The 179,244-nt window shown below is 70.6% G+C and carries 156 protein-coding genes, 3 tRNA genes and 2 pseudogenes; 65 read left to right on the top strand and 96 right to left on the bottom strand.

Annotated elements, in window-relative coordinates:
• Positions 1–112: 112 nt before the first annotated feature.
• A complete protein-coding gene (locus tag AB0M82_RS18495) occupies positions 113–1,381 on the bottom strand; it encodes an MFS transporter (protein WP_364722967.1) in 1,269 nt (422 codons plus the stop codon).
• Positions 1,374–2,696 carry a GH1 family beta-glucosidase gene (locus AB0M82_RS18490; protein WP_364722979.1) on the bottom strand — a complete coding sequence of 441 codons (1,323 nt, stop codon included), beginning with the start codon at positions 2,694–2,696 and terminating at the stop codon, positions 1,374–1,376. The genes AB0M82_RS18495 and AB0M82_RS18490 overlap by 8 nt, the downstream gene beginning before the upstream one ends.
• A 129-nt stretch (positions 2,697–2,825) precedes the next feature.
• On the opposite strand from AB0M82_RS18490, the gene AB0M82_RS18485 reads away from it, so the two are divergent.
• Positions 2,826–3,470 (top strand): TetR family transcriptional regulator, encoded by a 645-nt coding sequence (locus AB0M82_RS18485; protein WP_364722965.1) that lies wholly within the window; start codon positions 2,826–2,828, stop codon positions 3,468–3,470.
• A 152-nt stretch (positions 3,471–3,622) separates the two neighbouring features.
• Here AB0M82_RS18485 and AB0M82_RS18480 read toward each other — a convergent pair whose 3' ends face one another.
• Complete coding sequence (locus tag AB0M82_RS18480) at positions 3,623–4,807, bottom strand: amino acid deaminase/aldolase (protein ID WP_364722963.1); 1,185 nt, start codon at positions 4,805–4,807, stop codon at positions 3,623–3,625.
• Positions 4,808–4,893: 86 nt separating this feature from the next.
• On the opposite strand from AB0M82_RS18480, the gene AB0M82_RS18475 reads away from it, so the two are divergent.
• On the top strand, positions 4,894–6,192 hold the full coding sequence (locus tag AB0M82_RS18475) for a D-arabinono-1,4-lactone oxidase (protein ID WP_364722961.1): 1,299 nt from the start codon (positions 4,894–4,896) through the stop codon (positions 6,190–6,192).
• Positions 6,193–6,200: 8 nt separating this feature from the next.
• Here AB0M82_RS18475 and AB0M82_RS18470 read toward each other — a convergent pair whose 3' ends face one another.
• From AB0M82_RS18470 to AB0M82_RS18460, 3 genes are read right to left on the bottom strand one after another with little or no spacing between them, the layout of a single operon-like run.
• On the bottom strand, positions 6,201–7,148 hold the full coding sequence (locus tag AB0M82_RS18470; protein WP_364722959.1) for a ribose-phosphate pyrophosphokinase: 948 nt from the start codon (positions 7,146–7,148) through the stop codon (positions 6,201–6,203).
• The gene (locus AB0M82_RS18465) at positions 7,145–7,795 is read right to left on the bottom strand and encodes an SDR family oxidoreductase (protein ID WP_364722957.1); all 651 of its coding nucleotides are present in this window, start codon (positions 7,793–7,795) and stop codon (positions 7,145–7,147) included. Before AB0M82_RS18465 ends, AB0M82_RS18470 begins: the two co-directional genes overlap by 4 nt.
• A gap of 33 nt (positions 7,796–7,828) precedes the next feature.
• The gene (locus AB0M82_RS18460; RefSeq protein ID WP_364722955.1) at positions 7,829–8,482 is read right to left on the bottom strand and encodes a hypothetical protein; all 654 of its coding nucleotides are present in this window, start codon (positions 8,480–8,482) and stop codon (positions 7,829–7,831) included.
• 421 nt (positions 8,483–8,903) lie between these two features.
• Here AB0M82_RS18460 and AB0M82_RS18455 point away from each other — a divergent pair, with 421 nt between their 5' ends.
• Together AB0M82_RS18455 and AB0M82_RS18450 are read left to right on the top strand one after the other, a co-directional pair.
• Positions 8,904–9,974 (top strand): CoA ester lyase, encoded by a 1,071-nt coding sequence (locus tag AB0M82_RS18455; RefSeq protein WP_364722953.1) that lies wholly within the window; start codon positions 8,904–8,906, stop codon positions 9,972–9,974.
• Positions 9,971–10,828: a CoA ester lyase gene (locus AB0M82_RS18450; RefSeq protein ID WP_364722951.1), complete on the top strand. Its 858-nt coding sequence runs from the start codon at positions 9,971–9,973 to the stop codon at positions 10,826–10,828. The genes AB0M82_RS18455 and AB0M82_RS18450 overlap by 4 nt, the downstream gene beginning before the upstream one ends.
• A 15-nt stretch (positions 10,829–10,843) precedes the next feature.
• On the opposite strand, the gene AB0M82_RS18445 is transcribed toward AB0M82_RS18450, so the two are convergent.
• The 10 genes from AB0M82_RS18445 to AB0M82_RS18400 all read right to left on the bottom strand — a co-directional run bounded on the left by AB0M82_RS18445 (position 10,844) and on the right by AB0M82_RS18400 (position 20,581).
• On the bottom strand, positions 10,844–11,689 hold the full coding sequence (locus AB0M82_RS18445) for a CU044_5270 family protein (protein ID WP_364722949.1): 846 nt from the start codon (positions 11,687–11,689) through the stop codon (positions 10,844–10,846).
• Positions 11,682–12,194, bottom strand: coding sequence for a sigma-70 family RNA polymerase sigma factor (locus tag AB0M82_RS18440; protein WP_364722947.1), 513 nt, complete (start codon positions 12,192–12,194; stop codon positions 11,682–11,684). The genes AB0M82_RS18445 and AB0M82_RS18440 overlap by 8 nt, the downstream gene beginning before the upstream one ends.
• An 87-nt stretch (positions 12,195–12,281) precedes the next feature.
• Positions 12,282–13,667: an amidase gene (locus AB0M82_RS18435; RefSeq protein WP_364722945.1), complete on the bottom strand. Its 1,386-nt coding sequence runs from the start codon at positions 13,665–13,667 to the stop codon at positions 12,282–12,284.
• 9 nt (positions 13,668–13,676) lie between these two features.
• Positions 13,677–14,432 (bottom strand): SDR family oxidoreductase, encoded by a 756-nt coding sequence (locus tag AB0M82_RS18430; protein ID WP_364722943.1) that lies wholly within the window; start codon positions 14,430–14,432, stop codon positions 13,677–13,679.
• The gene (locus AB0M82_RS18425; protein WP_364722941.1) at positions 14,429–15,850 is read right to left on the bottom strand and encodes an aldehyde dehydrogenase family protein; all 1,422 of its coding nucleotides are present in this window, start codon (positions 15,848–15,850) and stop codon (positions 14,429–14,431) included. Before AB0M82_RS18425 ends, AB0M82_RS18430 begins: the two co-directional genes overlap by 4 nt.
• Positions 15,843–16,619: an ATP-binding cassette domain-containing protein gene (locus AB0M82_RS18420; RefSeq protein WP_364722939.1), complete on the bottom strand. Its 777-nt coding sequence runs from the start codon at positions 16,617–16,619 to the stop codon at positions 15,843–15,845. Before AB0M82_RS18420 ends, AB0M82_RS18425 begins: the two co-directional genes overlap by 8 nt.
• A complete protein-coding gene (locus tag AB0M82_RS18415; RefSeq protein WP_364722937.1) occupies positions 16,616–17,347 on the bottom strand; it encodes an ABC transporter ATP-binding protein in 732 nt (243 codons plus the stop codon). Before AB0M82_RS18415 ends, AB0M82_RS18420 begins: the two co-directional genes overlap by 4 nt.
• Entirely contained in the window at positions 17,344–18,150 is an 807-nt protein-coding gene (locus AB0M82_RS18410; protein ID WP_364722935.1) for an ABC transporter permease, read from the bottom strand. Before AB0M82_RS18410 ends, AB0M82_RS18415 begins: the two co-directional genes overlap by 4 nt.
• A complete protein-coding gene (locus AB0M82_RS18405) occupies positions 18,150–19,094 on the bottom strand; it encodes an ABC transporter permease (protein ID WP_364722933.1) in 945 nt (314 codons plus the stop codon). The genes AB0M82_RS18410 and AB0M82_RS18405 overlap by 1 nt, the downstream gene beginning before the upstream one ends.
• A complete protein-coding gene (locus AB0M82_RS18400) occupies positions 19,091–20,581 on the bottom strand; it encodes an ABC transporter substrate-binding protein (RefSeq protein WP_364722931.1) in 1,491 nt (496 codons plus the stop codon). The genes AB0M82_RS18405 and AB0M82_RS18400 overlap by 4 nt, the downstream gene beginning before the upstream one ends.
• A gap of 66 nt (positions 20,582–20,647) precedes the next feature.
• Between AB0M82_RS18400 and AB0M82_RS18395 the strand changes: the two genes are divergently transcribed.
• Positions 20,648–21,394 (top strand): FadR/GntR family transcriptional regulator, encoded by a 747-nt coding sequence (locus AB0M82_RS18395; RefSeq protein WP_364722929.1) that lies wholly within the window; start codon positions 20,648–20,650, stop codon positions 21,392–21,394.
• Positions 21,395–21,404: 10 nt separating this feature from the next.
• Complete coding sequence (locus AB0M82_RS18390; protein ID WP_364722927.1) at positions 21,405–22,445, top strand: patatin-like phospholipase family protein; 1,041 nt, start codon at positions 21,405–21,407, stop codon at positions 22,443–22,445.
• Here AB0M82_RS18390 and AB0M82_RS18385 read toward each other — a convergent pair.
• The 4 genes from AB0M82_RS18385 to AB0M82_RS18370 form a co-directional block, all read right to left on the bottom strand.
• Entirely contained in the window at positions 22,431–23,012 is a 582-nt protein-coding gene (locus tag AB0M82_RS18385; protein ID WP_364722925.1) for a class F sortase, read from the bottom strand. The two genes, AB0M82_RS18390 and AB0M82_RS18385, sit on opposite strands and share 15 nt — an antisense overlap.
• Positions 23,009–23,755: a hypothetical protein gene (locus tag AB0M82_RS18380; RefSeq protein ID WP_364722923.1), complete on the bottom strand. Its 747-nt coding sequence runs from the start codon at positions 23,753–23,755 to the stop codon at positions 23,009–23,011. The genes AB0M82_RS18385 and AB0M82_RS18380 overlap by 4 nt, the downstream gene beginning before the upstream one ends.
• 60 nt (positions 23,756–23,815) lie before the next feature.
• A complete protein-coding gene (locus tag AB0M82_RS18375) occupies positions 23,816–24,856 on the bottom strand; it encodes a PLP-dependent transferase (RefSeq protein WP_364722921.1) in 1,041 nt (346 codons plus the stop codon).
• A gap of 90 nt (positions 24,857–24,946) precedes the next feature.
• The gene (locus AB0M82_RS18370) at positions 24,947–28,165 is read right to left on the bottom strand and encodes a penicillin acylase family protein (protein WP_364722919.1); all 3,219 of its coding nucleotides are present in this window, start codon (positions 28,163–28,165) and stop codon (positions 24,947–24,949) included.
• Between the two features lie 139 nt (positions 28,166–28,304).
• Here AB0M82_RS18370 and AB0M82_RS18365 point away from each other — a divergent pair, with 139 nt between their 5' ends.
• Positions 28,305–28,679, top strand: a complete 375-nt coding sequence (locus tag AB0M82_RS18365) for an FKBP-type peptidyl-prolyl cis-trans isomerase (RefSeq protein ID WP_013222011.1) — start codon at positions 28,305–28,307, stop codon at positions 28,677–28,679.
• 179 nt (positions 28,680–28,858) lie between these two features.
• Positions 28,859–29,611, top strand: a complete 753-nt coding sequence (locus AB0M82_RS18360; RefSeq protein ID WP_364722917.1) for a trypsin-like serine protease — start codon at positions 28,859–28,861, stop codon at positions 29,609–29,611.
• Positions 29,612–29,949: 338 nt separating this feature from the next.
• On the opposite strand, the gene AB0M82_RS18355 is transcribed toward AB0M82_RS18360, so the two are convergent.
• Positions 29,950–30,032, bottom strand: a tRNA-Leu gene (locus tag AB0M82_RS18355).
• Between the two features lie 130 nt (positions 30,033–30,162).
• Here AB0M82_RS18355 and AB0M82_RS18350 point away from each other — a divergent pair.
• The 7 genes from AB0M82_RS18350 to pknB all read left to right on the top strand — a co-directional run bounded on the left by AB0M82_RS18350 (position 30,163) and on the right by pknB (position 39,594).
• Positions 30,163–31,410 carry an FhaA domain-containing protein gene (locus tag AB0M82_RS18350; protein ID WP_364722915.1) on the top strand — a complete coding sequence of 416 codons (1,248 nt, stop codon included), beginning with the start codon at positions 30,163–30,165 and terminating at the stop codon, positions 31,408–31,410.
• Positions 31,411–31,510: 100 nt separating this feature from the next.
• Positions 31,511–31,972 carry an FHA domain-containing protein gene (locus AB0M82_RS18345; protein WP_003079002.1) on the top strand — a complete coding sequence of 154 codons (462 nt, stop codon included), beginning with the start codon at positions 31,511–31,513 and terminating at the stop codon, positions 31,970–31,972.
• On the top strand, positions 31,969–33,363 hold the full coding sequence (locus AB0M82_RS18340) for a PP2C family serine/threonine-protein phosphatase (protein WP_364722913.1): 1,395 nt from the start codon (positions 31,969–31,971) through the stop codon (positions 33,361–33,363). The genes AB0M82_RS18345 and AB0M82_RS18340 overlap by 4 nt, the downstream gene beginning before the upstream one ends.
• The gene (locus AB0M82_RS18335) at positions 33,363–34,844 is read left to right on the top strand and encodes an FtsW/RodA/SpoVE family cell cycle protein (RefSeq protein WP_364722911.1); all 1,482 of its coding nucleotides are present in this window, start codon (positions 33,363–33,365) and stop codon (positions 34,842–34,844) included. The genes AB0M82_RS18340 and AB0M82_RS18335 overlap by 1 nt, the downstream gene beginning before the upstream one ends.
• A complete protein-coding gene (locus AB0M82_RS18330) occupies positions 34,841–36,307 on the top strand; it encodes a penicillin-binding protein 2 (protein WP_364722909.1) in 1,467 nt (488 codons plus the stop codon). Before AB0M82_RS18335 ends, AB0M82_RS18330 begins: the two co-directional genes overlap by 4 nt.
• Positions 36,308–36,310: 3 nt before the next feature.
• Entirely contained in the window at positions 36,311–37,636 is a 1,326-nt protein-coding gene (locus AB0M82_RS18325; RefSeq protein ID WP_364722907.1) for a serine/threonine-protein kinase, read from the top strand.
• Complete coding sequence (pknB, locus tag AB0M82_RS18320) at positions 37,633–39,594, top strand: Stk1 family PASTA domain-containing Ser/Thr kinase (protein ID WP_364722905.1); 1,962 nt, start codon at positions 37,633–37,635, stop codon at positions 39,592–39,594. Before AB0M82_RS18325 ends, pknB begins: the two co-directional genes overlap by 4 nt.
• Positions 39,595–39,650: 56 nt before the next feature.
• Here the strand turns inward: pknB and AB0M82_RS18315 are convergent, their stop codons facing one another.
• The 4 genes from AB0M82_RS18315 to AB0M82_RS18300 form a co-directional block, all read right to left on the bottom strand.
• A complete protein-coding gene (locus AB0M82_RS18315; protein WP_364722903.1) occupies positions 39,651–39,968 on the bottom strand; it encodes a hypothetical protein in 318 nt (105 codons plus the stop codon).
• Between the two features lie 100 nt (positions 39,969–40,068).
• Complete coding sequence (locus tag AB0M82_RS18310) at positions 40,069–40,710, bottom strand: hypothetical protein (protein WP_364722901.1); 642 nt, start codon at positions 40,708–40,710, stop codon at positions 40,069–40,071.
• Positions 40,698–41,489 carry an ATP-binding cassette domain-containing protein gene (locus tag AB0M82_RS18305; protein WP_364722899.1) on the bottom strand — a complete coding sequence of 264 codons (792 nt, stop codon included), beginning with the start codon at positions 41,487–41,489 and terminating at the stop codon, positions 40,698–40,700. Before AB0M82_RS18305 ends, AB0M82_RS18310 begins: the two co-directional genes overlap by 13 nt.
• Positions 41,486–42,130, bottom strand: coding sequence for an aminodeoxychorismate/anthranilate synthase component II (locus tag AB0M82_RS18300; RefSeq protein ID WP_364722977.1), 645 nt, complete (start codon positions 42,128–42,130; stop codon positions 41,486–41,488). The genes AB0M82_RS18305 and AB0M82_RS18300 overlap by 4 nt, the downstream gene beginning before the upstream one ends.
• Before the next feature lie 112 nt (positions 42,131–42,242).
• Between AB0M82_RS18300 and AB0M82_RS18295 the strand changes: the two genes are divergently transcribed.
• The gene (locus AB0M82_RS18295) at positions 42,243–43,571 is read left to right on the top strand and encodes a pyridine nucleotide-disulfide oxidoreductase (protein ID WP_364722975.1); all 1,329 of its coding nucleotides are present in this window, start codon (positions 42,243–42,245) and stop codon (positions 43,569–43,571) included.
• Here AB0M82_RS18295 and AB0M82_RS18290 read toward each other — a convergent pair.
• Entirely contained in the window at positions 43,568–44,227 is a 660-nt protein-coding gene (locus tag AB0M82_RS18290; protein WP_364722897.1) for a response regulator transcription factor, read from the bottom strand. The two genes, AB0M82_RS18295 and AB0M82_RS18290, sit on opposite strands and share 4 nt — an antisense overlap.
• Positions 44,167–45,987 (bottom strand): histidine kinase, encoded by a 1,821-nt coding sequence (locus AB0M82_RS18285; protein ID WP_364722895.1) that lies wholly within the window; start codon positions 45,985–45,987, stop codon positions 44,167–44,169. The genes AB0M82_RS18290 and AB0M82_RS18285 overlap by 61 nt, the downstream gene beginning before the upstream one ends.
• Before the next feature lie 169 nt (positions 45,988–46,156).
• Between AB0M82_RS18285 and AB0M82_RS18280 the strand changes: the two genes are divergently transcribed.
• From AB0M82_RS18280 to AB0M82_RS18270, 3 genes are all read left to right on the top strand, one after another.
• Positions 46,157–46,864: an ABC transporter ATP-binding protein gene (locus AB0M82_RS18280; RefSeq protein ID WP_364722893.1), complete on the top strand. Its 708-nt coding sequence runs from the start codon at positions 46,157–46,159 to the stop codon at positions 46,862–46,864.
• Between the two features lie 10 nt (positions 46,865–46,874).
• Positions 46,875–47,609 (top strand): ABC transporter permease, encoded by a 735-nt coding sequence (locus AB0M82_RS18275; RefSeq protein ID WP_364722891.1) that lies wholly within the window; start codon positions 46,875–46,877, stop codon positions 47,607–47,609.
• A 100-nt stretch (positions 47,610–47,709) separates the two neighbouring features.
• Complete coding sequence (locus tag AB0M82_RS18270) at positions 47,710–48,102, top strand: SCO5389 family protein (protein WP_364722889.1); 393 nt, start codon at positions 47,710–47,712, stop codon at positions 48,100–48,102.
• Positions 48,103–48,161: 59 nt separating this feature from the next.
• Here the strand turns inward: AB0M82_RS18270 and AB0M82_RS18265 are convergent, their stop codons facing one another.
• A complete protein-coding gene (locus tag AB0M82_RS18265) occupies positions 48,162–48,317 on the bottom strand; it encodes a hypothetical protein (protein WP_364722887.1) in 156 nt (51 codons plus the stop codon).
• Positions 48,317–49,324 carry a class E sortase gene (locus tag AB0M82_RS18260; protein ID WP_364722885.1) on the bottom strand — a complete coding sequence of 336 codons (1,008 nt, stop codon included), beginning with the start codon at positions 49,322–49,324 and terminating at the stop codon, positions 48,317–48,319. Before AB0M82_RS18260 ends, AB0M82_RS18265 begins: the two co-directional genes overlap by 1 nt.
• Positions 49,325–49,567: 243 nt before the next feature.
• Here AB0M82_RS18260 and crgA point away from each other — a divergent pair, with 243 nt between their 5' ends.
• Both crgA and AB0M82_RS18250 read left to right on the top strand, forming a co-directional pair.
• Positions 49,568–49,834, top strand: a complete 267-nt coding sequence (gene crgA / locus AB0M82_RS18255) for a cell division protein CrgA (RefSeq protein ID WP_348952508.1) — start codon at positions 49,568–49,570, stop codon at positions 49,832–49,834.
• 112 nt (positions 49,835–49,946) lie between these two features.
• The gene (locus AB0M82_RS18250; RefSeq protein WP_364722883.1) at positions 49,947–50,324 is read left to right on the top strand and encodes a PH domain-containing protein; all 378 of its coding nucleotides are present in this window, start codon (positions 49,947–49,949) and stop codon (positions 50,322–50,324) included.
• Here the strand turns inward: AB0M82_RS18250 and AB0M82_RS18245 are convergent.
• Together AB0M82_RS18245 and AB0M82_RS18240 are read right to left on the bottom strand one after the other, a co-directional pair.
• On the bottom strand, positions 50,321–51,274 hold the full coding sequence (locus AB0M82_RS18245) for a rhomboid family intramembrane serine protease (RefSeq protein WP_364722881.1): 954 nt from the start codon (positions 51,272–51,274) through the stop codon (positions 50,321–50,323). The genes AB0M82_RS18250 and AB0M82_RS18245 overlap by 4 nt on opposite strands.
• Before the next feature lie 31 nt (positions 51,275–51,305).
• Entirely contained in the window at positions 51,306–51,830 is a 525-nt protein-coding gene (locus tag AB0M82_RS18240) for a peptidylprolyl isomerase (protein ID WP_364722879.1), read from the bottom strand.
• A gap of 153 nt (positions 51,831–51,983) precedes the next feature.
• On the opposite strand from AB0M82_RS18240, the gene AB0M82_RS18235 reads away from it, so the two are divergent.
• Entirely contained in the window at positions 51,984–52,526 is a 543-nt protein-coding gene (locus AB0M82_RS18235; protein ID WP_364722877.1) for a hypothetical protein, read from the top strand.
• A gap of 64 nt (positions 52,527–52,590) precedes the next feature.
• Here AB0M82_RS18235 and AB0M82_RS18230 read toward each other — a convergent pair whose 3' ends face one another.
• Together AB0M82_RS18230 and AB0M82_RS18225 are read right to left on the bottom strand one after the other, a co-directional pair.
• Positions 52,591–53,043 carry a hypothetical protein gene (locus AB0M82_RS18230; RefSeq protein ID WP_364722875.1) on the bottom strand — a complete coding sequence of 151 codons (453 nt, stop codon included), beginning with the start codon at positions 53,041–53,043 and terminating at the stop codon, positions 52,591–52,593.
• A 158-nt stretch (positions 53,044–53,201) separates the two neighbouring features.
• On the bottom strand, positions 53,202–53,729 hold the full coding sequence (locus tag AB0M82_RS18225) for a DUF2020 domain-containing protein (protein ID WP_364722873.1): 528 nt from the start codon (positions 53,727–53,729) through the stop codon (positions 53,202–53,204).
• A gap of 110 nt (positions 53,730–53,839) precedes the next feature.
• Here AB0M82_RS18225 and AB0M82_RS18220 point away from each other — a divergent pair, with 110 nt between their 5' ends.
• The 3 genes from AB0M82_RS18220 to AB0M82_RS18210 all read left to right on the top strand — a co-directional run bounded on the left by AB0M82_RS18220 (position 53,840) and on the right by AB0M82_RS18210 (position 56,635).
• Entirely contained in the window at positions 53,840–54,514 is a 675-nt protein-coding gene (locus AB0M82_RS18220; RefSeq protein ID WP_364722871.1) for a hypothetical protein, read from the top strand.
• 4 nt (positions 54,515–54,518) lie between these two features.
• Positions 54,519–55,157: a pyridoxal 5'-phosphate synthase gene (locus tag AB0M82_RS18215; RefSeq protein WP_364722869.1), complete on the top strand. Its 639-nt coding sequence runs from the start codon at positions 54,519–54,521 to the stop codon at positions 55,155–55,157.
• 89 nt (positions 55,158–55,246) lie between these two features.
• On the top strand, positions 55,247–56,635 hold the full coding sequence (locus AB0M82_RS18210; RefSeq protein WP_364722867.1) for an alpha/beta fold hydrolase: 1,389 nt from the start codon (positions 55,247–55,249) through the stop codon (positions 56,633–56,635).
• Positions 56,636–56,686: 51 nt separating this feature from the next.
• Here the strand turns inward: AB0M82_RS18210 and AB0M82_RS18205 are convergent.
• Together AB0M82_RS18205 and AB0M82_RS18200 are read right to left on the bottom strand one after the other, a co-directional pair.
• Positions 56,687–56,759, bottom strand: a tRNA-Ala gene (locus tag AB0M82_RS18205).
• Between the two features lie 31 nt (positions 56,760–56,790).
• The gene (locus tag AB0M82_RS18200; protein ID WP_086679331.1) at positions 56,791–56,958 is read right to left on the bottom strand and encodes a DLW-39 family protein; all 168 of its coding nucleotides are present in this window, start codon (positions 56,956–56,958) and stop codon (positions 56,791–56,793) included.
• An 869-nt stretch (positions 56,959–57,827) separates the two neighbouring features.
• On the opposite strand from AB0M82_RS18200, the gene AB0M82_RS18195 reads away from it, so the two are divergent.
• Positions 57,828–57,980: a hypothetical protein gene (locus AB0M82_RS18195; protein ID WP_364722865.1), complete on the top strand. Its 153-nt coding sequence runs from the start codon at positions 57,828–57,830 to the stop codon at positions 57,978–57,980.
• Between the two features lie 1,188 nt (positions 57,981–59,168).
• On the opposite strand, the gene AB0M82_RS18190 is transcribed toward AB0M82_RS18195, so the two are convergent.
• Positions 59,169–59,849 (bottom strand): hypothetical protein, encoded by a 681-nt coding sequence (locus AB0M82_RS18190; protein ID WP_364722863.1) that lies wholly within the window; start codon positions 59,847–59,849, stop codon positions 59,169–59,171.
• Positions 59,850–59,893: 44 nt separating this feature from the next.
• Between AB0M82_RS18190 and AB0M82_RS18185 the strand changes: the two genes are divergently transcribed.
• Positions 59,894–60,196 carry a tyrosine-type recombinase/integrase gene (locus tag AB0M82_RS18185; RefSeq protein ID WP_364722861.1) on the top strand — a complete coding sequence of 101 codons (303 nt, stop codon included), beginning with the start codon at positions 59,894–59,896 and terminating at the stop codon, positions 60,194–60,196.
• 69 nt (positions 60,197–60,265) lie between these two features.
• Here AB0M82_RS18185 and AB0M82_RS18180 read toward each other — a convergent pair.
• The 9 genes from AB0M82_RS18180 to dnaA form a co-directional block, all read right to left on the bottom strand.
• A tRNA-Ile gene (locus tag AB0M82_RS18180) sits at positions 60,266–60,339 on the bottom strand.
• Between the two features lie 49 nt (positions 60,340–60,388).
• Positions 60,389–61,075: a DUF3566 domain-containing protein gene (locus AB0M82_RS18175; protein WP_364722859.1), complete on the bottom strand. Its 687-nt coding sequence runs from the start codon at positions 61,073–61,075 to the stop codon at positions 60,389–60,391.
• Positions 61,076–61,123: 48 nt separating this feature from the next.
• Positions 61,124–63,661 carry a DNA gyrase subunit A gene (gene gyrA / locus AB0M82_RS18170; RefSeq protein WP_364722857.1) on the bottom strand — a complete coding sequence of 846 codons (2,538 nt, stop codon included), beginning with the start codon at positions 63,659–63,661 and terminating at the stop codon, positions 61,124–61,126.
• 49 nt (positions 63,662–63,710) lie between these two features.
• On the bottom strand, positions 63,711–65,678 hold the full coding sequence (gene gyrB / locus AB0M82_RS18165) for a DNA topoisomerase (ATP-hydrolyzing) subunit B (RefSeq protein WP_364722855.1): 1,968 nt from the start codon (positions 65,676–65,678) through the stop codon (positions 63,711–63,713).
• 197 nt (positions 65,679–65,875) lie between these two features.
• Positions 65,876–66,496, bottom strand: coding sequence for a DciA family protein (locus AB0M82_RS18160; RefSeq protein WP_364722853.1), 621 nt, complete (start codon positions 66,494–66,496; stop codon positions 65,876–65,878).
• Positions 66,497–66,626: 130 nt separating this feature from the next.
• Positions 66,627–67,781 (bottom strand): DNA replication/repair protein RecF, encoded by a 1,155-nt coding sequence (recF, locus tag AB0M82_RS18155; RefSeq protein ID WP_364722851.1) that lies wholly within the window; start codon positions 67,779–67,781, stop codon positions 66,627–66,629.
• Positions 67,782–67,791: 10 nt separating this feature from the next.
• On the bottom strand, positions 67,792–68,682 hold the full coding sequence (gene gnd, locus AB0M82_RS18150; protein WP_364722849.1) for a phosphogluconate dehydrogenase (NAD(+)-dependent, decarboxylating): 891 nt from the start codon (positions 68,680–68,682) through the stop codon (positions 67,792–67,794).
• Between the two features lie 32 nt (positions 68,683–68,714).
• A complete protein-coding gene (dnaN, locus tag AB0M82_RS18145; protein WP_364722847.1) occupies positions 68,715–69,848 on the bottom strand; it encodes a DNA polymerase III subunit beta in 1,134 nt (377 codons plus the stop codon).
• Positions 69,849–70,695: 847 nt separating this feature from the next.
• Entirely contained in the window at positions 70,696–72,312 is a 1,617-nt protein-coding gene (gene dnaA, locus AB0M82_RS18140) for a chromosomal replication initiator protein DnaA (RefSeq protein ID WP_364722845.1), read from the bottom strand.
• 589 nt (positions 72,313–72,901) lie between these two features.
• Here dnaA and rpmH point away from each other — a divergent pair.
• The 8 genes from rpmH to AB0M82_RS18100 all read left to right on the top strand — a co-directional run bounded on the left by rpmH (position 72,902) and on the right by AB0M82_RS18100 (position 78,574).
• Complete coding sequence (gene rpmH / locus AB0M82_RS18135; RefSeq protein WP_013231070.1) at positions 72,902–73,045, top strand: 50S ribosomal protein L34; 144 nt, start codon at positions 72,902–72,904, stop codon at positions 73,043–73,045.
• A 22-nt stretch (positions 73,046–73,067) separates the two neighbouring features.
• On the top strand, positions 73,068–73,502 hold the full coding sequence (gene rnpA, locus AB0M82_RS18130) for a ribonuclease P protein component (RefSeq protein ID WP_364722843.1): 435 nt from the start codon (positions 73,068–73,070) through the stop codon (positions 73,500–73,502).
• Positions 73,503–73,507: 5 nt separating this feature from the next.
• Positions 73,508–73,840: a membrane protein insertion efficiency factor YidD gene (gene yidD, locus AB0M82_RS18125; protein WP_364722973.1), complete on the top strand. Its 333-nt coding sequence runs from the start codon at positions 73,508–73,510 to the stop codon at positions 73,838–73,840.
• 5 nt (positions 73,841–73,845) lie between these two features.
• Positions 73,846–74,988, top strand: coding sequence for a membrane protein insertase YidC (gene yidC, locus AB0M82_RS18120; protein ID WP_364722841.1), 1,143 nt, complete (start codon positions 73,846–73,848; stop codon positions 74,986–74,988).
• 30 nt (positions 74,989–75,018) lie between these two features.
• Positions 75,019–75,582 carry a R3H domain-containing nucleic acid-binding protein gene (locus tag AB0M82_RS18115; RefSeq protein WP_364722839.1) on the top strand — a complete coding sequence of 188 codons (564 nt, stop codon included), beginning with the start codon at positions 75,019–75,021 and terminating at the stop codon, positions 75,580–75,582.
• 291 nt (positions 75,583–75,873) lie between these two features.
• On the top strand, positions 75,874–76,566 hold the full coding sequence (gene rsmG, locus AB0M82_RS18110) for a 16S rRNA (guanine(527)-N(7))-methyltransferase RsmG (RefSeq protein ID WP_364722837.1): 693 nt from the start codon (positions 75,874–75,876) through the stop codon (positions 76,564–76,566).
• Between the two features lie 65 nt (positions 76,567–76,631).
• Positions 76,632–77,576, top strand: a complete 945-nt coding sequence (locus AB0M82_RS18105) for a ParA family protein (protein ID WP_364722835.1) — start codon at positions 76,632–76,634, stop codon at positions 77,574–77,576.
• Positions 77,573–78,574, top strand: a complete 1,002-nt coding sequence (locus AB0M82_RS18100) for a ParB/RepB/Spo0J family partition protein (protein WP_364722833.1) — start codon at positions 77,573–77,575, stop codon at positions 78,572–78,574. The genes AB0M82_RS18105 and AB0M82_RS18100 overlap by 4 nt, the downstream gene beginning before the upstream one ends.
• 132 nt (positions 78,575–78,706) lie before the next feature.
• Here AB0M82_RS18100 and AB0M82_RS18095 read toward each other — a convergent pair whose 3' ends face one another.
• Positions 78,707–79,651 carry a D-alanine--D-alanine ligase gene (locus AB0M82_RS18095; protein WP_364722831.1) on the bottom strand — a complete coding sequence of 315 codons (945 nt, stop codon included), beginning with the start codon at positions 79,649–79,651 and terminating at the stop codon, positions 78,707–78,709.
• Positions 79,652–79,673: 22 nt separating this feature from the next.
• Positions 79,674–80,993, bottom strand: coding sequence for a PLP-dependent aminotransferase family protein (locus AB0M82_RS18090; protein WP_364722829.1), 1,320 nt, complete (start codon positions 80,991–80,993; stop codon positions 79,674–79,676).
• A gap of 212 nt (positions 80,994–81,205) precedes the next feature.
• Here AB0M82_RS18090 and AB0M82_RS18085 point away from each other — a divergent pair, with 212 nt between their 5' ends.
• A complete protein-coding gene (locus tag AB0M82_RS18085; RefSeq protein ID WP_364722827.1) occupies positions 81,206–81,850 on the top strand; it encodes a GNAT family N-acetyltransferase in 645 nt (214 codons plus the stop codon).
• 219 nt (positions 81,851–82,069) lie between these two features.
• Here the strand turns inward: AB0M82_RS18085 and AB0M82_RS18080 are convergent, their stop codons facing one another.
• From AB0M82_RS18080 to AB0M82_RS18040, 9 genes are all read right to left on the bottom strand, one after another.
• Positions 82,070–83,218 carry an N-acetylmuramoyl-L-alanine amidase gene (locus tag AB0M82_RS18080; protein ID WP_364722825.1) on the bottom strand — a complete coding sequence of 383 codons (1,149 nt, stop codon included), beginning with the start codon at positions 83,216–83,218 and terminating at the stop codon, positions 82,070–82,072.
• Positions 83,219–83,499: 281 nt separating this feature from the next.
• The gene (gene trxA, locus AB0M82_RS18075) at positions 83,500–83,823 is read right to left on the bottom strand and encodes a thioredoxin (RefSeq protein ID WP_364722823.1); all 324 of its coding nucleotides are present in this window, start codon (positions 83,821–83,823) and stop codon (positions 83,500–83,502) included.
• 66 nt (positions 83,824–83,889) lie between these two features.
• Positions 83,890–84,882: a thioredoxin-disulfide reductase gene (trxB, locus tag AB0M82_RS18070; RefSeq protein WP_364722821.1), complete on the bottom strand. Its 993-nt coding sequence runs from the start codon at positions 84,880–84,882 to the stop codon at positions 83,890–83,892.
• Between the two features lie 140 nt (positions 84,883–85,022).
• Positions 85,023–85,808: a hypothetical protein gene (locus tag AB0M82_RS18065; protein WP_364722819.1), complete on the bottom strand. Its 786-nt coding sequence runs from the start codon at positions 85,806–85,808 to the stop codon at positions 85,023–85,025.
• Entirely contained in the window at positions 85,805–86,428 is a 624-nt protein-coding gene (sigM, locus tag AB0M82_RS18060; RefSeq protein WP_364722817.1) for an RNA polymerase sigma factor SigM, read from the bottom strand. Before sigM ends, AB0M82_RS18065 begins: the two co-directional genes overlap by 4 nt.
• Positions 86,429–86,459: 31 nt before the next feature.
• Positions 86,460–88,007: a protein kinase family protein gene (locus tag AB0M82_RS18055; protein ID WP_364722815.1), complete on the bottom strand. Its 1,548-nt coding sequence runs from the start codon at positions 88,005–88,007 to the stop codon at positions 86,460–86,462.
• Positions 88,008–88,128: 121 nt separating this feature from the next.
• Positions 88,129–89,982, bottom strand: coding sequence for a murein biosynthesis integral membrane protein MurJ (murJ, locus tag AB0M82_RS18050; protein WP_364722813.1), 1,854 nt, complete (start codon positions 89,980–89,982; stop codon positions 88,129–88,131).
• Positions 89,983–90,670: 688 nt separating this feature from the next.
• Positions 90,671–92,833 (bottom strand): DUF6049 family protein, encoded by a 2,163-nt coding sequence (locus AB0M82_RS18045; RefSeq protein ID WP_364722811.1) that lies wholly within the window; start codon positions 92,831–92,833, stop codon positions 90,671–90,673.
• The gene (locus AB0M82_RS18040; RefSeq protein ID WP_364722809.1) at positions 92,830–93,372 is read right to left on the bottom strand and encodes an NUDIX hydrolase; all 543 of its coding nucleotides are present in this window, start codon (positions 93,370–93,372) and stop codon (positions 92,830–92,832) included. The genes AB0M82_RS18045 and AB0M82_RS18040 overlap by 4 nt, the downstream gene beginning before the upstream one ends.
• A 101-nt stretch (positions 93,373–93,473) precedes the next feature.
• Between AB0M82_RS18040 and AB0M82_RS18035 the strand changes: the two genes are divergently transcribed.
• Genes AB0M82_RS18035 through AB0M82_RS18025 form a run of 3 tightly spaced genes read left to right on the top strand, consistent with a single transcriptional unit; the run spans position 93,474 to position 97,082 of the window.
• Complete coding sequence (locus AB0M82_RS18035; RefSeq protein ID WP_364722807.1) at positions 93,474–94,916, top strand: CCA tRNA nucleotidyltransferase; 1,443 nt, start codon at positions 93,474–93,476, stop codon at positions 94,914–94,916.
• A 3-nt stretch (positions 94,917–94,919) separates the two neighbouring features.
• A complete protein-coding gene (locus tag AB0M82_RS18030; protein ID WP_364722805.1) occupies positions 94,920–96,227 on the top strand; it encodes an ATP-binding protein in 1,308 nt (435 codons plus the stop codon).
• 12 nt (positions 96,228–96,239) lie between these two features.
• The gene (locus tag AB0M82_RS18025; protein WP_364722803.1) at positions 96,240–97,082 is read left to right on the top strand and encodes a class I SAM-dependent methyltransferase; all 843 of its coding nucleotides are present in this window, start codon (positions 96,240–96,242) and stop codon (positions 97,080–97,082) included.
• Here AB0M82_RS18025 and AB0M82_RS18020 read toward each other — a convergent pair.
• From AB0M82_RS18020 to AB0M82_RS17980, 9 genes are all read right to left on the bottom strand, one after another.
• Positions 97,069–98,976, bottom strand: coding sequence for a TNT domain-containing protein (locus tag AB0M82_RS18020; protein WP_364722801.1), 1,908 nt, complete (start codon positions 98,974–98,976; stop codon positions 97,069–97,071). The two genes, AB0M82_RS18025 and AB0M82_RS18020, sit on opposite strands and share 14 nt — an antisense overlap.
• 34 nt (positions 98,977–99,010) lie before the next feature.
• Positions 99,011–101,869, bottom strand: a complete 2,859-nt coding sequence (locus AB0M82_RS18015; RefSeq protein WP_364722799.1) for an ADP-ribosylglycohydrolase family protein — start codon at positions 101,867–101,869, stop codon at positions 99,011–99,013.
• A 16-nt stretch (positions 101,870–101,885) separates the two neighbouring features.
• A complete protein-coding gene (locus AB0M82_RS18010) occupies positions 101,886–104,126 on the bottom strand; it encodes an ADP-ribosylglycohydrolase family protein (protein WP_364722797.1) in 2,241 nt (746 codons plus the stop codon).
• Positions 104,127–105,542, bottom strand: coding sequence for a TNT domain-containing protein (locus AB0M82_RS18005; RefSeq protein WP_364722795.1), 1,416 nt, complete (start codon positions 105,540–105,542; stop codon positions 104,127–104,129).
• Positions 105,539–105,988 (bottom strand): hypothetical protein, encoded by a 450-nt coding sequence (locus AB0M82_RS18000; RefSeq protein ID WP_364722793.1) that lies wholly within the window; start codon positions 105,986–105,988, stop codon positions 105,539–105,541. Before AB0M82_RS18000 ends, AB0M82_RS18005 begins: the two co-directional genes overlap by 4 nt.
• Positions 105,988–113,484: a toxin glutamine deamidase domain-containing protein gene (locus AB0M82_RS17995; protein WP_364722791.1), complete on the bottom strand. Its 7,497-nt coding sequence runs from the start codon at positions 113,482–113,484 to the stop codon at positions 105,988–105,990. Before AB0M82_RS17995 ends, AB0M82_RS18000 begins: the two co-directional genes overlap by 1 nt.
• 9 nt (positions 113,485–113,493) lie before the next feature.
• Positions 113,494–113,817 (bottom strand): WXG100 family type VII secretion target, encoded by a 324-nt coding sequence (locus AB0M82_RS17990; protein WP_364722789.1) that lies wholly within the window; start codon positions 113,815–113,817, stop codon positions 113,494–113,496.
• A complete protein-coding gene (locus tag AB0M82_RS17985) occupies positions 113,817–114,368 on the bottom strand; it encodes a YbaB/EbfC family nucleoid-associated protein (protein ID WP_364722788.1) in 552 nt (183 codons plus the stop codon). Before AB0M82_RS17985 ends, AB0M82_RS17990 begins: the two co-directional genes overlap by 1 nt.
• A gap of 142 nt (positions 114,369–114,510) precedes the next feature.
• A complete protein-coding gene (locus AB0M82_RS17980; RefSeq protein ID WP_364722786.1) occupies positions 114,511–115,803 on the bottom strand; it encodes an MFS transporter in 1,293 nt (430 codons plus the stop codon).
• 268 nt (positions 115,804–116,071) lie between these two features.
• Here AB0M82_RS17980 and AB0M82_RS17975 point away from each other — a divergent pair, with 268 nt between their 5' ends.
• Positions 116,072–116,653, top strand: coding sequence for a YqgE/AlgH family protein (locus AB0M82_RS17975; RefSeq protein WP_364722784.1), 582 nt, complete (start codon positions 116,072–116,074; stop codon positions 116,651–116,653).
• Here the strand turns inward: AB0M82_RS17975 and AB0M82_RS17970 are convergent.
• Positions 116,650–117,069 carry an SdpI family protein gene (locus tag AB0M82_RS17970; RefSeq protein WP_364722782.1) on the bottom strand — a complete coding sequence of 140 codons (420 nt, stop codon included), beginning with the start codon at positions 117,067–117,069 and terminating at the stop codon, positions 116,650–116,652. The genes AB0M82_RS17975 and AB0M82_RS17970 overlap by 4 nt on opposite strands.
• Before the next feature lie 66 nt (positions 117,070–117,135).
• Here AB0M82_RS17970 and AB0M82_RS17965 point away from each other — a divergent pair, with 66 nt between their 5' ends.
• The 3 genes from AB0M82_RS17965 (at position 117,136) to AB0M82_RS17955 (ending at position 122,128) form a co-directional block, all read left to right on the top strand.
• Positions 117,136–118,296, top strand: coding sequence for an esterase-like activity of phytase family protein (locus AB0M82_RS17965; RefSeq protein ID WP_364722780.1), 1,161 nt, complete (start codon positions 117,136–117,138; stop codon positions 118,294–118,296).
• A gap of 155 nt (positions 118,297–118,451) precedes the next feature.
• Positions 118,452–121,292, top strand: a complete 2,841-nt coding sequence (gene leuS / locus AB0M82_RS17960) for a leucine--tRNA ligase (RefSeq protein WP_364722778.1) — start codon at positions 118,452–118,454, stop codon at positions 121,290–121,292.
• A gap of 98 nt (positions 121,293–121,390) precedes the next feature.
• Positions 121,391–122,128, top strand: a complete 738-nt coding sequence (locus AB0M82_RS17955; RefSeq protein WP_364722776.1) for a 3-oxoacyl-ACP reductase family protein — start codon at positions 121,391–121,393, stop codon at positions 122,126–122,128.
• Here the strand turns inward: AB0M82_RS17955 and AB0M82_RS17950 are convergent.
• On the bottom strand, positions 122,125–122,862 hold the full coding sequence (locus AB0M82_RS17950) for a TetR/AcrR family transcriptional regulator (RefSeq protein ID WP_364722774.1): 738 nt from the start codon (positions 122,860–122,862) through the stop codon (positions 122,125–122,127). The two genes, AB0M82_RS17955 and AB0M82_RS17950, sit on opposite strands and share 4 nt — an antisense overlap.
• A 212-nt stretch (positions 122,863–123,074) precedes the next feature.
• Here AB0M82_RS17950 and AB0M82_RS17945 point away from each other — a divergent pair, with 212 nt between their 5' ends.
• The 8 genes from AB0M82_RS17945 to AB0M82_RS17910 all read left to right on the top strand — a co-directional run bounded on the left by AB0M82_RS17945 (position 123,075) and on the right by AB0M82_RS17910 (position 131,263).
• Positions 123,075–123,602: a YbaB/EbfC family nucleoid-associated protein gene (locus AB0M82_RS17945; protein WP_364722772.1), complete on the top strand. Its 528-nt coding sequence runs from the start codon at positions 123,075–123,077 to the stop codon at positions 123,600–123,602.
• Between the two features lie 24 nt (positions 123,603–123,626).
• A complete protein-coding gene (locus tag AB0M82_RS17940) occupies positions 123,627–123,950 on the top strand; it encodes a hypothetical protein (RefSeq protein WP_364722770.1) in 324 nt (107 codons plus the stop codon).
• Entirely contained in the window at positions 123,943–124,917 is a 975-nt protein-coding gene (locus AB0M82_RS17935) for a hypothetical protein (protein WP_364722768.1), read from the top strand. The genes AB0M82_RS17940 and AB0M82_RS17935 overlap by 8 nt, the downstream gene beginning before the upstream one ends.
• Positions 124,918–124,925: 8 nt before the next feature.
• Positions 124,926–125,990, top strand: a complete 1,065-nt coding sequence (locus AB0M82_RS17930) for a hypothetical protein (RefSeq protein ID WP_364722766.1) — start codon at positions 124,926–124,928, stop codon at positions 125,988–125,990.
• A gap of 307 nt (positions 125,991–126,297) precedes the next feature.
• Entirely contained in the window at positions 126,298–127,167 is an 870-nt protein-coding gene (locus AB0M82_RS17925) for a ribokinase (protein ID WP_364722764.1), read from the top strand.
• Between the two features lie 28 nt (positions 127,168–127,195).
• Positions 127,196–127,933: a hypothetical protein gene (locus AB0M82_RS17920; protein WP_364722762.1), complete on the top strand. Its 738-nt coding sequence runs from the start codon at positions 127,196–127,198 to the stop codon at positions 127,931–127,933.
• A complete protein-coding gene (gene ptsP, locus AB0M82_RS17915) occupies positions 127,926–129,554 on the top strand; it encodes a phosphoenolpyruvate--protein phosphotransferase (RefSeq protein WP_364722760.1) in 1,629 nt (542 codons plus the stop codon). Before AB0M82_RS17920 ends, ptsP begins: the two co-directional genes overlap by 8 nt.
• A gap of 293 nt (positions 129,555–129,847) precedes the next feature.
• Positions 129,848–131,263: an MFS transporter gene (locus tag AB0M82_RS17910; protein WP_364722758.1), complete on the top strand. Its 1,416-nt coding sequence runs from the start codon at positions 129,848–129,850 to the stop codon at positions 131,261–131,263.
• 70 nt (positions 131,264–131,333) lie between these two features.
• Here the strand turns inward: AB0M82_RS17910 and AB0M82_RS17905 are convergent, their stop codons facing one another.
• Complete coding sequence (locus tag AB0M82_RS17905; RefSeq protein WP_364722756.1) at positions 131,334–131,996, bottom strand: DUF1707 domain-containing protein; 663 nt, start codon at positions 131,994–131,996, stop codon at positions 131,334–131,336.
• A 92-nt stretch (positions 131,997–132,088) separates the two neighbouring features.
• Between AB0M82_RS17905 and AB0M82_RS17900 the strand changes: the two genes are divergently transcribed.
• A complete protein-coding gene (locus AB0M82_RS17900; protein WP_364722754.1) occupies positions 132,089–133,111 on the top strand; it encodes a hypothetical protein in 1,023 nt (340 codons plus the stop codon).
• Positions 133,112–133,114: 3 nt separating this feature from the next.
• Here the strand turns inward: AB0M82_RS17900 and AB0M82_RS17895 are convergent, their stop codons facing one another.
• From AB0M82_RS17895 to AB0M82_RS17885, 3 genes are read right to left on the bottom strand one after another with little or no spacing between them, the layout of a single operon-like run.
• Complete coding sequence (locus tag AB0M82_RS17895) at positions 133,115–133,774, bottom strand: response regulator transcription factor (protein ID WP_364722753.1); 660 nt, start codon at positions 133,772–133,774, stop codon at positions 133,115–133,117.
• A complete protein-coding gene (locus AB0M82_RS17890) occupies positions 133,771–134,907 on the bottom strand; it encodes a DUF5931 domain-containing protein (protein ID WP_364722751.1) in 1,137 nt (378 codons plus the stop codon). The genes AB0M82_RS17895 and AB0M82_RS17890 overlap by 4 nt, the downstream gene beginning before the upstream one ends.
• The gene (locus AB0M82_RS17885; RefSeq protein ID WP_364722749.1) at positions 134,904–136,100 is read right to left on the bottom strand and encodes an AI-2E family transporter; all 1,197 of its coding nucleotides are present in this window, start codon (positions 136,098–136,100) and stop codon (positions 134,904–134,906) included. Before AB0M82_RS17885 ends, AB0M82_RS17890 begins: the two co-directional genes overlap by 4 nt.
• Before the next feature lie 236 nt (positions 136,101–136,336).
• On the opposite strand from AB0M82_RS17885, the gene AB0M82_RS17880 reads away from it, so the two are divergent.
• Entirely contained in the window at positions 136,337–137,191 is an 855-nt protein-coding gene (locus AB0M82_RS17880; RefSeq protein WP_364722747.1) for a hypothetical protein, read from the top strand.
• A 206-nt stretch (positions 137,192–137,397) separates the two neighbouring features.
• A complete protein-coding gene (locus AB0M82_RS17875) occupies positions 137,398–140,517 on the top strand; it encodes a PE-PGRS family protein (RefSeq protein ID WP_364722745.1) in 3,120 nt (1,039 codons plus the stop codon).
• A 99-nt stretch (positions 140,518–140,616) separates the two neighbouring features.
• On the opposite strand, the gene AB0M82_RS17870 is transcribed toward AB0M82_RS17875, so the two are convergent.
• Both AB0M82_RS17870 and AB0M82_RS17865 read right to left on the bottom strand, forming a co-directional pair.
• Entirely contained in the window at positions 140,617–141,402 is a 786-nt protein-coding gene (locus tag AB0M82_RS17870) for a class III extradiol ring-cleavage dioxygenase (protein WP_364722743.1), read from the bottom strand.
• A gap of 65 nt (positions 141,403–141,467) precedes the next feature.
• Positions 141,468–141,863 carry a MarR family winged helix-turn-helix transcriptional regulator gene (locus AB0M82_RS17865; protein WP_364722742.1) on the bottom strand — a complete coding sequence of 132 codons (396 nt, stop codon included), beginning with the start codon at positions 141,861–141,863 and terminating at the stop codon, positions 141,468–141,470.
• Positions 141,864–141,927: 64 nt separating this feature from the next.
• Here AB0M82_RS17865 and AB0M82_RS17860 point away from each other — a divergent pair, with 64 nt between their 5' ends.
• Positions 141,928–142,380, top strand: a complete 453-nt coding sequence (locus AB0M82_RS17860) for a MarR family winged helix-turn-helix transcriptional regulator (protein ID WP_364722740.1) — start codon at positions 141,928–141,930, stop codon at positions 142,378–142,380.
• A gap of 10 nt (positions 142,381–142,390) precedes the next feature.
• On the opposite strand, the gene dnaB is transcribed toward AB0M82_RS17860, so the two are convergent.
• The 12 genes from dnaB to AB0M82_RS17800 form a co-directional block, all read right to left on the bottom strand.
• Positions 142,391–143,794 carry a replicative DNA helicase gene (gene dnaB, locus AB0M82_RS17855; protein WP_364722971.1) on the bottom strand — a complete coding sequence of 468 codons (1,404 nt, stop codon included), beginning with the start codon at positions 143,792–143,794 and terminating at the stop codon, positions 142,391–142,393.
• Between the two features lie 505 nt (positions 143,795–144,299).
• Positions 144,300–145,088 carry an ESX secretion-associated protein EspG gene (locus AB0M82_RS17850; RefSeq protein WP_364722738.1) on the bottom strand — a complete coding sequence of 263 codons (789 nt, stop codon included), beginning with the start codon at positions 145,086–145,088 and terminating at the stop codon, positions 144,300–144,302.
• A gap of 71 nt (positions 145,089–145,159) precedes the next feature.
• Positions 145,160–146,554: a hypothetical protein gene (locus AB0M82_RS17845; protein WP_364722736.1), complete on the bottom strand. Its 1,395-nt coding sequence runs from the start codon at positions 146,552–146,554 to the stop codon at positions 145,160–145,162.
• Between the two features lies 1 nt (position 146,555).
• A complete protein-coding gene (locus tag AB0M82_RS17840; protein ID WP_364722734.1) occupies positions 146,556–147,173 on the bottom strand; it encodes a DUF3558 domain-containing protein in 618 nt (205 codons plus the stop codon).
• Positions 147,170–147,520, bottom strand: coding sequence for a hypothetical protein (locus AB0M82_RS17835; RefSeq protein ID WP_364722732.1), 351 nt, complete (start codon positions 147,518–147,520; stop codon positions 147,170–147,172). Before AB0M82_RS17835 ends, AB0M82_RS17840 begins: the two co-directional genes overlap by 4 nt.
• 128 nt (positions 147,521–147,648) lie before the next feature.
• The gene (rplI, locus tag AB0M82_RS17830; protein ID WP_364722730.1) at positions 147,649–148,107 is read right to left on the bottom strand and encodes a 50S ribosomal protein L9; all 459 of its coding nucleotides are present in this window, start codon (positions 148,105–148,107) and stop codon (positions 147,649–147,651) included.
• Positions 148,108–148,120: 13 nt separating this feature from the next.
• A complete protein-coding gene (gene rpsR / locus AB0M82_RS17825; protein WP_003098744.1) occupies positions 148,121–148,369 on the bottom strand; it encodes a 30S ribosomal protein S18 in 249 nt (82 codons plus the stop codon).
• A 42-nt stretch (positions 148,370–148,411) separates the two neighbouring features.
• Entirely contained in the window at positions 148,412–148,924 is a 513-nt protein-coding gene (locus tag AB0M82_RS17820) for a single-stranded DNA-binding protein (protein WP_364722729.1), read from the bottom strand.
• Between the two features lie 16 nt (positions 148,925–148,940).
• A complete protein-coding gene (gene rpsF / locus AB0M82_RS17815) occupies positions 148,941–149,264 on the bottom strand; it encodes a 30S ribosomal protein S6 (protein ID WP_364722727.1) in 324 nt (107 codons plus the stop codon).
• A gap of 125 nt (positions 149,265–149,389) precedes the next feature.
• Positions 149,390–150,289: a hypothetical protein gene (locus tag AB0M82_RS17810; RefSeq protein WP_364722725.1), complete on the bottom strand. Its 900-nt coding sequence runs from the start codon at positions 150,287–150,289 to the stop codon at positions 149,390–149,392.
• Between the two features lie 105 nt (positions 150,290–150,394).
• Positions 150,395–151,297: a hypothetical protein gene (locus AB0M82_RS17805; protein ID WP_364722723.1), complete on the bottom strand. Its 903-nt coding sequence runs from the start codon at positions 151,295–151,297 to the stop codon at positions 150,395–150,397.
• 121 nt (positions 151,298–151,418) lie between these two features.
• The gene (locus AB0M82_RS17800) at positions 151,419–152,219 is read right to left on the bottom strand and encodes a hypothetical protein (protein ID WP_364722722.1); all 801 of its coding nucleotides are present in this window, start codon (positions 152,217–152,219) and stop codon (positions 151,419–151,421) included.
• 113 nt (positions 152,220–152,332) lie between these two features.
• Between AB0M82_RS17800 and AB0M82_RS17795 the strand changes: the two genes are divergently transcribed.
• Positions 152,333–153,106, top strand: coding sequence for a deoxyribonuclease IV (locus AB0M82_RS17795; protein ID WP_364722720.1), 774 nt, complete (start codon positions 152,333–152,335; stop codon positions 153,104–153,106).
• Here the strand turns inward: AB0M82_RS17795 and AB0M82_RS17790 are convergent.
• Both AB0M82_RS17790 and AB0M82_RS17785 read right to left on the bottom strand, forming a co-directional pair.
• Complete coding sequence (locus AB0M82_RS17790; protein WP_364722718.1) at positions 153,103–154,653, bottom strand: glycosyltransferase 87 family protein; 1,551 nt, start codon at positions 154,651–154,653, stop codon at positions 153,103–153,105. The two genes, AB0M82_RS17795 and AB0M82_RS17790, sit on opposite strands and share 4 nt — an antisense overlap.
• Positions 154,654–154,701: 48 nt before the next feature.
• Entirely contained in the window at positions 154,702–155,760 is a 1,059-nt protein-coding gene (locus tag AB0M82_RS17785) for an ROK family transcriptional regulator (RefSeq protein ID WP_364722716.1), read from the bottom strand.
• A 54-nt stretch (positions 155,761–155,814) separates the two neighbouring features.
• On the opposite strand from AB0M82_RS17785, the gene AB0M82_RS17780 reads away from it, so the two are divergent.
• Positions 155,815–156,858, top strand: a complete 1,044-nt coding sequence (locus AB0M82_RS17780) for a Gfo/Idh/MocA family oxidoreductase (protein WP_364722714.1) — start codon at positions 155,815–155,817, stop codon at positions 156,856–156,858.
• A gap of 45 nt (positions 156,859–156,903) precedes the next feature.
• Here AB0M82_RS17780 and AB0M82_RS17775 read toward each other — a convergent pair whose 3' ends face one another.
• The 4 genes from AB0M82_RS17775 to AB0M82_RS17760 form a co-directional block, all read right to left on the bottom strand.
• Complete coding sequence (locus tag AB0M82_RS17775) at positions 156,904–159,288, bottom strand: transglycosylase domain-containing protein (RefSeq protein ID WP_364722712.1); 2,385 nt, start codon at positions 159,286–159,288, stop codon at positions 156,904–156,906.
• Between the two features lie 86 nt (positions 159,289–159,374).
• Positions 159,375–161,636 (bottom strand): transglycosylase domain-containing protein, encoded by a 2,262-nt coding sequence (locus tag AB0M82_RS17770; protein WP_364722969.1) that lies wholly within the window; start codon positions 161,634–161,636, stop codon positions 159,375–159,377.
• A 322-nt stretch (positions 161,637–161,958) separates the two neighbouring features.
• A complete protein-coding gene (locus tag AB0M82_RS17765; protein ID WP_364722710.1) occupies positions 161,959–164,712 on the bottom strand; it encodes a transglycosylase domain-containing protein in 2,754 nt (917 codons plus the stop codon).
• 67 nt (positions 164,713–164,779) lie between these two features.
• Positions 164,780–165,175: a DUF5318 domain-containing protein gene (locus AB0M82_RS17760; protein ID WP_364722708.1), complete on the bottom strand. Its 396-nt coding sequence runs from the start codon at positions 165,173–165,175 to the stop codon at positions 164,780–164,782.
• 244 nt (positions 165,176–165,419) lie between these two features.
• On the opposite strand from AB0M82_RS17760, the gene AB0M82_RS17755 reads away from it, so the two are divergent.
• From AB0M82_RS17755 to AB0M82_RS17740, 4 genes are all read left to right on the top strand, one after another.
• The gene (locus AB0M82_RS17755) at positions 165,420–165,965 is read left to right on the top strand and encodes a PadR family transcriptional regulator (RefSeq protein ID WP_013230991.1); all 546 of its coding nucleotides are present in this window, start codon (positions 165,420–165,422) and stop codon (positions 165,963–165,965) included.
• A gap of 69 nt (positions 165,966–166,034) precedes the next feature.
• Positions 166,035–167,114, top strand: a complete 1,080-nt coding sequence (locus AB0M82_RS17750) for an inositol-3-phosphate synthase (protein ID WP_364722706.1) — start codon at positions 166,035–166,037, stop codon at positions 167,112–167,114.
• Between the two features lie 125 nt (positions 167,115–167,239).
• Positions 167,240–167,746, top strand: coding sequence for a SigE family RNA polymerase sigma factor (locus tag AB0M82_RS17745; RefSeq protein ID WP_364722704.1), 507 nt, complete (start codon positions 167,240–167,242; stop codon positions 167,744–167,746).
• The gene (locus AB0M82_RS17740; protein ID WP_364722702.1) at positions 167,743–168,450 is read left to right on the top strand and encodes a hypothetical protein; all 708 of its coding nucleotides are present in this window, start codon (positions 167,743–167,745) and stop codon (positions 168,448–168,450) included. The genes AB0M82_RS17745 and AB0M82_RS17740 overlap by 4 nt, the downstream gene beginning before the upstream one ends.
• Here the strand turns inward: AB0M82_RS17740 and AB0M82_RS17735 are convergent.
• The gene (locus AB0M82_RS17735; RefSeq protein WP_364722700.1) at positions 168,419–169,054 is read right to left on the bottom strand and encodes an HAD family phosphatase; all 636 of its coding nucleotides are present in this window, start codon (positions 169,052–169,054) and stop codon (positions 168,419–168,421) included. The genes AB0M82_RS17740 and AB0M82_RS17735 overlap by 32 nt on opposite strands.
• Positions 169,055–169,259: 205 nt before the next feature.
• Between AB0M82_RS17735 and AB0M82_RS17730 the strand changes: the two genes are divergently transcribed.
• The gene (locus AB0M82_RS17730) at positions 169,260–171,344 is read left to right on the top strand and encodes a PhoX family phosphatase (RefSeq protein ID WP_364722698.1); all 2,085 of its coding nucleotides are present in this window, start codon (positions 169,260–169,262) and stop codon (positions 171,342–171,344) included.
• Positions 171,345–171,480: 136 nt separating this feature from the next.
• Complete coding sequence (locus tag AB0M82_RS17725) at positions 171,481–172,158, top strand: SDR family oxidoreductase (protein WP_364722696.1); 678 nt, start codon at positions 171,481–171,483, stop codon at positions 172,156–172,158.
• Positions 172,159–172,203: 45 nt separating this feature from the next.
• On the opposite strand, the gene AB0M82_RS17720 is transcribed toward AB0M82_RS17725, so the two are convergent.
• The 3 genes and pseudogenes from AB0M82_RS17720 to AB0M82_RS17710 form a co-directional block, all read right to left on the bottom strand.
• Positions 172,204–173,511: an amidohydrolase gene (locus AB0M82_RS17720; RefSeq protein WP_364722694.1), complete on the bottom strand. Its 1,308-nt coding sequence runs from the start codon at positions 173,509–173,511 to the stop codon at positions 172,204–172,206.
• A gap of 23 nt (positions 173,512–173,534) precedes the next feature.
• Entirely contained in the window at positions 173,535–174,188 is a 654-nt protein-coding gene (locus tag AB0M82_RS17715; RefSeq protein ID WP_364722692.1) for a response regulator transcription factor, read from the bottom strand.
• Positions 174,185–175,974, bottom strand: a pseudogene (locus AB0M82_RS17710) (histidine kinase). The gene AB0M82_RS17715 and the pseudogene AB0M82_RS17710 overlap by 4 nt, the downstream one beginning before the upstream one ends.
• 173 nt (positions 175,975–176,147) lie before the next feature.
• On the opposite strand from AB0M82_RS17710, the gene AB0M82_RS17705 reads away from it, so the two are divergent.
• Together AB0M82_RS17705 and AB0M82_RS17700 are read left to right on the top strand one after the other, a co-directional pair.
• Positions 176,148–176,849 carry an ABC transporter ATP-binding protein gene (locus tag AB0M82_RS17705; RefSeq protein WP_364722690.1) on the top strand — a complete coding sequence of 234 codons (702 nt, stop codon included), beginning with the start codon at positions 176,148–176,150 and terminating at the stop codon, positions 176,847–176,849.
• Positions 176,846–179,095 (top strand): ABC transporter permease, encoded by a 2,250-nt coding sequence (locus tag AB0M82_RS17700; RefSeq protein WP_364722688.1) that lies wholly within the window; start codon positions 176,846–176,848, stop codon positions 179,093–179,095. The genes AB0M82_RS17705 and AB0M82_RS17700 overlap by 4 nt, the downstream gene beginning before the upstream one ends.
• 53 nt (positions 179,096–179,148) lie before the next feature.
• Here the strand turns inward: AB0M82_RS17700 and AB0M82_RS17695 are convergent.
• Positions 179,149–179,238, bottom strand: a pseudogene (locus tag AB0M82_RS17695) (transcriptional regulator); the annotation flags it as partial.
• Positions 179,239–179,244 lie beyond the last annotated feature (6 nt).

Below are 179,244 nucleotides of genomic sequence, written 5' to 3'. Positions count from 1 at the left end.
GGGCCCGCGGGCGGGTTGTCATTGCGGGCCACCCCCCACTTAGTTTGACCGGGTTTTTTTGGTGATGTGCGTCCAACATAAGTCCCTCAATGCGACATTCACGGCTTTTGGGTTAGCGGACGGCCTTCACCCGCAGCACCAGCACCGCGGCCAGCAGCGTCGCCACCGCCGAGGCGGCGAAGAGGCCCGAGTAGCCGCCGAGGTAAGCCAGCACCAGCGGTGTCACCAGCGGGGCCACCACCTGCGGCAGCGAGCTGGCGATGTTGATGACGCCGAGGTCCTTCGCGCGGTCCTGCGCCGTCGGGAGCACCTGCGTCAGCATCGCCAGCGCGACCGCCATGTACGCCCCGAAACCGACGCCGAGCAGCGGGGCCGCGGCGAGTGCCGCCGGCCAGCTCTGCCAGAGCACCAGCAGCAGCGCGGCCAGTGCCATCACGCCGGAAGCCGCGAGGACATAGGGCTTGCGGCGTCCGGACTTGTCCGAAAAGTGCCCGGCGAGCACCGCGCCGGCGACGAGCGCGACGCCGTACAGCCCCATCATGATGAGCAGCCCCGTGTCGGGGTCCGGGTAGTGCACCGCGTCCTTCAGGAAGAACAACAGGTAGAGCGTCCCGAACGCGTTGCCGAGGTTGATCATGAAGTGACACGACCACGCCCATGCGAAGTCCGGGTTGCGCCGCGGCGAGACCCAGAGGTTGCGGATGACCTCGCCGGCCGCCGACGAAGGTCGGAACTCCACCGGCAGACGCGCGTCCGGCGTCCGGAGCACGAAGAGCGCGGCTCCGACGACGACGATCACCGCGCAGGCCGCGTACGCCAGCGGCAACCCGGCGATACCGAGCATCACGACGACCACGACCGCGCCCAGCACCGTGCCGAGCATCTGCGCGATGCCGACGAGCCCGCCGACCTGCGCCCGCTGGCCGACCGGGACGCGGTCGGCGATCGCGGACATCAGCGTGGCGAGCATGCCGTTGAGCCCGGCCTGCACGAGACACCAGCCGACGATCATGAGCGCGACGTCCGGCGCGAACGCCAGCACCAGCAGCCCGACGGCGGCGACCACCGCGCCGATCACCGTCCACGGGTGGCGGCGGCCGAACCGCGAACACGTGCGGTCCGACAACAGCCCGACCGCCGGGTTGACGATCAACGCCACCACCGCGCCGACGCCCATCACCAGACCGAGCACGAACTCCTTGTTCACCTGGTCGAGGAGCTCCGCCTGCTGCGGCAGCAACACCTGGATCGGGGCGTAGACCCCCAGCCAGAGCGCGATGTTCGCGAAGAACAGCAGGCTCATCCAGCCGGGCCGCACCCGCACGACGGGCTCGGCGAGGGCTACCGGCAGGCCGGCGGCCTCGGTCGTCTCACTACTCATTCCGCACCAGCTTCCGGTACCAGTGGAACGAGTCCTTCGGCGTCCGCCGCAGGGTCTCGTAGTCGACGTGCACCAGGCCGAAGCGCGGCGCGTAACCCTTGGACCATTCGAAATTGTCCATCAGGGACCAGCAGAAGTAGCCCCGGACGTCGACGCCGGCGTCCATCGCTTCGCGCAGCGCGACGAGATGGCCGTGCAGGAAGTCGATGCGCTCGGGGTCGTGGACGTGGCCGTCTTCGGCGACCTCGTCGGCGAAGCTGCAGCCGTTCTCGGTGATCTGGATCGGCGGCAGCTTGTCGCGGTAGCGGCGGTGGAAGTCCAGCAGCAGCTCGCGCAGGGCGTGCGGGACGATCGGCGAGTCGTTCGTCGTCATGGGGTAGCCGTCGACGTCGCGGAGTTCGAAGGGCAGCGGGTTGCCCGGGCCGGGCGCGGCGACGCCCTGCGGTTCGTAGTAGTTGACGCCGTAAAAGTCGAGAGGCTGCGCGATGGTCGGCAGGTCGTCGGCGAAACCGGCCGGCAGGTGGTCGTGGAGCTGCTCCGGGTAGCTGCCGAGCAGCACGGGATCAGCGTAGAGCCGGTTGATGAGCGCGTCGAGCCACTCCGCGGCGGCCGCGTCCTCCGGGGTGTCGGTGGCGGGCCAGATCGGCGAGTGGTTGTTCGCCGTGCCGACGTTCGTCGCGCCCGCCGCGCGCAGGGCCTGGACGGCCAGACCGTGCGCGAGGTTCTGGTGGTGCGCGGTCGGGATCGCGTCGAGCAGGAGCGTCTTGCCGGGCGCGTACTCGCCGATCCCGTAGCCGAAGATCGACATCACCATCGGCTCGTTCAGCGGAATCCACAGCTTCACCCGATCGGCGAAGCGGTCACCCAAGATGCGGGCGTACTCGGCGAAACGCTCGGCGGTGTCGCGCGCGAGCCAGCCGCCGTCGTCCTCGATGGCCTGGGGGGTGTCCCAGTGGTAGAGCGTGACGGCGGGGGCGATGCCCGCCGCGCACACGGCGTCGATGAGCTTGTCGTAGAAGCCGAGGCCCTCGGGATTGGGCGCGCCCTTGCCGTCGGGCTGGATGCGCGGCCAGGCGATGGACATCCGGTAGGCGCCGACGCCGAGTTCCGCCATCAGCGCGATGTCTTCGGGGTAGCGGTGGTAGTGATCGGCGGCTACGTTTGCTTGTTCGCCGCGGGCGATCTTGCCCTCGGTCGCGGTGAACGTGTCCCAGATGGACGGTCCGCGCCCCCCTTCACTGGTGGCACCTTCGATCTGGAATGCCGAGGTCGAAACCCCCCAGAGGAAGTCGGGCGGGAAGATCGGGTTCTGCACCGGCGCTGACCCCTTCGTCAGGACACCCATACGGGTGAACATGAAAAGTTCTCATATACTAGGTCTTCACTCGTCCGTGGGGAAGCCCGTCGGCACGATAAAGTCCCAGATCAGACGAGGAGGAGCGCCGTGTCCGACATCCAGGCCGCGAAGGTGCCGGCTGAAGCCACCCCCTTGCGCCGGCAACCGGTCCAGCAACGCAGCGCGAAGCGGGTCGAGCAGATGCTCGACGCCAGCGCGGCGTTGATCGACGAGCTCGGTTACGACGCACTGACGACGACCTTGATCGCCAAACGAGCGGGGGTCGCCGTAGGTTCGCTGTACCAGTTCTTCCCGGACAAACGTGCCGTCGTGCAAGCGCTTACCGCGCGGAACCTCGAACGGTTCGTCGCGGCGGTGGACGAGCGCATCAAGCTGCTCGGCTCCGAGCACTGGTGGGACCTCGTCGACTCGATCCTCGACATCTACCTGGAGATGCACCGTTCGGTCCCCGGGTTCTCGAAGGTCCACTTCGGCGACATCATCGACCGCCAGCTGCTCGACGAGACCCGCGACAACAACGCGGTGATCGTCGACTCGCTGACCGAAATGCTGACCGCCCAGGTCGACCGCCCGGTGGAGGACCTGCGGTTCGCGCTCACGATCGCCAACGAGGTCGCGGACGCGCTGCTGAAGCTGGCCTTCCGACGGGAGCCGAGCGGGGACGAGAAGATCGTCGCCGAGGCCAAGTACGTGGTGAAGGGCTACCTGGCGGCCCGGTTCGGGGAGCAGTAGGCACGACTGTCCACAGAAGTTGTCCACAGGCATGCACAGCTGTGGACAACTCTGCGTTTTGGCGCGGGGCTGTCGGTGACCACCGATAGACTGGACGTGGGGACGCCCCCCAGGGAGGGTGGGGGAGTTTCCGGCGAAGTCGCTTTAGCTGGTCAGCCGAAGTTCTGGTGCTCGCCTCGGTAGGTCGGGACCGTGCGTTCCACGCGGTCGCCCATCACCAGGTGGTAGTGCGTGAAGCGCTCCGCCAGCTCGCCCGCCTTCGCGTGGCGCAGCCACACCCGGTCGCCCAGTTTGAGCGTTCGGGCCGCGCGGCCCGTCACCGGTGTCTGGACTTCGCCCGCTCCCTCGAAGCCCAGGAGTTTCAGGCCCGTCGGGAGGTACGGCTGGGGCGCTCGCGAAGGACCCGTCGGGCCCGAGGCGATGTAGCCGCCGGAGAACAGCGTGGCGATGGTGCGGGTCGGGCGGCGGACCACCGGCAGGGCGAACAGCGCCGCCGGGCGGGGCTTGAACCGGGTGTAGCCGTCGAACAGTGTCGGGCCGATCAGGCCTGAGCCGGCCGCTATTTCGGTGACCACCGCGTCCGCGCCCGTGGACTCGATGCTTCCGGTGCCGCCGCCGTTGACGAACTCCAGGTCCGTCACCTCGCTGATCGCGCGGATCACCGCGCCGCGGCGACGGGCCAGCTCGGCCGCCGAGCGGCGCTGCATCCAGCCGACCAGTGCCTGGTTGAAGCGGCGACCGACCGCGTCGCCGAGGCCCGCGATCTGGCCTTCGTACGCCATCACGCCGACCAGGCGGAAGCCCGGCCGGGCGACGATGGCCCCGGCGAAAGCCGAAGCCTGCTTCGGGGTGAACACCGGCGAGCGGCGCGTGCCGACGTGGATTCCCGGCAGCGGGCGCCACGACGCGTCGAGCTCCAGGCAGACGCGGATCTCCGGGTGGCCGTGGCCGAGGGCGGCGTCGACCAGGTCCAGGTGCTCGGACGAGTCGACCATGATCGAGATCGCGGCGCGCGCCCGGTCGTCCGCGGCCAGGCGGCGGAGCGCTTCGTGGTCGGCCGTCGGGTAGGCGACGACGATGTCCTCGGTCGTACCCTGCTCGACGTGCCAGATCGCCTCCGCGAGCGAGTAGCACATCAGGCCTTCGAAGCCCGGCATCGCGAGCACCCGCTCCAGCAGCGCGCGGCACCGCACGGACTTGCTGACGACGCGGATCGGCTTGCCCGACGCGCGGCGCCGGAGGTCGTCGGCGTTCGCGTCGAAGGCGGTCAAGTCGACGACGGCCAAGGGTGGATCGAGGTCCTTGGTCGCCAAGTCGTACACCGTCGCACTGGTCACGAGGTCTAAAGTACGACACGAAGGCTTGAAACGCGAATACTATTCACTTACTGTTTCGGGCACTCGACATGATGAAGGGTGCGCGCATGACCCGGTGGACCAACTGGGCGGGCACAGCGTCCGCCTCGCCGCAGCACGTTCACCAGCCCCGCAGCACGGCTGAGATCGCGGCGACCATCGAACGCATCGCCGCGGCCGGCCGCGCCGTGCGCCCGTGGGGCAGCGGACACTCCTTCACCGCGATCGCCGTCGCCGACTCGGACGCCATCGACCTGCGCGGCTGGACCGGCATCGAACGCGTGGACGTCGCCACCGGGCACGTCACCGTCCGCTCGGGCACCACGATCCGGCAGCTCAACGCCGAACTCGACGCGCTCGGGCTGGCCATGACCAACCTCGGTGACATCGACGCACAGACCATCGCCGGCGCGATTTCGACCGGCACCCACGGCACCGGCGCGCGGCTCGGCGGCATCGCGACCCAGATCGTCGCGCTCGAACTCGTCCTCGCGGACGGCTCCGTGGTCAGCTGCTCGGCCGACGAGCGGCCGGACCTCTTCGCCGCCGCCCGCGTCGGCCTCGGCGCGCTCGGCGTGATCACCACCGTGACCCTGCAGTGCGAACCGTCGTTCTTCCTGCGCGCGCAGGAACGGCCGGAACCGCTGGAACAGGTTCTCGAAGGGTTCCACGACTTCGCCGCGGACAACGACCACTTCGAGTTCTACTGGTTCCCCTACGGCAAGAACGCACTGGTCAAGCGCAACAACCGCTGCGAGACGGCGCGACCGCTGAGCAAGGTCCGCGAGTTCGTCGACTACCGGATCATGGAGAACGTCGCGTTCGGCGGACTCTGCCGGACGGGACGGCGGATGCCGCGGCTCGTGCCGTCACTCGGCAGCTTCGCGTCGAACGCGCTCTCCGCGCGCGAGTACAGCGACCTCTCGCACCGCGTCTTCGTCACCGCGCGGAACGTCCGCTTCACCGAGACCGAGTACGCGATTCCCCGTGAATCGGTCCTCGACGTACTCACCGAGCTGCGCGCGCTGGTGCCGCGGCTGAAGGACCCGGTGATGTTCCCGGTCGAGGTCCGCGTCGCCGCCGGCGACGACATCTGGCTGTCGACCGCGCAGGGCCGCGACTCCGCCTACATCGCCATCCACCAGTTCGTCGGCATGCCGTACCGCGAGTACTTCAGCGCGTTCGAGAAGATCGCCGGCGCCGTCGGCGGCCGCCCGCACTGGGGCAAGATGCACGACCTCGACGCCGGCGTCCTCCGCTCGCGCTACCCGCATTTCGACGACTTCCTGCGCGTGCGCAAGGAAACCGACCCGAGCGGCGTCTTCACGAACACCTACCTGGACCGGGTGCTCGGGCGGGCGGGCTAGCACCCGGCTCAGAACAGCGCGGACACCGATTCGCCGTTGTGGATCCGGCGGATCGCCTCGGCCATGGCCGGCGCGATCGACAGGATCTTCAGCTTTTCGGTGCGTTCCTCCTCGGGCACCGGGACCGTGTTGGTGCAGACGATCTCCAGCACCTCCGCCCGGCTGCCGATCCGCTCGATGGCCTTCGCCGCGAACAGCCCGTGCGTGCAGGCGACGCGGATCGACCGCGGTTCCAGCTCGGCGAGCTTGTCCAGCAGTTCGAGCACGGTGCTGCCCTTGGCGATCTCGTCGTCGAGCACGATCACGTCGCGGCCGGTGATCTCGCCGATCACCGAGCTGATCTGGACGCGGTCGTCGGGGAACCGCTCCTTCGCCCCGGCCGCGACCTGGACGCCGAGGAGCCGCGCGAAGTGCGACGCCTCCTTCGCGTTGCCGAGGTCGGGCGAGACGACGGTGGTGCGCGAGAGGTCGTACTGGCGGAAGTGCTTGGCCAGCTCCTTCAGCGCGTGCAGGTGGTCGACCGGGACGCTGAAGAAGCCGTGGACCTGCGGCGAGTGCAGGGTCATCGCGAGCACGCGGTTCGCGCCGGCCGTGGTCAGCAGGTCAGCGACCAGGCGGCCGCCGAGGGAGATGCGCGGTGCGTCCTTCTTGTCCGAGCGCGCGTACGAGTAGTGCGGCATGACGGCGGTGATCCGGGACGCCGAAGCGCCGCGAGCGGCGTCGAGCATCAGCAGCAGCTCGACGAGGTGCTCCTGCACCGGCTTGACCAGCGGCTGGATGATGAAGACGTCCCGCTCGCGGCAGTTCGCCTGCAGCTGCACTTCGAGGCAGTCGTTCGCGAAGCGCCGGATCTCGGCCGGTTGCAGCGGCACGCCCAGGTGCTCGCAGATCTCCGCGGCCAGTTCGGGGTGCGCGCTGCCGCTGAAGACGGCGATTTCTCTCGATGCTTCGTTCACAGTGCTGAAATCGCCTCGCCGATCGAGACCTCGCCAGAGATCAGTGTCAGGGTGCGGCCCACCGAAGCGGGCGCCTCGAGCAGGCCGGCGAGCACAGCGGCGACGTCGTCGCGCGGCACCGGGCCGCGGCCGGTCTTCTCGGCCAGCAGGACCAGGCCGGTGCCGGGGTCGTCGGTCAGCTGCCCCGGCCGGAGGATGGTCCAGTCGAGGTCGCGCGCCTTGAGGTCGTCCTCCGCCGCGCGCTTGGCGCGCAGGTAGTGGCGGAATTCCTCGGTGACGTCGGGATTCTCCGGGTTGTCGGCGCCGATGGACCCGACCTGGATGTGCCGCCGGACGCCGGCCCGCTCGGCGGCTTCGGCGAACAGGGCCGCGGCGCCACGGTCCACAGTGTCCTTGCGGGCGGTGCCGCTGCCCGGCCCCGCGCCGGCGGAGAACACCGCGACGTCGGCGCCCTTCAGCACTTCGGCGACGGCGTCCACATCGGAGTTCTCCAGGTCGAGCACGACCGCCTGGGCGCCGGCGGCTTCGAGGTCCGCCGTGTGGGCGGGATTCCGGATGATCCCGACCGCTTCGTCACCGCGCGCGACGAGCAACCGCTCGAGACGCAACGCGATCTGACCGTGTCCACCAGCAATGACGACTCGCATGCCCCGACCCTAGTGGGGATCGATCGGAACCCGTCAGTCGAGCGACGCGGGGGCCTCGGCGGTGCGGAGCAGGTGGTCGTAAACCACTTCGTTGACCAGGCGGGAGACCGGGTCCTCGGCCAGCACGACGCGCTCGGTGCGGCCCTCGAGGTCGAGGTCGACGACCACGTTCGGGTCGGCGGTCACGACGGCGAGGCCGTACGCGCGGGCGCGCGGCAGGCAGTTGCCGACGTAGTCCTCGGTCAGCACGACCGGCGACGGCAGCACCATCGCGGCCTCGCCGTAGCGGGCGAACGGAACCGCGGAGGCCATCGCGGTGCGCCAGTGGCGCGCGACGGCCAGGACGCCGACGATCTCGGCGGCCGGGGCGGGGGCGGTTCCGGCCAGCTCCGGCCAGGTCCAGGTGTCGACGGTGGCGCGGTCGGCCACCGGGCCGGCACCCATCGCGATGCGTTCGGCGTGCACGTCGGTGCGAAGCTTGGCGACCACGCAGACCTTGCGGCCGAGGATCGTGGTCTCGGGGAGGACGACGCCGTTCCAGCCCAGCTGGGCGGCGGCGGCGCGGGCGAGTTCGTCGACGCTCGCGGGCAGTTCGATCGGCGGCACCACGCGGCTCGGCATCGACCGGCTGCGCTTCGCGCCACCGGCGACCGTCGAGCGCTCGGTGTTCTGAGGTGTAGCCGCCACGAGTCCGCCTCCTTCTAACCTTCACCGCTTCGTGACCGGGGAAAACCGGCACCTCACTTGTCTAACAGCGCGGCGGCGCGGAGTCGCCGGGTAGTGCTGCCGGCTGCGATCGACGGCGCCCAGCGATCGATGACCGGTCGGTAGGCGGTCATCGGACTTCGGTCGAACGGTGCGGCCAACCGAGTGAGAGCGCTGGTGAGTGGCATTACCGTCCGCCCGCGGCCGGCTACCCAAGGCAGAATGCCAGACCGGGCCCGACTAGCCCATTTGGCGCAATCCAGGGAGAATCCACAATGGACTCGGCTCGCTGAGCTGCGGTTGCCCGCCGTCACCCACATGGCGGTGAGCTACGCCGCAGCGGGCACGCGCGCCCGGGACTAAAGTTACCGGCCAGTCACTTAGCCGCCGCAGTGGAGGACCGATGCGCTCCCCGAAGGACTTCTTCGCCCCGCTCGCCCTGGGCGCGCCCGCCCCCGTGCGGGAGATCCCGGTGACGCCGTCCCGGATGATCCACTTCTTCGACCCGGGCAACGAAAAGATGGCGGCGAAGGTGCCGGACATCGCGAAGAAGGTCGACGTCCTGCTCGGCAACCTCGAGGACGCCGTCCGCGCCGACCGCAAGGAGGCCGCGCGCGCCGGGCTCGTCGCGATCGCCAAGGCGAACGACTTCGGGAAGACGCAGCTGTGGACGCGCGTCAACAGCCTCGACTCGCCGTGGGTGCTCGACGACCTGGTCACGCTGGTCACGGAGATCGGCGACAAGCTCGACGTGATCATGGTGCCGAAGGTCGAGGGCGCGCAGGACATCCACTACGTCGACCGGCTGCTGGCCCAGCTCGAAGCGCGTGCCGGCCTGACGAAACCGTTGCTGGTGCACGCGATCCTCGAGACGGCGAGCGGTGTGGCCAACGTGGAGGAGATCGCCGGCGCGAGCCCGCGCATGCAGGGCATCTCGCTCGGCCCGGCCGACCTGGCCGCGAGCCGCCGGATGAAGACGACCCGCGTCGGCGGCGGGCACCCCGGCTATCTGGTGCGGACCGACCCGGTCGGCGACGACCTCACCGAGGGCCGGACGACCTACCAGCAGGACCTCTGGCACTACACGGTGGCGCGGATGGTCGACGCGTGCGCGATGCACGGGATCCTGCCGTACTACGGGCCGTTCGGGGACATCCGCGACGTCGTCGCCTGCGAGGACCAGTTCCGCAACGCGTTCCTGCTCGGCTGCGTCGGCGCGTGGAGCCTGCACCCGGTGCAGATCGACATCGCGAAGAAGGTGTTCTCGCCTTCACCGTCCGATGTGGCCTGGGCGCGCCGGGTGATCGCCGAGATGGGCGACGGCACCGGCGCGGTGATGATCGACGGGAAGATGCAGGACGACGCGTCGGTGAAGCAGTGCCGCGTGGTCGCCGAACTGGCCGACGCCCTCGCGGCGGACGACCCCGAACTCGCGGCCGCCTACGACGCGGCCACCAAGGAGACTCTCGGATGACCACGCCTCGACGTTCCGTCCTCTACATGCCGGGCGCCAACGAACGCGCACTGGAGAAGGCCAAGACGATCCCGGCGGACGCGCTGATCCTCGACCTCGAGGACGCCGTCGCGCCGGACGCGAAGGAAGCCGCGCGCGAACGGGTCTGCGCGGCCGCTGCTTCGAGCGACTACGGCTCGCGGGAAGTGACCATCCGGGTCAACGGCCTCGACACCGAATGGCACGACGCCGACCTGCGCGCGGCCGCTTCGGCCGGGCCGGCCGCGGTGGTCGTGCCGAAGGTGAACTCGGCGGCCGAGGTGCACAACATCGAGCGCGCGCTGGAGCTGGGCGGAGCGCCGGAGCACACGAAGATCTGGGCGATGGTCGAGACGCCGGTCGCGATGCTGCACGCCGAGGAGATCGCGGCGGCGTCGGAGCGGCTGACCGTGCTGGTGATGGGCACGAACGACCTGGCCAAGGAGCTGCACGCGGAGTTCGTGCCCGGCCGCGGCCCGCTGCTCGGCGGGCTTTCGCTGTGTCTGCTGGCCGCGCGCGCGACCGGCAAGGCGATCCTCGACGGCGTATACAACGACGTGAAGGACCTTGCCGGGTTCGAAGAAGAGTGCAAGCAGGGCCGCCAGTACGGCTTCGACGGCAAGACGCTCATCCACCCGGCGCAGGTGGAGCCGTGCAACCGGATCTTCGCGCCGTCCGAGGAGGAGATCGACCGGTCGCGCCGGATCATCGAGGCTTTCGAAGAGGCCACGGCAGCCGGCCGCGGAGTGGTCACTGTGGACGGCCGGATGATCGAGAACCTCCACGTCGACAACGCGCGGCGGGTGCTGGCGCTGGCCGAGGCCGTCAAGAGCTGACGACCTCGGCCACGCTCACTTCGGCAGGTCGTCCGTCCACTCGCCACTGACCGCGTACGTGTCACCGTTCGCGTCGTGGGCCGGCTTGCCGTCCGGGCCCAGGAACACCGACGACCCGTCCACCTGGCCGGTCGCCGGGTCGACGACGAGGCGGCCACCGCCTGGCAGGCGCACGCCCTTGCCGTCCGGCGACGCGCTCACGTCCGGGTACGCGGCGATCGCGCGGAACGCCGCCGCCCGGACCGCCGGGGGCGAAGGCACGGTGGAGACCAGGTCGATCAGCGACTGGAGCACCGCCGTGTCCAGCTGGTTCGCGACGGTCCCGTGCCGCGTCAGCCCCTCCGCGAGCCAATCGCGCAGGGCCGCCGGATCCGCGGGCAGCGTCAGGATCCGGCTGAGCGTGACGTCGTCGTCGCCGTTCAGCCGGATGGGCCTGGGCCGGCTCGCCAGGACGGCCTTGCCGTGGGTCCTCGAGGTGCGGTACCACTCCTGCCCGTCGGTGGTGGTCCAGTACTCCCAGGACTCCTTGCCCACCTTCGTCGTCGTGTGCCAGTACTTGCCGGTGCCGACCTGGGCGCGTTCGGCGACCGTGGCCGCCGCCAGCAAGATCTGCCGTCCGGGGTCGACGGGCACCACCGCTTGGGGAGGCGGCGCGGGGGCCGGGGTTTCCGGCAAGGTCGCCACCACGACGGCGGCCGCGGCCGCCGCGGCGACGAGGCCCGCACCGATCGCCAGTGGGCGCACCCGCCTCCGTCGCGCACCGAGCATGCGGTTCTGCAGCCGGTGCCGGCTGCGGTCGACGACGTCCTGGGCGGGCTCGTCCGGGAGCAGCGCCGCGCGCACCGTCTGCAGGTCATTCATCGGAGGCCTCCTGGGCGAGAACGGGGGCGAGCTTCTTGCGGGCGCGCGTGAGCCGGGAGCCCACCGTGCCCGGGGAGATGCCGAGTGCCTCGCCGACTTCCGAGTAACCGAGGTCGGCGAGGGCCACCAGCAGCAGGACGTCGCGTTCTCCGGCGGACAGCCGCGACAACGCTTTTCCCACGTGCCCGGCCATGACGACGCGGTTTTCGTGGCCTTCGGCGGGCCTGGGCGTTTCCAGCCGCGAGAGCGCGCGGTAGTGGCGGGCTTCCTTGCGGCGGTGCCGCGACACGAGGTTCGTCGCGATGCCGAACAACCAGGCCCGCGGGTCGCCGCGAGTGGCGTCGAACGTTTTCCGGCGGTCGAAGGCGACCAGGAACGTCTCGGCGGCGACGTCCTCCGCGGCCTGGGCGCCGAGCCGGCCGGCGACGTACCGGTAGATCGCCGCGAAGTGGCGGTCGTGCACCTCGGTGAACGACTCGGTGCCGAGCGCCGGGGCCGCCGTCATGGGGCTGCCTCTGTCATGGAGTTCCTTTCCCGTCGGCGACAGCTTCACCACCACTTCGCCGCGGGCCCGGAACTCCTTCCCGCTTTTTCAGCCCACCGGCCAGGGACGCTGTGGCGGGCGAAGGCGTTCGTACGCCGCGGCTGCCCGCAGGACGCCGACGTCGTCGAAGCGGCGGCCGGAGATCTGGAGGCCGATCGGACGGCCGTCGTCGGTGTAACCGCAGTTCAGCGACACCGCGGGCTGGCCGGACATGTTGTACGGCACCGTGAACGCGATGTGCTCGAACGGCCGGGCCGGGTCGTTCGTCGGGGACGCCCACTCCGCGGGCGGGGCGGAGACCGGGCACGTCGGCGACAGCACGACGTCGAATCCCGAAGTCGCGCGCAGGGCCGCGACGCTGATTTCGTCGATCCGGGCGAAGCCGCGGTAGACGTCCACACCGGACATGTCCGCGCCGCCCGCCGCCCAGTCCGCGATGTACGGCAGGACCTTCGCGCGCCGCTCCGCCGGCAGCGCCGCCAGGTCCGCCCAGGCCCGGGTGCGCCAGAAGGTGTCCAGGCCGTCGAGCATGCCGCGGGTGAGGAACGGCCCGACCGGCTCGACGACCGCGCCCGCGGCCTCGAAAACGCGGGCCGCCGCGGCGACGGCGTCGAGCGTCACCGGGTCCACCGGGAGGCCGGGACCGGAGTCGAGGTGCAGGCCGACGCGCAACCCCGTCAACGAAAGCTCGAGCGAAGACCACAGCAGGTCGGCCGGCGGCAGGCTCAGGTGGTCACGGGCGTCGGGTGCGGACAGCACGCTCATCAGCAACGCCGTGTCGGCGACGGTGCGGGTCATCGGGCCGGCGACGCGGCCGAGGAACGGCGGGTCGACCGGCACCCGGCCGAAGCTCGGCTTCAACCCGACCAGGCCGCACCAGCCCGCGGGCAGCCGGATCGAGCCGCCGATGTCGGTGCCGACGTGCAGCGGGCCGTAGCCCGCGGCGGCCGCGGCGCCGGCGCCCGCGCTCGACCCACCCGGTGTCGCCGACGGCTGCCAGGGGTTCCGCGCCGTGGCGTGGAAGCTGGACAGCCCGGACGTCAGCATCCCGTAGTCCGGCATGGTCGTCTTGGCCAGCAGGACGCCGCCGGACTCGCGGACCCGCGCGGCCGCCGGTGCGTCCTCGGCGGCCGGGACGAGCGCGGTCGCGGCCGTGCCCAGCGGCACCGGCGTGCCACGAGTGGCGATGTTCTCCTTGAGCGTCAGCGGGACGCCGTCGATCGGGCCGAGCGGCTCACCGGCATGCCAACGCGCTTCAGCCGCCTTCGCATCCTCTCGCGCACCTGAGGGGTCGTACGCGTACAACGCGTGCAACTCCGGCTCTCGCGCCTCGATGCGAGTGAGAACGGCTTCGGTGACCTCGACCGGCGAGAGCGTCTTCGCGCGGTACTGCGCGACGAGTTCGACGGCGGTCAGGTCAGGCAACTCGGTCATGAACCCTCCTTACGACGTCGGCGGCTCGAAGCGGCCGTCGACGGCGGTCCAGCCGCCATCGACCGCCAGCACTGAGCCGGTCACGAACGACGAAGCGTCCGAAGCGAGGTACACGACAGCGCCGGCCAGCTCGTCCGGACGCGCCCAGCGGCCCAACGCGCTCTTCGTCGCGTACGCGGCGTACCACTCCGGGTTCGCCTTGATCGGCGCGGTCAGCGGCGTCTCGACGACGCCGGGGGCGATCGCGTTGACCCGGACGCCGGACGGCCCGAACTCCGCCGCCGCCGTCCGGAACAGCTGGACCAGACCGGCTTTCGTCGCCGCGTACGGCCCCTGGCCGGGCTCGACGGTCGTGCCCCGGATCGACGAGAAGCCGATGATGCTGCCGCGGCCACGCGCGACCATGTCGGCGCCGAACACGCGGACGACCTCGAACGCCACGCCGAGGTTCAGGGCGATGACGCGGTCGAACTCCTCCCGCGTGTAGTCCAGCAACCGTTTGCGGACGTTGGTCGCGGCGGTCAGCACCACGATGTCGAGCGGGCCGAGGTCGCTCGCGGCGCGGTCGATCGCCCCGGGCTCGAGCAGGTCGATTTCGTACGCCTCGCCGACGCCGGCCTCGCGCGCCGCCTCGACGTCCCGGTCGGCGCAGACGACGGAAGCGCCGTGTGCGGCCAGTGCCCGGGCTGCTTCGCGGCCGATGCCGCCCGCGCCGAGCACGACCGCTCGCCGTCCGTCCAGCCGGAACAGGTTCTCGTAGTTCACGGACGCAGCACCGCCATCCTCGTCACGGTCAGCTCTTCGACGGCGAAGCGCGGTCCTTCGCGGCCGATGCCGGAGTCCTTCACGCCGCCGTAGGGCATGGTGTCCGAGCGGAAGCCGGGGACTTCGTTGACCACGACGCCACCGACGTCCAGTTCGTCGAGCGCGCGGAACGCCGTGTTGAGGGACCGGCTGTAGACGCTGGCGTGCAGGCCGTAGCGGGACGCGTTCACCGCGGCGAAGGCTTCGTCCACGTCGGACACGGTGCGCAGGCAGACGACCGGGCCGAACACCTCCTCGTCCCAGCATTCGACGCCGTCGGGGACGTCGAGCAGGACCGTCGGCCGCACCACCGTGCCGTCGACGCCGCCGCCGACCTGCCGGGCTCCCGCCGCGACCGCTTTTTCGACCCAGGCCGAGACACGCGCGGTGGAGCCCGGGTCGATCAGCGCCGACACCCGCGTCTTCTCATCGCGCGGATCGCCGGTGACGACCTCGTCGAGGCGGGCCAGCACGCGTTCGGTGAACTCCGCGGCCACCGACGAGACGACCAGGACGCGCTGCACCGAGATGCAGGCTTGGCCGGACGCGTAGAACCCGCCGCGCAGCACGGCGTCCGCCGCCGCGTCCAGATCGGCGTCGTCCGCGACGACGAGCGCCGCGTTCGAGCCCAGCTCCAGCAGGGTTTTCGTGGGGGCCGCGTCGCGGGCGATGCGGTGCCCGACCGCGGCCGAGCCGGTGAACGAGACCGCGCCGATCCGGCGGTCGGTCGTCAGCGCCGCACCCACGGCGGCGTCGCCGGTGACCAGCTGGACCATGGCGGTGAGAGGCGCGACCGACCGGACCAGGTGGACCAGCCACAGCGTGGCCAGCGGCGTCTGCGGCGCCGGCTTGACGATCACCGGGCAGCCCGCCGCGATCGCGGGCGCGATCTTGTGCGACGCGAGCAGCAGCGGGTAGTTGAAGCCCGCGATGCCGACGACGACGCCGATGGGCTTCCGCTTCCAGAACCCGACCAGGCCGTCACCCGAGGGCAGCAGGTCGAGCGGCACGGTCTCGCCGTGCAGCCGCGACACCTCTTCGGCGGCGGCTTCCCAGGTGACGATCGTGCGGGCGACCTCGACGCGGCAGTCGACCAGCGGCTTGCCCGTCTCCAGCACCAGGAGGTTCTCGAACTCCTCCCGCCGTTCTCGCAACGCCGAAGCAACGTCGTTGAGCAGCGCACGGCGAGTCCGCGAAGGCAGCGAAGCCGCTTCGCGCGCAACCGCGACAGCCTCGTCGACAGCGCGGGTAGCCAGCTCCGGCGTGCCGACCGGGGCGCGGCCGACCACGCTCCCGTCGTAGGGGAAAACGATTTCCGAGGTATCCACAGTGGACACCCAGCCCGCGCCGACCGGCAGGCCATCCGGATAGTCAGTCATCTCCGTCTCCACCTCCGCTCAACCGGGCCAGTTCCGCGCGCAGGTTCGGCGCGGCTTTGAGGAGTTCCCGCGTGTACTCGTGCCGCGGCGCGTCGTAGACCTGCCCGACGTCGCCGAGCTCGACGATCTCGCCGCGGCGCATCACCGCGACCCGGTCGCAGACGTGCCGGACCACGCCGAGGTCGTGTGACACGAAGATCAGCGTCAGCGCGAACTGTTCCACCAGCGAGGCGAGCAGGTCGAGGATCTGGCCGCGCACGGAGACGTCGAGCGCGCTGACCGGCTCGTCGGCGATCAGCACGCTCGGGTTCGGCGCGAGCGCGCGGGCGATCGAGATCCGCTGCCGCTGGCCGCCGGAGAACTGGTGCGGGTAGCGCCCCGCCGCGTCTTCGGGCAGGCCGACGGCGGCGAGCAGTTCGGCGACGCGGTCGGGCTCGCGGCGGCCCAGCGGCTCGGAAATGATGTCGAGCACGCGCATCCGGGGGTCGAGCGACCCCATCGGGTCCTGGAAGACGATCTGCAGCTCCGACCGCAGGAACCCGAGCTTGCGTTCCGGGAGGTCGTCGATCCGGCGGCCCTGGAACGAGACGGTGCCCGCGGTCGGCTTGTCGAGCGCGGCCAGCAGCCGGACCAGCGTCGACTTGCCGGAGCCGGACTCGCCGACGATGCCGAACCGCTGCCCCGCCTCGACGTCGAAGCTGACGCCACGTAGGGCGTGGACCTCCCGGCGGGCGTAGCGGCGTTCCAGGTCGCGGACTTCGATGATCATCGCCGGGCCTCCAGGTCCGAGGCGTCCAGCAGCTTCCGCGTGTACGCGTGCTTCGGCTGCGTAAGCACTTCGCGCGTCGAACCCGCTTCGACGATCTCGCCGTCGAGCATCACGAGCACGCGCTCGCACACCGAAGCGACGACGGCGAGGTCGTGGGTGATGAACAGCAACGCGCTCTCGGGGGGCAACGACGTCCTGATCAGCGAAAGGATCTGGGCCTGCACCGTGACGTCGAGGGCGGTCGTCGGCTCGTCGCAGATCAGCAGGGCCGGGTGGTTGGCCAGCGCCATCGCGAGGACGACCCGCTGCCGCTGCCCGCCGGACAGCTGGTGCGGGTACGCGCGGGCGGTGCCCGGCAGGCCCACCGCGTCGAGCAGTTCTTCGGCGGACCGGCGACGCCCGTGGATCCGTCCCGGCTCGGTGACCTGGCGACCCACCCGCATGGCCGGGTTCAGCGCCGTCATCGGCTCCTGGAACACCATCGCCAGCTCGTCGCCGCGCAGCCCGGACATGTCCTTTTCGGACATTCCCAGCAGCTCGCGGTCGTCGAGGCGGACCGAGCCGGCCGCGCGGAGTTCCTCCGGCAGCAGGCCCATGATCGCCAACGCCGTCAGCGACTTGCCGGAACCCGACTCGCCGATCAGCCCGACGCGTTCGCCGGCGCCGATCTCGAAGGACACGTCACGAACCAGTTCGTTCACACTGAGCCCGCGCACCGAGAGCGTCATACCTTCGCCGCCAATCGGGGGTCCAGGCGGTCGCGCAGGCCGTCGCCGAGGAGGTTGAACCCGAGCACGGCGACGGCGATCGCGATACCCGGGACGAGCGCCAGCCGCGGGTGCACGGTCAGGAGTTCCTGGGACTCCTGCAGCATCCGGCCCCACGACGGCGTCGGCGGCCGCGTGCCGAACCCGAGAAAGGACAGCGCCGCCTCGGCGAGCACGGCGATCGCGAACGACACCGACGCCTGCACGATCAGCAGGCCGGAGATGTTCGGCAGCACGTGCCGCACGGCGATGGTCAGCCGCGACCGGCCGCCCGCCCGGGCGGCGAGCACGAACTCGGTGCTCATCACCTGCAGCGTTCCGGACCGGGCGATCCGCGCGAACGACGGGATCGTCGCGATGCCGATCGCGACCATCGCGGTCAGCGTGTCCGCCCCGAACACCGCGCCGAACATGATCGCCAGCAGCAGCGCGGGGAACGCGAGCACGAGGTCGTTGACGCGCATGACGAACTCGCCGAGCCACCGCGGCGACATGCCGGCCAGGACGCCCAGCGGCGTGCCGATCACCGCGGCGATGCCGACCGCGACGACACCGACGTACAACGTGGTCCGCGCGCCGACCATGATCTGGCTGAGCACGTCCCGGCCGAACTTGTCCGTGCCGAAGAGGTTGGCGCCGCCGAAGCCGAGCAGCCGGTGCGCCGCGTCGACCTTCACCGGGTCGAACGGCGTCCACACGAACGACAGCAGCGCGGCCACCACGACCAGGCCGACGAGCGCCCCGCCGATGACGAGATTGCGCATCACGAACCTCGCAATCGCGGATCGAGCACGGTGTAGAGGACGTCGACGACGAAGTTGACCAGCAGCACGCCGACCACCAACACGAGCACGATGCCCTGCACGGTCAGCAGGTCGCGGGAGGCGACGGCGTCCAGCAGCATCGAGCCCAGGCCGGGCAGCACGAACACGCGCTCGACGACGACGGCGCCGATCAGCAGCGTCGCCAGCTGCAGCCCGAGCACGGTGACCACGGGCACGGACGCGTTGCGCAGGCCGTGCCGCACCAGAGCCTGCCCCGGCCGCAGCCCCTTCGACCGCGCGGTGCGCAGGTAGTCCTGGCCGAGCGTGTCGAGCACCGCCGACCGGACGTAGCGCGTGAGCACCGCGCCTTGCACCAGCCCGAGCGACAGCGCGGGCAGGACCAGGCCGCGGACGAACTCGCCGGCGTCCTGGTTCGGCGGCGTCCACCCGCCCGACGGCAGCCAGCGCAGCTGCACGGCGAAGATCTGCACCAGGATGATCCCGGCGAGGAACGCGGGAATCGCGACGCCGATCTGCGACAGCCCCGAAACGCCCGCGCCGGCCGCCTTCCGGTGCTTCACCGCGGCGAACGTCCCGGCCGGCACGGCGATCACGAGCGCCACGAGCATCCCGGCGCCGACCAGCCACAGCGTGACGCCGAGGCGGTCGAGCAGCTGCGGGCCGATCGCTTCCCGCGTCACGTACGAGCGGCCGAAGTCACCGCTCAGCACGTGGGAGATCCAGTCGAAGTACTGCGTGACCAGTGGCCGGTCGATGCCGAACTCCGCGCGGGTCTTGGCGAGCAGCTCTGGTGTCGCGTTGACGCCGAGCGCGACCTGCGCCGGATCGCCCGGCAGCACGGCCATGAACAGGAACACCACGATCGACGCGACCAGCACGCTGACCACGAAGATCGCCACCCGGCGCAGCACCCTGGCGGTCATCGCGGCGCCAGCCCGGTGAGGTCGAAGGACTCGCTGACCTGGTTCGTCGCGAACCCACCGACCTTGGCCTTCGCCACGATCACGTTGGGGAACAGGAAGAGCCAGTCCGCGGCGGCGGCGGTGTTGAGCTGCCGCGCCACCTGCTTCATCGCCGCGACCTGCTGCTCCGGCGTCCCGCTGTCGGCCTCGGCGAGCAGCTGCTGGACGCGCTTGTCGTCGTAGCCCCAGTAGTACTTCGGCTTGCCGAACGTCGTGATGTCGCGGGCTTCGACGTGCTGGATGATCGACAGGTCGTAGTCGTGGTCGGTGAACACCTGCTTGAGCCACACCGCCGGGAAGTCGAGGGGTTCGATCGTCGCCCGCACGCCGACGTCGGCGAGCTGCGACTGGACGACCTGCGCGGCCGACACCGCGTACGGCAGGTTCGGGATCCGCATCCGCAGGTTCAGGTTCGTCGCGCCGGCCTCGGTCAGCAGCGCCTTCGCCTTCGCGGGATCGAACGGATAGACCTTGGCCAGGTCCTCGTACCAGGGGTCGGTGGGCGGGACCATGCTGCCGATCAGCGTGCCGCGGCCGGCCCACGCCGTGTCGAGCAACGCCTGCCGGTCGATCGCGTAGGTCAGCGCCTGGCGCACGCGGACGTCGGTCAGCGGCGCGCGCCGGTTGTTGAACGCCAGCGTGACCTCGCTGTTCGAGGTGCCCTGGACGACCTGGAACCGGTCGTCGGCCTGGAACTGCGGGATCGAGTCGGGTGCGGTGATCGCCGAGATGACGTCGATGCCGTTGCTGTAGAGCGCGTTGTTCAACGCGGTCGGGTCCTTGATGTACTTGAGGACCACCGTGGTGTATGCCGGTTTCCGGCCCCAGTACGCGGGATTCGCCTTCAGCACGACGGAGTCGCCGCGCTTGCGCGCCGCCACGACGTATGGCCCGGTGCCGACCGGCTTGTTCGCCAGGTCGGCGACGCCGGTGGGGCTGAACATCGCGCCCAGGCGGCTGGTCAGACTGAACAGCCAGCCGTTGGACGGCTTCGCCAGCACGACCCGCGCGTGGTCCGGCGCCACGACGTCGACGTGGTCGACGACGTCCATTGTGGACTTGATCGAAATCGTCCAGTCGGTCTTGACGCGCAGCAGCGAGAACTTGACGTCCTCGGCGGTGAACGGCGCGCCGTTGCTGAACTTGACGCCCTGCCGCAGCTGGAAGTCGTAGGTGCGCCGGTCCGGGCTGATCGTCCACGACCGCGCGAGCAACGGCACGACCCGGCCCTGCGAGTCGAGCTTCACCAGACCTTCGTAGACGTTGTACAGCAAGGCCTGCGGGATCGCGGCCCCGTCGGTGCGGGTGAAGTCGAAGTTCGCCGGCTCGGCCGTGAAGCCGACGGAAAGGGTGTCCGGACCAGCGGAAACGCTCGCCGACGAGCCGGCCGAGCAGCCGGCTGCCACGAGCAGCAGCGCCGCCGCCACCACGTGAAGCCGGGCTTTCATTCGTCCTCCAGGTCGGTACACTGGTCTGACCAGTAGCCTGCACGCGACGGACGTCGAGGTCAAGGGATGCGGTTCGAACCGGTGGCTCCGGTCCGCGCGTACGAGCGGGTCGTCGAGCAGATCGAGCAGGCCGTGATCAGCGGCGAGCTCAAGCCCGGCGAGCGGCTGCCCAGTGAACGCGAACTGATGACGCAGTTCGGCGTCGGCCGCTCGACGATCCGGGAAGCCCTGCGCGTGCTGCAGGCGGCCGAGATGATCCGCTCGCGACCCGGCGACCCGCGCGGCCCCGAGGTGCTGGCCGCGTCGCCCGTCGCCCTGCACCGGTCCATGCACCGGCTCGCGCGGGCCGACCACGTCGGGCTCGCCGAACTGCTGCAGTTCCGGATGATCCTCGACGGCTCGGCGCACCTGCTCGCCGCCGACCTCCGCACCGACGACGACCTGACCGGCCTCGGCGAGGCGTGGGAGGCCATGCGCGAAGGCGTTTCGCACGGCTACGCCGAGTTCAGCCGCGCAGACGTCGCCTTCCACGAGGTGATCGCGCGCATCTCGCGCAATCCCCTGCTGGTGGTCAGCGAAGAAGTCGTGCGCGGGGTCGTGCTGGAACTGATCGAGGACAAGCTCGAGCACGCCAGCAACCGGACGTCGCTGATGCGCACCTGGCTCGCGCACCACGCCGAAGTGCTCGACGCGATCCGGTCGGCCGACGGTGCCGGCGCGGCCCACCTGGCCAAACAGGCGTTGTACGACAACTACGCCGAATACGTGCCCGCCGAGCAACGGCCACTGCTCACGCCGTTGCTGCGGCTCTAGACTCGGCCGGGTGGATGCGGCGAAACGAGACGGCGTCGGCCTCGCGCTCTCCGGCGGCGGCTACCGCGCGATGCTCTTCCACGCCGGTGCGCTCTGGCGGCTCAACGAACTCGGCTGGCTGCCGAAGCTGACCACCGTCTCCAGTGTCTCCGGCGGTTCGATCGCGGCGGGCGTGCTGGCGCACGCGTGGCACAAGCTGTGGTTCGGCGACGACGGCGTCGCGGAGAACTTCGGCAAGGAGGTCGTGCGGCCGCTGCGGAAACTGGCCCGCACGAACGTCGACGTCCCCGTGACGCTCAAGGCGATGTTCCTCCCCTGGCGCAGCGCGGGCGAGGAACTCGCGCGCGTCTACGCCAAGCGCCTCTTCGGCGACTGCTGCCTCGAAGACCTCGACCCGGCCGGGCCGCAGTTCGTGTTCACCGCCACCAACCTGCAGGACGGCTCGCTGTGGTGGTTCTTCCGCCAGCACGGCCCGCACGGCCGGATTCCGCTGGCCACGGCGGTGGCCGCGTCGTCGGCGTTCCCGCCGATGCTTTCGCCGGTCGTCATCCCGGACCCGCACCGGGCCAGCCGCAAGATCGTGCTCAGCGACGCCGGGGTGTACGACAACCTCGGCCTCGACCCGATCGAGAACCAGCGCGCGACCGTCCTGGTCAGCGACGCCGGCAAGAAGATGAGGCACGAGGAGCACCCGAAGCACAACTGGCCGATGCAGCTGCTGCGCGTGCTGACCGTGATGGACAACCAGGTCCGCGAACTGCGCACCGGTTCGCTGCTGAAGTGCTACGAGGACAAGACGTACGCGGGCACGTACTGGGCGACCTACAGCAACATCGAGAACTTCGAGCTGCCGGACGCCCTGCCCGCCCCCGTCGAGCAGACCAGGCGGCTCGCCGAGACGAAGACCCGGCTGACCAGGATGTCCGAGACGACGCAGGACCAGCTGATCAACTGGGGTTACGCGGTCTGCGACGCGGGCATGCGACGCTGGGTGTGCCCGGAAACCGTGGTGAAGCCGGAGTTCCCGTACCCCGGCTCAGGCGTCGGCTAGGTTCGCGTAGACGACGATGTTGTCCCGGTAGCTGTGCTCGGCGTGGTCGAACGCGCCGCCGCAGGTGATCAGCCGCAGCTCGGGCTTGTCGCTGTTGCCGTAGACGGCGTCGCGCGGGAACGTGTCCTTCGGAACCTGGGTGACGCGGTCGACGACGAACTTCAGGTGCTGCCCGTCGCTGCGGTCGATGTCCACCTCGTCGCCGGGCGCCAGGTCCTTGAGCTTGGAAAAGATGCCCGGCTTCTGGTCGCCGTCGACGTGGCCGAGCACGATCGCCGGGCCGACGTCGCCGGGCACCGGCGAGAGCTTGTACCAGGCCGCCTGCATCGGCGTGTGCACCGACGGGACGGAGATCGAGCCGTCGGTCTTGACCGCCACGGCCAGGAGGCTGGACTCCGCCCCGATCTTGGGGATCTTCACCGACGTCGGCCGGAGTCCCTTGAACGGCTTGGTGACCGGGACGGACGAAGGAACGGGTGCGGCGGCTTCGGGCGGCTTCGCGGTGGTGCAGCCGGCCAGTGCGAAGACGAGCGCGGCGACGGCCGCGCCCGCTCGGCGGGCCGTCACCAGGCCGTGCCGCCGAAGCCCGTCTCGACCCCGCCCTTGGGCGCGACCTTGACCTGGGCCTTCGGCGCGCTGTTCCCGGCCGCCGCCGGGGTCGCCGTGGTGATCGGCGCGGTGGTGATCGGCGCGGTGCTCGACGGCGCCGCACTGGACGTGGTGGTCGACGGCGGCTCCTCCTGCTCGAACTCGACGACGCCGTTGCCCTCCCGCTCGCCGCAGGTCCAGCTGAACTTCGCGGTGGTCGTGCCGGCCGGGGCGTCGACGACGCGCACCGAGTAGTTCCAGTAGCGGCCGTCGGCTTCGTCCTGGTCCGGGCCACCGGTGACGCTCAGGTACTGGGTTGCCACGTCGCCGGGCGCCCCGGACGCGCAGGCGATGACCAGCACACCTTCGCCGCCGAGGCCGATGAAGCCGGCGCCGGCGTTGTCTTGGTAGGCGTCCTTCAGCGGCTCGCTCGCGGCCGAGGTCGGCGTCGTGGTCGTGGTTTCCGGCGCCGCGGTCTTCAGGGCTTCGGTCGTCGACGCCGCCGTGGTTCCCGGGGTCGTGACCGGAGTGGACGGGGCCGTAGGCTCCGTTGTCGTCACTGTCGTCGGTGCTGTCGTGGTCGTCGGTTCCGACGTCGACGTGCTGGTTCCCGTGGGCGACGTGCTGGTTTCGTCCTGCGCCAGCGCGGCGGGCGCAGCGGCGAAGGTGGCCAAGGCCCCGGCGAAGACAACCCCGGCGACCCGGCTCAGCGTTCTGCCCACGGTGACTCCCTACGGCGTTGATCCACGACGTCGCGACTATCGGGGTTTCACCCGTTCGCGTTACCCCGAGAGGGCGAACGTCAGGTCGCGCCAGAGGTCGTCCGGGTCTTCGAGCCCGACGCTGAACCGGATCAGCCCGGGCGGGACCCGCTCCTCGCCCGCGAGCCACGCCCGCCGCTCGACCAGGCTTTCGACGCCGCCGAGGCTCGTCGCCGCCCGGATCAGCCGGACCGACGCGCAGAACCGGTCCGCCGTTTCGGCGTCGGCCAGTTCGAACGCGACCATCATCCCGAAGCCCGGGTAGCGCACCCGCCGCACCGCGGGGTGCCCGGCGAGCCGCTCGGCCAGCAGCGCGGCGGTGCGAGACTGCTCGGCGAGCCGGACCGGCATGGTCCGCAGCCCGCGCAGGGCGAGCCACGCCTCCAGCGCGCCCGGCGTCGACCCGATCCGCGTCCGCGCGCCGCGCAGCTCGGCCGCGACGGCCGGGTCCGCGGCGACGGTGACGCCCAGCAGCAGGTCGCTGTGGCCGCCGATCAGCTTGGTCGCGCTGTGCACGACGACGTCGGCGCCGAGCTCCAGCGGTCGCTGCCGCAACGGCGTCGCGAAGGTGTTGTCGACGACGACGCGGCCGCGCGCGGCGGCGGCGATGGTCTCGATGTCCATCAGGTCGAGGGTCGGGTTGGTCGGCGACTCCAGCCAGACCAGGTCGGACGTCGCGGCCTCGGCGACCCAGGCGGCGGTGTCGGCGGGTTCGAGCTCGGTGACGGCGAGCTTGCCGAGCTTCCGCGCGTGGGCGAGCACCCCGCGCGTCACGGCGTAGCTGAACGTCGGCACGGCGACCCGCGACCCGACCGGCAGCAGGTCCAGCACCGCGGACAACGTCGCGACGCCGGACGCGAACGCCGTCGCGTGGCCGCCTTCCAACGCGCCGACGGCTTCTTCGAGCGCGACCCACGTCGGGGTGCCCTCGCTGCGCGCGTACGTGAAATCGCCGCCGGCCTCGAAGGTGCTGGCGGCGACGAGCGGGGTGTTCAGCGGCTCGCCCGGACCGTGCGGCCGGCCGGCCACGATGGCCTTGGTGCGGGGCGTCCAGTCGTCCATCCGCCCACGGTAACCACAGGTCATGCCCCGGTCACTGTGACGAAGACGGCCGGCCCGCCCGCGCGTCCGCGGGCGGGGCCGGCCTGGTCTTCAGTGGGCGTAGACCTCGAACTCGTAGAGCGAATAGCCGTGCTTCGTGCCGCGCTGGACGCCCTGCAGCTTCACGAACCTGGCCGTCGTCGTGGCGAACGGGACGTTGTCCTGGCCGCCGTCGCCGTCGGTCACCACGGCCGCGTCCGTCCAGCGGACGCCGTCCGGCGAGGTCTGGATCTTGTAGCCCTTGCCGTACGCCGCCTCCCAGCTGAGCATCACCCGCGAGACCTGCTGGGCCGAGCCGAGGTCGACGGTGATCGCCTGGTCGTCGCTCCAGTCGCTGGCCCACCGGGTCGAGGGGTTCCCGTCGATCGCGTTCGACGCCGGCGAGTTGTAGAAGCCGGTCTCGGCGCTCGTGGCGCTGACCGTCTTCGCCGCCGACAGGTTCGCGATGTTGTCGCCGCGGTGCGCGGCGTACTCGACGACCTGCTGGAACGTCGGGCGGTTCTGCCAGCTGATCTTGTCCTGCGTGATGCCGCCGAGCGGGTTGTGGACGATCGTGTCGGCGCACCACTGGTCGCCCGCCGAGCAGCTCGTGTCACCGGGGTAGACGGTGCTCGCGGCCTGGCCGGCCGCGGTGGTCAGCGAGTCGACGAGCGCCTGGCGGCACGCGATGACGTCGCCGTTGCCGCAGAACGTCTGCCCGAGCGGGCCGGCCACCGGCTGGCCGAGCACCTGCCGGATGTCCTTGCTGACGTAGCCCCACCAGCCGTACTGGAACGACGAGCCCTTGTGCGGCTGGCCGGTGTGCTTGCCGTTGCCGTTCTGCCACCCGGACGGGCTTTCGTTGATGCCCAGCACGTCCGTCATCGCGGTGTAGGCGTTGTCGCCCATGCCCGGCTTGAACTCGGCCTGGACGAGCAGCGGCCACCAGGCGTCGAAGACCCGGATCGCGTCGGCGTCGGCGTAGGTCTTGCTGCCCGCCGAAGTCTCCGTGCGCAGCTGCCCGTGGGAGAGCCACGTCTTGAGCTTCGCCACGGCGTCCGCCGCCGCACCGGTGACCGGCGCCTTGTCGAGCACCTGCAGCAGCAGCGGCAGCACGCGCTCGGCACGCAGGTCGGCGAGGGCCGCCTCCGCCATCGCCTGGGTCAGGTTGACCCGGGTGACCTTGGTGCCGCTGGAGATCAGCTTCTTCACGCGCGAGTCGAGCAGGTCGACGCGGTGCACGGCGGACTTGTCCGGCCCGGCCGCGGCGTAGCCTGCTGCCTGCGCGTTGTTCCAGCTGACGTAGTAGTCCTGGTTGATCGACTGCGGGTGCTGCGACGGCGGCGTGTAGTTCGCCAGGTTGCCCGCCGGGTTCCAGCCGGCCCAGTCGTGGCCCTGGTCGCCCCACACCGGCATGTTCGGGTCCACATTGGACTGCCGGACCGGGTTGGCGCCCGAGTTGTAGTAGGCGATGTCCTTGGAATCGGCGTAGAACCAGTTGAACGTGTAGTTGATGTCCTGCGCGGCCTTCTGGAAGTCCTGCGCCGAGCGGACGAAGGTCGGGTCGTTCAGCTCCTGGAAACCGATCAGCGAGTCGACCTCGTGGAAGTAGGACGAGCGCAACGCCGTGTACGCCACCGGCTTGCCGCCGACGGTCGCCCTGCTGACCACCGGCCCGTACTTGGTCCGGTAACTCCGCAGTGTGTACGAACCCGCCGCGGTGCCGTCGGCCACGGTCGGCTTCCAGGCGTTCTTGACCTCGACGGTGTCCATCGGCAGGCACTGGCCCTGGTAGGTGTAGTAGTTCGAGTCCTTCGTCGGCGCCTTGCCGCTCGGGTCGCAGAGCTGCAGCGCGTAGGTGTCGATGATGTCCTGCGCGGACGTCGTCGCGCTCCACGAGTAGTCCTGGCCGCGGCCGAGGAGCACGTACAGGCTCAGGCCCGCGAACGCCGCACCACGGGCGCTGATGCCCGGACCCTGCAGCTCCTGCAACATCAGCAGCTGCGGGGCGAAGTAGCCGGTCTGCGGGCCGAACACCGCGACCGGGTGGCCGCTGGCGGTCTTGGCGCCGGAGACGAGCAGCGCGTTGGACATGCCGTGCTTCTCGCTCAGCATGTTCCCCGGCAGCACGCCGTTTTCGAACATCCCGCGGGCCGGCTCCTGCTCGGCGGGCGCGGCGACGTCCACGGTGGACGGCGTCGCGGTGGACGCCGAGCCGGTCTTGTCGAACACCACCGGCTGCGGGGCCACCGAGTTCTTGTCCGGCATGGCCTGCCCGACGGCGTTGGCCGGCGTCTTGCCGTACGGGAAGGTCTGGCCGTCGTGCAGCGTCTTGACGGCTTCGGGGTCGTCCTCCGCGCGCAGGCTCTGCCACACCTTCTCGCCCTGCACGACGCCGTACTTCTCCTGCATCGCGAGCTTCGCGATGGCGTTCTGCACCTCGCCGCCGCCGCCCGCGCCGAACTCGGCGCCGACCAGCGAAGCGAGCGCGACGAGGTCGGTCAGCTTGAACGGGGCGATCGAACCCGCGTTGGTGATCGAGTCGATGTGCCCGGTCAGGACGTACTCGCCGGGGAAGTACCGGCCGCTGTAGGACTCACTGATGTACTTGTTGATGCCCTCGACGTAGGCCTGCGCGTCGGCCAGCCCCTGCGCGCCGCGGGGACCACTGGCGGCGGCGCGGTCGATCTGCTGCTGCAGCTCGGCCTCGGTGTACGGCGCGTTCGAGAAGAACTGCTGCTCGAGTTCGCGGTTCGATTCGGCCCCACCGGCGAACGGCGTGAGCTGCCCGCGGGCGGCGTGCCGGAGGACGTCCATCAGCCACAGGCGGTCCTGCGCGGCGGCGTACCCGGCGCCGAACTCGGTGCCGGCGCGGGTGGTCCCGGTGATGTGCGGGACGCCGAGTGCCTTGTCCCGCACGATCGTCACGTCGGCCCGCGGCTTCGTCGTGCTCGCCACCTGGTCGGCGGGGACGCCGAACGAAGAGTCGTTGAAGTACTGGCTGATCGCGCCGGTGGTCAGCGTCTTGTAGCCGTTCGGCAGCGAGGCGTACTTCCCCAGCTGGTCCGCGGCGTGCGCGGGCCGGGTGCCGAGCAGCTTGTGCGCCAGGATCTCCGCGAGGGTGGCGCTGCCGTTCTCGCCGGGCGGGAGGATGTCGTTGCACTGCCCGCCGCAGTAGTCGTCGGGTGACACCGCCGCCTCGGCGGCCGGTGCGGTGACGGCGACCTGGGTGAGCCCGGCCACGAGGGCCGCCAGTGCCGTAAAGGTCAGGGTGCGGATGCCTCGTTGCATACCGGGCTCCCCTCCATCCATAGAGTGACGAAGCGCACGCTACCCACCAGTAGGCGAAGTGTGAAGACTTTTCGCGTTTTTCCATCCTTGGGCGTAGGCCGATCGGCGCAGCCCGTAACGCATCGGTACGGTGAGGCCCATGACCTTGGAAAAGCCCCTCATCGACCGCCCGGACGGACCCCCGCCGGCCGAACTCGAGATCACCGACATCACCGTCGGTGACGGCGCGGAGGCCACTGCCGGCAAGTCGGTCACCGTGCACTACGTCGGCGTCTCGCACTCGACCGGTGAAGAGTTCGACGCGTCCTGGAACCGCGGCGAGCCGCTGCGCTTCGGCCTCGGCGCCGGCCAGGTCATCTCCGGCTGGGACCAGGGCGTCGCGGGGATGAAGATCGGCGGCCGCCGCAAGCTCGTCATCCCGCCGCACCTCGCCTATGGCGACCGCGGCGCCGGCGGCGTCATCAAGCCCGGCGAAACCCTCGTCTTCGTCGTCGACCTGGTCGGCGTGAACTGACTTCCCCGACACTGGATCGCTTCGCATCTCGGCTGATTCCCGGCAAAACGGCCCCGGCGAGCTTCGCCGGGGCCGTTTTCTTACCCCGAGCAGAGCATTTCCGCCCCCGGCCGCCGTCGCTACGCTCGATGGCGATCACCGGCGCTGGATCGCCGGTGCGTGACAAGGGGGATCCACCGATGCGCGTTCGCGCTGTGCTTTCCGCTGCCCTTTTGACCCTGACCGCGGGGCTCGCCACCGCGGCGCCGGCCTCGGCCGTGGCCAACGGCTCCGATGTCCCGGCGGGCCAGTTCAAGTTCGCCGCGAAGCTCACCATGACCAACATCCCGAAGCCGGACGGCACGAAGTACAACAGCGCCTGCTCCGGCGCGTTGATCGCGGCGAAGTGGATCATCACCGCCGGCCACTGCTTCCACGACGCCAACCGCAACCGGGTCTCCGGGCCGGTCCCGTACCCGACCTCCGTGCTGCTCGGCACCGTCAACCAGAGCACGCTGGGCGTCACGCGCAACGTCGTCACCGTGTACCAGGCGAGCGCCAACGACATCGCGATCGCGACCCTCGACGCCGACGTCACCGGCATCACGCCGCTGACGATCAACCGGGTCACGCCGTCGGTGGGCCAGCTGCTGACCCTCGCCGGCTGGGGCAGCCTCACGGCGACGAACCCGACGCCGTCGAAGAAGCTGCAGCAGGGCACCGTGAAGGTCGGCCAGGTCGCCGCCTCGACGCTCGGCGTGCGGGGCGTCGCACCGACGTCGACGACCAGCGCCTGCACGTACGACTCGGGGGCGCCCTACTTCGTCGCGGGCGGCTCCGGCGGGCAGCTCGTCTCCGTCGAGTCGACCGGGCCGGACTGCCCGCACAACCAGCTCGAGACGACCTCCCGCGTGGACGTCATCGCGGACTGGATCGCTTCGCACCTCGCCTGACCACCATCCGGGCGTCACCCGCGCGCGCCGACGGGTGACGTCCGGTGGCGGAGTAGCTCAAGAACCCCCAACCCTGCCAGTGCTCGAACGCATCGCGACAGCACTGCAGATGCGCCTGTCGATCACCCTGAACCCAGCCTGATACACCCGAAAGTCCGCCATAAGCGAACACCACGCAGAGCCAAACGGGTGACATTCCCCACCACAGCCTCCCAAAAAAACCACGCTGGAAGGCGAGCGAAGGCACCGTGGGGGGTCCGGGGGGCTCGGCCCCCCGGGAGAGACAGGGCCAACGGGAAGGGCCCCGATCGCGCTAGCGATCGGGGCCCTGAACAGCGTGGGCGAGGAGGGAGTTGAACCCTCACGTCCTTTCGGACACACGGACCTGAACCGTGCGCGTCTGCCATTCCGCCACTCGCCCGAGTGCTTCTCACTGACAGCGATGAGAAGACTATCAGGTCGTTTGGGCCGGTTTCACCGGGGGCCGTGTCGAGGCTCGCTCACCCGGATAGGATCGATGCGCAAGCACGCGTGTGAGGAGGTTTTCCCCGGTGGGCCGCGCCGAACGTTTCGACAGGCGACTCGAGAAGCTGGTGGGGAATACTTTCGCGCGCATGTTCGGTGGCAACGTCGTCACGCAGGAAGTGGCGATCGCCCTTGAGCGGGAGAGTGAGGAGAACGTTCGTGAGCTGGCAGGCGGTCGACAGCTCGCCCCGAACCACTACATCGTGTCCTTGGGGGCGGCTGATCACGAGCGCATGGCCGGTGACGAGCAACGGGTCACTCAGGTGCTCGCCAAGGCGGTCGCGGAACACCTCGCCGCGGAAGGCCTGGACACCTATGGTGACGTCGTCGTATCACTCGAGCGCAACGAGGCGCTGCATACTGGACAGTTCAAGACCCGTTCGTCCGTCGATCCCGACGCCCGCCCCTCAGGCGCCGGTTCACCGCGGTCGGCACGACCCAGCAACGCAGGAGACCCAGCAATGAGCCAGCCCCCCGGCTACGGCCAATACGACCAGGGTGACCCGTACGGCCAGCAGGGCCAGTACGGCTACGGACAGCAGGGTGGCCAGCAGCCCGGGTACGACCAGGGTTATGGCCAGCAGCAGGGCGGATACGACCAGTACGGCGCCCAGCAGCCGGGTGGTGGTTACGACCAGTACGGCCAGCCCCAGGGCGGTGGCTACGAGCAGGGGGGTTACGCCCAGCCCCAGGCCGGTGGGTACGACCAGGGCGGCTACGCCCAGCCGCAGCAGCCCGGGTATGACCAGGGTGGCTACGCCCAGCCCCAGGCCGGTGGCTACGACCAGGGCGGCTACGCCCAGCCGCAGCAGCCCGGGTATGACCAGGGTGGCTACGCCCAGCCCCAGCAGGGCGGCTACGACCAGTACGGCGGCCAGCAGCAGGGCGGCTACGACCAGTACGGCCAGCAGCAGGCGTACGGCGCCCCGGCCGCGGACCCGTACGGCCAGCAGGGCGGCTACGCCCCGCCGGCGCCGGGCCGCCAGCTCGCGGCGAGCCTGCAGCTGGACGACGGCTCGAACCGGACGTACTCCCTGAAGCAGGGTGGCAACGTCGTGGGCCGCGGCCAGGACGCGGACTTCCGGCTGCCGGACACCGGGGTCTCCCGCCGGCACCTGGAGATCACCTGGGACGGCCAGAGCGCGACGCTCGCCGACATCGGTTCGACCAACGGCACGACCGTGAACGGCACTCCGGTCCAGACCTGGCAGCTCGCCGACGGCGACGTCATCCGGGTGGGTCATTCGTCCCTCGTGTTCCGTACACAGGGCTGACTCGGGACGCGAAATACTGTTCCCGCAGAATTGACGTGCGGGGGGACCGCGGCGTACCCGCGTCGCGGCTGCGCGGAAGAGTCGGGAGCGGACACACCAAGTGCCAGAGCTGGTCGTACAACTCACCAGGGTGGGCTTCCTCGTGCTGCTCTGGCTCTTCGTGTTCGCCGCGCTCAGAGTGGTCCGTTCGGACCTCTACGCGGCGTCGGGCATGCGAGTCCAGGTGCCGACCTTCGGTCGCAAGAAGGAAAAGAAGCCGCGCAACAGCAAGTCGCCGCAGCAGCTGCTGGTGACTCACGGCGCGCTCGCCGGGACCCGGATCGCACTGGACGGCAGGCCGATCCTGATCGGCCGCGCCGACGACTCGACACTGGTGCTCGACGACGACTACGCGTCGACCCGGCACGCCCGGATCGCGCAGCGCGGTGAGGACTGGTACGTGGAAGATCTGGGCTCGACGAACGGCACCTATCTGGACCGGGCTAAGGTCACTGCACCCCTCCGGGTCCCGCTCGGAGTCCCCATCCGGATCGGCAAGACGGTGATCGAGCTTCGCCCATGACTCTCGTCCTCCGCTACGCAGCCCGCAGCGACCGGGGCCTGGTGCGTTCGAGCAACCAGGACTCCGTGTACGCCGGCCCTCGCCTGCTCGCGCTCGCCGACGGCATGGGTGGGCACGCGGCGGGTGAAGTGGCGAGCAAGGTCGTCATCGCCTCGCTCGCCCCGCTCGACGACGACGAACCGCGCGACGACCTCCTCGCCCAGCTGCGCGAAGCGGTGGCGAACGGCAACGCCGCGATCGCCGAGCTGGTCTCGCAGGACCCTGACCTGGACGGCATGGGCACGACGCTCACGGCCGTCCTGTTCGCCGGCACCCGGCTGGGGCTGGTGCACGTCGGCGACTCACGCGCGTACCTGCTGCGGGGCGGCCAGTTCGCGCAGATCACGCGGGACGACAGCTTCGTCAACGAACTGCTGGAGCAGGGCCGGATCACGCCCGAAGAGGCGGCGGTGCACCCGCAGCGGTCGCTGCTGCTGAAGGCGCTCACCGGGCACGAGGTCGAGCCGAGCCTGACCGTGCGCGAGGCCCGCGCCGGCGACCGCTATCTGATCTGCTCGGACGGCCTGTCCGGCATGGTCAGCGACGAGACGCTGGCCGAGGCCGTGCAGATCCCGGACCCGCAGCAGTGCGCGGACCGGATGATCGAGCTGGCGCTCAAGGGCGGCGGCACCGACAACGTCACGGTGATCATCGCCGACGTGGTCGACGTCGACTTCGGCGAGGACGCGCCCATCGTGGGCGGCGCCGCCGGGGACGGCAGCGACGAACTGCACCAAGGCGACTCCCCCGCGGCGCGGGCCAGGGCGCTGACCCAGCCGCCGCCGCAGCCGCGCCAGGAACTGCCGCAACCGCAGGAAGATCCGAAGGCCCGGCGCCGGAAGCGGTTCCGCTGGCTGGCCGGCGCGCTCGTGGTGCTCGTGGTCCTCGCCGCGGCGGCCATCGCCACCCGCTACTTCGTGCTGAGTCAGTACTATGTCGGCGAGGGAGCGGACGAAGAGGTCGTGATCTACCGCGGCGTCCCCGGCAGCATTCTCGGCATCGACCTGCACACCTACGAGCAGGGCTCCTGCCCGCCCGACCAGGTGTGCACGGACAAGCTGCGCGTCAACCAGCTCCAGGAGGACGCGCGGCTGGCGGTGCAGAACGGCGTCAAGAAGGACAGCCTCGACGACGCCCGGCTGTACATCGACAACTTCCTGCAGCTGCACAAGCGCCTGAACAACTGCGCGCCGGCGGGGGGTCAGCCGTCCCCGACGCCGACCCCTCCGGTCACGCCGACGACCTCGTCGGCCCCGGCCGGCTCCACTGCTCCGTCGTCGGCGAACCAGCCAGCGGGGAGGGACTGCTCGACGCCGAGTTCGACGGCACCGACGACGGGAGGCGGTAACTGATGAGCCAGCCCGTAGCGCGCGCCGCCGAGCCGCTCGCAGCGCAGTTCCAGACGAACCCGCCGCGCGAGGTTCCGACCCGCCGCAACACCGAGCTGGTGCTGCTGGGGTTCGCGACGTTCATCGTCACCATCGCCCTGGTGCTGGTGGAGGCGAACCAGGAGCAGGAACTGACCTGGTCGATCATCTGGCTCGGCCTCGCCTACCTCGCGATCTTCGCCGCGGCGCACCTGGCGGTGCGCAAGTGGGCGCCATACGCGGACCCGGTGCTGCTGCCCTGCGTCGCGCTGCTGAACGGCATCGGCCTGGTGATGATCCACCGGATCGACCTGGCCCAGGCCGAAAAGGCGCTGCAGAACGGCCGGGACTACTCCCCCGCCGTCACCACGCAGGTGTTGTTCACCGTCGTTTCGCTGCTCTTCTTCGTCGTCGTGCTGATCGTGGTCAACGACCACCGCACGCTGACGCGCTACGGCTACACCGCGGGCCTGGTCGGGATCCTGGCGCTGGCGCTGCCCGCGCTGCTGCCGTCGAGCCTGTCCGAGGTCAACGGCGCCAAGGTGTGGCTGAAGCTGCCGTTCTTCTCGATCCAGCCGGGCGAGTTCGCGAAGATCCTGCTGATGACCTTCTTCGCGTCGTTCCTGGTGTCGAAGCGCGACCTGTTCATGGTCGCCGGCAAGAAGTTCATCGGCGTCGAGCTGCCGCGCGCCCGCGACCTCGGCCCGATCATCATCGCCGCCATCGCCTGCATCGGCATCCTGGTCTTCGAGAAGGACCTCGGGTCGTCGCTGCTGTTCTTCAGCGTCATCCTGATGATGTTGTACGTCGCGACCGAGCGGGTCATCTGGGTGGTACTCGGGCTCAGCTTCTTCGTCGGCGGCTGCGTGATCGCGTTCAACCTGTTCAAGCACGTCCAGCAGCGCGTCGCGAACTGGATCGACCCGTTCGCCGACGCCGACGGCACCGGCTACCAGATGGTGCAGAGCCTGTTCGGGCTCGGCACCGGCGGGGTCGGCGGCACCGGCCTCGGCGCCGGCCGGCCGGACATGGTGCCCGAAGCCAACACCGACTTCATCACCGCGGCGATCGGCGAAGAGCTCGGCTTCATCGGGCTGGCCGCGGTGCTGATGCTGTACCTGCTGGTCGCCATGCGCGGCATGCGCAGCGCGCTCGCCGTGCGCGACACGTTCGGCAAGCTGCTCGGCGGCGGACTGGCCTTCAGCCTCGTCATGCAGATCTTCGTCGTCGTCGGCGGGGTCACGAAACTCATCCCGGAGACCGGTATCACCGCCCCCTTCCTTTCCAAGGGTGGTTCGTCGCTGCTGGCGAACTACATCCTGGTCGCGATGCTGCTCCGGATCTCCGACGCGGCCCGGCGTCCCGCGGCCCGCCCGAAGCCGCAACCCCAGCAGCAGGCGCCGATCGCCGACGCGCACACCGTGCTCGTACAGCGCCCGCCGTCGGACGGAGGCGCCCAGGCATGAACACCCCGCTCCGCAAGGTCGGCATGACGATGCTCGTGATGATCGTCCTGCTGCTGGCGAACGCCACCTACATCCAGGTGGTGAAGGCCGACGACTACCGCAACGACACGCGCAACGCCCGCGTGCTCTACGACGAGTTCGCCCGCCAGCGCGGCAAGATCGTGTCGCCCAACGGCGAGGTGCTGGCCAACGTCAACCCGTCGAACGACAAGTACAAGTACATCCGGACCTACGCCGACGGCCCGATGTACGCGCCGGTCACCGGCTACTACTCGATCAACTACGGCGCCGGCGGCCTGGAGCGCGCCGAGGACGACGTCCTCAACGGCTCCGACCCGCGGCTGTTCGTGCGGCGGCTGTCGGACATGGTCACCGGCCGCGATCCGAGCGGCGGCAACGTCCGGCTCACCATCGACCCGGCCGTGCAGAAGGCCACGTACGACCTGATGACGCAGAAGGGCTACACCGGCGCCGTCGTCGCGATGGAGCCCAAGACCGGCCGGATCCTGGCGATGGTCTCGACGCCTTCGTACGATCCGAACAAGCTGGCTTCGCACACGTCGAAGGCGCAGGCCGACGCCTGGAACGCGAACAACAAGGACGCGAAGAAGCCCATGCTGAACCGGGCGATCTCCGAGACCTACCCGCCCGGTTCGACGATGAAGCTCGTCACCGCCGCTGCCGTGCTCGAGGACGGCAAGGGCCCGGACACCCCGATCGACCCGGCGCCGAACACGAAGCTCCCCGGCACCAGCGTCACGCTGGAGAACTACGCCGGCAGCCCCTGCCCCGGCACCACGTTCAAGGACGCGCTCGCGCACTCCTGCAACGTGCCGTTCGCCCAGTTCGCCGGCCAGCTCGGCGCGGACAAGATGAAGAAGACAGCGGCCAACTTCGGCATCGGGCAGACCGACCTGACCGTGCCGATGAAGGTCGCGGCGTCGACCGTCGGCCCGCTCGACTCGCAGGGCGCGCTCTACCAAAGCGGGATCGGCCAGCGCGACGTCCGGCTGACCCCGCTGCAGGACTGCTTGCTCTCGGCCACCGTGGCCAACGGCGGGATGGCGATGAAGCCGCAGCTGGTGCAGTCGGTGCTGGCACCGGACCTGTCGACCATCGAGGACTACAGCCCCACCGAACTCACCGGCACCGCGGCGCTGTCGTCGTCGAACGCCGCGATCCTCAAGGACATGATGATCGCTTCCGAGGGCTTCACCAAGGGCGGTGGCAAGCGCGCGGACATCCAGATCGCGTCGAAGACCGGCACCGCCGAGCACGGCACGGACTCCAAGAACACCGCACCGCACGCCTGGTACACCGCCTTCGCCCCGGCCAACGACCCGCAGATCGCGGTCGCCGTGATCGTCGAGGACGGCGGCAACCGCGGCCTCGCGGCCACCGGCGGCACGGTCGCCGCGGAGATCGGCCGCGCCGCGATCAACGCCAAGCTCGGGGGTGGATAGCGCATGCTGTCCTCGGGCCAGCTGCTGGCCGAGAGGTACAAGCTGACGAGCCGGATCGCCGTCGGCGGGATGGGCGAGGTCTGGCAGGCCAGCGACACCCGGCTGGACCGGACCGTGGCCGTCAAGATCCTCAAGGCCGAACTCTCCGGCGACGCCGAGTTCCTCCACCGTTTCCGCACCGAAGCGCGGATGACGGCGTCCCTGAACCACCCCGGCATCGCCGCGGTGCACGACTACGGCGAGACCCTCCTCGACGGTGACCTGCCGATCGCGTACCTGGTGATGGAGCTCGTCGACGGCGACCCGCTGGCCGGGTTGCTGGCCAAGCACGGGCGGCTGTCGGCGGAGTTCACGCTCGACATGCTCGAGCAGGCGGGCAACGCGCTGCAGGCCGCGCACGAGCAGGGGCTGGTCCACCGCGACGTCAAACCGGGCAACATCCTGGTGACGTCGGCGGGCCAGGTGAAGATCACCGACTTCGGGGTGGCGAAGGCGGCCGACGCGGCCCCGGTCACGCGGTCCGGCATGGTCATGGGCACGGCGCACTACATCGCGCCGGAGCAGGCCCTCGGGCACCCGGCGGAGCCGGCGTCCGACGTCTACTCGCTGGCGGTGTGCGGCTACGAGTGCCTGGCCGGGCACCGGCCGTTCCTGTCCGAGAACGCCGTGACGGTCGCGATGATGCACATCCGCGACATCGCCCCGCCGCTGCCGCCGGACGTGCCGCCCGCGGCGCGCGCGGTGATCGAGGCGACGCTGGTCAAGGATCCGCGGCAGCGCTACAACAACGGCGGCGAGTTCGCGGCCGCCGTCGCCGCGGTCCGCGCCGGGCTGCCGCTGCCGACGCCGTCCGGGCTGGTCAACGCCGCGTACTCGACCGGACAACAACCGCAGCAGCAGCAACCGGTGCCGCAGCAACCCATGCAGCAGCAGATGCCGCCGCAGCAGCAGCCGATGCCGGTGGGCCCGCCGTCCCCGGCGGTGAACCCGATGGTCGTCCTCGGCCCGCCGTCGCGGCCCGTGGCGCGCCCGGCCATGATGCCGGTCCCGAAGAAGAAGTCCCAGTGGGGCTGGTGGGCGCTTCTCGCGGCGATCCTGCTCGTTGTCCTGGTGGCGGGCATCGTGCTGGTGGCGAAGATGATCGCCAACTCCGGAGCGCCACCGCGCACCGGCCAGACGACGAGCCAGGTGATCCCGGGCAGACAGCCGCCCGCGGAAGAGCCGTCGGCTTTGGGCGCCTTCCCGGCGAACAGTCGCGGTACGACCGACGATGGCCAGCAAGGCATCTTGACCACACCTTGGACGGAATGGAACGGCATCCAGAGATGAGCACACCCAGACTGCTCTCCAACCGGTACGAGCTGGGCGAAACGCTCGGCTATGGAGGCATGTCCGAGGTCCATCACGGCCACGACGTGCGCCTCGGCCGGGAAGTCGCGATCAAGATCCTCCGTGCCGACCTCGCCAGGGACCCGCAGTTCCAGGAGCGCTTCCGCCGTGAGGCGCAGAACGCCGCCGCGCTGAACCACCCGGCGATCGTCGCGGTCTACGACACGGGTGAGGCGAACACCGAGTTCGGGCCGCTGCCGTACATCGTCATGGAGTACGTCGAAGGCCGGACGCTGCGCGACATCGTCAAGACCGAAGGCCCGATGTCGCAGAAGCGGGCGATGGAGGTCATGGCCGACGTCTGCGCGGCGCTGGACTTCTCGCACCGCCACGGCATCGTGCACCGCGACGTCAAGCCGGCCAACGTGATGATCACGAAGAACGGCGCGGTCAAGGTGATGGACTTCGGCATCGCGCGCGCGATGCACGACGGCCAGTCCGCGATGACCCAGACGGCCGCAGTGATCGGCACGGCGCAGTACCTGTCGCCGGAGCAGGCGCGCGGCGAGTCGGTCGACGCCCGTTCCGACGTCTACGCCGCCGGGTGCGTGCTGTACGAGCTGATCACCAGCGAGCCGCCGTTCACCGGGGACTCCCCGGTCGCGGTGGCCTACCAGCACGTCCGGGAGGACCCGAAGCCGCCGTCGTCGGTGAACCCGGCGGTGGCGCCCGAGCTCGACGCGGTCGTGCTGAAGGCACTGGCCAAGGGCCCGGCGAACCGCTACCAGTCGGCGGCGGAGATGCGCTCGGACCTGGTGCGCACGCTCTCGGGCCAGCGCCCGGTGGCGCCGATGGTGATGTCCGAGGACGAGCGCACGCAGGTGATGAACGCCGACCGGCGGCAGCCGCAGCGCTACGAGGAGTACGCCGAACCGGACGGGGAGGACCCGAAGGCCACCCGGCGTCGCCGCACGATCCTCGCCGCGCTGGCCGCGGTGTTCGTGCTGGGCGCGGTGCTGCTGATCATGTGGCTGTCGGGCTCGTTCAAGGGCAGCGGCGACGACCCGACCACCGTCGCGATCCCGGACGTCAAGGGGCAGTCCGAGCTGGCGGCCAAGAGCACCCTCCGTGAAAAGGGCTTCACCAATTTCGCGCCGAACAAGACCGTGATCTGCGGGATTGCGGATGCCGGCGGCAACACGCCGTGCACCAGCGACCAGGTCAACCAGGTCATCTCAGTGACGCCGGATGTGGGTACCCCCGTCGCGACCTCGGCTCAGATCACCCTCACGATCGGTCAGGCACCGGGCAAGGTGAAGGTGCCCGACCTGAAGGGGCTCAGCAGGGACGACGCCCAAGCGAAACTGAAAGAGGCCGGCCTCACCATGAGCCAGTCGGTGCAGGAAGTCGACACCGACGACCAGAACAAAGTGGGGAAGGTCGTCAACCAGACCCCACCGGCCGACAGCGAGGTCCAGCAGGGCGCGAGCGTGTCCATCTCCATCGGTAAGGGCAAGCAGCTGAAGCAGGTTCCGAACTACATCGGCAAGTCCTTCAGCGAGGCCAACTCCGCCCTCACCGGTCTGGGCTTCAGTGTGAAGCGGGTGGAGCAACAGTCCGACCAACCGAAGGACCAGGTCATCCAGCAGACGCCGAACGGCGGCTCGGTGGCGGCGGGCAGCACGATCACCCTGACCGTGTCCACGGGTCCGAGCGACAACAAGATCGACATGCCGAGCCTGGTCGGGATGACGGTCGACGAGGCGCGGGGCAAGCTGCAGAGCATGGGCTGGACCGGGCAGCTGAAGGAGCAGTCGGACAAGTTCAGCCGGGAGCCCGAGGGCACGATCACCAACCAGAACCCCAAGGGGGGTACGCAGATCAACAAGGACCAGAACGTGACGGTGTTGGTGTCGGACGGCTTGTTCACCTCGGGGACGCCGACCCCCACCACCTGATCCCGGTTCACACCAAGAAGGCCCGCCCGGCGAACCGTGCGGGCCTTCTTCGTTGTTCAGGCTTTGTCGAGGAATCCTTGGACGGCGCCGAGAACCTGCTCGGCGTCGCTCGCGGCGCCGAAGTCGAGCTCGAGCTCCTCGACGGCGCCGGAGCGTTTGACCTTGAGGGAGACGCGGGCTTCGCGGCAACGCCGCAGCCACGCGAAGAGCGAGTCGGTGAAGACGCCGGCGGAGTTGCTCGTCACGCCGACCACGACGGCGTCGAACAGCTGGACGCGGCCACGGAGTTCGTCTTCACCGCGCAGCCAGGCGGCGAGCTCCGGCAGTTCGCCGTCGGAGTCTGGCACGGTGATCGCGACGATCCCAGCCGTCACCCGGTCTCCTTTCACCCAGAATCGGAGAGGCCCCGAACCTTAGTCGGCCGCGTGGCCTCGCCGGAAGCCTGACGGGGATATTGAATTCTGCAATTTGCAGTCAGGAGCGCCGGTGCACGAGCACCGAGACGACGAGGTAGCTCGCGGCCAGCATCACCACCGACGTCACGAGCGCCAGCGCCAGCGGCCCGCCGACCGGTTCGCCGTCGGTCAGGGCGTGCAGCAGCGGGTGGACCAGCGGGATCTTCGCCAGCAGCACGACGATCAGCGTGATCACGGCGGCGAGCACCGTCCAGCCGACCCGGTGCACCAGCAGCCGTGAGCACGGGAGCGCGACCGCGATGCCGAGCAGCGCGCACGCGAGGTGGGCGAGCACTCCGATGCCCAGCGCCGAGGGCTGGAACTTGAACGACTTGAGCGCCGACCACGCCTCGGTGATCACGGTGAGGACCAGCGAACAGGCCAGCACGGTGAGGATCGCCCCGCTGATCATCCGCCGCCACTGCCGCGCGTGGCTGAGGGTGACCAGCCGCTGCACCGGGTCTTCGATGTCGAGCAGCGCGATCGTCAGCCAGCACGAAACGACCAGCAGCCCGCCGGCGCTCACGCCGAACAGCGGCAGCGGCGGTGAATTCGGGTCGGAGTAGAGGATCACGCACAGCGCGAGGTAGGCCAGCAACGCCGGCAGGTAGCGCTGCGAATGGCCGAGCAGGGTCAGGTAGTACCGCGTCACGGCGAGCATGGCGCCACCTCCCGAACCGACCAGCCGTCCTTGAGCGCCCGCAGCAACACGGCGTCGACGCAGCCGACTTCGACGGTGAGCACGACGTGGGATCCTTCGACGACCGCGTGCCGCACGCCGGGCTCGCCGGCCCAGCCGGTGTCGCGACCCCGCAACACGATTCGCGTGGTCGGCTCGGCGCTCTCCGCCGTGAGCCGGCCCTGGTCCATGAGGTGGACGACATCGGCGTGGTCGTGCACCACCTGCGGCCGGTGGTCGGTGAACACGACGCTCGCGCCGCGCGCCCGCGTCTCGGCGACGAGCTCACCGAGGATCGCGTGCGTCCCGACGTCGAGGCCGGACCACGGCTCGTCGAGGATCAGCAGGTCGGGCCGGACCATCACGGCCTGCGCGAGCCCCACCTTCTGCGCGTTGCCCTTGGACAGGGTGCGCAACGGCGCCGTCGGGCCGCCGACCAGCGCGAGCCGCTCCAGCAGCGGGTCGATCACCGAGAGGTCGGCGAGCCCGTGGATGCGCGCCATGTGCCTTAGGTAGGCCCGGGCGCCCATGCGCTGGCCGGCCGGGAAACGGTCCGGCAGGTAGCCGATCCGCGGGGTGCCGCTGATGGTGCCGGTGGTGGGGTGCGAGACGCCGGCCATGATCCGCAGCAAGGTGGACTTGCCGGAGCCGTTGCTGCCGAGAATGCCGACGACGTGTCCGGGCTCGACGCTCAGGTCGACGTCGCGCAGGACGAAGTCCCCGCGCCCGTACCGCTTACCGACCCCCAGCAGCCGGATCACGCAACAGCGGCCTTCTGCAGTGCCTTGGTCGCGCGCTCGAGCTCGTTCACCCTGGCCGGGTCGACCGGGTGGCCGGCCGCGGCCAGCCAGTTCGCGAGCATCCGGTGACCGCCCTCGGTGAGCACCGACTCCGGGTGGAACTGGACGCCTTCCAGGGGCAGCTCGCGGTGGCGCATGCCCATCACGATGCCGGACTCGGTGCGCCCGGTGATCTCGAAGACGTCGTCCGGAATGGTGTCGGGCATCACGGTCAAGGAGTGGTACCGCGTGGCCGTGAACTCGGACGGCAGGTCCTTGAGGACGCCGACGCCGGCGTGGCGCACCTGGCTCGTCTTGCCGTGCAGCAGCTCGGGGGCGCGGTCGACCGTCGCGCCGTAGACGACGCCGAGCGCCTGGTGGCCGAGGCAGACGCCGAGCATCGGGGTCGACGTCTCGGCGCACTTGCGGATCACGTCCATGCTCTGACCAGCGCGTTCGGGCGTTCCGGGCCCCGGCGAGACGAGCACGGCGTCGAACTCGGGCACGCGGTCGAGGTCCACGACGTCGTTGCGCCAGACCGTGCAGTCGGCGCCGAGCTGGGCCAGGTACTGGACCAGGTTGTAGACGAAACTGTCGTAGTTGTCGACGACGAGAACGCGCATGGCGACGAGCTTACCGGCTCCCACCTGGTGGACCGTACGCCAAATCACATTTTAGGTTAGGTGAACCTAACTTACCGTGGAGCAAGTGAGCCGATCTCTTCGCGTAGCCGTGGTGGGCGCCGGTCCCGCCGGGATCTACGCCGCCGACATCCTGGACAAGTCCTCCGACAGCGTTGGATCTGCAACGATCGACCTCTTCGAACGCATGCCCGCCCCGTTCGGGCTGATCCGGTACGGCGTCGCGCCCGACCACCCGCGCATCAAGGGCATCGTGACCGCGCTCCACAAGGTGCTGGACAAGCCGAACATCCGGCTGCTGGGCAACATCGACTACGGCACCGACATCAAGCTCGACGAGCTGCGCGAGTTCTACGACGCGGTGATCTTCTCGACCGGCGCGTCCGCCGACCGCGAGCTCGACATCCCGGGCATCGAGCTGGACGGCAGCCACGGCGCCGCGGACTTCGTGTCCTGGTACGACGGCCACCCGGACGTGCCGCGGGAGTGGCCGCTGACCGCGTCTTCGGTGGCGGTCCTCGGTGTGGGGAACGTGGCTTTGGACGTCGCACGGATCCTGGCGAAGACGGCGGACGAGCTGCTGACCACGGACATCCCCGACAACGTCTACCGCGGGTTGAAGGCCAGCCCGGTGACCGACGTGCACGTGTTCGGCCGCCGCGGCCCGGCGCAGGCGAAGTTCACGCCGCTGGAGCTGCGGGAGCTGGACCACTCGCCGAATGTCGAGGTCATCGTGCACCCGGAGGACATCGAGTTCGACGACGGCAGCATCGCGGCGCTGCGGGCGTCGAAGCAGATCGACATGGTCGTGAAGACGTTGCAGGAGTGGGCGATCCGCGAGCCGGGCTCGCGGCCGCGCCGGCTGCACCTGCACTTCTTCCACTCGCCTTCGGAAGTCCTCGGCACGGACGGCCGGGTGACCGGCCTGCGGACCGAGCGCACCGAGCTGACCGGTGACGGGACCGTACGCGGGACCGGCGAGTTCCACGACTGGGACGTCCAGGCGGTGTACCGCGCGGTCGGCTACCTGTCGTCGCACCTGCCGGAGCTGCCGTTCGACCACGGGGCGGGCGTGGTGCCGAACCAGGCGGGCCGGGTGCTGGACCTGGACGAGAACCCGCTGCCGGGCGTCTACGTCACGGGCTGGATCAAGCGCGGCCCGATCGGCCTGATCGGCCACACGAAGGGCGACGCGGCGGAGACGATCGCGAGCCTCCTGGCGGACGCCGAAACCCTGACGGCACCCAAGTATTCGTCGCCGGACGCGATCCTGGACTTCCTCACGGCACGCGGCATCCCGTTCACGACGTGGGAAGGCTGGGGCCGGTTGGACGCGCACGAGAAGGCTTTGGGGCTGGCCGCGGGCCGGGAGCGCGTCAAGGTGGTGGAGCGCGAGGAGATGACCCGGGTCTCGCGCGGCTAAGTCCCCGCACCGAGGTACGCGAGTACGGCGAGCACCCGGCGGTTGGTGTCGTCCGAGGCGGTGATGTCCAGCTTCGCGAAGATGTTCGCCGAGTGCTTGCCGACCGCGCCTTCGCTGAAGTGCAGGCGCGACGCGATCGCCGCGTTGGAACACCCTTCCGCCATCAGGCCCAGCACCTCGCGCTCGCGGGGCGTCAGTGCCGCGAGCGGGTCGGAGGCGTTGCCCGCGACCAGTTTCGCGATCACCTCGGGGTCCATCACCGTGCCGCCCGCCGCGACGCGGCGGACCGCGTCGACGAACTGGTCCGCGTTGAACACCCGGTCCTTCAAGAGGTAGCCGATCGCGCCGGTGCCGTCGGCGAGCAGTTCGCGCGCGTACAGCTGCTCGACGTGCTGGGACAGCACCAGGATCGGCAGCCCGGGAATCTCCCGGCGCGCCGCCAGCGCGACCTGCAGGCCTTCGTCGGTGTTCGTCGGCGGCATCCGGACGTCCACAATGGACACGTCCGGGCGGTGAGTGCGCAGCGCCGCCGCCAGCTCCGGGCCACTCCCGACCGCCGCGACGACGTCGAAGCCGTGGGCCGCCAGCAAGTGCGTCAGGCCGTCCCGGAGGAGGTATTGGTCTTCGGCGACGACGGTTCGGGGTCGAGCTGACACGGGATCTCCAGGGTCGCCTTCGTCGGGCCGCCGATCGGGCTGGTCAGCGTCAACCTACCGTCGAAGCCGCCCAGCCTGCGCTCGATTCCCCGGAGCCCGGAACCACGAGCCGGGTTCGCGCCGCCCGGGCCGTCGTCGGTCACCACCATCGTCAGTAGCTCGTCGGCGAACCCCACCTCGATCGACACCCGTTTCGCACCATGCTTCGCCGCGTTGCCGAGCAGTTCGGACACCGCGAAGTACGCGCACGCTTCCACCGGCTCCTCGACGCGTCCGGGCAGCGAGCCGGTGACCTCCGTCTTCAACGGGCTGTCCAGCGCCATCGCGCGCACGGCGTCCAGCAACCCGCGCTCGGACAGCACCGGCGGATGGATGCCGCGGATCAGCACCCGCAGCTCGGTGAGCGCTTCCGACGACGACGCGCGCAGCTCCGCCGCGAGCCGTTTCGCCGCCGCCGGGTCGGTGTCCACCAGCGCCTCGACCGCGCCGAGCTTCATCCCCATCGCGACCAGCCGCGACTGGATCCCGTCGTGCAGGTCGCGTTCGATCCGCCGCAGCTCCGCGGCCTGCGTGACCGTGACGTCGGAGCGAGTCTGCTTGAGCCGTTCGACGCGCTGGGCGAGCCGGGTCGACTCGGTCGGCCCGAACCACACGCGGGCGAAGCGGGCTTGCTGGCGGGCGAGCCACGGTGCCGCGGCCAAGCCGGCGACCACCATCGCCAGCATGACCGGGGTCTGCGCGAGCGCGCCCAGGTGCGTCGACACCTCGGGGAACGGGGGCCAGTCGATGCGCGGCGACACGAACGGCCGCCAGATCCAGAGCGCCGCGAGGCCGATCAGCCCCCGGCTGGCCAACGCCACCGTCGGCAGGATCAGGACGAACGAAACCAGCGGGACGAGCAGGCCGCCGGCGAGGTCGCGCCAGGTGGCGCGGTCCCGGTAGACCCACCGCGTGCGAGCGTGCTGGACCGGCCAGAACGGCTCCTCGTACAGCTGGTTGCCTGACTGGTAGAGCCCGTCGGCGCGCGGGACCGGCAACCTGGGCGGCGGCAGGTACGGCCGCGCGATCGTCACGCCCGTCCAGTTCCCGGCCTCGCGGCGCAGCGTGTCCGTGATCGTCCGGTTCGCCAGCACGACCGGGGTGGCCATCGGCCTGAAGAAAACCATGACGACCAGCTGGAAGATCGCGAAGACCAGCTGCACCACCGAAACCGCGAACAGCCCGGCCTGGTGCCCGATCGATTCGAGATGCCGGTGCAGCCAGTTCTTGCGTGGCTCGGCAGGTGGACGCGGCCCGAGCCACCAGCGCGTCCACCGGCCGTAGCCGCGCAGCACCAGGGGCCCGCCGAGCAGGACGGCCACCGGCAGCAGCACCGTGACGAGCGGGTTCACCAGCTGCCAGGTGAACTCGCGGCCCGTCGCCGGGTCCTCCATCGCCCAGGTGAGCCGGTGCTGCCAGCGGATCCAGAACGCCCGCTTGTAGAGCTGCTTGCCGTCGCGATACCAGCCGTCGCGCTCGCGCACCGGCTCCGGCGGCGCGGGCCGGTACGGCGCCGGGATCTCGATGCCGCACCACCGCGCGGCCAGCGCGCGCATGGTGGCCGATCGGCCACGGGCCCACAAGACCGCGGGGCCGAAGAAGAAGACCAGCCCGACGCAGAGCAGCGCGAACGTGGCCAGCTGGATCAGGACGTCGAACCAGCTGAGCAACGCGAACGCCGCCAGCGCCAACGCCCGGCCGATCGCACGCAGGTACGTCATCCGGCACCTCCTTCCCCCTGAGATCCTCGCCGACCGACGCCGGACCGCGCATTGCGCGAAGCCCCACAAACGGGGTGGGAAAACCCCACCCCCGCGTCAGCAAAACGCTACCTGAGCTGGGGTTTCAGCGTCATTCTCCGCCGCGCCGCCCGCTCGTAGCTTCGTAGCCATGCCCCTCATCGAAGTCACCGACCTCCGCAAGAACTACGGCACCCGGGTCGCGGTCGACGGCGTTTCGTTCACCGTCGAGCGCGGCGAAATCTTCGGCATCCTCGGCACGAACGGCGCCGGGAAGACCACCACCGTCGAATGCCTCCAAGGCCTCCGCCGGGCCGACGGCGGCACGATTTCCGTGCTCGGCCTCGACCCGGCGACCGACCGGGCGGCGCTGACCCGCCGCGTCGGCGTCCAGCTCCAGGAAAGCCAGCTGCCCGCGAAGCTGCGGGTGCGCGAGGCGCTGGAGCTGTTCGCCTCCTTCTATCCGGAGCCGGCCGACGTCGACATCCTGCTCGACCAGCTGGGCCTGCGAGACCACGCCCGCAGTTTCTTCGGGAAGCTCTCCGGCGGCCAGAAGCAGCGCGTGTCGATCGCACTCGCCCTGGTCGGGAACCCGGAGCTGACCATCCTCGACGAACTCACCACCGGGCTCGACCCGCACGCCCGCCGCGACACCTGGCAGCTCGTCGAGGCGGTTCGCGACACCGGCGTGACGGTCCTGCTCGTCACGCACTTCATGGACGAAGCCGAACGGCTCTGCGACCGCGTCGCGATCTTGGACGCCGGGCGCGTTGTCGCCACCGGCACCCCCGCCCAGCTGCGCCGATCCGTCGACGCAGCCACTTTGGACGACGCGTTCGTCACCCTGACCGGACGCTGAGGAGAACACCGTGCACACCTTCGCCAAGATCACCGCCACCGAAACGAAACTCTTCCTCCGCACGCCGTTCATGCCGCTCGCGGGCATCCTGTTCCCGGCCGTCCTGCTGCTCGCGATCGGCGCCATCCCGGGCATGACCGAGCCGAGCGCCAAAGCGGGCGGGTACCGGTTCATCGACGCGTGGGTGCCGTCGCTGATCGTCATCAGCCTCGCGATGCTCGCCCTGCAGTCGATCCCGGGCGCCGTCGCGGCCTACCGCGAGCAGGGTGTGCTGCGGCGGCTCGCGACGACGCCGGTACACCCGGCGAACCTGCTGGGCGCGCAGCTGCTGATCCACGTCGTCATCGCGCTGGCGGGCATCGGGCTCGTGCTGGGACTGGCCAACGTCGTCTACGACGTGCCGATGCCGAAGCACCCGGCCGCGTTCCTGCTCACCCTGCTGCTCGGGGTGGTCTCGATGTTCGCGCTGGGCCTGGTCGCGGCCGCGGTCGCCCCGACGTCGAAGGCCGCCAACGGGATCGCGATGATCGCGTTCCTGCCGACGATGTTCTTCGGCGGCGTGTACCTGCCGCGGCCGCTGCTGCCCGAGGTCCTCCGCCGGATCGGCGACTACGTGCCGCCGGGCTCCCAGCCGCTGCAGGACGCCTGGGTCGGCGACGGCGTGCAGCCGCTGCAGCTGGTCGTGCTCGCCGCCTTCGCGGTGGCCGGAACCGTGCTGGCGGCGCGGCTCTTCCGCTGGGAGTGACCGACCCTTCCGCCATACTGGTGATGATCATCGTTTTCTCTTGTGGCGGGGCCACCCGGCCGGTAGCCAGGGAGGTGGCCCCGCTCAAACTGGAGGTTCGATGTCCCTGGACGTGTCACCCGCGCTGCTGGAGAAGGCCGAGCGCGGGGAGGTCTCCGACGCCGAGTTCGTCACCTGCGTCAAGGAATCCCTGCCCTACGCCTGGGAGATCATCACCGGCGTGATCGCCGACGCCGAGGGCGCCGCGGACGGCTTCGCCGACAACGAGACGCCGCCGCCGAGCGAGGCCGCTCGCGGTCAGCTGCTGCGGGCGCTGGCGTCGGACGCGATCCGCGGCGGCCTCGAGCGGCACTTCGGCGTCAAGCTGGCCTTCCAGAACTGCCACCGGGTCGCTGTCTTCAAGAACTCCGAGCTGGCCGGTGACCGCTACCGCGCGTTCGTCTCGCCGCGCGGTCAGCTGCTCAACCAGAGCCCGGAACTGCGGGACTGCTAGCTCGCAGCGCGGGCAGCACCTCGGTGCCGATCCGCGCGATGAGCTCGGCCGCGCGAACCTCAGTTGACCGCGACTTCGTTGAACCACAGCCGCGGCTCCAGCCAGGGGAACACCACGAACATCAGCAGCGCGATCACGCCGAGTACGAGCACCACGGCCAGCGTCAGCTTCGCCGCGAACGGGCCCGGCAGGTGCTGCCAGATCCAGGCGTACATCAGGCCTCCCCGATCTTCGAAAGCAGGTCGCCGTAGTCCTTGACCTGGTTCTTCGGCACCTGCTGGGTCAGCACCGAGGTGATGATGAGCCGCTCGCGGGCGGAGAACTGCGGGTGACAGGTGGTGAGGGTGAGCAGCGCGGCCTGCTGGGCCTTCGGCAGGGCGTCGGCGCCCTTGTACGGGACCGGGTTCACCGCGGTGCCCTGGCTGGGCAGCACGACCTTGCGGCCGAACGTCTCGCTGTACGCGCCACCGTCTTCGGCGTTCGGCTCGCGGAGGGTCGAGACGCCCTTGCACGCCGGGGCGGCGCCCTTGCCGGCGGCCCAGTTGTCGACCTCGTCGTCGTACGGCAGCACCTTGTAGATGTAGAAGTCGGTGGAGGTTTCGATCACGATCTGGTCACAGGAGGCGAGGTTGTCCAGGTCGTTGAACGGGGCGCCCTTGCCGACGCGGTGGCCGGCCACGGCGAAGTTGCCGGGCTCGCCGGGCAGCGCCGTGCCCTTGTAGTGGCCGGGGCCGACCTCGAGGGCGGCATCGTCGGTGCCCTCCTGAATGGTGAAGTTGTAGTCGACGCCGAAGCCGGGGATGTGGATGCGGGCGAACGCCTTGCCGTCGATCAGCTCGGGGTGCAGCGTGCGGTCGTGTGCCCACTCGCCGTCGAGCTGGTCACTCGCCTCGGACTGCTTGCCCGCCGAGAACAGGTCGGTCACGTAGAGCTCGTAGACCATGAACAGCAGCACGACCAGGCCCAGCGTGATGAGGATTTCGCCGGCGGTCCGGATCGCGACGCTGCCCTTGTCCAGCGGCTTGACCTTGGTCGCGGCGCCGCCCTTCCCGACCGGGGCGAAGACGACGGTCTCCTCGTTGGCGTTGGGCGGCGGGGGCGCGACGTAGCGGCGGGGCGGGGGCCCCTGCGGACGGCGGGGCGGCCGCTGGGGGCCGCGCGGAGGCTGACTCGGCGGCACCTGACCGCGAGGGGGCGTTGGGGGCGTCCGGCGTGGGGGCATCGGCCGTTGTCCGGGGTGTCTGCGCCGGTCGTCATCCGGTCCTTCGCGCGTAGCCACGCAAGCTCCTCTCAAGCCGCGTCGAACCCTCGGTGACGCCAAAGTCACGGTGCGGGAAATCCGACCACGCCTGGCCGCTGCTTTCCTGCGGTCGTTTACGTTAACGTGTGCACGTGGCGCTGGTTGCGCACCCTCAGCGGGACATCGCCACCAGACGAGCCCGAAGAGCACCGCGAGGAACACACGATGCCCAAGTCCAAGGTCCGCAAGAAGACCGCTTACACCCCGCCTGCCGACCGGCGTACGCCGGTGAAGGTGCGGGCCGCAGGCCCCACCGGCCTCGCCTGGAAGATCCCGATGTTCGGGTTGATGCTCCTGGGCCTGATCTGGCTGCTGGTGAACTACATCGCCGGGGACAAGATCTCCTGGATGGCCGACCTGGGCAACTGGAACTTCGCCGGCGGGTTCGCGCTGATGATCGCCGGTCTGCTCATGACTATGCGTTGGCGCTGATTATTACTCCACCTGGCGGCTTGACGCCGAATTACAGCGGTGTGACTCATCCCCAGTGTGGATAACCCCTGTGGATAACTACCCCACCTCTTGGGCGCCGCGTCAGGCCGTTGTGGTATCGGCCTGGGCGGTCACCGCGTTGCTGCTGGTCGGCGTGGTGGCCGACGCGCTGACCGGCGACCGCGGCGGACTGGTGCTGTTCGCGTTGGCGGCGCTGGCCGCCGGAGCGTTCGCCGCCCACGCGACGCTCGTCCGGCCCCGGCTGGCCGCCGATGCCGAGGGCTTGCGGGCCCGGACGCTGAGCGGCACCCACCGGCTTCCGTGGGCACAGACCCGCACCCGGCTGCGCACGACCCGCCGGATGGGCCGCGACGGCGTCACCCTCGAAATCGAGCACGACGACCAGCTGTACGTCTTCGGGTGGCTGGACCTCGGCGAGGATCCCCGCGACGTCCTGGACGTGCTCAGCACGCTGCGCGCGCGGAGCTAGCCGCAGCTGTAGAGCTGCTGGCCGCGGTGCTGGACGAACTGGCACGTCTGCGCTGCGACCTGGGCATCCTTGTAGAGCAGCAGCCCGACCATCGCGACGACGAGGATCGCGACCCCGGCCGCCTGCCAGGTCGCCTGGCGCGCGCTCGGCGCGTACAACAGCGCGACGGTGACCAGCGCGCCCGTGACGAGACCGCCGACGTGGCCGAGGATCGAGATGTTCGCGACCCCGAAGGTGATGAACGCGTTCAGCGCGAGCGTGATGATCAGCCCGGTGGGGTTCAGGCGCAGCTTCAGCACGATGACCGCGTAGGCGCCCATCAGGCCGAACAGCGCACCGGACGCGCCCGCCGTGCCGCCGTCAAGGCTGTCGAAAAGCAGCACGGCCGTGGACGCGCCGAGCATCGAGACGAAGTAGAGCGCGAGGTAGCGGACCTTCCCGAAGACCGGCTCGAGCGCGCGGCCCATCATCCACAGCGAGAACATGTTGACTGCGATGTGGATCGGCCCGTAGTGCAGGAAGCCCGAGGTGAACAGGCGCCACCACTCGTCGGCACCGAACGTCGCCTGGCCCCACAACACGCCGAGCTGGAAGACGTCGGACACCTGATTGTCGCTGAGGCTCCTGGCCTGCATCGCCGTGACGAGGAAGATGACGACGTTGACCGCCAGGATGACCTGGGTGACCAGGACGGACGGCGACGGCCGGGCCCCGGCGATGGTGCGCACGCCGAAGCCGGCTTCCTGGTAGCCGCGGTGCTGCCGGTGCTGCTGCTGGCCACCGGCGTGCACGCAGTCGGTGCACTGGAAGCCGACCGGGGCCTCCCGGAGACAATCCGGGCACGCCGGACGCCCGCACCGGGAACAGCTCAGCCCGGTCGGGCGGTTCGGGTGCCACCAGCACCCGGGCAGCGCGGCTTGCTCGGCGGCGGGGTTCGGCGGTTGGTTCACGATGGAACCAACCTACCGAAATCCGTCCGAGTCAGCCCTCGTGGTCGACAGTGACCTTCTCGATCACGACGTCGGTCAGCGGACGGTCCGCCGGGCCGGTCGACGTGCGAGCGATCGCGTCGACGACGTTGCGCGACTCCTGGTCGGCCACCTCGCCGAAGATCGTGTGCCGGAAGTTCAGGTGGGTGGTCGGCGCGACGGTGATGAAGAACTGCGAGCCGTTCGTGCCGGGCCCGGCGTTGGCCATGGCCAGCAGGTACGGCTTGCTGAACTGCAGCTCCGGGTGGAACTCGTCGCCGAACTTGTAGCCGGGGCCGCCGCGGCCGGTGCCGGTCGGGTCGCCGCCCTGCAGCATGAAGCCGTCGATGACCCGGTGGAAGATCGAACCGTCGTAGAAGGGGCCGGAGTTCGTGCCCGCCGCGTTCGGCTGGGAGTACTCCTTGGTGCCTTCCGCGAGCCCCACGAAGTTCGCGACCGTCTTCGGCGCGTGGTCGGGGAACAGGTTCAGGTGGATGTCACCCTGGTTGGTGTGCAGCGTAGCTTTCACGAGCTTCATCGTGCCATCTGTTCAAGCTTTCGGGGGGTCCGGGGCTTTGCCGGGTGCGTAACCGGGTACTCACGCAGGAAGACGGAGCGAAGCAGCGCGAAAAAGGGCACGATAGGTTACGGGCAACAAAGCAGTGCCAAAACGATTGATGAGGTGAAGGCCATGTCCCGGGCGTCCGCCCAGGCCGTCGAAGCCGCCGACAAGCTGGTCTCCGAGGGGGCCAAGTCCGGCCGCCGCGTCCAGAAGCACCTGGCGAAGAAGACGGAACTGACCCGCAAGGAGCTCAAGAAGAGCTCGAAGGCCGCCCGCAAGGAGGCCCTCGCACGGCTCTCCGAGCTGCGCAAGCCGGGCCGCAAGGCGAAGAAGGCCGCCATCAAGGCCGCGAAGGCGGCCGGCGAGTCGAAGCGCCACGGCAAGAAGGACTTCAAGGCGGCGAAGAAGGACTTCTACGCCGCTGTCGTCGAGGCGAAGGCCGCGGCCAAGGGCACGCGCAGCCGTCGCCGCTGGCCGTGGCTGGCCGGTCTGCTCGTGGTCGGCGCCGGCGCCGCCTACGTGCTCCGCTCGAAGCAGGAGCCCCCGGTCGCCCCCGCGCCGCCGAAGGCCACGCCGCCCGCGCCGCCGAAGCCCGCCGAAGCGGCGAAGCCGAGCCCGGCGGGGAACGGCAGCAAGGCGCCGTCCTCGGCGCCGGCCGAGAAGAAGAACTGAGGCCGACACGAAGAGGCCCCCGGGGGGTGCACCCGGGGGCCTCTTCAGTCGTGCCTGGATCCGATCAGACCGTGGCGGCGTGCTTGTCGATCAGCGCGCCGAGCCGGGGCAGCGCCTCCTCGACGTTCTTCTTGCCGTTCGGGCGCAGCTTCGAGTAGACCTTCTTGATGCTGTCGCGGCTGCTCTTCTCCGCGCGGGAGTCGGTGACGGTGAGCAGCGCGTCGGAAGCCTCGTCCGAGCGGCTGGTCAGGTAGGCGCCGAAGTCGTTGCCGCCCTTGGCCCGGTAGTCGCCGTAGAACGGCTCGAGCGCGTTGGCGAAGTCGTCCAGCAGGGTGTCGACCGCCGAGGGGATGATGCCCGGCTTGATCTTCTTGACGGCCGCGAAGCCGGTCTTCACGACGGCACCGGAAACGCCGCCCTTGTCGGAGACCTCCGCGTCCACGAGGCCTTCCAGGTCGCTCACGACAGCCGGGCGCCGGCTGGAGTCGAGCAGGATTTCCTTGAGGGTGTCAGCCACGAATCTTGTCCTTTTGTCGTTGCAGTGAGTGCCCCGCCCCGGGACACCTGCGGCGGCTCCCGGTCTGCTGCGGTGCGCGAATCCCGAGGGGGTGGATTTGCGCGTGCCGCACAGGGTAATACAAGATCAAATTCACGCACCTGTGCGGAGGCCACTACCTAGAGTTTGAGCGCAGCGATAGCCTTCTTCACCACTGTGCGTGCCTTCACGCTCTGCTTCTGATTGGTCGTCGCGATGACCGCCGAAGCCCCCTTCGAGACCGCGTACACGGCGCCATTGTCGGTCGACAGGTAGCCGCCCTTCCAGCCCGCCGGGTCGCTCGCCGGGTTGGACGTCTCGACCGGCGCCGCCTTGTTGACCAGCGCCGTCGCGACGTCCGGCTGCCCGACGTACACCCGGATGGTGAGCTGGATCTTCCCGTCCGGGCGATAGAAGAAGCACGCCGGGTGCGGCTGGTCGGCGGAAACGCGCACCTTCGACACGTGCTGGCCGTTCGCCTCGGCCACGATTTCGCTGCCGAGGTACGGGCAGTCCTCGGTCGCCCCCGGCTGCGGATCCGGCGGCAGCCCGGTGCCCGCGGCAACGGCGGTGGACGGCCGGCTGGGGGACGCGGTGCCGGACACGATGGTGGGGCCACAGCCGGCCAGGAGGACCACGGCGGGCACGAGAAGTACGAGTCGTCGCATAGCGCGCACAGTCAACCATGAAGCATGTGTGAAACCCGCTGGCTGACGTCGCCGTGAGAGCATGGCGGTGTCCTTCATGGCTCCGGTTGTCTCAGTGAGGGAGGTCCGGCGTGCTCACCCCCGAGCAGTACCTCGGCGCGGTGGCCGAACGCGTCCAGCGTTCCGGTGGCCGGCTGAACTCCGTGCAGATCGGCCCCGCCACGGCCGTCGTCGGTCTGTTCACCGAGTCGGTGCTGCTGTCGACGATGAACTACTGCGTGGTCGCCGCCGCCGTCCCGGAGGTCAGCGCCGCGGCGTTGTACGACTTCACCGGCCGCGCCACCCAGTACGCCCGCGCGAACATGGTCGGCACGGCCGGCTGGACCGCGGCTTCGGTGGTGATCGCCGGGCTCGTCGGCCAGCGCGTGTACCCGGACGCGGCGCAGGCGGCGTCGGCGAAGTCGGGCAACCAGTTCGGCGGCGAGACCCGGATGGTCGCGGTGGACCTCTCGGCCGGGCAGATGTACGCGTTCGTCGGCGGGAAGTTCTGGGGCGCCGCGATGCAGGGCTCGGTCAACGCCAGGCTGACGTACTGCTTCCCGCAGCCCGCCGAGGTCTACCAGCAGGTGCAGTGGCAGCAGGCGCAGCAACCGCCGCCTCCTCCGGTCCAGCAGCCACCGCCTCCTCCGGGCTGGCAGCAGCAGCCACCGATGGCCGCGCCGCCCGTGCCGCCCCCGCCGTACGCCGGCCAGGCCGGTCCGCAGCCGCCGGTGTACCCACCGCCGGGACACCAGCCGTACGGTTAGTGACATGGTTTCGTTGCGCGGCTGGCCGTCGTTCCCCGAAGAACTTCCCGTGTTCGCACCGGAAACGGCGCCACCGGACCCGCAGTCGCTGTTCGTGGAGTGGCTGACCGAAGCCGGCGAGCACGTGCTGGCGCCGCACGCCGTCACACTGTCCACAGTGGACGCCGATGGCGCACCCGACGCGCGGGTGGTGATCCTCAAGGACGTCGGCCCCGCCGGCTGGGCGGTCGCCACCAGTGCGGAAAGCCCGAAAGGCCGCCAGCTGAGCAAGGACCCCCGGGCGGCGTTGACGTTCTTCTGGCCGGGCCGGGGCCGTCAGATCCGGCTGCGCGGCCCGGTCTCCACTGCCGCACCAGAGGTGTCCGCGGCGGACTTCCTGGCCCGGCCGCCGGCGTCCCGCGTCGAGGCGTTCATCGGGCGCCAGTCGCAGGTGCTGCACGACCCCGCGGACCTCGACGCGGCGGCCGCGGAGGCGGAACACTGGGTCGCGGACAACCCGGACGGGGCCCCGGAAACGTGGACGCGGTACCTCGTGGACCCGGACGAAGTCGAGTTCTGGCAGGCCAGTCACGACCGGCGGCACGTGCGGCTGCGGTACCGGAAGACCGACGGCGGGTGGGTCCGCGAGCGCCTCTGGCCCTGACGGGCCCCGGCGCGGCGGGCGAAGATCTCCTGCGTAAAGCCCTGATCGGGGGTATGCCGCGCACGGCCGGATGTGCGCATGATGCGTCCATGCGCTCGAAGATCCTGACCGCCGGGCTGGTCCTGGCGCTGACCGCCGCACTCGGGGGTGTGGCCGCGGCCGACGCGCGTCCTGGGGGACGACCGAAGCTGACGGACCCGCATCCGTGCCCGGGACAACCGGGCTTCACCTGCTCGACCCTGACCGTGCCGCTCGACCACACCGGCCGCGTGCCGGGCACGCTCGACCTGCCCGTCGCGACCGCGGACAACGTGACCGCACCGAAGGGCGTCCTGCTGCTCCTCGCCGGCGGGCCCGGCCAGGGCGGCGTCGGCATCATCTCGCGCATCGCCGGCCTGCGGCTGCCCGAGCTCGCCAAGGACTACCGGTTCGTCATGCTCGACCAGCGCGGCACCGGCGCGGGCGCGTTGCGGTGCCCGGGCCTGCAGGCGCAGGTGGGCAGTTCGGACATCGCGACGCCCTCGCGTGAAGCGGTGGCGGAATGCGCGCGCATCCTCGGGGACACGGCGCCGCTGTACTCGACCGACCAGAGCGTCGCGGACTTCGACCGGCTCCGTCAGGCGCTGGGCGTGTCGAAGATGGTGGTCGACGGCGTCTCGTACGGCGCGTTCACGGCGGCGCGGTACGCGATCGCGCACCCGGGCAACGTCAGCAAGGTCGTCCTCGATTCGGTGCTGCCCCACCACGCGACGGTGTCGAACTCCCTGTACCTGACGGGTTTGACGGCCGAAGCCCGCGTGCTGCGGGAGGCGTGTTCGGTAGCACCGGCGTGCGGCTTCGACCCCGCGGAGGACCTGGCGTGGGTGGTGCGCCACCGCAGCGCGGCCGACGGCGTGAAGATCTTCGACGCGATCGTCGAGTACGAGTTCAACGACCCGACCTACCGCAGTCAGGCGGCGGGCGACATCATCGGCGCCCTGCACGCCGCTCGCGGCGGCTCGCCGGACTGGCTCGACCAGGTCGTGACGTCCTACACCGAAGAAAACGTCGACCCTGCGGTCTACAGCACCGGCCTGCACGTGGCGACGCTGTGCGCGGACCAGCGCTTCCCGTGGGGTACGTCGGCCACGCCGGTCGCGCTCCGGCAGCCGGCCCTTTCCCTGGTGGAGCGGACTTTGCCCGCCCAGGCGACGTGGCCGTACACGACGGCGGTCGCGACGCACCAGGGCTTCATCCAGGGCTGCCTCCCATGGCCGGCGGAGCGCGTCGGCTCGAACCCGCCCACGCGGCTCCCGGACGTCCCGGTGCTGTTGCTCAACGGCGACCGTGACCTGTCGACGCCGTTGGAGTGGGCGCGGGAGGAAGCGGCTCAGGCACCGCAGGGCCGGCTGGTGATCGTGCCGGGCGAGTCGCACTCGATCCAGAACCGCGAGCGCGGCCACGCGGGCCGGGACGCGGTGATCAGCTTCCTCGAGTGAGTCCGGCGACGACGAAGGCCAGGTCGGCAGCGACCTGGCCTTCGTCACGTGTGGAGCTGAGGGGAATCGAACCCCTGACCCCCGCCTTGCAAAGGCGGTGCTCTACCAATTGAGCTACAGCCCCGGGCGCGGGCGGCGTACCGCCCGCGGAAGACTCAGTTGTGGGACGCGCCCGCCGGCTTGGCCGGGGTCGTGCCGTTGTTGGAGGGGACCGGCGCGGTCGCCTCGCGCCAGAGGTCGGCTTCGGCCTTGGCCGCCTTGTTGCGCTTCACGACGAACAGGACGCCGCCCGCGATGACCGCGAGTGCCAGCAGCTTCTTCACCGAAGCCCCCTTCTCAGCTTGCTTCTCTTACCCCGTGATGTTACTGCACCGGGTGCGGGGCGGGTGCCGGGCACCGTGGTTCCACGTGGAACCACGATCTTGCCGGTAACGCACGTCACACGCCCCGGGAAATACCGGACCAGGTCGCGCCGTTGTATCCACCGGTCGGTGTGCCCACCGTGTCCCCCGGGCCTCACCCATCGCCGTCGCGGAGTTCCGTCCGGCTGGAGCCGCGATGCGCCAAATCGCCGAGAGGCGACCGTGGTGCGCGCCGACTGTTACCGCTCAGCCCTGCCGGTCCTTCTCTTCCCGGCAGGGCTGACCCGTATCCAGGACATCTCAGGGTCGATCCCCGATGTCGTCACCTTCCGGCGAAGACAGCCTCGAAAGGGGTCAGACGTCAACGGAAGAGCCTGGTTGGCGCGCCCGCGTCTGGGACCAGGGCACCTTCGTCGCCAAGTCCGGTGACATCAAGGAAGACCCCAGGGAAAGGCTCACTTAGTCAGGCAGGCAGCAAAAAGCCCGGTTCACCAGAGAAAAGTGAACCGGGCTTGATCTGCGTGGGCCTACCAGGACTTGAACCTGGGACCTCTTCGTTATCAGGGCAAGATCACGACTTTCCGATCATGGCAGACGTCGCGTGACCTCGCGTTTTACTGTCCATGGACGTCCACCGATGACCGCCGACGACCTCCGCGATTGTCGCCCACTTTGTCGCCCGCCTTCAGCGATGTCGGTTGTATGCAGGCAGCGAAGTGTCTGCCCAGCTCCGGCACGGAAGAGCAAGTCATGGCCACGAAGGGCAAGCGCCAGCAATGAGCTGGGTCGTCAGATGTCACATTCCGTAGCGTGTCATCGACTATGGTGGTGTGGACGAGACGCAGCCCTCACTCATGCTGACCAACCTGACCGAGCTTGCGCAACAGGTGGTCAACACCGCCCGAAGTTTGTGGTCATTGCACCAGCTAGATCGTGTTTGGTTCATCGAACACATAGCCATGGGCTTGCGCGGACAGCAATAATCATCTGCCATGCAGCAGCGCGAGAAACCTGACTGGCAAGTGCGCCGGGGCACGAAGTCCAACACCCATCTACTCGGAGGATTGACGGACTATGCGCCCAAGGACGGCAGCGGAGTGGTCCACTTGTTGGACACGTGGGCGCGGCTTCTCAAACTCGCTCCGGACCCGAACCGCGCAGTTGCCCACATCGCTCGATACAATGGCCTTTCCTATAAACAAGTTGAGCATATGCGGCAAGCTCGGAATACCTGCGCTCATACGATCGACGGATGGCCTTCGTCTGATAATCTCACACAAGCGTTCATGACTGCGCACGCTCTGAGTGAGCTAACCCATAATATCCGTTTGACCCCTGTGTCGGCATCAGGGACAGGTCCGGCAAGGGAGAGCGGTCGTCCGAGTTCCAAGCTCCATCGCCTCCAAGGATTGACGGACTGTGCGCCCAAAGAACCCCAAAAAGGTATGGGAGTGGTGCGCGTGATGGATACATGGGCGCGGCTTCTCCAACTCGCTCCGGACCCGAAACTCGCAGTTGGCCACGTCGTTCAAATCAGTGGCTTACGCTTTGACGACGTCGATCATCTGCGACAGGTTCGACTTTGCTGCGCTCATCCAGACGACGGATGGCCTTCGTCTGACGACCTCATACGAGCGTTCAGAACTGCATACACCCTGGGCGAGGTAACCCTTGGTCGTCGTCTCCGTTTAACGTAGATCGGGCCGCGTGCCATATCCAGAGGCCACATCACCTATGTGGAGCGCGAGCTTGAATGCGTGGACGACCTCGTACGGCGTCCTCGTCGGCGGCCACTGGGCGGGCGATCGCGGGCACCATGGTCCCGGATGCCGAGGCAATGATGATCAGCGCGCGGCGAAGCCGGATCGACTCGCGGTAACCCCTGACGGACCAGGCGTAACGGTACTGGTCTGGACCCTGGAGTGAGGCGACAGGCCTGGACAGGTTGAGGCATGACGCACCTCAATCCGCCCTCTCCCGGCAAGATCGGAGAGTGCGCGGCAGAGCTGTTCGAGTCATACAGCCGACCCGGCGTGGCGCCAACCCGGTGATCGTTACTGGACGCCGCACTAGGTGGACCCATCCGTGCCGTTAGTCGCTCGCTCGTCCATCGGGGGCGGGACTGGCATCCTGCCGCCTGGCATTCCGCGAAGACTCGTCGTCGTGCGATCCTACTCAACGACGCCGTAGTGGGCTGCGAGCGCGGCAAAGTCTGGCCCGCGGCGCCGGGTCGCTCGATCGACAAGACGCCGCATCGTGGTCTTGCCGAGCGGCTGATATCGCACCCAGTCCGGCGCGAGGTCGCGGGCTTCGGCAAGCCATCCCAGGGCGTCTCGATCGTGGCGAAGGTCCGCGGCCGCCGCCGCGAGAAACAGCCGGTGGCCGGCTTCCCAGAAGGCCGGGACATCGCCGGTAGTGTCCGGCACGGCGGCCGCCAGGCGGAGCGCCTGTTCGGGGTCGCCAGCGCGCGCGGCAAGTTCGACGTTCTGAAGTGCGGCGACGCGTGGCCCGAAGATCGCCGCCTCCGTGGCCGTGTCGCCTCGTGACCGGATCGCAGCAGCGTGAGCGGCGGCAAGGAGATCCTCCGCGCGGCCAGTGCTCCCTGTTCGAAGCGCAGCGGTTGCCGCATTGAACAGCAGGTTGCCGAACACGCCAGCGCGCATGGGGTCCCGGTCGAGCATCCGCGGTTCGATCGCGGCGGCCGCCTGAGTAGCGACGCGCTCAGCATCTTCCGGCCGCCCCTGGCGGACCAGCGTCCACGCGAGGTAGCGCAGCGAAATCGCTGCCTCGACCTCGGGAGCATCCGACTCGGCTGCGGCCTTGATCGCCCTGGAGGCGGAGGTGTACGCCAAGTCGTCGAAGCCGAGCCGGCGACCGTTGGACGGAATGCGGGTTGGTGTTCGCTTCCGATGTCGGAACTGAGCTGGACGCGGCCAACGTCCGGCGGGCGTTCCGGAAGGTGGTAGCGAAGGCAGGGCTGAAGGCGGCCGACTGGACTCCTCGTGAGTTGCGGCACAGCTTCGCGTCGCTGCTCTCGGACAGCGGCGTCAGGATTGAGGACATCTCGCGCCTGATGGGCCACAACGGCACAGCCGTGACGGAGCTGGTCTACCGGCACCAGCTCCGGCCGGTCATCGAGGAGGGCACGACCGCGATGGACAAGCTGTTCGGCACGCCCGACGACGACCGAGCGGCATAGTCGCCCACTTAGTCGCCCAGGTAGCAAAAAGGCCGGTTTGCGGGACTCGCAAACCGGCCTTTTCCTGCGTGGGCCTACCAGGACTTGAACCTGGGACCTCTTCGTTATCAGCGAAGCGCTCTAACCGCCTGAGCTATAGGCCCTTGAACGAGGAGAACTGTACAGGACCCCCGGAGGGGCCCTGCAACCGGGTTACTCCCGTTCCGACAGGGTGACCTCGAGGCCGCCCGCGAGGTCGGCCGACACGTTGTAGATGAACGCGCTCACCGTGGCCAGTGCCGACACCAGGACGATGTTGATCGCTCCCAAGATCGCCGCGATGCCGAATACGCGGCCCGCGCTGATCAGTGGTTCCGATGATGCGTTGGCGCCTTCGCCGCCCACCAGGGACGAGTACGTTCCGTTCAGCTTGGCCCAGACGCCCATGCCGTCGAGGACCGTGTACAGCACGCCCACCGCGACGAGCCAGACGAAGAACATCGCGACGCCCAGTACGAGGGACAGCTTCAGCACCGACCACGGGTCGAAGCGCTTGACCTGAAGGCTCGCCCGGCGCGGGCCGCGGCCCGGGCGCCTCAACGCGCTCGGGCGGGCACGCTGGGACGACGCCGACGGGATGGCCGCCGCGGACGGCTCGCCTGACGGCGGGGTGTCGGCCCCGCCGCCGAACAGGCGGGGGGCCGCGCTGCCCGTCACCACGTCGCTCTCGGCGGCGGCGGGCTGTGGCTCCTCGGCCGCCGGCTCGGGTTTGTAGAGCGTCTCATCCGTGGCCAGCTTCACCGTTGCCTCGGAGTCGCCGTCCTTGTCTACCCGCTGCCAGGGCGGGCTCGCCGGAGTTCCGTTCGAACCCGCTGCCTCGGGTTTTTCGGATGGTGTCACGAAGAGTCAGTCCTTACCCGTGCCGTGGGGGCGCTGTCCGCAGTGAACTTACTGCTCTGACGGCGCCGTCGTTTCTTCACCCGCTTCAGGTGCTTCCGGGGCTTCACCATTGGCGACGTCCGAGGGCTCGTCCGCGTTGCGTGCGACCGCGAGAAGAGTCGTTCCTTCGCCGAGATTCATCAGCCGGACCCCCTTCGTCTGCCGTCCTGCCTTGCGCACGTCGCGCGCCGGCGTGCGGATGACGCCGCCGCTCGAGGTGATCGCGTAGAGCTCGTCCTCGGCGTCGACGATGAGCGCACCCACCAGCCTGCCACGTTTCCGGTCGTGCTGAATGGTGAGCACGCCCTTGCCGCCGCGGCCCTGGACCGGGTAGTCCTCGATCGGCGTGCGCTTCGAGTACCCGCCGTCGGTCGCGACCAGCAGGAACTTGTCCTCCTTGACGACGCTGATGCCGAGCAGCTCGTCACCGTCGTTGAACCGCATCCCGAGCACGCCGGAGGTGGGGCGGCCCATCGGCCGCAGCGCCTCGTCCGTCGCGTGGAAGCGGATCGACTGGCCTTCCGCGGACACCAGCAGCAGGTCGTCCTCGGCCGCCGCCAGCACCGCGCCGACCAGCTCGTCGCCTTCGCGCAGGTTGATGGCGATGAGGCCGCCGGAGCGGTTCGAGTCGAAGTCGGTGAGCTTGGTCTTCTTCACCAGGCCGCGCTTGGTCGCGAGCACCAGGTACGGCGCGACCTCGTAGTTGCGGATCTCGATGACCTGGGCGATCTGCTCGTCCGGCTGGAACGCCATGAGGTTCGCCACGTGCTGGCCGCGCGCGTTGCGGTTGGCCTCGGGCAGCTCGTACGCCTTGGTCCGGTAGACGCGGCCCTTGTTCGTGAAGAACAGGATCCAGTCGTGCGTCGAGCAGACGAAGAAGTGCTGGACGATGTCGTCCTGCTTCAGCGTCGCGCCCTGCACGCCCTTGCCGCCGCGCTTCTGCGAGCGGTACAGGTCGGTCTTCGTGCGCTTGGCGTACCCCGTGCGGGTGATGGTGACGACGACGTCCTCGACGGCGATGAGTTCCTCGTCGGTGACGTCGCCGCTGAAGCCGATGATCTTCGTGCGCCGGTCGTCGCCGTACTTCTCGACGATGGCCATCAGCTCGTCGCGGATGATCGCGCGCTGCCGCTCGGGCTTCTCGAGGATGTCCTTGAGGTCGGCGATCTCCAGCTCGATCTCGGCCAGCTGGTCGATGATCCGCTGGCGCTCCAGTGCGGCGAGGCGCCGCAGCTGCATGTCGAGGATCGCGGTGGCCTGGATCTCGTCGACGTCCAGCAGCTCCATCAGGGCCGGCCGGGCCTCGTCGGCGGACGGCGACCGCCGGATCAGCGCGATGACCTCGTCGAGCGCGTCGAGCGCCTTGACGTAACCACGCAGGATGTGGGCCCGTTCCTCGGCCTTCTTCAGCCGGAAGCGGGTCCGCCGGACGATGACCTCGACCTGGTGCTTCACGTAGTGCCGGATGATCTGGTCGAGCCGCAGCGTGCGCGGCACGCCGTCGACCAGCGCCAGCATGTTGACGCCGAAGTTCTGCTGCAGCTGGGTGTGCTTGAACAGGTTGTTCAGCACGACCTTCGCGACGGCGTCCCGCTTGACGGTGACGACGATCCGCATGCCGGAGCGGCTGTTGGACTCGTCGGCGATGTCGGAGATGCCGGTGAGCTTGCCGTCGCGGACCAGGTTCGCGATGTTCTCGACCAGGTTGTCCGGGTTGACCTGGTACGGCAGCTCGGACACGACCAGGATCGTGCGGCCCTTCGCGTCCTCCTCGACCTCGACGACCGCGCGCATGCGGACCGAGCCGCGGCCGGTGCGGTAGGCGTCCTCGATGCCGGACGTGCCGAGGATCATCGCCTTGGTCGGGAAGTCCGGGCCCTTGATCCGGACCAGCAGCGCGGCCAGCAGCTCGTCGTCGGTCGCCTCGGGGTTCTCCAGCGCCCAGACGACGCCGTCGGAGACCTCGCGCAGGTTGTGCGGCGGGATGTTCGTCGCCATCCCGACCGCGATCCCGGAACCGCCGTTGACCAGCAGGTTCGGGAACCGCGACGGCAGGACGTCGGGCTCCTGCGTGCGGCCGTCGTAGTTGTCGGAGAAGTCGACGGTGTCTTCTTCGATGTCGGCCAGCATCTGCATGGCCAGCGGCGCGAGCCGGGACTCGGTGTACCGCATGGCGGCCGCGGGATCGTTGCCAGGCGAGCCGAAGTTGCCCTGCCCGTCGATCAGCGGGTACCGCATCGACCACGGCTGGGCGAGCCGGACCAGCGCGTCGTAGATCGCCGAGTCGCCGTGCGGGTGGTAGTTGCCCATGACGTCGCCGACGACGCGAGAGCACTTGTTGTACCCGCGGTCCGGGCGGAAGCCGGAGTCGAACATCGAGTACAGCACCCGCCGGTGCACCGGCTTGAGCCCGTCCCGGACGTCCGGCAGCGCGCGCGACACGATGACGCTCATCGCGTAGTCGATGTAGGAGCGCTGCATCTCCTGCTGGATGTCGACCGGTTCGATCCGGTCGTGGTCCGGAGCCGGCGGCAAGGTTTCCGTCATGGGGTCCTTCTCGAGTGGAGAGTCCTAGCGGGACAACGAACGGGGACGCCTACACGTCCAGGAAACGCACGTCTTTCGCGTTGCGCGTGATGAACGAACGGCGAGCCTCGACGTCCTCGCCCATCAGGACCGAGAACAGGTCGTCGGCCTGGGCGGCGTCGTCGAGGGTGACCCGGCCCAGCAGCCGGTTGGCCGGGTCCATCGTGGTCTCCCACAGCTCTTCGGCGTTCATCTCGCCGAGACCCTTGTAGCGCTGGATCGCGTCGTCCTTCGGGAGCCTCTTGCCGGCCTCGACGCCCGCCCGGATGACGGCGTCGCGCTCGCGGTCGGAGTACGCGTACTCCGGTTCCGCCCGCGGCCACTTGATCTTGTACAGCGGCGGCCGCGACAGGAAGACGTGGCCGTGCTCGATCAGCGGCGTCATGAACCGGAACAGCAGGGTGAGCAGCAGCGTGGTGATGTGCTGGCCGTCGACGTCGGCGTCGGCCATCAGCACGATCTTGTGGTAGCGCAGCTTCTCGAGGTCGAACTCGTCGTGGATGCCGGTGCCGAGCGCGGTGATCAGCGACTGGACCTCGGTGTTCTTGAGGACGCGGTCGATCCGGGCCTTCTCGACGTTGATGATCTTGCCGCGGATCGGCAGGATCGCCTGGTACATCGAGTCCCGGCCCTCCTTGGCCGAGCCGCCGGCCGAGTCACCCTCGACGATGTAGAGCTCGCACTCCTCCGGCTTCGTGGAACGGCAGTCCTTGAGCTTGCCGGGCAGGCCGCCGATGTCGAGCGCGCCCTTGCGGCGCACCAGGTCACGCGCCTTGCGCGCGGCCATCCGGGCCTGTGCCGAGGAGATCGACTTGTTGATGATCGTCTTCGCCTCGGCGGGGTTGCGCTCGAACCAGTCCGCCAGCCACTCGTTCGACTGCTGCTGCACGAACGTCTTGGCCTCGCTGTTGCCCAGCTTGGTCTTGGTCTGGCCCTCGAACTGCGGCTCGGACAGCTTGATCGAGACGATCGCGGCGAGACCCTCGCGCACGTCGTCACCGGTCAGGTTGGTGTCCTTCTCCTTGAGCAGCTTCTTGTCGCGCGCGTACGTGTTGACGACGCGGGTCAGCGCGGCGCGGAAGCCCTCTTCGTGGGTGCCGCCCTCGTGGGTGTTGATCGTGTTGGCGAACGTGTAGACCGACGGCGTGAAGCCGTTGTTCCACTGCATGGCGACCTCGACCTCGAGGCCGGTGCCCTTGGCCTCGAAGGAGATCACACTGCTGTGGATCGGGTCCTTGCTGCCGTTGATGTGCTTGACGAAGTCTTCGAGCCCGCCCGGGTAGCAGTAGGTCTTCTCCTTGACCCGCGCGACCTTGCCCTCGGCGTCCGCCTCGGTCTCTTCGTCGGCGACGCGCTCGTCGCGCAGGGACAGCGTCAGTCCCTTGTTGAGGAACGCCATCTCCTGGAGGCGACGCGAGATCGTCTCGAAGTTGTAGGTCGTGGTCTCGAAGATGTCACCGTCGGCCCAGAACGTCATCGTCGTCCCGGTCTCGGTCGCCGGGCCGAGGTCCTCGAGCGGGCCCGGGATCTGGTCGGTGTACAGCTGGCGCCAGCTGCGGCCGCCGTACTTGACCTCGGCGAGCAGCCTCGTCGACAACGCGTTCACCACGGAGATGCCGACGCCGTGCAGGCCGCCGGACACCGCGTAGGAGTCGCTGTCGAACTTGCCACCGGCGTGCAGCTGGGTGAGCACGACCTCGATGGTCGGTTTGTTCTCCTTGGGGTGCATGTCGACCGGGATGCCGCGGCCGTCGTCGACGACGCGCACCCCACCGTCGGCGAGGAGGGTAACCTCGACCTTGGTGGCGTGCCCGGCCATCGCCTCGTCGACGGAGTTGTCGACGACCTCCTGGACGAGGTGGTGCAGCCCGCGTTCACCGGTGGAACCGATGTACATGCCGGGGCGCTTGCGGACCGCTTCAAGGCCTTCGAGCACCGTGATCGACGACGCGTTGTACTCGCTCTTGTTCTCGGTCACCGGCGTTGATTCTCCTCGTCTCGCCCGAGCGGACACTCGCTCCCTCCCAGTGTACTTGGCCGCGTCCGCTGGCATGCGGCAAGGACACCCCTGAGCGCGTCACAGACGGACGAAATCGGTCTGAGCCGAGTCTTGACGTATCTCGGGAGGTCTGGATGCGTTCTCGGGGCATTCAACCGAGCATCACGCAACCCGGGTCAGCCGTACGTGTCGCGAGGGCCGCGGCCGGACACGTGGCGGGGCCCTTTCCGCCAGCTCGGGGCGGTCGGACCCTGGATCCGCATCCGCTTGACGACGCCGTTGCCGACCCCCGCCGCGATCTTGGCCAGCAGTTTTCCCTGCAGCAGGCGGAGCTGGGTGGCCCAGGCCGTGGAGCTGGCGCGGACCGTGAGCTCGCCGTCCTTGAGCGCGACCGGCTGCGCGTGTTCGGCGACGTCTTCGCCGACGAGCCGCCCCCACTGCGCGAAGACGCGGGCGGTGGAGACGCTCTCGTTCCAGCCGCGGTCGCTGACCAGCCGGGAGACGAGCCGGCCGAGCGGCTGCGGGTCGCGCGCGTCCGCGCCCGGCCCCGACCAGCGGCGACGCCGGGGGTTCTGGCCACCGCCGCCCGCCGCGCGGCGCCGGTACCCCGGCGGCACGCCCCGCTCTTTCGCCTTGGCCTTCGCGGCCTCGAGCGCGGCGTGCGCGAGGTCCCGGCCCGTGGCCGGTGTCCCGTTCGGACCAGCGGCACCATCACGCTGCGTGTTCGACGAGGTTTGCCCGGGTGGGTTACTCCCCGTACGGGGGGTGTCAAGCGGCCGATTCGGGGTTTTTATCACGCCCGGCGATAACGCGGGCACGGGTTTATCCACACTGTCCACAGGTTTGTCCCCAGATCGGTGGGTAACTGCTGTGTCGGCGATCACACCGGGTGGCCGACTCGATCTTGCCGCCCCGCGTCCGCCCTGCTCAGCCACGCGTGATCTCACCATCCGCCACCACGAACCGGCGGCCGGCCAGTTCTTCGGGCACGTCTTCGTTCACCGCGGCGGTCACCAGCACCTGTTCGGCGCTCGCGGCCACCTCGGCCAGCCTGGCCCGGCGCTTGCGGTCCAGCTCGGCGAACACGTCGTCGAGCAGCAGCACCGGTTCGCCCGCCTCCCCGCGCAGCAGCTCGTAGCTGCCGAGCCGGAGGGCGAGCGCGAACGACCAGGACTCGCCGTGACTCGCGTAGCCCTTGGCCGGCGCCTCGCCCAGGATCAGCTCCAGCTCGTCCCGGTGCGGGCCGACCAGGCTGATCCCGCGCTCGAGCTCCGCCTTGCGAGCTTCCCCGAGCGCCTTGAGCAAGACGTCCTTGAGGACATCGGGTTGCGCCCGTTCCCCATCCGGTACGCCGTACGTCGCCGGAAGGTCCGCGCCGAGCGACGACCGGTAGGAGATCTTCGCCGGACGTGAGTCCGGCGCCACCCCCATGTACGCCGAAGCCGCGTGCGGCGCGAGGTCGGCGACGAGGTTCAGCCGCGCGGCCAGCAGCTCCGCGCCCGCCACCGCGAGGTGGTCGTCCCAGACTTCGAGCGTCGAAAGCGCGTACGGGTCTTCGCGACCGGTGCGTCGCTTCCCCGCCGTCTTCAGCAGGGCGTTGCGTTGCTTCAGCACCTTCTCGTAGTCCGCCCGCACCCCGGCGTACCGCGGCGCGCGCAGCACCAGCAGCTCGTCGAGGAACCGGCGTCGCTCGCCAGGGTCTCCCCGCACGAGCGCCAGGTCCTCCGGGGAGAACAGCACCGTGCGCAGGATCCCGAGCACGTCACGCGGCCTGCCGACCGCGCCACGGTTCACCCGGGCCCGGTTCGCCCGGCCGGCGGTGATCTCGAGCTCGACGGTCAGCTCGCGGTCGTCGTTGACCACCGCGACCCGCACCAGCGCGCGCTCGCAGCCGTGCCGGATCAGCGGCGCGTCCGTCGCGACGCGGTGCGAACCGAGCGTCGCGACGTAGCCGATCGCCTCCAGCAGGTTGGTCTTGCCGCGACCGTTCTGGCCGACCAGCACGGTCGGCCCCGGTTCCAGGGCGAGATCGGCCTGTGGCCAGGAGCGGAAGTCGGTGACCTGCAAGTGCCGCAGATACACCAGTGCTCCTTTACTCGCCGGCCTTCTTCACCGCGTGGCCACCGAACTGGTTGCGCAACGCGGCGACCGCGCGCATCGCGGCCGAGTGCTCCTGGCGCGAGGCGAACCGCGCGAACAGCGCGGCCGAGATGACCGGCGCCGGCACCGCGTTGTTGATCGCCTCTTCCAGCGTCCAGCGGCCTTCGCCGGAATCCTCGACGTAGCCTTCGAGGTCGTCCAGCTCCGGGTCCTCGTCGAGGGCGCGCACGAGCAGGTCGAGCAGCCAGGACCGGACGACGGTGCCGCGCTGCCAGCCCTTGATCACCGCGGGCACGTCCTTGACGACCTTGGCCGCCTCGAGCAGCTCGAAACCTTCGGCGAAGGCCTGCATCATGCCGTACTCGATGCCGTTGTGGATCATCTTCGCGTAGTGGCCCGCGCCGACGTCGCCAGCGTGCGAGAAGCCTTCTTCGCGCGGGCCTTCCGGACGCAGCGCGTCGAAGATCGGCATCGCCTTCTCGACGTCGGCGGCCGCGCCGCCGACCATCAGGCCATAGCCGTTCTCCTTGCCCCACACGCCACCGGACACACCGCAGTCGAGGTACCCGATGCTCTTCGCCGCCAGCAGGTCGGCGTTCAGCTTGTCGTCGGTGTACTTCGAGTTGCCGCCGTCGATCACCATGTCGCCCGCGGCGAGCAGGTTGCCCAGCTCGGTGATCGTCTGCCGGGTCGGCTCGCCGGCCGGGACCATGATCCACACGATCCGCGGGGCGTCCAGTTTGGACACCAGGTCTTCGAGCGAGGTCGTGTCGCTGACGTCCGGGTTGCGGTCGTAGCCGACCACCTCGTGACCGGCCGCGCGCAGCCGCTCACGCATGTTGAAGCCCATCTTGCCCAGGCCGATCAGACCGAGCTGAACCATGAGTTCCCCTTACGTGCTAACGAAAGTGTGGGTCAGCCCGGGAGGCGGACCGGCATCAGGAGGTAGAGGTAGCCGGGGACGACGTTGCCCTCGGCGTCGGCGGGCTTGATGAGCGCGGGCCGGTTCGGCGTGGTGAACGTCAGCTCCGCCCGGTCGCTGTGCAGCGCGCCGAGGCCGTCGACGAGGTAACCCGGGTTGAACGCGATGGTCACCGGCTCACCTTCGTACTCGACCTGCAGCTCTTCTTCGGCGCTGCCCTCGTCGTCACCGCCCGCGGACAACCGCAGCGTGTTGTCCCCGAACTCCAGTCGTACCTGAGTCCCCCGCTCCGCCACCAGTGAAACGCGCTTGATGGACTCGGTGAGCGCCGACACGTCGATGACGGCGCGTGAGGAGTGGGACGCGGGCAGCAGCTGGCGGTACGGCGGGAACTCCGCGTCGAGCAGCCGGGTCGTCGTGTAGCGCCCGGAGCCGGACAGGCCGAGCAGCCCTTCGCCACTGGCGAGGGCGAGCCGGATCGTGGCGCCGCTCGCGCCGAGCGTCTTGGCCGCCTCGGCGAGGGTGCGGGCCGGGACGAGCACCGCGGCGTCGGCGAGACCTTCGGCCGGCTGCCACGTGAACTCGCGCATGGCGAGCCGGAACCGGTCCGTCGCGACCAGGGTCAGCGAGCTGCCGGAGATCTCGAGCCGCATGCCGGTGAGCATCGGCAGCGTGTCGTCCTTGCCCGCGGCGACGACGACCTGGGTGACGGCCTGGCCGAACGCGTCGCCGGCGAGCTCGCCCGCGAAGGCGGGCTGGGACGGCAGCTGCGGGTAGTCCTCGACCGGCATCGTCGGCAGGGAGAACCGCGCGCTGCCGCAGGTGATGGTGGCGCGCGCACCGTCGACGGAGATCTCGACCGGCTGCGCGGGCAGCGCCTTGGTGATGTCGGCGAGGAGCCTGCCGGAGACCAGCAGGCGGCCGCCGTCGGCGATCGTCGCGGGGACCCCGACCGTGGCCGAGACCTCGTAGTCGAAACCCGAGACCGTCAACGCGTCGGTCTCGCCGTCCGAACCGGCGTCGAGGAGCACGCCGCCCAGTACCGGCACCGGAGGCCGGGAGGGGAGGCTTCTGGCCACCCACGCGACGGCGTCGGCGAGCCCGTCACGCTCGACGCGGATCTTCATGCGCGCATCCTTTCGACGACCGAGCCGCGGTTGGCTCGGGCCCGACCTCGTTCTGGCGGGGCAGTGACCGGCTGCCTCCTCCGGCCGGTCCGCCCTCCGCGTTGAGCGGCCGGAGCACGAACCAGGTGCAGACGTCCACGGTAGGCCGTCGCGGGTGCCGACGTCATCTCGGCCTCCCCTTCGATTTGTCGACTTGACGACACGATCTTGCGGCTGTCCCCAACTTCGTCCTTCGCCTGTTTTTGTTTTGTTCTCTCTTAGAAGAGATCTAAAGGCAGTAGTGATAGTAAGCGGTGTGGATTGTGTGGATTGAGCTCGTTCGCGCAGGTCGGAGTACTCGCGGGCATGTGGAGAACCGGTGGGGTCGATCTGTGGGCAACTCGGGGCGTCCGTGGATGGTTTCGGCCGACCCCCGATTCATCCACAGTCGGGCCGAGTTGTCCCCACGGTTGTCCCCAGGTGTGGGGCGAGCTGTACCCAGGGTCTGGGGGTGCCCGGAGTGGTCCGAACCGCTCTTCCGAGTGACTGGCCCGTCCTGTGCACACAATGTGGGCAACCTGTGGAATCAGCGTGGACAAGGGTGTGGATTCCCTGTGGATCACCTGTGGGCGGGGTGTGGAGGGATTCCGTGTCTTCGCTGATGGGAGACCCGTTGGCACTGTGGGCAAACTGCCCACACCATGGGGAAACTTCCTTGTGTACAAACAATTTTCGCGACTTTCCGAAGCGCACGTACGCGGCTTCGCTGCTTCGCCGCCCTACGCGTGCTTCGGACACTCCAAAGACGACTTCGGGGCGTCCACTTTGCGCGGACGCCCCGAAGTCGTTGAGAGGTAAGGAAGAATTGCTACTGGCGGGCGCGCTGCTTGATGCGCGACGTCAGCTCCTGCACCTGGTCGTAGATCCGCCGGCGCTCGGCCATCTCCTTGCGGATCTTCTTGTCCGCGTGCATGACCGTCGTGTGGTCGCGGCCGCCGAACGTCTGCCCGATCTTCGGCAGCGACATGTCGGTCAGCTCGCGGCAGAGGTACATCGCGATCTGGCGGGCCGTGGCGAGCGCCTTCGTCTTGCCGGGGCCGCACAGGTCGTCCAGCGTCACGTCGAAGAACTCGGAGATGACGCCCATGATGGTGGGAGCGGTGATCTCCGGCGCGTGCGAGTCGGGGATCAGGTCGCGCAGCACGATCTCGGCGAGCGCGCTGTCGACCGGCTGCTGGTTCAGCGACGCGAAGGCCGTGACCCGGATCAGCGCGCCTTCGAGCTCCCGGATGTTCGCCTCGACGCGCGAGGCGATGAACTCCAGGACGTCGCCCGGCACCGCCAGCCTGTCCTGCGCCGCCTTCTTCCGGAGGATCGCGATGCGCGTCTCGAGCTCGGGCGGCTGGATGTCGGTGATCAGGCCCCACTCGAAGCGGGTCCGCAGCCGGTCCTCCAGCGTCTCGAGGCGCTTCGGCGGGCGGTCGGAGCTGACGACGATCTGCTTGTTCGCGTTGTGGAGGGTGTTGAAGGTGTGGAAGAACTCTTCCTGCGTGCCTTCTTTCCCCTCCAGGAACTGGATGTCGTCGACGAGCAGGATGTCTATGTCGCGGTAGCGCCGCTGGAAGGCGACCTTGCGGTCGTCTCGCAGCGAGTTGATGAAGTCGTTCGTGAACTCTTCGGTCGAGACGTACCGGACGCGCATGCCCGGGAAGAGCCGTTGCGCGTAGTGCCCGACCGCGTGCAGCAGGTGCGTCTTGCCGAGCCCGGACTCGCCCCAGATGAAGAGGGGGTTGTACGCGCGGGCCGGCGCTTCGGCCACGGCGACCGCGGCCGCGTGCGCGAAGCGGTTGGACGCGCCGATGACGAACGTGTCGAAGGTGTACTTCTCGTTCAGCTTCGTCTTCGACGTCTGCGGCTGCGCCGGCGCGGTGTACGGCTGGCCGGCGATCGGCTGGCCGGAGAACGTCGGCCAGATCTCGTGGACCGCGGCGAGCGCCTCGCCCTCTTCGTCGACTTCTTCGTCGGTGTCGTCGCCGTCGTCCGGCTTCGACGCGAGGGACTGGTGCGGCGGCCGGGGCGCCAGCGACGGCGCGGGTTCGGGGCGCGGCGGCATCATCGGCGCGCCGTTGCCCGGCAACGGCGGCGCGGGTTGGGGGCTCGCGCCGTTTTCCGCCCGGCCGGGGGACGGTGCGTAGTGAGGCGCGGCGGCCGGGGCGACCGCTTCGGCGCTGTCGACCTTCACGGCGAGGGAGATGGCGCGGCCGAGCCGCCGGGAGAGCGCGTCGGTGATCGCGCCGCGCAGGCCGCGTTCGATCGCTTCCTTCGCGAAGTCACTGGGAGCCGCGAGCAGCGCGGTGCCGTCGAGCAGGCCGATCGGGCGGGTCACCCGCATCCAGGCGCGCTGCTGGGGGGACAGGGTCCCGTCGGACAGTTCGCGCACTACCTGTTCCCAGATGACGCCCAGATTATGCTGGTGTTCCGACACCTGTCTGGCTCCCCTCCCCTCGTCGGCGTGGACGGCCGAACGGCCCGGGAACGCCCCGGTCACTCCACCCGGCGATCACAGGAGGACCTGCCCGCGCGCTGGCACAGCGAATATCCACATAGTTGTCCACAGCTGTGCACTAATGTACGGCGACCCGCGGCGACCCCACCTGCGGGCTCGTCGTACGCCGGTGGGCACTCCACCACCCGGATACTCGTGCACCTCGACCGGTGACCCGGGAGAGGCACGCTAACAAGCCCCGCCCGCGGCCACAAGGCATCCTGGTGCGTCAGCATTTCACGGTGCACCGCGGGTGGCCATTCGGTGCCGCGGTGTCGCCGGTCCGGCTCGCACCCGCCGGTCGCGGACGGTGGCCGAGGGGGCGCTTACCGGCCGTCGGACGGGGGTGCGTACCCTCGTAAGGTCTCCCGCATGCGACGGGCGTGTTTCGCGCGCCCACGTTGTCGTCGCTCGTCGTGACGAGGCCACACGTTGGTAGGAGACACCAGAGACTGCCGTGCGCCCGCACGACACGCCAGACGGAGGGGGCCCCAATCCTCCCCGTCCGACGCGACACACAGGAGAAGCAGTGAGCAAGGGTAAGCGCACCTTCCAGCCGAACAACCGCCGCCGCGCGAAGACCCACGGGTTCCGGCTGCGCATGCGGACCCGGGCCGGCCGGGCCATCCTGGCGGCCCGCCGTCGCAAGGGCCGCGGCGCGCTGTCCGCCTGATCGCACCCGGTCGAGGCGCGCCGTGCTGCCGGCTGCCGCACGTCTGCGGCGGAGCGAGGAATTCCGCGTGGTTCTCCGTCGCGGGTCCAAGGCAGGCAGGCGTCGCCTCGTCGTCCACGCGCTGACCACGGACCCGCCCGGGGCCGCCGGCACTTCGCCGGCGGCCAGGGCGGGTTTTGTGGTGAGCAAGGCCGTCGGCAACTCGGTGGTCCGCCACCGCGTCACCCGGCGGTTGCGTCATCTCGTTTCGGCCAGGCTCGGAACCCTGCCCGCCGGCAGTGCGTTGGTCGTACGGGCATTACCGCCGTCCGCGACCGCGTCCAGCGCGGAGCTCGGGGCCGATCTCGACGCCGCGCTACGTCGGCTGGGACTTCTGTCGTCGCGCCGTCCGGCCGGGGATGTCCCCCGCCCGACGCGTCCCGCGGACGCGGCCCCCGACCACGGATCAGCGGTGTGACCGGCATGCGAGCCACCCCCGAGCACCACTCGGCGCACGAAGAGCACGACCACGACGACGTCGAGCCGCGACCAGGCCCCGTCGCCTGGGTCCTGCTGCTCCCCATCAAGCTCTATCGCAAGGCGATTTCGCCCTTCCTCCCGCCGGCTTGCCGGTTCTACCCGAGCTGCAGCGCGTACGCAGTCGAAGCCCTCACCCGGCACGGCGCCGGCCGTGGCTCCTACCTCGCGCTGCGCCGACTGCTCCGCTGCGGCCCCTGGACGCCACCCGGCCGCGACCCGGTACCCGAGACGTTCTCGTGGCGACACCGCAGACCTGAAACACCGATCGAGGAGTAGCAGCAGTGCTCGATTTCATCTACTACCCCGTGTCCTTCATCCTCTGGTGTTGGCACAAGGTCTTCGGGCTGGTCTTCGGGGAAGCCTCGGCCATCTCCTGGATCCTCGGCATCATCTTCCTGACGTTCACGGTGCGCGGCATCATGTTCAAGCCGTTCGTGAACCAGGTCCGGTCGATGAAGAAGATGCAGGACTTCGCGCCGGAGATGAAGAAGATCCAGAAGAAGTTCGCGAACGACCGGCAGCGCCAGGCCGCGGAGATGCAGAAGCTCCAGAAGGAGCACGGCGTCAACCCGCTGGGCAGCTGCCTGCCGATGCTGCTCCAGATTCCGGTGTTCATCGGCCTGAACTGGGTCCTCCGCGCATTCACCATCCAGCCGACGGGTGGCGGCCCCAAGACCGAGAACTACTTCTTCAACCAGCACGACGTCGAGTCGTACGTCAACGCGAAGCTGTTCGGCGTCAACATCGGCGAAGCGGTCCACAACGGTGTCACGGCGATCGGTGGCTCGGGCGCTTCCGGCTGGCACTGGAACGTCCTCCCGGTCGCGCTGCCGCTGATGATCGTCGCTTCGATCGCCACGCACCTCACCGCGCGGCACTCGGTGGCCCGGCAGAACGCCGCGTCGGCCACCCCGCAGACCGCCATCATGAACAAGCTGACGATGTACATCTTCCCGCTCGGTGTGCTCGTCTTCGGTGCGCTGTTCCCGCTCGGCCTCCTCTTCTACTGGCTGGCGAACAACGGCTGGACCCTGATGCAGCAGCGCCTCGTCTACACGAAGATCGACAAGGAAGAGGCCGCCCGCAAGGCCGAAGCCGTGGAGAAGCGCGCGTCGCTCGGCCCGAAGCCGGGCCAGAAGCCGACCGCGCCGAAGGTCGGCCAGAAGCCGGTCCAGCAGAAGAAGAACCAGCCCGCGCAGAGTGGCTCGCAGAAGAAGGTCGCCAAGGCGGGCTCGGCCCACGGCTTCGCTCAGCTCACGCCGGCGGAGGCCGCCGCCAAGGCCGCCGAGTCCGCCAAGGCGGACGGCGCCGCGGACCAGGTCCCGGCCGAAGCGAACAGCCAGAACGGCTCGAAGGAGAACGGCACGGACGTGCCCGGGCTCCTCAAAGACTCGACCAGGAAGTCGGGCCGGAAGCGCCGCTGAGGCGCGACCGGTCCGGAGAGGAGACGAATGATGTCGGAGACGATCGACACGATCGACGCCGATCAGGATGACGTGACCCCGGGCGCGACCGCGACCGCGGACGCGGGGGGCGAGGAGAAGGCGGGTGGTGACGACATCCTCGTGCAGGAGGGTGACATCGCCGGCGACTACCTCGAGCGCCTGCTGGACCTGCTCGACTACGACGGTGACATCGACCTGGACGTGGAAGCCGGCCGCGCGATCGTGAGCATCGACGGCGGCGAAGACCTCGAGAAGCTCGTCGGCCCGCGCGGCACGGTGCTCGAGGCGCTGCAGGAGCTGACCCGTCTGGCGGTCCAGCAGGAGACCGGCTCCCGCAGCCGGCTGATGCTGGACATCGCGGGCTGGCGAGCGGACCGTCGCGAGGAGCTGCGCGAGCTCGGCCGCTCGACGGCGGAGTCGGTCCTCTCGAGCGGCGAGCGGGTGCGGCTGCAGCCGATGAGCCCGTTCGAACGCAAGGTGGTGCACGACGCGGTGGCGACGGTCGCCGGCGTCACCAGCGAGAGCGAGGGCGAAGACCCGAAGCGCCGAGTGGTGATCTTCCCGGAGGCCTGAGCCTCGATTGACGAGAGCGGCCCCATCCGACTGGTTCGGGTGGGGCCGCTTCTTTGTGTGCTAGGTGTGGCTCATGCGTCCCCCGCCCGGTGAGGTCCTCACCCCCGGAGGACCCAACGAGCACGTCCGAGCGAATTACATCGGTGATGTTTCACGTGGAACGTCCATCGCGGCCATCGGCTGAGTGGAGTTGTCCACATCTACGGTCTGTCGGCTCGTTTTCGCCTCGGCATCGGGGACAATCGAGCGAGCGCGGTTTCACGTGAAACCGGCGGACGAGGAGTAGACCGAGTGAGCTTGGAGCAGGCCGCGGTGGCGGTGCGGGCCGCGGCGGAGCGTGTGTTCGGTGAGCACGTCGACCAGGCGGCCGGGTACGTCGAACTCCTGGAGCTCCACGGCGTCGAGCGTGGGCTGATCGGACCGCGGGAAGTCGAGCGGCTGTGGGAACGGCATGTGCTCAACTCGGCCGTCATCGGCGAGCAGCTGCCCCAGGGGGCTCGGGTCATCGACGTCGGGTCGGGCGCTGGGCTTCCGGGAGTGCCGCTCGCGATCGCGCGACCGGACCTCGATATCGTCTTGCTCGAACCGATGGCCCGCCGGGTGGACTGGCTGGCCGAGGTAGCCGAGAAGCTGGAACTCCCGATCACCATCGTCCGTGGACGCGCGGAGGAGCGGCCTGTGCGTGAGCAGCTCGGTGGCGCGGACATCGTCACCGCTCGCGCGGTCGCCCCGCTCGCCCGGCTCGCGGACTGGTGTCTGCCACTGGTCCGACCCGATGGTTTTCTGGTCGCCCTCAAAGGCGCCAGCGCGGCGGAGGAGATCGACCGGGACGGTGCCGCCATCCGCAGGGCGGGTGGCGCCGATCCGCTGATCGTCGAGTGTGGGGCGGACGTGCTGGAGGTCCCCAGCACGGTCGTGAAGATCCGTCGCCTGCCGTCGAAGACGGCGTCGGCCAAGCCGAAGGCACGGAGCAAGAAGCGCTAGCGCAGAGAACGAGCCGCGGTGTTCCACGTGAAACGACGCGGCTCGACCATCGACCAGACGTCTACATGGAGGAGGTGTCGAGACCGGTGAATCCCCCGCCGTCCGACTCCACGCAGACCAGCCACGACGTGGGCTGGACGCCGATCGCCGAAGAAGCCACCCGCGCCGCGCGGCTGCTGCACCCGGAGCGGACACTCCCCCGCCCCGGTCGCCGTCGCGTGCTGACCGTCGCCAACCAGAAGGGCGGCGTCGGCAAGACCACCAGCACGGTCAACCTAGCCGCCGCCCTTGCCGTCCACGGCCTCAAGACGCTCGTGGTCGACCTCGACCCGCAGGGCAACGCGAGCACCGCGCTCGACGTCGACCACCGGTCCGGGACGCCGTCCATCTACGAGGTGCTGATCGGGGAGGTGACGCTCGCGGAGGCGGCCCAGCCGACCGATCAGTCCCCGAACCTCTTCTGCGTCCCCGCGACGATTGACCTCGCCGGCGCCGAGATCGAGCTCGTCTCGATGGCTTCCCGCGAGTCCCGGCTCAAGGAGGCCATCTCCTCGGAGATCCTCGACCAGATCGGCGTCGATTACGTCCTCATCGACTGCCCGCCTTCGCTCGGCCTTCTGACGGTCAACGCGATGGTCGCCGCGCAGGAGGTGCTCATCCCGATCCAGTGCGAGTACTACGCGCTGGAAGGTCTCGGGCAGCTGCTGAGCAACATCGAACTCGTCCAGCAGCACCTCAACCGCGAGCTCCGCGTCTCGACGATCCTCCTCACCATGTACGACGGCCGGACCAAGCTGGCCGACCAGGTGACGAACGAGGTGCGGAACCACTTCGGCGACACCGTGCTGAAGACCGTCATCCCCCGCAGCGTGAAGGTCTCCGAGGCGCCCGGCTACGGCCAGACCGTCCTCGCCTACGATCCCGGTTCGCGCGGGGCGATGAGCTACGTCGACGCGGCCAAGGAGATCGCCGAGCGCGGCGCACTGATGGAGAGGGGTAGTTCGACATGACCGAGCGCAGAGGAGGACTGGGGCGCGGCCTCGCCGCCCTGATCCCGACCGGCCCGCCCGGCGGCGGCTCCCTGCCCGCGCCCGGTGACACCTCGGCGGCCGACAAGAAGGCGGCCGAGGAAAAGGGCTGGTTCGCCGCGAACGGTCAGGCGAAGCAGCACAGCGGCGAGGTCGCCGGGGCCGTCTACCGCGAGATCCCCGTCGGCTCGATCAAGCCGAACCCGAAGCAGCCGCGTCAGGTCTTCGACGAAGACGCGCTCGCCGAACTTGAGCACTCGATCCGCGAGTTCGGGCTCATGCAGCCCATCGTGGTCCGCGAACTCGGGAACGACGAGTACGAGCTCGTCATGGGCGAGCGGCGGCTGCGCGCGTCGCAGCAGGCGGAGCTCGAAGCGATCCCGGCGATCGTCCGGCAGACCGCCGACGAGTCGATGCTGCGCGACGCGCTCCTGGAGAACATCCACCGCGTCCAGCTGAACCCCCTCGAAGAGGCGGCAGCGTACCAGCAGCTGCTCGACGAGTTCGCCGTCACGCACGAAGAGCTGGCGAGCCGCATCGGCCGCAGCCGGCCGGTCATCACCAACACGATCCGGCTCCTCAAGCTGCCCCTGCCGGTGCAGCGCCGGGTCGCCGCGGGCGTCCTGTCCGCCGGGCACGCGCGGGCGCTGCTGTCGCTTGAGGACGCCGAGAGCCAGGAAGAGCTCGCCACCCGCATCGTCGCGGAAGGCATGTCGGTCCGGGCGACCGAGGAAGCCGTCACGCTCAAGAAGAGCGAGAAGCCGGCCAAGCCGAAGCCGGCAGCGCGCAAGCCGATCCAGGCACCCGGGTTGCAGGAACTCGCGAACCGCCTTTCGGACCGGTTCGACACCCGCGTGAAGGTCGACCTCGGCCGGCGCAAGGGGCGGATCGTGCTCGAGTTCGGCTCGGTCGACGACCTCGAGCGAATCGTCTCGATCATCGACGCGAACACGGCAAATCGGACACCGGATTCCGATTAGGGATCACCCCGGGGTGTTTCGTCACGGTGATGATTGCGGTTCGCAGCCGCCGCAAGCACAGCCAGTGATGATCGTTCGCGACACGAAAAAGGCCACCACGGAGATCCGTAGTGGCCTTTCGTGCGAACTTGGTCAGCGAGAGATCGCGCGCCCGATCAGTTCGGCGAACACGGTGCCGAGCGACTTGCCCGCCGCTTCGATCGCCATCGGCACCGTCGACGTTTCGGTGAGGCCGGGCGACGGGTTCACTTCGAGGAAGTACACCGTGCCGTCCGCGGCGACGATCGCGTCGGTGCGCGAGATGTCCCGCAACCCGAGCACGCGGTGCACGGCGACCGCGAGCTCGGCCACCGCCTTGGCCGCGGTGTCGTCGAGCCGGGCCGGGGTGAAGAAGTCGGTGAGGCCGGCGGTGTAGCGGGCCGTGTAGTCGTACACGCCGCTCTCCGGGACGATCTCGACCGCCGGCAGGGCCTCGGGCCCGTCCGCGCCCTCGATGACCGTCACGGCCACCTCGACGCCGTCCACGAACCGTTCCGCGAGGACCGTGTCGCCGTAAGCGAAGCAGCCCACCATCGCCGCCGGCAGTTCCGTCGCTTCGCGCACCACCTGGGTGCCGAGCGCCGAGCCGCCCTGGTCCGGCTTGAGGATCAGCGGCAGGCCGAGGCGCTCCACCATCGCGTCCAGCACCGCCTGAGCGCCCAGCTCGCGGAACGTGCTGTGCGGCAGCACCACCCAGCCCGGCGTCACGAACCCGGCGTTCTCCAGCAACGCCTTCGCGGTCGGCTTGTCCCACGCGCGGCGGCAGCCCTGGGAACCGGTGCCGACGAACGGCACGTCCAGCATCTCCAGCACCGTCTGCACCGAGCCGTTCTCGCCCTCACCGCCGTGCAGGGCGACGACCACCGCGTCCGGCCGCTGCGTGCGCAGGCGCTCCAGCAGCCCCGCGTCGGTGTCCCACTCCTCGATGCCGAGGCCTTCGGACTTGAGTGCCGCGGAGAGCCGTCGCCCGGACCTCAGCGAGACGTCGCGTTCGTGCGAGAGCCCGCCGGCGAGCACGGCAACGGTACGGTCGACCACCGTGGAACTCCTTAAGTAGGAACTAGACCGTGTCCGGAGACGGGTTCTGCGGTCCCTGGATCTGGCGCGCGCTCACGTTACCGAAGGTACGCGCGAGGTCCATTTCGGACTCCAGCACGGCGGCCAGCCGCCGCACGCCTTCACGGATCCGCTCCGGCGTCGGGTAGCAGTAGGACAGCCGCATCTGGCGGCTGCCGAAGCCGTCGGCGTAGAAGCCGGTTCCGGACGCGTACGCCACCCGCGCGGTCACCGCGCGCGGCAGCATCGCCTTGGTGTCGACGCCTTCCGGCACCGTCACCCAGACGTAGAAGCCGCCGTCCGGCTTGGTCCACGAGCAGCCGGGGGGCAGGTACTGGTCGAGCGCCGACAGGATCGCGTCGCGCCGGTCGCGGTAGTTCTCGCGGAACTTCTTGATCTGGCCCTTCCAGTCGTGCGTGGCCAGGTAGCGCGACACGATCATCTGGTTGAACGTCGGCGGGCACAGCGTCGCCGACTCCGCGGCCAGCACCAGCTTTTCGCGCACCGCGTGCGGCGCGAGCACCCAGCCGACACGCAGGCCGGAGGCGAACGTCTTGGAGAACGAGCCGAGGTACACGACGTTGTCGGGGTCGGTCGAGCGCAGCGCCGGGTAGATCTGACCGTCGAAGCCGAGCAGGCCGTACGGGTTGTCCTCGACGACCAGGACGTCGTGGGCGCGGCAGATCTCCAGGATCTCCGCGCGGCGCTCCACGGCCAGCGTGACGCCGGCGGGGTTGTGGAAGTTCGGGATCGTGTACAGGAACTTGACCCGGCGGCCGGCCTTCTCCGTCTCGGCGAGCGCCTGCCGCAGGCCCTCGGGCACCAGGCCGTTGTCGTCCATCGCCACGTGCACGACCTGCGCCTGGTACGCGGCGAACGAGCCCAGCGCGCCGACGTACGACGGCCCTTCGGCGATCACGACGTCACCGGGGTCGCAGAACAGCCGCGTGACCATGTCCAGGCCCATCTGCGAGCCGACGGTCACGACGACGTCGTCCGGGTGCGCCTTGATGCCTTCGAGCGCCATGATTTCGCAGATCTGCTCGCGCAGCGCCGGGACGCCGTGCGCCGAGCCGTACTGCAGCGCCACCATGCCGTCTTCCGCGATGATCTCCGCCACCTGCGCCGAGAGCGTGTCGAGCGGGAGCGCCGCCAGGTTCGGCATGCCGCCGGCCAGGGAGACCACCTCGGGCCGGCTGGCCACCGCGAACAGCGCCCGGATCTCGGAGGCGGTCATCCCGGCGGTGCGCGCGGCATACCGCTCGAGGTGCGGGTCGAGGTTCTGGCGGCCGCGTGGGCGATTGCTGGGGCGGTTCTCGGTCATCGACGATTCACCCGGGGCTCGGTGGACACGGTCACTCCCGCGGGAGCTGGTAGATCCCATCGAGTGTAACCGGGCACCCATCCGGGACCCCTGACCTTTCGGTGCTCGTCACATCGGCCTATCCTCGACTATGGCTCCCGTGCTCGTGCCGTGGTTTCGTGCGGCTTGACGACCGGGCAGCCCGTCGGGAGCGCAGGTCAGGGAGGTCGCGGGTGTCGCGTCGCGTCGTGGGCGTCACACTGGACAACCTCGAGCATCTGCCGAAGAGCTGTCGCAGGTGCGTGTACTGGGAGCTCGCTCCGCACCTGAAGAACCAGGCCGAGGAGTTCGGCGCCACCGAGGTCGAAAAGGAAGCCTGGGTCTCGAGCGTGTTGCTCGAGTGGGGTTCCTGCGGCCGCATCGTCTACAGCGACACGCTGCCGGTCGGGTTCGTGCTGTACGCCCCGCCGAACGCCGTCCCGCGCGCGCTGGCCTTCCCGACGTCCCCGCCGAGCGCCGACGCCGTCCTGCTGACGGCGTTCCAGGTGCTTCCGGAGTTCCGCGGTGGCGGCCTCGGCCGGATGCTGGTGCAGGCCGTTGCCAAGGACCTGACCAAGCGCGGCGTGCGCGCGATCGAGGCGTTCGGCGACGCGAAGCCCGAAGAGTCCGACCCCGACGGCGGGCACAGCTGCGTGTTGCCGGCGGCGTTCCTGCAGAGCGTGGGCTTCAAGACGGTCCGCCCGCACCAGAAGTGGCCGCGGCTGCGGCTGGAGCTGCGCTCGGCGATCACCTGGAAGGAAGACGTCGAAGCGGCGCTGGAGCGGCTGCTCGGCCAGGTGACGATCACGACGGCCGAGCCGAGCCTCGGCCGCGCCTGACCTTCCCCGCAAACGTTTGCGCCGGTGTTTCGGCACGTCCGAAGCACCGGCTTCGACGCGTGTGCACAACTGTGGAAGAAGTGCCGAGTTATCCACAGAGCCCTGATAGGAGCGGTGGACAAGCTGTGGAGAACTGCCCCAAAACCTGGGGACGCGCCGAGGGCGTCCCCAGGGATGGTGGGGCAGGTGAAGGTGAGCCGCTAGGGGTTGTGGTCGGCCCTATTCGGCCTTCGCGAGCTCGTGCGCCAGGACGTCGGCGAACGTGAACGTCCCCGTCGGCTGGTCGCCTTCGCCGAGCAGATACAGCCGCTTGACGGCGATCAGGATGCCCTCCGCGACGATGTCGCGGAACGCCGGGTCGCCGAGCTTGCGGGCGTCGTCCGGGTTCGTCAGGTAGCCGATCTCGACCCGGACCGCCGGGCAGCGGGTGCGGGTGAAGATCTCCCACGTCTTGTAGTGCGTGCGGCAGTCCAGCATGCCCGTGCGGGCCGCGACCTCGCGCTGGATGAACCCGGCCAGCAGCTCACCGACGGTGGACGTGGTGCCGTTGCCGGTGCCGAAGTGGAAGCTCGCGATGCCCTGGGCCCGCGGCGAGTGGTTGCCGTCGCTGTGCAGGGACAGGAACAGGTCGGCGCCGGCGTCGTTCGCGAAGCGGGCGCGCTCCAGCTCGGTCGGGCTGTGGTTGGGGCCGCGGGAGATCAGCGCCTCCATGCCGGTGGCCTTCATCCGGCCTTCCAGCCGCCGGGCCAGGTCCCACGCGATGTCGGCCTCACGCAGCGAGCCGGCGACCACGCCGAGGTCGTCGCCGCCATGGCCGGGGTCGATCACGATGCGCTTGCCGCGCAGCCGCGGCCCGGCCTGGCGCACCTGCTCCTGCTCGCGCAGGAACACCGGGCGGCCGCCCCGTGCTCGCGGCGAAGACAGGCGGTGCAGCTCACGGATGGTCGCGGGACCGCACATGCCGTCCGGCGTCAGGCGCATGTCGCGCTGGAACGTCTTCAGCGCGCGCTCGGTCTGCGGGCCGAAGTAGCCGTCGGGACGGCCGGCGTCGAAGCCCAGCTCGGTCAGCCGCTCCTGCAGCGTGAAGACGTCGTCGCCGTGGACGGGGGAGGCGATCATGTACGACAGCGGGCGGCTGCCCAGGTGGTAGCTGGCGCCCTTGAGCGCCTGGAACGTCGCCGGACCCACGACACCGTCGGTCATCAGCCCACGGCGCTGCTGGAAGGCACGGACGGCGCTCTCGACGGCGACGTCGAACGTGTCGTAGTCGTCGGTACCGGTGACCGGCGGGAGCAGGTCCATCCCGGCCAGGATGGATCTGATCTCGGCGACGTCCGGGCCGGCGTCACCGCGGCGGAGTACCCGCATGCACTCCTCGCTCTTCCTAAGGCACCGACTCGGGGGTTCGGTGCGCGTGGTGAAACTTCGGGAAACCTTCGCTGGGCGAACCCAGGTCCTCTATTGTGCCTTGCCAACTCTGGGTGACAGCGCAGGCCCGGTAGGTGGGTCAAGGCCCCGATCGTGGAGTACCCATCGCGGCTGTCGTCACGCTCGATTCACCCACACCGGACAGATTCCCCCGAACGACGACGAACCCGGGGTCCGCGAGAGGGTTCCCGCAGGCCCCGGGTTCGCCGGGCTCGTTCGGTTCAGAGGACGTCGGCGAGGTCCGACAGCAGCGCGGCCTTCGGCTTCGCGCCCACGATCTGCTTCACCGGCTTGCCGCCCTGGAACAGGATCAGCGTCGGGATCGACATCACCTGGTAGTCACGCGGCGTGTTCGGGTTCTCGTCGATGTCGATCTTGGCGACGGTCAGCTTCTCGCCGTTCTCGGCCGCGATCTCCTCGAGCACCGGGGCGACCATCTTGCACGGACCGCACCAGGTGGCCCAGAAGTCGACGAGAACCGGCTTCTCGCTGGTCAGGACCTCGTCGACGAACGTCGCGTCGGTCACCTTCACGGTCTTTGTCATCAGTTCTCCTCCAGCTTGTCGAGCAGAGTCATGGTTTCTCCTTCAGGTTGGTCGAACGCCGGAAAGTCAGTTGATGCCCGCGCCGTAGCCGCCGCCGACCAGCTCGGCCGCTTCGTGCGCGTCCGAGTCGCCGTGCTCCGCGAGCCATCGTTCCGCGTCGATCGCCGCGCTGCACCCGGAGCCGGCGGCGGTGATCGCCTGCCGGTAGGTGCGGTCCACCAGGTCGCCCGCCGCGAAGACGCCGTCGAGGTTCGTGAAGGACGTCCGGCCCTGGGTGAGCACGTAGCCGTCCTCGTCCAGCTCGACCTGGCCGCGCACGAGCTGGCTGCGCGGGTCGTGGCCGATGGCGACGAAGAAACCGGACACGTCCAGCGTCGACTCGGAGCCGTCCTTGGTGTCCTTCAGCCGCAGGCCCTCGACCTTGCCGTCGCCGAGCACCCCGGTGATCTGCGCGTTCAGCTGCCACTTGATCTTCTCGTTCGCGCGGGCGCGCTCGAGCATGATCTTGGACGCGCGGAACTCCTCGCGCCGGTGGACGATCGTGACGGACTTGGCGAACTTCGTCAGGAAGGTCGCCTCCTCCATCGCCGAGTCGCCGCCGCCGGCGACCACGATGTCGTGGTCGCGGAAGAAGAAGCCGTCACAGGTCGCACAGGCCGAGACACCGCGGCCGAGCAGCTCCTGCTCGCCCGGCACGTTGAGGTACCGCGCCGCCGCGCCCATGGCGAGGATCACCGCGCGGGCGGCGTAGCGCTTGCCGTTCGCGTGGACGTACTTGACGTCCCCGGTCAGCTCCAGCGACTCGACGTCCTCCGCGCGCAGCTCGGCGCCGAAGCGCTCCGCCTGCTTGCGCATCTCCTCCATCAGGTCCGGACCCATGATGCCGTCGCGGAACCCGGGGAAGTTCTCGACCTCGGTCGTCGTCATCAGCGCGCCGCCGAACTGCGTGCCCTCGAACACCAGCGGTTCCAGCTGGGCCCGTGCCGCGTAAACGGCAGCGGTATATCCGGCAGGACCCGACCCGACGATGATCAGGTTCCTGATTTCTTCGGCAGCCACCCGTGACCTCCGCTCGTAGTGACCCGTGTACCAGGCTCAACACGATGGTAGGTGGCCATGTTCCCAGCCGTGACACCGCTCATGGGGGCTCCGGGTGGCGGAGCCCCCGGCCCGGGGCGAAGCCCCGGATGTCACAGCCGCTACTTCTCCCCGACGACCTTGTCGAACAGCACAGCCGGATTACCGGGCCCGCAGTCCGCGCCGAAGGCGACCAGGCGGAACTGGGCCAGCTTCCCGGTGGTCAGGATGATCATCACGCCGGCCTTGCCGCCGACGTTCACCGGGCGGACGCCTTCCGGCCGCACCTTCGGGTCGAGCCCCGCGGCCGCGATGCACGCGTCGAGCCGGTCCTCGTTCCCCAGCGGGCCGAAGTCGCGGACGCCGACCGCCTTGCCGACCAGTGCCTGGGCGCCGCTGCCGTCACTGCCCACCGACGGGCCCGCCGGGGCGGGTGCGGCCACGTTCGGCGTGCCGTCCTTCGGTGACGTCGAGGGCAGCGCGACCGTCACCGCGACGACGGCCGCCGCGGCCGCGGTCAGGATGCCGGCGGCCCAGCCGAGCCGCGTGTTCCGGCGTCTCCGAGCCGCCGCGAGGTCCACCACCTGGGCGTCCCCGGGCCCGGCCGGCCGCGGTGCCTGCGTCGCTCTCGGAAAGGCGGCCGCTGCTTCGGCGGCCAGCGCCGCGTCGAGCCGGGCCGCGAACTCGGCGGGCATCGGCGGGGCGGGTGCGGCGGCGAGCGAAGCCAGGTCTGTCCGCGTCGCGTCGAGCGCGTCCAAGATCGCGCGGGCCTCCGGGTCGGCGTCGACCAGCGGCCACAGTTCGGCCGCCTGAGCGTCGTCCAGGACGCCGGCGTGGAGGTCGGCGAGCACGTCGACAGACCAGGGCGGACCGATGGTCCCCCCGATCCCCCGGCTTTCGTCCGTCATCGTCCCTCCCCGCTACCCGGCTGGCGCCCGGCCCGTTTGCTTTCGTGAGTTGGGACGTTCGCAATCGCATCGGGGTTCCGCAGGTGTCCGAGAACCTTCGCGAGTTTTCCGCGGCCCCGCGCACATCGGCTCTTCACGGTGCCTTCGGCGATGCCGAGCATCTTCGCCGTCTCGGCGACCGAGTACCCCTCGACGTCGACGAGCACGATCGGGGCGCGCTGGTCCTCGGGCAGCTGGTCCAGCGCCGCGCGCACCAGCAGGCTGGTCTCGCGCTCGGCCATCGAGTCGCGCGGGACGGCCGGCTCGTTGAAGCCGGTCTCCGGCAGCGGGACGGTCGGGCGCGCTTGGCGGCGGCGGATCCGGTCGAGGCAGGCGTTCACCACGATCCGGTGCAGCCACGTCGTGACCTGCGATTCCGCCCGGAAGTTCCCGGCCGCGCGGAACGCCGAGATGAACGCGTCCTGCAACGCGTCGGCGGCCTCTTCCGGGTCACGGACCGTGCGCAACGCGACCGCCCACATGCGGTCGCGGTGTCGCTGGACGAGTTCGCTGAACGCATGAGGATCTCCCGCGGCGTGAGCCGCTATCAGATCCGCATCCGTGGAAGCTGCAGCTGTCACTCGCCAGAGCCTACTGACCCGGCCAGGTGCGTCACCCCGCAGGCAGGAAGGACACGTCGCCGATTTCGGTCATGTACTGCCCGTCGGCGTCGCCCAGCTGGGTGATCCAGACGATGAAGTACTCGCCCTGCGCCGGTTGAGCCAGCGCGATCGTCGTGTCCGCCCCGGTCACGTCGCCGTTGCCGACCACCTTCGTGTCGGCCAGGTTCGGGTTCTTCTCCGTCGCCGAGCGGATTTCGACCTTCGTGCCCGGCGTGCCACCGGCGATCTTCACCTGGCTGAGGTTGATCGGGTCCTTGAAGACGACGATCAGCCCGACGCCCGGCTTCACGGCGGGCAGCTGCTGCTTGTACTTCTCGGTCCGCCAGACCGTTTCGGCCTTGCCGTCGATCGCGTACTTCGCCCGCGTGGTGTTGTCGCCCTTGCCCGAGGGGTTGTAGACGGCCACCGACTGCGGTTTCACCCCGGCGCCCACGGACGGCGGCGGCTGCTGCGCCGGCGACGACGGCGCGGGCGGCTGCCCGGCCGGCTGGCTCGACGCCGGCGGCGCGGCGACGTTGATCGTCGGTCCGGTCGCCTTCGAATCGCCCTGGAAGACGTTGATCAGCATCAGCCCGCCCCAGGCGAGGATGACGACGGTCGCGACCACCAGCACGGTGACGCCGAGCGCCAGCTTGCGCCGCCGGGCGACGTCCTTGACCGGCTTCTTCGTCGTCCAGACCGTGCCTTCGGCCTCGGCGGGGTCGCCGCCGACGGCCTTGATCAGCTGGGTGCGTTCCTCCTCCTCGGCCACCTGGCCGAGCACGCGGAGGATGGCCGCGCTGGTGCGGATGCCGCCGTTGCCGCCGTCCTCGATCGTGCGCACGGCCAGCGACGACAGGTCGGCCGGCACCGTCGGCACCAGCTGGCGGGGCGGGACGATCCGGCCCTGGGGCGTCATCGGCGCCGCCGGGATCGCGGGCGGCCCGCCTGGCAGCGCCCACCGCCCGGTGAGCAGCAGGTAGAGGACCGCGCCGAGCGCCTTGACGTCGTCGCGCAGGGTCGCTTCCGGCAGCGGGCCGGGGAACGCGAGCTTGAGCGCGCCGCTCGGCGTCAGCCGCAGGCGCTGGGGGTGGTCGAGCCCGAGGACGAGCCCGTTCTGGTGGGCCTGTTCGACGGCTTCGGCCAGCGCCTGCACCATCCGCGCGGCCGCGGCGGGCGCCACCGGCCGCTGCGCGACGAGGTCGACCAGGTCGCTGCCCTTCGTCCACTCCGCGACGACGACGCCGAGCAGGCCTTCGCCGGAGGTGACGCCGCTGCCGAGGGCGAGCACGTCGAGCACGCGGGCGACGCCGCCGTGGCCGAACTTGGACGCGTGGGTGGCGCGTTCGAGCGTGCGCCGGGCCAGCCGGGCCGCTTCCGGGTCGGCTGGGTCGCCGACCAGCAGGGTCAGCGCGACATCCCGCTTCAGCTGCCCGTCGCGTGCGCGCCAAAGATGCGCGTCGCCCCGCTCGTCCACGCCGAACTGCGCGAGGAGGCGGTAGCGGCCGTCGCCGACCACACGCCCGGGGGCCAGCGATCCGACCTGGGCCTTGCCCACGTGGTTCGCACCCCCCGCCTGTTCGCTCCGCCTCGTGTCCACCCGCACTCTCCCGCTAGCTCCCCGCACCAAGGTTACCCAGAATACGACGCGGGAGTCGTCGCCTTCCGTACCGCAATCGTTACCCGCGCTTGATCAACCGGGTGAACCTCGAAGTGGCCGGCTTCAGCTCTTCGACCTTCAGCGCCATCAGCACGCCGAACGAGACGACGATGCCGACGATGCTCTGCAGCAACAGCTTCACCCAGGCACCGAAAGTGGGCCCGAACGAGTCCGGCACGAGCTTGCCCGCGACCCATGCGGCGGCGACACCCAGGACACTCGCGACGACCGTGAAGAGAATCACGCCGATCACCCGCTTGCTGCGCAAGTTGCCCAGCGTCACCCAGAGCCAAACCTGGCCGAGGATGGCGCCGACCACGAACGTCAGCGCGTTGACCATCATCACGCCGAGCACGACGTTGTCCGGCGACAGCAGCACCGGGCACAGGTACAGCAGCGGCACCTTGACCAGCGTCATCACGATCATGATCAGCGTCGGCGTGCGGGCGTCCTTCATCGCGTAGAACACGCGCATCTGGAGCATGACCAGCGCGTACGGCAGCAGCGCGAACGCCGAGATGGCCAGCGCGTCGCCGAGCCGCTCGGCGGTCTCGACGGTGCCCTTGCCGAAGGTGAACAGCGCGATCCCGATCGAGCCGCCGACCACGGTCATCACCGCGGAGATCGGCACGAGCATCACCGTCGACATCCGGGACGCGTACGACAGGTCGCCGATCAGCTTCTTGTGGTCGCCGTCGGCGGCCGCGCGGCTCATCCGCGGCATGATCGCCGTCAGCAGCGAGACGCCGATGACGCCGTACGGCAGCTGGAAGAGCAGCCAGGCGTTGCTGTAGGCCGTCACACCGCCGGGCGAGCCGCTGGTCAGCACGCGCGTGTTGATCGTGTAGCCGACCTGGCTCACCGCGACGTAGCCGAGGATCCACAGCGCGAGGCCGCCGAACTCCTTCATCTGCTTGTCGATGCCCCAGCGCCACTTGAACCGGAAGCCGGACCGCAGCAGCGGGGGGATCAGCAGCAGGGCCTGGGCGACGATGCCGCCGGTGACGCCGATGCCCAGCGTCAGCACCTTCGGGTCGGTGATCGAGACCTGCTGGGTGTTGATGTCGCCGGGCATGATCCAGACGACCAGGATCGTGAAGATGACCACCAGGTTGTTGATCACCGGCGCCCACGCGGTCGGGCCGAAGATCTGCTTGGCGTTCAGCACCGCCGAGAGCAGCGCGAACATGCCGTAGAAGAAGATCTCCGGCAGCAGCAGGTAGGCGAACGCCGTGGTCAGCCCCGGGCTGGCCTGGCCGGACGAGTCGACATAGAGACTCGTGAACGCCGGTGCGGCCATCACCGCCACGACGGTGCCGACCAGGAGCAGCGAAAACGCGACCGTGATCAGTCTCTGGGTGTAGGCCGTCCCGCCGTCGGCCTCGTCCTGCGAGCGCACCAGCAGCGGCACCACCACGCTGGCGAGCACGCCACCCATCAGCAGCTCGAAGATGATGTTCGGCATCGTGTTGGCGACGTTGAACGAGTCGTTCGCGATGCCCTGGCCGATGGCGCCGACCAGCAGCAGCTTCCACAGGAAGCCGGTGATCCGGCTGATCAGCGACGCGATCGCCATCCGGCCGGACGCCTTCGCCAGCGACGGCGCCTTGGCCGGGGCCTCCTGAACTTCGCCGTCCGGCCGGGGCTTGACCAGCGGCCCCTTGAACGCCGGCATGACCTGGGTGGCCAGCGCGTCGTACGGCCGCATGACGTCGGGGTCGGCGACCGGCCAGCGCGAGTTCATCGGGACGCCGGCGGCGCGCGGGATGTACCGCGTGGCCTCCGGGTCGCGGGCCGGCTGCTGGGCCTCCTCCTGCCACGGGCGGACCGGCGCCGGACGCCGGGGCGCGCGGCCGCGGGACGGCACCGGCATCCCGGGAGCTGGAGTGCCCGGCGGCGGAGTCGCGGGCGGCGGAGCGGGCTGCGGAAGCCGGCCCTGCTGCGAAGGCGGGCCCTTCTGCGGTGGCGGGCCCGGCGGGATCGGCGGCGGCACGGGCTGGACGCGCGTGGGCGCCGGACCCCCGGCGGGCCGTGGCGGCTGCCCACCGCGCGGGGGCTGCGGTGGCGGCCCTTGCGGCGGTGGCCCCTGGGGCGGCGGGACGCGCCGGGCCGGGCGATTGCCGCGGGCCGGGACGTCGTCGCGCGCCGGTCGTCCGTCGGGAGCTGGGCGCCGGTCGCGGGGCGGAGCGTCGTCGCGCGGCGGGCGCGGTACGTCCTCGGGGGCCGGCAGATGGCGCGTTTGCCCGTTGCGGGGCGGCTGGCGGCGGCCGCGCTCCGGGGGTGGCGGAGGCGGCTGCTGCGGCGGTGGCTGGCGGCGGACCGGTTGCGACGTTCGCGGAGGCCCGTCAGTCCTTGGCGGCGGCTGTGGTGTCTGTGGCGTTTGCGGGGGCGGCGGTACGCCTTCGCGCCGAGGACGACTCGCACGCTCGGGTGGTAAGCCCGGCTCTCTCTCCAACGCGTGCCCAATCCTCGGTGCTCGGTTCCGGTGCCGCGGCCCGGTGCCGCGCACGTGCGGACCAAGGGTAATCGGGAACGGCGCGGAAGACTCGAAGGGCGAGAGATCAATCCACGACGGCGCGGCCGGCGCGGGCGTCCTTCAGTCGTCGGTAGATGCGCCGGGAGGCGAGGAGCAGCAGCGCCACACCTGCGGCGACGGTCGCGATGATGGTGATCGCGCCGTACTCCGTCGACGTCAGTTCGAACCGCGCGGATGACCCGAGCGGGGTACCGGTGGGGGTGCGCAACGACACATCGACGCTGAACCGGCCGGCCCGCAGGGCCTCCACCGGGAGGAAGTAGTTCTTGCCGCCGCTGGCCGGGAAGAACCTTTCCTGCCCGTCCGTCGGGCGGAGGCCGGTGTTGTTGTTGAGCGTGAACCGGGCGCTGATCCCGACCGGCAGGTCGTTGCTGACGTACACCGGCAGCGGCGAGTTGCCGGACGCCAGCGCGATGGTCTGCTTCGGCTGCGAGACGGTCACCCGCCCGCTGATCGAGGCCAGCTCGGCCCGCGCGTTCGTCGTCGCCGCGTCGGCGGGCAGTCCCCGCCACGCCGTGGACGCGCCACGCAGCTCCGCCAGCCGGACCGGCGCGACGACGTCGTCCGGCTTCACCCGTTTGGTGGGGTCGAGCTGCATCGCGGACGCCAGCCCGGTGGCCTGGTCGTCGAGGGCCGACAGCGTCGAGACGACGCCGGCGTCGATACCGGCGGCCGGGTTCCGCGCGTCGGCAGCGACACCGCCGGCCGCGGAGACCGCCGGGTCGGCGGCCAGCAGCGTCGAGAGCCCGGTCGCGGTGACCAGGCCCGCGTCGAGGAAGTCGCCGACCTGCCGCAGGTACGCGGTGAGCTCGGCGGGCGGCGCGTCCCAGCGGCGCGGCGGCGCGACCAGCAGGTGGTCCGGCCGCTGCTGTCCGGCGGGCTGGCCGAGCCCGGCGCGGAAGGCCAGCGCGCCGAGGCCGTTCTGGCTCGCGACCGCCCGCTCGGTCGTGGCGGGCATCGTGACCGAGTCCGGCACGGTCGGGACGCCCGTCATCGCGGCGGAGATCAGCGAGTCGGTCGGCTGCACGCGGACGGTGCTGCCCTGCACGGTGACGCCGCCGCCGGTCGCCGCGGGGGCGAGCTTGCCCGCGTCGGCGAGCACGGTGCGCACACCGGCCTCGGTGAGCGCGGCGAGCACCGACGCGCTCGGCGTGCCGTCCGGCCAGAGCGCGCCGGTCTGCGGGGTGACGCCGGCCACCTGCTGGATGGTCGCCGAGCCGGTGACGGCCCGGGTGAGCAGGGTGGGGTCGCCGGGCCGGATCCGGGTGAGGGCGTCGAGGTCGGCGTCGGCGAACGGCAGCGCGACGACGCACCGGCCGCCGACCAGCGAGCGGAGCGCGGACAGCCACGTCTTCGCGGTCTCGACGCCCTTGCCGTCGACGTTGCCCGCGTCCGTGTGGACGAGGTAGCCGCGGCTCATCGCGTCGACCGTGGCGAGCAGGTCCGGGTCGAGGGCGAAGCACATCGACTTGGCGAGGCTCGAGTCGTCGCGCACGGCCGTGGCGGCCGCGGTGACCAGCCCGTTGAGCCTGCCGTCGGCGCCGATCTCGGCGGCCAGCCGGTCGTCGGCCAGCACCAGCGGGCTCCCGTACGGGGCCGCGTAGACGTGGGGGACGTTGCCGGTCAGCGGCCACAGCAGGGTCATGCTCGGCGCGCCGGACGAGTGGCCGTTCGACTGCCTGCCGGGCGCGGACAGCACCGGCATCAGCATGCTGACGGCGCCGAGCCGGGCGGGCCCGCCGAACTCCGGCGTGCCGTTGACGTTCACCAGCAGCGGGTAGACGCCGGGCTTGCCGAATTGCGCCGCCTTCGCGCCGGTCAGGTTCACGGTGATGTTCAGCGGCGCGCTCTGCCCGGGTTCCAGCACGTCCGCGACCGGGGTGAACTCGGTCAGCAAGTTGTCCTTGATGACCGCGCCGGACAGCACGTCGCCGATCCCGCGCTCGTTCGTCTGCCGCTCGCCGACCTGCAGCCGCACCTGCGGCCGGGTGATCTTCCGGTCGCCGGTGTTGGTCACCGTGCCGGCGACGGTCAACGTCGTCGTCGACGTGGTGATCACCCGCGGGGCCAGCTCGGCCAGGTCGACACGCAGGCGGGCGCCCTCGGCCGCCTGCGCCACCGTGGCTCCGGAGAGGGCCGGGACGGCCAGGAAGAGGACGGAAAGGAAGGCTGCGGCGAACCGCTTCACTCGGGGGCTCCCTCAGGTGCGCGCTCGTCTCGTCCGTGGACGTCCGGGCGCGCGAAAAGTTCCTTGGCCTTCCGGACGAGCTTGCGCTCGTCGGAGTAGGCGAGTTTGGTCTCCAGCTCGGCCAGCGGCACCCAGGCCACCTCGGTGACCTCGACGTCTTCGTCGGAAAGCTCACCGCCGAGCGCTTCGAGCAGGAAGTGGTGCACGGTCTTGTGGATGCGCCGCTTCTCGGCCACGAACCAGTAGTCGATGGTGCCCAGTGGCCGCAGCACGCGCGCGGAGATGCCGGTTTCCTCCTCGACCTCGCGCACGGCCGTCTGTTCCACCGTTTCACCGTCCTCGATGTGGCCCTTGGGCAGCGACCACAGCAGTCTGCCGTGCCGGTCGAGCCGGCCGATCAGCACCGCCTGTTCCCGCTCGGGATCCACCACGAGCCCGCCGGCCGACGTCTCGTCGACCGTGGTCAGGCGCCTGCCGCGGTGCCGCCTGCGCCGCCTGCGCGGCTTCGGGGCGCCGGGACGGCCGGCTGATCCAGACATGCTGCGATGCTAGAGCAAACGGTTGCCCCGGTAGGCTGGCTCTCCGTGTCCGTGTCCGGCGGTGTTGTAGTAGATCGCACCCGAAACGTAGTGGGATTTTCGTGAACGACGTGGTCGCCAAGCAGAACGCGGTGGTGGAGCTGATGCGGGTCTCCCCCCTGGCGGAGGAGCTGGCGGAAAGGTTCGCCGGCGCGGGGCACCGCCTGTACCTCGTGGGCGGCAGCGTGCGCGACGCGCTGCTCGGCCGCCGGTCGGGTGATCTCGACTTCACCACGGACGCGCGGCCGGACCGGGTGCTCAAGATCGTCAGCGAGTGGGGCGACGCGGTCTGGGACGTCGGGATCGCGTTCGGCACGGTCGGCGTGACGAAGAAGGGCATGCAGCTCGAGATCACGACGTTCCGCGCGGACAGCTACGACCGGGTCGGCCGCAACCCCGAGGTCACGTTCGGCGACAGCATCGAGGGTGACCTCCTGCGCCGCGACTTCACGGTGAACGCGATGGCCGTCGAGCTGACGTCCAAGACGTTCATCGACCCGCACGACGGGCTGGGCGCGTTGCGCCAAAAGGTGCTGGACACGCCGGCGACGCCGCAGGAGTCGTTCGCCGACGACCCGCTGCGGATGCTGCGCGCCGCCCGCTTCGCCGCGCAGCTGGGCTTCACCGCGGCGCCGCGGGTCATCGACGCGATGACGTCGATGGCCGGGGAGATCGACCGGATCACCGCCGAGCGGGTGCAGGCCGAGCTGTCGAAGCTGCTGGTGGCGGGCGACCCGCGGCCGGGGCTGGAGCTGCTGGTCGACACCGGGCTCGCCGACCGGGTGCTGCCCGAGGTGCCCGGGATGCGGCTGGCGATCGACGAGCACCACCAGCACAAGGACGTCTACGAGCACTCGCTGACCGTGCTGGCCCAGGCGATCGAGCTGGAGACCTCGCACGAGCCGACGTCGGAGCCCGATCTGATCCTGCGGCTGGCGGCGTTGCTGCACGACGTCGGCAAGCCGGCGACGCGGGAGTTCCAGCCGGGCGGCGGGGTGAGCTTCCACCACCACGAGGTGGTCGGCGCGCGGATGGCCCGCAAACGTTTGCGGGCGTTGAAGTTCTCGAAGGAGATCATCGACGACGTCTCCCAGCTCGTGTTCCTCCACCTGCGGTTCCACGGCTACGGCAAGGGCGAGTGGACGGATTCGGCGGTCCGCCGGTACGTGACCGACGCCGGTCCCCTGCTGACCCGGCTGCACAAGCTGGTCCGCGCCGACTGCACCACGCGCAACCGGCGGAAGGCGGCGGCGCTGCAGGCGACGTACGACGACCTCGAGGCCCGCATCGCCGCGCTCAAGGCCAAGGAGGACCTCGACCGCGTGCGGCCGGACCTCAACGGCGAGCAGATCATGGAACTGCTCGGCCTCGCCCCGGGGCCGGACGTCGGGAAGGCGTGGAAGTTCCTCAAGGAGCTGCGGCTGGACCGAGGTCCGCTGGAGCACGACGAGGCCGTCGCCGAGCTGAAGAAGTGGGCCGCGGACAACGGCGTCGGGAACGGGTGACCCGTGGCCGGCGGGGGCAGCTTCCTGGTCGCGCTGCTGCGGCGCGGCGCCCCCGCGATCGCCACCGCCACGAGTGAGCTGCCCGACGAGATCGCCGACCCCGCCCCGATGCACGCGCTCCGGCGGATCTCCCGGATGTCCGGCCCGATCGACCCGGCCGAGCGCGACGGCCTGCTGCTGCGCGCGACCCGGTACGTCGTGCTCATCCCGCTGGCCTACCGGCTGCTCGCCGTGCCCGGCCAGTTCGGCGTCTACGTCTTCCAGCACGGCACGGCGGGACTGCTCCCGGTCGGGGCGTTCACCCTGCTCTCGATCGCGCTGAACGTGATCGGCTTCCGCTGGATGTTCCGCTCGGCGCCGTTCCGCGGCCGGAACGCCCGGAAGCTCCTCGCCGTCGACCTGGTCTTCACGGTGCTCTCGCCGCCGGTCCTCGCGCTGACCGTGCCGACGGAGGTGTACTTCGACGCGCTCGCGGTCAGCAGCGTCCACCTGTTCGGCGAGGCCGGGCTGCTGACGCTCGCGCTGGGCGTCCCGACCGGGCTGGTGTTCGGGCTGGCGAGCTTCCCGCTGCGGATGCTGGCGAACTGGCTGAACACCGGCCGGTTCCACGTCGGCGAGGCGTTCTCGACGTACTCCGCGCTGCTCGCGGAGACGTTCCTGGCCGCCGCCGCGCTGGTGCTGACCGGGCTCGGCACGCGGCTCGCCCTGGCCTACGGCACCCGCAACGGCCGGCTCGCCGAGCGCGCCCAGCAGCACCGGATGCTGCACGACACCGTGCTGCAGACCCTCGAGGCGATGGCGCTGTCCGGCACCTCGAACCCCGAAGAGCGGCTGGTCGAAATCCAACGGCTCGCGCGGGCGCAGGCGATGGAGATCCGGCATCTGATCGAGTCCGCGAAGTCCGAGCGGGCCGAGGCCGGCGCCCGGCCGCTGGGCGAGAAGCTCGCCGCGCTCGCCGCCGAGATGGCGCGCGACGGGCTGCGGGCCCAGCTCGTGGTGGCGGAACTGGACGACGACACGCTGTCGGAGGTCCGGCAGATCGCGATCCGCGACGCCGTCCGCGAGGCGCTGCGGAACACGATGAAGCACTCGGGCACCGACCGGGTCGTGGTGCGGGTCGAGGAACGCGACGGCGGCATCGCCGTGATCACCCGCGACCACGGCGCCGGGTTCGACAAGGCCACCTGCCCGGCCGGGTTCGGCATCAGCGAGTCGATCACCGCGCGGCTGGCGGAGGTCGGCGGGACGTCGCTGGTCGAGTCGGGCCTGCCCGGCGGCGGCACGCGGGTGACGTTGTGGGTGCCCTTCTGATATCCCCGGACCATGACCTCGATCGAACTGCTCGCCGACGCCCTCGCCGCCTACCGGTCCGGTGACCGCGACCAGGCCGCCGAACTCGCCCGCCGCGCCGGGTCCCCGCTGGCCGCCGAACTGCGGATCTTCCTGGCCGGCGACACCGCGGAACCGGTGTACGACCAGCCGAGCGCGTTCACGGCGTTCATCCGCGGCGGGGGCAACGTCGAGCTCTACCGTCGGCTGAGTGACGAGCTGGCCACCCGCTACGACGCGCTGAAGCCGGATTCGCTGCTCGACCTGGGCTGCGGTGACGGCCTGGCGGTGGTGCCCGCCCTGGGCCGGGCCACGCACGTGCCGAGCCGGATCGACCTGGTCGAGCCGTCGGCCGCGCTGCTCGACGACGTCCGCGAGCGCGTGCCCGCGGCGCAGTGCTGGCAGGCGACCGCGCAGGAGTTCCTGGCCCGCGACGACCTCGGCTGGGACCTGACGCAGTCGACGTTCGCCCTGCAGTCCATCGAACCGGAGCAGCGCGTCGAGGTGCTGCGCACGCTTCAGCCGCGCACCGGGACGCTGGTGCTCGCCGAGTTCGACGTCCCCGAATTCACCGAAGGCTCACCGGAGCACCTGCGGTCACTCGTGGCTCGTTACGAGCGTGGCGTCGCCGAGTACGGCGCCGACGTCTCGCTGGTCGCGCAGGGTTTCCTGCTGCCCGTCCTGCTCGGCATCGTCTCCGGGCAGGAGCGGACGAACTGGGAGCACCCGGCCGCGACCTGGGCCGAGCAGCTGAGGACGGCGGGCTTCACCGAGGTCGGCGTCGAACCGCTCGCCGACTACTGGTGGTCGCCCGCCGTCCTGATCACAGCCTCGTGAGCGCGCCCGTCTCGAGGTGCTGGGCGACCGGCCGCGGGAGCAGATAAGCGACCCCGCCGCCCGGCATCGTGGTCCACGGCGCCATCACGCCGGTCAGCACCCGCAGCGCGCGCTGCACCCGGTAGACCCGCTTGTCGCGCTCGCGGTCGAACGCCAGCGACGTCTCGACGAACCGCGTCCCGTCGGCGTGCACCAGGTTGCCGGTCTCGTTGCCGAACCGGACGACGGTCGCGCCCGGCGCGAGCACGATCAGGCGCTTGCCGCGGTAGAAGTTCAACGGCGGTTCGCCGCGCAGCGGCAGGATCGGCCAGTCGGCCGGCTGGTCGGACTCTTCGGACGGTCGCGGCGGCAGCATCAGCAGCACGCCGAGGAGGAACCGGGCCGCGTCGCCGAGCGAGCCGAACGCCACCGGCTCGTCGGACGGCGGCCGCGACACCTCCCAGCCGTTCTCGGCGCGGCGCAGCGTCCAGACGCCCTCGGCCGGTATTTCCTTGGCGCCGATCCGGTAGGCCGCGGGCGGCACGCCGTGTTCGGCGAGCCGCTGCTGGAGCAGGTCGAGCGTCTCCGCGCCCCGCAGGTTCCGCACCGGTTCGCCGCGCGCGACCCGGGCCAGTGCGCGCTCGTCCGGCAGTTCGGCGGACGTCTGCGGCGGCCGCGGCCGGCCGAGGATCTCCGCCTCCGCCGTCGTGCGGACCAGCTCCGGGACGAACGGCGGGCGGAAGCCCATCGCGCGCGCGTGCTCCACCAGCTCCGGCTCCGGTGGCACCCCGTACTTGCGCAGGTAGTGCGGCACGGCGGCCGGCCAGATCCAGGTGCCGTCGGTGTGGAACGCGTTCGGCACGTCCGGCGGCGCGCCCGGCGGCCCGAAGAGGTCCGGCAGCGGCACCGGCCGGTGCAGCGCGACCGGCGCCCGGAACAGGTAGTCGAGCACCCCGCGGACCTGATCCGGCGGCACCGGCGGCCGGGTGACGACCGGGCGTTCGCCCTCCACGTGCGAGTCGACGGGCCGCGCCTGCCGGAACGCGACGTCCAGCGGAAGCCCGGCCTTCGCGGTGAGCCAGGCCGGCAGGTGCTTCGGCGTCCGCGGGAAGGTCGCCAGCTCCAGCTCGTAGGCGGCGGTCGACGGACGGCCGCCGTCGTTGGGCGGCACCCGCCAGTCCGGCTCGCGGTCGGCGTCGAAGTCGAAGTCGAACTGCGACGCCGAGTCGAGCGTGAACGTGCCCTGGAACCAGGTGCCGGCCTCGGCCTGGTACATCGCCGCCCGGAGCCGCGCGAAGAGCCCGCCGAGCCGTGGCACGGCGGGCAGCGACACCGACACCGGGCCGTCCTCGTCGCCGACCGCGCGGACCTCGATCTCGGAGTAGTCGCCGACCTGCCGGAACTGCGCGCCAACCCGCGACCAGCCACCGGGCACCGTGTGCAGCAGCGTCCGGCCGATGGCGCGCAGCAGCGCGTTCTGGTCACCGGTGCCCGGCCGCGGCCGCGCCTCCGGAGACTCGGTGAAGTCCAGCCGCGTCTGCCACAGCGCCGTGACCTCCTTCGCCGGCACCGTGACCGAGAAGTCGGTCAGGCCCAGCTGCGCCGCGCGGGCGGCGTCGTCGCGGACCCACCGCAGCGTCAGCTCGGGCCGCGAACCCGGCGCGACCTCGAAGAACTCGTCGTCGTATTCGCAGAAGGTGCGCAGCGTGAACGTCGACGGCACTTCGCTCGCCGGCACCACCCGCGCGGGACGCCCGTCGTGCTCCTTGTCGAAGCCTTCGGGCGCCTCTTCCTCCGGCAGCACGGACAGCAGCACGGTGCCGTCCGTGGTCGAACGCTGCGCGCGGAAGGTCCCCTCACCCCACGTCGCGTACAGACCGTCCGGGCGTTCGGCCACTTCAACCCGGTAACGCACGTTTGTCCTCCCCGTCCCCAGTGACACCGGAAACCTAGTCGACCGGGTACCGAGCGAACCACCGGTCGTCCCCGGGCGCGTCCGGGCCGAACTCGGTGAGCGCGTCGTCCGCCAGGCCGACGATGACATCGCGGAGTTCCAGCTGGTCGAGCCAGCTCCGGCGCAGGGCTTCCTCGCCGTACATCGCGCCGACGAGGTTGCCGCAGACCGAGCCGGTCGAGTCGCTGTCCCCGCTGTGGTTGACCGCCGCGAGCAACGCCGTGTCGACGTCCGTGGTGGTCAGCGCGACGTACACGGACATCGACAACGCCGTCTCGCCGACGTTCCCCTGTCCCAGCGATTCGAGCTTCTCCGGCGTCGGCGGTCCCTGCTCCGCCAGCGCCAGTGCGGCGTCGAGCGCCGTGCTCTGCTCTTCGTGACCCGCGTGCTTCACGAGCTCGGCGCGTGCGGTCGCGACCGCGTCGAACAGCGGCTTTCCGTGCAGCAGTTCGTGCACGACCACCGCGAAGCACCCCGAGGACAAGTACCCGCTCGGGTGGCCGTGGGTCAGCGCCGCGCTCTCGGCGCCGAGCCGGAAGACCTCGGCGAGGTCGTCCGACCACAGCGCGACCGGCGCCGCGCGCATCACGCCACCGCAGCCCTTCGAGTTGTTGACCGGCCGTTCGATGGTGCCCCGGACACCCGAGCGGCCGTACGCCTCCAGCTCGCCGAAGCAGGTCAGCCCCGGTGCGCGGCGGCTGAACAGCTCCTGGTGGGTGACCAGCTCGCCGTCCGGCGCCTCGACGCTCGACTGTGGTCCCCGGGCGCGGTCCCACGTGACGCCCTGGGTGTGCAGCCACCGCTGGTAGGCCATCTGCAGCGAGTGCACGACGTCGGCGGACCCCGTCCGGCGACGCTGGGCGTGCGCCCGGATCAGGGCTTCGAGTGTGAAGAGCGTCATCTGCGTGTCGTCGGTGATCCGGCCGACGCCGCCGTACGCGGGGATGAAGTCCGTGATGCCGTCCGGGCCGGCGATCTCGCGGATCCGGTCGATCGAGTCGAACTCCGTCTTCGCGCCCAGCGCGTCGCCGATCGCCCCGGCCAGCAGGCTGCCCCGCAGTCGCGATCGCAAGTGGAGTCCCTTCGGTTTCGGGGTGAACCGGCCACTCGGGTACCGGCGCTCCCAACGTGGGTGTTCCGCGGTCTCCGTCTGGAGACCGTTGCGGTTGAAATACCAGAAGACGTCGCTCGCGACGTCGTCGAGCAGGCCGAGATCGGTCAGCGAAGCCACCGACGGCAGCCCGGGGACGCCGACCCGGGCGCCGACCAGCGCCCCGGCGAGCGCGCCGGCCACCGGGCCGGACCGCGCGGCGAGCGTCATCGCCGCCGCCGGGTCGTGGCCGCGCTTGGCCGCGGCGAACAGCGCCCGGCCGAGCACCGACCGCACGCCGCGGCCGTCGCCGATGCTTTCGAGCTGCGTGACGTCGTCGGCGTCGCGGTCCTCGCGCAGCGCCAGCGTCGACGTCGCGAGCTCGCCGCCCACTTCCCGCAGGCGGACGTGCACCGGCAGCGCGAACGTCTCGCGGGTGAGCAGGGCCTGGAACAACGCCACCAGCAGGTCGACGCCCTCGGTGACCTCCGCGCCGGCGGCGCTGCCGGTCAGTTCGCGGGCGACGTCTTTCGCGTACCGCTCGCCGTCGACGTCCGCGAGGGCCACCGCGCCGGCCGGTGCCGCCGCCAACGCCGTGGCCAGCAGCGCGGAGAACTCGGCGGGCGCGGGACCCGCGTGCCGGGTCGCGACGGCGAGCCAGCCCGCCGGGTCCGGCTCGGGCAGCGTCGCCGGCACCTCGCCGGTCGGCACCGGCGGCAGGCCGCGCAGCACCGAGCTGGTGTGGAACAGCAGGTGCCGGGTCAGCCCGCCCATCGGCAGCGGACCCGCCGGGTCGGCGCCGCCGCCCAGCGCGTCACCGATCGCGAAGCCGACGTACGCGCCGACGATCCGGTGCCACGCGAACCGCCCGGCCAGCGTGCCGGAGGCGGAGAACTTCCCGAACGTCCACGGCACCGGCCGCGGGCGGGCGTCCTCGTCCACGTGCGCGATGAGGCCGTTCGCGCCCAGGTCGGCGGGCCACACCGGCTCCTGGCCAGCCCGGCGCCGGACGCCGTTGCGGTACTGCCAGGCGAACCCGCGCAGGTACCGGACGCACTCTTCGGGCGTCAGTTCGAAATGGTGGTCGCGGGCGTGGTCGACCGCGTACCGCAGGTGCCGTTCCAGCAGGTCAGGAGGCTCGACGCCGAACTCCGCGACCAACCCGGGCAGCGCCTCGGCGACCTCCGGCCCGGCTTCCGGCGCGGGTTCCCCGATCAGGGGCCGGGGCTCGGTGCCGTCGCGGAACTCGGCCAGCTCGGTCGCCGTGAGACTCCGGACCAGGCCGGTGCCGGGGTCGAGCGTCAGCCCGGACGACGGGTGGTGGGCCAGCAGCTCGCGGACCGGCACGCGCCAGCGGTGCGGGTACCGCCCGGGCACCTTCGCCGACGAGCTGTACGCGATGACCTCGCGCCCGCCCGTGCCGGGAACCGGCCGCACCAGCGGTTCGCCCTCCGGCAAGGGCACCAGGACCTCGCAGTCCAGCAGGGCGCGGACGAACTCGGCGCGGCTGATCCAGTTCGCGCCGAGGTAGTTCAGCAGCTTTTCGGCGTCGGTCGCCGGCACCGGAAACCCGTGCCAGACCGGGCCGGGCCGGTACTGGTCGTTGACCCGGCGGGGGCCCGTCGGCTCCCCGAACAGCGTGTACTGCGCCCAGCCGCGGATGGCGCGCACCGGGATGCCGAGGCCGGGAAACGCCTTTTCGTCGAACTCCGGGTCGACGTCGGGGCGCCACTCGACGAAGCCGTCGGCTTCCGCTTCTTCCATTCTCCCCATCCTCGCGCTAATGCCGCGGGTATCGCTCGATCCACGCCTCACCCAGCGCGCTCAGCGCCGAGTGCCGGTCGAAGTGCCAGTAGGCGTCCGAAGCGACGTTCTCGACCAGGTACCGCAGCTCCAGCTGGTCGACCCACTTCTGCGGCAGCCCGGGAATCCCGGTGCGCGCGCCGAGCAGGGCCCCGGTGATCGCCCCGGTCAGCGCGCTGCGCCCGGAGTGGTTCACCGCGCGAAGCAGGGCCTGCTCCGGGTAGTTCTCGAAGCCGGACAGCGCGGCGAAAGCGCGTCCGAGCACCGAGAGCGTGGTCTTGCCGTCGCCGATCAGCTCGGGCATCCGCAGGTCGGGCAGCCCGTGCTCGCCGAAGAACGGCACCGACTCCGCGACCATCTCCGCGATCGCCGTCCACTCCGGACCCTGCTGGAACTGGTTGTCCGGGTTGAGCACCTCACGGCTGGTGTTCCAGATCGGGAAGCTGAACGCCTCCTTGGTCAGCGCGTGCTCGAACAGCCAGGTCAGATAGGTCGCGGCGGCCAGGTCGGGCTCACTGGGGTGCGTGACGCCGGCGAGGTCGCGCACCGCCTGGCGCGCGCCACCGCTGAGCCCGCTGCCGGGCCCGGCCATGGTCAGCGCGGCCGGCAAGGCGGGGATCAGCGCGGCCGGGCCGGTCAACGGCGCGCCCGCCGCACCGGTCGCGAGCTGGTGGTAGGCGTTGAGCTCGGCGTCGTCGGCGTCGCGCCGGGCGTGCAGGTCCGGGACCTGCACGAGCCAGCCGTCCGGATTGTCCATCGGCGCGCCTTGGGTGCGCAGCCAGCGCTGCAGCGCCCCGCGGACGACGCCGGGGAAGAGCTGCTCGGCTTCCCGGGATTCCGGCTGCTCGCGGTGCGGGCTGCGGATCGCGGCTTCGGTGTAGAACAGCAGCCGCTGCGTCAGCGAGCCGATCCGGCCCGGCTGGTCGAACGCCTGGACCAGGTCGGTGACGCCCTCGATGCCGAACTTCGTGTGGATGTCGTGCAACGGCATCCGGTCGACGGCCGCGCCGAGGGCCTCCCCGAGCGCGAAGCCGACGTACGCGCCGGTGACGCGTTGCCAGCCGTAGCGGAAGCCCTCGACCTCACGCTCGAAGTACTTGCCGAACGTGTCCAGCCGCGGCACCGTGCGTCCGGTGTTGTCGTAGGCCGGGGACAGGCCGTTCGCGCGCAGGTCGTTGGGCTTGCTGCGCGGCGGCTCCGGCATGTCCATCCGCTTCAGCCACGACGCGCCGAGCACGGTCTTCGCGCACTCCTCGGCGGTCAGCTCGAAGCCCCGCCTGCGGGCCTTCTCGGCCGCCAGGAGCGGCGGCTTCACCGGGTCCGGCAACCCCATCCGGGCCGCGGTCTCGGTGGCGACGCGGATCAGATCCTCCTCGGCCTCCGGGCAGCGGCCGTGCACGTCGACGCGCGGCTCGTGCCGCGGGAACCGCTGGACGATCTCCGCGAGCTCGCCGCTGGCGACGTCCTCGATGGTCGTCGGGCCGCCGTTGATCACCAGGTTCGGCGGGTGCTCGAACTCGGCCAGCGTCGCGACGTCGACCTTCCACCAGCCGTGCTCGCGCGAGGGCAGGTGCCGGGTGGAGCTGAACACCTTGAGCTCGTTGCGTTCCTCGGCGAAGTAGAACCGGTCGGTCTTGCCCGTCTCCAGGTCGAGCGGGACGAACACCTCACAGCGGATCAGCCCGATGAGCAGCAGCTCGCGCGTCAGCCAGCCGACGCTGGCGAACGACAGCAGCGTCTCGAGCGTGTTGTCCGGCTTCGGGTAGCCGCGGCGGATCGGGCCCGCCTTGTACTCGGGGTTCTCGCGCTCCTCGCCGGTCTGGTTGCCGTCGGCGTCGACCTTCACCCAGCCCGCGACGGCCTGCAGCGGCACGCCCAGCTCACCGAGGCCGGCCTTCACGTACTCGGGGTCGACGACCTCGCGCCAGTTCTCCTGGCCGGGGAACGCCACCGGCACCGACAGCCCGCCGGGGTGTGGGTGCGCCTGGCGCAGCTCGCCGTCCGGCTCGCGGACGACGACCGACGGCGGCGGGAAGATCTCCTTCTCCGGCCGGCCCTCGTCGAGGAACGCGATGGTGTTGTAGGGCACCGACCAGCCCTCGGGGATGCGCAGCACCTTTTCGGTGTCCACCCGGAGCCCGGCGGGACCGGAGACGTCCGGGCCGTGCACCGCGCGCAGCCACTGGCCGACCTTGGCAATCGCTTCCGCCGCTTCCACCTACTCGATCCTCTCCAGGCTTCCGTCGGACTCGTGCTCGGCGATCGTCTTCGGCAACACGAAGGCCACCGCGCCACCCGGCAGGTTCGCCCACGGAACCGTGATGCCGGTGATCACGTGCAGGGGGCGTCTCAGCCGGTAGCTCCGCCGCACCCGCTCCCGTTCGAGCGGCAGCGACGTCGTGGCGAACCGTACCTCCCCGTGGTGGACGAGGTTGCCGGGTTCCTCGCCGAAGCGCAGGACGACCGTACCCGCCACCAACCGCGTGATGCGCTTGTTGCGGAGCAGGGTGAGGGGAGGCTCACCCGGAGCCGGGTGGACCGGCCAGTCGTCGAGCTCCTTCGCCGTCTCCAGCGGGGTTTCGTGGCCGGCGGTCATCCGGGCGGGGTGCAGCAGCAGCGCCCCGAGCAACTGCTGGGCGGCGTCTTCGAGCCGCTCGAAGTACTTCGGCTCGCGGGGTCGTCCGCCGGCGTAGGCCGCCACCTCCCAGCCGTCGGAGGTGTAGTTGAGGCACCACGTGCCGTCCGCTCGCGCCCCGACGCGGTAGGCCTCCGGCCACACCCCGTGTTCGCCCAGCCGCTGCACCAGCACGATCAGCAGCTCGTCGTCGGCGAGTTTCGGATCCGGCGTGGTCTCCAGCTCGGCGACGACGTCACCGACGGTCTTCTTCACGTCGGCGCGGCTCGGCTTCGGCCGCGGCTTGCCCAGCAGGTCCGCTTCGGCGGTCCGCCGGACCAGCGGCTCGACGTACGGCGGCTGGAAGCGGTGGCGGCGGATGTGCGCGACCAGGTCCGGCTCGGGCGGCACACCGTGGTCCGCGAGGAGGTCCGGCACCGCCGCGGACCAGATCCAGGTGCCGTCGGTGTGGAACCGCTCGTCGTCTTCTTCGTGGACGACGGCTTCGCGCTCGAGGTACTGCAGCACGAGCGGCACCTCGGTGTCGGTCAGCGGCGGCCGCTCGACGTCCGGTCCGCCCGGGTCCGCGTGCCGGAACACCACGCCCAGGGGTAGCTGCGCGCGGAGCCGCCACCAGTCGGGGATGTGCTCGTCGGTCCGCGGGAACTCGGCGAGCTCCTCCGGGTAGGCCGCCGATGCCGGTGGTTCCGTCCACAGCGGATCGTCGTCGAGCGCGAAGTCGAAGTCGAAGGTGCCGTCCGGGTCGAGCGTGAACCGCGCCTGCAGCCAGGTGCCGCGGCCCTCGGCGTACATCCCGGCACGCAGTTCGGTGAAGAGGTCGGCCAGTTCGTCCGGTGTGGCCGTGTTGTGTCCCTCGATCTCGCTGTATTTCCCGACCTGCCGGAAGTCGACGGCGGCGGGCCCGGCGGCGTCGGCCCGGTGTTCGCGGACGAGCTTTCCCAGCCGCACCAGGACGGCGCGCTGCTCTTCGGGCGAAAGTCGATGTTCCACGTGAATCATTGCCCCGCGTTGAACCGGCTGGTCACCGTGAACGACGGCGGCTCACCGGCGGCGATCCGAGCGGCCTCGTCTTCCCACATCTTGAAGGTGCGCTTCTGGAGCGCGTGGACCAGCGCGGTCTCCTGCTTGGTCCGGCTGCGCCCCTCCCGGAAAGCGACGGCGTCGATGCCTTTGATGGTGTCGTAGAGCGCGAAGATCGGGCCGTCGCCGGAGAGGTAGTGGCTCCGCTCGATCTCCGTCTCGTGGATGAACTTCTCTTCGCTGAGGGGACCGTCGATGTGCGACTCGGTCATGGCGCGCATGACCTCGCGAATGTGGCTGCTGTCCTGAACGAAGAAGCCGGTTGTCAAGTCGAGGAGTGTGCCCACCAAGCCACCGTTCGGTGCCGAGTCGATCCGGTAGGTCTGGGCGTAGTACTTGTAGAACCTGGGGGTCCGAACGGCCATCAGGTGCTCTCCTCGGATGTCAGTCCCCGCCGGAACGCTTCCTCGAAACGGCCTCGGACCTGGTCGGTCAACGCCGCGTCGAGGGCTGCCTCTTCCGGCGAGAGGAAGCCCTCGCGGCCTTCCTTCTTGCTGAAGGTCTCGAAGTCCCGCCGCACCTCGTAGAGCGCGTGCTCGTACGACGCGACGTCGTCGATGTGCGTCAGGTGCAGCCGCAGCTCGGCCACGTGACCGTTCGGCAGCCGGACGTTCAGCTGCAGATCCCGGTACCCGCTGTCCTGGGGGTCGGCGAGCCGATCCGAGAACTTGACGATCGTGAGCTCGGGATCGCCGCGCACGGCGTCGAGTGCCCGGTACATGTCCGCCACCCGCTCGAACTGGATCTTGGCGCCGACCAGGTCGGTCAGTCGCGAGCCATCCCAGCCGTACTTCGCGATCTTCGCCAGCGCTCGTACGTCGTCCTTCGGCTCCGGTCGGAACCCCGGGTGGCCGTCGGTCTCACCGGCGATCCGCTCGGTGATGCGGTTCAGCGTGCCCTGGGTCTCGGGCCAGCGCTCGCGTTCCTCGGCGACCCATTGCTTGCAGTACTCCGGATCGCCGGCCCGGCTCAGGTCGAAACTCGCGTGCCGCCGCAGCTCGTCTTCGGCCTCTCCGGCGATCTCCGCTACCCCGTCGGAGATCTCCGCCTGCTCCGGGGTTGGGTCGAACGGCTCGACCCCCTGGTGTTCGACGTCGTCGATGACGCTGTAGCCCCGCTCGTTCACCTCGTGGACAGCGTCCTCGAGGATCGGGATCGCCTCGGGGTGTTTGAGCAGGCTGGCCAGTGTCTTCGGGTTGTCCAGCAGCGAGCGCGTCAAGTAGTCGTTGCCCGGGTCCGACAGCAGCCGCACCAAGCCGGGGTGTTCGCCCAGGTGCGCGCGGATGTAGTCGGCGTCCGCGTGCCCGTCGAGTGCCGCGGCGACGTCGTCCCTGGCCAGGAAGGCGTCGTGTGGTGCTGCCGAGCCGTAGCCGCCGTGGCTCTCGCCGGCGCCGTGCTCGGGCTGGACGTGCACCTCGTCCGGCGTGCCGACGTGCATCAGCTTGATGCTCTTCGGCGGCTGCGGCAGGTGCATGAGGTCGCCGGACTGCGGGTCGATGAACGCGACGCCGTCGCGGGTGTGCACGACCATCGCCACGTGCCCGTACTCGACCCCGTTCGGGCCTTCGTACTTCACCGCGACCACGGCGTGGTGGTCGAGCGGCCTGTCCCGCATCTCGCGGATGACGTCGTCGTAGCTGCCGCGCGCGGAGAACGTCTCGCCGAACCGGCCCTCGAGGTGTTCGAGCGTGCCGCGGCTGCCCATCTCGTGCGGGAGAAGCGGTTCGGCCGTCATGTCACCGCCGCGCTGCCGGTCCAGATAGGCCTCGGGTCCGCGCGTGCAGTTCGTCATGTACCCGTTTTCGAAGGCGCCGGGCTGGTGGAAGCCCGGGTTGACGTCGCGCAGGTGCGGGTGCCGGTCCTGGACGTAGGCCGCGCGCTCGGACGGCGTCGTCCCGCCGGCGTGGATGGCCGGTTCGGCGGGCGGGTTCGTCGCCCGCGCCAGGCGCGAGTAGTCGTGCGTCGGCTCGGGGATCGGCGGTGCTTCGGCGGGGCTCTCGTCGATGGTGTCGTGGACCGACGGTTGCTCCGCCGACGGGGCGACGTGCTCCGGATCGCCGAAGCCGCCGAGGCGTTCCATCAGCGCGGCCTGCCTGCGCCGTTCGAACTCGGCCGCGTTGTGGTCGTTCTCGGCGCGCCGCTCGGCCATCTTCTGCTGCGCGGCTTCGGGGTCGAGGTAGCGCGGGTGGCCGGGCCCGATCTCCTCGGCCTCGATCACCCACTTGCGACGGCCCTCGGGCGTGATCTCGAGCCGCTTGTCGTGCACCAGCAGCTGCGTGCCGGGCGGCGACAGCGACTCGCGCTCGCCCGGGTTCTCGGCGAGCTTCGAGATGTCGCGGACGTTGTCCGACCGGACGTGCAGCTCGACGTCATCGCCGAACTTCGTGGTGGCGAACTCGCTGGTCTTGATCGAAGCGCTGGAGAACGCGGGCTCGACGACGACCGCGCCCGGCTCGTACGGCCCGGCGACGAGCTCGGCCAGCCGCGGGTCACCGCCGACGTCGATGCCGCGGATGGTCTCGCCGGACTCGCGCGGGACCTGGTTGAGGCCGTCGGTGATCGCGCGGGTGTTCTCCTGCGCGAGGTCGAACCCGGGGTGGCCAGGGCCGCGGCGCAGGGCTTCGTTGACGTCGTAGGCGTACTCGCCGCGGGTGTAGCCGTGGACCGCGACGGCGCCTTCGTCGGTGAGGGGCATGCCGGCGGCGTCCCGGCGGGCCAGTGCGCGGTCGTGGATGTCCTGGTAGATGTGCTCGTCGCCGACCGCGCGGCGGATGCTCTCGTGGTCGGCCGGGGTGCCGCGGTGTTCGCCGTCGAAGAGGTAGCCCTCGTCGTGCGCCACGCGTTCGGGCGTCGGGTTGAGCCGGTCGGCGATGCCCTGGTGAGGTGTTTCCCCGGGCGTTTCCCCGCCACCGAGGGGCAGTTCGCGGATCCCGGTGGCATCGGGCGGCAGCTCGGCGAGCCGACCGGTCATGGGGTCGGCGAACACGACGCCGTGCTCGGTGTGGACGGCGGCGACCAGCCGCGACTCGCCGTTGACGTGCTCGAACGCGACGGCCGTCCGCGCGCCGACGGGCCGTTCGCCGAGTTCGCGGGCGACGTCGTCGAAGCTGCCCCGGCCGCTCCACTGCCCGCCGAGCTGCTCGCTGACGTGCGCGGGGCTCTGACCGCGTGACGGCGCCGAGGTGACGTCTTCGCCGTTCATCCGCCGCTCGAAGGCGACCATCGACTCGGCGGCGTTGGTCCGGAAACCGTTTTCGAGGGCGTCCGGGCCGTAGTGGTTGCGGGTGTTGACCGAGCCCAGCTCGGGGACGGCGTCGCGGACGAGGCGGGCGTGCTGCTGCGGCGTCTCGACGGACCCGGCGTGCAGCACGGGTGGACCGCCGGGCGTGAGCGGCTCGGCGAGCCGGGACCAGCCGCCCTCGGGCTCGCCGGTGGCCGGCACGCGCCGCACGGGCGGCGGCGGCGCGTCCTCGGGGTCGAAGCCGAGCAGCTTGGACATGTCGCCGGTCGGCTTGAGGTGGGGATGCTCGGCGTAGAACTGCTCGAGCTCTTCGTCCGCTTCGCGCTGGAAGCGTTCCTCGTCGGCGCGCTCCTGGGCCCGGCGTTCTTCGATCGCGCGCCGGGCATCGGCTTCGCCGAGGTGCCGCGGATCGCCCGCGGTGACCTCCTCGGCGTGCACGATCCACTGCGGCTCGCCACGCCGGTGGTTCGGGTGCTCGGGGTGCCCGGGGCCCATTTCGACGCCGGTGATCGCGAACTGCGACCCGGCCTTGAAGAGGACTTCGCGTTCGCGCCCGATGCTGGCCATCGACTCGACGTCCCGGCCGGACCTGGAGTCGATCCGCATCTCGACCTCGCCGGGGAAGGTGCTGCGCGGGTGCTCCGCGTCGACCTTCGACGAGCTGAGGAACGACGGTTCGGTGATGTGCGCGCCCTCGTGGAACCGCCCGAGGAAGGCCTGCAACCGCGCGGGATCCCCGGCGAAGTCGATCCGCCGCGACACGGTCCCGACGTGCGGCGGCATCTCGTTCAGCCCGGAGACGAGCGCCCCGGCCTGCGGCGCGAGGTCGACGAGTTCGGGGCCGCCCATCCGCAGCGCCCGGTTGAGCGGGCCGACCATTTCGTAACGCGTGTAGGCGTGCACGGCGAACGCCCCGGCGTCGGACATGCCGGGGTGGAACTCGTCGCGCCGGGCGAGCGCCTCCCGCCGGACCTGCTCGTGGCGCCACTCGCCGGTCTCCAGGCTCTGCCGCCCGGAGTCCATGAAGGTGTCTTCGATCCGCCGAACTCCACCGGGATCATCGGTGTGGAAGTGCTCGTCGGCGAGGTAGGGCTCGTGCGGCGCGTCGTGCTGTCCGTGCTCACCGGATGGTTCATCGGCGTGCTCGGCTTGGTGTTCTTGGTCAGGGGTTTGCTCGGCAGGTCGCTCCGGCGTGGGGGCGTGTTCGGCCGTGGGTGTGTTCGGCTCCGCCGGGCGTTCCTGCGTCGGCGTGTGTTCGGTGGCGGGTGTCTGGTCGGCGGGCCGTTCCTGCGCTGGTGTGTGCTCGGTGGCGGCCGTGCTCGGGTGCGCCTGTGCGGGTGCTTGTTCGACGGGTCGTTCGGTGGCGGGCGTCTGGTCGGCAGGCCGCTCCTGCCTAGGAGCGTGTTCGGCCGTGGGCGCGTTCAGCTCCGCCGGGTGCTCTCCCGTTGGGCGTTCCTGCGTCGGTGTGTGTTCGGTGGCGGGTGCCTGCGCCGCAGGTCGCTCCTGCGCGGGCGTGTGCTCGGTGGCGGGCGTCTGGTCGGCAGGCCGTTCCTGCGCGGGGGTGTGTTCGGCCGTGGGCGGGTTGTCGAGCGGTCGCTCGGGCGGCGGCCCGACCGGACGTTCCGGTGCCGGGGCCTGCTGGGCCATCGGCCGTTGTGCCGGCGGCTGCTCGGGCGCACGATCCATCGGCCGCGGCTGGTCGAACGGCGTCGGGGGCAGGTGCTCCCGAGGCGGACCGAACCGTGGCGGCGGGACCTGCGGCGGCCCGGCCGGGCGGGGCGGACCCAGGCGCGGGTCGTGTGGTGGCATCGGCGGGCGACCGCCCGGCGGGGGCGGCATCGGTGGCCGTCCGCCCGGGCCCTGCGGGCCGTGCGGCTGGTTCGGATATCCCGCCGGGCGCTGCCCACCGGGCATCGGCGGACGCTGCCCACCCGGAGGCGCCATCGGCGGCGGCATCCGGCGCGGATCGTTCGGGTGCAGCCCACCTTGCGGCGGCTGGCCACCGTGTGGCGGTTGCGCACCGTGGGGTGGCTGGGCACCGTGCGGCGGGTGCCCACCGTGCGGCGGTTGGCCACCGTTCGGGTGCAGCCCACCCTGTGGCGGTTGCCCACCTTGGGGTGGTTGGCCACCTTGAGGTGGCTGGGCACCGTGGGGTGGCTGGCCACCGTGTGGCGGCTGCGCACCCGGCGGTGTCTGGCCACCCTGCAGCGGCTGGCCACCCTGTGGCGGTTGCCCACCTAGCGGTGGTTGGCTCCCCTGCGGCGGTTGCCCACCGTGCGGCGGCTGGCCACCGTTCGGGTGCAGCCCACCCTGTGGCGGCTGGCCACCGTGGGGCGGCTGGCCGCCCAGCGGCGGCTGCCCAGCCCTTGGGGCCAGCCCACCAGGCGGTTGCTGCCCCGGGGTGGGTGGTTGCCCACCAGGCGGTTGCTGGCCACCTCTCGGGGGCAGACCACCAGGAGTTTGCTGCCCACCCTGCGGCACCGGTCCGCCCGGCCGGACCGGCGGCTGCCCGCCGGGCCGGACCGGCGGTTGTCCACCCGATGAGGTCGGCGACGGCCCACCCGGCCATTGACCACCCTGAAGCATCCGGCGCGGGTCCTGCGGCGGGACCTGTCGCGGCTGCTCGTGCGGTGGCTGCCCACCCCGCGGCGGCATCGGCGCCGGCCCGCCCGGGCGCGGACCCGGGCCACCGCCGTTCGGCATTCCCCCGGGCGGCGGTGGCGTGAACCCGCCCGCCGGCGGCGTCTGCTGCGGCGACGGACCGCCGTTCTGGAACGGCGCCGGCCCCGCGTCCGCGGCGAACGGCTGGCTCGGGCCGCCGCTGAACCCGGCCGCCCCGACGTTGTCCTGCGGACGTCCGCCGCTCTGCCGGCCCGCCTCCGGGCCGAACCCCGGCTGGGCCATGCCGTAGCCGCCCTGTGAAGAGCTGTGCGGCGCGCCACCGGACGACCCCGCTCCCATCGGCGGCGGCGCGGATCCGCCGGCGGTCTGGCCCGGCGCCGAAGCCGCCGGGGCCTGGTGGCCCTCGGGCTGCTGCGCGACTGGACGTTCCGCCTGCTGAACGGGGTCGGAACTCCCCCGCGGCGCCTCGGGCGCGCGGTGCTCGGAGGCCTGCTGAGGTTCGGCCGCGGAGTGTCGTGGCTCGGCGGTCTGGCGTTCCTGGTCCGGGCGGTGCTCGGAAGTGGGCGGTGGCTCGTCCGCGGTGGGCCGCGAGCCGACGGTCTGCCGCTCCGGCTCCTGGCTCGGCGCGCTCTCCGCGCGGTGCTCGGAGGTCGCCCGCGGTTCGTCCGCGGTGTGCCGTGGCTCGGCGGACTGGCGTTCCTGGCTCGGCGCGTCGTCCGCGCGGTGCTGCGGTTCGGGTTCCCGCCGGACCTCCGGCTCGGAGTCCGTCCGCGCTTCCGGCCGGGACGACGCCTCGGGTTCCGACGCCGCGCCCCGTGGTTCCTCACCCCGCGACTCGGGTTCCGAGGACGGTTCCCGCCGCGACTGAGGCTCTTCCCCTCGCGACTCGGGTTCCGAAGTCGGCTCCCCTCGCGACTCGGGTTCCGAAGCCGGCTCCCCGCGCGACTCAGGCTCACTCCGCGACTCGGGTTCCGACGAAGAATCCGGCTCCGACCCGCCGGGCTCCCCGCCCCCGTCCGGCTCCGTCCGCGGGATGTTCGCCTCGTGAACCGAGTTCAGCTGCTCCTTGGCGCCCCCGACGGCACCCCCGACCGCCCCACTGGACGCTCCGGTCAGCAGCTGCTCCGGCGTCAGCGACCCGAGGTCACCTGTGACGGCGGCCTGCCCGACCGTCTGCGCCACGCCCTCGACCGCTCCCCGCGCCCCCGCGCGCATGGCCGCGTCCGCGATCTGGCCGCCGGCGCTGTGTGACAGCCCTTCGGTCGCGCCACGTCCGATGGCTCCGCTCCCCGCGCCGACCACTCCGCCGACCGCGCCCGAAATCGCCGCGTCCGTCGTCTTGGCGAAGTCCCAGCTCTGGCGATCGCCCTTGGCGATCTGCAGGCCCTGGATGCCCGCGTCCATCCCGAGGTTGATGGCCTCGTTCTTGAGGATCTCCATGCCGATCTTCTTGAGACCCTGCTTGAGCAGCTTCTCCAGCAGCTCCTTGGCGACCTGCTTGAACCCCTGCTGGGCGAGCTTCTCGAGCAGCTGCCGGAACAGCATCTGCACGGTCATCCGGGTGGCGATCTGCGCAGGCGCGATGCCCGCCGTCGAGCCGCCGAACGTCACCGCGGCCGCCGCGATCATCGCCGCGATCTGGGCGGCCAGCACGATCAGCGAGATGATGATCATGTACTTCGTGTACTCGACGTCCAGCGCGGTCTGGTCGCACGAGTCGCCCAGTGCTTTCGTCGCGTCGGCCAGCTGCTTGAAGTAGGCCTCGTCGCCCTCGACGAACTTCTTCCACTGCTCCGCGAACGCGTCGGCGCCGTCGCCGGTCCAGTTGTCGCGGATCCCGCCGGCCGCCTGGTTACCCGCTTCCGAAGCCGGCGCGATCGCCGAGGACGCCGTGTGCCACGCGTCGCGCAGCGCGCGCAGCTTGGTCTCGTCGCCCTCGGGCCAGCTCTCTCCGACGACGATCGGCAGCAGCCACTTGACCGCGTCGGGCATCTCCATACCCACGGGTCATTGCCCCTTGCTCAGCTGGGACGTCACGTCTTCGTCGGCACCGGAAAGCGCCTTCATCGACTTGGCGACGTTCTGCTGCATGCCCCGCAACCCCTGCACGAGGTTGGTGAAACCCTCGACGGCGCCCTGCGCGCCAGGCACGTAGTCCTTGGCGAACTCCTTGCCGGATTCGTCGTTCCCCCAGCACTCGCCCTGCGCGGCCAGGGCGCTCTGCAACGTCTTCAGCGCGCTGTCGAGCCCGTCCGAGGCCGTGACCAGGCCGTTCGAGGCGCGCAGCACCGCGTCCGGTTCCGCGGTGAACCCGGAACCCCCGTCCGGCATCAGTCGCCCCTCGTCAGCCAGGACGACGGCGGCTCCTCGTCCAAGTCGTCACGCTGGGGGCGGACGCGCTTGGGGGTGGGCTTGGGGGCGGGCACCGGCGGCGGCACCTGGTCGTTGCGCATGATCGATCCGGCGGCCGGGTCCTCGAGGGACTCGGGGCGGGGCGCCTCGGCCGGCTCCTCCTCGCGGAAGTCCGGGATCGGCGGCACCAGCCCGGCCAGCGACGGCGCGCCGTCGACCAGGTCGGCGAGGTCGGGCAGGCCCTCGGTGATCGGCGCCATCAGGTCCGCGATCTTCCGCTTGACCTGCGACGATCCTTGCCGCACCAACGTTTCGACGGTGTTCGCGAGCCGCGCGGGCGTCGTGCGCTCGAACGTGTTCGGCGCGAACTCGAGCTTCGCGAGGCTGCCGCCGGCGTCGATCGTGGCGCGGACCAGCCCGTCGGGGGAACTCACCTGGGCGGTGGTTTCGGCGGCCGCGGCCTGGGCGTCACGTAGCTGCGCGGTCTGCCGCTCGAAGTTCTCCAGGAGGGTGTCCATCTGGTCCTTCATCGCGGCATTGCGTGCTTCGAGCCGTGCACGGTCGTCGCCCGCGGTGGTCACAGGTGCCCCCGGTGTCCCTCGAACCTACTGATGACTGCCCGTCACCCTAATGCCAATGGAGCAGTGGCCGTGACCGGTTCGGCGGTTTGCCTCAGCGAATCGTGCGCCGCCGGGCCACCAGGTACCCGGCTCCGCCGACCAGGTAGCAGACGGTCGCGGCGATGAGCACGCCCGGCGCGTGGCCGTTGTCCGGCACCACCAGCGCGGCCAGCGAAACCGCTGCCACCTGCGTGATGTTGAAGAGCGTGTCGTACAGCGCGAACACCCGGCCGCGGGCTTCGTCGGCGACGTCGAGCTGGATCGACGAATCGACGCAGAGCTTCAGCACCTGCCCGGACCCGGTGATGACGAACGACGCGAGCAGCGCCAGCGGCAGCACCATCGGCAGCCCCAGCGCGGACTGGGCGATCGCGGCGAGCACCAGCGCGCCGAGCACCGCGCGCAGCCGGCCGAAGACGCGGATCAGCCGGGCCGTCAGCAGCCCGGCCAGCAGCAGGCCGGCCCCGCCGAGCGCGGCCATCTGCCCGAGCCCGGGGAGCCCGGCGCGGAAGACGCCGTGGTCGGTGAAGTAGTTCCGCATCAGCAGCACGGTGACCAGCAGCGAAGCCCCGAACGACGCCCGGTGCGCGAACAGCGCGACGAACCCGGCCGTGACGCTCGGCGCGCGCCAGGCGTGCTTCGCGCCGTCAGCGAGCCCGCGCGCGACGGCCAGCAGTGGGTTCGGTGGCTCGTCGACCACCGACGGCCCGAGCAGCCCCCGTGCGAAGCCGCGCGCGAGGAACGCCGAGACGAGGGTGCCGAGGACGGCGAACACCGTGGTGTACGCCGATCCGACGTTGTCGCTGCCGAAGAGCGCCCGCAAGCCGATCGCGCAGCCACCGCCGATGACCGCCACGACCGAGCCGAGGGTCGTGGCGAAGCCGTTCGCCGTCACGACGCTCTCTTCGGGCACGACGTGCGGCAGCGACGCCGAAAGCCCGGAGCCGATGAAGCGCGTGATCCCTTCCGCGGCCAGTGCCAGCGAAAACAGGCCGATCCCGCCGAACCCGAAGCCGACGGCGGCGGCCGCCGCGATGATCGCCAGCCCGCGCAGGAGGTTCGCGAAGATGAGGACCTTGCGGCGGTCCCAGCGGTCGAGCAGGGCACCGGCGAAGGGGCCGACGACCGAATAAGGCAGCAGCAGCACGGCGAACCCGCCGGCGATGGCGAGCGGATCGGCGCCTCGCTCGGGGTTGAACAGCACGGCTCCGGCGAGCCCGGCGCGGAAGACGCCGTCACCCCAGCTGGCGGCGAAGCGCGTGAAGAGCAGGCGCCGGAAGTCCCGGTCCTGCAGCAGTGCCCGCGGTCCTCGTGGTGCTGTCGCCGTCTGGGCGCTGATTGTCACGAAACCCAGCGTAGAGCCCCGGAGTGGGACGTGGGTCAAAGGATTGCGCCTCCGCGAAGATGGCGAAGCCATCGAGCATGGAGGGTCGGCGCACTCAGTCTCGCCTCTCGGCGGCTATGCGCAGTGTGGCTCCAGCCGAGCGGTATTCCACAAAGGCGGTTCTTCAGTGAGCCCGGGGGACACGGAGTGCGCCGACCACTGATCCAAACGAGGCTGCTGGGGCGATTGTTCCCGAGCCGAAGTAATTCCCCGGGCCAGGGGTGGGATCATGGATCGCGTGCCAGCGGACGCCGAGGTTGAACCGGGAACGCTCCTGGTCGCCGCCCCCACGATGGTCGACCCCAACTTCCGCCGGACCGTGGTGTTCGTCATCGATCACCGCGAGGAGGGCACGCTCGGCGTCGTCCTGAACCGGCCGAGCGACGTCGCCGTGCACGACGTGCTGCCGAACTGGGGCGGGCACGTCGCCGAGCCGCAGGCGGTGTTCGTCGGGGGGCCGGTCGAGAAGAAGACGGCGTTGTGCCTGGCCGCGCTGCGCACCGGTGAGACGGCGGCGAGCGTGCCGGGCGTGATCGCGGTCCGCGGGCCGGTCGCGCTGGTCGACCTGGACACCGATCCCGAGGCGCTGGTGCCGAAGGTCCGCGGCGTGCGCGTGTTCGCCGGGTACGCGGGCTGGAACTCGGGGCAGCTGGCCGGCGAGATCGAGCGCGACGACTGGGTCATCGTGCCCGCGCTGCCGAGCGACATCCTGGCCTCGCCGAACCGTGATCTGTGGAGTCAGGTGCTGCGCCGGCAGGGGATTCCGCTGGCGCTGCTGGCCACTCACCCGGGCGACCTGCAGCGAAATTAGGCCTCTTCCTTCTTGAAGACGCCGCAGCCGCCGGCGCCGCACGCGCAGCCGCTGCAACCGGCGGGCGCCGCCGGAGCCGGAGCCGGGACGGTCAGCGCGGCCCGGTTGCCGAGCACGCCGCCGCCCATGACCAGCAGGAACATCGCCAGGATGCCGGCGAGGGCGGCGGAGATCAGCCCACCGGTCGTCGGCATCGCGAGCCCGGCCAGCCCGGAGAGGACCGAGATCGCCCCGCCGGCCGCCGTGGGCAGCCCGGCGACGCGGTTCGCGAGCTTGAACGCCTCTTCGCTGCGCAACGACGCTTGCGTGCGCACTCCGGTGCCGCCTTCGCGCGTCAGCTTTTCGCGGACGCCGAGGACACCACCCCAGCCGACGACGACACCGAGCAGGATCGGGACCAGCGCGATAGCGAACACGAGGTCAAGGATAAGCGTGACGTTCCGGCAACCTGCCGGATACCCTGATCGACTGTGCTACGGGCCATGTCACCGCGTGTACTACCCACTGTCCTCGCCGCCGCTCTGATCGGGGGGATCCTCGCCGCGACACCGGCGAGCGCCACCGAGAGTCACCAGCGGCCGATCCGGCTGCTCGGCGAGCAGCTCGTCCCGAACGCCCTCTCGTTCCAGGGCACGACGGTCGGCGGCCTCTCCAGCATCGACTACGACCCCAGGACCGGCGGTTACGCGCTGATCTGCGACGACCGGTCGGCGATCAACCCCGCCCGGTTCTACACCGCGACCTTCCCGGTGTCCGCGGACGGCGTCGGCCCGGTCACCTTGACCGGCACGAAGCCGCTGCTGCGCCCGGACGGCACGCCGTATCCGCCGCTCGCGCAGAACGACCCCACCCGGCCGCAGAACGAGCAGACGATCGACCCCGAAGAGCTGCGCGTCGACCCGTGGAGCGGCGGCTACTACTGGTCGCAGGAGGGCGAGCGGACGGCGACGACGTTGATCGACCCGTCGATCCGCGAGGCGCGCCGCGACGGCCGGTACGTCCGTGACCTGCCGATTCCCGCGAACGAGAGGATGACGCCGACGGCGGGCCCGCGGCAGAACCTGGTGCTCGAGGGCCTCACGTTCGCCGGCTTCGGGTCGCTGGTCGCCAGCGAGGTCGAGGGTCCGCTGCTGCAGGACGGCCCGGAGGCGACGACGACCGCCGGCACGCTGTCGCGGATCACCCTGCAGTCGCGGTTCGGCCCGGTACTGGCGCAGTTCGCCTACCCGCAGGAGCCGCTGTTCGCCGCGCCGGTGCCGCCGACGGCGTTCGCCACCACGGGCGTGTCCTCGATGCTGGCCGTCGACCAGGCCGACCCGACGAAGTTCCTGATGATGGAGCGCTCGTTCAGCACCGGCGTCGGCAACAAGGTCCGCGTCTACGAGATCGACACGAAGGGCGCGACGAACGTCCTGAACGTCAAGTCCCTCGGCGACGCGCAGCACGTCAAACCCGTTAAGAAGCGGCTGCTCTTCGACGCGGCCGACCTCGGCCTCTCCACTGTGGACAACATCGAGGGCATGACGTGGGGCCCGGCGCTGCCGAACGGCGAGCGCAGCCTGGTGCTCGTCAGCGACAACAACTTCTCGGCGACCCAGGTCACCCAGTTCGTCGCACTGGCGGTCCCCTCCGAACGGCTTTGACCAGCAAGTTACGATGACAGTATGAACACGGCTCGGCTGCTCCTTAGCGTGCCGCGCTGACCGGGCCCGGCCCGGCCGGCGCGGCGACCCCTCATGCCCTCGTGGGCTGAGGGGTCGAGTTGTTTCTGGAGTAGCTCCGACGGAGGTAGACGGCGATGACCGAGACAACAGGGACCGACGTCCCGGCGCACCGGTATACGGCCGCGCTGGCCGGGCAGATCGAGCAGCGGTGGCAGGACCACTGGGCCGACCAGGGCACCTTCCACGCGCCCAACCCGGTCGGGCCGCTGGCCGTCGAGGGGCAGCCGGTCCCCAGTGACAAGCTGTTCGTCCAGGACATGTTCCCGTACCCGTCGGGCTCCGGCCTGCACGTCGGGCACCCGCTGGGCTTCATCAGCACCGACGTCTTCGCCCGGTACCACCGGATGATCGGGCGCAACGTGCTGCACACGATGGGCTTCGACGCGTTCGGCCTGCCGGCCGAGCAGTACGCGGTCCAGACCGGGCAGCACCCGCGCAAGACCACCGAGGAGAACATCCGGACCTACCTGCGCCAGATCCGGCGCCTGGGCCTGGGCCACGACGAACGCCGTCGCATCTCCACGATCGACCCCGAGTACTACCGCTGGACCCAGTGGATCTTCCTGCGGATCTTCAACTCCTGGTACGACACCGAGGCGGGCAAGGCGCGCCCGATCGCCGAGCTGGAGGCCGCGTTCGCCGACGGCTCGCGCCCGGTGCCCGGTGACAAGGACTGGGCGTCGCTGAGCGCCGCCGAGCGGAAGACGGTCATCGACGACCACCGGCTGGTCTACATCTCCGAGGCGCCGGTCAACTGGTGCCCCGGCCTGGGCACGGTGCTGTCGAACGAGGAGGTCACCTCCGAGGGCCGCAGCGAGCGGGGCAACTTCCCGGTGTTCCGCCGCAACCTGCGCCAGTGGATGATGCGGATCACCGCCTACGCCGACCGCCTGGTCGACGACCTGGACCTGCTGGACTGGCCGGAGAAGGTCAAGGCCATGCAGCGGAACTGGATCGGCCGCTCGCACGGCGCCCGCGTCACGTTCCAGGCCGGCGACGCCGCGATCGAGGTCTTCACGACCCGGCCGGACACCCTGTTCGGCGCCACCTACATGGTGCTGGCGCCGGAACACCCGCTGGTCGACCAGCTGACGGCGGCGGCGTGGCCCGAAGGCGCCGACCAGCGCTGGACCGGTGGCGCGGCGACGCCCGCCGAGGCGATCAAGGAATACCGCGTCGCGGCCTCCCGCAAGTCCGAGCTGGACCGGCAGGAGAACAAGGAGAAGACCGGCGTCTTCACCGGCGCGTACGCGACGAACCCGGTCAACGACAAGCAGATCCCGATCTTCGTCGCCGACTACGTGCTGATGGGCTACGGCACCGGCGCGATCATGGCCGTGCCCGGCCAGGACGTCCGCGACTGGGAGTTCGCCGAGAAGTTCGGCCTGGAGATCATCCGGACCGTGCAGCCGTCGGAAGGCTTCGACGGCAAGGCGTACACCGGTGACGGCCCCGCGATCAACTCGAGCTTCCTGGACGGCATGGGCGTCGCCGAGGCGAAGAAGACGATCATCGACTGGCTGTCGGAGAAGGGCGCCGGCACCGGGACCGTCCAGTACAAGCTGCGCGACTGGCTGTTCTCGCGCCAGCGCTACTGGGGCGAGCCGTTCCCGGTGGTCTACGACGAAGACGGCGAGGTCCACGCCGTCCCCGAGTCGATGCTGCCGATCGAGCTGCCCGAGGTCGCCGACTACTCGCCGGTGACGTTCGACCCCGAGGACCGCGACTCGATGCCGTCGTCGCCGCTGGCCCGCGCGACCGACTGGGTCGAGGTCGAGCTGGACCTGGGCGACGGCCCCAAGACCTACCGCCGCGACATCAACACGATGCCGAACTGGGCGGGTTCGTGCTGGTACCAGCTGCGCTACCTGGACCCGACGAACTCGGAGACGTTCTGCGCGCCGGAAAACGAGCAGTACTGGATGGGTCCGCGCCCGGGCGAGTACGGCGCGGACGACACCGGCGGCCTGGACCTGTACGTCGGCGGCGTCGAGCACGCGGTGCTGCACCTGCTGTACTCGCGGTTCTGGCACAAGGTGCTGTTCGACCTGGGCCACGTGACGTCCAAGGAGCCGTACCGGAAGCTGTTCAACCAGGGCTACATCGAGGCGTACGCGTACACGGACGCGCGCGGCGTCTACGTCCCGGCCGAGCAGGTCGAGGAGCGCGACGGCAAGTACTTCTACGACGGTGAGGAAGTGGCCCAGGAGTACGGCAAGATGGGCAAGAGCCTGAAGAACGTCGTCACGCCGGACGAGATGGCCGAGAACTACGGCGCCGACACGTTCCGGTTCTACGAGATGGCGATGGGCCCGCTGGCCATGTCGCGCCCGTGGGCGACGAAGGACGTCGTGGGCGCGCACCGGTTCCTGCAGCGGCTGTGGCGCCTGGTCGTCGACGAGACGACCGGCGAGCTGCGAGTGTCCACTGAGGACGCCACGGAGGCCGACCGGAAGGTGCTGCACCGGACCATCGCCGGTGTCCGCGAGGACTACGCGGAGATGCGGTTCAACACGGCCGGCGCGAAGCTGATCGAGCTGAACAACCACGTCACCAAGGTGTACGGCGCGGCCGCGTCGACGCCGCGTGAGCTGGCCGAGCCGCTGGTGCTGATGCTGGCGCCGCTGGCGCCGCACCTGGCGGAGGAGCTGTGGCACCGGCTGGGTCACGCGGACTCGCTGGTGCAGGGCCCGTTCCCGGTGGTGGACGAGAAGTACCTGGTGGAGGACTCGGTCGAGTACCCGATCCAGGTCAACGGCAAGGTCCGCTCCCGCGTCACGGTGCCGGCCGACGCGACGTCGGAAGCGGTCCAGGCGGCCGCGCTGGCGGACGAGAAGGTGGCGGCGATGATCGGCGACGGCTCGCCGCGCAAGGTGATCGTGGTGCCGGGGCGGCTGATCAACATCGTGCTGTGACGCGGTAGCGCCACGGCGGAAAGACGCCAGTGCTTCGACGGCGTTCCCGATTTCATTGAGCGGTCAAGGAAATCCGTTCGATCGAAGGAGAACCGGGGATGACCCTCGACGGCAAGGTGGCACTGGTGACGGGCGGCAGCCGCGGCATCGGCGCGGCCACGGCACTGCGGCTCGCCGAGGACGGCGCGGACGTCGCGCTGACGTACCAGCACAACGCCGCGCGGGCGGCCGAGGTGGTCGACAAGATCAAGAACCTCGGCCGCCGCGCGCTGGCGATCCAGGCGGATTCGGCGGACGCGGCCGCGGTGTCGGCGGCCGTGGAAGCGACGGTCGCCGAGTTCGGCGGACTGGACGTCCTGGTGAACAACGCGGGCGTCGGCTTCGTCGGCCCGCTGGAGAACACGGCCATCGAGGACGTCGACCGCGTGCTCGGCGTCAACGTCCGCGGCGTGTTCGCGGTGACGCAGGCGGCGGCCGCGCACCTGGGCGAAGGCGGCCGCGTGATCACGATCGGCAGCTGCGTGACGGACCGCGTGCCGGGGCCCGGCATGGCGCTGTACGCGACCAGCAAGGCGGCGATGGTGGGCCTGACCAAGGCGCTGGCGCGTGAGCTGGGGCCGCGCGGCATCACGGTCAACCTGGTCCACCCGGGTCCGACGGACACGGAGATGAACCCGGCCGACGGCCCGTACGCGGCGGACCAGCGCGCGCTGACGGCGTTCGACCGCTACGGGTCGCCGTCCGAGGTGGCTTCGGCGGTGTCCTACCTGGCCGCGCCGGCCAGCGCGTACGTGACGGCCGCTGTCCTCTCGGTGGACGGCGGCCACGCGGCCTAGCCGCGGTCGAGCCCGATCTCGCGCGCCAGGTCGATGAGCATCGCCTCGAAGAGGACGTCCGGCTTGGACATCGGGATCGGGTAGTTGCCGAAGACCTCGAGCGTGACGTGCCCGTAGAGCCGGGCCCAGAACTGGATCATCAGGTACGTCACGCCGAGGTCGATCTTCTCGACCGGCACGTCCTGGTCGGACTCGGCGAGCACGGTGATGAGCGATTCCTGGAACGTCTGGAGGTCGTCTCGCAGCTCGTCGGGGACGCCGCTGGCGGACGGGAGCACGATGTCGGTCCGCGCGAGCACCCGCCCGGCAGCGGCCAGGAAGATGCGTCCGAAGGGCTCGTCGACCCGGCTCAGCGCGGAGCCGGCGGCGGACCCGACCCCGCCGGTCGGCGACGCGAAGACCAGCGTGAATTCTTTCGTGTGGGTGAGCGCCCACCGCCGGAAGCCCTTGCAGATGGCGAACAGCCGCAGCATCCCGTCGTCCGGCAGCTCGGCGATCTCCTCGGTGAGCTCGTCGGCCAGGTCGGCGCAGACGTCCAGCCGCAGGTTCTCGACCAGGTCGTCCCGCGATTCGTAGTACCGGTAGAGCGCGGGCGCGGTGATCCCCAGTTCCCGCGCGATGGCACGCAGGGTGACCGCCTCGGGCCCCTGCTCGACGAGCAGTTTCCGGGCGGTCCGCCGGATGTCCTGTTCGGTAGCCGCACGCGCGCGACCCCTCCGCGTGGGGTGGCTCATCCGAACAGTCTAGGTGGTCACTACGACAAGTTTTGCATTTACGCGATCTCCGCCGTAACGAAAGGCGCAGCTCAGGCCCTTGCCTTGAGGTTTGGTCACGCCGCTTCGACCGCAGGGTCTTCGTCACACCGAGCGGAACCAGCCGCGACTGTCGGTGCCGTGTGCCACACTCGGTCGCCGTACGGCTACTGACGTGAACGGGGGAGGTTCGCGTGACGAACCCTGAGCAGCTGCTCGCCGGCTTCGAGGCCAAGATTGCCGAGGCCAGGCAGAAGGCCGACCGCATGCAGGCGGAGATGGCGGCGGTCTCCGTGTCCGAACGCAGCCAGGACGGTCAGATCGCGGTCAAGGTCAACCACCTCGGCAACCTCGTCGACCTGGAGATCGGGCACTCGGTCCGGGAGAAGCCGAACCTCGCCGACGAGATCCTGCGGACCGTCCGGCGCGCGCAGAGCAAGCTGGCCGGCGCGGTGCAGACCGGGATGCCGTCGATCGTCGGCACCGAGACCATGACCGAGCTGGTCGGTCAGCTGCAACGGGAGTACCCGGAGCCCGAGCCGCAGGGCTTCGTCGAAGGCGGGCCCGCGGCACCCACCGACGGGTCCCGCTTCCTCACGGAGGAGGAACCCCCGCCTCCGCCGAAACCGGCGGCGCCCAAGCCGCCCGCCGCGCCGCCGCGCCGCCCGCCGGAAGCCGGCGCCGACGACGACTACTTCAGCGACGGCGACTACCTGCGCTGACCAGGCGAACGAGGAGGGAATGCCGTGAACAACCCGCAGCCGGACATCCGGATCGAACCGGCGCAGTTGCTGTCCCACGCGAAGACGCTGGAGCCGCTCGTCGAGCGGTTCGCGAAGGCGCTGGACGCGGCGGGCCAGGTCGTCGACCCGATGGCTTTCGGTCTCATCGGCCAGGCCGGTGGTCTCGGCGCGCTGTGCGGTGTCGCGCAGACGTTGGGCAGCGACTCCATCGGCCACGCGAAGAACGTGGCCCAGGAGCAGATCGACCGCGTCCGCGCCTGGTCGCAGCACGTCGACTGGCGCGAGCAGGACGTCAAGGCGAGCCTGGACGGGCTCCACGTTGACTGAGAACGCTCTGGTGACGGCGGCCAAGAAGAAGGTCGACGAAGGATCTTCGGCGCTCGAAGGCGCCGGCATGGCGCAGGACTTCTGGGACGCGGCGACCAAGGCGGCCGACGGCGACTGGACCGAGGGCCTGCTCAACCTCGGCTTCGGCGTCGCCGGGGTGGCGGAGTTCCTCCAGGACCCCATCGCGGGCCTGGCCAGCATGGGCCTCGGCTGGCTGATCGAGCACGTCGAGTTCCTGCGCGCACCCCTCGACTGGGTGACCGGCAACCAGGAACAGCTCGAAGTCATGCAGGAGACCTGGGCCAACATCAGCGACGAAATCGACGGTGTGGCCAAGGACCTCACCGAGGCGGTCAAGGCGGACAGCGCCGAATGGAAGGGCGAAGGCGCGGACGCCTACCGCGCGTTCGCCGCCGAGCTCGGCGACATGTACTCCGGCGTCGCCGGTGGCGCGAAAGCCATTTCCGTCCTCATCGAGGTCTGCAAGAGCATCCTGAACGTCGTGCGCAGCGTGCTCCGGGATCTGCTCACCGAGTGCATCGGCAAGCTGATCAGCATCCTCGCGCGCTACCCGGGCCCGGCGGCGCCCGCCGGCTTTGCCGGTGAAGGCACGGTCGAGATCGTCTCGACCGGCGAGCGCATGCTGGAGTGGCTGCGGAAACTCATGCGCGCCTTCGCGAAGGGCGTCAAGAAGTTCGACGACCTGAGCGGGCTGTTCCGGATCGTCGGACAGAAACTGCTCGCAGCGTTGAAGGACGCCGCCCACGCGGCCCCGGGCATCTTCAAGGACGGGCTCAAGGACCTGCCCAAGGCGCTCGGCGAAGAAGCGGGCAAAGAAGCCGGGAAGAAGACCGCGGGCGCCTACGACGAGGTCGACAAGGAGTACCGCAAGAACCACTACAACGAGAAACAGCCCGAACCGGTCTTCCGGCATCAGGGCGCCCAGCGCATTTCCGGGTCGATCTAGCCGCTGTGGTGTCGACGACTCCGAACGGGCGGGAGCAGGCCGCGGTCCAGGTCCGGCTGCCGATCCACAATCCGCCGGGTGACCTGAAGCTGGCGACCGGGTGCGTGATCTTCATCGGGATCGTGCTCACGGTTTCGGCCGGTCTCCTGCTGTGGTTGCGCCGCGACGATCCGGTGGCCCACGTGGTGACGCCCGGGCTCGCCTTGCTGGCGGTGGGGTGCTTCTGCGTAAGGCCGATCCTCGGGCGTTACCTCCGTCGCCACGGCGCGCTGGTGCGGGTCCGGGTCGAGTTCGGCCCCGACGGGTTCGGCCAGCCGCTCGAAGACGAGACCACCCTGGTCCTGCCGTGGGCCGAGGTGCGTGGCTTCGTCTTCCGCGAGGGCCAACCCGCTGACCGGGTCGCCCTCGCCGTTTCCCTGGTGGACGAGGCGGCTGTCCGATACCTGGCGCCGGGTCTCCGGCACGAATCCGAGGACGGCTACATCCTGTCGTCGGCCATGGCTCGGGAGGAGGCCGAGAAGGCCGCGGCGGCGATCGAGCGGTACCGGCCGGGGCTCAGGCGCTGGACCTCGAAGAACGTCCGGCGCGGCGGCTTCGGCTTGCCGCATCCGGTGAAGCCGCTGATCCGGCGTTGGCGCGCCACCGAGCCCCGATCGGTCGTCGGCGCCGATCAGGCGTCCGCCGGCCGCAAGTTCTTCCTGTGGGCGGGCTGGCTGGCCGTCGTCGCCGACTTCACCGCGCCGGCCTTCTACGACATCCCGCCGGGGATTCCGCTGCCGGTCGCCGTGGTCATCTGGGTGCTGCTCTACCGGACGCGTTATCGGGGTGACCTCGGAGAATTCGTCCTGACGGCCGCCGTGATCACCTGGCGACCACGGGAGGGCGCGCCGGTCGTGGTGCGGCGAGCCGACCTCGCGCGGCTGACGACCGAGCCACCGACGAAGAGCGCCACCCGGCACTACGTCACCCTTCGCGCGATTTCCCGCGACGGTGACGAGCTCTTGGTCAAGAAGATCTCCCGGCCCGCGGCCGAACGCGTGACACAGGCGGCCGCGGTGGAGACGGTTGGCTGACCCTCGGGCGGGGCGCCGCCGACGCCGATCACTCGGGGGGCTACGTGATCGGCGCCGACGACATGATGCCCTGCCCGGCTTTCGCCGGTGGGGGCACCGTCACCGCGTTGCCGCGACGACGCACCTGGAGAGCGGGACCGGTCCGCGAAGTGACGGCCGAGGGACAAACATCCCCCGATCGAGTGGCGGGGTTCCGCTGCACGCCTGATTGTCGCACTCCGCCCCGGATAAGTTACAAAAACCTTCACTTTCCTCTTCCGCGCCGGTGCTGACCTGGTCCGAACGGGTTTCGTGGCACAGTGCGGGGATGAACTCTGACGTGCTCGTTGTGGGATCCGCCAATGCCGACCTCGTGGTCGCGGTGGATCGGCGGCCGGCGGGTGGGGAGACGGTGCTGGGCGGCGACACCGTGCTTTCGCCGGGTGGCAAGGGAGCCAACACGGCGGTCGCGGCGGGCCGGCTCGGGGCGGACGTCGCGCTGCTCGGCGCCGTCGGCGACGATCCCTACGGCAGGCTGCTGCTCGATTCGCTCCGCGCCGCGGGCGTCGACACCGGACTCGTGCGGACCAGCGACCGGCCGACCGGCATTGCCTACATCACCGTCACCCCGGACGGCGAGAACTCGATCCTGGTCTCCCCCGGCGCCAATTCGAGTCTGGAGCCCGCCGACGTCGACGCCGTCTTCGACGGGGTGGAGGTCATGGTCGTCTCGCTCGAGGTGCCGCTGCCGACCGTCGAGCACGCCGTGGCGCGGGCCGCCGAAAAGAGCGTCAAGGTGCTGCTGAACCTGTCCCCGGCGGCGAAGCTTTCGCCGGAGACGCTGGCCAAGCTCGACGTCCTGCTGGTCAACGAGCACGAGGCCGCCTGGCTGACCGGGCCCGGCGCGGACTTCCGGAACCTGCTCGACCTCGGGCCGCGCGCCGCCGTCGTCACGCTCGGCGCGGCCGGTGCCGTCGTCGTGGAGGCCGGCGAGGTCACCGAGGTCGCGTCGCCGAAGGTCGAGGCCGTGGACACCACCGGGGCCGGTGACGCCTTCGCGGGCGCGCTCGCGGCGTCGCTCGCCGACGGCGCCGACCTGGTCTCCGCGGCGAAGCGCGCGGTGCGCGTCGCGGCCTTCAGCGTGACGCGGCACGGAGCTCAGCCGTCCTACCCGACCGCCGCCGAGCTGGGGGAATGATCATCCCGAAGCCCGTGTTGCCCCTCACATGGGCGATTCGTTCGGTTCGGCCTGGTGGCGCGGCTACGCCGCTCAGCTGAGGGCGCTCGCGGAGGCGCGCCGGCCCGACCACCTCGCGATCATGCCGCTCGGCGAAACCCTGCAGGCGCTCGGCAAGCAGACCGAGGTCGACGAGGGTGTGCACGACGTGCCGCTGGAGGGCGTCGTCGGCACGGTCGCCCGCGCCGGGGACTTCGACCGCGAGTTCCGGCCACGCAACCGCGCGCTGCGCGACCGCTGGGAGCACCTCACGCGGACGTCGGCGGACCTCCCGCCGGTGCGGCTCGTGCGGCTCTCGGAAATGTTCTTCGTCGAGGACGGTCACCACCGCGTCGCCATCGCACGCGCCCGGGGTGCCCGGACCGTCCGCGCGCGGGTCCGGTGGATCAGCACGGTGGCCTGCGCGCTGCGCTGCCTGACCCTCGCCGACCTGCCGTCGAAGACCGCCGAGCGGATGTTCCTCGAGCGCGTCCCGCTGCCGGACGACGTCCGCCTCGGTCTGTGGCTCGACGATCCGGCCGACTGGTTCCGGCTCGCCGACTCCGCCGAGGCCTGGGGATTCCGCCGTATGCTGGCCGGACGGCCGGTGCGCAGCCGGGACGAACTGGCCGAAGCCTGGTGGCGCGAGGAGGTCCGGCCGGTGCTCGAGCAGGTACGTCGACGTGGTTTGTGCCCGCCACCACGAGATATCCAGGCCTATCTGAGCTATGGTCTAGACCATGCCTGAGTCATTGTCCGGGGTCGCCGTCAGCCCCGGCCGCGCGAGTGGTCCTGTCGTCCGCGTCGCGGAGCCGCTTGGCGAGCCCGCCGCCACCCCGGCTCCCGCCGATCCCGCCGCCGAAGCCGCCCGGATCGCGCCCGCGGCCGCGATCGTCGCCGGACGCCTGGAGAAACAGGCCGAGACCGCCGCGGGAGAGGCGGCGACGATCCTCATCACCACCGCGGCGATGGCGGCCGACCCGGCCCTCGCGGCGCAGGCGGAACAGCTGGTGAAGACGCAGAACCTGCCCGCCGCGCGAGCCGTCTACCAGGCCGCCGAAGGCTTCGCCGAAGCGCTGGCCGCCGCGGGCGGGTACATGGCGGAGCGCGTCCGCGACGTGCGCGACGTCCGCGACCGGCTGATCGCCGAACTGCTCGGCATCGCGCCGCCGGGGGTGCCCGAGCTGACGTCGCCGAGCGTGCTGGTCGCCCGCGACCTCGCGCCGGCCGACACCGCGGGGCTCGACCCGGCCAAGGTGCTCGCCCTGGTCACCGAAGAAGGCGGTCCGACCAGCCACACCGCGATCCTGGCCCGCGCGCTCGGCATCCCGGCCGTCGTCGCGGTCCGCGGCCTGCTGGCGCTGGACGCGCAAGCGCTTGCGGTCGACGGCGACACCGGTCTCGTCGAGATCGCCGACCCGGCCGCTCCGGTCGTCACGGCGACGATCGCGCGGCGGGCCGAGTGGAACGGCACCGGCGCGACGTCGGACGGCCACCGCGTGAAGGTCTACGGCAACGTCGGCTCCCCGGCCGACGCGCAGGCCGCGGCCGACGCGGGCGCTGAGGGCGTCGGTCTCTTCCGCACCGAGTTCTGCTACCTGGACGCTCCGGCCGAACCGTCGGTGGCCGACCAGCGCGCGGCGTACACCGCGGTGCTTTCGCCGTTCCGCGGCAAGCCGGTGATCGTGCGGACCCTGGACGCGGGCGCCGACAAGCCGCTGGCCTTCCTTTCGCCGGAGACGGAGCCGAACCCGGCACTCGGCGTCCGCGGGCTGCGGGTGGCGTTCGACCGCCCGGAGGTGCTGGACCGCCAGCTCGAGGCCATCGCCGGCGCGGCGGCGGATTCGGGCGCCGAGGTTTCGGTGATGGCCCCGATGGTCGCGACGGCCGACGAGGCCGCCTGGTTCGCCGACCGCGTCCGCGCGGCGGGCATCGCCAGGGCCGGCGTGATGATCGAGATCCCGGCGGCGGCGCTGAGCGCCCGCGAGATCCTCGGCGTCGTCGACTTCGTCTCGGTGGGCACGAACGACCTGGCCCAGTACACGTTCGCGGCGGACCGCCAGCTGGGCGCGGTCGCGAAGCTCAACGACCCGTGGCAGCCGGCGCTGCTGCGCCTGCTCAAGCTGATCGGCGACGCGGCGAAGGCCACCGGCAAGCCGGCCGGCGTCTGCGGCGAGGCGGCCGCGGACCCCCGGCTGGCCCTGGTCCTCGCCGGTTTGGGACTGACGAGCCTGTCGATGAACGCCCCGGCGGTCCGCACGGTGGGCGCGAGCCTGGCCACCGCCACCCTCGCCGAGTGCGAAGCACTGGCGGAAGCGGCCTTGGCGACGTCGGACCCGGTGGCCGCCCGCGCGGCGGCCCGCCCCTGACCCGGCTGGCCTCGGCCTGACAGATTCCTGGGGGCGCCCCCCCACTTTCAGTCTATCGGTGATCACCGGCGGTGCTGACTTGTGCGAGCCTGGAGGGGCGCAGTTGTCCACATTGAACGAGGGGTGTGGACAACCTGTCGTTGGTCCGTGAAGGCCGCCTTGAGGAGCTCAGATTCCCTCAGGGCGGCCTTCCCGGCTTTCCGCCCGAAATTTCCGGCACCGGCTGTCGATCCTGACGGTGGCCGCTCGACGAAGAGGTGAGGAGCACCGAACCCCGTCGAGAGGACGCCGTCATGACCGCCACCATCACCGCCGAGACGCCGACGCAGGCGCCGACATCGGCGTCGGCTCCGGTCGAAGCGCCGAGGGCCGGGCGTCGGGAGTGGATCGGCCTGGCCGTGCTGGCCCTGCCGACCCTGCTCGTCTCGCTGGACGTCTTCGTCCTCGTTCTCGCCCTCCCGAAGCTCGCCGTCAGCCTGCACGCCGACGGCACCCAGCAGCTGTGGATCATGGACACCTACGGCTTCATGGTCGCCGGGTTCATGGTCACCATGGGGACCCTCGGCGACCGGATCGGGCGGCGGAAGCTGCTGCTCGCCGGGGCCGCCGCCTTCGGGGTCGCCTCCGTCGTCGCCGCCTTCTCCGCCAGCGCCGTCATGCTGATCGCCGCGCGGGCCGCGCTCGGGATCGCCGGGGCGACGCTGGCGCCGTCCACCCTCGCCCTGATCGGCACCATGTTCGAGAACCCGCGGCAGCGCGCCGAAGCGATCGGGATCTGGGCCGGCTGCTTCACCGTCGGCGCGATCGTCGGCCCGATGGTGGGCGGCTTCATGCTCGAACACTTCTGGTGGGGTTCGGTCTTCCTCCTCGGCGTCCCGGCCATGGTCCTGCTGCTGGTCATCGGCCCGAAGCTGCTGCCCGAGCACCGCGACGAAACCGCCGGCCGCCTCGACCTGCCGAGCGTCGCCCTCTCCCTCGCCGCGATCCTGCCCGCCGTCTACGGCGTCAAGGAACTCGCTCGTGACGGCGTCCACTTCGTGCCGGTCGCCGCGCTCGTCACCGGCCTTGCCGTCGGGTACGTCTTCGTGAAGCGGCAGCGCGCCCTCGCCGACCCGCTGGTCGACCTGAGCCTGTTCGCCGCGAAGGCGTTCCGCACCACGCTCGGCGGGATGCTCCTGTTCAGCATGCTCGGCGGCACGACGATGCTGTTCGTCGCCCAGTTCTTCCAGGTCGCGCAGCAGCTCTCGCCGGTCGGCGCCGCGCTCGGCCTGCTGCCGGGGATGGCCGCCTCGACCGTCAGCTTCCTCGCCGCGCCGGTCCTCGCCCGCCACTGCCGGCCGGGTGCGCTGATCGCGGGCGGTGTCGTCCTCGCCGCGGCCGGCATGGTCGTCCTCACCTTCGTCGAACCCTCGGCCGGGCCGGTGTGGCCGGCGCTCGGGTTCGCTGTGACGGCGCTGGGCGTCGGCCCGATGGTCGCGCTGGGCACCGACCTCGTCATCGGTTCGGTCCCGCCGCGCAAGGCGGGCGCCGCCGCGTCGCTGGCCCAGACCGTCAACGAGTTCGGCTACGCGCTCGGCCTCGCGACTGTCGGCACGCTGGGCAACGCCGTCGTCCGCGCCCACGGCTTCGCCGCCGGCCTGCACGTCGTCGCCGGACTCGCCGCCGTCGCGTTCGCCGTGCTCGTCTGGTCGGTCCGGCGGAACCTCTGACGGCGAAGGCCTCCCCACCCGATGCCTGGGTGGGGAGGCCTTCTTGACGCCGGGGGCAGAGGGGCCCCGGCTAGCCGAACAACCCCCGTCGGGGATGCCGGATGACCAGCGAACCGCCGTGCACCCGGCCGCTCAGCACGTACCGCGGGTTCCCCATCCGCCCGTTGCTGTGCGTCTTGTCCTCCATCGCGCCGAACTTGACGTCGGTGATCGCGTTGACGTCGATCGCGGCGTGCTCCGGGATGATGATCTCGACCGAGCCCCACTTGGCGTCCAGCTCGATGTGCACCACCGGCGACTGCACCTGGGCCTCGGTGAAGTCCAGCTTGGTCGAGCCGTACTTGTTGCGCACGACCATCTCCGGCGGCACCACCCACGGCCCGCCGCGGTGCAGCGACGAGTACTTCGCGTTGAGCTCGACACGCCGTCCGGGCGCGAAGCCGTCGTAGCCCGCCGGAGGCGCGTATGCCGGGGCAGCGGCGAGGGCCGCGGCCGGGTGGTAGAGACCGGCGAGGTCGGCCAGCACGGCGTTCAGCTCGCCTCGGGTCTTCGACGCGAGCGCGCGGTCGGTGCGCTCGGTGAACTCGTCGAGGTCGATCATGCCGCGACCGATAGCCTTCTGGAGCACGCCGACGACGTGCTCGCGCTCGTCGTCGGAGACGCGAAGATCGCGCTCGCTCAACGGCTTGGTTTCGGTCACCGGTTCCGCCGTCGTGGTCTCTTCCTCGCCCATGACATGATGGTAGAACCGTATTTCGCCAGGGAGATCGGGGGAAAACCCTGAACGGACCCGTAATCCGCGGCGCCGTTCTCGGCGCGGCGCTCGTGCTGCTGTCCGGGTGCACCGGCGGAGATCCCGGCCCGCCGCCGCCGTCGGCCACCACGACGCCGTCCACCGCGCCGACCCCGCTGGAAGGTCTGACGGGTGTCCAGACGACCGGTGGCATCGGCGTGACGGCGCTGCTCCCCACCACCGGCCCCACGCTCTTCGACGCCGACCGAGGACCGGCGGCCACGCCGCCCGGGTACCCCGGCCTGGGGCTGGCCGTCCTGCGCGTCGGCACGCACGCGGTCTTCACCGCCTACTCCCGCGACCCCGAAAACGAGGAACCGGCCGAAATCCTCGCGTACACCGGCCCGTCGAGTCCGCCGCGTTCCCTCGGTCGCGGCTGGTCGGTGGCGCCCGCCGCCGACGGCGAGAGCGTGTGGCTGATCCGGCAGGACGCGCCGGACAGCTGCCGCCTCCAGCACGTCTCGCTCGCCGGTGCCGAGCTGGGCCGTGGCCAGTCCGCCAGCTGCCACACCAGCGTCCGTGCCGAAATCCGGCAGGGCCTGCTGATCACCATCAACGCCGGCGCCGCCGAGTCGACGGACGCGCTGATCGACCCGGAGACCGGTCGCACCGTCCGCCAGCACCCGCGGATCCTCGGCGCCACCGACGACTGGCTGCTGCTCGACGGCTTCACCGATCTCAGCCTGCTCGACCTGCGCGACGGCAGCCGCAAGCCACTCACCCGGCCGGTGACCGGCGGCCCACCGGCCGTCGTTCCGTCGCGCGACGGCGGCATCTTCGCCGTCGACTTCTTCAACCCGTCCTACCGCGGCCCGCAGCAGACCCGGGACATCTGGTTGCTCCGTCCGGACACGCAGACCTGGGAACACGCGCCGGGGATGCCGTTCATCACCGAGCACCTGAAGTCCGCGGGGGGTTTCGACTGGTCCGACGTCGGAGACCTGGTGCTCGCCGACGGCGTCCTCGCGGGCTGGCACCCGGGCGAACCGGCTTGGCGGCTGGGCAAGGCCGCGGTGCCGACCGGTCAGTGGAACGGCATCGCGGTCCTCCCCTGAGGGTCACTCCTCGTCGAGGCCGTGTTCGATCGCGTACCTGGCCAGCTCGACGCGGTTGTGCAGCTGCAGTTTCCGCAGCGTCGACTGCACGTGGTTCTCGACCGTGCGGTGCGACAGCACGAGCCGCTCGGCGATCTGCCGCGCGGTCAGCCCCTTCGCGACCAGCCGCAGGACGTCGGTTTCGCGCTCGGTCAGCCGGGGCGGCTCGGCACCTCCCGCGGGGGCGTCGGCCATCCGCCGGTACTCGCCGAGCACCAGCCCGGCCAGTCCCGCGGTGAACACCGGGTCGCCGGCGGCGGTCCGGTGCACGGCGTCCACGAGTTCCGCCGCGGACGCCGACTTGACGAGGTAGCCGGACGCGCCGGCCTTCACGGCCTCCAGGACGTCCTTGTGCTCGCCGCTCGCGGACAGCACCAGCACCTTCGTCGACGGCAGCGCCGCGGTGATCTCGCGGGTGGCGTCCACGCCCGAGGTGCTGCCGAGGTTGAGGTCCATCAGCACGACGTCCGGCCGCACGGTGCGCGCGATCCGCAGCGCCGCGTCGGCGTCGGGCGCGGTGGCCCGCACGTCGAAGCCGTGCTCGGTCAGGTCACGGGCCACCCCGTCGCGCCAGATCGGGTGGTCGTCGACCACCATCACGGAAATCAGCGGTTCGTCGCTCATCTCGCCCCCCTCGTGCTCGGCACCCTGACCTCCCACTCCGTGCCCCGCCCGGGCCCGGTGTCGAGGGTCGCGCTCCCGCCGAGGTCGCGGACCCTCCCCCGGATGGATTCCACCACGCCGAGGTGTCCTTCCGCGGCCGCTCGCTCGAGGACGCCGTCAGGGATGCCGGGGCCGTCGTCGCGGACGCTGACCACGACCTCGTTGCCGAGGTCCTCCAGGAGCACCCACGCGTGCGCTTCGGGGCCTGCGTGCTTTTCGACGTTCGCCAGCGCTTCGCGGGTCACGGCGACCAGTTCGTCGGTGACGTGCGCCGGCAGCCCGACGTCGTCCGCCGGGGTCGAGACCTGCACCGACGTCGTCGCGAGCAGCTGCAACGCGGCGCGCAGGCTCGTCGTGCCGCTGTCGTCCGGCTTCGGCGGCTCGGTCGTCACCAGCGACCGCAGCGCGATCTCCTGCTCGCCGGCCAGCCGGGCCAGCTCGGCCGCTTCGCCGCCGACCTCGTTGCCGCGCTTGCGGACCCGCGCCAGCACCTGCAGCACGCTGTCGTGGATCGACCGGGCCAGCCGCTCCCGCTCGGCCGTCGCCGCTTCCTTCCGCAACGCCTGCTCCAGCCGCGCCGCGGACCGCCGTCCCATGGTCGCGGCCATGCCGACCAGCAGCCCGGCGGCGGCGAGCAGGACGCCGTCGCGGGCGACGTCGAGGTCGAACTTCTCCCGCGCCAGCCCGGTCGCCACGCCGACCACCAGCCCGGCGAGCACTCCGCCGGCCGCGCCGAACCGCGCGCCGGCGGCGACCGGCGGCACGGCCGCCCAGACCGTGGTGATGAGCGGGACGTTCAGCGCGAACTGCGCGTCGCTGAGCACCCACGGCGAAGTCAGCAGCAACGCCGTCGTCAGCACCAGGTCGAAGACGACCAGCGCCGGCGGCCGCGTCCGCTCGCGGAGGTAGAGGAAACTGCTCACGACCGACCACGCGGCCATCACGCCGAGGACCGTCCACGCCAGCCATTCCCGCTGGTAGTGACCGTTCTGGACGATCACGGTGGCGCAGGCGAACAGCCAGGTGAGCACGCGGAACGCGAGCACGCCACGCCACATCGGCGTGATCGGGTCGGGCGTCCGCGCGGTGGTCATTCGTCTTCGCCGCGCGTGGCGATCTCCGCCTGGCCGGTGCCCGGCTCGGCGTCGTTCGGCTGCGCGGCCTGGTCCTTGAGGACGTCCACCTCGGCCGGGTCCGGGTCGGTCTCGTGCAGCAGCGACCGGACGCCGGCGTTCAGCACCGCCAGCAGCGGCACGGCCAGCAGGGCGCCGGCGATCCCGGCGCCGACCAGGCCGGCGGTGATGGCGAGCACCACCGCGAGCGGGTGCAGCTTCACCGCGCGGCCCAGCAGCAGCGGCTGCAGGACGTGGCTCTCCAGCTGCATCACGCCGATCACGATGGCCAGCACGATCACCGCGCCGATGAAGCCGTTCGTCACCAGGGCGATCAGCACGGCGACGCCGCCGGTGAGGACGGCGCCGATGATCGGGATGAACGCGCCGATGAACACCAGCGTCGCCAGGGGGATCACCAGCGGCACGCCCATGATCCACAGCCCGACGCCGATGCCGACGGCGTCGACCACGGCGACCGCTGCCGTCGCCCGCACGTAGCTGACCAGCGACGCGAACCCGCGGCGCCCGGCGACGTCGACCCGGTTGCGGACCCGCCCCGGCACGCCGCGGACCAGGAACGTCCAGATGCCCTCGCCGCCGCTGAGGAAGAAGATCGTGATGAACAGGGTCAGCAGGAACCCGGTGAGGATCTCGCCGACGGTGCTCGCCGTGGTCAGCGCGGTCGTGGTGATCGACGCCTGGTTGTTCTGGATGAACCCGATCGCCTGGTTGATGAAGTCCTGGATCTGCTCCTGGCGCAGGTGCGGCGGCCCGTTGAGCAGCCAGTCCTTGATCTGGTCGAGGCTGTCGTTCAGCTGTTTCTGCAGCTGGGGCAACCCGCTGGAGAACTGCGTGACGACGAAGGTGAGCAGCCCGCCCAGCACCGCGAGCCCGGCGATGAGCACGAGCGCGGTCGCCAGCCCGCGCGGGAACCGCAGCGCCACCAGCTTCTGCACCGCGGGCGCGAGCAACGCGGACAGCAGCAGCGCGATCCCGAGCGGGATCACGACGACGGACAGGTAGCCGAGCACGTGGCCCAGCCCGTACAGCACGGCGGCCACCACGATCACCCGCCACGCGAGCGCCGCGCTGATGCGCAGGCCCCGGGGGATCAGTCCGGTGATGTCCTCGTGCTCCGGCAGGAACGGGTCTTCGCGTCGCGCGTGGCTCACCGGATCACCGTAGCGGCTGGGCCGCCCGATTCGGCCGCTTTCCCGCAGCCGCGTCCGACACACGTGGCTGCCAGGAATGATCACTCATCGTCAGGCTGGACTACACGGTGTGTTCGCCACACGATGGGGGCATCAAGTCGTGTCAGGGATGCGCCGGGCGCCGCGGGTTTGGTTAGGTCGCTTCCGCACCGGCAAGTGGCCGGATCGATCACGGAACAAGCACGAGGAGACAACGAGTGGCGAACACCGCGGCGAACGAGGGGCAGGGCGCGACGCGCTCCCGCCGTCTCGTGACGCGTGCGCTGCTCGTCCTCGGTGGCGCGCTGGCCGGCACCGCCGCCGCGTGGCTCGTCTCCTCCGCCACCGCGTCCGCCGACACCGTCGAGGTGGGTACCTCTTCCCTCCTGCCGGTGAGCGAGGCGCCCGCCGGTGGCCTCGGCGACGTGCACCACGGTGTGGCCGGCTTGTCGGGTGCCGCCACGACGTGGAGCGGCCTGACCGCCGCCGTCGTCAGCCCGGCGGAGCGCACCCTCGGCGCGTTCGAGCACATCGCGCGCAAGTCGGAAGACACCCGCCAGATCATCGCGAAGACCATCGCCCCCGAGCCGGCCAAGGACTTCGGCCACCAGGTGTGGCAGCTGCTCGACCCGATCCAGCACGGCGACCTGGTTCCGCTCCCCGACCTTCCGGGGCTCGCCCCGGTCCGGCAGGAGCCGGTGACCGCGGGCGCCGGCCAGACCACGGACACGGTCGCCGTCTCGACCGTCCAGCTCCCCGCCGCGTCGCGAGCAGCGCTCGCGATGCCGACGGGTGTCCAGCACGACGACGGCACCGGTGCCGCGGGCCAGCCCCGCGACGGGCACCGTGACCTGCCGTCGCCGCTGGTTCCGGCGCAGCTTCCGGTCGCGCCGGCTGTTCCCACGGCCCCGGGTGGCTCCTCCGCCCCCGGTGGTCACCTTGACGGCCTGAACTTCGGCGTCCCCTCGTGGGTCTCCGCTGCCGTCAGCGACGCCGCCGCCGGCGCTTACCGCGGCGGCCTGCGGCACACGCCGCGCACCCCGGGCACGCAGCCCGGCGTCACTCCTGACTGAACACCTCCCACCGCGGGTCGCTGACGCACCCAAGTCCGTCTTCATTTGACGGCTCCGCGTCCGCGTATCCCGTGAGACGGCGGTGCGCTCTCTTGCGCCCGCATGAAGTTCCTTCCCCCTCGGTGCGTCTCGGACCCTGTTTCGAATTCGACGAGCGCACCCCCCCATAAGCCCGTAAGGGACCCGAAATGAAGGAGAAAAACCCCATGCAGACGTGGGCAAAGCGCGGCCTCCAGACCGCGCTGGTCACGGGTGGGTTGCTGATGCTGGGCACCGGCATCGCCTCGGCTGACGAGAACGTCAACCCCGACGCCCCGGCGTCCCCGCTCGACCTCAACGTGACGGCTCCCATCCAGGAAGCCAACAACGCGGTCGGCACCCCGTTCGGCCAGCTGGACCTGCCCGCCGGGCAGACGGAGCTGAGCACCAAGCCGGTCACCAAGGCCGCGAACGAGGCTGTCAAGCAGCTCGACGAAGGCAGCCCGATCGGCCAGAGCACCCTCGGCGGTGCCACCCAGGTCGACGGCGCTGGCGGCTTCTCCCCGAGCGGCAACCTGCTCAAGGGCAACAAGGTCGCCGGCGACGTCGTCGTCCCGATCCAGATCGTGGACAACGCGATCGGCGTGATCGGTGACGCGAACGTCGAGGGTGGGGACCACACGCAGACCTGGGAGCACAACCAGGACGTCGCGACGACGGGCGAAGGCTCCAGCCTCGCGGGCAACGCTGTCGTCCTCGACTGGGCGCTTCCCGTCCAGATCGCCGGGAACGGCGGCGGGCTCGCCGGCGGCACCGGCCGCGTGACCGGTGGGTCGGCCAGCCAGAGCACCACCGAGACCGGGAACGTCGACACCAACGGCGACGGATCGGCCCTCTCCGGCAACGTGGTGGCGGGCCAGTTCGCCACCCCGGTGCAGGTGACCGGCAACGCCGCGTCGTGGATCCTCGGCAACGGGCAGAGCCACGGCTACTCGGCCGACACGGTCGCGACCTCCGGCGGCTCGCTGTTCAGCTCCGGTGACAACAGCGCCGGATCGGGCAACGTGGTCGGCGCGCCGATCGCCCTGCCGGTCAAGTTCAACTGCAACTCCGGTGCGGTGTGGGGCTCGCTGTCGAACTCCGACGGCTGCGCCACCTCCGCCGACGCCACGGCCGGGGGCACGCGCGAGGGCAGCCTCCGCATCCCGACCTACCTCGAGACCAGCGGCAACGACTCGTTCCTGTCCGGCAACGGCGGGGCGGTCTCGCTGTCCCCGATCGCGAACGTCGCGGGTGTCGCGGGCTCGTGGATCGGCAACGCCTCGGCGGGCCTCCCCGAATCCGGCAGCTCCGCCAGCGCTGTCGACTCGGGCGGCTTCGTCAAGACCGCCGGCGACAACTCGAGCGGGTCGGGCAACGTCCTGAACCCGTCGATCGCGCTGCCGGTCGAGGTGTTCGGTGTCGGTGCCACCTACATCGGCCAGGCGAACGCGGTACACGACAACACGACCGACGCCAACGCGGGCAACGGCAGCTACACCAAGGGCAACGGGTCCGTCCTCGGTGGCAACATCGTCAACTCACAGGCCGCGGGCGCGCCCGAGGTCTTCGGCATCGGCGGCAGCCACATCGGCAACGCCTCCGGCACGGCGACCGAGTACAAGACGGTCACCGCCGGGGCGTACGACGGCACGCAGGGCAACGACTCGGCCGGCTCGGGCAACATCGTCCAGGTGCCGCTCGACGTCCCCGCCGAGGTCTTCGGCATCGGCGGCTCGGTCATCGGCCAGGGCTCCGGCTCGGCCGACGAGGTCAAGGGCGTCTCCGGTGGTGGCGGTGGCAGCACCGAGGACGACTACGGTTTCCTGAGCTCCAACCTGGGCACCGTGCCGGCGGCGGTGCCGGTGCAGGTCGCCAACATCGGTGGCGCGGTCATCGGCCAGGGCCACGGCAAGGGCTCGACCGACACGACGTCCAACGCGGGCGGCGACGTCGCGGCGCACGGCCCGGCCGGCTTCGGCGCGGGCAACATCATCGCGGCCCCGGTCGCGCTGCCCGTGCAGGCGATGGGCGTCGGTGGCGCGCTCGGCGGCATCGGCACCGGTGAGAACGACAACGTCACCGACGCCACGGCGGGCGGCAACGCCGTCACCGACGGCCACGACGGTGCGCTCACCGGCAACATCGTGAAGGCCCCGATCGCGGGCGCCGGCTCGATCTTCGGCGACGGGATCGCCGGCGCGGCGCTGGGCACCGGCCAGGGCACCAACGACGTCACGTCGGCGGCCGGCGGCGACGCCACCACCAACGGTGACGGCGGCAGCGTGGCCGGCAACATCGTCGGCGTGGACGCGCTGCCGGTGGTGCAGGTCTTCGGCGACGCCGTCAGCGCGCTGGGTGTCGCCAAGGGCACCGGGATCAACACGACGTCCGTGGAGAACGCGGGCGACGACAGCACCTCGGGTGTCGAGGGTGCCATCTCCGGCAACATCCTCGACCTGCCGGTGACCGCGATCCCGCAGCTGTTCGGCGACGCGGTGACCGTGGGCGGCGTCGCGCACGGCGCCGGCGACAACACGCTGACCACGCAGAACGGTGGCGAGTCCGTCACCGAGGGGGACGGCTCCGGGCTGTCGGGCCACAACTTCTACCACGCGCTCGCGCTGCCGGTGCAGATCTACGGGGTGCCCCTCGAGCTGCTCGGGGTCGCCATCGCGGACGCGACCGACGTGACGAGCATCGACGAGGCCGAGGACGCCATCGCGTTCCCGGTCGGCGGTTCGGAGCTGGCGGCCGACGAGCTGCCCTCGCTGACCGGTCTCGCCGGCGGCCTGCCGACGGCGGGGCTGCCCATCCAGGGCCTGCCCGCGCTGCCGACCGCCCTGCCCACCACGGCTCCGATCGATGCCGAGCGTGCCGACGTGCCGCCGGTGACCAGCCCGCTGTCCGGGCTGTCCGGGCTGTCGCAGCTGGCGCACCTGCCGGCCCTGGGCGGCCTGCCCAGCGCCTCGGCGCTGCCGAAGCCGACCCTGCCCTCCGCGCCGGCGCTGCCCGCGGTGACCGGGCTGTCGGCGCTGGGTGCCCTGCCGGGGCACCGCACCGAGCGTGCGGACCTGCCGACCGGTGGCCTGCCCGTCGCGCTGCCCGCGCTGCCGGCCGCCCCGGCTCTGCTGGCGGCCCCGGCTCTGCCGGCCGCCCCGGCCCTGCCGGCCGCCCCGGCCCTGCCGGTGAACGCCAAGCTGCCGGTGCTGAACGGCGCGGCCCCGGCCACGCAGGTTCCGGCGATGTCGGCCCTCGACTCGACCGGCTTCCTCGCGAAGCTGCTGGGTCTGGTCAAGCGCAAGTAGTACTGCCTGATTGACTCTCTCCCTCCCCGGAGACGACGAGCCCCAGGAGCCGGCACCGGCTCCTGGGGCTCGTTCGCGTCCGGAGAGTTCTCGGGAAGATCAGGAGAACTGGAGGGACCGCTTCGCCAGCCCGTGCCAGAAGCCGTCGATCACGGTGCGGCCGGATCCTTCGTCCGAGCCGGCGCCGAGGGAGACGAACAGCGGTGCGAAGTGCTCGATCCGCGGGTGTGCGAGCGTCGCCGCCGGGGCCTTGTGCCGGAAGTCGAGCAGCGTGTCGACGTCGCCGCCGCGCAGGGCCTCGTCGCCCCAGTGGTCGAACTCGGCCGACCACGCGGGCGGCGTCCCGTCGGCGGCGCGGGCCATGCCGCTCAGGTTGTGCGTGAAGAAGCCGCTGCCGATGATCAGCACGCCTTCGTCGCGCAACGGCGCGAGCTTGCGGCCCAAGTCGAACAGCTCCCGCGGGTCGAGCGACGGCATCGAGACCTGCAGCACCGGGATGTCGGCGTCCGGGTACATCTCGACCAGCGGCACGTAGGCGCCGTGGTCGAGGCCGCGCTCCGGCGCGTCGTGCACCGGGGTGCTTTGGATCGGCGCAGTCGTCGAGCGGAGCAGCTTCCGCACCTTCGCCGCCAGTTCCGGCGCCCCTGGCGACGCGTATTTCACCTGGTAGTAGCGGTCGGGGAAGCCCCAGAAGTCGTACACGAGCGGCACGGTCGTCGTCGCCCCGATGGTCAGCGGCGCCTCCTCCCAGTGCGCCGACACGACCAGGATCGCGCTCGGCTTCGGCAGGTCCGCGGACCACTCGGCGAGCTGACGGGTCCACGTGGCGTCGTCGGCGAGCGGCGGGGCGCCGTGGCTGAGGTAGAGGACCGGGGTGCGCGGCATCGTGGCTCCAGCTGTTGAAAGTTCAACTACTAGAGTAGTGACGCCGGTGTGCTCCGGGATATTCCTCAGCCGGCTTCGAGGTTCGCGGCGCACCGCTCCAGCGTCCGCAGCGTGGTGCGGTAGTCGTCGTCGCTGATGCCGTCCGTCGCCGACGCGCGGAAAGCCTTGACGCGCTCCTCGACGCGCGCGTGGGCTTCGCGGCCCGCCTCGGTCAGGGCGAGTTCGTCGTCGGCGACCCAGCCGCGGGCGCGCAGGTCGGCCACCTTGGCCGCCATCGAACCCTCGGTGGCGACGAACGGTGCCAGTTGCGCGTCGATCTCCTCCGGCGTGCGGACGCCGAGGGTGATCGTGTTGAGTACCTGCCAGTGCCGGCGGGTCAGCGACTCTGCCTCGAGGGCCTGGGCCATGGAGGATTCGAGAAGCTCGTGGACGTGGCGAAGCCACCAGCCGAGGGGTTTCATGAGGACTCCGAATGTCGACGACAACTACATGTAAAAGTACATGTAGTTTGGAGGTGGGGCAACCATGACGGACGCGGTGGCCGACGTCGAGCGCGCGATGATCGCGATCCGCCGCAGCCAGCAGCGGCGGGCGCTGAGCCGGATCGGCAAGGCACGCGGCCGCGGCGCCCACGACCCGGTGCACGAGCTGCTCGACGTCGTCGAAGAGCTCGCCGACCGCGGCGAGCCCAGCACGGTGACGGCCTTGAGCGCGGCGATGGGCGTCGACCAGCCGCGCGCCAGCCGGCTCGTGGCGCGCGCGGTCGAGCAGGGCCTGCTCCGCCGCGAGGCCGATCAGCGCGACGGACGGCGTGCGGTGCTCGTGCCGACTCAAGCCGGCCAGGCGCACCTCGACGAAATGCACGCCTTCCGGCGCGCGGTGTTCGCCGAGGTCATGGCGGACTGGCCGGACGAGGACCGCGCCACCTTCGGCAGGCTCCTCACGGCGTTCGTCCGCGGGTACGGTGCTCTCGGCTGACCGCCCTCGGTCAGTCGTGGGACAGGTCGACGAAGCGGCTGTAGTGCAGCTGATGCGCGACGGTGATCGTCGCCGTCGGCCCAGCGCGGTGCTTCGCGATGATCAGGTCCGCTTCGCCCGCGCGCGGGTCGTCCCGCTCCCAGGCGTCCGGGCGGTTGACCAGGATGACGAGGTCGGCGTCCTGCTCCAGCGAGCCGGACTCACGCAGGTCGGACAGCATCGGGCGCTTGTCGGTGCGCTGTTCCGGACCACGGTTCAGCTGGCTGATCGCGATCACCGGGACCTCGATCTCCTTCGCCAGCAGCTTCATCTGCCGCGAGAACTCCGAGACTTCCTGCTGCCGCGACTCGACGCGCTTGCCGGACGTCATCAGCTGGAGGTAGTCGAGGACGACGAGCTTCAGGTCGTGCCGCTGCTTCAACCGCCGTGCCTTCGCGCGGATCTCCATCATCGTCATGTTCGGCGAGTCGTCGACGAACAGCGGCGCCTCGGACACCTCGCTCATCCGCCGGGCCAGCCGTGTCCAGTCGTCGTCGGACATCTTGCCGCCGCGCATGTCGGCGAGGCGGATCTTCGCCTCGGCCGACAGCATGCGCATGACGATCTCGGTGCGGCTCATTTCCAGGGAGAAGATGACGCTGGTCAGGCCGTGCCGGATCGACGCCGAGCGCGCGAAGTCCAGCCCCAGCGTCGACTTGCCGACACCGGGACGGGCCGCGACGATGATCATCTGCCCCGGATGCAGGCCGTTGGTCAGCTCGTCGAAGTCGGTGAACCCGGTCGGGATGCCCTGGGACTGGCCGCCGCGCGAGGCGATCGCGTCGATCTCGTCCATCGTCGGCTGCAGCAGCTCTTCCAGCGCGACGTAGTCCTCGCTGGTCCGCCGCTCGGTGACGTCGTAGATCGCGGCCTGCGCGCGGTCGACGACCTCGTCGATGTTCGCGCCGTCGGCCGCGGCCGCGCCGTAGCCGTACTGCACGATCCGGGTGCCCGCCTCGACGAGCCGGCGCAGCACCGCCTTCTCCGCGACGATTTCCGCGTAGTAGCCCGCGTTCGCCGCGGTCGGCACCGTCGCGATCAGCGTGTGCAGGTAGGGCGCGCCGCCGACGCGGCCCAGCTCCCCGCGCCGCTCCAGCTCCGCGGACACCGTGATCGGGTCGGCGGGCTCGCCGCGGCCGTAGAGGTCGAGGACACAGTCGTAGATCGCCTGGTGGGCCGGCTTGTAGAAGTCGTCGGGGCCGAGCGCTTCGATGACGTCGGCGACCGCGTCCTTGGACAGCAGCATCCCGCCGAGCACGGACTGCTCGGCCGCGATGTCCTGAGGTGGCTGGCGGTCGAACCCGCCGGAGCCGGGGTCGCTCGGACCCGGGTCGGACTCCGCGTACATCGGACTGCGGTCGTCGGTCAGCGCCACCGCCCCGGACACCTCCTCATCGTGTCGAACACTCGTTCGATTATGCCGGATCTTCGCTCTCGAAGCACGCGGCCCGGCTCGCGCTCATCTCGGTGGACCTCGTCCTCCCGATGATCGGCGCGAACGCCGTTCGGCTCCGGGAGGCACGCCGAGGCGCCACCGTGAGTACAGGCCCGAGCGCGCACGCTAGATCCCCCGGACGGCGGATGGCAATTCAGGATGGGGACCCTTCTGTGGACAACCTGTGGATGAATGGGGGCAACCAGTCACAGGTGCCGTGTGAGCTGTGGACAAGTTGGGGACAAGCGTGATCGGCTTTGACGAAACCGCAGGTCAAGCCCTGTGAACAAGGTGTGGAGAACTTGCGGAAAACTCGTCCGGCGTGTCGCGTGAAGTCCGTTGTTCGGCGTGTCGTGGACCAGCTCAGGCCCATTGGATCACGCGGCCTGTGGATGAATATCACGCAGTGTAGAGCCGCTACCCGGAGGGCTGAACGCCCGCCGGGTCAGGCCGCGGTGAGCCGGCCGTGTGCGCTGCGTAACCGGTCAGCGAGAACGCGCTGGTCGGCCGGGGTGAAGGCGATCCGGTTCTCGCCACGCCCCGGAATCTCCTCGGTCAGCCAGCGGCCTTCCGAGGTATCGATGTAGTTCACCGGGCGTTCGATCCGGCGCCGCCCGCCGGTGCGGCCGCGGGTCGCGACGTAGAGGCTGCCGCTCCCCATTCGGCGCAGCGCCAGGATCCGCCGGAGCTCTTCGACCTCCTGCGAACCCTCGGCCGGCCGGTCGTTGCGGAGGACGGCGAACCCGCCTTCGTCGCCGCGGGCGGTTCCTTCCAACTGGCTCTTCGGCACCGCGAGCGGGGTTCCGCGCCCCGGCGCCAGCTTCGGGATCTGGCCGAGGAAGTCGTCGAGCAGCTCGCGCGGCTGGGTGGATTCCAGCACGACGACGTCCAGCTCCTCGTGCTTGGCCAGCACGAACGCCTCACCGCCGGTGCTGCCGGCCAGCAACCGGTAGCTGACCGGCCTGCCCTGGAAGCCGCCGTCGATCCAGCCGTAGTACTCCAGCTGTGGCCGGGCGACGGCTTCGATCGTCGCGACGAACCCGGGGTGCATGCCGCGCGGGCCGAACAGCCCGGCCTTGGCGAGCTCGGCGTTGACCCGCTCGTCCTCGCCGCGCTGGGCCTCGTCGCTGTACCAGGTCGGCTTTTCCGCCAGCACCGTGTGCGGCTCGCCGCCCCGGCGCCGGATCAGGTTGATCAGGGTGCCGGTCGTGATGGTGACCTGCCTGTCCAGCACCGCACTTCCCCCTAGTCAAGCTCAGTTTCGGGCGCGGCCATCTTGGCACGCGCCCGGTCGTCCCGCGTGCGCTACTCGCCGATGACCGGCGGCGCGGTCAGCTCGTCGGACCCGAAGATCTCGTTCGGGTCCTCGCCGAGCAGGTACTTCGAGGTGCGTTCCTCGTCACCGCCGCCCTGGCCCTTGGCGCCGTGGCCCATGCCGCCCATGCCGCCCATTCCGGTGGCGCCGCCGCGGCCCGCCGCCGCGCCGCCCGCACCCATCGCCCCGCCGGCGCCCATGCCGCCGCGGCCCGCACCCGACGCGCCCGCGTCACCCGGCAGGGCCGCCCCGGTCGAGCCGCCGGGCCCGAAGCCCGAGCCGCCCGGGCCGAAGCCCGCGCCGCCGGGCCCGAAGCCCGCCGTCGGGTCGCCGATCCCGCCCGACCCGCCAGGCCCGAAGCCGCCTCCGCCGCCGGGGATCGAGAAGTCGCCCGCGCCGCCCGAGCCACCGGGGCCGAAGCCGCCCGCGCCGGGGATCTTCGGGGGCGTGTAGCCCGACGAGTGGGTGCCGTCGTTGAAGTTCGGCGGCGGGTAGCTGCCACCCGGGATCTGGGACGGGTCCAGGTTCCCGCCGGGGACCTTGGACGGGTCGATGCCCGGCACCTTGGAGCGGTCGTCGAAGCCCGGCACCTTCGACGGGTCGAAGCTGCCGCCGGGAGTGTTGGGCTGGCCGGGGAAGGACGGGACGCCACCCGGACCCGGCATGTTCGAGCCGCCGGGACCTGTGCCGCCGGGACCTGTGCCGCCGGGGCCCGTGCCGCCGGGGCCCGTGCCGTCTCCGTTGCCGTTGCCGTTCTTGTCGTCCGGCTTCTTCTTGCCGTCGTCGATGCCGATGTTCTCCTGCTGGCCCTTGAGCGCGGAGTACGTCGGCATCTTCTGGCCGTTGTCGTTGCTCGCCTTGTAGTAGGCGTTGAAGGCGTCGACGTTGGCCTGGCCCTTGGCGTTGTAGTCGCGGATCGCCCGGTCGGTGTCGGTCGTCCACGGCGTGACCGCGTTGAGCAGGTTGTTCTTCGGCGGGTCCTTCGGCACTTCCTGCACCTGCGCGTGCACCGTGGTGAACGCGGTGTTCTGCTCGCCGAGGTACTTGTCGGAGTCGGTGAGCTTGGTGCCCGAGTCCTCCATCCACACCCGCAGCGGGTGCGCGCCCGCGTTCTGCGCCGCTTCGGAGCCGCCGCCGGTCCAGGCCGCGTCCATCTCCTTGGCCAGGCCGTCGATGGTGCTCAGCCGCTCGGAGTAGGCGCCCTTGAGCCGCGAGGCCGCCGCCTGCCCGTTCTGGATCGAACCCGTGCCGGGACCGGTGGTGATCTTCTCCCAGATGTCGTAGCAGTCGATCTTCCGATCGCCCTGCTCCGACGTGTGGTCGTCCGAATGCGTGGTCGCCATGTTGTACGCGGCGAAGCCACCGAGCAGGACCAGTTCCAGCATCTCAGCCCTCCTTCAAGGTCTGGACCATCGCCTCGGCCACCTTCAGCGTCTGCGGGCAGGGGTCGGTCGCGCCGGGACCGTTGCCGATCTGCGCGAAGACCTGGACGGCCTGGGTGTCCGTCACGCCCACCAGCAGCTTGCACTGGCCCTGGGCGCGGAAGTCCTTCGTCGCGGCGTAGACGGCGGGGTAGCCCGAGACCTCGGTCGGCTCCCAGTACTCGTACTGGTCCTTGCCGCCCTTGGCGTAGAGGTCGTAGATGCCCGCGAGCCCGTCGGTGTTCGGGTCGGCCGCGATGTCGACGCGGCTGCTGCGGGTTTCGTCGTCGCGGTACACCCAGGCGCAGGTCGTGCCGGCGGACGTCGTCCGCGGCGTGCCGTCCTCGACGCCGAGCGACGAACGCTGCAAGGACGTGAGGACGGAACAGGCGTCGGCCTTCAGCTTCGCCGGGTTGAGCGGGTTGGACACCTTCGGCGCGCCGTTGCCGCTGCCACTGCCCTGCGTGGCCGTGTCGGGCGCGTTCGACGCGACCGGGTTGGCCGTGCCGGTGGTGGTGCTGTCGCAGCCGGCGAGGGCGAGCGCCGCGAGGACAAGTCCGGGCAGAACGAGCCGACGGTTCACGCCTGCGTACCCGCCTTCGAGATGTCGCCGGTGTGGTCGGCGTCGGCGGCGGTGATCTTCTTCTTCGCGTCGAGCAGGGCCTGGATGTAGTTCTTCACGTATTCCTGCATCTTCTGGTTCTGCTCGAGGAACGCCTTGCCGGACGGGTTGGCGAGCTTCTCCCAGTCGCTGCTCGCGAACTCCTTGCCGGGCGCCTTCACGTCGGCCATCAGGTTGGCGTCGGCCGCGTCGTTCTGCAGGTCGGTCTGCAGGTCCTGCCACTTCTTGATCACGCCGTCGATCTTGTCGGCGTCGAAGGTGAAGCCCCCGCCGCCGGACGGCGCGGACATGTTGACCTCGTTACCCATCCCGCTTGCGCTCCCTTCGCGTCCCGCTCCATTGTCCTACGACGACGGTGGCGTGTCCGAGGTTCCCCGAAACGTATGAAGGCGGGTCGCCCACCAGGGAGCGACCCGCCTTCACAAGACGTACTGCCTTACTGCGCGGCCTTGACCTCGAGCCGCACCTCGACCTTGACGTCCGGGTGCAGCCGGGCGCCGACCGAGTGCTTGCCGACGGTCTTGATGTGGTCGCGAAGCTCGATGACGCGCTTGTCGAGCAGCGGGCCACCGGCCGCCTTGATCGCGTCCACGATCTCGTTGGCCGTGATCGAACCGAAGAGCTTCTTCGAGCCACCGGCCGCCTTGCCGGTCAGCTGGATGGCGCCGAGGCCCTCCAGCGTCGCCTTGATCTCCTTGGCGTGGTCGAGGTCGCGGATGCGACGGCTCTCCTGCGCGCGCTGGATGGTGCGCACGTTCTTCTCCGCGCCCTTGGAGGCGACGATCGCGTAGCCCCGCGGGAGCAGGTAGTTGCGCGCGTAGCCGTCCTTGACCTCGACGATGTCGCCGGGGCCGCCGAGGTTGGCCACGTCGGTGGTGAGAATGATCTTCGCCATCTCCGTGCCCTCCTTAGCGTGCGGTCGAGGTGTAGGGGAGCAGCGCCATCTCACGCGAGTTCTTGACCGCGATGGCGATGTCCCGCTGGTGCTGGCTGCAGTTGCCGGTGACGCGACGGGCACGGATCTTGCCGCGGTCGGAGATGTACTTCCGCAGCAGGTTGGTGTCCTTGTAGTCGATCAGTTCCGGACGGCCCTTTTTCTCGGCCTTGCAGAACACGCAGACCTTCTTCTTGGGCTTGCGAATGGGTGGCTTGGCCACTGGTTACTCCTGGAATTTCAAATCTTGTGGATGTGTACGAGATCAGAAGGGAGGCTCGTCGGAGAAGCCGCCGCCGCCACCGCTGCTGCTGGCGGCCGGGGCGGAACCCCACGGGTCGTCGGCCGGCATTCCGCCGCCACCGCGGTTTCCGCCGCCACCGCCGCCGAAGTCACCACCGCCGCCGCCACCGCGGCTGACCTTGTTGACCTTGGCCGTGGCGTAGCGCAGCGAGGGACCGATCTCGTCGACCTCGAGCTCGACGACGGTCCGCTTCTCGCCTTCCTTCGTCTCGAACGACCGCTGCTTCAGGCGGCCCTGCACCACGACGCGGGCGCCGCGGGTCAGGGACTCGGCGACGTTCTCCGCCGCCTGGCGCCAGATGTTGCAGCGCAGGAACAGCGCCTCGCCGTCCTTCCACTCGCCCGACTGCTTGTCGAGCGTGCGCGGCGTGGACGCGACGGTGAAGTTCGCGACCGCCGCACCGGACGGAGTGAAGCGCAGCTCCGGGTCGGACGTCAGGTTGCCGATCACCGTGATGACGGTGTCTCCAGCCATCGGGATTCCCTCGGGCTCAGGCCTTGGCGGCGGGCTTGGCCGCGACGCGCTTGACCTCGCGACGCATGACCTTGGTGCGGAGCACGGTCTCCTGCAGCGACAGCTGCCGGTCCAGCTCCTTGACCGCGTCCGAAGACGAGTTCAGGTCCAGCAGGGCGTAGATGCCCTCGGCGTGCTTCTTGATCTCGTACGAGAGGCGACGACGGCCCCAGACGTCGACCTTCTCGACGCTTCCGCCCGTGGTGCGGATGACGTTGAGGAAGGTGTCCAGCGTCGGAGCGACCGTGCGCTCGTCGAGCGTGGGGTCCAGGATGACCATTACCTCGTAATGGCGTGACACAACCACTCACCTCCTATGGGCTCGCGGCCACGGACTGTCCGTGACAGGAGGGTTTGTCCAGGTAAGGCTACCTGGGGGCATCGAGGAGACCGGACAGCGGGGTCTCCTCGGGGGTCGGCGCGGGGTCAGCTCGCTCGACGCAGGACCCAGGTGCGGACCAGGCCGGCGGTGACGCCGGCGAGCACGATCACCGCGAGCAGCATCGGCAGCTGCACGTCGTTCGACGAGCCGGGAGCCGACAGCGACTGCGCGTTGCCCGCGTCGCGGATGTCCGCGCCCTGGCCGCTCTGGTCACCCTGGCCGGCCTGCGGCGCCGACACGTCGCCGGGGAGGGCGCCGTCCGCCGGGTAGCGCACGCCAGGGGCGACGGCCGTGCCGGCGGTCGCCGTGGGAATGCCGCTGTAGTCGCGCATCGGCGCGGTGCCGCCCCTGCCGCCCGCGGTGCCGGGGATCAGGCCGGAGAGGTTGCCCGACGCGCCGCCGGACGTGGTCCCGGTGCCGCCCTGCTGGGCGCCGGTGCCGCCCGCGCCCGGCTGGTTCGGGGTGTTCGGAGCCACGTAGTTGCCGGCGAGCAGCGTGAGCCCGCAGCTCTTGGCGACAGTGCTCTCGACACTGTCCAGGGTCTTCTTCCAGTCGAAACCGAGGCCCCAGGTGCCGGAATTCGCGAGTGCGGTGCGCACTGCCTTGCCGATCGCGGCGCCGCTCGCTTCACCGGCGGCCGAATTCGGCACCTGGCCGACCGGGATGGCGTGGTTCTTGGCGATGGAGTCGCCGGCCCAGCTGCCGACGGCGAGGGTCCCGGCGTTGTTCGCGCCGTTCGTGACCAGGGTCTTCACCGAAGCGCCGTCGATCGCGACCTGGTCGCCCATCTGGCCGGAGACCGTGCCCGTGCAGCTGTTGCTGACGATCTGCTGGCTCGCGGAAGCGGTGCCCGCGGAAAGGAACGCGCCACCGGTCACGAAGGCGGCGACGGCGGTGATGGTCAGTGCGCGGCGGGTCGTCTGCCAGGTGGGGATCTTCCGCACGAGCGCTGTCCTCCGTGGGTTATCGAAACGTCGTCCTGGACACGAGCATGTTCCTGGATACCAGGATGAACGACGGAGATATGTGAAAGATACTCGGCAGTCAGCTCAATTTGCCGCGGCCATTCGGCGGAGCACCCAGGTGCGGACGAGGCCCGCGCTGACACCGGAGAGTGCCAGAACCGCGATCAACAGCGGCAGATTCGACCCGTTCGTGAATCCGTCCGACGCGGAGGGTAGCGCTTCCGCCTGGCCCGCCGTCTGCACACTCGAACTGCCGGCCTCAGTGCCCGCCGGACCGGTGAGGCCGTACTGCGGTGCGTAACCCGGGATCTGGCTGCCGTACCGGAGCGCCGGCGACGGCGTGAACAGCCCGGCCGTCGCGAACGGGATGCCGCTGTAGTCGCGCATCGGCGCGTAGCCCATGCCGAGGGTGAACGGGAAACCGCCGAACACCGGGCTGCTCGCGAAGCCGGGCAGGAGCGGGCTGTTGGCTTCCGGGATCGGCGTGGTGCCCGCCGGGGTGCCGCCCTGCGGTGCGCCACCGGTTCCGCCCTGGGCCGGTGGCTGCTGCGGGTTACCGCCCGTGCCGGGCTGCGGCGACTGCTGCCGGCCGCCACCGCTCAGCGCGCTCAGACCCTGCTGCGCGCCGCTGGTCACGCCCTGGACGCCCTGGTTGATCGCGCCCGCCGCCGGCGCGCCGACCACCGGGACCGGCGAGACGACGGTGTTCACCACGTTCACGGTGACCTTGCAGAGCGTGCCGAGAAGCGCGTTGATCGTCCCGGTGAGCACCGTGGTGCCTTCGGTGACGACACCGAGGGTGATCGGGAGTCCCAGCAGCGGCGTCGTGGCCTTGATCGTGTCGCCCGGTTTGGCGTCCACGGTGCTGCCGCAGGGGACGGTCTTCGTCTCGGCCGAGGCGGTGCCGGGCATGCCGAGCACGGCCGAACCAGCGAGAACGAACGCGGCGGCGCCGGCCGCCGTGGCCCTCCGTGTCCGATCCCGCATGCTCCCCGCCCCTTGTCTCGTCGCCTCTGCCCAGGACAACGACGGTAAGGCACGCGAGTAACGCCCGCTCACTCGAGAATCTCCGGCATTCGAGTGGAAGCGGGCGTCACCGCGGGTGAGATCAGGCGGGCCGGCGGCGGATCCAGGCGCGGACGAGGGCCGCCGCGACGATCGCCAGCGCCAGCACCGCGAGCAGCATCGGCAGCTTCGCCGGCGGCGTGATGGCGGGGAGCGCCTCCGCGGTGCCGGACTTCTCGGCGTCCACCGTCGGGACCTGCTGACCGGGGATGATCTGGGCGATCACCGGCACCTGCACCAGGTTGCCCGGCAGCAGCGCGGCGTTGGTGAAGATGCCCGAAATCGCGTCGCCCGGCAGGCCGGCGCTCCCGGGCCCGCTGGTCACCGGACCGCTGCTGTTCCCCGGCGGGTTCGGCGCCGGCGGGTTCGGGCCGGGGCCCGGCGCGGGCGGGTTCGGGTTCGGGCCCGGCGGGAGCGGCGGGAGCGGCAGTTGCGGGGCACCGACGTCTCCGAGGATGCCCTGTGTCGTGTTTCCGACAGCGTTGACAGTGCCCTGGGCGGCCGGGCAGACGACCTTCGCCGTCGCGTCGCCGACCACCGGCAGTGCGCCGACGCCGAGCGCGCGCACGGTGTCGCCGAGCGGGAGCGTGAGCAGTGGTGCCGAGCCGTCGGTGTTCCTCGCGCTCGAGTCGAGGCCGACCGTCAGCCGGTCCGGCGAGTTCAGCGGAGCGCCCGCGTCCAGGAGGAGGCCGGTCGATCCGTCAGCGCTGTTCCGCAGCGTGGCCGCGCAGTCCCCGCCGAGCGTCGGGCTCGGATGGGCGCTCGCCACGCCCGGCGCCGCGAGCGCGGCGACAGCGGCGAGGGTGAATCCCAGCGCGGTGATCCGGGCGACGTGCTTCCCCATCGGTGCCCTCCGGCAGTCGGCCAATTTTGATCACGGAACGCGCTCACGGTACTCCACGAGCGTCACCAACCGGTCCCACAGGGCGAGGTTCCACCCGGAGTAGCGTGCTCGGCATGCTGATTGGCGCCCATGTCCGTGACGACGACCCGTTGACCGCGGTCGCCGAACGCAAAGCCGACGTCGTCCAGTTCTTCCTCTCCGACCCGCAGGGCTGGAAGGCCCCGAAGCCGCATCCCCAGGGCGAGGCCATCCAGGCCGACCCGGTCGAGGTGTTCATCCACTCGCCTTACCTCATCAACGTGGCTTCGCTGAACAACCGGATCCGGATCCCGTCCCGCAAGAACGTCACGCAGCACGCCGACGGCGCCGCCGCGATCGGGGCGAAGGGCCTGATCGTGCACGGCGGGCACGTCGGCGCGACCGACGACGTCGAGGCCGGCCTCGACAACTGGCGCAAGCTGTTCGAGCGGGAGCAGGAGAAGGGCGGCTTCAAGGTCCCGATCCTCATCGAGAACACCGCCGGCGGCGAGAACGCGATCACGCGCGACCTCGAGGTGATCGCCCGGCTGTGGGACAAGGTCGGCGAGTTCGGTGCCGGGTTCTGCCTGGACACCTGCCACGCCTTCGCCGCGGGCTGGGACCTCTCGACCGCCGTCGAGAAGGTCATGGCCATCACCGGCCGGATCGACCTGGTGCACCTCAACAACTCCCGCGACGAGTTCGGCTCGACCCGCGACCGCCACGCGAACGTCGTGCGGGGCGACGGGACGATCGACCCCGAGGTGCTGGTCGCCGTCGCCCGCGAGGCGGGCGCCCCGGTCGTCGTCGAGACCCCGGCGGACGGCCAGGCCGCCGACATCGCCTACCTGCGCGAACAGCTCGGCTAGACGGCCACGGCCTTCCGGCGGCGCCGGGTGGCGTTCGGGACGATCACGTCACGGGCGCCGTCGAGGAAGCCGCCGGCCGGGTCGTCGTCGCCGGCGGCCCGGACCAGGTCGGTGGCCGGGCGGTAGATCTCCCGGACCACCAGCACGCACAGCGCCACGACGGCGAGGTCGCGGACCACGACGGTGCCGAGGAACCAGCCTTCGGGCAGCCCGCGGTGATCGACGCCGAGGTAGTAGAACATCCGCGGCGCCCAGACCAGCGCGTCGACCAGCATCCAGGCGAGCAGCGGCCGCCACCGCGGAATCGCCAGCACGGCCAGCGGCACGAGCCACAGCGAGTACTGCGGGCTCCACACCTTGTTGGTCAGCAGGAACGCGGCCACGACGAGGAACGCGAGCTGGCCGACGCGCGGGCGGCGCGGCGCGGCGAGCGCGACGTAGGCGATTCCCGCGCAGCAGCCGAGGAACAGCGCCGCCACCACGATGTTCAGGTACGCCGGAGTCTGGTTCTTCTGCAGCACGCCGTCGAACCCGGTCCAGCCCGTGGCGTACGAGATGACGTTGTACAGCGAGTCCGGGTCCATCGGCCGCAGGGTGCTCATCCGGAAGAACTCCCACCAGCCGCGGGTCGCGGTGAGGATGAACGGCGCGTTCACCGCCAGCCACGTCACGACGGTGGCGGCCGCGGTCTTCCAGAACGGCGTCAGCTTCCCCGCGCGCAGGCACAGCACGAACAGCACGCCGACCAGGAACAGCGGGTAGAGCTTCGCCGTCGCGCCGAGGCCGAGCAGGAGCCCGGCGAGCACGGGACGCCGTCGTGCCCACGCGAGCAGGCCGGTCGCGGTGAACGCGGTCGCGATCGCGTCGAAGTTGGTGAACGCGTGCACCAGCACCAGCGGGGAAACCGCCACCAGCACCATGTCCCACGGCCGGCGTTTCATCGTCCGGCCCGTCGCCCACACGGTGACCAGCCACGCCATCGACAGGAAGAGCGCGGTGATGTCGAAGTAGATCGCCACCGGCAGCGCCCCGGGGAGCCAGCCGGTCGCGGCGACCTTCAGCCAGCCCGCCGCGAGCTTCGCGTTCACCCACTGGAAAAGGCCGGTGAACACCGGGTACTCCATGTACCGGGTGTTGTTCTCCGCCGTCTGCGAGTTTTCCTTCCACGACGTGAAGTAGGGGAAGGTGCCCGGCCGGTCGAGCCGCTCGGAGGAGTAGAGCGGCACGATGTCGGAGTAGCACATCGCGACGAACGGGCGGCCCGCGCGCCAGTCGAGCTGGTTGGCGCCGCTCGAATCCTGGTACTGCTGGATGCAGGAGCCCTTGCCGAGCCAGCAGAGCATCAACGCCAGCGTGGCCAGCAGCAGCCCGACGCGCTGGGGTGACCAGAACCAGTGCCTGCCGACCGCCGCGTGCTCACCGAGCGGCCCGCCGAGAGGTCTGGTGACCGCCGCCGCGAGGGGGTCGTTCCAGCTCGGGACGACCCGTTCCGCCTGGGTCAGCGTCACCGGGCCGGGGTCCGGCTCCCGCGTGTTCTCCTCTGGCACGAGGCGGATCGTATCGGTGATCGGCGCGCGCGTCGGTGAAGCCGACGATCATGCCGGATTCGCGTAGTAGGAGGCCAGGACCTCGGCGGCGGCGCCGCGCGTGACGATCTCCTCGCCGAAGGAATCCTCGACGACCTCGATGCGCTGCCAGTGCGGCAGCGGCAGCAGCTCTTCGAGCCGGGCCGAAACGGCCTCGCGGTGGACGCCCGGTTCGTCCCGCACGGCTCGCCCGGCCAGCACGATCCGTTCCAGGTCGAGCACCTGCACGAGATCGGCGAGGCCGATGCCGAGGAAGCCGGCGGCGGCGCGGGTGTCGGGCGCCCGCTTGGCCATGATCTCGACGCAGCCGCGTCGCCCGCAGGCGCAGCGTGGGCCGTCGAAGGCGATCGTGGTGTGCCCGAACTCACCCGCGTTGGTCCGCGGGCCGCGGTAGAGCCGCCCGTCGATCAGCAGGCCGACGCCGATTCCGGTGCCGACCAGGACCACCGCGGTCGCCGTCGGCTCGCCGTGCGGCCAGAGCTGGGCGAACGCCGCGGCGTTGGTGTTCTTGTCGAGCGTCACGGGCAGCCCGGTGCGCTTCTCGAGCAGATCGCGCAGGGGGACGTCGTGCCAGCCGGGCATGTTCGTCGCGTCGCGGACCAGGCCGCCGAGGTGGTCCAGCGGGCCGACCGCGCCCAGGCCGAGGCCGAGTACGCCGAACCCGTCCGCGAGCTCGAGCGCGGTGGCGCCGATGGCTTCGACGGCCTGCTCGGGGGTGAAGCCGGCCGGGAGCGGGCCGCCCGCCGTCTCCTCGACCTCGCCGACGAAGTTGGTGCGCACCACGCGGTACTCGTCGCGGTCCAGGCGCGCGCCGAGCGCGTGGTGGGCGTCCGGCCGGATGCGCAGCCGTGTGCGGGGCTTGCCGACGCCTGTGGACGGCTGGCGTTCTTCGTCCAGCAGCCCAGCGTCGAGGAGTTCGGGGACGATCTTGGAGACGGCCTGCTGGGTGAGCCCGGTGCGGTCGGCGAGCTCCACCCGGCTGAGGCCGCGGGCGCGCAGGATGTGCGTGAGCAGCAGGGCGCGGTTGTGCTCGCGCACGTCGCGCAGGTTCACGCCGGTGTCCGCCATGGACAGGATCTTCCCACGCTGGTCAGTTACGCAACAGTGTTGTTTAATGAGGCCATGGCTGACTTGCGCGTGGGCATCCTCGGGTACGGCATCGGCGGTCGCGTCTTCCACGCGCCGCTGGTGGCGGCGACGCCCGGGCTGACCCCGGCGGTGATCACGACGTCGAGCAGCGCCGCCCAAGCACGCATCGACCACCCCGGCGCGGAGATCGTGCCCGACGCCGACGCGCTGTTCGAGCGGGCGGGCGATCTCGACCTCGTCGTGGTCAGCACGCCGAACCGCACGCACCTGCCGCTCGCGCTGCGGGCGATCGAGGCCGGCCTGCCGGTGGTCGTCGACAAGCCGTTCGCGCCGTCCGCGGCCGAAGCCGAGCAGGTCGTCTCCGCGGCGAAGGCGGCGGGCGTCGGTCTCACGGTCTTCCAGAACCGGCGGCTCGACTCGGACTTCCTCACCGTGCGGAAGGTCCTGGAGTCGGGGCGGCTCGGCGAGGTGTTCCGCTTCGAGTCCCGCTACGACCGCTGGGTGCCGAAGCCCAAGGACAACTGGCGCGAGTTCGGCGACCCGGCCGAGGCCGGCGGCCTGCTGTACGACCTCGGCGCGCACATCGTCGACCAGGCGCTGCAGCTGTTCGGCCCGGTCACGCGGGTCTACGCGGAGGTCGACCGGCGCCGGGCGGGCGTCCAGGTCGACGACGACGTGTTCGTCGCGCTGCACCACGCCAACGGCGTCCGGTCGCACCTGTGGGCGTCCGCGCTCGCCGGCATCCAGAACCCGCGGTTCCGCGTGCTCGGCGACCAGGCGACGTTCACCAAGTACGGCCTCGACGTGCAGGAACCGCAGATCAAGACGGGCCTGCGCCCCGGCGACGACGGCTGGGGCGTGGAGCCGGCGGCGGACGCCGGGAAGATCGGCGTCGGCCACGACGTCAAGACCGTGCCCACCGAAACCGGTCGCTACGAGCAGTTCTACGCCCAGGTGCGTGACGCGCTGCGCGGCGAAGGCGACTTCCCGGTCGACCCCGCGTCCTCGGTCGAGGCCCTGCGGGTGATCGAGGCCGCGCACCGCTCCGGCGTCGAAGGCACCGTGATCAGGCTCTGATCACCCCTTGACCGGCCGTGACCTCGGTGACCCCCAGCTCCGAGGTCACGGCCTCCTTCGGCCGCGTTGCTGGTCCTGCAGCTCCTGGAGCCGTTGCTGGAACTGGCGCAGCTGCTCGAGCTGATCGTTCTGCTGCCGGTTGCCGCCGTCGCCGAACTGGACCGAATTGCGCTGCTGCTGCTGCTGCTGTTGTTGCTGCTGTTGCTGCTGCGGCTGCTGGTTGTTGTCGTCCGGCTGCTGGCGAACCTGCTGCCGGTCCTCCGGCGCGCTGATCGCCGCCACGCGGTCGAAGCGTTCCGCCGGTTTGCCCGTCAGGTAGAGCTGCATGAAGCGGTCCCAGATCGGGCCGGCGAGCGTCGAGCCGAACAGCGGGGCGCCGTTCGCGCCGCGGAGGGCCTTGTCGCCGTCGCTGCCCACCCAGACCGCGGCCGACACCGACGGCGTGTAGCCCACCATCCAGGTCTGCGAGTTGGCGTTCGCCGCCGACGCGGGTTCGTCGTTCTGCGGGGTGTGCTGCTGGGTGCCCGTCTTGCCCGCGCACTCGTGCCCGGCCGGGCAGGTCAGCCGGGAGAACTGGATCACCGGCGCCAAGGCCGCCGTCACGTTCCCGGCGATCTGGGCGCTCTTCTGCGGGTCGTTGTCCGCGAACGCGTCGGTCGAGCGGACCTTCGCGTCGTAGGCGGTTTCGCCGTTCGCGTTGGTCACCTTCTGCACGAAGTGCCGGTCGCGCTGGACGCCGCCCGCCGCGAACGTCGCGTACCCCGACGCCATGTCGGCCGCGGTGACCTGGGTGTCGCCGCCACCGATCGAGATGTTGTTGTCGCCGGTGAACAGCTTGCTCCGGCCGCCGTTTTCGGCCGTCCGGATCCCCGCCTCCTGGGCGGCTTCCGCCACGCCGGACGGCTTCGTCACGTTGAGCACCATGTCGTAGAACACCGTGTTCGTGGACCGCTGCATCGCCTCCGCGACGGTGCACTGCTGCGAGCAGCTGCTGCTGTCGCCGGCGTTGCGGATCGGCAGGTCGACGCCGGGGAACGTCCGCGGTGAGGTGCCGTCGAACCGCGCGTCGAGGCCGCGGCCGAGCTTGAGGAACGCCGCCAGGTCGAACGGCTTCATCGACGACCCGGGGTTGTGCGGTTCGTCGGCCCAGTCGCGGCCGGCCTGGTCCTCGCCGTTCGGGCCCTTCACGATCGGTTCGCCGCCGTGGTAGGCGAGCACCCCACCGGTCTTCGGGTCGACGGCCACCAGCGCGTTGAGGATCCGGTCGTCGGTCTGGTCGGCCATCCCCTCGGCCACCGCCTTCTCGGCCGCCTGCTGCGCCTGCGGGTCGATGGTGGTGAACACCTGGAACCCGCCGGAGTAGTACTGCTTCTCGTCGATCCCCTGCGCGGCCAGCTCGGCCTTGACCTGCTTCTTGAGGAACGGGTTCAGCGCACCGGCCTGCCTGCTCTCCCGCAGCGGGATCGGCGTCGGGAACTTCGCCCCGGCGCGCTGGGCCGGCGTCAGGTAGCCGTTCTTCAGCATCCGGTCCAGCGCCGTCGTCCACCGGCTCGTCGCGACGGCGGTGTTCTCCGAACGGCCGGGCTGCTGGATCAGCCCGGCCAGCAGCGCGGCCTGGGAGAAGTCGAGCTGCCCGACGTCCTTGCCGAAGTAGGCCTGCGCGGCGGCCTGGATCCCGTAGGCGCCGCGGCCGAAGTAGATGATGTTGAGGTAGGCGGTGATGATGTCCGCCTTCTCGTAGGTCTGGTTCATCTTGAACGACTTCGCGAGCTCGACCCACTTGCGGGTCAGCGTCGGGTCGTCGTCGCCGGAGGCGACCTTGATGTACTGCTGCGAGATCGTCGACCCGCCGCCGGAACCGCCGGTGACCTGGTTGTACGCCGCGCGGAGGATGCCGGTGACGTCGAAGCCGGAGTTGGTCTGGAACGACGCGTCCTCGGTGGCGATCACGGCGCTCTTGACCACGTCCGGGATCTGGTTCGGCGCGAGGATCTGCCGGTTGCCGCCGGTGGGCACGTCCTTGCCCATCTCGGTGCCGTCGCTGAACAGGTAGGTCACGGCCTGGCCCTGCGTCTGCGCGACCGTCTCCGGCGAGGGGACGTCGACGAAGAAGTAGGTGATCGCGAACGCGATCGCGGGGACGACGAAGAACAGCCCGGCGGCAACGTAGCCGATCCGCCGGATCCGCCGCCAACGACGTTTCCGCAGGTCCTGGCCGGTGAGTGGCCGTGGCCGGCGCGGTGGCTGCCCCGCGCGCTGCCGCAGGATCGGCACGGTCGGCGGCTCGTCCGCCTCGGTGCCGTTGTGCGCGTGATGGGTGATCAGCTCCGGCTCGTCGCCCAGCAACCCGGCGCGTGGCGCCGGTCGCCGGGCACGGCGGCGCGGATCGGGAGCTCGACCGTGCGACGTGCGGATGCGGTCGTTGGTCACGGGCCGTCCTCCGGTACCACGGTGGGCTGCGGGCGCAGTCCCCTCTGGGACGGAACACGTACCGCCGCCCGCCGTGGTTCACCCGGCTAGTTCCCCGGGTCGTCGCCCGAGGGTGGCGTCTCCTTCGAAGTCGGCGTCTTCGTGTGCTTCGACGTGCTCGGCTGCGACGACTCGTTCTCGTGGCTGTTGTTGCCGTTGCCGTTCTGGTCGCCGTTGCCGTTGCCGTTGTTTTCGCCGGTGTTCTCGCCCGTCGGGGTCTGCTCCGAGGTCGTCGCGACTTCCTTCGACGGCGGGGGCGCCACCTCACCGCCGATGCGGTCCACCTTCCCGAACCGCTCGCCCGGCTTGCCCGCCAGGTAGAGCGACAGGAACTTCTGCCACATCGGGCCGGCGATGGTCGAGCCGTAGATCGGCGAGTTGTTCTTGCCGTGCAGCGGCTTGTTGCCGTCGCCACCGACCCAGGCCGCCACCGAGACCGACGGCGTGTACCCGACCATCCACGTCTGCGAGTTCGCGTTCGCCGCCCACGCCGGCTCGCCCGCGACCTTCGTGTGCTGCTGCGTCCCGGTCTTGCCGGCGCACTCGTGGCCGTTCGGGCACCTCAGCTTCGAGAAGTCGATCACCGGCTTCAGCGCCTCGGTGACGTTCCCGGCGATCTGGCGGCTCTTGTCGGAGTCGCTGTCGAAGGCCGGCTTGGCGTTGGTCGGAGCTTCGTACGCGACCTCGTTCTGCGCGTTGGTCACCTTCTCCACGAAGTGCCGGGCACGCTGCTGGCCGTTGGCCGCGAAGGTCGCGTACGCCGCGGCCATGTCCAACGGCGTGATCTGGGTCTCGCCGCCGCCGAGGGAGATGTTGTTGTCCTTCGTGGAGATGATCGACTGGCCGCCGTCCTCCTTGACCTCGACGCCGGCCTCCTTCGCGGCTTCCTTGACCGGGCCCTGCTTGGTGTCGTGGAGGACCATGTCGTAGAACACGGTGTTCGCCGACCGCATCATCGCTTCCGAGACCGTGCACTGCTGCGAGCAGGTGCTGCCCGGGCCGGCGTTGCGGACGACGCGGCCGTCGAAGACGCGGTTGTTGGAGCCGTCGTACGTGGTGTCGAGCCCCTTGCCCATCTTGAGCAGCGCCGTGAGGTCGAACGGCTTCATCGACGAGCCCGGGTTCTGCGGGGTGTTCGCCCAGTCGCGTCCGGCCTGGTCCTGCCCGTTGACCTGCACGATCGGCTTGCCGCCGTAGTAGGCGAGCACGCCACCGGTCTTCGGGTCGACGGCGACGAGCGCGTTGAGCAGGTTGTCGTCGACCTGGCCCTTCATCGCGTCGGTGGCGGCCTGTTCCGCGGCCTGCTGCGCCTTGGGGTCGATCGTGGTCTTGACCTGGAAGCCGCCGGAGTAGTAGCGGTCCTCCGGGATGTCGTGCTCGGCCAGCTCGTCCTTCACCTGCTGGACGACGAACGCGGGCGGCGCGCCGGCCTGCTGCTTGCTGTCCGCCAGGGGGATCGGCGTGGGGAACTGCGCCGCCGCGCGGTCGGCCGCGCTGATGTAGTTGTTCTTCACCATCCGGTCGAGCGCGACGTTCCAGCGGTCGTGCGCGACCTTGTCGTTCTCCGAACGGCCCGGCTTCTGGATCAGCCCGGCCAGCAGCGCGGCCTCCGAGAAGCTCAGGTCCTTCGCGTCCTTGTGGAAGAAGGCCTGCGAAGCGGCGCCGACCCCGTACGCCCCGCGCCCGAAGTAGATGATGTTCAGGTACGCGGTGATGATGTCCTTCTTCTCGTACGTCTGGTTCATCTTGAAGGACTTGGCCAGCTCGGTCCACTTGCGCGTCAGCGTGGGCGCGTCGTTGTCGGTGGCCTTCTTGATGTACTGCTGCGAGATCGTCGAACCACCGCCGACCCCGCTGGTGACCTGGTTGTACACCGCGCGCAGCAGGCCGCCGATGTCGAAGCCGGAGTTGGTCTCGAAGGAGTCGTCCTCGGTCGCGATCGCCGCGTGCTTCATGATCTCGGGGATCTGCTCCGGGCTCAGCAGCACCCGGTTGCCGCCGCTCGGCACGTCCTTGCCCATCGGCGAACCGTCGGCGTAGAGGTAGGCGACCGCCTGGCTCTGGTTCTGCGCGACCTCGGTCGGCGAGGGCACGTCCACCAGGAAGTACGTGATGACGAAGGCGATCGCGGGCAGGACGAAGAACAGCCCGACGAACCCGTAGGCGACCCGCCGGATGATCTTCCAGCGTCTCTTCTTGCGCTGCTCCGGCGTGAGGGACGGCTTGCCGTCGTCGTCGGGTTCGACGTCGGTGTGGCCGGTCGGCTCTTCGTACGCGTGGTGCGTCATCAGCTCGGGACCGCCGCTCATCGGCGGCGGCTCGGGCCGGTAGGCGCGCGGCGGCGGCTGCTGCTGCGGACGGCCGGGCGGCGGGGGAACCGGACGGCGTGGGCCCTGGTCCTGGCCGTACGGGCCCTGTGGTGCGGACGGCCCACGACGGCGCGGATCGGGACCCTGGCCGGGCCAGGAGCGGGATCGATCGTCGGGCACGGGCGGTCCTCCAGGGTGAGCGCGGGCGGCGACGTCTGCCACCCCTCTAGGAAGGGACGCGCGTGACCCCGGCGGGTTGCCGGAACGATCACCCCCGAAACGGTTCAGGGCCCTCCGCGTGGTCGCGGAGGGCCCTGAACGGTCAGCCGGGTCCTGAACCCGGTGGCGCGAGGAGCCCGCCACCACCACCGGAGGTGTCGCCCTCACCGGGATTGACGGACGTCCCCGGCAACCCGGGCCGGGTCGGCCGGGTCGGCTTCGTCGGCGTCTCGGACGAGCTCTCCGACGGCGGCGGGGTCTCGGTCGGCGACGAGGGGGGCGTCGGCGTCGTCGTCGTGCTCGCCGTTTCCGAGGGCTTCGTCGGCGTCTGGGTCACGTCGTTGACGTCCTTGCCGATCGGCGCGACCTTGTCGAACTTCTCCGCGGGCTTGCCCTTGAGGTAGAGGTTCATGAAGTTCTGCCACGTCGGACCGGCGATCGTGGCACCGAAGATCGGCTTGTTCTTCGAGTCGTGCAGCGGCTTGTTGCCGTCGCCGCCGACCCAGACCGCGGCCGACACGGACGGGGTGTAGCCCACCATCCAGGTCTGCGCGTTGCGGTCCTTGTACGCCGCCGGATCGCTGTCCTTCGGCGTGTACTGCTGCGTACCGGTCTTGCCGGCGCACTCGTGGCCGGACGGGCACTTCAGGTTCGAGTGGCTGATGACCGGCTTCAGCGCCTCGGTGACGTTGCCCGCGATCTGCTGGCTCTTGGCCGCGTCGTCGTCGAACGCCGGGTTGGTCTTGACGTTGTTCTCGTCGAACTCCACCTCGTCCTGGCCGTTCGTCAGCTTCGCCACGAAGTGCTGCTCGTGGTAAGTGCCGCCGCTGGCGAACGACGCGTACGCGGCCGCCATGTCCTCCGGCGTGACGGCCGTGCCACCACCGCCGAGCGAGATGTTGTTGTCGTCGGTGTAAAGGATGCTCTTGCCGTTCGGCGCGACCTTGACCCCGGCTTCCTTGGCCGCTTCCGCGACCCGTGACGGCTTCGTCACGTTCAGGACCATGTCGTAGAACACGGTGTTCGCCGAGATCTCCATCGCCTTGGCGACGGTGCAGTCCTTGCCGCAACTGGAGCTGTCACCCGCGTTCCGGACCGTGCGCCCGCCGAGCACCCGTTTGTCCGAGCCGTCGAACGTCTCGCCGAGGCCCTTGCCCATCTTGAGGAACGCCGTGAGGTCGAACGCCTTCACCGACGACCCGGGGTTCCGTGCCTGGTTGGCCCGGTCCTGGCCGATCGCGTCCTTGCCCTCGGGGTCCTTCACGAGTTCCGGCCCGCCGTAGTAGGCGATCACGCCGCCCGTCTTCGGGTTGACCGCGACCAGCGCGCTGAGCAGGTTCTCGTCCGTCTGGCCCTTCATGCCTTCCTGGACGGCCTGCTCCGCGGCCGCCTGCGCAGCCGGGTCGAGCGTCGTGTAGATCTTGGCGCCGGAGGAGAACAGCTTGTTCTCGTCGTAGCCCCTCGCCGCCAGCTCGTCCTTGATCCGCTGCTGGAGCTGGTAGGTCATCTTGCCCGAGTTCTGCTCCTTGTTGGCGTTCTTCGGGATCGGCGTCGGGAACTGGAAGGCGGCCCGCTCGTCCTGGCGCAGCCACTTGTTGGCCACCATCTGGTCGAGCACGTAGGTCCAGCGCCGATGGGCGTAGTCCTGGTTCTCCGATTTGCCGGGGCCCTGGATCAGGCCCGCGAGCAGCGACGCCTCGGAAGCGTTGAGGTCCTTGGCGTCCTTGTTGAAGTAGGCCTTCGCGGCCGCCTGGATGCCGTTCGCCCCGCGTCCGAAGTAGACGATGTTCAGGTAGGAAGTGATGATCTCTTCCTTGGACTCCTGGTTGTTCATCTTGAACGACTTGGCCAGCTCGGTCCACTTGCGGGTCAGCGTCTGGGCGTCGTTCTGCGTCGCCTGCTTGATGTACTGCTGGGAGATGGTCGAACCACCGCCCTTGCCGCCGCTGACCTGGTTCCTGACCGACCGCAGGATGGCGCTGACGTCGAAGCCCGAGTTGGTCTCGAACGTCGCGTCCTCCGCCGCGTACACCGCGTGCTTGACGACGTCGGGGATCTCGCCCGGCTTGAGCAGCTGGCGGTCACCACCCGGCGGCAGTTCCCGGCCCAGCACCTGGCCGTTGGCGTCGAAGTAGGTGATCGGCTGGTTCTGCAGCGACTTGATGCTCTCCGGCGTCGGCACGTCCACCATGAAATAGGTGATGACGAACGCGATCGCGGGCACGACGAAGAACAGCCCCACGAACCCGTAGCCGACGCGCCGGATGATCTTCCACCGGCGCTTCTTGCGCTGCGCCGGCGTGAGGACCTTCTTGCCCTTTTCGTCGAGCTCGTCCTGGGGCTCGACGTCGTCGGCGAACTCGTTGAAGGCGGCGTCGTCGTAGCTGTCGTAGCCGTCGTCGTACGGGTCGCGGCCGATGTCGTCGGTGCCGTTGTGCGCGTGGTGGGTGATCAGGTCCGGTTCGTGCTGCGGTGGCGGGATCGGCCGGCCGGACGGCTGGCGGAAGCCCTGCGGCGGGGACCCTGGCGGGCTCTGCGCCGGGCGCTGGCCCGGCGGCGGGATCGGCCGCCGTGGCGGCATGCCCTGCTGGCGCGGTCGCTGCGGCCGCCGGGGCGGCTCGTCTCCGGCGGGCCACTGGGGCCCGCCTTCGTCGCCGGACGGCCACTCCGGGCCGCTGCCGGAGGGGACGCCTCGCGGCGGCGTGCCGCGCTGCGCCGAGCCCCCTCGGGGTCGGCGGGGGGCTTCTTCGCCGGGCCACGCCGGTCCGGGGTCTTCCCCCGGCCACGGGCCTGACTGGGCACGGCGAGGTGCATCTGGCTCCTGGCCGGGCCAGGAGCGATTGCGGTCGTCGTTCACGAATGGGCCTCCCAGACCGGCGCCCGGCGCTGCGCCGTTCTGCGCTCTGCAGCGGTTGTGTTACAGCTCACCGGCCCGCGGTCCTTCGTGGACCGGCCGGTTCCCCCGTGCCGAGGACGTATGAGCGGACCAGATGGTTCCAGTGGCACGCCCGGCACACTTCGACGTCGTACACGGTGAACTCGGCGAACGAGCCGGCCATCCTGGCCAGCTCATCGGGGGTCCTCGCCGAGCCCGCGACGTGCTTGAGTTCTTCACCGTAGACCCAGGACACCAGGGTCAGCGGCTCCTGGCGGCAGATCGGGCAGGGCAGGTCGCCGGCCCGGCCGTGGAACTTCGCCGCCCGCAGCAGGTACGGGCTCGCGTCACAGGCTTCGTAGCTGCCGACGCGCCCGGAGCGGACTTCGGCGAGCAGCGCACGGCGCTGCAACGCGTAGTCCACGACCTGCCGCTGGTTAATCACCAGGACAGAGTACGGGCTCTTCCTGTGTCGTCCACGCCCCCTAGCGCGACCAGGCGACGGACCGGCGCGGACACGCCGGACGATCGATAACTCTCCGGTGAATTTCGCCCGCATTGGGTATTCGGGCGGGTTAGCTTCGCCACTCCGATGTATCGGCGCGATATAGTGGCTGAGTAGGTTGGATCGAGGCGATCGTTCGGAGCAACGCCCGTCGTCTCGGTTTGTTCCCGGAAGGGGGTGCGGTGTGCTGGAGTTCGCGATCCTCGGTCTTCTGCACGAAGCGCCCATGCATGGGTATGTGCTGCGCAAGCGGCTGCACGAGACGCTCGGCACGTTCCGGACGTTCTCGTACGGCTCGCTGTACCCGACCCTGCGGAAGCTGCTGCGGGCCGGGTACCTGGTCGAGGAGCTGGACGAAGCCGACGACCGGGCCTGGTCGCGGCGGGGACGGCGGGTCTACAAGCTCACCGCGGAGGGCAAGGAGCGCTTCGGCGAGCTGCTCGGCGACGCCGGGCCGCAGACCTGGGACGACGAGGGCTTCGGCGTCCACCTGGCCTTCTTCTCGAGGACCCCGGCCGACGTGCGGCTGCGGATCCTCGAGGGCCGGCGGCGCCGGGTGGAGGAACGCCGTGAGGGTATGCGGGCGGCGCTGGCCAGGGCCGAGGAGAAGATCGATCGCTACACCCGCGAGCTGCACCGGCTGGGGCTGGAGACCAGCGAGCGGGAGGTGCGCTGGCTCAACGAGCTGATCGCGCACGAACAAGCCGAACGGCAGGGTCCGGAGACCTGAGCCGCGGCCGGGCCGCAGCGTCGCGGCACCAGACCTACTGAACAGACACGGATTGAAGGAGAAACCCCCATGGGCGAGAACCGCCGCGTTCGGGTGGCCATCGTGGGCGTCGGCAACTGCGCGGCGTCGCTGGTCCAGGGTGTCCAGTACTACCGCGACGCGGACCCGGCCACCCGCGTCCCCGGCCTGATGCACGTCGACTTCGGCGGGTACCACGTCCGTGACATCGAGTTCGTCGCCGCGTTCGACGTGGACGCCAAGAAGGTCAGCCGCGACCTGTCGGAGGCGATCTTCGCCTCCGAGAACAACACCATCAAGATCGCCGACGTGCCGCCGCTCGGCGTCACCGTCCAGCGTGGCCACACCCACGACGGGCTCGGCCGGTTCTACCGCGAGACGATCGAGGAGTCCGACGAGACCCCGGTCGACATCGTCGCCGCGCTGCGCGAGGCCGAAGCCGACGTGCTGGTCTCCTACCTGCCGGTGGGCTCCGAGGTGGCCGACAAGTTCTACGCCCAGGCCGCGATCGACGCCGGTGTGGCGTTCGTCAACGCGCTGCCGGTGTTCATCGCCTCCGACCCGGAGTGGGCGAAGAAGTTCGAAGACGCCGGCGTCCCGATCGTGGGTGACGACATCAAGTCCCAGGTCGGCGCCACCATCACGCACCGCGTGCTGGCGAAGCTGTTCGAGGACCGCGGCGTCCAGCTCGACCGGACGATGCAGCTCAACGTGGGCGGGAACATGGACTTCCTGAACATGAAGGAGCTGGAGCGGCTCGAGTCGAAGAAGATCTCGAAGACTCAGTCCGTCACCTCGCAGGTCGACCGCGACCTCGGCAAGGGCAACGTCCACATCGGACCGTCGGACTACGTGCAGTGGCTCGACGACCGCAAGTGGGCGTACGTCCGGCTCGAGGGCCGCGCCTTCGGCGACGTGCCGCTGAACCTGGAGTACAAGCTCGAGGTGTGGGACTCGCCGAACTCGGCGGGCATCATCATCGACGCCGTGCGTGCGGCGAAGATCGCGCTGGACCGCGGCATCGGCGGCCCGATCCTGTCGGCGTCGTCCTACTTCATGAAGTCGCCGCCGGAGCAGTACGACGACTCGACCGCCCGCGACGCCGTCGAGAAGTTCATCCACGGCGAGTAGCAAGGCTGCCGGCGAAGCAGGCCACCACCGGGGGACGCCCTGGTGGTGGCCTTTTCGGCCGGATGGGTAAACCGGTGGGGCGGGGTGGGCGTTGGCGGGGTGTGAGAGCGAGCGTTGGCGAGAGCGTGCCGGGGGACCTGGGCGCGCCGACCTTCCACGACCTCTTCCGTGAGTACTTCGGCCAGATGACGCGGCTGGCCCACCTGCTCGGCGCGGACGACGCGGAGAACGTCGCGCAGGAGGCGTTCGTCAAGCTCCACCAGCGCTGGGACACCTTGACCGACCACACCCGGGTGGCCGGCTACCTCCGCACGACCGTGGTGAACATGTCCCGGTCGCGGACGCGCCACCTGCGCGTGGTCCGGCGGACCCCGCAGGACCGGCCGCCGGACGAGCTGTCGGCCGAGGTCAGGGCGGTGGCCAACTGGGAGCACCAGCAGCTCCGCGCGGTGCTCGAACGGCTGTCCAGGCGCCAGCGCGAGGTGCTCGTGCTGAGGTACTGGCTTGATCTGAGCACGGCGGGCATCGCGGAGACGCTCGGCATCTCGCCGGGCACGGTCAAGGCGACGACCCACCACGCGATGGAGAACCTGCGCAAGCACTTGGGGGACGACCGGGGCGGTGAGCGATGACCGACCTCGAACGCGAACTGGCCGAGACACTGCGGGAGCAGGCCGGGAAGGTCACGCCGAACCTCGACGCTGCCTGGGCGGAGCAGCAGCGCCGGCAGCGACGGCCACAGCGCCGGCGCCGGGCCTCGGTGTGGATCGCGCCACTGGCCGCGGTGCTGGTGGTGCTGACCAGTGTGCTGGTGGTGACCAGGGTGGCCACGTCACCGACGCCGGTGACGCCCGCGACCCCGGGGCAGGAGCTGAGGCTGGCCAAGCCGGAGTACATCTCGCCAATGATCTTGGGTGGCATGGGCGAGCCGGTGGCCCTCACCGACTTCGTGGGGCAGACGGATACCTGGGCCTCCTACGCGGTCTCCGCCAAGATGCCCGGGAACTTGTTCTGCGTCGAAGCGTTGCCCAAAAAACCGACTCCGGCCGGATCGCAGTACGGCATCGAGTCGCCGTCGTGCGTCCGGCTGTCGACCGGCACCGTGCGCGCCGGGTACGTCGGCAAGACCGGGGGGCCGCTGCCAGCAGGCAAGGCGGTCTACCTCGTCGACCCGGCGGTGCGGCAACTGCGCCTCTACGACGCGGCGGGCGACCTGAGCCAGGCGAAGGTGGTCGGCACACTGGGGCGCGACCGAGTGTTCCTCGCCGACGTCAAGCCCGGTTCGCCGCCGGTGCGCTTCGAAGTCAACCCAACCCCAGCGCCCCCAGGTCGGTGATCTTCTCCACCACCGCCGTGGCCTGCTTGAGCACCTCAGGGTCCGGCGGGAAGTGCGGGTTCGGCACCGCGTACACCGTCATCTTCGCCGCCAGGGCGGACCGCAGCCCGTTCGTCGTGTCCTCCACCGCCGCGCAATCCTCCGGTGCGACGCCCAGCAACTCGGCCGCCCGCAGGTAGACGTCCGGTGCGGGTTTGCCCGCGCCGACCTGCTCGGAAGAGACCGCCGCGCCGACCGGCAGGCCCGTGACGTCCAGGAAGCCCTTGATCAGGATCACCGGCGACGAGCTGGCGATCGCCACCGGCCACCGCTTCGAGACCTGGCGGACGACGTCCACCGCGCCCTCGATCAGCGGCGGTTCCGCGGCGTACCGGGCGGCCATGCGCTTGACGACGAGCGTCGCGATCTCGGCCGGGGTGGTCCGCGCGCCGAGCTCCTCCACCAGGTAGCGGGCCCATTCCGGGGTGCTCATCCCCTGCTGGGCCCGCGTGGCTTCCTCGCGCCAGGTGCCGCCGTGCTCGGCGACGACCGCGCGCCGCACCTCGTCCCAGATCCGCTCGGAGTCCACCAGCACGCCGTCGAGGTCGAAGATCACCGCGTCCATGCCCCGAGCCTAGTCCGTGAACCGACTTGGCCAGCCCACGCAGAGCGACGGCCACTGGACCATGCGTCCGGGTGCCATCGCCCGTTCGGGGTGGCCGCGCGAGGGCATTGCGAGTAGTACATCCGCTGTTCATCCGGATGTCTGGATCGGCTGGTTTTGGGCACATACGGTCACTCCGATCCCGAACTTCCACCATGGAGGCGCTGTGCCCGACCGCCTGCTCCCGCTGTTCCCCGCTCACCCGGGTGGCCGCTCCCCGATCACCTGCGAATACCGCTGCGGCAACGCCTGCGCCCACCCCGAGGCGAACGAGTCCGGGAACGAGTACTTCGGCGACGTCGTCAAGGACATCTCCCGCCGCCGGATGTTCAAGGCAGGCGTCGTGATGGCCGCCGCCGCGGGCGGGTTCGCCGCGCTCTCCTCGGGCACCGCGGCCGCCGCGCCGTCCGGGACCGCCTCGGCGACCGGGCACGGCCCGACGCCGCGGCCCGTGCCGGGCACCGACTTCGACCCGGTCCCGCCGAACAAGCTCGACCAGGTCAGCGTGCCGGACGCCTACGCGCAGCGCGTCGTCGTCCGCTGGGGCGACCCGGTCGTCGCGGGCGCGCCGAAGTTCGACTTCACCAAGCAGACCGCGGCGGCGCAGGCGAAGCAGTTCGGCTACAACAACGACTTCGTCGGCCTGATCCCGCAGGACCCGCTGGGACTGACGAACCTGCTCGTGGTCAACCACGAGTACACCACCGAGGTTCACATGTTCCCGGCCGACCAGTACGACCCGGCCAACCCGACCGAGGAGCAGGTGAAGATCGCCTGGGCGGCGCACGGCCTGTCGGTGCTGCTGACCCGCCGCGACCCGATCCGCGGTGGCCTGGAGGTCGTGCCCAGCAAGTACGGTCGCCGGATCACGCTCGACACGATCTTCGAGGTCCGCGGGCCGGCCGCCGGCTCGAAGTACCTCAAGACGTCGGCCGACCCGACCGGGCGGAAGGTCCGCGGCACGCAGAACAACTGCTCCGGCGGCGTGACGCCGTGGGGCACGGTGCTCTCCGGCGAGGAGAACTTCGACCAGTACTTCGCGAACGCCGGCACGGTCACCGAGCCGGTCGAGGCGGCGCGGCTCAAGCGCTACACCATCGGTGCCGGTGCGAGCACCCGCAAGTGGGAGCGGTTCGACAAGCGGTGGGACGTCTCGCAGGAGCCCAACGAGCCGAACCGGTTCGGCTGGGTCGTCGAGATCGACCCCAACGACCCGAACTCGACGCCCATCAAGCACACCGCGCTCGGCCGGTTCAAGCACGAGGCCGCGAACATCAAGATCACCGCCGACGGCCGGGTCGCCGTCTACTCCGGTGACGACAGCCGGTTCGAGTACATCTACAAGTTCGTCTCGAAGGGCAAGTACAAGCCCGGCACCAGCGCGCACGCGCGGCGGCACAACTCGGCGCTGCTCGACGAGGGCACGCTGTACGTCGCCCGCTTCACCGGCGACAGCCCGGCGTCGGAGATCGACGGCACCGGCAAGCTGCCGTCCGACGCCGAGTTCGACGGCACCGGCGAGTGGATCCCGCTGGCGAGCGGCGACAAGTCCTTTGTGGACGGATTCACCGCCGAAGAGGTCTACGTCTTCACCCGCCAGGCCGCGGACAAGGTGGCGGCCACGAAGATGGACCGCCCGGAGGACATCGAGCCGAACCCGGTCAACGGCCGGATCTACGCGGCGCTGACCAACAACACCGACCGCGGCGCGGCCGGCAAGGCGGGCGTCGACGAGGTCAACCCGCGGGTGGGCAACAAGAACGGCCACATCCTGGAGTGGGAGGAGAACTGCGGCGACGCGGCGTCGACCCGGTTCTCCTGGCGGCTGCTGCTGGTCTGTGGCGACCCGGCCGCGGCGGACACCTATTTCGGCGGCTTCGACAAGAGCAAGGTCAGCCCGATCTCCTGCCCGGACAACGTGACCTTCGACCGCCACGGGAACCTGTGGATCGCCACCGACGGCAACGCGCTCGGCGCGAACGACGGCCTGTTCTCGGTGCCGGTGACCGGGCCGGAACGCGGGCACGTCAAGCAGTTCCTCTCGGTTCCGGTCGGCGCCGAGACGTGCGGCCCGGTCGTGACCGACAACCTGGTGCTCGTCGCGGTCCAGCACCCGGGCGAGAACGCGACGAGCTCGGCGAACCCGACGTCGCACTGGCCCGACGGCGGCACCGCGCAGCCGCGGCCGTCGATCGTCTCGGTGTGGAAGAAGGGCCGCTTCGGACTGCCCGGCCGTATCGGCGAACGCTGACGCACGCGGGCTCGCCCCGGCCGAGATTCAGTCTGAAGTGGACGGTTCTCGGCCGGTGCGGGCCCTTCTCGGTGGATCTCGGGTCGACCCCGCCGCCCCCTTCGCCGTCACCCGACCCGAGCCCTACGGTGGGGGCATGACGGATCTTCCCCTCGCCCTCGTCACCGGTGCCTCGCGCGGGATCGGTGCGGCGATCGCCCACCAGCTGGCCCCGACGCACCGCCTTCTGCTGGGCGGCCGGGACGCGGACGCGCTGGACTCCTTGGCGAAGGAGCTCCCGGGCGCGACCCCCTGGCCGGTCGACCTGACCGACCCGGGATCCCTCGAGCGAGCGGCCGCGGACATCGGCTCGCTCGACGTCCTGGTCCACTCGGCGGGCGTCGCGCGGGTGGGCCGCATCGAGGACGCGACCGCGTCGGCGTGGCGGGACAACTTCGAGGTCAACGTCCTGGCGGTGGCCGAACTGACCCGGCTCCTGCTCCCCGCGCTGCGCGCGGCCCGCGGCCACGTCGTGGTGATCAACTCGGGAGCCGGGCTGAACGCCCGCCCGGGCTGGTCCCCGTACGCGGCGAGCAAGTTCGCGGTCCGCGCCTTCGCCGACGCCCTGCGCGAGGAGGAGCCGGACCTCCGCGTGACGTCGGTCTACCCCGGCCGCACGGACACGGAGATGCAGCAGGCGATCTTCGCGGGCGAGGGCCGCGAGTACGACACGTCGCACCTGCTGAAGCCGGACTCGGTGGCGACGGCGGTGGTGACGGCGCTGTCCGCCACCCCGGACGCCCACCTCACGGAGATCATCGTCCGCCCGCGCTGACCAAAGCGGCACTTTCACGGGAAAGTGCCGCTTCGGAGCCGCGGCTCAGGCCCGCAGCCGGGCCGCCGTCTCCGCCACCCCGGCCTGCACCTTCGCCCGGTCCACCCGCAGCGACTCGCCGTCGGCGACGACCTGCTCGCCCGCGACCCACACGTCCCGGACCCGCCGCGAACCGGCCGCCCAGACGAGGTTCGACAGCAGCTGGACGTCCGGGACGTCCAGGCCGCAGGCGAACGCCGGGTCGTCCAGGTCGACGTGGACCAGGTCGGCCCAGCGGCCCGGCTCCAGCGCGCCGATGTCGTCGCGGCCCAGTGCCGCCGCCCCGCCGCGGGTGGCCAGCAGAAACACGTCCGCCGCCGTCAGCACCGTCGAGTCGCCCGTGGCCAGCCGGGCGAACATCGCCGCGAGCTGCAGTTCCTCCCACAGGTCGAGGTCGTCGTTGGACGCCGGGCCGTCGGTGCCGAGGCCGACGTCGACGCCCGCCATGCGCAGGTCCGCGATGCGCGCGATGCCCGAAGCCAGCTTCGCGTTCGAGCCCGGGCAGTGGGCCATTCCGACGCCGTGCGAAGCGAACAAGGCGATGTCGGAATCCGACAGGTGGATCGCGTGCGCCGCCAGCACCCGGCCGTCCAGCACGCCGAGCTTCTCGAGCAGCGCCGGCACCGAGCCGTGCACCTCACGGACAGCGGCGTCTTCGAGAGCCGCTTCCGCGATGTGGATCTGCACCAACGCGCCCCGCGAACGAGCCGATTCCGCCGTCGCGCGCAGGCCCTCCTCGGAGAGCATGTACGCCGAGTGCGGGCCGTAGCCGAGCTCGATCCGGTCGCCGGGGCCGAAGCGCAGGCCGTCGGCGTCGATCCAGCGTTCGATCGCGGCCAGCTGGGCGCGCCAGTCCAGGCCGGGCAGCTCCATCACCGGCGGCGCGACCAGCACGCGCCCGCCGGTCGTCAGCACGGCGTCGACCAGCTGCTCGCCTTCGAAGTACATCTCGGCGCTGGTCGTGACGCCGTGCCGCAGCATCTCGGCCGAGCCCAGCAGCATGCCGGTGCGGACGTCCTCCGGCCGCAGCTTCGCCTCGGCCGGCCAGATGATCTCGTTGAGCCACGGCAGCAGCGGCAGCTCGCCGCCCATGCCGCGCAGCAGCGTCATCGGGCTGTGCGCGTGCGTGTTGACCAGGCCGGGCAGCAGCATGCCGGTCAGGGTGGTGACCGGTGCGGCGGACTCGGGGGCGGTGGCCGCCGGTCCGCAGTGGGAAATGCGCCCATCGGCGTCGACATCGACGACCGCGTCACGGAGAAGCGAACAGGACGGGTCGGCGGGGAGAACGACAGGGGCGTGGAAACGGCGTGGCATCTCTGGATACTACGCAGCCGCAATTACGAAACGACTCCGCTCCGCCACGCCCACGCCGCCGTCTCGACGCGGTTGCGCGCGCCGATCTTGCTCTGCACCGACGCCAGGTGGGTCTTCACCGTGGACAGCGACATGTACAGCTCGGCGCCGATCTCGCTGTTCGTCAGCCCGCGCGCCGCCGCCTTCACGACGTCCAGCTCCCGCGCGGTCAGCGGCTCGGACGGCGGCGCGACCTGTGCCTTCGCCGGGCTCCCGCCGTCGAAGTGCTTGAGCAGCCGGACGGTGATCTGCGGCGACACCAGGGCGTCGCCGCGGTCGGCCGCGCGCACCGCCTCGATGAGCAGCGCCGGACCGGCGTCCTTCAGCAGGAAGCCGGAGGCGCCGTTGCGCAGGGCCGTGTACACGTACTCGTCGAGGTCGAACGTCGTGACGACGACCACTTTCAGCGGGTCGGGCACGTCCGGCCCGGCCAGCTGCCGGGTCACCTCGAGCCCGTCGAGGCCGGGCATGCGGATGTCGAGCAGGCAGACGTCGGGGCGCAGTTCGCGGGCCTTCGAGACCGCCGAGACGCCGTCCGGGACGTCGGCGACGACCTCGATGTCGTCGTGCGACTCCAGGATCATGCGGAAGCCCATCCGCACCATCTCCTGGTCGTCGGCGATCAGTACCCGGATCACTCGTCCCCTTCCCCGGCGGCCAGCGGCAGCCACGCTTCGACCCGCCAGCCGCCGTCCGGGCCTCGCCCGGCCGACAGCCGTCCCTTCAGCAGCGCGACGCGTTCGCGCATCCCGACCAGACCGTAGCCGCCGGACCCGCCGGCCGGGCGGCGCGTCGTCTCGCGTCCGTTGTCCGTCACCCGGAGGTGCAGCTCGTCGCCGCTCACCTCGGCCAGGACGAACGCGTCGGTCGCGTCGGCGGCGTGCTTCCCGACGTTCGTCAGCGACTCCTGCACCAGCCGCAGCGCCGAGCGGCCGACTTCGTGCGGCAGGTCCGGCGGCAGCTCGAGGTGCATCGACGTCGGCACGCCGTGGTTGGCGCTCTCGACCAGCTTCCGCAGGTCGCGCCGAGATCGGTGGTGGCCTGCTCGCTGAACTCGCTCGACCCGGCCGGCGCGTCGCCGCGCATCGAACGGACCAGCCGCCGCATCGCCGCGAGCGCCTCGACCCCGGCGTTTTCGATCCGGCCCATCGCCTCGACCGCGATCTGCGGGTTCTTCTCGGCCATCAGCCGCGCGGCCTGCGCCTGCACCACGATGCCGGTGACGTGGTGGGCGACGATGTCGTGGAGCTCGCGGGCCAGCGCCATCCGTTCGGCGGTCTGCGCGTCGCTCACCGCCGACCGCACGGCCTGCGTGCGCTGGGCGTCCCGCGAGCGCAGCAGCAGGCCGACGGCGATCGAGATGCCCAGCATCATCGCCGCGGCGAACGCCAGGACCGACAGGACCTGGGGGTCGGTCTGCAGGCGGCCGCGCGCGTCCGAGTTGAGGATCGCCGCGAGCGCGACGACGCTCGACAGCACGGCGACCCGAGGCCAGGACTGGCTCAGCCCGCGGGCGCGGGTCAGGGTCACCACCACGCCCAGGCCGGCGATGATCTGCGTGGCCGGCACGCCGCCCAGCACCGGGTAGTCGAAGGAACGCAGGCGCAGGAACGGCGTGACGACCGCGGACAGCAGCATGATCCCGGCGAGGCCGAGGAGCGCGTCCGCGGGCCGCCGGGGCGACAGCACCGCGATCACGGCCGCGACGATCGAGCAGAACAGGATCGGGAACCCGCGGGTGGTGTTCGAATACGTGTAGCCGAACTCGAACAGCAAGGCGAACGCGAGCAGGCCCATCAGCGGCCACTGCCCCATCGCCAGCTCGTTGACCCGGCGCAGCCGCCGGGTCCGCGGATCGGCTCGCGGGCTGCGGTCCCGGGCCGCGATGGCCGGCACCAGCGCCCCGACGAGCAGCAGCAGGCCGAACAGCAGCGCCTGGGTGCCCGTACCGCCGTCGATGTCGCCGACGCCCCGGTACCGGCCGAAGACCGCGACGAGGCCGCCGACGACGAGCACGCTGATCACGCAGAACGCCACGCCCGCCCGCGCCCGGCGAGCCACGTAGTAGACCATCAGCACCCCGGCCACGACTTCGGTGATGGTCACCTTCGGCAGCACGCTCGAGTACGCGGGGATGCCCAGCGTGTGGATGAAGAGGGTGGAGAAGATCAGCACGGCGGCCCCGGTCGCGCCGGCGACGGCGGCGCGTTTCTGAGCCCACAGCGCGCAGCCCACCATCGCGACGATGCCGGGGAACAGCCCGAAGTCGACGGCGCGGGGGCCGGCGTCGTCCAGCGCGGCCTGCGTCGTGTAGACGACGTCGAACAGCAGCGCGGCGAACAGGACGGCCGACGGCACGCCGATGCGCCGCACGAGGGCGGCGGTCCGTGCGTAGAGCGTGTTCGAGGAGGGCGCGGCGGGCACAACGTGACGTTAGAGGATTCCCCGCCGTCCGCACCTTGGCCGAGTGGCTCGCGGTCCCTCGGCCGATCGGCCGATGCGGCACCGGGCGTGACTGGCCGTCTGCCCGAAGTGGACATCCCCTGATCTCGGCGAAGCTCATCGGCGTCAAGACCCGAACCGACAGGGAGAACGTGGTGGACCCGAACACTCCACAGTGGACGAATGGGCCGGTGCTGTCCGGCCGCGGGCTGGTGAAGCGTTACGGCGCGCAGTACGCCCTGGCCGGCATCGACATCGACATCCAGCCCGGGGACGCGGTCGCCATCGTCGGGCCGTCCGGCTCGGGCAAGACGTCGCTGCTGCACGTCCTGGCCGGCATCCTCCGTGCCGACGACGGGCAGATCTTCCTGGCCGGGCAGCGGGTCGACCACCTCGGCGAGAAGAAGCGCAGCGAGCTGCGCCGCACCGAGTTCGGCTTCGTCTTCCAGTCGGGGATGCTGGTCGCGGAGCTGTCGGCGGAAGAGAACGTCGCGCTGCCGTCGCTGCTGGCCGGCCTCGGCCGCAAGGAGGCCATCGACGCCGGCCGCGTCTGGCTGTCGCGCCTGGGCCTGGCCGGCAAGGAACGCCGCCGTCTCGGGGAGCTGTCCGGCGGCGAGGCCCAGCGCGTCGCGATCGCGCGGGCGCTGACCCACCGGCCGAAGGTGATCTTCGCCGACGAGCCGACCGGCGCACTCGACACGCGCACCGGCCGCGACACGATGGACGCCCTGCTCGGCGCCGCGAACGAAACGGGCGCCGCGGTGATCGTGGTGACCCACGACCGCGAGCTGGCCGAGTCCATGCCGAAGACCGTCTCCATCCGTGACGGCCTGATCGCGACGAGGTTGGCGGCGTGAACTCGCTCCAGATCGCCCTGCGGGTGCTGAGGGTGGACCGGCGGACCCGGACGTCGGCGATCCTCACCGCGATCGGGGTGGCCGTCGCGACCGGGCTGGTGCTGCTGCTGGCGACGCTGCCGTTCGCCACGCAGAACCGCGAACAACGTGCCCTCTGGCAGGGCGACGACTTCTACAGCCGCGGCTCCGACGGCCCGGTCAACATGCTCTTCAACGCGTCGAGGGACTACTTCGACGGCAAGCAGATCGTCCGCGTCGACGTCGCGCTGGCTCCCGGCGCCACGCCCGGGTCGATCCAGCTGCCGCCGGGCGTGCCGCAGCTGCCCGGGCCGGGCGAGACCGTCGTGTCGTCCGCGCTCGGCCGGCTCCTGCAGGCCAATCCGGCCGCGCAGCTCGGCGACCGGTTCGGCAAGCCCGTCGGCGCGCTCGGCGAAACCGGCCTCCGGTTCCCGGAGCAGCTCGTCGCGCTGACCGGGCACACGCCGGACGCGATGCCGCAGAACGCCGACAAGGTGGCGGGCTTCCCGAGCGGGAAGGCGAGCCCGGACGCCCTGCTCATGCTGCTGTCCTGGGTCGGGATCATCGTGCTGCTGGTGCCGAGCCTGGTGCTGGTCGCGTCGTCGGCGCGGCTGACCGCGGCCCGGCGGGAGCGGCGGCTCGCCGCGATCCGGCTGGCCGGGGCGACGCCCGGGCAGGTCACGAACATGGTGGCCGCCGAAACGACGTTGTCGGCGGGCATCGGAGCGCTGCTCGGGCTGCTGATCAGCCCGGCGCTGCACGGCCTCGCGTCGTTCGTCCCGTGGGCCGGGGGCACCTGGCTGGCGTCCGACTTCGCGCTGCCGATCGGCCTGACGGTGTTCATCGTCGTGGCCATCCCGGTGCTCGTGGTCCTGGCCGGCGTGCTCGGCTTGCGCCGCGTGCTCAAGAACCCGCTGTTCGCGACCGGCGGCCACACGAAGAAGCCGCTGCGCTGGTGGCGTCTGCTCGCGCTGCCCGCGGCCGGGCTGTTCTTCCTCGTCGCGGTGACGACGGTGAAGGAGACCGGCGGCATCGGGCTGGTCATGGTGGGGCTGTTCCTGCTGGTCGCCTCGGCCGCGATCGTGGGGCCGTGGGTGACATCGGCGGTCGGCGGCACGTTCGTCCGGATCTGGCGGCGCCCGTCCGCGCTGCTCGCCGGCCGCCGTCTGCGTGACGACCCGAAGGGCGCCTACCGCGCGTCCGCCGGGATCGTGCTGGCGGTGTTCGCCGGGTCGATGGCGCTGACGCTGCTGCCGACGTTCGAATCGATGGTGGGCGGTGGCCGGTCGTTCGCCGACTCCGTGCTCTACGTCGACACCGATGCCCCGCACTCGGGCCAGATCGTCGACCAGGCCAACGCCTCTCTCCAGAAGTACGGCCAGAACGAGAAGGCGGTCGCGGTCGGCGAGGTCTACCTCGTCAAGGGCCAGGAGCCCAACCGGTACGGCCACCGGGCACTGGTGATGAACTGCGCCGACGCGGTCAAGCTGACCCGCTACGGGCTCACGCCGGAGAACTGCACGGGCGGCCCGGCCGTCTTCGGCGACACGGCGCTCGACCTGGCGGAGTACAAGTTCGCCACCGCGTGGGACGGGCCGGCGGTGGCCGCGAAGTCCGGGACGCGGGTGGAAGCCGTGCACCCCCGTGATTCGGACCTGTCGGGCACGCTGATCATCGATCCGGCCGCGCTGCCGGCCGGGCTCGTGCCGACGGACTACACCGTGGTCGCGCCGACCACCGACGCGAACCGCGAGATCGTCCGGACGGCGCTGGCCGGGCCGGCGGCGGGCGCGGAGATCGGCAGCCGCGACCAGTACCTGTACAACCAGCAGACCGAGCTCGGCGACCTGCGCCGGGTCACGGTGATCGGGCTGCTCGCCGCGGGGATCCTGGCCGGCTGCAGCGCCGCGGTGGCGACCGCCGGCTCGGTGATGGACCGCCGCCGCACCTTCGGGGCGCTGATGGCCGCGGGCACGCCGGTGCGGGTGCTGGCGAGGGCGTTGCGGATGGAAGCCGCGCTGCCGGCACTGGTCGCCACCATCGGCGCGGGAATCGTCGGGGTCCTCGTCGGTGTTGGGCTGTACAGCATGGTCGACGCGCGGGGCATCGTGCTCAGCCCGTGGCTGCTGGCGCCGGTCGTGCTCGGGGTCGGGGTGGCCCTGCTCGGCGCGTCGGTCTGCACACCCGCGCTGAAGCGGGTCCAGGCGGAGCCGCTGGCCGAGGAATAGGACGTTCGCCTCTCCATCGGGGGAGGGGCGAACACCGGGGGTACAGAGGGAGGAGACAGCTGGCGCAACGAGATCTTCGCGGTGTTGCGCTGCTGGCGGATGTACTCGCCGATGTCGGAAGCGATGTCCGCGACCTTCTCCATCGGACC

The organism is Amycolatopsis sp. NPDC051128, assembly GCF_040682715.1.
Taxonomy (GTDB): domain Bacteria; phylum Actinomycetota; class Actinomycetes; order Mycobacteriales; family Pseudonocardiaceae; genus Amycolatopsis.
The sequence above is the reverse complement of the archived record's forward strand: the minus strand, read 5'-3'. Positions and strand labels throughout refer to the sequence as shown.

Coding starts and splice junctions, on each gene's coding strand:
- AB0M82_RS18495 (WP_364722967.1), bottom strand. CDS start 1,381: ATGAGTAGTGAGACGACCGAGGCCGCCGGCCTGCCGGTAGCCCTCGCC.
- AB0M82_RS18475 (WP_364722961.1), top strand. CDS start 4,894: ATGACCCGGTGGACCAACTGGGCGGGCACAGCGTCCGCCTCGCCGCAG.
- AB0M82_RS18465 (WP_364722957.1), bottom strand. CDS start 7,795: ATGCGAGTCGTCATTGCTGGTGGACACGGTCAGATCGCGTTGCGTCTC.
- AB0M82_RS18455 (WP_364722953.1), top strand. CDS start 8,904: ATGCGCTCCCCGAAGGACTTCTTCGCCCCGCTCGCCCTGGGCGCGCCC.
- AB0M82_RS18450 (WP_364722951.1), top strand. CDS start 9,971: ATGACCACGCCTCGACGTTCCGTCCTCTACATGCCGGGCGCCAACGAA.
- AB0M82_RS18445 (WP_364722949.1), bottom strand. CDS start 11,689: ATGAATGACCTGCAGACGGTGCGCGCGGCGCTGCTCCCGGACGAGCCC.
- AB0M82_RS18440 (WP_364722947.1), bottom strand. CDS start 12,194: ATGACGGCGGCCCCGGCGCTCGGCACCGAGTCGTTCACCGAGGTGCAC.
- AB0M82_RS18435 (WP_364722945.1), bottom strand. CDS start 13,667: ATGACCGAGTTGCCTGACCTGACCGCCGTCGAACTCGTCGCGCAGTAC.
- AB0M82_RS18425 (WP_364722941.1), bottom strand. CDS start 15,850: ATGACTGACTATCCGGATGGCCTGCCGGTCGGCGCGGGCTGGGTGTCC.
- AB0M82_RS18420 (WP_364722939.1), bottom strand. CDS start 16,619: ATGATCATCGAAGTCCGCGACCTGGAACGCCGCTACGCCCGCCGGGAG.
- AB0M82_RS18415 (WP_364722937.1), bottom strand. CDS start 17,347: ATGACGCTCTCGGTGCGCGGGCTCAGTGTGAACGAACTGGTTCGTGAC.
- AB0M82_RS18410 (WP_364722935.1), bottom strand. CDS start 18,150: ATGCGCAATCTCGTCATCGGCGGGGCGCTCGTCGGCCTGGTCGTGGTG.
- AB0M82_RS18405 (WP_364722933.1), bottom strand. CDS start 19,094: ATGACCGCCAGGGTGCTGCGCCGGGTGGCGATCTTCGTGGTCAGCGTG.
- AB0M82_RS18400 (WP_364722931.1), bottom strand. CDS start 20,581: ATGAAAGCCCGGCTTCACGTGGTGGCGGCGGCGCTGCTGCTCGTGGCA.
- AB0M82_RS18395 (WP_364722929.1), top strand. CDS start 20,648: ATGCGGTTCGAACCGGTGGCTCCGGTCCGCGCGTACGAGCGGGTCGTC.
- AB0M82_RS18375 (WP_364722921.1), bottom strand. CDS start 24,856: ATGGACGACTGGACGCCCCGCACCAAGGCCATCGTGGCCGGCCGGCCG.
- AB0M82_RS18370 (WP_364722919.1), bottom strand. CDS start 28,165: ATGCAACGAGGCATCCGCACCCTGACCTTTACGGCACTGGCGGCCCTC.
- AB0M82_RS18365 (WP_013222011.1), top strand. CDS start 28,305: ATGACCTTGGAAAAGCCCCTCATCGACCGCCCGGACGGACCCCCGCCG.
- AB0M82_RS18360 (WP_364722917.1), top strand. CDS start 28,859: ATGCGCGTTCGCGCTGTGCTTTCCGCTGCCCTTTTGACCCTGACCGCG.
- AB0M82_RS18340 (WP_364722913.1), top strand. CDS start 31,969: ATGACTCTCGTCCTCCGCTACGCAGCCCGCAGCGACCGGGGCCTGGTG.
- AB0M82_RS18335 (WP_364722911.1), top strand. CDS start 33,363: ATGAGCCAGCCCGTAGCGCGCGCCGCCGAGCCGCTCGCAGCGCAGTTC.
- AB0M82_RS18330 (WP_364722909.1), top strand. CDS start 34,841: ATGAACACCCCGCTCCGCAAGGTCGGCATGACGATGCTCGTGATGATC.
- AB0M82_RS18325 (WP_364722907.1), top strand. CDS start 36,311: ATGCTGTCCTCGGGCCAGCTGCTGGCCGAGAGGTACAAGCTGACGAGC.
- pknB (WP_364722905.1), top strand. CDS start 37,633: ATGAGCACACCCAGACTGCTCTCCAACCGGTACGAGCTGGGCGAAACG.
- AB0M82_RS18310 (WP_364722901.1), bottom strand. CDS start 40,710: ATGCTCGCCGTGACGCGGTACTACCTGACCCTGCTCGGCCATTCGCAG.
- AB0M82_RS18300 (WP_364722977.1), bottom strand. CDS start 42,130: ATGCGCGTTCTCGTCGTCGACAACTACGACAGTTTCGTCTACAACCTG.
- AB0M82_RS18285 (WP_364722895.1), bottom strand. CDS start 45,987: ATGACGTACCTGCGTGCGATCGGCCGGGCGTTGGCGCTGGCGGCGTTC.
- AB0M82_RS18280 (WP_364722893.1), top strand. CDS start 46,157: ATGCCCCTCATCGAAGTCACCGACCTCCGCAAGAACTACGGCACCCGG.
- AB0M82_RS18270 (WP_364722889.1), top strand. CDS start 47,710: ATGTCCCTGGACGTGTCACCCGCGCTGCTGGAGAAGGCCGAGCGCGGG.
- AB0M82_RS18265 (WP_364722887.1), bottom strand. CDS start 48,317: ATGTACGCCTGGATCTGGCAGCACCTGCCGGGCCCGTTCGCGGCGAAG.
- AB0M82_RS18260 (WP_364722885.1), bottom strand. CDS start 49,324: ATGCCCCCACGCCGGACGCCCCCAACGCCCCCTCGCGGTCAGGTGCCG.
- crgA (WP_348952508.1), top strand. CDS start 49,568: ATGCCCAAGTCCAAGGTCCGCAAGAAGACCGCTTACACCCCGCCTGCC.
- AB0M82_RS18240 (WP_364722879.1), bottom strand. CDS start 51,830: ATGAAGCTCGTGAAAGCTACGCTGCACACCAACCAGGGTGACATCCAC.
- AB0M82_RS18235 (WP_364722877.1), top strand. CDS start 51,984: ATGTCCCGGGCGTCCGCCCAGGCCGTCGAAGCCGCCGACAAGCTGGTC.
- AB0M82_RS18225 (WP_364722873.1), bottom strand. CDS start 53,729: ATGCGACGACTCGTACTTCTCGTGCCCGCCGTGGTCCTCCTGGCCGGC.
- AB0M82_RS18215 (WP_364722869.1), top strand. CDS start 54,519: ATGGTTTCGTTGCGCGGCTGGCCGTCGTTCCCCGAAGAACTTCCCGTG.
- AB0M82_RS18210 (WP_364722867.1), top strand. CDS start 55,247: ATGCGCTCGAAGATCCTGACCGCCGGGCTGGTCCTGGCGCTGACCGCC.
- gyrA (WP_364722857.1), bottom strand. CDS start 63,661: ATGACGGAAACCTTGCCGCCGGCTCCGGACCACGACCGGATCGAACCG.
- gnd (WP_364722849.1), bottom strand. CDS start 68,682: ATGGTTCAGCTCGGTCTGATCGGCCTGGGCAAGATGGGCTTCAACATG.
- dnaN (WP_364722847.1), bottom strand. CDS start 69,848: ATGAAGATCCGCGTCGAGCGTGACGGGCTCGCCGACGCCGTCGCGTGG.
- yidD (WP_364722973.1), top strand. CDS start 73,508: ATGCGAGCCACCCCCGAGCACCACTCGGCGCACGAAGAGCACGACCAC.
- AB0M82_RS18115 (WP_364722839.1), top strand. CDS start 75,019: ATGTCGGAGACGATCGACACGATCGACGCCGATCAGGATGACGTGACC.
- AB0M82_RS18105 (WP_364722835.1), top strand. CDS start 76,632: ATGGAGGAGGTGTCGAGACCGGTGAATCCCCCGCCGTCCGACTCCACG.
- AB0M82_RS18100 (WP_364722833.1), top strand. CDS start 77,573: ATGACCGAGCGCAGAGGAGGACTGGGGCGCGGCCTCGCCGCCCTGATC.
- AB0M82_RS18090 (WP_364722829.1), bottom strand. CDS start 80,993: ATGACCGAGAACCGCCCCAGCAATCGCCCACGCGGCCGCCAGAACCTC.
- AB0M82_RS18080 (WP_364722825.1), bottom strand. CDS start 83,218: ATGCGGGTACTCCGCCGCGGTGACGCCGGCCCGGACGTCGCCGAGATC.
- trxA (WP_364722823.1), bottom strand. CDS start 83,823: ATGACAAAGACCGTGAAGGTGACCGACGCGACGTTCGTCGACGAGGTC.
- AB0M82_RS18065 (WP_364722819.1), bottom strand. CDS start 85,808: ATGACGGACGAAAGCCGGGGGATCGGGGGGACCATCGGTCCGCCCTGG.
- murJ (WP_364722813.1), bottom strand. CDS start 89,982: ATGCCGGTGCCGTCCCGCGGCCGCGCGCCCCGGCGTCCGGCGCCGGTC.
- AB0M82_RS18040 (WP_364722809.1), bottom strand. CDS start 93,372: ATGTCTGGATCAGCCGGCCGTCCCGGCGCCCCGAAGCCGCGCAGGCGG.
- AB0M82_RS18025 (WP_364722803.1), top strand. CDS start 96,240: ATGACCTCGATCGAACTGCTCGCCGACGCCCTCGCCGCCTACCGGTCC.
- AB0M82_RS18015 (WP_364722799.1), bottom strand. CDS start 101,869: ATGGAAGAAGCGGAAGCCGACGGCTTCGTCGAGTGGCGCCCCGACGTC.
- AB0M82_RS18005 (WP_364722795.1), bottom strand. CDS start 105,542: ATGATTCACGTGGAACATCGACTTTCGCCCGAAGAGCAGCGCGCCGTC.
- AB0M82_RS18000 (WP_364722793.1), bottom strand. CDS start 105,988: ATGGCCGTTCGGACCCCCAGGTTCTACAAGTACTACGCCCAGACCTAC.
- AB0M82_RS17995 (WP_364722791.1), bottom strand. CDS start 113,484: ATGGAGATGCCCGACGCGGTCAAGTGGCTGCTGCCGATCGTCGTCGGA.
- AB0M82_RS17990 (WP_364722789.1), bottom strand. CDS start 113,817: ATGCCGGACGGGGGTTCCGGGTTCACCGCGGAACCGGACGCGGTGCTG.
- AB0M82_RS17985 (WP_364722788.1), bottom strand. CDS start 114,368: ATGAAGGACCAGATGGACACCCTCCTGGAGAACTTCGAGCGGCAGACC.
- AB0M82_RS17975 (WP_364722784.1), top strand. CDS start 116,072: ATGGATCGCGTGCCAGCGGACGCCGAGGTTGAACCGGGAACGCTCCTG.
- AB0M82_RS17965 (WP_364722780.1), top strand. CDS start 117,136: ATGTCACCGCGTGTACTACCCACTGTCCTCGCCGCCGCTCTGATCGGG.
- leuS (WP_364722778.1), top strand. CDS start 118,452: ATGACCGAGACAACAGGGACCGACGTCCCGGCGCACCGGTATACGGCC.
- AB0M82_RS17955 (WP_364722776.1), top strand. CDS start 121,391: ATGACCCTCGACGGCAAGGTGGCACTGGTGACGGGCGGCAGCCGCGGC.
- AB0M82_RS17950 (WP_364722774.1), bottom strand. CDS start 122,862: ATGAGCCACCCCACGCGGAGGGGTCGCGCGCGTGCGGCTACCGAACAG.
- AB0M82_RS17925 (WP_364722764.1), top strand. CDS start 126,298: ATGAACTCTGACGTGCTCGTTGTGGGATCCGCCAATGCCGACCTCGTG.
- AB0M82_RS17920 (WP_364722762.1), top strand. CDS start 127,196: ATGGGCGATTCGTTCGGTTCGGCCTGGTGGCGCGGCTACGCCGCTCAG.
- ptsP (WP_364722760.1), top strand. CDS start 127,926: ATGCCTGAGTCATTGTCCGGGGTCGCCGTCAGCCCCGGCCGCGCGAGT.
- AB0M82_RS17910 (WP_364722758.1), top strand. CDS start 129,848: ATGACCGCCACCATCACCGCCGAGACGCCGACGCAGGCGCCGACATCG.
- AB0M82_RS17905 (WP_364722756.1), bottom strand. CDS start 131,996: ATGGGCGAGGAAGAGACCACGACGGCGGAACCGGTGACCGAAACCAAG.
- AB0M82_RS17895 (WP_364722753.1), bottom strand. CDS start 133,774: ATGAGCGACGAACCGCTGATTTCCGTGATGGTGGTCGACGACCACCCG.
- AB0M82_RS17890 (WP_364722751.1), bottom strand. CDS start 134,907: ATGACCACCGCGCGGACGCCCGACCCGATCACGCCGATGTGGCGTGGC.
- AB0M82_RS17875 (WP_364722745.1), top strand. CDS start 137,398: ATGCAGACGTGGGCAAAGCGCGGCCTCCAGACCGCGCTGGTCACGGGT.
- AB0M82_RS17870 (WP_364722743.1), bottom strand. CDS start 141,402: ATGCCGCGCACCCCGGTCCTCTACCTCAGCCACGGCGCCCCGCCGCTC.
- AB0M82_RS17865 (WP_364722742.1), bottom strand. CDS start 141,863: ATGAAACCCCTCGGCTGGTGGCTTCGCCACGTCCACGAGCTTCTCGAA.
- AB0M82_RS17860 (WP_364722740.1), top strand. CDS start 141,928: ATGACGGACGCGGTGGCCGACGTCGAGCGCGCGATGATCGCGATCCGC.
- AB0M82_RS17845 (WP_364722736.1), bottom strand. CDS start 146,554: ATGCTGGAACTGGTCCTGCTCGGTGGCTTCGCCGCGTACAACATGGCG.
- AB0M82_RS17835 (WP_364722732.1), bottom strand. CDS start 147,520: ATGGGTAACGAGGTCAACATGTCCGCGCCGTCCGGCGGCGGGGGCTTC.
- rplI (WP_364722730.1), bottom strand. CDS start 148,107: ATGGCGAAGATCATTCTCACCACCGACGTGGCCAACCTCGGCGGCCCC.
- AB0M82_RS17820 (WP_364722729.1), bottom strand. CDS start 148,924: ATGGCTGGAGACACCGTCATCACGGTGATCGGCAACCTGACGTCCGAC.
- AB0M82_RS17805 (WP_364722723.1), bottom strand. CDS start 151,297: ATGCGGGATCGGACACGGAGGGCCACGGCGGCCGGCGCCGCCGCGTTC.
- AB0M82_RS17800 (WP_364722722.1), bottom strand. CDS start 152,219: ATGGGGAAGCACGTCGCCCGGATCACCGCGCTGGGATTCACCCTCGCC.
- AB0M82_RS17795 (WP_364722720.1), top strand. CDS start 152,333: ATGCTGATTGGCGCCCATGTCCGTGACGACGACCCGTTGACCGCGGTC.
- AB0M82_RS17785 (WP_364722716.1), bottom strand. CDS start 155,760: ATGGCGGACACCGGCGTGAACCTGCGCGACGTGCGCGAGCACAACCGC.
- AB0M82_RS17780 (WP_364722714.1), top strand. CDS start 155,815: ATGGCTGACTTGCGCGTGGGCATCCTCGGGTACGGCATCGGCGGTCGC.
- AB0M82_RS17770 (WP_364722969.1), bottom strand. CDS start 161,636: ATGAGCGGCGGTCCCGAGCTGATGACGCACCACGCGTACGAAGAGCCG.
- AB0M82_RS17750 (WP_364722706.1), top strand. CDS start 166,035: ATGGGCGAGAACCGCCGCGTTCGGGTGGCCATCGTGGGCGTCGGCAAC.
- AB0M82_RS17740 (WP_364722702.1), top strand. CDS start 167,743: ATGACCGACCTCGAACGCGAACTGGCCGAGACACTGCGGGAGCAGGCC.
- AB0M82_RS17735 (WP_364722700.1), bottom strand. CDS start 169,054: ATGGACGCGGTGATCTTCGACCTCGACGGCGTGCTGGTGGACTCCGAG.
- AB0M82_RS17725 (WP_364722696.1), top strand. CDS start 171,481: ATGACGGATCTTCCCCTCGCCCTCGTCACCGGTGCCTCGCGCGGGATC.
- AB0M82_RS17720 (WP_364722694.1), bottom strand. CDS start 173,511: ATGCCACGCCGTTTCCACGCCCCTGTCGTTCTCCCCGCCGACCCGTCC.